Origin of the sequence: Streptomyces macrolidinus, assembly GCF_023887685.1 — a bacterium.
GTDB classification, from domain to species: domain Bacteria; phylum Actinomycetota; class Actinomycetes; order Streptomycetales; family Streptomycetaceae; genus Streptomyces; species Streptomyces macrolidinus.
The window spans coordinates 170,931-340,320 of sequence record NZ_JAMWMR010000005.1; the positions used below are offsets into that span (position 1 = coordinate 170,931).

The window sequence follows — 169,390 nt, forward strand, 5'->3', positions numbered from 1 at the left end:
GCCATCGCATCGCGCGGAACGTTACCGTATCGCGATCAGATGACCACTTCGACGCCCTCGCCCGGGGACTTCCCTGACACCCTTTCGGATTCCAGGGCCTGTTGGAGGATGATGACGGCCGCGGCCTGGTCGATCACCGCCCGGCCCTTCTTGGACCGGACGCCGGAGGCACGCAGTCCTTGGCTCGCCGTCACCGTGGTCATCCGCTCGTCCACGAGCCTGACCGGAATCGGCGCGATCATGCGGGCCAGTTCCTGGGCGAAGCCGCGGACCTTGACCGCGGCCGGGCCCTCGCCCCCCTTGAGGGAGCGGGGCAGACCGACGACGACCTCGATCGGCTCGTACTCCTCGACGAGCTGCCTCAAGCGCCGCTGGGCTGCCGGGATGTCACGCCCCGGGACCGTCTCCACCGGAGTGGCGAGGATCCCGTCGGGGTCGCACGAGGCGACCCCGATCCGGGCGTCACCGACATCGATCGCGAGTCGGCGTCCTCTTCTCATACGTGTGACCGCTTCCTAGTCGGCGGTCTCGGCGACCAGGCGCTCGACGGCCTCGACCGCCTCGCCGACGGCGGCCGGGTTCTGGCCACCGCCCTGGGCGACGTCCGGCTTGCCGCCCCCGCCGCCACCGAGGGTCTTGGCGGCGGTCCGCACCAGTTCACCGGCCTTCAGACCGCGCTCGCGGGCGGCCTCGTTGGTCGCGATGACCGTGAGCGGCTTGCCGTTGTTGACGGTGAACAGGGCGACCACGGCGGCCCGGCCGCCCTGGATACGGCCGCGTACGTCCAGCACCAGCTTGCGCAGGTCGTCGGGCGTCGTGCCGTCCGGCACCTGCCCGGTGACCAGGGCGATCCCGCGGACGTCCTTGGCGGACTCGGCGAGACCGGCGGCGGCCTGGAGCACCTTCTCGGCGCGGAACTTCTCGATCTCCTTCTCGGCGTCCTTCAGCTTGCCGAGCATCCCGGCGACCTTCTCCGGCAGTTCCTCCGAGCGGCCCTTCAGCAGCTCGGTGAGCTGGTTGACGACCGTGTGCTCGCGGGCGAGGAAGCTGTAGGCGTCCACGCCGACCAGGGCCTCGATACGGCGCACACCGGAGCCGATCGAGGACTCGCCGAGCAGCTTCACCAGGCCGAGCGAGGCGGTGTTGTGCACATGCGTGCCGCCGCACAGCTCCTTGGAGAAGTCGCCGATGGTCACGACACGGACGCGCTCGCCGTACTTCTCGCCGAACTCGGCGATGGCGCCCTGCTTCTTGGCCTCGTCGATGCCCATGACCTCGGCGTGCACGTCGAGGTCGCGGGCGAGCACCTCGTTGATCTTCTGCTCGACGTCGGTCATCACGGCCGTCGGGACGGCGGACGGCGAGCCGAAGTCGAAGCGGAAGCGGCCGGGCTGGTTCTCCGAACCGGCCTGGGCGGCCGTCGGGCCGAGGGCGTCGCGCAGGGCCTGGTGGGTGAGGTGGGTGGCCGAGTGGGCGCGGGCGATGGCCTTGCGGCGGCGGGCGTCGATCGAGGCGTGGGCCTTGGCGCCGAGGGTGACCTCGCCGACCTGGACGACGCCCTTGTGGACGTAGACACCCGGGACGGGCTTCTGGCAGTCGCGGACCTCGATGACGGCACCGGAGTCGACCTTGATGCGGCCGGTGTCACCGATCTGACCGCCGCCCTCGGCGTAGAACGGGGTGCGGTCCAGGACGATCTCGACGTCGTCGCCCTCGGAGGCGGCCGGGGAGGAGACGCCGTCGACGAGGATGCCCACGATCGTGGACTCGCCCTCGGTGTCGGAGTAGCCGATGAAGTCGGTCGCCCCGGCGGCGTCGGCGATCTCGCGGTAGGCGCCGAGGTCGGCGTGGCCCGTCTTCTTGGCCTGGGCGTCGGCCTTGGCGCGCTCCCGCTGCTCCTTCATCAGGCGGCGGAAGCCCTCCTCGTCCACGGACAGGCCCTGTTCGGCGGCCATCTCCAGGGTGAGGTCGATCGGGAAGCCCCAGGTGTCGTGGAGCAGGAACGCCTTGTCGCCGGGCAGGACCGTGGAGCCCGTGGCCTTGGTCTCGGTCACGGCGGTGTCGAGGATGTTGGTGCCGGCCTTCAGCGTCTTGAGGAAGGCGTTCTCCTCGGCGAGGGCGACCTTCTCGATGCGCTCGCGGTCGGTGACCAGCTCGGGGTACTGCTGGCCCATCATGCCGATCACGACGTCGACCAGGTCCTTGACGACCGGACCGGTGGCGCCGAGCAGACGCATGTTGCGGATGGCGCGGCGCATGATGCGGCGCAGGACATAGCCGCGGCCCTCGTTGCCCGGGGTGACGCCGTCGCCGATGAGCATGGTGGCGGTGCGCATGTGGTCGGTGACCACGCGCAGGGACACGTCCGAGGCGTGCGCGTCGCCGTAGGCCACGCCGGTCAGCTCGGTGGCCTTCTTGATCACGGCCATGGAGGTGTCGATCTCGAACATGTTCTGCACGCCCTGCAGAATCATGGCGAGCCGCTCCAGGCCGAGACCCGTGTCGATGTTCTTGCTCGGCAGGTCGCCGAGGATCTCGAAGTCCTCCTTGCCGATGCCCTTGCCCCGCTCGTACTGCATGAAGACGAGGTTCCAGATCTCCACGTACCGCTCGTCGTTGACGGCGGGGCCGCCCTCGACGCCGAACTCGGGGCCGCGGTCGTAGTTGATCTCTGAGCAGGGTCCGCACGGGCCGGGCACGCCCATGGACCAGAAGTTGTCCTTCTTGCCCAGGCGCTGGATGCGCTCGGCCGGGATGCCCACGACGTCGCGCCAGATCTGCTCGGCCTCGTCGTCGTCCTGGTAGACGGTGACCCACAGGCGCTCGGGGTCGAGACCGTAACCGCCCTTGTCCTGGGGCGTGGTGAGCAGCTCCCAGGCGTACTTGATGGCGCCTTCCTTGAAGTAGTCACCGAAGGAGAAGTTGCCGCACATCTGGAAGAACGTGCCGTGCCGCGTGGTCTTGCCGACCTCTTCGATGTCGGGCGTGCGCACGCACTTCTGCACGCTGGTGGCGCGCGGGGCCGGCGGCTTGACCTCACCCAGGAAGTAGGGCTTGAAGGGCACCATGCCGGCCGGGACGAGGAGCAGAGTCGGGTCGTCCGCGATGAGCGACGCCGAAGGGACGACGGTGTGACCGCGCTCCTCGAAGAAGCTCAACCAGCGGCGGCGGATTTCAGCCGACTCCATCAGTGGTCCTCATTCCGGTTGTACGAGTACGTCGACCTCTCGACGTACTTCGGGTTGTTGTGGTTCTCGATGGCGGTGAACCGCCGGGGGGCGGGAAGTTCGTCGACCGGCGCGGTCAGGCCGAGCGCGTCGTCGAGTTCGGCCTCGCGCTGGGCCATGCCCGCCCGGATGTCGAGCGCGAAGTCCGTGGCACGGTCCTTGAGCCGGTGGCCCGCCTCGATCGCCTTGTTCGCCGCCTGCGCGGCGAGGCTCTCGGGGGTGAGCTGCCTCAGCTTGCGATTGACCTTGGTGGTGGCCCACACACCGGCGGCGACGCCTGTGGTGAACCAGAACGAACGGCGGAACATCGCTCGGTCAGAGCCCCTCTTCCCGGTTGCTTCCCCGGTTGTTCCGCTTCCTCCGGCGCGCGGAGGTCGGGACGGTACGGCCCACGATCACGGTACGCCGGGGCGCCTTGGCGGTCACGTTCTCCCGGCGGCCCGCGAGGGCGCTGCGGACGCCGTAGCCGAACGCCGCGACCTTCACCAGGGGGCCGCCGAAGGTGGACGCCACCGTCGACGACAGCGCCGAGGCGTTGGACGTGACCTCCTGGACGTCGGAGGCGATCGCGTCGACCCGGTCGATCTGGGTCTGTGCGGAGCGCACCGCGTCGGAGGCGTCGGCCAGCAGCGGGACGGCCTGGTCGGTCACGTCCGCGATCAGCTTGGTGGTCGTCCTGAGCGTCTGGGCCAGTCTGGCCAGCGCGACAGCCAGGAAGGAGACCAGGATCGCCCAGAAGACGGCCACGAGGATCCCGGCTACCTCTCCACCGGACACCGTGCGCACCCGCTCCCTGGAACGTGTCTGAACATTGAAAAGTCGTTCTCCGAGCCTATCGCGCCGGGGCGGTGCGTCCGTACCGGATTCCGGGGCGGATCGGGGGCCGGGGCGAGGGCGCCGCGGTGCCCGCCGCGGACGCGGCAAGCCCGCCGTCTCGCCGCCGGGAGGCGGGAGACGACGGGCTTGCCGTGCTGCGAGTGACGCGTCGCTGCTGAGTGATCAGCGGGCGTAGTACTCGACGACGAGCTGCTCGTCGCAGATCACCGGGATCTCCTTGCGGTTCGGCTCGCGGTCCAGGCGGAACGCCAGGGCCTTGAGGTTCACCTGGAGGTAGCGCGGGGTCTCGCCGTCGGGGGCGAAGCCACCCTCGCGGGCGACCTGGAAGAGCGACTTCTCACGGCTGCGCTCGCGGACCATCACGACGTCGTCGGGACGGACGCGGAACGACGGCTTGTCGACCTTCTGGCCGTTGACCTCGATGTGGCCGTGGACGACCATCTGGCGGGCCTGGTAGATCGTGCGGGCGATGCCCGAACGCAGGACCAGCGCGTCGAGACGGCGCTCCAGCTCCACGATCAGGGCCTCACCGGTCTTGCCCTGGACCTTGGAGGCACGCTCGTAGGCGCGCACGAGCTGGCGCTCGGAGATGTCGTACTGAGCGCGCAGACGCTGCTTCTCCAGCAGACGGACCTTGTAGTCCGAGTTCTGCTTGCGGCCACGGCCGTGCTCACCCGGCGGGTAGGGGCGGGCCTCGAAGTACTTGACGGCCTTCGGGGTCAGCGCGATACCGAGGGCACGCGACTTCTTGACCTTGGGGCGGGACTGGTTCGCCATGAACCAAACACCTCGTGTTTCTGTATGAATACGGCTTCACCAGGGTTAGGGGAGGTCGCATCCGCAGCCGGGGAAACCCTGCGGGTCCGCATGGGGCCTGCCGGGCAGCCGCTCCCTGGTCTGGGCACATACGTGCAGCACGCGAGAGGCCCACCGACCTGTTCTCCGGGGCTTCCGGGGAGGTGGTGGGCTGCCCGCGACACCGTTCGACGGTGCGCGACGCTCCTGGATCCCCTCGCCGTACGGCGGTGGGGTTCCGGCTGGATGTCCCGTTCTGGTGGTGCCGACCCCTCTTGATATGAGGTGCCGGACACGGGACGCAGCGCTGTAGAGCAGTCTACAGGTGCCCGCGACCGCCTTCGACCCCCGGGAACCCGGCCCCCTCGGGGGTCAGGACCGGCGGCGGCCGAGGTGCTTGCGGGTCCACTCCACGGCGTCCGCGTACCGCGCCTCGGCGCCGTGCCGGGTCGGGGCGTAGTACTCGCGGTCCTTGAGCGCGTCCGGGGCGTACTGCTGGGCGGCGATGCCCTCCGCCAGATCGTGCGGGTACACATACCCCTGGGCGTGGCCGAGCTTGGCCGCGCCCTTGTAGTGGCCGTCGCGCAGATGCGTGGGGACGGGTCCGGCGAGCCCCTTGCGGACGTCGTCCAGGGCCGCGCCGATCGCCGTGGTCGCCGTGTTGGACTTGGGGGCCAGGGCGAGGGCGATGGTGGCGTGGCTGAGGGTGAGCGCGGCCTCCGGGAAGCCGATCATCGCGACGGCCTGGGCCGCGGCGACGGCGATCTGCAGCGCGTTGGGGTCGGCCAGGCCGATGTCCTCGCTGGCGGAGATCATCAGACGGCGGGCGATGAAGCGGGGGTCCTCGCCCGCCTCGATCATCCGGGCCAGGTAGTGCAGCGCGGCGTCGACGTCCGAGCCGCGGATCGACTTGATCAGGGCGCTCGCGACGTCGTAGTGCTGGTCGCCGTCGCGGTCGTACTTCACCGCGGCGCGGTCGACGGTCTGCTCCAGGGTGGCGAGGCCGACCTCCGGCTCGCCCTGGTCGAGGGCGGCCCCGGCCGCGGCCTCCAGGGCCGTCAGGGCGCGCCGGGCGTCACCGCCGGCGATGCGCAGCAGATGGGCCTCGGTGTCCTCGGGGAGCGTGACGGCGCCGCCCAGACCCCGCTCGGCGGTCAGGGCCCGGCGCAGCAGGCCGCGTATGTCGTCGTCCGTGAGCGGTTCGAGGGTGAGGAGGAGGGAGCGGGAGAGCAGCGGGGAGATCACCGAGAAGTACGGGTTCTCCGTGGTGGCCGCGATCAGGGTCACCCAGCGGTTCTCCACGGCCGGGAGCAGGGAGTCCTGCTGGGCCTTGCTGAAGCGGTGGATCTCGTCCAGGAAGAGGACGGTCTCGGTGCCGAAGCCGCCGGTGGCCCGGCGGGCGCTGTCGATGACCGCGCGGACCTCCTTCACGCCCGCCGTGATCGCCGACAGTTCGACGAAGCGCTTGTTGGTGGCCTTCGAGACGACGTACGCCAGCGTCGTCTTGCCGGTGCCGGGCGGGCCCCAGAGGATCACGGAGGAGGGTCCGGCGGGGCCGCCGTTGCCCGCGCCGACCAGTCTGCGCAGCGGGGATCCCGGCCCCAGCAGATGCTGCTGGCCCACTACCTCGTCGAGGGTGCGCGGGCGCATACGGACCGCCAGGGGGCTGCCGGTCGGGTCCTTCTCCTGGCGTTCTTCTGCGGCTGCGGTGAACAGGTCGGGCTCCACTCTCGAAACCCTATGTCACCGGACCGACAACGAGTGCGGGGCCGGTGCCCCGGCCGGGGCTCAGGTCCAGAGCTGGCTGCCCCAGCGGGTCAGGATCAGCATGGCGATGACGCCCGTGTGCGTGACCGGCAGGACCCAGGTGAACTCGCTCAGGAAGTTCTTCACCGGGCGCGGGGCGGGCAGGAAGCCGTTGCGGATGTTGAACGAGGTCACGTACCAGAACATGACGAGCGTGGCGATCCAGGCCAGCGTGCACCACAGGCACAGCGCGTTGATCCGGTACAGCGACTGGAACATCAGCCAGGTGCAGAAGCCCACGCCGAAGAGCGTTCCTGCGTTGAACGTCAGCCAGTACCAGCGCGGGAAGCGGGCGCCGACGAGCAGGGTCACGCCGACGCAGACGACGATGCCGTAGCAGACGAGGCCGAGCATCGGGTTGGGGAACCCGAAGACGCCCGCCTGCTTGCTCTCCATGACGCTGCCGCAGGAAATGATCGGGTTGATGCTGCAGCTCGGGGTGAACGTCTTGCCGCTCACCTTGCCCTCGAGGATCTTGAACTTGTCGAGGGTGATGACCCATGCGGAGAGCACTCCGGCCGCGCCGGTGATCGCCAGCAGCAGGGCGAACGCGCGGCTGCCGCCCACCGCGCCGGACGCGGCGGCGGGTTCCCGCTCGGTGGACCCCATGGAGACGTCCTTGACTGTCGTCTTGCTCATCACGCCGCTTCCGATGCTCGAGTGGTGGGCCTGCGGACTGGGGTCATTGTGCCGCACGTACCTGTGGTGTCCACCGGGCGATGCCTCGAAAGTGGGAGCACCGGGACGGGCGAATCGGCGCTCGCCGAGTTGACGGTCCGCGGTGCGTCGGGCCGGGCGGCACACGGCCGCCCGGCCCGGCCGTCAGCCGAGTCGCTTCACCAGTTCGGCGACGATCGTGTCCACGCCGACCGCCTGCTGCTCGCCGGACTCCATGTCCTTGAGCTGGACGACGCCCTCGGCGAGATCCCGCTCGCCGAGCACCAGGGCATAGCGCGCCCCGGACCGGTTGGCGGCCTTCATCGCGGCCTTGAGGCCCTTGTGGCCATAGCCGAAGTCGGCGGCGACGCCCTGCTTGCGCAGTTCGGTGACCGTCGCGAACAGGACGCGGCGGGCCTCCTCCCCGAGCGGGACGGCGAACACGCTCGTGGCCGCGGGGAGCTGGAGCTCGACGCCCTCCGCCTCCAGCGCCAGCACCGTGCGGTCGACGCCGAGCGCCCAGCCCACGGACGGCAGCGCGGGGCCGCCGATCATCTCCGAGAGGCCGTCGTAGCGACCGCCGCCGCCCACCGCGGACTGCGAGCCGAGGCCGTCGTGGACGAACTCGAAGGTCGTCCGCGTGTAGTAGTCCAGGCCGCGGACCAGCTTCGGGTCGTCCTCGAAGGACACCCCGGCGGCGGTGATCAGCTCGCGGACCTCCTCGTGGTACGCCTTGCACGCGTCGCAGAGGTAGTCACGCAGCAGCGGGGCGTCGCCCAGTTGCTTCTGGACGTCCGGGCGCTTGTCGTCCAGGACGCGCAGCGGGTTCAGCTCGGCGCGGCGCAGGGTGTCCTCGTCGAGGTCCAGACCGCGCAGGAAGTCCTGGAGCGCTGCCCGGTACACCGGGCGGCACTCGCGGTCGCCCAGGCTGTTGAGCAGGATGCGGAAGTTCCTGAGGCCGAGCGAGCGGTACGCCTGGTCGGCCAGGATGATCAGTTCGGCGTCGAGCGCCGGGTCCTCGGCGCCGATCGCCTCCGCGCCGACCTGCGAGAAGTGGCGGTAGCGGCCCTTCTGCGGGCGCTCGTAGCGGTAGTACGAGCCGGAGTACCAGAGCTTGACGGGCAGATTGCCCGCCTTGTGCAGGTTCGCCTCCAGCGCGGCGCGCAGCACGGAGGCGGTGCCCTCGGGGCGCAGGGCGAGCCGGTCGCCGCCCTTGGTCTCGAAGGCGTACATCTCCTTCGTGACGATGTCGGTGGACTCGCCGACGCCGCGCGCGAACAGCTCGACGTTCTCGAAGCCGGGCGTCTCGATGTAGCCGTAGCCGGAGTTGCGCAGCGGGGCCGCGATCGCCTCGCGCACCGCCAGGTAGGCGGCGGACGCGGGCGGGATCAGGTCGTAGGTGCCCTTGGGGGCCTTGAAGGTGCTCACGGAAGGTCTCTCGTCACATTCCTCGTCGGGGAGCGGTCGGGGCTCCCTGGCCGGCGGCCACCTGCCGCAGATACGGGTTGGTGGCGCGCTCCTGGCCGATGGTCGTCTGGGGACCGTGGCCCGACAGCACCACGGTCGAGTCCTCGAGCGGCAGGCACACGCGGGCCAGCGAGTCGAGCATCTCGGCCATGTCACCGCCGGGCAGGTCGGTGCGTCCGATGGAGCCGGCGAACAACAGGTCGCCCGTGAAGAAGACCGACGGGATGTCCGCGGTCTCGGGCAGCCGGAAGGTCACCGACCCCTTGGTATGGCCGGGCGCATGCGCGACGGACAGCTCCAGACCGGCCAGCTCCAGCTTCGTACCGTCGGACAGCTCCCTGACGTCGTCCGGCTCCCCCATGGTCAGCTCGCCCATCAGCGGCGTCCCGATGGAGCGGCCGAGCGCCTTCTCCGGGTCGCTCATCATGTACCGGTCGTCGGGGTGGATCCACGCGGGCACGTCGTGCGCGCCGCAGAGCGGGACGACCGAGGCCACATGGTCGACATGGCCATGGGTGAGGACGACCGCGACGGGCTTGAGCCGATGCTTCTTCAGCGCGTCCTCGACCCCTTGGGAGGCCCGATGGCCCGGGTCGATGATCACGCACTCCTCCCCGGCGGCGGGGGCGACCAGGTAACAATTGGTCCCCCAGGCCCCGGCGGGGAACCCGGCAATCAGCACGTTCGTCCTTCTTCATCGTGTCGTACGGAAGTGGCTGGCTGTGGGGCAGAGCCTACCGGCGCTGCCGTTTCCTCAGCGAACCCATATACGGTACGGGGCACACGCACGCGCTCGGCACATCCGACGCACGCGTACCGGTCGGCGGACGAGACGCATGAGGAGACAACCCCGTGGTCAGCCAGGAACAGCGGCGGCGACAGCTCGCCCGGGAGAAGTTCTTGCGGCAGCAGCAGCGGCGTACGGACGCCCGACGCAAGGCACGTGTGCGCAATTCCGTGATCGCGTCGGTGCTCGGCGTGGTCGTCGTGGGCAGCGTGGCGCTGTACGCGACCGACGCCTTCAAGGGCGACGACACCAAGGAGAACGCTGCGGCGGAGGTGACCCCGAGCGCCGAGCCCACGCCCAGCAAGGCGCCGGACCCGTGCGAGAAGCCCGCTCCGGGCAAGGTCAAGTCGCTGAGCTGGAAGAAGGAGCCGGCGATGACCATCGACACGTCGGCGAAGTACACGATGAAGCTGGCGACCACCTGTGGTGACATCGGCATCGCGCTGAAGTCGGCGGCCCCGCACACCGTCAACTCGTTCAACTTCCTCGCGGGCGAAGGCTACTTCGACCACACCAAGTGCCACCGGCTCACCACCAACGGCATCTACGTGCTGCAGTGCGGTGACCCGAAGGGCATCGGCAACGGCGGTCCCGGCTACACGCTTCCGGACGAGAACCTCAAGGACAAGAGCCTGAAGAACAACGTGTATCCGGCGGGCACGGTCGCGATGGCGAACACGGGCCAGCCGCACACCGGCGGCAGCCAGTTCTTCCTGGTCTACCAGGACAGTCAGTTGCCGCCCAGCTACACCCCGTTCGGGACCATCGACGAGAAGGGCCTGACGGTACTGAAGAAGATCGCCGCGGCCGGAGAGAGCACCGGAGCGGGTGACGGCGCACCGAACGCGACCGTGGTGATCGACAAGGCGACGGTGACGAAGTCCTAGGGCCTGTTGCGAAAGTCGCGTCGTTCGCCCGGAGGGTGGGCCTCGCGGCGTCCGGTGCTGGGGGCACCTCCCACGCCCTTCAGGCAGTGGGGGAGCATCGCAAGGCGGAGGGGCGCCCGCGCACTGGACGTACGCGGGCGATCCCGACAACGCGGCGAGGTGCCGTGCCGGGCGTCGCGAGGCAGACGGGACTTTCGCAACAGGCTCTAGACCGTCAGCAGCGAAAGTTCGGTCGCGCGGGATGCGGACAGCCGCCCCGCCGGTCGCCTATGTTGGCCGTGACGAAACTGTGGACGATGCCCGGGGGCGCCAAGGCCCTCCGCAGGCATCATGTGGAGGAGGCGCTGTGAGCAGCGACCCGTGGGGCCGCGTCGACGAGACGGGGACCGTGTACGTGCGGACAGCCGATGGCGAGCAGGTCGTCGGTTCGTGGCAGGCCGGCTCCCCCGAGGAGGCGTTGGCCTACTTCGAGCGCAAGTACGAGGGCCTGGTTGTGGAGATCGGCCTCCTCGAGCGGCGAGTGAAGACCACCGACCTGTCGGCGAAGGACGCCCAGGCCGCGATCGACCACCTGCGCGAGCAGGTGGACGCGCACCACGCGGTGGGCGACCTGGCCGCGCTGCGGACCCGCCTGGACAAGCTCGTGGAGACCGTCGAGGCGCGCCGCGAGGAGCGCAAGGTGCAGCGGGCCAAGCAGTCCGACGAGGCGCGCCACGCCAAGGAGGCACTGGTCACCGAGGCGGAGGAGCTGGCGCAGTCCGACCAGTGGCGGTCGGCCGGGGAGCGGCTGCGGGCGCTGGTGGACACGTGGAAGGGTCTGCCGCGCCTGGACCGCAAGTCGGACGACGAACTGTGGCACCGCTTCTCGCACGCCCGCTCGGCGTTCTCCAAGCGCCGCAAGGCGCACTTCGCGCAGCTCGACGCGCAGCGCGAGGACGCCCGCAAGGTCAAGGAGAAGCTGGTCGCCGAGGCCGAGGCGCTGTCGGGTTCGACGGACTGGGGTCCGACGGCGGCGCGCTACCGCGAGCTGATGGCCGACTGGAAGGCCGCGGGCCGCGCCCAGCGCGAGCACGAGGACGATCTGTGGAACCGCTTCCGCGGCGCCCAGGACGTGTTCTTCGCCGCGCGCAGCTCGATCTTCGCCGAGCGCGACGCCGAGCAGGCCGAGAACCTCAAGCTGAAGGAGGAGTTGGCCGGGGAGGCGGAGAAGCTGCTGCCGGTCACGGACCTGAAGTCCGCGCGGTCCGCCTTCCGTTCGATCAACGAGCGCTGGGAGGCCATCGGCCATGTGCCGCGGGACGCGCGCCCGAAGGTCGAGGGCCGGATGCACACGGTCGAGCGGGCCATCCAGGAGGCCGAGGAGGCGGAGTGGCGCCGCACGAACCCGGAGGCACGCGCGCGTGCCGCGGGTCTCACCGGTCAACTCCAGGCGGCCGTGGACAAGTTGACGGGCCAGATCGAGCAGGCTCGGGCCGCGGGTAACACCGCGAAGGCCGAGAAGCTTCAGCGGGAGCTGGAGGGCCGTCAGGCGCTGCTGGACCAGGCTCTGAAGGGTCTTCAGGAGTTCGGCGGCTGACGCACACGTCAACTCGCAAGAAGGGGGCTCCCGTACATCGCGTACGGGAGCCCCCTTCCTTGTGGCCCCAAGTCCCTTACAGGATCGGGTAGTTCGCGGTCACGGCCTGCGGGCCGACGTCACGCGGTACACGTCGTACACGCCCTCCACGCCTCGTACGGCCTTCAGGACGTGACCGAGGTGCTTCGGGTCGCCCATCTCGAACGTGAAGCGGGAGGTGGCCACGCGGTCGCGGGACGTCTGGACCGCCGCCGAGAGGATGTTGACGTGCTGGTCGGACAGGACCCGGGTGACGTCCGAGAGCAGGCGCGAGCGGTCCAGCGCCTCCACCTGGATCGCCACCAGGAACACCGAGGACTGTGTCGGGGCCCACTCCACCTCGAGGATGCGCTCGGGCTCACGCGACAGGGACTCGACGTTGACGCAGTCGCTGCGGTGCACGGAGACGCCGCTGCCGCGGGTGACGAAGCCGATGATGCGGTCGCCGGGAACGGGCGTGCAGCAGCGGGCCAGTTTGACCCACACGTCGTCGACGCCCTTGACCACGACGCCGGGGTCCTCCCTGCGGCGCTGCTTGCGGCCACGGCCCCGCGCGGGCGGAACGGCCTCGTCGATCTCCTCGGTGGCGGCCTCCTCTCCGCCGAGCGCCTGCACCAGCTTCTGCACGACGTTCTGCGCGGCGACATGGCCCTCGCCGATCGCCGCGTACAGCGACGAGATGTCGGGGTAGCGCATCTCATGGGCGAGCGTCACCAGGGAGTCGCCGGTCAGGATGCGCTGGATCGGCAGGTTCTGCTTGCGCATGGCGCGCGCGATCGCGTCCTTGCCCTGCTCGATCGCCTCGTCGCGCCGCTCCTTGGAGAACCAGGCCCGGATCTTGTTGCGGGCACGCGGCGACTTCACGAAGCCGAGCCAGTCGCGGGAGGGGCCCGCGCCGGCTGCCTTGGAGGTGAAGACCTCCACCAGATCGCCGTTGTCCAGCGTGGACTCCAGCGGGACCAGTCGGCCGTTGACCCTGGCCCCGATCGTCCGGTGGCCGACCTCGGTGTGGACCGCGTACGCGAAGTCCACCGGTGTGGCACCGGCCGGCAGTGCTATGACGTCGCCCTTCGGTGTGAAGACGAAGACCTCGTTGCGGGACAGGTCGAAGCGCAGGGACTCAAGGAACTCGCTCGGGTCCTCGGTCTCCTTCTGCCAGTCGAGCAACTGGCGCAGCCACGCCATGTCGTTGACGGCGTCCTTGTCCTTGGTCGTCGAACGCGGCGCGTCCGTACGGACCTTGGAGGCACCGGCGACGGCCTCCTGCTTGTACTTCCAGTGCGCCGCGATGCCGTACTCGGCGCGGCGGTGCATGTCGAACGTACGGATCTGGAGTTCGACGGGCTTGCCGTTGGGGCCGATCACCGTGGTGTGCAGCGACTGGTACATGTTGAACTTGGGCATCGCGATGTAGTCCTTGAACCGCCCGGGAACCGGGTTCCAGCGGGCGTGGACCGTGCCCAGCGCCGCGTAGCAGTCGCGGACCGTGTCGACGAGGACGCGGATGCCGACCAGGTCGTAGATCTCCGCGAAGTCGCGACCGCGGACGATCATCTTCTGGTAGACGCTGTAGTAGTGCTTCGGGCGGCCGGTGACGGTCGCCTTGATGCGGGCCGCGCGCAGGTCGGCCTGGACCTCGTCGGTCACTATGGCGAGGTACTCGTCCCGCTTGGGGGCGCGTTCGGCGACCAGGCGGACGATCTCGTCGTACATCTTGGGGTAGAGGATCGCGAAGGCGAGGTCCTCCAGTTCCCACTTGATGGTGTTCATGCCCAGGCGGTGGGCGAGCGGCGCGTAGATCTCCAGGGTCTCGCGCGCCTTCTTCTCCTGCTTCTCGCGCTTGAGGTAGCGCATGGTGCGCATGTTGTGCAGGCGGTCGGCGAGCTTGATCACCAGGACGCGGGGGTCCTTGGCCATGGCGACGACCATCTTGCGGACGGTCTCGGCCTGCGCGGCCTCGCCGAACTTGACCTTGTCCAGCTTGGTGACGCCGTCGACCAGCAGGGCCACGGTGTCGCCGAAGTCGCGGCGGAGCTGGTCGAGGCCGTACTCGGTGTCCTCGACGGTGTCGTGCAGCAGGCCCGCCATCAAGGTGGCCGGGTCCATGCCCAGCTCGGCGAGGATCGTGGTGACCGCGAGCGGGTGGGTGATGTACGGGTCGCCGCTCTTGCGCTTCTGGCCGCGATGCCAGCGCTCGGCCACCTGGTACGCGCGCTCGACCTGGCGCAGGGTCGCCGCGTCGATCTTCGGGTCGTTGCCGCGCACTATGCGCAGCAGCGGCTCCAGGACCGGGTTGTACGGGTTGGCGCGCTGCACACCGAGGCGGGCGAGGCGGGCGCGGACGCGGTTGGAGGAGCCGGAGCGGGCGGGCGCGGCCGGGGTCGGGCGGACCGCGGGGGTGCGCTCGGCCGGGGCCGGCTTGGGGCGCGACGGCTCGGCCGTCTGTTCGCCCGGCGTGCCGGAGGCGCGCTCGACCGGCCCACGCTGGGCGTTCTTCGCGCTGCGCGCGGATGTGGCCGCGGCCTGCGACGCCGACTCGGGCTTGGCGGCTGCGGATGCCCCCAGGCGTTCGGCTCTGGGAGACAGGGGCTGGGCCTCGTCTGGCAAGAGGGCTCCTCATGCGCGATCCGGGTCCCCGGTCAGGCTCCGGAGATCCCATGGTAGCGATCGGGATCGGCTTCAGCCGGTGGGGGAATGCTGTTGCTGGTTGCCGTGGGCTCGCCTTCGGGGCCGAGACGGCCTCCTGAGGGAACAAACGCACGAGGCGGGCACCAGATTCCTCTGGGGCCCGCCTCGCGGTGTACTGCAACCCTGCGGGGCCCTGGCGCGGGGCTGTGCCGCCGTGCCTCAGACCTCGAGCAGCGCCTTCAGCGGGGCGCCGTCCAGGGCGGGCGCCAGGCGGGCACGCCCGCCGAGGAAGCCCAGCTCCATGAGGACGGAGACACCGGCGACCTGGGCGCCCGCGCGGCGGATGAGCCGCAGGGAGGCCTCGGCGGTGCCGCCGGTGGCGAGGACGTCGTCCACGACCATGACGCGGTCGGCCGCGGTCAGGTCCTCGGCGTGCACCTCGATCTCGGCCGAGCCGTACTCGAGGTCGTAGGCCTGGCTGAGCGTGGCTCCGGGGAGCTTGCCCGCCTTGCGTACGGGGACGAAACCGACACCGGCGCGGACGGCGACCGGGGCGCCGAGGATGAAGCCGCGGGCCTCCAGGCCGACGATCTTCGTCGCGCCGTGCTCCACCGCCAGCTCCGCCAGCGTGTCCGTGAGCGCGGTGAACGCCGCCGGGTCCGCGAGCAGCGGGGTGATGTCCTTGAACATCACGCCCGGTTCCGGATAGTCGGCCACGTCACGGATGCGACTGAGCAGCAGTTCCTTTATGTCGGTCATCGACGCTTTCCTGAGGGTCGGCCGCGCCCGCGGTTACGGGCGGCGGGCTGGTTGCGCTGGCCGACGACCGCGGGTGCGGCATCCTGCGGCTCGTCGTCGACGAGCGGACCGCCGACGGTCCGGGCCTCGACCAGCTCCTCCCCCGCCGCGGCCTGTGCACGCTTGGCGAGAACACGCTTCTTGAGGGCCTTCATCTGCGGCTCGCGCTCCTTGAGGTCGGCGACGAGCGGCGTGGCGATGAAGATCGACGAGTAGGCGCCGGCCGCGAGGCCGACGAACAGCGACAGGGAGATGTCGTTGAGCGTACCCGCACCGAGGACGCCGCCGCCGATGAACAGCAGGCCGGCGACCGGCAGCAGCGCCACCACGGTGGTGTTGATCGAGCGGACCAGCGTGGCGTTGATCGAGCGGTTGGCGACATCGCTGTAGGTCCAGCGGGTCTGCTTCGTGAGGTCCTTCGTCGATTCCTTGAGGCTGTCGAACACGACGACCGTGTCGTACAGCGAGTAACCGAGGATCGTCAGCAGACCGATGACCGTGCCCGGCGTCACCTCGAAGCCGACGAGGGCGTAGATGCCGACGGTGATGGTGATGTCGTGGATCAGCGCGACCAGGGCCGCGACGGCCATGCGCCACTCGAAGGCGATCGCCAGGTAGATCACGACGAGCACCATGAAGATCGCCAGGCCCTGCCAGGCCTTGTTGGCGATCTGCTCACCCCAACTGGGGCCCACCAGGTCGGCGTTGATCTTCTCCGGGTCGACCTTCAGGTCCTTGGCGAGGTCCGCCTTGATGTGGTCCGACTTGGCGGTGTCGATCCCCGCGATCTGGATGCGCAGACCGCCCGTGCCGAGCTTCTGGACGACCGCCTCATGGCCGGAGGAGTCCTGGGCGATCTCCTCGGCCTGCGCCACGGAGACGCTGGTCTTCGGGGTGGTGAAGACGGCGCCGCCCTGGAACTCGATACCCATGTTCAGGCCCCGCACCGTCAGGCCGAGGATGGCCGTGATGGTGATCAGGATCGAGATGCCGTACCAGATCTTGCGGTTGCGGACGAAGTCGTATCCGATTTCGCCTCGGTGGAGCCTGGCGCCGAGGTTGCCGAGCTTCGACATCTCTCACGCCTCCTTCGGGTCGACGGGGGCGGAGGGACGACGGGTACGCCGCAGGGGCGGCTTGGCGCCGAGGCGCTTGGGGTCGAGGCCCGACCAGCTGTGTCCGTCGGCGAAGAACTTCTTGCGGGCGAGGATCGTCATCAGCGGCTTGGTGAACAGGAAGACGACCACCACGTCGAAGATCGTGGTGAGACCCAGCGTGAACGCGAAGCCCTGGACCTTGCCGACCGTGACGACGAACAGCACCGCGGCGGCCAGGAACGACACGAAGTCGGAGACCAGGATGGTGCGCCGGGCGCGCGGCCAGGCCCGCTCGACGGAGGGGCGCAGCGAGCGGCCCTCGCGGATCTCGTCCCGGATGCGCTCGAAGAACACGATGAACGAGTCCGCCGTGATGCCGATCGCGACGATGGCACCGCAGACCGCCGGGAGGTTCAGCGCGAAGCCGATGGTCGGGCCGAGCAGCGACATGATCACGTAGGTCAGGGCGGCGGAGACCAGCAGCGAGGCGATCGCGATCAGCGACAGGCCGCGGTAGTAGGCCACCAGGTAGACGATGACCAGGGCGAGGCCGATCGCGCCCGCGATCAGACCGGCGTTGAGCTGCTCGCCGCCGAGCGCGGCGGTGACGGTGGTGACGCTCTGCTCCTCGAAGGAGAGCGGGAGCGCGCCGTACGACAGGACGTTCGCGAGGTTCTTGGCCTCGGTCTGGTCGAAGCTGCCGCTGATCTCGGCGTTGCCACCGGTCAGCGCCTCACGGACGTACGGGTCGGAGACGACCTCGCCGTCGAGGACGATCGCGAACTGGTTCTGCGGCGACTGGTTCTGCGCCAGCTTGCCCGTGATGCTCGCGAACTTCTTGGTCCCCGCGGACGTGAAGTCCATGGTGACCTTCCAGCCGCCGGCGCCCTGCGTGTCGTAGACGGCCTGGGCCTTCTTCACGTCCGTGCCCGCGACCTCGGCCGGGCCGAGGATGTACTTCTGCCACTGCTTCTGCGCGTTCTGGCCGCAGGCCAGGGTGGGCTCGGTGGGCTTGGCGCCGACACCGGTCTTGGCGCGGGCAGCCGCGTCGGAGCAGTCGAGCGTGGCGTACTGCTGCTGGAGCTTGGCCGCGGCGGCGTCGGAACCGTTCGCCGACGGGGAGGCGTCAGCAGAGGTGGAGGCCTTGGCGCTCGGCGAGGCGGACGCCGACTGCGCGGCGGACGGCGAGGTCGTGGCGTCGGCCTTCAGCGCGTCGGTGACCGCACGGCCCTGCGAGGTGGCCGTGGCCGACGGAGTCGCGGAGCCGGAGGAGGTCGCGGTGCTGGACGGGGACGCCGTGCCGTCGGCCTTCTTCGAGGGGCTGCCGGAGGCGCTCGGCGTGGGGTCGGCCGAGGCGGGCGGGTTGGCGAGCTCGGTGGTCAGGACGGGGCGGAAGTACAGCTTGGCCGTGGTGCCGACCTGTTCCCGGGCCTGCTGGGAGTTCGTGCCCTTGGGGATGTTGACGATGATGTTGCGATCGCCCTGGGTCTGGACCTCCGCTTCGGAGACGCCCAGACCGTTGACGCGGCGCTCCATGATGTCGACCGCGGTGTCCAGGTTCGTCTTGTTGATCGCGGATTCCTGGCCGCTCTTCGCCTTGAGCGTGATGCTCGTGCCACCGGCGAGGTCGATGCCGAGACGCGGGGTGGTATGCCCGGAGGCGAACATTCCTCCGGTGAGCGCCGCGATGGCGATCAGGATGAGAGCCAGCGAGCGCCCCGGCTTGCCCTGGGCGCTCGCGCTCCGGCCCTTCTTAGGTGCTGCCACCTTCTCGTACTCCCTCTCGGGCCGCCCGGCGCCGCGTGGGCGCGTGGGCGGCCATGACATGGTGTCGGACTCCGTTCGAGAACGACGCACGCGTCCCGGGAGCACGGCGCGAACGCATCGCGCCGTGCTCCCGGGGCGTCACTACTTCGCGTCGGACTCGCCGTCGGTCTTCTTGGGCTCCGCTGCGTCGGCCTTCGCCTCGCCGGCGTCCGCCTCGGCCGTGTCCTTCTTGCCGAGGTCGACGGTGCCCTCGCCGGAAGCGGCGTCGGCGGGCTCGTCGGTCTCGGTGAGGGAGGACGCGTCGTCCGGAACGACGGTGCCGTCGGCCTTCAGGTCGTGCTCGATACCGTGGACGATCCTGTTGTACTCGTCGTCGGAGAGGACGGCGCCGATCGAGTTCTTCGCGAAGAGCAGCTCCACACCCGGGCCGGCGTCGAGGAGGACCGTGTCGTCGTTGACCTCCTTGACCGTCGCGTACATGCCCCCGATGGTGCGCACACCACTGCCGGGCTGCATCTCATTACGCATCTGTACGGCCTGCTGCTGCTTCTTCTTGGCCGAGCGCGTCATGAGGAACATGGCCCCGATGATCACGATGAGCGGGAGGAATGCGTTGATACTCACGGGACGGAAATTTCCTTCGCACGACCGCTCGACTGCTGGATCGGCGGCCTGGTGGATGGGTGGAGTCGGCGCCGCCCGCAAAGGCGGCATCGGCGGAGTCTAAGCGAGTCCGCACGCAAGGAACAACGCTCAGCATGGCACCCAGGTTCCTGAGCACGCGAGTACCGCGCCGTCACGTCCCGAACAGCTCCGGTTGTCCGTTTCCCCCAGTGGTTCCGCCTATCGCCCCGTGTGGCGCGGTGAGACCGAGGTGGGCCCAGGCGGCCGGGGTCGCCACCCGTCCCCGTGGCGTACGGGCGAGCAGACCCTCCCGTACGAGGAACGGCTCGGCGACCTCCTCGACCGTCTCGCGCTCCTCCCCCACCGCGACGGCCAGCGTCGACAGGCCGACGGGGCCGCCGCCGAACAGTTTGAGCAGGGCCTCCAGGACGGCGCGGTCGAGGCGGTCGAGACCGCGGGAGTCGACCTCGTAGACCGACAGGGCGGCGGCGGCGATCTCCTTCGTGATCACGCCGTCGGCCTTGACCTGCGCATAGTCGCGGACGCGGCGCAGCAGCCGGTTGGCGATACGGGGCGTGCCGCGGGAGCGGCCGGCGATCTCGGCGGCGCCTTCGGCGGCGATCTCGACATCGAGCAGCAGCGCCGAGCGGTGGATCACGCGCTGGAGTTCGGCGGGCTCGTAGAACTCCATGTGCGCGGTGAAGCCGAAGCGGTCGCGCAGCGGGGGCGGCAGCAGGCCCGCGCGTGTGGTGGCGCCGACCAGGGTGAACGGCGGCAGTTCGAGGGGGATGGCGGTGGCGCCGGGGCCCTTGCCGACGATCACGTCGACGCGGAAGTCCTCCATCGCCATGTAGAGCATCTCCTCGGCGGGCCGGGACATGCGGTGGATCTCGTCGAGGAAGAGGACCTCGCCCTCCTGGAGGGAGGAGAGGATCGCCGCGAGGTCGCCGGCGTGCTGGATGGCGGGGCCGCTGGTGATGCGGATGGGGGCGCCCATCTCGGCCGCGATGATCATCGAAAGGGTGGTCTTGCCGAGGCCGGGGGCGCCGGAGAGCAGCACATGGTCGGCGGTGGCGCCGCGCGCCCGCGCCGCGCGCAGCACGAGGTCGAGCTGTTCGCGGACCTTCTCCTGGCCGATGAACTCGTCCAGGTCCTTGGGGCGCAGGGCGGCCTCGACAGCCTGGTCCTCACGGTCGGCGACCGAGCCGACCAGCCGCTCGGGGGCGGGGGTGTCGGCGGTGTCGGCGGTGTCGTCCCAGTTCATTGCGTGTGCCTCGGGGGTGGTCGCGGTGGGTTCGGGCTACGAGGGCGGGGCTGCGGGGCCTTCGGGTCAGCGCGCTCTGTTCAGACTCTGGAGGGCCGCCTTGAGGAGGGCGCCCACCTGGGGGGTGCCACCGGCGGCCTCGGCCTGCGGGGCGACCGCGGTGACGGCCTCGTCCGCCTCGCGGGTGGCGTACCCGAGGCCGATCAGGGCGGCGTGCAGTTGGTCGCGCCAGGCGGCGGTGACCGGGGCGCCGACCGCGGGGGCGCCGCCGACGGGCGCGCCGAGGCGGTCCTTCAGCTCCAGGAGCAGCTTCTGGGCGCCCTTCTTGCCGATGCCGGGGACGGCCGTGAGGGCCTTCTCGTCGCCGCCGGCCACGGCGCGGCGCAGGGCGTCCGGGCTGTGCACGGCCAGCATCGCCTGGGCCAGGCGGGGGCCGACGCCGCTCGCGGTCTGGAGCAGCTCGAACACCTGGCGCTCGTCGTCGTCCGCGAACCCGTACAGCGTGAGCGAGTCCTCGCGGACGACCAGGGACGTGGCGAGCTTGGCCGGCTGGCCGGTCCGCAGGCCGGAGAGCGTGTTCGGTGTGCACTGGACGGCGATGCCGATGCCGCCCACCTCGACCACCGCGGAGTCCGGGGCGAGGGCGGCGACCGGGCCGCTGACGAAGGCGATCATGCGGAACGGCCTTTCGATGTGTGCAGGGCGACGGCCTGCTGGAGTCGGTTCTGGGCGGGCGCGCGCCAGATGTGGCAGATGGCGAGGGCGAGGGCGTCGGCGGCGTCGGCGGGCTTGGGAGGCGCGTCGAGCCGGAGCAGCCGGGTGACCATGGCGCCCACCTGGGCCTTGTCGGCCCGGCCGGTGCCGGTGACGGCCGCCTTGACCTCGCTGGGCGTGTGCAGGGCGACGGGGATGCCGCGGCGGGCGGCGCAGAGCATGGCGACGGCGCTGGCCTGGGCCGTGCCCATGACCGTCCGGACGTTGTGCTGGCTGAACACCCGTTCCACGGCGACGTACTCGGGGCGGTGGTCGTCCAGCCACTGGTCGAGGCCCTGTTCGAGGGCGACGAGGCGGTGGGCGAGCTGTGCGTCGGTGGGCGTGCGGACGACGCCTACGCCGCGCATGGTCAGCGGTCGTCCGGCCACGCCCTCGACCACGCCGACCCCGCAGCGCGTCAGTCCCGGGTCCACCCCCAGTACGCGCACCAGCGCCCCTCCTTCGATCGCCCCCGGACCCTGCCGGACGGTGAGTACCCCCAAGTTCGTGCAGGCTATCGGGTGCCACTGACAACGCCCGGCAAAGCGACGGGCCGACGGGTGTGTCCCCGTCGGCCCGCGCAAGTCCAGCGGCGGCGTTACGCCCCGACCTGCTCCATGATCTCGTCGCTGACGTCGAAGTTGGCGAAGACGTTCTGCACGTCGTCGCTGTCCTCCAGCGCGTCGATCAGCTTGAAGATCTTCTTGGCGCCCTCCTCGTCCAGCTCGACCTGCATGGTCGGGACGAAGTTGGCCTCGGCGGAGTCGTAGTCGATGCCGGCATCCTGGAGGGCGGTGCGGACCGCGACCATGTCCGTGGCCTCGCTGAGCACCTCGAAGGACTCGCCGAGGTCGTTGACTTCCTCGGCACCCGCGTCCAGGACCGCGCCGAGCACGTCGTCCTCGGTCAGCTCGCCCTTGGGGACGATGACGACGCCCTTGCGGTTGAAGAGGTACGACACCGAACCCGGGTCGGCCATGTTGCCGCCGTTGCGGGTCATGGCGACGCGGACGTCGGAGGCGGCGCGGTTGCGGTTGTCGGTGAGGCACTCGATGAGCACCGCGACACCGTTCGGACCGTAGCCCTCGTACATGATCGTCTCGTAGTCGGCGCCACCGGCCTCCAGGCCCGCGCCGCGCTTGATCGCCGAGTCGATGTTCTTGTTCGGCACCGACTGCTTCTTCGCCTTCTGCACGGCGTCGTACAGCGTCGGGTTACCGTCCACGTCGGCGCCGCCCATGCGGGCCGCGACCTCGATGTTCTTGATCAGCTTTGCGAAGAGCTTGCCACGCTTGGCATCGATGACGGCCTTCTTGTGCTTCGTCGTGGCCCATTTAGAGTGGCCGGACATCTGCCTGTCTCCTTCGCGTAAACCCATCTCCGTACGAACTCCCCCAGACCTTGAGGGTGGGGGGACCCCCCGAGATCCTACAAGGGATCCGGGGCCCGCCAGGCGCGCACCATGTCGACGAACAAGGCGTGCACGCGGTGGTCGCCGGTCAGTTCCGGGTGGAACGACGTCGCGAGGGCGTTGCCCTGGCGCACGGCGACGATATGGCCGTCGTGCTCGGCGAGCACCTGGGTCTCGGCGCCGACGGACTCGACCCAGGGGGCGCGGATGAAGACGCCCTCTACAGGATCGCCCTCGACGCCCTGGACGTCGACCGCCGCTTCGAAGGACTCGTTCTGCCGTCCGAAGGCGTTGCGGCGCACGATCATGTCGATGCCGCCGATGGTCTCCTGGCCCGAGCGCGGGTCGAGGATCTTGTCGGCGAGCATGATCATGCCCGCGCAGGTGCCGTAGACGGGCATGCCCTCGCGCACACGCGCGCGGAGCGGGTCCAGCACCCCGAAGAGAACGGCCAGCTTGGAGATGGTGGTGGACTCGCCACCGGGGAGGACGAGGCCGTCGACCTCGGCGAGTTCTTCGGGGCGCCGCACCGGCCTGGCCACGGCGTCGGCCGCGGCCAGGGCGATGAGGTGCTCCCGTACGTCGCCTTGGAGGGCCAGGACGCCAATGACGGGTACGTCAGTCATCTACGTGTGGTTCCTGTACGTCGTCGTCTGCGAACTGCCCTGTCACCAGCCGCGGTTGGCGTAGCGCTCGGTCTCGGGGAGGGTGTCGCAGTTGATGCCGACCATGGCCTCGCCGAGGTTGCGGGACGCATCGGCGATGATCTTCGGGTCGTCGTAGAAGGTGGTCGCCTTCACGATGGCGGCGGCGCGCTTGGCCGGGTCGCCGGACTTGAAGATGCCGGAGCCGACGAAGACGCCCTCGGCGCCGAGCTGACGCATCAGGGCCGCGTCGGCCGGGGTGGCCACACCGCCGGCGGAGAACAGCACGACCGGGAGCTTGCCCAGCTCGGCGACCTCCCTGACCAGCTCGTACGGGGCGCGCAGCTCCTTGGCGGCGGCGTACAGCTCGTGGTTGTCGAGACCGCGCAGCCGGGCGATGTCGCCCTTGATCTGGCGCAGGTGGCGGACGGCCTCGACGACGTTGCCGGTACCGGCCTCGCCCTTGGAGCGGATCATGGCCGCGCCCTCGGCGATACGGCGCAGGGCCTCGCCCAGGTTGGTGGCGCCGCAGACGAAGGGGGTGGTGAAGGACCACTTGTCGGAGTGGTTGACCTCGTCGGCCGGGGTGAGGACCTCGGACTCGTCGATGTAGTCGACGCCGAGGGACTGCAGGACCTGGGCCTCGACGAAGTGGCCGATCCGCGACTTGGCCATCACCGGGATGGACACGGCGTCGATGATGCCCTCGATCATGTCCGGGTCGGACATCCGGGCGACCCCGCCGTCCTTGCGGATGTCGGCCGGGACCCGCTCCAGCGCCATGACGGCGACGGCGCCCGCGTCCTCGGCGATCTTCGCCTGCTCCGGCGTGACGACGTCCATGATCACGCCGCCCTTGAGCTGCTCGGCCATGCCGCGCTTGACGCGGGCAGTGCCGGTCTCGGGGGTCTGGGGGGTGGAAAGCGCGCTGGACACGGGTTGACCTCACTCTGGAGAAGAGGAATTTCTGCTGGACCGAGACAACGGGAAACCAGCAGGCCACAGCAAGGGCCAATAGGGAGCCGGTGGATCGTTTTGCCCGGGAGCCGGGGGTACGGGAACGTACGGCCGGTTGCTCCCGTTGGTCCGGGCAGGCGCCTCGGGTGGGGTCCGGGCAGGCGTCCTCAGGGGGTCTGACGGTCCGTGAGGGCCGCCGGTGGTTCGTCGTCCATCTCGACGGCCAGCGGGAACGGGGCGTGGCCCGCGAGACGGAACCAGCGCACCTTGCGGTGGCGGCGCAGCGCGCGGGCCGCCCGTACCGCGTCGTTGTGGAACCGCCGGGCCATCGGCACCCTGCGCACCGCCTCGGTCAGCTCACGCGCCGCCTGCTCGCCGCCGGGCGCCTCCCGTACGGCCACCAGTTGCTCCGGCTCCGCGAAGACGGCCCGCAGCGCCTGGCTCAGCTCGCTCTCGGCGACCTCCCGCTGTTCCTCCTCCGCCTGCCGTGCCGCGTGCGCGGCCTCGTACAGGACGATCGACGCGGCCGGGTCGAGGACCCCGGAGGTCGCCACCTCCTGGGCGACCGAGGCCCGCCGCACCAACTGCGCGTCGAGCGCGGCGCGCGCCGCGTCGATCCGGGAGTGCAGCCGGTCGAGGCGCCCCGCGGTCCAGCTCAGATAGAGGCCGATCACGACGAGGGCGACAAGGATCCAGATCAGGGTTGCGGTCACGGGCGGCAAGGCTACCGGGCCGCCCTCCGGTCCCCTCGGGGCGCCGTCCAGGGCAGCGGAGGGCCGGGCTCAGCTCCGTGCCAGGCCGAAGCGCGCCCGTCGCCCGGAGCGCTCGTCCGCCGCCACCGCGGCGGCCCCGTCCGTCACCGTCTCGTAGACCGACAGGATGTCCGCGCCGACCCTCGACCAGTCGAAGCGCCGCACATGGGCGCTGCCCCGCGCGCGCAGTTCGGCCCGCCGCTTCGGGTCGCCGAGCAGCCGCAGCGCCGCGTCGGCGAGCGCGTCGGCGTCCTCGTTGGCGAACAGCTCACCGGCCGCCCCGTGGTCGAGGACCTGGGCGAAGGCGTCCAGGTCGGAGGCGAGCACGGGGGCTCCGGCCGACATCGCCTCGACCAGGATGATCCCGAAGCTCTCCCCGCCGGTGTTGGGCGCCACGTACAGGTCGACGCTGCGCAGCAGGCGCGCCTTGTCCTCGTCGCTGACCATGCCGAGGAACTCCACGCGCGAGCGCAGTTCGGGGGGCAGCGTCGCCACCGCCTCCTCGGTGTCGCCGCGCCCGGCGACCAGCAGCCGGGTGCGCGGCCGGGCGGCGAGGATCTTCGGCAGGGCCTTCATCAGCACGGGCAGGCCCTTGCGGGGCTCGTCGATCCGCCCGATGAAGCCGATCGTCCCGCCGTCCTCCCGGTCCGCTCCGGCCTGCCACTCGGGACGGGGCTCGGCCTTGGCGAAGAAGTGGACGTCCACGCCGTTCGGGATCACCACGGCGTCGCCGCCCAGGTGTTCGACGAGCGTGCGGCGCGCGTACTCACTGACGGCGATCCGCGCGCTGATCTTCTCCAGGGCCGCCTGGAGGATCGCGTACGCGGCGATCATCGCTCTCGACCGCGGGTTCGAGGTGTGGAACGTCGCGACGATCGGGCCCTGCGCCGCCCAGCAGGTCAGCAGGCCGAGGGAGGGCGAGGTCGGCTCGTGGATGTGGATGACGTCGAACGCGCCCTCGTGCAGCCAGCGCCGCACCCGGGCGGCGCTCAGGAAGCCGAAGTTCAGGCGGGCCACCGAGCCGTTGTAGGGCACGGGGACCGCGCGGCCCGCCGAGACCACGTACGGGGGCAGCGGGGTGTCGTCGTCGGCGGGGGCGAGGACGGAGACCTCGTGGCCGAGCCGGATGAAGTACTCGGCCAGGTCCCGGATGTGGAACTGGACACCGCCCGGCACGTCCCACGCGTAGGGGCAGACGATGCCGATCCTCACGGCGTCCCCTTCCGGGGGGCGTCGCCGGGATCCAGATCGGCGAGCCACAGTCGTTGCAGCATGTGCCAGTCCTCCGGATGTTCCGCGATTCCCGTGGCGAAGGCGTCGGCCAGCGCCTGTGTCATGACAGACGTCTTCTCGGCCCGGTTACCTGACCGCGGTACGTCGATCGCGGGATGCACGCGCCCGCGCATGACGCGCGAGTCGTCGTACCAGAGCGTCACCGGCAGCAGCGGCGCGCCGGTGTGCTGGGCGAGCAGCGCCGGGCCCGCGGGCATCCGGGCCGTCTCGCCGAAGAAGGAGACCTCGACGCCGGAGGCGGACAGATCGCGGTCGGCCACCAGGCAGACCAGTCCCCCGTCGCGCAGCCGCCGGGCGAGCGTGCCGAAGGCGGCGCCGCCGCTGTGCGGCAGTACCTCCATGCCGAGGCCCTCGCGGTAGGCGACGAACCGGTCGTAGAGGGTCTCGGGCTTGAGCCGCTCGGCGACCGTGGTGAACGGCGTGCGCAGCGTGGTGGTGACCCAGGCGCCGGCCAGGTCGTAGTTGGCCATGTGCGGCAGGGCGAGGACGACGCCCTTGCCGGCGGCCAGTCCGTCGGTCAGATGGTGCACGTCCTTGACCTCGAAGCCGCCGCGTATGCGCTCCGGGGTCCACACGGGCAGCCGGAAGGACTCCATCCAGTAGCGCAGATACGAGCGCATGCCCGCGCGGGTGAGTGCGGCGAGCCGCTCGGGGCTCGCGTCGGGCACCACGCGCGCGTAGTTGCTCGCGAGCCGCCGCACGCCCTTGCCGCGCTGCCTCCAGGCGAGGTCGGCGATGGTCCGGCCCAGCCGGGCGGCGACGGGCTCGGGCAGGGTCTTGACGGTGCTCCAGCCGAGGCCGTAGAGCCCGTCCGCCAGTCGTTCCCGCAGGCTGCTCACGTCGCCGCCCCGCTCTCCCGTCCCGCGCTCATGTGGCCGCTCCGCCGTGCGAGGCGTTGCGCGCTTCGGCGTCCGCCTCTGCGGACTCCCTGCGGACCGTGACCACCCGCTGGATCAGCGTGATCAGGCTGCCCACGGCGACGATCCACAGGGCGATGGGCAGCAGCACCTGGATGCCGGGCACACCGAACGCGTGCAGTCCGGAGAACCCGGCCGCGACCAGCGAGATCACCAGGCGTTCGGCCCGCTCGACCAGTCCGTTGACCGCGACGGGCAGTCCGATCGACTCGCCGCGCGCCTTGGTGTAGGACACCACCTGGCCGCTGGCCAGACAGAAGATCGAGACCGCGCAGAGCGCGATGTCGTCGCCCCTGCCCGCGTACCACAGGGCGAAGCCGCCGAAGATCGCGCCGTCGGCGACCCGGTCGAGCGTGGAGTCCAGGAAGGCGCCCCAGCGGCTGGAGCGGCCGAGCTGGCGGGCCATGTTGCCGTCGACCAGGTCCGAGAACACGAACAGGGTGATGACGACCGTGCCCCAGAAGAACTCGCCCCGGGGGTAGAAGACCAGCGCACCCGCGACCACGCCGGCCGTACCGATCAGCGTGACCGTGTCGGGGCTGACGCCCCGGCGGATCAAAAACGCGGCGAACGGTGTGAGGACACGCGTGAAGAATGCACGCGCGTACTTGTTCAGCATGGCCTTCCCGACGGTCGGTGAGCCGGGGCCCTTGGTGGCCGCCCGGCTGGCCCATCGTAGTCACGCGCGGGGGCACGCGGCGGCCGGGCACCCGCGCCCCCGGCGTCACGCGCGCGTGACGCGCAGGCCCACGGACGTCCGGAGGTGACCGTGTGACCCGTGGGGCGGGGCCGGGTGACGGGATCGTGTCCCTCGTATGGACGCGCCCCGACGTCGGTGCGAAGCTCGAAGTCACCGCGGGCGTCATCGGAGCCGCCATCGCACGCGGGTCCGCGTGTCCGCACCCCCAGTGACCTCACCGTGCACGGGAGGCAAGGCCATGGGCGACAAGGCGAACACAACCCCCGGAGCCGCCGGCAGGGCTATGGCGGCCGACCGCCCCGCATCCGTACGGAATGTGGTGCTGGTCGGCCACAGCGGAGCGGGCAAGACGACGTTGGTGGAGGCTCTCGCGCTGACGGCGGGAGCGGTGAACCGGGCGGGCCGGGTCGAGGACGGCGGCACCGTCTCGGACTACGACGAGATCGAGCACCGGCAGCATCGCTCGGTCCAGCTCTCCCTGGTCCCCGTCGAACAGGACGGGGTCAAGATCAATCTGCTGGACACCCCTGGATACGCCGACTTCGTCGGGGAGCTGCGGGCCGGTCTGCGGGCGGCGGACGCGGCTCTCTTCGTCGTCTCGGCCTCGGACGGCGTGGACGGCTCGACCCGCATGGTGTGGGACGAGTGCGCGGCCGTCGGCATGCCGCGCGCCATCGTGATCACACATCTGGAGGCCGCCCGCTCCGACTTCGACGAGATGACCCGCACCTGCGCGGAGGCGTTCGGCGCGGACGACCCCGACGCCGTCCTCCCGCTGTATCTGCCGCTGCACGGCCCCGAGGGCCCCGACGGGCACGCGCCCGTCACCGGGCTGATGGGGCTGCTGACGCAGAAGCTGTTCGACTACTCGTCGGGCGAGCGCAAGGAGTCCGAGCCGGCGCCCGAGCAGCTCACCCGGATCGAGGAGGCCCGCAACCGGCTCATCGAGGGGATCATCGCGGAGAGCGAGGACGAGACCCTCATGGACCGCTATCTGGGCGGCGAGCGGATCGGCCTCGACACGCTCGTCCGGGACCTGGAGCAGGCCGTCGCCCGCGGCACGTTCTTCCCCGTCCTGGCCGCCGCGCCCGCCACCGACGGCGCCCGCCAGGGCCTCGGCACCGTCGAGCTGCTGGAGCTGGTCACCGGCGGCTTCCCGACCCCGCTGGAGCGGGAGGCGCCCGCGGTCTCCACCCTGGACGGCAAGCCCCGCGAGGTGACGCCGTGCGACCCGGACGGACCGCTGGTCGCGGAGGTCGTGAAGACCGCGTCCGACCCGTACGTGGGCCGTATCTCGCTGGTCCGTGTGTTCTCGGGCACCCTGCGCCCCGACGAGACGGTGCATGTGTCCGGGCACGGGCTGACCGACCGCGGCCACGAGGATCATGACGTCGACGAGCGCATCGGCGCCCTGTCCGTCCCCTTCGGCAAGCAGCAGCGCCCTCTCGCGCACTGCATCGCGGGCGATCTGGCCTGCGTAGCGAAGCTGAACCGGGCCGAGACCGGCGACACCCTGTCGGCCAAGGACGACCCGCTGCTCATGGAGCCCTGGGAGATGCCCGACCCGCTGCTGCCGCTCGCCATCCAGGCGCACAGCAAGCCGGACGAGGACAAGCTCAGCCAGGGGCTCGCGCGACTGGTCGCCGAGGACCCGACCATGCGCCTCGAACAGAACCAGGACACCCACCAGGTGGTGCTGTGGTGTCTGGGCGAGGCCCACGCGGACGTCGCCCTGGAGCGGCTGCGCAGCCGGTACGGCGTCCAGGTCGACGTGGTCCCGCACAAGGTCGCCCTCCGGGAGACGTTCGCGGGCAGGTCGGCCGGGCGCGGCCGACATGTCAAGCAGTCCGGCGGGCACGGCCAGTACGCGATCTGCGAGATCGAGGTCGAGCCCCTGCCCGGCGGCTCCGGCATCGAGTTCGTGGACAAGGTGGTCGGCGGGGCCGTGCCCCGGCAGTTCATCCCCTCCGTCGAGAAGGGCATCCGCGCCCAGGCCGCCAAGGGCGTGTCCGCGGGCCACCCGCTCATCGACGTACGGGTGACCCTCCTGGACGGCAAGGCGCACTCCGTGGACTCCTCCGACGCGGCCTTCCAGACGGCGGGCGCGCTCGCCCTGCGCGAGGCCGCGCGCGACGCCACGATCCATCTGCTGGAACCGGTGGCCGAGGTGACGGTGCTCGTCGGCGACGACTACGTCGGCGCCGTGATGAGCGACCTGTCCGGGCGGCGCGGCCGGGTGCTCGGCACCGAGCAGACGGTCGGCGGGCGCACGCTCGTACGGGCCGAGGTGCCGGAGATCGAGATCGGCCGGTACGCGATCGACCTGCGCTCCCTCTCGCACGGCACGGCGAGCTTCAGCCGCTCCTACGCGCGGCACGAGCCGATGCCGCCGCAGGTCGCGGCGAAGGTGCGCGAACAGGCCGACGACGCCCCGTAGTCGGTACCGCGCTCCCCTCACCTCCCGTCGGCGGACGGCTTCTTGGCCGTCCGCCGACGCACGCCGCCGCCTGCGGATACGCTGATCACCTGATCACGTCGGGGCGGGATCGACGCGCACGTCGGGACGAGATCGACACGATGGCCTGTTCAACAGGTGTGCGGAGCAAGGAAGTCGGGAAGGCCGCAGAAGCGGGTTGAGCAGCGATGGGGGCGGCAGTGACGGACGGATTCGATTTCAGCCCCGGGGCGCAGGTGCCCCTGTCGGGCTCCGCGGGAGAGACGGCGGCGACCTTCGCGCTGGCCTCGGCGGCCTACCGGGACGCGGCGATCGAGAAGATCCTCGACGCCGACAACGAGTGGCACCAGTCGAAGGTCAACCCCGGCCGCTCCTGGGCGAAGCTCTTCCGGCCGAACCTCGGCGAGGCCTTCTCGGTGGCCGTGCGCGACCGCATGCTGGGCGCCGGGCGCAAACCGCTCATCCAGTCCTTCGGCACCGAGCCGCAGGTCGTCGTGGAGCACTGCCTGGCCGCCCACCGCATCCGCCGGGACCGTGACAACTGGCTCTCGGCGGTGACCGTGCTGTGCGGGGTGCTCTTCCTGCCCGGGATGCTGGCGTGGCTGCTGGTCTTCCAGCTCCGCGCCCTCGCGGCCAAACGCGAGGGCAAGCGCTCCTCCGCGATCGGCACCGCGCTGCTGGTCGCGGTGGCCGTCATCGCCGTGATCTTCCTCATCCGCCTGCCGTTCACCGGCTTCTGGTCCTGGTACCTCCGCGCGGCGGTCGTCATGCCGGTGATCGGCTGGTACTGGGCGAAGCAGTTGTGCGAGCGGACCGCGAAGGATCTGCGCGACCGCTGGGCGGGGCTCCTCTCCGGCGGCGGCATCGGCGCGAAGATCCCCGAGGCCGTGCCCGGCAGCCCCGGCGAGAACGCCGCCGAGCGGCTGCGCCAGGCCCTGGCCCGGCTCAGCGCCGAGCAGCAGTCCAACTCCGTCTTCTACGCCGGTCCCAAGGGCATACTCGGCATGGGCACGCGCTGGGGAAGCTGGCAGCTCGCCGAGGACCTGATCCCCAGCGACCTGGGCAAGGAGATCCATCCCTTCCGCAGTTGGGACGTGATCAAGGCCATCCACGACCAGCTCAGCCTTCTGGAGCGCGGCCCGCTGAACACCGGCGGCTTCCCGAAGCCCTCCATCCGGCACTGGATCGTCAACCCGATCGGGGAGAACGCGGACTCGGTGTCCCGCCCGGAGGGCTCGGACGTGGACGCGTACCAGATCAAGCCCCACGCCATACAGGACATCTGCAACAAGCAGCAGTTCGGCGGCGGCGAGCGGCACTATCTGGGCGTCCAATGGACCCTGTGGGACGGCCAGTTGGTCATCACCATGATGATCACGGTGACGGTGCTGCACGAGACGCTGCGTATCGAGGTCACCGGGCATGCGCTGGGCCCCGTGAACTCGCTGTTCACCTCCAAGCCGGAGGCGCCGACCAAGAAGGTGCAGAAGTCGGTCAGGTTCTGGGAGACCCGCGAGGTGAAGCTCCCGCTGGTCGACGCGGACGAGGTCGTACGGCTCGCGGTCCGCGCGCCGCTCACCTGGTATCCCCCGCTGCTGAACTGGCTCGGCGGCTCGCTGACCCTGCCCGAGCCGTTCGGGCTGCGCCACGCCTGGGCGGACCAGCCGTGGCGGCACCGCTTCATGGCGGACGACGCGCTGCGCGCGGCCACCCCGGTGCTGCGGGTGGTGCATTCGGCGGCGATCCGCGTGCTGGAGGAGCACGGCGTGAACACGGAGAAGTTCGGCAACCGCTCGACGGTGCTCAGCGGCTTGGTGCAGGATGCGTCCCCGCGCAAGGCCGACGTGTACGACGCGTAGGACCCCACGGGAGACGCGTAGGACCCCCACTGGAACGGAAGCGGCCGGGGGCCGGGCTCACGCGGTGGGCCAGGCCTCCGCCAGCATCGTGCGGGTGTCGGCCAGGAGCTGCGGCAGCACCTTCGTGTGGCCCACCACCGGCATGAAGTTCGTGTCGCCGCCCCACCGCGGGACGATGTGCTGGTGCAGATGGGCGGCGATGCCCGCGCCCGCGACCGTGCCCTGGTTCATGCCGATGTTGAAGCCATGGGCCCCGGAGGCCGTCCGCAGCGCGGTCATGGCCTGCTTGGTCAGCTCGGCGAGCTCGGCGGTCTCCGCGTCGGTCAGGTCCGTGTAGTCGGCGACGTGGCGGTAGGGCACGACCATGAGGTGGCCGCCGTTGTACGGGTACAGGTTGAGGACCGCGTAGACCTGCGTACCCCGCTTGATGATCAGCCCGTCCTCGTCGGACTTGGCCGGGATCGAGCAGAACGGGCAGCCGTCACCGGCCCCCGGACCGGTCGGCTTGTTCTCGCCCTGGATGTAGGCCATCCGGTGGGGCGTCCACAGGCGCTGGAACGCGTCCTGCGTTCCCACTCCGATCTGCTGTTCCGGCTCACTCGTCATGCTGTGCAGCATATGGCCTCCCCGGTGCGCGGTGTCGCGGAGGGGTTCACGCCCGGGACCGAGGAGCGCGAAGAGGCCGAAGGCCCCGGGAACGCGCACGTCCCCGGGGCCTTCGGCCCTGTCCCGCGTCAGACCTGGGCCCGCTCCTCGACGACCTTCGCGATCTTCGCGATGGCCTCGTCGAACGGGATCCCGTTCTCCTGCGAGCCGTCGCGGTAGCGGAACGACACCGTGCCCGCGTTCATGTCGTCGTCACCGACGATGATCATGAACGGGACCTTCTGCTTCTGCGCCGTCCTGATCTTCTTCTGCATGCGGTCCGAGGAGGAGTCGACGTCGACGCGCAGCCCCTTCTTCCTGGCCGCCGCGGCGAACTTCTCCAGGTACTCGACGTGGGCGTCACCGATCGGGATACCGATGGCCTGCACCGGGGCCAGCCACGCCGGGAAGGCGCCCGCGTAGTGCTCGAGGAGCACCGCGAAGAACCGCTCGATCGAACCGAAGAGGGCTCGGTGGATCATGACCGGGCGCTGCTTCGAGCCGTCCGAGCCGGTGTACTCGAGGTCGAAGCGCTCCGGCAGGTTGAAGTCGAGCTGGACCGTCGACATCTGCCAGGTACGGCCGATCGCGTCCTTCGCCTGGACCGAGATCTTCGGACCGTAGAACGCGGCGCCGCCCGGGTCGGGAACCAGCGGGAGGCCCTGCTTCTCGGCGACCTGGCGCAGCGTCTCGGTGGCCTCTTCCCAGGCCTCGTCCGAGCCGACGAACTTCTCCGGGTCCTTGGTGGACAGCTCCAGATAGAAGTCCGTCAGGCCGTAGTCGCGCAGCAGGTTCAGCACGAAGGTGAGCGTCTTGTCGAGCTCGTCGGCCATCTGCTCGCGCGTGCAGTAGATGTGCGCGTCGTCCTGGGTGAAGCCGCGGGCGCGGGTCAGGCCGTGCACGACGCCCGACTTCTCGTACCGGTACACGGTCCCGAACTCGAAGAGGCGCAGCGGCAGTTCACGGTAGGACCGGCCGCGCGCGTCGAAGATCAGGTTGTGCATCGGGCAGTTCATGGGCTTGAGGTAGTAGTCCACGCCCTCGTCGAGCTGCATGGGCGGGTACATGCCGTCGGCGTACCAGTCCAGGTGGCCCGAGGTCTCGAAGAGCTTCCCCTTCGTCGCGTGCGGGGTGTAGACGAACTCGTAGCCCTCTTCCTCGTGGCGGCGCCGCGAGTAGTCCTCCATCACCCGGCGGACGATGCCGCCCTTGGGGTGGAAGACGGCGAGGCCGGAGCCGATCTGCTCGGGGATCGAGAAGAGGTCCAGCTCGGAGCCGAGCTTGCGGTGGTCGCGCTTCTCGGCCTCGGCGAGGAAGTCCAGGTGCGCCTTCAGCTCGTCCTTGGACGGCCAGGCCGTGCCGTAGATGCGCTGGAGCATGGGGTTCTTCTCGCTGCCGCGCCAGTAGGCGGCGGCGTTGCGCATCAGCTTGAACGCCGGGATGTTGCGGGTCGTGGGCAGGTGGGGGCCGCGGCAGAGGTCCTTCCAGCACAGCTCGCCGGTCTTGGCGTCCACGTTGTCGTAGATCGTCAGCTCGCCGCCGCCGACCTCGACGTCCGCGCCGTCCTCGCTGGAGGCCGCGCCCTTGAGGCCGATCAGCTCCAGCTTGTAGGGCTCGTCGGCCAGTTCCTCGCGGGCGGCCTCGTCGGTGACGACGCGGCGGGCGAAGCGCTGACCGCGCTTCTGGATCTCCTGCATCTTCTTCTCGATGGCCTTGAGATCCTCGGGCGTGAACGGCTTCTCGACGTCGAAGTCGTAGTAGAAGCCGTCCCGGACCGGCGGGCCGATGCCCAGCTTGGCCTCGGGGAACAGCTCCTGCACGGCCTGCGCCATCACATGCGCGGTGGAGTGGCGCAGGATGTTGAGGCCGTCCTCGGAAGAGATCTCCACGGCCTCGACGGTCTCGCCGTCCCTGACCTCGTACGCGAGGTCCTTCAGCTCGCCGGCCACCCGCGCGGCGATGATCGAGCGCTCGCCGGCGAAGAGCTCGGCGGCCGTAGTGCCCGTCGTCACCACGCGTTCTTCCCGCTCGGAATCGCGTTGGATGATCACACGGACGTCTGACACCGGTCTCTCCTGACTACTGGTGGATGCGGCGCCATACCTGGAGCGCGCGCATGACTGGGATCGTACCGACCCGGAGCCACCGTCCGCGAAACGGTTACTGTCCGTCACCGCCGCATGCCTCCTCGAAGAACGCGGTGATCTCCGCGGTCTCCTGGAGGGACTTCATCAGCCGGTCCCGTTCGGCGTCGTCCACCTGCACCGGCGTCACCGCGGACGCGTTCACCAGCCGCCGGAAGCCGCCCTGGCTCTCCAGCCGCCCGTGCACCCGCACCGGGAGCCCGACGAGATGGGCATGGCCCACGATCCGGTACGCCTCCTCGTCCAGCGTCATCCGCACCTGCGGGACCTCGGCCCCGGCGATGACCCGCAGCCGCACCTGGCCCTCGCCGCGCGGCCCCGACCTGCGCAGCCGTACGACGGCCCCGGTGAGCCGCACCGGTACGGACGGTTCCTCGCGTAGATAGCGGGCCGCGGCCTCGCGCAGCGCGGGCAGGTCGCCGGGCGAGAACTCGACCGGTTCGGCGTCCGTCGCGCACCCTTCGGGGGCCGGGGCGGCGGGCGCCCAGTCGACGGCGATACGGGCGCCCTCGGAGCCGCGCACGAGGGAGACGAGCGCCTCGACCAGTTCATGGCTCACCCCCGCTTCGACGGCGGCGTCGAAGGCGTCCATGCCGCCGGTGGCCCGCCGGTAGTCGGTGGCCTCCCGGGCCGCGTACAGCGCCTGATGCAGACGGACGGCGAGCGGACGGCCCGGCGAGACGGGCACCACGGCGGTGAGGCTGCGGCCTCCGGGGGCGGCGCCGACCAGGACGTGCTCCAGGGACGCGGCGGCGGGCCCGCGGTGCCGGGCGCCGAAGTACCCGGCACGCGCGCGGGTGGCGAGGGCGCCCGCGAGGAGCAGTCCGCGGGCGGCGGTGCGCAGGTGGTCCTCGACGTCCCACGGCGCCGCGCCGAGGGGACCGGTGGGCACGTCGCGCCACCAGTGGATCTCGTCGCTGGGCACGACGAGCCCGACCAGGACGTCCCGCGCGGCGGGCAGGGCGCTGCGGGACAGGGCGACCAGGGCCTCGCCGAGCAGGTCGTCGCTGTCGGGGTAGGCGCGGCTCTCCGGCACCAGCAGGCTCGTACCGCTGCCGCCGGGGCCGGGTGGGGTCCAGCGGCCGTAGCGCCCGCGGGCGCCGCCGCGGCGCTGCCAGCCGTGCCGGTGCAGCAGGGCGCCGAGGACGGCCGGGTCGACCTGGTCGGGTGCGGGCGGCCGGGTCCAGAGCGGCTCGGCAGGGTGCGGCCGGACAGCGCGGGCCGGTCCGTCGACGGGGCGGTGGGTCACGGTCTGCCTCCCGTTCCGACTCGGGTCATGATCTCGCACAGCGCCCGGTCGTCGAAGATTCGCGCGGTCGAGATGCGTACGGTGGTGCGGCGCCGGCCCGTGACGGGGTGTCCGGCGAGGTTGGCCCAGTAGCAGCAGTGCCGCAGGTCCAGGCGGTCGTGCCCGGCGCGCAGCCAGTCGTCCTGCGACCGGGGCGCGAGCATCACGACGAGGATCTTGTGTACGGACACGGGGGTGCGGGCGAGCTTCGTCAGGTGCTCGTTGTCGAGCGTGAAGGAGAAGAAGCGGTCGGCGGGCCCGCGGGGCGGGAGTTGGTAGGTGCACTTGAGCTGCACCTTGATGGTGGCCTCGTCGTCGACCGTGTGCCCCGGGGCGGTGTGGCTGATGTGCCAGTCGATGCCGTTGTCCGGGAAGGGCTGCGACAGCGAGCAGCCGGCCGCCGCGGCGACCGCGTGCAGATAGCCCACTTGGAGCGTCTCCATGCAGGCGGTGGTGGCGAGTGCGCCGCGAGAGGGTGACGTCCGCTCGGGCAGCAGCCCGCCCCGCTCGGGCTGCGCGATCGCCATGACCAACAGCCTTCCGAATCCGGTGAATCACTGCCACGGGCCTGTGAACTGCAAAGACCCGTACTCCTGTTGTCTCCTTCGGGCGTAGTGCGCAAACGGTCCGGGTATCACCGGACCGGGCAGCCGACCGTACGTCAACTGCCCGGCTGGACAGAGGAGTTGCGTGCGCATGACGTGCTGGTGCGAGGGCCCCCTGGCCGCGTTCGACACGGAGACCACGGGCGTGGACGTCGAGACCGACCGGATCGTGTCGGCCGCCCTCGTCGTCCAGGACGCACCGGGCACCCGACCGCGGGTGAACCGCTGGCTGGTGAACCCGGGGGTGCCGGTGCCCGCGGCGGCGACGGCGGTGCACGGCCTGACGGAGGAGTACCTCCAGCGCAACGGCCGTTGGCCGTCACCGGTGATGGAGGAACTGGCCCGGGAGCTTGCGGAGCAGGCCGTACGGGGCCGACCGCTGGTGGTGATGAACGCCCCCTTCGATCTGACGCTCCTGGACCGGGAGTTGCGCCGCCATCGCGCCTCCTCGCTGGATCGCTGGTTCCCGTCGGCACCGCTGTGCGTGCTCGATCCGCGGGTCCTGGACAAGCACCTGGACCGCTACCGCAAGGGCCGCCGCACACTCACCGATCTGTGCGCGCACTACGAGGTCACGCTGGAGGACGCCCACGACGCGGCGGCGGACGCGCTGGCGGCGATGGAGGTCGTACGGGCGGTGGGGCGCCGTTTCGCGACCCGTCTGGAGCGGCTGACACCGGCCGAGCTGCACACCTTGCAGACGGGATGGCACGCGGCCCAGGCCCGCGGACTTCAGGCGTGGTTCGCGCGCAGCGGCTCGGACGAACAGGTGGACCCGGCGTGGCCGCTGCGCCCGGAGTTGTCGGCGGCGGCGTGAACACACGCTGTACGCATACGACGAGGGTGACGCCGCTCGCGCTCTCCGCGTACAGACGTCACCCTCGATCTTGTGGGCGATACTGGGTTCGAACCAGTGACCTCTTCGGTGTGAACGAAGCGCTCTCCCGCTGAGCTAATCGCCCGGGAACGCACTGAACAATACATGTCGGGACGGGGTCCGTTCAAACCGCTTCGGTACGGCCTCTCCGACAGCTCCCCGGCGACCCCCGGCCGAGCCGCCCTCGCCCCCCTCCAGTGCGCCGCACTCGCGGCCGACGGGGAACGGCCGGACCAATTCCGGATACCCACGGGCGACTTGAGGCCGGGCAGAACGTTCGCGAAGGAATCCGACGACGGCGTTCCGGAATGCGCCCGGGGATTTCGAATTCCACGGCGGCATACATGAGGGCATACGACAAGGGCGGCGTGGCCCGGCTTTCGCCGAGCACACGCCGCCCTCGATCTTGTGGGCGATACTGGGTTCGAACCAGTGACCTCTTCGGTGTGAACGAAGCGCTCTCCCGCTGAGCTAATCGCCCGGGTGCAGGAAGAACATTACCCCATGTCAGGGAGTGCCCCCGACCAGGTTCGCGATCACCGGCCCCCGCTCGCCGCGCCCCCGCGTTCCCCGAGGTCGGCGAGACCAAACCTCCGGACCCGGGCGCGGCACGAGCTGGTCGCGGCCATGACACCACCACCCCTGACCGTCACTCTTCGTATTCGAGCCGTCGAACGCGGTCCGCGAGAATCCGGTCACCGGAATGGACGCATCACGCGAACGATGTCTCGGCCGGATGAGCTACGTAAAGCCAGGCAAAACACGCAGAGGGGTTTACAACGGCACCGTAGGTGGCATGTCGATTTCGCCGACGTGCGAATCCCCGAGCGCACACTGAGCGAAAGGCCCTGGCGCTTATGAACACCACGGTCAGCTGCGAGCTGCACCTGCGCCTCGTTGTGTCGAGCGAGTCCTCACTGCCTGTTCCCGCAGGACTGCGGTATGACACGGCCGATCCCTATGCCGTGCACGCCACCTTCCATACCGGAGCCGAGGAGACCGTCGAGTGGGTGTTCGCCCGCGACCTCCTCGCGGAGGGCCTGCACCGGCCCACAGGAACCGGCGACGTCCGCGTCTGGCCGTCCCGCAGCCACGGTCAGGGCGTTGTCTGCATCGCCCTGAGTTCTCCGGAGGGTGAGGCTCTGCTCGAGGCCCCGGCGCGGGCCCTCGAGTCGTTTCTGAAGCGGACGGACGCGGCCGTGCCACCCGGTACGGAACACCGCCATTTCGATCTCGACACCGAGCTCTCCCACATCCTGGCGGAGAGCTAGCGCGAGATCCTCAATCCGCCCGGCGCCGTCCACTCGGGGAGACGGCTCGGGCCGGGACAACCGCATACGGCACACCAGGCGCCGCCTCCACGGAATCTCGTAGAGGCGGCGTTCCGGTGCGCGGGCCGAAGGTGACGGGGAACGCCCTTGCCGTGGGGCCGTCGCGACGGCTCCGCGGGCCGCGGACATCACCACGTGTCACGACGGCGGGCATACCGCTAGGCTCGGCCAGCACCGGCGGGCGCACGCCCGACCCCGACCCCCAGGCCAGGGAGCGACACGTGCTGATCACCCACGACACCCGGTGCGCGCTCGACCTCGTGGTGGATCTGGTGAACACCGCACCCGAGGGCGACGACGCGGAAGGGCTTCCGGATGTCGCCGCGCTTGCCGACTTCGCGCGCGAGCACGACCTCAGCGATGTCGGCGTCCTCACGGAGTCCGACCTCGCGGCGGTGCGCGCGATCCGCGGGCGGTTCGCCGCCGTCTTCGCCACGACCGACGGCCGGGCCGCTGCTGCTGTGATCAACGAGCTGGTCGCGGCGGCGGGGACCACGCCCCGGCTGACCGACCACGACGGCTACGACTGGCATGTGCACTACTTCGCGCCCGGCGCCTCCGTCGCCGATCACATCGCCGCGGACTGCGGGATGGCGCTGGCGTTCTTCGTCGTGGCCGGGGAGCAGGAGCGGCTGCGCCGCTGCGAGGCTCCCGACTGCCGACGGGCCTTCGTGGACCTCTCCCGCAACCGCTCCCGGCGCTACTGCGACAGCCGCACCTGCGGCAACCGCCTTCACGTGGCCGCGTACCGGGCACGGCGGAAGGAAGCGGCGGGCTGACGAGAGCGGCGGACGGGACATCCTCTTGTCGCGCACCGCGGATCGGCGGGGCTGACGGAGCCCGCGGCGGGTGACGCCAGGGGCTCCGCATACGGCTCAGAGCATCAGCAGGTCGTGCAGTGATGCCATGAGCAGCAGGCAGCCGATCACCGCAAGGAAGATCATCAGCGGTGGCTGGGAAAGCGCGAAGAGACAGCCCCGGCGCTCCTCGGGAGGAGCGGCGGTGTCGCTCTGGGTTCTGTCCAGCATCTCGCGGCGATCATGGCTTAGCGAGTACCCACTATGCGATCAACACGCCCGGAATGACTGGGAGTTCGCGAATATCCGTGATGCGCGCTCGGGAGTGTTCTCGGCGTGCGCTGTTGTGATCACCGAGCGCCCCGAGCTGATCGCTTGGCCGTTCAGCCCGTCAGCCGTTCCAGCCGGTCATATGCCGTGCTTCTTGAGGATGGCCTCGATGTCCGAGAAGTCGTCCGAGGCGGAGTCGGAGCCGCGGCGCGTGGGGGCCGGGCGGTTCGACGCGCCCAGCGTCGGTGTGGAGGCGGACGGCGCCACCGCGTCGCCCTGGGCGGTCCGCGCCGCCTTGCGTTCCTTGCGCGTTCCGCCGCTCCGGCGCTCCACGGCGCGGGTGCTCATGAACAGCAGCCAGGCGAGGCCCAGCACACCGAAGCCCGCCCAGGCCGTGACGCTGAACGCCGTGTGGGCGAGCCAGCCGACGGCTCCCGTCATCACCAGGCCGAGCGGGACGAGCGCGTACGCGGCGATACGGCCCGCGCGGTGGAAGCGCTTGCGGTAGGCCATGACCGCGGCGATACCCAGGCCGGCCGCGGAGACGGCGGAACAGACGGTCTCGGCAATCATCCGGTCCTCCGGGCGGTGATCGGTCGGGCAAGGTGGTGCATGTCTTCCATCCTGCACCGCCCGACGGCCCGGATGCCATGATCCGGCGAGACCTCAGGGAGATCTCCGGGTCGGCTCCTCCTCAGGGCGGGGGCCCTCGCCCTCAGGGCGGCGACCGGTGTGGGGCGGGGTCCGGGGTGCTGGGAGACTGGCGACCATGAGTGACTCCCCCTCCGCACACGCCGCCGCTCCCGTTCTGGACTTCTGGGCCGATCTCCAGTGCCCCGACTGCCACCGCGCCCTCGATGACCTGCGGGCCCTGCGCGCCCGCTACGGCGACCGACTGGAGCTGCGGCTGCGGCACTTCCCGCTGGAGAAGCACCGGCACGCCTTCGCCGCCGCGCAGGCCGCCGAGGAGGCCCTGGAGCAGGGGCAGTGCTGGCCGTACGTCGAGGCGCTGCTCGGCCGGATCGAGGAACTCGACCGCGCGGGAGAGTCCTTCCTCGTCGAGCTGGCCCGTGAACTCGGCCTGGACGCCGAGGAGTTCGACACCGCGCTGATCGACGGACGGCACATCCTGATCGTCGACGCCGACCAGGCCGAGGGCAAGGCGATCGGCGTGACCGGTACGCCGACGTATGTCATCGGCGGCGAGCGGCTCGACGGCGGCAAGAGCCAGGAAGGGCTGCGCGAGCGCATCGAGGAGATCGCGGACCGGCTGCTCGCGGACCAGCGGGAGCAGCAGGCCTGACCCCTGCCCGCCCCCGACCGGGCCGCCGTGCCGTCCTACACCAGAGGCTTGGCGAAGGCGTACCGCGTCGTCTCATGGCCGAGTGACGCGTAGAGGCGTTCGGCGGGGGTGTTGCCCGCGAACACGTTCAGTCCGAGGACATGCCGGTCGGCGGCGAGCGCCTGGGCCTCGGCGAGGAGCATGAGCGTACGTCCATGCCCTCGCCCTCGGTGGGCCGCCCCGGTCCGCACGTCGTAGACGTACGCCTCGTCCTCGCGGAGCCCCAGCCACAGGCTGCCCACAGGCACGCCCTCGTGCTCCAGAACGCTGAACATCACGTTCTCACTACGCAAACCGTCCGGCAGGACCAGCTCGTGGTCGCGCCGCGCCTTGGCGTACGCATCGGCCTCGGGGATGCCCCGTTCCATCAAGCTGCGTGCGTAGAACTCCGACTCCTCCGCGTACCACGCGTCGAACTCGGCGTCCGTCATGGGCCGTGCACGGCTCCCGGCAGGCAGTTCGGGGGGTATGTCGCCCAGCCGCTTCGCCATGTTGCGGCTGCGCAGGACGTAGCCGAGCGCCTCGGCGAGCCGCAGGGCCGCCTCGGCGCCCGCGGGGACCACGGCCTCGATCTGGCCGCACCCCCAGCCCCGCGCCACCTCCTCCGCGGCGAGCGCGGCCACCGTGGCCCGGCCGCGCCGCCGGTCCGGCTCCTCGATCCGCAGATCGAGGAGCTGTGCCATCGAGTCGCCGAGGCCAGGAAGCGTGCCGAGGTGGAGTGCGCCGACCGGACGGCCGTTCGCACACACCTCGTAGTGCTGTGATCGCGTGCCGTCAGGGGTGCGCTGAAGCGGCTCGGTCGGCCGCAGGGTCGTGGTCATCAGAGGTGTTCTACCCCGCGCGAAGGCCGCCGTCAGCCGAATTTCCGCCGCTCTTACGGCTCCTACGGCTCTTACGGATCGAGATCGTCGCCGGAGCGCTCCGCGAAGATCCGCATGGCCTTGGCGGTCACCGGGCCCGGCGCGCCCGGCAGTTCACGGTCGTCGACGCGGTGCACGGCCTGCACATCGCGGGTCGTGGACGTGAGGAAGATCTCGTCCGCGCGCTCCAGGACGTCCAGCGGGAGGTCGCTCTCCCTGGCCCCCGTCCATTCGACGGCGAGCGCGCGCGTGATGCCCGCGAGACAGCCGGAGGCCGTCGGCGGGGTGTGGATCTCGCCGTCGAGGACGACGAAGACGTTCGACCCGGTGCCCTCGCAGAGTTGGCCGACCGTGTTGGCGAACAGCGCCTCGGACGCGCCCTGTTGGGCGGCCCTGGCGAGCGCGACGACGTTCTCGGCGTACGACGTGGTCTTCAGTCCGGTGAGAGCGCCCCGTTCGTTACGGGTCCACGGCACCGTGATCACGGCGGTGGAGTCGGGGCGCGGGGTGATCTCGCCGAGGGCGACCACGAGGGTCGGACCGGCCTCGCCGCGGCCGGAGCCGAGCGGGCCCTCGCCGCCGGTGTAGGTGATGCGCAGGCGGCCGAGCGGCATCGGGTTGGCCGCCAGCACGGCGGCGCAGGCCTCGCGGACCTCGTCGAGGTCGGGGTCCGCGAGGCCGAGGCCGCGCGCCGAGCGGGTGAGCCGGTCGAGGTGGCGGGTCAGCGCGAACGGCCGGCCGTCCATGGCCTTGACGGTCTCGAAGATGCCGTCGCCGACGGTCAGTCCGTGATCGAAGACGGAGACACGGGCGGACTCGAGGTCCTCCAGTCTCCCGTCGAGCCAGAGCTTCACTCGTCATTACCTCGCTGGTCGGAGCGGCGGGTGAGAGGGCTCACCACGGTCCGCTGTCCTGGTGCTCCCCCGACGCTATCGCGAGCAGCCGCTCGGCCTTCAGCTCCGTCTCGCGCCACTCCCCCTCGGGGTCGGAGCCCCAGGTGATGCCCGCGCCCGCGCCGAAGCGCAGGGCGCCCGCGTCCCGGTCGATCCAGAAGGTGCGGATGCCGACGGCCAGCTCCCCCGTCCCCCGGTCCGCGTCGACCCAGCCGATGCCGCCGCAGTAGGGGCCGCGGGGCGCGGTCTCCAGGGCGTCGATGATCCTGAGGGCGCTGGACTTGGGGGCTCCGGTGATCGAGCCCGCGGGGAAGGTGGCCGCGAGCAACTCCGGCCAGCCCGCCTCCGCGCGCAGTTCACCGCGGATCGTGGAGACGAGGTGGACCAGGCCGGGGTGCTTCTCGACGGCGCACAGATCGGGAACGGTCACGCTGCCGGTGACACACACGCGCCCGAGGTCGTTGCGGACCAGGTCCGCGATCATCACGTTCTCGGCGTGGTCCTTCTCCCCGAGGTCCGCCTCGGTGCGCCCGGTGCCCTTGATCGGCCCGGACTCCACGTCGCGGCCGGCGCGGCGCAGGAACAGTTCGGGGGAGGCGGTGGCGATCTCCACGCCGTGCTCCGGCAGGCGGATCGTGCCCGCGTACGGCGCCGGGTTGCCGCGCGCGAGCACGGCGGTCAGGGCGTCCACGTCGGCGTCGGGTGCGATCGGCGCGGAGAGCACGCGGCAGAGGTTCACCTGGTAGACCTCGCCGGCCGCGATGTGCTCGCGGATGCGCCGTACGCCCGCCGTGTACGCGGCGTGGTCGAGGGAGGACGTCCAGTCGTCGGCCGCCGGGCCCCGCCAGCTTCCCGGTACGGGGGCGGGGACCGGTGCCTCGCGCACCTCGCGGAAGCGGGCGCAGGTCAGCCGCCCCTCGTAGTCCGCGCAGACGGCCCAGAAGCCGGAGGAGTCGAGCGCCGCGGGGTCGTGGGTGACATCGAGGAGTCCCGTGGCGACACGGTCGCCGAAACGGGCGAGAGGGGGTAGTTCGAGCACGTTGTCGAGTCTAGGGACGGGGCTCCCGCGCGAGGCCGCGAGGATCCGCTCAGGCGCCCTGACCACGTCGTCGAGCAGGGGCAACGCAGCACCCTGCGCAAACGCGTTTTTGTACTGGCCCGGGAATCCGCTAGAGTTCAACACGTCGCCGGGACGCGGAAGCGGACCGAAACGACAGGCGGACGTAGCTCAGTTGGTAGAGCGCAACCTTGCCAAGGTTGAGGTCGCGAGTTCGAGCCTCGTCGTCCGCTCGAAGGAAGCAGGGGATCCCGATCCCTTGCACTCCTGGTGGAGTGGCCGAGAGGCGAGGCAACGGCCTGCAAAGCCGTCTACACGGGTTCAAATCCCGTCTCCACCTCCAAGGACGATTAGCTCAGCGGGAGAGCGCTTCCCTGACACGGAAGAGGTCACTGGTTCAATCCCAGTATCGTCCACTGGTCCGCAAGGACCCGCACCACGATCCGCTAGGATCCCCGCGCGATTAGCTCAGCGGGAGAGCGCTTCCCTGACACGGAAGAGGTCACTGGTTCAATCCCAGTATCGCGCACGCAGTACGCATGACCCTCTCTTCGGAGTGGTCATGATCCCGAGGACGATTAGCTCAGCGGGAGAGCGCTTCCCTGACACGGAAGAGGTCACTGGTTCAATCCCAGTATCGTCCACACTTCGAAGCCCCCGGCCTTGTGGTCGGGGGCTTCCGCGTGCCCTCAGCTGGAGAACAGCATGTGGCCGAAGCTCTTGTGGCGGTGGTGGCCGTAGTGGCCGTGACCGCCGTGCGGGGCGCCCCAGGCGGGAGCCGCCGGATAGGCCGGCGGAGCGGGCTGCTGCGGATACGCCTGCGGAGCGGGCTGCGCCCACTGGGCCTCCACGCGCGTCAGGGCTTCCAGCTCCCCGTAGTCCAGGAAGATGCCGCGGCACCCGCTGCACTGCTCGATCTGGACGCCGTTGCGGTTGTACGTGTGCATCGGTGCATGACACTTCGGACACTGCATGGTCGGCTCAACTCCTCGCCGGTCGGTGGTGCTTCGCCAGGTAGAGACTCGCTCCGGTCCTGGCCGGTTGCAGCCTATATCGCGCCTCCGTGCGTCAACTCCGGTGCGACGGCGCTCATTCGGACACAGGCGTCGACCATGGCCTGCTCCACCTCGTCCAACTCCCGCCCCTGCGTGTGGGACTTGACGACGGCCAGGGCCGCCGTCTGCACGGTGAGGGCGCGAGCGGGGACGTCGAGAGCGGGCCAGGGGTCGCCCTCGGCGGGGACGGCCGGGCCGCCCTCCCGCCGGTACGCGGTGAGGAAGCGGGTCCACTCGTCGGGCGGGAGCAGCCCGCAGGCGTACCAGGCCGCCGGACGGGCCAGGTCCCAGGCCGGGTCGCCCACCCCCAGGTCGTCCACGTCGATGAGGCGCCAGGGGCCGGTGTCCGCGGGATGGCGTACGAGCTGGCCGAGGTGGAGGTCGCCGTGGCAGAGGTGCCGTGCGGAGGGCGGGGGCGCCTCGGCGCGGGCCCAGGCCGGCAGAGCGGACCAGGCGCGGAGCACGGGCCCGGCGGCGGGATGGGGACCCAGCATGCGCAGGCGCCGGATCGCGCGGGCGGCCTTGGCGGGGCCGCGCATGGCGGGCAGGCCCGCGGGGGCCGGGGCCCGGTGCAGCCGGGCGAGGAGGGAGGCCGCCGCCTCCCAGGGGGCGTCCCACGGAGTGTCGGGGTCCACGGGGGTGCCGTAGGGCCAGCAGGTCACCTGGCGGCCGTGCACGGTGACGGGCGCGGGGTCGAGCGGGGCGAGGAGGACGTCGGGGAGGCGGGCCGCGACGGTCAGGCGGAGCGAGAGCCCGGCGGGATCGGTGCCGGGGTCGTGAGCCTTGGCGACGACGCCGCCGTGGCGGACGACGACCGCGTCGTCCGCGCGGTCGGCGAGGACCGTGTCGGGGTCCGGGCAGCGGCAGTTCGTGCCGGGGTTCGCGTGCGCTGCGGCGCGTGCCGTCGCGGTGAGCGCGGGCAGAAGGGCGTTCACGGGCTTCCCTGAGTGGGTCCGAGGCTGTGCCCGGAAGCGTACGGGGGCGGGTGCGTACGTACGGGCAGGGGCCGGTGGCGGCCATGGCAACGCCCGCGCAGCTCCCCAGCTACGCGGGCGTCTGTGCCGTCCGCCGCACCCCCGTCCCCACGGGGTTTCATGGGTGGATGTCCCCGCCCGGACCGCTCTTCCGGGCCCGGGGCGCCGCTCAGCGCCCCAGCATCACTCCCACGGACGACGCTTGTGTGACCACTGCGTCCCAGCCGCCGAACACGTACACCAGCAGGGTCGCCAGGGGGAGGACCATCGCCGTCGCCACCAGCGGGTGGCGACGACCGGAGCGGCGGGTGCCGAACGCGGCGCCGTACGCCTTGCGCCCCTGCGTGCGGACCATCGTCCGCGGTGCCGTCTGGGCCATGGTCCCTCTCCTGACCGTGGTTCTGTTGTCCTTGGCAGCGGCGAGTGTCCGACCTCGGGGGACGAGTACCGCACCCGCCGCTTGACTTCAAACCTAGGCGCCGGGCCGGGTGCGGGGCGTCATGCCCTCGTACCGATTGCGGGCCTCCCGGAGGATGAGCCCTGCGCCGGGGTGTACTCCTCTGGGTGGAGACGCGCGCCCGGATCTCAGGGTCCTCCCGGAGGGGACGTCTGACGTGCCCCTTGTGCCCGGAGAGCGACGCCCCGTTCCGCCCGAGGCGCGCCGTGCGCACAACACCCCTTCCCCACCGGCCGGAAGGCTTCGGGACCCACCGTCGGGTGACTTCACTCACTTCCGTGACGCCGTCGCGCGGCGGTCTCCGCGCCTCATGAGCCGCGCCGTCCACCACCGCTCCCCGCCCCGGCGTCCTGTCCTCGGCCGCTGCGGCCACCTCCGCACGTTCCTTGGTGAGCACCTCAACCTCCCTGCCAGGGCCGGGGGTTGGGATCGGAAGTGAGACACGGCCGTCCGGTTCGCCGTTGCGCTGACCGTCTGTCAAGTCGCTTCCCCCGTAACGACAATCGATCGGTACGAGAGGGCGCGGCCTCTGCGCGCACCCGGCCGTGGAAACGTAAGCTGTGGCACGGCAGACGGACCGGGCAGCGGGGATGGACATGGCGATGATGCGCCTGAGGCGTGAGGACCCGCGTGTCGTCGGCTCGTTCAGACTGCACCGGCGGCTCGGCGCGGGCGGGATGGGTGTCGTTTACCTCGGTTCCGACAAGCGGGGTCAGCGGGTCGCGCTGAAGGTGATCCGGCCGGACCTCGCGGAGGACCAGGAGTTCCGGTCGCGGTTCGCGCGTGAGGTCGCGGCGGCACGGCGGATCCGCGGTGGCTGTACGGCACGGCTCGTCGCCGCCGATCTGGACACGGACCGCCCGTGGTTCGCCACGCAGTACGTCCCCGGACCCTCCCTGCACGACAAGGTCGCCGAGGAGGGGCCGCTCACGGCCGCCGAGGTGGCCGCCGTCGGCGCCGCCCTCTCCGAGGGGCTGGTCGCGGTGCACGAGGCGGGGGTCGTCCACCGCGATCTGAAGCCGTCCAACATCCTGCTGTCCCCGAAGGGCCCGCGGATCATCGACTTCGGCATCGCCTGGGCGACCGGTGCCTCCACGCTCACGCACGTCGGCACGGCCGTCGGGTCGCCCGGCTTCCTCGCCCCCGAGCAGGTGCGCGGGGCCGCCGTCACCCCGGCCACGGACGTGTTCTCGCTGGGCGCCACGCTGGCGTACGCGGCGACCGGTGACTCGCCCTTCGGACACGGCAGCTCCGAGGTGATGCTCTACCGCGTGGTGCACGAGTCGCCCCAACTGCACGGCGTACCGGACGCGCTGGCCCCGCTGGTCCACGCCTGTCTGGCCAAGGACCCCGAGGAACGGCCGAGCACCCTCCAGCTCTCGCTGCGGCTCAAGGAGATCGCGGCCCGCGAGGCCCAGGGGCTCTCGGACGTACGGCCGCCCGAGCGGCGGGGCGATCCGGACCGGCCGTCGGGACGGCTGGCCGAGCAGTACGCGGAGCAGCGCACGGTACGGCGGCCGGGCCCGGGTACCACTCCCCCGCCGCGTGGCAACGGCCCCCGGTCCGGGGCGCGTCCGACGCCCGCGCAGCGCGCCTCGACCCGCTCCGGTTCCCGGCCCGCGCCGCGCAGCGGAACGGGACGTCCGGCACCCCGCACCACCGGGACCAGGCTGCGCCCGGCCAATCCGCGGCTGCTGCGTCAGCGGCTGTTCGTCTTCGTCGTGGTGACGCTGCTGGTGGCGCTGGGCATCGCGGCGGCCCAGGGCTGCCAGGGGCCGAGCCGCGGACTGGGCGACGACGGTCTCCGTACGGACGTACGGCAGTCGTCCGCTCCCCTGCCCGGCGACGAGCGGTGGAGCGTGCCTCAGGACTGAGGGCGTCCGGTGGCCACCGCGTAGAAGGCGACCGCGGCTGCCGCGCCCACGTTGAGGGAGTCGACGCCGTGGGCCATGGGGATACGGACCCATTCGTCCGCCGCGGCCAGTGCCCGGCCGGTCAGGCCGCTGCCCTCCGCGCCGAGCATCAGGGCGACGCGCTCCTTCGTGTGCGGTGCCGTCTCCTCAAGGGTCTTGGCCCGCTCGTCGGGGGTCAGCGCGAGGAGCGTGAAGCCCGCCTCGCGGACCGACTCCAGACCCCGCGGCCAGGTGTCGAGACGCGCGTACGGCACCGAGAAGACCGCGCCCATGGAGACCTTCACGCTGCGGCGGTAGAGCGGGTCGGCGCAGTCGGGGGACAGCAGGACCGCGTCCATGCCGAGGGCCGCCGCCGAGCGGAATATGGCCCCGATGTTGGTGTGGTCGTTCACCGACTCCATGATCACGACCCGGCGGGTGGTGGCCAGGAGTTCGTCCGCCGTGGGCAGCGGCTTGCGCCGCAGGGAGGCGAGCGCGCCGCGGTGCACGTGGTAGCCGGTGACCTGCTCGGCGAGGTCCGGGGTGACCACGTAGACCGGGGCCGGGAGTTCGTCGATGACGTCCCGCATGACGTCGACCCACTTCGCGGTCAGCAGCATGGACCGCGTCTCGTAACCGGCGCTCCTGGCCCGCCGGATGACCTTCTCGCCCTCCGCGATGAACAGGCCCTCGGCGGGTTCGCGCCTGCGGCGCAGCTCCACGTCGGTCAGGCCGGTGTAGTCGTGCAGGCGCGGGTCGTCGGGGTCCTCGATGGTGATGAGTTCGGCCACGGGGTGTTACTGCCTTGTCGTGAAGGGGGTGCGGGCGGCTGGACGGGAGGGCGGGTGACCCGGGTTACCGGGCGGGGCCCACGGTGACGACCTCGCCGATGACGATGACCGCCGGGGGCTTCACGCCCTCGGCCCGTACGGTCTCCTCGACCGTCGCGAGCGTCGCGTCGACGCGGCGCTGGGCGGCCGTCGTGCCCTCCTGGACCAGGGCGACGGGGGTGTCGGGTGCCTTGCCGTGGGCGACGAGCGTCTCGGCGATCTTGCCGATCTTGTCGACGCCCATGAGGACGACGAGGGTGCCGGTCAGCTTCGCCAGGGACGGCCAGTCGACCAGCGAGCGTGCGTCGTCCGGGGCGACATGGCCGCTGACCACCGTGAACTCATGGGCGACACCGCGATGGGTGACGGGGATCCCGGCGGCGCCCGGCACCGAGATCGAGCTGGAGATGCCCGGGACCACCGTGCAGGGTATGCCCGCCTCGGCCAGCGCCTGGGCCTCCTCCATGCCGCGGCCGAAGACGAAGGGGTCGCCGCCCTTGAGCCGGACGACCGACTTGCCCTGCCGCGCGTGTTCGATCAGCGCGTCGTTGATGGCCTCCTGGGCCATGAACCGGCCGTACGGGATCTTCGCCGCGTCGATCACCTCGACATGCGGCGGGAGTTCGGCGAGCAGGTCGCGGGGTCCGAGGCGGTCCGCGATGACCACGTCGGCCTCGGCGAGCAGCCGTCGGCCGCGGACGGTGATCAGGTCCGGGTCGCCGGGGCCGCCGCCGACCAGGGCGACACCGGGGGTGCGGGTGCGGTGGTGCGGGGCGACGAGGGTGCCGTCGCGCAGACCCTCCACCACCGCGTCGCGGACGGCCGCGGTGTGCCGGGGGTCGCGGCCCCGGGCGTCGGTGGTGAGCACGGCGACCGTGACGCCCTCGCTGCGGCCGGTCGCGGGGGTCCAGGCGGTGGCCGCGTCGGCGTCGTCGGAGCGCACGCACCACACCCGGTGCGTCTCGGCCTCCGCGGAGGCCAGGGAGTTCGCCTCGGGGTCGTCGGTGGCGATGAGGGCGTACCAGGCGTCCGCCAGGTCACCGGGCCGGTACGGGCGCTTCAGCCAGGTGATCTCGCCGGTGTCCGCCATGGCCTCGACCGAGGGGGTCGCCTCGGGGGACACCAGGTGGACGTCCGCGCCGGCCGCGATCAGCGCGGGCAGACGGCGCTGGGCGACCTGGCCGCCGCCGAGCACGACGACACGGCGACCACCGAGGCGGAGCCCTACGGGGTAAGGGGGATGTGCGGCCATGGAGGTGCGGCTCCTCTTGCGGCGATGCGGTACCGGGCCTCTGCGGCGGTGAAGGGCCCTGACGTGGGGATCCTATGCGGGCCGCGGCGGCGCTCGGCCGGGTGGGGGCCGAGCACCGCCGCTTGCGTGCCCTGCTGGAGCCCTACTTCTCGGTGACTCCCGCCGTGTCGAACGTCGCCACCTCGTGCATCGCCCTGGCCGCGCTCTGGACCAGCGGCAGGGCCAGGATCGCGCCCGTGCCTTCGCCGAGGCGCAGGTCGAGGTCGACCAGGGGGCGCAGGCCCAGCTTGTTGAGGGCGGCGACATGGCCGGGCTCCGCGCTGCGGTGCCCGGCGACGCAGGCCGCGAGGACCTCGGGGGCGATCGCGCGGGCCACCAGCGCGGCGGCGCCCGCGCTGACACCGTCCAGGATCACCGGGGTCCGCAGGGACGCACCGCCCAGCAGCAGACCCACCATGGCCGCGTGCTCCAGCCCGCCGAACGCCGCCAGGACGCCGATCGGATCGGCCGGATCCGGCTGGTGCAGGGCGATCGCACGCCGTACGACCTCTGTCTTGTGCGCCAGCGTCTCGTCGCTGACGCCCGTGCCACGGCCCGTCACCTCGGCGGGGTCGGTGCCGGTGAAGACCGAGATCAGGGCGGCCGAGGCCGTGGTGTTCGCGATGCCCATCTCACCGGTGAGCAGCGCCTTGTTGCCCGCTGCCACCAGGTCGCGGGCCGTCTCGATGCCGACCTCGATCGCCTGCTTGACCTCCTCGCGGGTGAGCGCGGGGCCGGCCGTCATGTCCGCCGTGCCCGCGCGTACCTTGCGCGGCAGCAGGCCCGGGGTGGCGGGCAGGTCGGCGGCCACGCCGACGTCGACGACACAGACCTCGGCGCCCACCTGGGTCGCGAAGGCGTTGCACACCGCGCCGCCGCGCAGGAAGTTGGCGACCATCTGGCCGGTGACCTCCTGGGGCCAGGGGGTGACGCCCTGGGCGTGCACCCCGTGGTCCCCGGCGAAGATCGCGACGGCCGCGGGCTCCGGGATCGGCGGCGGGCACTGCCGGGACAGGCCGGACAACTGCGCGGAGATGATCTCCAGCATGCCGAGCGCGCCCGCGGGCTTGGTCATCCGCTTCTGCCGCTCCCAGGCCTCGCCGAGGGCCTTCGCGTCCAGCGGGCGGATGCCCGCCACGGTCTCGGCGAGCAGGTCGTGCGGCTCCTCGCCGGGCAGCGCGCGGCGGCCGTACGTCTCCTCGTGCACGACCCAGGACAGCGGGCGGCGCTTGGACCAGCCCGCCTGCGTCAGCTCGGGCTCCTTCGGGAACTCGTCGACGTAGCCCATGCAGAGGTAGGCCACGACCTCCAGATGCTCGGGCAGGCCGAGGGCGCGGACCATCTCCCGCTCGTCGAAGAAGCTGACCCAGCCGACGCCGAGGCCCTCGGCGCGGGCGGCGAGCCACAGGTTCTGGACGGCCAGCGCGGAGGAATACGGGGCCATCTGCGGCTGGGTGTGCCGACCGAGGGTGTGCCGACCGCCGCGGGTGGGGTCGGCCGTGACCACGATGTTCACCGGGGTGTCGAGGATGGCCTCGATCTTCAGTTCCTTGAACTGCTTCGCCCGGCCCTTGGGCAGCGACTTGGCGTACGCCTCGCGCTGGCGCTGGGCCAGTTCGTGCATCGTGCGACGCGTCTCGGCGGAGCGGATGACGACGAAGTCCCAGGGCTGGGAGTGCCCGACGGACGGCGCCGTGTGGGCCGCCTCCAGGACGCGCAGCAACACCTCGTGCGGGATCGGGTCGCTGCGGAAGCCGTTGCGGATGTCGCGGCGCTCGCGCATCACGCGCAGCACCGCCTCGCGCTCGGCGTCGGCGTATCCGGGGGCGGCGGGTCCGGTGGACTCGCGTGCGTCCGCCTCGTCCTCGTCGTCCGCGCCCCTGGTCTCCAGGTCCTCCGCCTGCTGCGCGACCTCGGGGTCCGGGACGGGGTGGCCGGGCGCGGGGGCGTCGCCGTCACGGGGGGCCGGGACGGTGGGGACGGGCTGCTGGGGGGCCGGGGCGACAGGCGCGGGCTCCTCGACGGCTGCCGGGGTGACGGGCGCTTCGGCGACAGCCACGGGCTCCTGCTCGGCGGCCTCCGCGACCTCTTCGCCGGCGGCCACGGGCGCTTCGGCGACGACCGGGGCGGCGGCTACGGGCTCCTGGTCGTCGGCGGCGACCGGCGCGGGTTCCTGTACGGCGGGCTGCTCCGCGACGGACTCCTGTACGGCGGGCTGCTCCGCGACGGGCTCCTGCGCGGCAAGCTGCTCCTCGGCGGGAGCGGGCGGCGCGCTCGGGGCGGCATCCTCCACGACCATCGGCCGGGCTGCCTCGGGCTCCGCCGGGGCGGCGACCGGCTCGGCGGGCTCGGGCTGCTCGACGGGCACCTGCTCCTCGGACGCCTCGGGGGCGACGGGCGGGGCCGCCACGGCGTCCGGCACGGGCTGAGCCGGTACGGCTTCCTCGGGCTGCGCGGCCTCCGCGGTGAACTGCTGAGCGGCGTCCGGGACTTGAGCCGTGGCCTCGGGGGCGGGCTGCGGGTCCGGTACGGGGGTGACGGCCTCGGGGGCCGGGGCGGGCTCGGGCGCGGGCGGCACCGTGACCTCGGGGGCCGAGGGGACCACTGCTTCCGGCGCGGGGACGGCCGCTTCGACGGGGGGTGCGGGCGCTTCGGCCCGCGGCGGCGTGACGTCCACCGGCTGCGGAGCGTCCGGTACGGGGGCGGGCGGCGTGGCGTCCGGCACCTGTGCTTCCGCCGGAGGCGCGGCTTCCGGCTCCTGGGGGGCGACCGGGGCGGGCGTCTCCACCGCTGCCGGGGCGGCCTCGGGGGTCTGCGCGGTGGCCGGGGCGGGCTCGGGTACCGGCACTGCCTGGGCGGCGGCCACGGGCGGCACCGTCGGCTGCGGCGCCTCCGCGGCGGCGACGGGCGCTGCGGACGGCTCGGACGTCTCCGCGACCGGCTCGACGGCGGCCGGGACCGCCTGCTCCTGGACCTGAGGCTCGGACACGACAGGCTCAGCGGCGACGGCCTGAGGCACGACGGCCTCGGGCGTGACGGCCTCGGGCACGACGGCCTCGGGCGTGACAGGCGCCGCGATCGGCTCGGCCGCAGGAGGCGTCGCAGCGACCGGCGCAGGCGGCTCGGCCACGACCACGGGCTCAGCCGTCGGCACGGGCGCAGGCTCGGCCACAGGCGTCGGCTCGGCCACAGGCGTCGGCTCGACCGCAGGCGCCGGAGCGGCGACCGGCGTGGCAGCCGCGGGCGGCTGCTCGGCCACCGGAGCCGCGGCGACCGGCGTACCCCACGGCGCCGCCTGCGGGGTCTGCTCGGTGAACTGCGGGACGTCGAGGTACTCGGGGCCGAGGGTCGGCGGTCCCGAGGGCCGCATCGGGGCGTCCGCCGGACCGCGGTCGGACAGCGAACGCACCGGGCTGAAGGACGTGCTCGGCGTGGGCGGGCCGAGGTGCAGCGGGCGCGGCGGGGTCGGGTGCGACACGGGCGGCGCGGGGGGCGTACGGACCGCGCCGAGGTCGACCGAGCCGCTGTCGCGCCCGGCCGTCTCGTGCGGGCCGGGCTCATGGCCGAGCGGGGCCGGGGCGGGCTGGTGCACCTCGTTGCCCCAGGCGCCGTTCTGGCCGGGCATCAGGAGCAGGTCGTCGTCATCGGCAGGGGTGTCGGAGGGGTCGAGGTAGGCGTACGCGCCCGGCGCGAGGACGCCCGGCTGCTCCACCATGCCTGCGTTCTCCGGCTGTCCCTCGCCCGGGACCTGGCCGGTGTCGGTCATGCGTATCCCTCGCCCATCGATTAGTGCTTCCACGACCAGCTCGCCCGGAACGGCGCGCCGACCGCCCGCAGTGAAGAACGAGCGTGCGTGCCCAGCGGCACGAACGACCCGCCGACGATGGCTGCCGAGCCATCAACTGGCATTGTCGCGGCCGTTCCACCGTCGTGACAGCTTGATTCCGCCACGGCCCGCTGTGGACTGCGCCACACTGCGCGCCCTCCGGTTCTGCGGTACCACACCCGCCCCAAAAGGGAGCTGCTTTCCGGACATTGGCTGACGAAGCGCCGGATCACCCGAGTGAGGTACAACAATCCGCCAGCCTACCGCGCCGTAGGGGTCCGGGGATCAGCGGGAGCGTTCGGGCAATCGGCCGCTGAGCAGGAACGCGACGCTCCGCTCCCTCTCCGTCCAGGCCCGGGTGTCGAGTTCGACGGACTGGAGCAGCGCGCACGTGACGTCGTAGCCGTGCTCCGACAGATCCCTGCCCATCAGTTCGGCCGCGTCCCGGGTCCCGGCGTGCGCGACGATGCGCTGCGGGCGGCGGTCGGCGACGGCCGAGACGACCGCGGCTCCCCCGCCGCCGATCCGTACGACGTCCGGTTCGGGCAGGTTCTCCAGGATGTGCGGGGCGGTGCCGTGCACGACCTGGAGCTGAACTCCGAAGCGGCGCGCGGCGGCCATCGTACGGCCGCAGGCGTCCGGGTCCTGGTCGACGGCGAGGACGGCGGCCCCGCAGCGGGCGGCCTCCACGGCGAAGGCCCCGCTGCCCGAGCCGATGTCCCACACCAGGTCGCCCACCCGGGGGCCCAGCCTGGCGAGTTGGGCGGCGCGCAGCGGTTCCGTCTCCCCTTCGCCGAGTCCGCCGCCGTACTCCTCGGCGGGCAGGGCCCAGCCGCGCGGCCCGGCACCGGGGTCGCGGCCCGCGATCCAGCCGCCGTCGGCCGCGGTCACGGGTCCGCCGATGACGATGACGACGTTGGGGTCGCGCCAACTGTGGTCGACGGCCCGTTCGGAGGTGACGACGGAGACCTGTTCGCGTTCGGTGCCGAGTTCCTCGCAGATGACGAAGGTGCGGTGGACTCCTTCGAGGAGCAGGCCGAGTTCGGCGGGTCCGGCGCCGGGTGAGGTGAGTACGGCGACCTTGGTGTGGGCGCGGCATACGTTCACCGCGCGGCGCAGGGTGCGGCTGTGTGCGACGACCACCTGCGCGTCGTCCCAGGGCATGCCCGCGCGCGCGAAGGCGGCGGCCACCGAGGAGACGGCCGGGACGACCTCGACCTCCAGGCCGAACTCGGGGGCGCGCAGGGTGCGTACGACGCCGAAGAAGCCCGGGTCGCCGTCGGCGAGGACCACGGCGGTGCCGCGGTGGGCGGCGATACGGCGGGCGGCGAGGGCGACGCTGCCGAGGCGGACGCGCTCGGCCGTCCCCGGCACTTCGGGGAGGGCGAGATGGTGGGCCGCCCCGGCGACGAGGGTGGCGGCGCCGAGGGCGGAGCGTGCCGCGGCGGTCAGCGGCGAGCCGTCCCAGCCGATCACCGTGACCCGGTCGGCCATCGTCGTCAGTCTCCAGGGGGTTCACGCGGGTCGTCAGGGAGTGGCCCGCACGCGGGCTCCGTGAGGGTACCTGGTCCGGCCGCGTGAGCCCGCGCGGGCTCGGCCGCTGATCGCGGGTCCCTTCGGGTCAGTTCCAGTTCGAGAACGACGTGAAACCACCGGTGTCGGCCAACTCCTCGCTGACGCCGTCGAGATCCTCCGGCAGCAGGCTCCAGACGATGAAGTCGGTGCGCGCATCGGTCCATGTGCCGTCCTCGGCGCGGACGTGCGCTATGCACGCGTTGCGCAGGACGCCCTCGCTGATGCAGCCGATCTTCTGGGCGACCTGCTGGGAGGCGGTGTTGTCGGCCGCCGTGCGCAGCTCGATCCGCTCGAACTTCTGGTCCCCGAAGAGCCATTGGGCCACGGCCACGGCCGCTTCGGAGGCGTAGCCCTCGCCGCGGGCCCAGGGGGCGATGATGTACGACAGCTCGGTGGAGCGGACGTGCCAGTTGGTCTTGGAGAGCTGGACGATGCCGACCAGGCGCTGGGTGAGGAACTCGGTGACCGCGAAGTCGATGCCGTGGCCCGCCGCGCGTTCGGCCGGGGCGTGGTCGGTGATCCAGGAGCGGGCGCGCTCCTCGGTGAACGGCTGGGGGACGTGGGTCCAGGCCCCGACCTGTTCGTCGTTCATCATCTCGGCGAGCGCGGGGACGTCGTCCTCGTCCAGAGGACGCAGCACCAACCGCTCCGTGCTGAGGGAGATGTTGGGGAAGGTGCCAGTCATGCGCCGCTCCGTAACTCGGAAGTACCGTCAGGCCCACAACGCCGACAGGGCCCGCTGAGTTGCCCAGCATGCAGCATCCCGGCCCCCGCACGCACCACGGGGTCCTCTCCCCCACCCTGGGCGGAAGAGGACCCCGTGCGTGGCGGCAGGCGGGCCGGTGCCTCGATCAGAACGCCGGGACGACCGCGCCGTCGTACTTGTCCTCGATGAACTTCTTCACCTCGGGCGACGTCAGCAGCTTGACCAGCTTCTCGACGCGCGGGTCGTTCTCGTCGCCCTTCTTCACCACGAGGATGTTCGCGTACGGGTTGTCCTTGGCGGACTCGGCGGCGATCGCGTCCTTGGCCGGGTTGAGGTGGCCCTCCAGCGCGTAGTTGCCGTTGATCACCGCGGCGTCGACGTCAGCGAGGGAGCGCGGCAACTGGGGTGCCTCCAGCTCCTTGAACGACAGGTTCCTGGGGTTCTCGGTGATGTCCTTGGGGGTCGCCTCGTAGCCGGCGCCCGCCTTCAGCTTGATCAGGCCGTTGGCCTCCAGCAGCTTCAGCGCGCGGGCCTCGTTGGTCGTGTCGTTGGGGACGGCGACACTGGCGCCCTTCTTGAGGTCCGCGAGCTTCTTGACGCTCTTGGAGTAGACGCCGAGCGGCTCCAGGTGCACGGCGCCGCCGGGCGCCGGCACGAGGTCGGTGCCGTTCTTCTTGTTGAAGTCGTCGAGGTACGGCTTGTGCTGGAAGTAGTTGGCGTCGACCTGGCCCTGCTGCACGGCCGTGTTGGGGGTCACGTAGTCGGTGAACTCCTTGACCTCCAGCTTGAGGCCGGCCTTCTTCGCCAGGTGGTCCTTCACATAGGTGAGGATCTCGCCCTGGGGGTTGGGGGTGGCGGCGACCGTCAGGGCGGCGTCGGGGTCGGCCTTGCCGGAGTCGGAGTCCGAACCGCAGGCGGTGAGCCCGAGCGTGAGGGCTCCGGCGGTCAGAACGGCGGCGGTGATCTTGGCGGTGTTACGCACGAAAAGTGCCTTTCCTTGGGGTGGTGCGCCCCCGCTTCACGAGCGGGGGAGTCTGAGGTGAGGCCCCGGGCCTCAGGCGGCCTTGGAGACGTCGGCCGTCTTCTGCTTCCTGTCCTTCAGCAGCCGCAGCCGCGGCGCCGGACCGGAGCGGCCTCCGCCGCGGCGGTGCAGGGAGCGGGCGGCGAAGTCGCCGATGAACTGGATGACGGAGATGACCACGGCGAGGATCGCCACGGTGATCCACATGAGCTGGGTGTCGAAGCGCTGGTAGCCGTAGCGGATGGCGATGTCGCCGAGGCCTCCGGCGCCGACCGTGCCGGCCATCGCCGAGTAGCCGATGAGGGTGACGATCGTGGTGGTGGTATTGGAGATCAGCGAGGGCAGCGACTCGGGGACGAGGACCTTGCGGACGACGGTCCAGGTGTTGCCGCCCATCGACTGCACGGCTTCGACGAGCCCGCCGTCCACTTCCCGTACGGCCGTCTCCACGAGGCGGGCGAAGAACGGGATGGCGCCGATGGCGAGCGGCACGATGGCGGCCTCGCGGCCGATGGTGTTGCCCGTGACCCAGCGGGTGAAGCTCATCAGGGCGACCATCAGGATGATGAACGGCATCGAGCGGGCGACGTTCACCACCTGCCCGAGCAGCTTGTTGGCGACGACGTTCTGCAGCAGGCCGCCCCGGTCGGTGAGGACCAGCAGAAGGCCGAGCGGCAGTCCGGCGACGACGGCGATGACCGTGGACCAGCCGACCATGTAGAGGGTGTCCCAACACGCCTGGGACAGCAGGGGCTGCATCTCGGACCAGGTCACTTGGCACCGTCCTTCACCAGCGAGGCCTTCGGGCCGGCGACGTCGATCTGGAGGCCCTGCTCGCGCAGGAAGCCGATGGGCACGACGTTGTCCTCGTAGCGGCCGGGCAGTTCGATGCGCATCCGGCCGACCTGGAGGCCGCCGACGGTGTCGAGGGCGGCGCCGAGGATCGAGATGTCGATGTTGTACGTGCGGGAGAGCTGCGAGATGACGGGCTGGGTGGCGGCCTCGCCCTGGAAGGTGACGTCGATGACGGTCCGGTCCGGACCCGAGGCGTCGCCGCCGACCGGGAAGAGCGCGGCGGCCAGCTCCGAGCCCGGCGTGGCGAGCAGCTCGCCGACCGTGCCGGACTCGACGATGCGGCCCTTCTCCATGAGCGCCGCCGAGTCGCAGATCGACTTCACGACGTCCATCTCGTGCGTGATGAGCAGGACGGTCAGGCCGAGCGTGCGGTTCAGGTCGCGCAGGAGCTGGAGGATGGAGCGGGTGGTGTCCGGGTCCAGGGCGCTGGTGGCCTCGTCGGAGAGCAGCACCTTGGGGTCGCCGGCCAGGGAGCGGGCGATGCCGACGCGCTGCTTCTGGCCGCCGGAGAGCTGGGCGGGGTAGGCGCCCGCCTTGTCGGCGAGGCCGACCAGGTCGAGCAGTTCGAGCGCCCTGCGGGAACGTTCCTTCCCGGACAGGCCGAGGATCTCCAGCGGAAGCTCGACGTTGTCCCGCACCGTGCGGGAGGACAGCAGGTTGAAGTGCTGGAAGACCATGCCGATCCGGGAGCGCGCCCGCCGCAGCTCCTTGCCGGCGCGCGGGCCGCGACCGGCGAGGGCGGTGAGGTCCTGCCCGGCGACGGTGACCGTGCCGGAGGTGGGGCGCTCCAGCAGATTGACGCAGCGGATGAGCGAGGACTTGCCGGCGCCCGACTGACCGATGACGCCGTACACCTCGCCTTCGCGGACATGCAGGTCGACACCGTCGAGGGCGGTGACCTCGCGGCCTCGCGAGCGGTAGACCTTGGTGAGGCCCGATGTGGTGATCACGTGGGGGTTTCCGTCACTGTCGAGTGCGCGGCGCGAGCGGGCGCCGGGCACGGCGTTCATGGTCGGGTACAGCCAGAACGCAGCACGGTTCTCACCGGGGTGCCGGTGGCGGGGGAGAAACGTGCGCGCGGGAAGGGGCTCGGCCGCGGGCGCCAGGGGTACGGGCGCGGACGCGGAGGTGAGCGGGCTCTCGCTTCGGGGCGCGAGGCTCAGATGGTGCAGGGGCCCTCTAGAAGGCGCACATTCGACGCACAGGACGCATACAACGAGCACCGGGCGTCATGGTCGCCTCGGTCGCAAGGGTGCGGCTGCTCGTCGTGGTCATGGGAGCAGTAAAGCAGACGGGCGGGTGGGCGTCGCCACCCTTGTCCGCATACTGGACGGCCGTGGACAGTCACGTCCGGCCCCACGGCACCGCTCGACATCCCGGTGACCAGCGAGGGCAAGGGCGACAAGCCTCTCACCGCCGGGCGGGCGTCCAACCCGTGGACAGGCGGGCTGTGGCCAACGCCACGAAGACCGTACGAGGGCAGGGCGCCCGGTGCCGCGTCGCCGCGGGCGGCGCGGCACGGCGGAGGCCGGGCGCCGGGCGGGCATGGCCGGGGCCGAGCGCGTCGGGCCTTTTGGCCCGTAATAGGGTCGCGGCATGCTTGATGCCCTGACGCTGGTGACCGGTGTCGCCGCGCTGCTCCTCGCCGCCTGGTGCGGCTGGGCGGCCTACCGTGATCAGCCCACCAAGGACTGGCACTTCATCGGCATGGCCGTGGTGACGCTGCTGACCCTGATCCAGTTGGTCGTCGGCATCGTCCAGTTGGCGCGCGGCGAGAAGCCCGCGCAGGGCACGACGATCTTCGTGGCGTATCTGCTCGGGGCGTTCGCGTGCGTTCCGGCGGCCGGCTTCATGTCGCTGGCCGAGCGCACGCGTTGGGGCTCGGTGACGGTCGCGGCCGGCGGTGTGGTCCTCGCCGTGCTGCAGGTGCGGCTCTATGACATCTGGGGAGGCTGAGATGACGGCCACGCAGGAGAAGCCGGCACGGACGCGGCTCATCAGCGGGCCCGGCATGCTGCTCGTCTGGCTGTACGGCGTGATGGTGGTCGGGGCGGTGTCCCGCTCGGTGGTGCAGATCTCGACGCAGTTCGACAAGGCCCCGCTGGCGTACTCCCTCTCGGCGGTGGCCGGTGTCGTCTACGGCTTCATCACCTACTCCCTGGTGCGCGGCGGGGAGACGGCGCGCCGGGCGGCACGGCTGTGCTGCGCCGCCGAGTTGGCGGGCGTGCTGATCGTGGGCACCTGGACCCTGGTCGAACCGTCCGCGTTCCCCGACGCGACCGTGTGGTCCGACTACGGCATGGGGTACCTCTTCATCCCCGTACTGCTGCCGCTGTCGGCCCTGTACTGGCTTCGCACCTCGCACACGCCGCGCCCCCAGGACGCCTGAGAACCGACGGCCGGGCTTCTTGCCATCGAGGCCCGGCCGTCGGTCCGCTCACGCCGTGGTCGCGTACGTCTCCGCCGTGACCTGCTTCTCCAGGACGATCAACTGGACGCCGTCCTCGCCCTGGGACGTGCCGATCGTCTCGTAGCCGACGCGGCGGTACAGCCGGAGGTTGCCCTCGCTGCGGTGGCCCGTACTGATACGGAACCGCTGGGGGCCCAGCTCCACCAGCGCCGCCTCCACCGCGTGCAGCAGCCGGGCGCCGATGCCGTGGCCCTGCAGCCGCGGGTGCACACAGAGCCTGCCGATGACCGCCGCGCCGTCCTCGGCCACCCTGCCGCGCACGGAGCCGACCACCTCGTCGCCCAGCCGGGCCACGAACACGCAGTGCGAGGCGACCTCCTCACGGACCGAGTCCAGGGTCTGGACGAGCGGGGCGATGCGGTAGTTGCCGTACAGCGCGGCCTCGCTCTGGAAGCACAGGTACTGCAACCTGAAGATCTGCTCGGCGTCCTGCTCGGCCGCCGCAGAGATGGTCACGCTCATGCCCATGTGCGCACGCCTCTCGCTCACCTGATCACCGGTCGTTCCCCCTCACCTTTCCCCGCGCCGCGAGGGCCGCAACCTCCGCCGCGGGCGAACGACGAAGACATCCCAGGCATTTGACACGTTCCTGCCCAAGACTGCCCTGTGAGATACCCAACTCGCCTGTGAATTACGGGTACATCAGATCCTTGGGGTCGAGCAGGGCCTCATGAGACGGAAGGCGACCGCCCCGGCGGCGAGTTGCCGGGACGGTCGCGTGTCAGCCCGACCGGGGCCGCCATGCCGTGCGTCGACGCCTCAGCGGCGGCGCAGGAAGTCCTCGCGGGCGAGCAGGCCGGTGTCGGCGTTGTCCGTGAAGACACCGTCGATCCCGGTGGCGAAGTACGCCGCGAAGGCGCCGAAGGCGTCCCCGTACGCGGCCGGGTCCGTGCCCTTGCGGAAGTTCGCCGGCAGGAAGGTGTTCTCGTTGCGCATGGTGTACGGGTGCAGGATCAGCCCGGCGGCGTGCGCGTCGGCGACGAGCGTGGTCGGCGCGGCGAGGTTGCCCTTCGCGTCCCTCGGGATGACGAGATCGAGGGTCGGGCCGATGCCCTGGGCGTACGTCGCGATCTCCTTGAGGCCCTTGCGGGTGACGAGGTCGGCGACCGTGCGCGGGTCGCCCGTCGCCTGGAAGTCCCAGGGGCGGGAGCCCGCGTCCGACAGCAGCACGACGAGCGGGTTGTCCACGAGCTTGTTCATCCGCTGGATGCTGGTCGGCTCGAAGGACTGGACGATGACCGGCGCGTTCTTCTTGTGCTTGCCGTGCTGACGAAGGATCTTCGCGAGCCGCTCCTCCAGGCCGAGGCCCCGGTCACGGAAGTAGGTGGGGTGCTTCATCTCGGGGTAGATCCACACCTGCTTGCCGCGCTTGCGGGTCTGCTCGTCCTGCCACCGGAGCACCTCTTCGAAGGTGGGGATCTCCCAGCGGCCGTCGTAGAGGGTGTTGCGCGGGCGGGTGGCCGGGATGCGCTCGATCGCGCGCAGGGTCTTCAGCTCGGCGAGGGTGAAGTCCTCGGTGAACCAGCCGGTCGTGGAGACGCCGTCCAGGAGCTTGGTGGTCTTGCGGTCGGCGAACTCGGGGTGGTCGGCGACATCGGTGGTGCCGCCGATCTCCGGCTCATGCCGGCACACGAGGTGGCCGTCCTTGGTGGGCACCAGGTCACCGGCCTCCACGATGTCGGCCCCCATGTCGAGGGCCAGGTCGTAGGAGCCGAAGGTGTGCTCGGGCCGGTAGCCGCTGGTCCCTCGGTGCCCGACGATCGTCGGCACGGGCAGGCCCGCCAGGCCGCCGCCCTTCGGCCCCTTCTGCCGCGGGTCCGCCTGCGCGGTACCGGGCAGCCCGAGCAGCGCTCCGCCCGCGCCGAGCACCGCGGCCCCGAGCAGCGCCCGGCGACCCGTCCCTCGTCCCTGCCCGTACGACTCCTGCGTCTCCTGCGAACCCATCGGGCTCCTTCCCTCACACGTGTTCGAAGCGGCTCGATGGTAGGTGCGTCCGGGTGACGGCCGGAAGACGTACAACGGAACGCGCGGCGGACGTGGCCCGTCCGTCAGGAATCGGACAACGGTCTGCGCCATGGGGTGGGGTGACGGGCCGTCATACGGCGTACGTGATGTCCGTCACCACGGCCCGGCGCATCACACCCGTGTGAACGGGGTGCCGTCGCAGGTAAACACTCGTCCATGACACGTGTCCGCTGTGTGAACCCGATGTGCGACCTGCCGGGCACCGCGAGTATCGTCCTCACCTGCACAGACTCATACCGCTTCCCTTGACATCGGAGGGTCCGTTGTCCCGCTTCACGCTCATCAAGGCAGTGCTCGCACCGATCATGCGCCTGATGTTCCGCCCACGGGTGGAGGGCTTGGAGCACATCCCGGCCGACGGCCCCGTCATCATGGCGGGCAACCACCTGACGTTCATCGACTCGATCGTGCTGCCGGTGGTGACCAAGCGTCAGGTCTTCTTCATCGGCAAGGACGAGTACGTCACCGGCAAGGGGATCAAGGGCCGTCTGATGGCGTGGTTCTTCACGGGCGTCGGCATGATCCCGGTGGACCGCGACGGCGCGAACGGCGGCGTGGCCGCGCTGATGACCGGCCGCCGGATCCTGGAGGAGGGCAAGGTCTTCGGCATCTACCCGGAGGGCACCCGCTCCCCCGACGGCCGTCTGTACCGCGGTCGTACGGGTATCGCCCGCCTCACCCTGATGACCGGCGCCCCCGTCGTCCCCTTCGCGGTGATCGGCACGGACAAGCTGCAGCCGGGCGGCCGGGGCATGCCGCGTCCCGGCCGGGTCACGGTCCGCTTCGGCGAGCCGATGGAGTTCTCCCGCTACGAGGGCATGGACCGCGACCGGTATGTGCTGCGCGCGGTGACCGACTCCGTGATGACGGAGGTCATGCGGCTGTCGGGCCAGGAGTACGTCGACATGTACGCGACCAAGGCGAAGGCCGCGTAACCCCTCGACGACCCCCTCACTGCCAGGGCAGCCGCGCGCGCCGCTCCCAGTAGGCCCGCGGGTCCTCGGCCAGCGCGTCGAGGCGGGCGAGCCGGTCCTCGGTGAGGTCGGCCACGGTGGCGTGCAGGTTCGAGGCGAGTTGACCGGTCGTCGCCGCGCCCGAGAGGACGACCGAGACCCAGGGCTGCCGCAGCACGAAGGCGAGGGCCACCGCGTCGGAGCCGAGGGACGTCTCCTCGGCCACCGCCTTCACGGCGTCCGGCGCCACGGGATCGGCGAGCCGCCCGTTGGCCATGCCCTCCTTGACGATCACGGTGAGCCCGGCGTCATGGGCCTCCGCGAGCGCGGGGGCGGCCGAGGTCTCCAGCACGTTGTACGTGGACTGCACGGCATGGAACAGGGGCGCGCCGTCGACCGTCACCGCGAGGGCGGCGCGGATCGCGTCGGCCTGTGCCGGGCCGCTGGTGGAGAAGCCGATCGTGACGCCTTGCGCCGCGGCCTCGGCGAGTTCGGCGTGCAGGGCGTTGTCGGTGAGGGCCGGGCTGTCCGAGGTGAGGGAGTGGATCTGATAGAGGTCCAGCCGGTCGCCGAGCAGGGCCGCCGTCTCGGCGCGCTGCCGCTCGTACGTGGCCACGCTGTGGTCCTTGACCTCGTGCCGCTCGGCGTCGGTGCGCCAGTTCGCGGTGTAGGTGTAGCCCCACTTGCTGCCCACGACGAGGTCGTCCAGGTCGGGGTGGGCGCCGAGCCAGTCGGCGAGGAACTCCTCGGCGCGGCCGTACGAGCGGGCCGCGTCGATGTAGCGCACGCCCTGCGCGTAGGCGGCGTCGAGGAGTTGATGGGTGCGCTCGCGCAGGGCCTCGACGCTGCGGACGGCCGGGAGGTCGCGCTCGCGGCCGAGGTTGATGTAGCCGGGGCGGCCGACGGCGGCGAGGCCCAGTCCGATGTGGCAGGTGGGGGTCGTCGCCGAGGCCAGTCTGGCGAAGGGCATCGCGGGCTCCGTTCGGTCGGCTGCTTGGACGCCGACCAACGTAACCCGCGCCGCCCCTCGCGTACGCGGCCCGCTACTTCCGCTTCGCGGTGGCCCACGCGTGCTGGGCCGCCACGTTCTCCTTGATCTCGGCGAGCTGGACCGCGACCGCCTCGGGGGCCGTGCCGCCGCGGCCGTTGCGGGAGGCGAGGGCGCCGGGGACGTTGAGGACCGAGCGGACCTCGGGCGTCAGATGCGCGGAGATCTTCGCGAACTGTTCGTCCGTCAGCTCGTCCAGCTCCTTGCCCTCGGCCTCGGCGGCCTTCACGCACTCACCGGCGACCTCATGCGCCACCCGGAACGGCACGCCCTGCTTGACCAGCCACTCGGCGATGTCGGTGGCGAGGGAGAACCCGGCCGGGGCCAGCTCCTCCATGCGCTCGCGGTGCACGGTGAGCGTGGCCATCATGCCGGTGAACGCCGGGAGCAGGATCTCCAGTTGGTCGATGGAGTCGAAGACCGGCTCCTTGTCCTCCTGGAGGTCGCGGTTGTACGCGAGCGGAAGCGCCTTGAGGGTGGCGAGCAGGCCCGTCAGATTGCCGATCAGCCGGCCGCTCTTGCCGCGGGCCAGCTCCGCGATGTCCGGGTTCTTCTTCTGCGGCATGATCGAGGAGCCGGTGGAGAAGGCGTCGTGGAGGGTGACGAAGGAGAACTCCTTCGTGTTCCAGATGATGACCTCCTCGGCGATCCGGGAGAGGTTGACGCCGATCATCGCGGTGATGAAGGCGAACTCGGCGACGAAGTCACGCGAGGCCGTGCCGTCGATGGAGTTGGCCGAGCTGCCGTGCTCGAAGCCGAGGTCCTGCGCGACGGCCTCCGGGTCGAGGCCGAGGCTGCTTCCGGCGAGCGCGCCCGAGCCGTACGGGGACACGGCCGTGCGCTCGTCCCACTGGCGCAGCCGCTCGGCGTCCCGGGACAGGGCCTGGACATGGGCGAGGACATGGTGGGCGAAGAGCACCGGCTGGGCGTGCTGGAGATGCGTACGGCCGGGCATCGCGACGTCGGGGTGGGCCTCGGCGAGGCCCACCAGCGCGTCCTGGAGGTCGGCGATCAGAGCGCCGACGATCCGCGCGTGGTCGCGCAGGTACATCCGGAAGAGCGTCGCGACCTGGTCGTTGCGGGAGCGTCCGGCGCGCAGCTTGCCGCCGAGGTCGGCGCCGAGGCGCTCCAGGAGGCCGCGCTCCAGGGCGGTGTGGACGTCCTCGTCGGCGATGGTGCCGGTGAAGGCGCCCGACACCACGTCCGCCTCCAGCCGGTCGAGTCCGGCGAGCATCTGCGTCAGCTCGTCGTCGTCGAGGAGCCCCGCCTTGTGCAGCACGCGCGCGTGGGCGCGGGAACCGGCGATGTCGTAGGGCGCGAGACGCCAGTCGAAGTGGACGGACGCGGACAGCTTGGCCAGGGCCTCGGCGGGACCGTCGGCGAAACGGCCGCCCCAGAGCCGTACGTCACCGCTGTTGCTGCTCACTTGCGTTGCTCCTCGGAAGATGTCTCTGTGCGACCGCCTCCCCACCCTTGCAGGTGAGGAGGCGGCTGTCAGGCTGTTGTGGACGAGGTGACCCGTACGGGCTTCAGGTCGGGCTCAGCCTGCCAGGTCACGCTGTGCGGCGATCTTCGACGACAGGCTGTAGATGTCGATGAAGCCCTTGGCGGCGGACTGGTCGAACGTGTCGCCGGTGTCGTAGGTCGCGAGGTTGAAGTCGTACAGCGACTGGTCGGAGCGCCGGCCGGTGACGACCGCGCGACCGCCGTGCAGGGTCATCCGGATGTCGCCGGAGACCTGCTGGTTGGCCTCGTCGATGAAGCCGTCCAGGGCGCGCTTGAGCGGGGAGAACCACTGGCCGTCGTAGACCAGCTCGCCCCAGCGCTGCTCGACCTGCCGCTTGTAGCGGGCCAGTTCGCGCTCGACGGTGACGTTCTCCAGCTCCTGGTGGGCGGTGATCAGGGCGATCGCGCCCGGCGCCTCGTACACCTCGCGGGACTTGATGCCCACGAGCCGGTCCTCGACCATGTCGATACGGCCGATGCCCTGGGCGCCGGCGCGCTCGTTGAGCTGCTGGATCGCCTGGAGGACGGTGACGGGGCGGCCGTCGATGGCGACCGGGACGCCCTCCTTGAAGGTGATGACCACCTCGTCGGCCTCGCGGAGCTCGGCCGGGTTGGAGGTGTACTCGTAGATGTCCTCGATCGGCGCGTTCCAGATGTCCTCGAGGAAGCCGGTCTCGACGGCGCGGCCGAAGACGTTCTGGTCGATGGAGTACGGGGACTTCTTCGTGGTCGCGATCGGGAGGTTCTTCGCCTCGCAGAACGCGATGGCCTTGTCCCGGGTCATCGCGTAGTCACGGACCGGGGCGATGCACTTGAGGTCGGGGGCGAGGGCGACGATGCCGGCCTCGAAGCGGACCTGGTCGTTGCCCTTGCCCGTGCAGCCGTGGGCGACGGTGGTGGCGCCGTGCTTCTTCGCGGCGGCGACCAGGTGCTTGACGATGGTCGGCCGCGAGAGGGCGGAGACCAGCGGATAGCGGTCCATGTAGAGGGCGTTGGCCTTGATCGCCGGGAGGCAGTAGCCGTCGGCGAACTCGTCCTTGGCGTCGGCGACCTCGGCCTCGACGGCGCCGCAGGCGAGGGCGCGCTTACGGATGACATCCAGGTCCTCGCCGCCCTGGCCGACGTCGACCGCAACGGCGATGACCTCGGCGCCCGTCTCCTCGGCGATCCAGCCGATGGCGACGGAGGTGTCCAGACCGCCGGAATAGGCGAGTACGACGCGCTCGGTCACGGGTTTCTCCCTCACAGTGCATTCGCTGATATGCATGAGTATGCAGGGTCCTGCATGATTCGTCAATCCGGGGCGGGCGTGTCGCGTACCCCTCGGCCGAACGGGGGCCGCGGGGCATACTCGACGCCCATGGGAAAGAGCCATGAGCGCCTGGACGGCAGGCTGCGTACGTTCATCGAGTCCCAGCCCCTCTTCTTCACCGCGACCGCTCCGTTGTCCGGCGACGGCACGGTCAACCTCTCCCCGAAGGGCCTCAAGGGTTCCCTCGCCGTGCTCGACGAGCGCACCGTGGCGTATCTGGACTTCGCGGGAAGCAACGCCGAGACGATCGCGCATCTGCGGGAGAACGGCCGGATCACCCTGATGTGGTGCGCCTTCCAGGGCCCGCCGAACATCGTCCGCGTGCACGGCCGCGGCGAGCCGGTCTTCCGCGACGACCCCCGCTTCGAGGAGCTGCTCGCCCGCTTCCCGGACATCGACCCGGCGCCGCACGGGCTGCGCGCGATCATCGTCGTGACCGCCGAGCACATCCGGGACACCTGCGGCTACGCGGTGCCCCTGATGGCGTACGAGGCGGACCGCGATCTGCACGGCAAGCGGTTCGCGCGCGAGGACGACGCCTCTCTCGATGCCTACTTCCGGCGGAAGGAGCACGTCGAACGGAGCCTGGACGGCCTGCCGGGACTGCCGTTGCCCCTGCCGCCCTCTACGGTCTGAGGCATGCGCCCCGGTGTCGTCGTCGCCCTTGTCTCCGCTTCCCTCGTGCTGCCCGGCACCACTGCGAAGGCCCCGCTGCCCGAGCGGATGGCGGACACCGGCGGCGGCACGCAGTTGATCACCGCACAAGCACCCCGCCCCGAGGCCACGACCGGCACGGTCACCTGGTGGGACCGGCGCGGCGGGCGCTGGTCGAGGACCGGCTCCGCACCGGCCCGCTTCGGCGCGCACGGCCTCGCCGAGGGCGCCTCCCGCAGACAGGGCACGAACACGACCCCGACGGGCCTGTACACGCTGCCGTACGCGTTCGGCGTCCGCCCCGCGCCCACCGGCACGACGACGCCCTACCGCCGGGTGCACCGGGACACCTGGTGGTGCCAGGACACGCGGTCGCGCTCCTACAACCGCTGGACCCGGCCGCTCCCGGCCGACTGCCGCGCCGCCGAGTCGGAGCACCTGATCGACTACGGGTCGCAGTACGGCTACGCGCTCGTCGTCGGCTTCAACTACCGGCGGCCGGTGCCGGGGCGCGGCGCGGGCATCTTCCTGCACGTCAACGGCAAGGGGGCGACGGCCGGTTGTGTGTCGGTGCCCGAGGCCGCGATGCGCCGGATCCTGGCGTGGGCCGACCCGGCACGGCGGCCCCGTATCGCGATCGGGACGACGGGCGGGGCGACGGCGCTCACCCGCTACTGACGCTCACCCGTTACGGACACTCAGCCGCTACTGATCGGGCCGCTCCCCCGGCCCGGTCGCTCGTACGGGAAGGCGCACGGTGAAGGTCGTCGACCCCGGACCGCTCGTCAGTCCCACGCTCCCCTCGTGCGCCTCCGCCACCGCCGCCACGATCGACAGGCCGAGTCCCGCGCCGCCGCCCTGGTGCTCCGGGCGACGGCGGTGGTCGGCGCGGGTGAAGCGCTCGAAGACGCCGGGCCGCACCGACTCGGGGACGCCGGGACCGTCGTCATGGACCGCGAGGACGACCACGTCGGCCTCCGTCTCCAGCGAGACGGTCACCTTCGTGCCCGGCGGCGTGTGCAGACGCGCGTTGGCCAGCAGGTTGGCCAGCAACTGGTGGAGCCGGTGGCCGTCCCCGGTCACCTTCACCGGCTCCTCGGGCAGCTCCATCCTCCAGTGGTGGCCGGGGCCCGTGGCCCGTGCGTCCGTGACCGCGTCGAGGACGAGCCGGGTGACGTCGACGGGGAGCCGTTCCAGCGGGCGGCCCGCGTCCAGCCGGGCCAGCAGCAGCAGATCATCGACCATCTCGCCCATGCGCGCCGACTCGGCGGCGATCCGCTCCAGGGCACGGCTCACCTCCGGCGGGACGGGGCCGGGGTGCAGCAGCGCCAGCTCGGCGTGGCCGCGGACCGAGGCGACCGGTGTGCGCAGTTCGTGGCTGGCGTCGGCGGCGAAGCGGCGCAGCCGTTCCTCGCTCGCCTGCCGCTTGGTCAGCGCGTTCTCGACATGGCCGAGCATGCGGTTGAAGGCGGCGCCCACCTGGCCCACCTCGCTGCGCGGATCGGCCTCCGGGACGCGCGGCGGCAGCGTGACCTCGCCGCTGGCCAGCGGCAGCTCGCTGACCTGGGTCGCGGTCGCGGCGACCCGGCTGAGCGGCCGAAGGGGCCGGCGCACCCAGAGGGCGCCCGCGACGCCGGTGACCGTGAGAGCCGCGCCGAAGACGACGGCGGAGACGAGTTCCAGCCGGTGCACCGCGGCCTCCACCGGCTCCAGCGGCAGTCCGGTGATCAGTACGTCGCCGTCCGCGCCCTCGACCGCCATCAGCCGGTACTCACCGAGCGACGACAGCCGTACGCCATGGCCCCTGCCGTCCACGGCGACCGCCGCGAGCGTGTGTGCGTCCGCCGCGCTCAGCGGGGCCCGCAGCCCGGTGGTGTCGCTGCCGGAGCGCACCACGGCGGCGTTGGTGACCGTGCCCCCGACCAGCCGGGCGCCGAAGGTGCCGGTGGACTGCCTGCGGGTGTCGCCGTGCTCGTCGCCGTCGTGGTCGGACGGTTGGACGCGGTGTTCCAGGCTCGCAGGGAACCGCGGGCCCACCTCGCGCAACTGCTGGTCGAGGCGGCCGGTCAGGAAGCCGTTCAGCTCGATCACGGCGGCGAGGCCGACGGCGGCGCAGCTCAGCGCGAGCAGCACGACGAGCCCGGCGGTGAGCCGGGCGCGCAGGGTGCGCGGCCGGGGCAGGCGTCGCACCCACCGCGCTCCGGGCCGCGCCCTCACCGGGCCACCGGCTTGAGGACGTAGCCGGACCCGCGCACCGTGTGGATCATGGGCGCGCGGCCCGCGTCCACCTTCTTGCGCAGATAGGAGATGTACAGCTCGACGACATGGGCCTTGCCGCCGAAGTCGTAGGACCACACCCGGTCGAGGATCTGTGCCTTGCTGAGCACGCGCCGCGGGTTGAGCATCAGGAAGCGCAGCAGCTCGAACTCGGTGGGCGTCAGCTCGATCAGCTCGCCCGCCCGGGTCACCTCACGGGCCTCCTCGTCCATGACCAGGTCCCCCACGGTCAGCCGGGGTCCGTCCACGGTCTGCCGGGCCATGCCCGCGCGGCGCAGCAGTCCGCGCAGCCGGGCGACGACCTCTTCCAGGCTGAACGGCTTGGTGACGTAGTCGTCGCCGCCCGCGGTGATTCCCGCGATGCGGTCCTCGACGGCGTCCCGCGCGGTGAGGAAGAGCACACAGACGTCCGGCTTCACCGCGCGCAGGGAGCCGAGGACGGCGAAGCCGTCGGCGTCCGGGAGCATCACGTCCAGGACGACGGCGTCGGGCAGCAGCGTGCGGGCCTCAGCGACGGCGGTGGCGCCGTCCCCGGCCGTGCGGACGTCCCAGCCCTCGTAGCGCAGGGCCCCGGACAGCACCTCGGCGAGGTCCGGGTCGTCGTCGACGACGAGCACGTGCACAGGTGTGCCGTCGGGACGGGCGAGGGCGGGGCGGCCGGGGCGGGAGCTGTTCATCGCACTTACCAGCATCCCTCACGTCGGAGAGCGGCCGGTGTCGTGGGCGCCTCTGAGTTCCCTATGAGGTCCGGGGCGGGGGTTTGAGAGCGGACTCTGAGGTTCGGCCTGCACAGTGGCGTACGGGTCGTCCCGGTGACCCCGTCCGGAGGGAACGCACATGGCCACGGTGTATCAGCGGCAGGCGTCGCCGCTCGTCCGGCGCCTGCCCGCGGGCTTGCTTCCGGTCCTCCTGTGGGCCGGGGCCGCGGCCGTGGTCGCGCTGTGGTGGCGGGACACCGACTCGGTCGTGGGCGCGGCCGGCTGGCTGACCGGGGCCGGGCGGCTCACCGGGCTGCTGTGCGGGTACGCCTGCGCCGTGCTCGTCGGGCTGATGGCCCGCGTGCCGCTCCTGGAGCGGCGTATCGGCTCGGACCGGGTGTCACGCTGGCACGCGACGGCCGGGCGGTACACGGTCTGTCTGCTGGTCGCGCACGTCGTCCTGATCGTCTGCGGGTACGCGGCCCAGGACCGTATCTCGCCGGTGGGCGAGCTGGTCACCGTGGTCCTGCACTACCCGGAGATGCTCAAGGGCACCCTCGGCGCGGTCGTCCTGGTCGTCGTGGGCGTCGTCTCGGCGCGGGCCGTGCGCCGCAGGGTCACTCACGAGTTCTGGTACTACGCGCATCTCCTCACCTACGGCGCGGTCTTCCTCGCCTTCGGCCACCAGCTCGCGCTCGGCGCGCAGTTCACCGGGAACGCGGTCGCGCGGGCCGCCTGGTACGCGCTGTACCTCGGCGTCGCGGCCCTCGTGGTGTGGTTCCGGATCCTGACGCCCGTACGGCTCAACCGGCGCCACCGGCTGCGCGTGGAGTCGGTGTATCCGGAGGCACCGGGCGTGTGGTCCGTGGTGATGAGCGGTCGGCGTCTGGAGCGACTGGGCGCCCGGCCGGGGCAGTTCCTGCGCTGGCGGTTCCTCACGGACGGACTGCGCTGGACGTCCACGCCGTACTCGCTGTCGGCGCCGCCTCGCCGGACCCGGCTGCGCATCACCGTGAAGGCGCTCGGCGACCACAGCGCGTCGGTGGCCGGGCTGCGGCCGGGCACGAAGGTGTGGGCGGAGGGGCCGTACGGGTCGCTGACCGCGGACCGCAGGACCGGTGGCCGGGCCCTGCTGATCGCGGGCGGCGTCGGGGTCACCCCGATCCGCGCCCTGTTCGAGACGCTGCCGGGCGAGGTGACGCTGCTGTACCGGGCGCGCTCGGCCCAGGACCTGGCCCTGCGAGCCGAGTTGGAGACCATAGCGCGCGAGCGCGGCGCCCGCGTGCTGTACGCCCTCAACGGCCCGGACGGCTCGCGCCCGTATCTCACGCCGGAACATCTGCGCTCCGCGGTGCCCGACCTCGCCGGACACGACGTCTACCTGTGCGGTCCGCCCGGCTTCGCGGAGGCGATGTACGAGGTGCTGCGTGCGGCCGGGGTCCCCGATCGCCGTATCCACCACGAGTCGTTCGCACTGTGAGGCCCGTATGCATCCGCTGAAGAGGAAGAACCCGCTGCGCCGGGTCGTGCTGGCGAGCGCCGCCACCGTCTCCGGGGTCGTGCTGCTGCTGTCGCTGAAGCCGCACACCGCGCCCGGTCTCGCCCTGGCCGCGCCCTCGTCCGCCCCGTCGGGCGGTGGTGCGTCGCGCGGGTCGGCCCCGGCCGGAACGCGGACCGTCACCGGCGACGCGGTCCCGACCCGCTACGGCCCCGTCCAGGTCCGGATCACGGTGACGAACGGCAGGCTCACCGATGTCACGGCGGTCGCCACCCCCCAGGACAACCCGAGGGACCGCTCGATCAGCGGCTACGCGGTCCCGCAGCTCACCCGGGAGGCGCTGGCCGCGCAGAGCGCGAGCATCGACGCGGTCTCCGGCGCAAGTTACACCAGTGCCGGATACCGGCGGTCCCTTCAGTCGGCCCTGGACAAGGCGGGTGGCTGAATGACCGGCCGGACGACCACGCCCCCGCCGGCACCGTTCGCGCTGCGGCACGCAGAAGAGGCGATGGGCACCGTCTTCTCCTTCGACGTGCGCGGCGGCGAGCCCGAGACCGTACGGCGCACGCTGGCGGAGGCGATCGACGAACTCCACCGGGTGGACGAGGTGTTCAGCACCTACCGGGAGCACAGCCAGCTCTCGCGGCTCTCCCGCGGCGAGCTGACCGTGGCGGACTGCGCCCCGGAGGTGGCCGAGGTCCTCGCCCTGGGCGAAGCGGCGGAGCGGCTCAGCGAGGGCTGGTTCAGCACCCGGTACGCGGGGCGGACCGACCCGACCGGGATCGTGAAGGGCTGGGCGGTCGAACGGGCGGCCCGGCGGTTGGCGGCGGCGGGCACGACCGGGGTGAGCGTCAACGGCGGCGGGGACGTGCAGACGTACGGCGCGCCCGGTCCGCACCGCTCCTGGCGGGTCGGAGTGGCGGACCCCCTGCGCGCGGGCGGGCTGGCGGCGGTGGTGTCCGCGGCGGGTGCCGACGGGCTGGCGGTGGCCACCTCCGGGACCGCGGAGCGCGGCGCGCACATCATGGATCCCCGCACCGGCAGGCCCGCGGTCACCGACCTGGTGGCCGTGACCACGGTGGGACCCCGGCTGACCTGGGCGGACGCCTGGGCGACGGCCGCCTTCGCGCGGGGCTCGCGGCAGGCTCTGGACTGGCTGGAGTCCCTGCCGGAGGTGGAGGCCCTGCTGATCACGGCGCAGGGCGAGGCGCGGTGCACGCGAGGGCTGGCGGCCTGGCTGGGCTGAACGCCCGCGGGGACGGCGTACGGGCTCTCCGTACCGCCGTCCCCGCGTGGGTCACTGGCCGTTCTGTGCCAGCCGCAGCAGATGGTCCGCCAGGGCCTGGCCGCCGCTCGGGTCACGGCTGATGAGCAGGAGGGTGTCGTCGCCCGCGATCGTGCCGAGGATGTCGTGCAGTTCGGCCTGGTCGATCGCCGAGGCCAGGAACTGCGCCGCACCGGGCGGGGTGCGCAGGACCACGAGGTTGGCGGAGGCCTCCGCCGAGATCAGCAACTCCTGGGACAGCCGCCGCATCCGCTCCTCCTTGGCCGACTCGCCGAGCGGTGCGCGCGGGGTGCGGAAGCCGCCCTCGCTCGGGACCGCGTAGATGAGGTCGCCGTCGTTGTTGCGGATCTTCACCGCGTTCAGCTCGTCCAGGTCCCGGGAGAGCGTCGCCTGCGTGACGCTCAGCCCGTCGTCGGCGAGCAGCTTCGCCAACTGGCTCTGGGAGCGCACCGGTTGCCGGTTGAGGATGTCCACGATCCGTCGGTGGCGTGCGGTGCGGGTCTGCGGCACGGCGGGCCCCGTGTGGTCGTGGTCCTGCGCCTGACTCATCGTCGTCTCATTCTCCGGATCGTCCGTCCCCGTTCACAGCGTCGAGGATGCCCGGCAGTGCGCGGACGAACGCGTCCGCTTCGTCATCGCCGAGGTTCAGCGGCGGCATCAGCCGTACGACGTTCGGGGCGGGTGCGTTCACCAGGAAGCCGGCATCCTCAGCCGCCTGCTGCGCCTGCTGCGCGAGCGGCTCGGTGAGCACGATACCCAGGAGCAGGCCCGCGCCACGGACGTGGCTGATCAACGGATGGTCGAGCGACTCGATTCCGTCCCGCAGCCGCTTGCTCTGCCGCCGCACGTTCTCCAGCAGCCCCTCGTCCTCGATGGCGCCGAGGACCGCGAGTCCGGCCGCGCAGGCGACGGGGTTGCCGCCGAAGGTCGTGCCGTGCTGGCCGGGGCGGAGCAGCTCGGCGGCCCGGCCGAAGGCGACGGTGGCACCGAGCGGCAGGCCGCCGCCGACGCCCTTGGCGAGGGTGACGACGTCGGGCAGTACGCCCTCGTGGGCCTGGTACGCGAACCAGTGCCCGGTGCGGCCGACACCGGTCTGCACCTCGTCGAGGACGAGCAGCGCCCCGGTGGCGGCGGTGATCGCACGGGCCGCCTTGAGATAGCCCGCGGGCGGGACCACGACACCGTTCTCGCCCTGGATCGGTTCGATGACGACGAGGGCGGTCTCCTCGGTGACCGCGGCGGCCAGCGCCTGGGCGTCGCCGTAGGGGACGTGGGTGACCTCGCCGGGCAGCGGCAGGAACGGCTCCTGCTTGCCGGGCTGGCCGGTGAGCGCGAGGGCGCCCATGGTGCGGCCGTGGAAGCCGCCCTCGGTGGCGACGACATGGGTGCGCCCGGTCAGCCGGCCGATCTTGAAGGCGCCCTCGTTGGCCTCGGCCCCGGAGTTGCAGAAGTAGACCTTGCCGTCCCGGCCGAAGAGCCCGAGCAGCCGCTCGGCGAGCGCGACGGGCGGTTCGGCGATGAACAGGTTGGAGACATGGCCGAGGGACGCGATCTGCGTGCTGACGGCCTCGACGATCGCCGGGTGGGCGTGGCCGAGCGCGTTGACCGCGATCCCGCCGACGAAGTCGACGTACTCCTTGCCGTCGGCGTCCCACAGCCGTGCGCCCGCGCCGCGGACGAGGGGCAGCCGGGGGGTGCCGTAGTTGTTCATGAGCGCGCCCTGCCAGCGCTGGGTCAGCTCGTCGTTGGCGGTCATGCCGCGTCCCCCTTGTCACCCCGGCCGGACGCGTCTGTCGCGCCTGTCGCGCCTGTCGCGCCGTCGTCCAGGCCGTATCCATCGGGCACGACCATCGTGCCGATGCCTTCATCCGTGAAGATCTCCAGCAGGATCGAGTGCTGGACGCGGCCGTCGATGACGCGGGCGGTGCTGACGCCGTTGCGTACGGCGTGCAGACAGCCCTCCATCTTCGGCACCATGCCCAACGACAGCTCCGGCAGGAGCTGTTCGAGCTGGGCGGCCGTGAGACGGCTGATCACCTCGTCGGAGTGGGGCCAGTCCTCGTAGAGGCCCTCGACGTCGGTGAGGACCATGAGGGTTTCGGCGCCCAGCGCCGCAGCGAGTGCCGCAGCCGCCGTATCAGCATTGACGTTGTAGACATGTCCGTCGTCCTGGCTCCGGGCGATCGAGGACACGACCGGGATGCGGCCGTCGGCGAGCAGTGCCTCGATCGCGCCTGTGTCGATCTCGGTGATCTCTCCCACCCGCCCGATGTCGACCAACTGGCCGTCGATCTCGGGCCGGTGCTTGGTGGCGGTGATGGTGTGCGCGTCCTCGCCGGTGATGCCGACGGCGAGCGGGCCGTGCTGGTTGAGCAGCCCGACCAGTTCGCGCTGCACCTGGCCGACGAGCACCATGCGGACGACGTCCATCGCGTCCTCGGAGGTGACGCGCAGGCCCGCCTTGAACTCGCTGGCGATGCCGTGCCTGTCGAGGGCGGCGCTGATCTGGGGTCCGCCGCCGTGCACGACGACCGGCCGGAGGCCCGCGTGCCGCAGGAAGACGACGTCCTGCGCGAAGGCGGCCTTCAACTCGTCGTTCACCATGGCGTTTCCGCCGAACTTGATGACGACCGTCCTGCCGTGATGGCGGGTCAGCCAGGGCAACGCCTCGACGAGGATCCGGGCCTTGGGCAGGGCGGTGTGTTTGCGCGTGCTGCTGGGCTTGGTGATCGGCTCGCTCATGATGAATAGGCGCTGTTCTCGTGGACGTAGTCGGCGGTGAGGTCGTTGGTCCAGATGGTGGCGGTCGCGGAGCCCGCGGCCAGGTCTGCGACGATGTGGACCTCGCGGTAGCGCATGTCGACCAGGTCGCGGTCCTCGCCGACCCCGCCGTTCTTGCAGACCCAGACGCCGTTGATGGCGACGTTGAGCTGGTCCGGGTCGAAGGCCGCCTTCGTGGTGCCGATGGCGGACAGGACACGGCCCCAGTTGGGGTCCTCACCGTGTATGGCGCACTTGAGGAGGTTGTTACGGGCGATGACGCGGCCCACCTCGACGGCGTCGGCCTCGGTCGCCGCGTTGATCACCTCGACCTTGATGTCCTTGCTCGCGCCCTCGGCGTCCCCGATGAGCTGCCGGGCCAGATCGGCGCACACGGCCCGTACGGCCTCGGCGAAGTCCTCGGTGTCGGGGGTGATCCCGGCGGCACCCGACGCCAGCAGCAGCACGGTGTCGTTGGTGGACATGCAGCCGTCGGAGTCGACGCGGTCGAAGGTGACCCGGGTGGCGGAGCGCAGGGCCGCCTGAAGCGTCGCGCTGTCGACGTCGGCGTCGGTGGTGAGCACGACGAGCATCGTGGCGAGGCCCGGTGCGAGCATGCCCGCGCCCTTGGCCATCCCGCCGACGGTCCAGCCGTCCTTCGTGACGACGGACGTCTTGTGGACGGTGTCGGTGGTCTTGATGGCGATGGCCGCCTTCTCGCCGCCGTGCTCGCTCAGCGCGGCGGCTGCCGTCCCGACGCCCGCGAGCACCTTGTCCATCGGGAGAAGCTCACCGATGAGCCCGGTGGAGCAGACGGCGACCTCGCCCGCGCCGACCCCCAGCACCGCCGCGGCCTTCTCGGCGGTGGCGTGGGTGTCCTGGAAGCCCTGGGGTCCGGTGCAGGCGTTCGCGCCACCGGAGTTGAGGACGACGGCGGAGAGCTGCCCGCTCTTGAGGACCTGCTCGGACCACAGCACCGGGGCTGCCTTCACACGGTTGGAGGTGAAGACGCCCGCGGCGGCTCGGCGGGGCCCGTTGTTGACCACGAGGGCGAGGTCCGGGGTACCGCTCTTCTTGATCCCGGCGGCGATACCCGCCGCCGTGAACCCCTGTGCTGCCGTGACACTCACTGCGTCTCCTTGGTGTTCTCTCCGCCCGCGCGGTGTCCTGGCGCGGTCTGCTCTCCCGGTGCCGGGGCGGCCCGGAAGGTGCTCTCGGTCGTCTGCGGCCGGGTGGTCGCACGCGCGCGTGTCACGGTGCGACCCCGATCGTGGACAGCCCGGTGGTCTCGTCGAGCCCGAGGGCGAGGTTCATGCTCTGGACGGCACCGCCCGCGGTGCCCTTGGCCAGATTGTCGATGGCGCTGATCGCGATGACGCGGTGCGCGGCGGCGTCGTAGGCGACCTGTACCTGAACGGCGTTGGACCCGTGGACGGACGCGGTGCTGGGCCACTGCCCCTCCGGCAGCAGGTGGAGGAAGGGCTCGTCGGCGCAGGCCTTCTCGTACGCCGCGCGGACCGACTCGGCGGTGGCCTCGGACGTCGCCTTCGCGCTGCACGTGGCCAGGATGCCGCGGGCCATCGGCGCGAGGGTGGGGGTGAAGGAGACGGTGACCTTCTCACCGGCCGCCGCGCTGAGGTTCTGGACCATCTCGGGGGTGTGGCGGTGGACGCCGCCGACGCCGTACGGGGACATGGCGCCCATGACCTCGGAGCCGAGCAGATGGGGCTTGGGCGCCTTGCCCGCTCCGGAGGTGCCGGAGGCGGCGACGATCACGGCCTCGTTCTCGACCAGGCCCGCGGTGTACGCGGGGAAGAGCGCGAGCGAGACGGCGGTCGGGTAGCAGCCCGGCACCGCGATGCGCCTGGCCCCCTTGAGCGCGGCGCGCGCGCCCGGCAGTTCGGGCAGGCCGTAGGGCCAGGTACCGGCGTGCGCGGTGCCGTAGAACCGCTCCCAGTCCGCCGGGTTCTGGAGCCGGAAGTCGGCTCCCATGTCGATCACGAGGACATCCGGGCCGAGCTGCTCGGCGACGGCGGCGGACTGCCCGTGGGGCAGGGCCAGGAAGACGACGTCGTGCCCGGCGAGGGTCTCGGCGGTCGTCTCCTCCAGGATCCGGTCCGCGAGCGGGAGCAGATGCGGCTGCAACGCGCCGATCCGCTGCCCCGCGTTGGAGTTGCCGGTCAGGGTGCCGATCTCGACCTCGGGGTGTACGAGCAACAGGCGCAGCAGCTCCCCGCCCGCATACCCACTCGCTCCCGCCACCGCCGCAGTTACCGCCATGGAATCCTCCTCCGATGGCATGACTATACGATCTGCTGTACGTTTATGCAATCCAGTTCCGTCGTGACGCGCCCGCCTACCGGGACGGATTCACGATGCCCAACGAGAACTGCCGACGCACGCTGCGGCGCGCCCGGAAGGGCGCGCGTACGGGCCTTTCGGCGAGGTGGCCTCCGGCCGGAGGGTCCGGCGCCCCGCGCCGCCCGGCGCACGGGAGGCGTCGACAAGGGGGCGGCGCGGAGGGGCTGCGCGCCGGGCGGCCGGTCAGGGGAGGCGAGGTGGGGTGAGGTGACTCAGGGAGTCACCGGGCGTATCGGCAGGCTTACGCGTCAGCCCGCTTCGGCTGGTCGAACCACAGCGCCATCCACTGGTCGGGCTTCTCCAGGGGCTCGAAGCCGAGCTTCGCGTAGACGCCGTGCGCGTCGTTCGTGGCCAGCAGGACGCGGCGGACTCCGAGCGCGGCGAGGTGGTCGCGGACCGCGCGGGTCAGCGCCGTGCCGACCCCCTTGCCCCGTACCGAGCGGTCGACGTAGACGTCACAGAGCCAGGCGAACAGCTCCCCGTCGGTCACCACGCGCGCGTACCCCACCTGCTCGCCCGAACTCCGGTCGTACGCACCGAAGTTGAGGGAGTTCGCGACCGCGCGCTCATGCTTGTCGCGGGGGCGGTCCAGCGCCCAGTACGCGTCGGTCGCGAGCCAGCGGTGGGTGCGGTCGACGTCGATCCGGGCCGTGTCGGCGGAGAACTCGTAGCCGTCGGGGAAGCGGGGTGTGTCGGTGTCGGTCATGACGGGAGACTTCCAGGCCGGGGACCGAGCTGTCGAGGGTTTCGGAGCCAGGCCCGCGCACGGCCGGCTCACCGAGGACGCGACAGCTCGTCCACGGCGGTGCGCAGCCTGCGTACGCCCTCCATGATCTCCTCGGCCCCCGCGACGGCGGCGAAGCTCAGGCGCACCTGGGCGGCGGGCGGTTCGGCGCTGAAGTAGGGCCTGCCGGGGGCGACGGCCACGCCCGCGCGCAGGGCACCCGCGACGAAGACGGACTCGTCGCAGCCCTCGGGCAGGCGCACCCACAGGTGGTGGCCGCCGTACGGGACGTGCGGCAGGGCGAGTTCGGGCAGACGCAGCCGCAGGGCCGCGGTCATCGTGTCGCGGCGGTGCCGCAACTCGGCAGCCACGGCGCGCAGATGACGCGGCCAGGCAGGCGAGCCGACGAGTTCCAGCGCGGCCTCCTGCACGGGGCGGGGCACGAAGAACGTGTCGACGATCTGGATGGCCCGCAGCCGCTCCAGCACCGGCCCGCGGGCGGCCAGCGCACCGACCCGGAAGCTGGGCGAGGTCGCCTTGGTGAGCGAGCAGACATGCACGACGACGCCGTCGGGATCCTCGGCGGCGAGCGGAGCGGGCAGCGGCCCGGCGTCCTCGTGGGCCAGTCGCCGCGCGAAGTCGTCCTCTATCACGAAGGCCCCGGCGTCCCGTGCGATCCGCAGCACCTCGCGTCGCCGCTCGGGCGCGAGGACGGTACCGGTCGGGTTCTGGAACAGCGGCTGACAGACGAACACGCGGGCACCGGTCGCCCGGAACGCGTCGGCGAGCAGCGACGGCTTCACCCCGTCCGCGTCGACCGGCACCGGCACCGGCCTGAGGCCCGCCGCGCGGGCGATCGCCAGCATGCCGGGGTAGCCGGGCGACTCGACCAGGACCGGGGCGCCCGGAGGCGCCAGGGCCCGCAGCGCGATGGTCAGCGCGGACTGACCGGCGGCCGTGATCAGCACGTCGGACGCGGCGATCGCGCCGCCGATGCCCCGCGCGAACCACGCGCGCAGCTCGGTGATCCCCTCCACGGGCGGCTTCGCCCAGACACCGGGGCGGCGCCCCGCTCGCGCCAGCGCGGCCCCCATCGCGCGCTCGGGCTGCAGCGACGGGTGCAGATAGCCGCCGTTGAACTCGACGACCTCGGCGGGCGGCGCGGCCAGGGAGGCCAGCACACCGGAGGCGTCGACGGTACGCGGCACGAGTTCGACGGAGGCGTCCGCGCTGAGCGCGACCTCCTGCCAGGCGGTGTCCCCCGCCGCCGGGGTCACAGCGCGCGGCTCGGCGCGGAACGCCCCGGCCCCCGGCCGGGTGACCACGAGCCCCTCCGCGGCCAACTGCGCCAGCGCCCGCGACACGGTCACCGGGCTCACCCGGAACCGCTCGACAAGCACACGACTGGACGGCAGCTTCTCACCGGGAGAATAGCGGTTCAGCTCCAATCGCAGCCTCTGTGCGAGGTTCACGACACTGCTACGCTCTTGCATGAGAGCAGAGAATAGCGCTACCGCACCGACCTCGATAGCGGTCACCACGGCCTCGGCCACGACGACGACAAGCGCGACGCCGGAAGCCGGGACCGGTCAGGGCGGCGCGCCGCATCAGGGGCGCACGCCGGGACGTCCGAGCCGGGTCGGCACCCTCCAGGCCGCCCTCGGGGTCGTCGCCTTCTCCCTCACGTTCCCCGCCACCGCCTGGGGGCTCGAGAGCTTCGGGCCCTGGTCGCTCGTCGCCGTGCGCAGCGTGCTGGCCGCCCTCATCGCGGGCGGATGCCTGCTCGCGCTGCGGGTGCCCGTGCCCGTACGAGCGCACTGGGCGGGACTCGTGGTCGTCGCGGCAGGCGTCGTGCTCGGCTTCCCGCTGCTGACCACCCTCGCCCTGCAGACCTCGACCACCGCGCACGCCGCCGTGGTCGTCGGCCTGCTCCCGCTCACCACGGCCCTCTTCTCGGCACTGCGCACGGGCGCCCGCCCCTCCCGGACGTTCTGGGGTGCCGCCGTCGCGGGTGCCGCCGCGGTCATCGCGTTCACCGTGCAGCAGAGCGGGGGTGCGCTGACCGGCGCGGACGCCTACCTCTTCGGCGCCCTGCTGATCTGCGCGGCCGGCTACACCGAGGGCGGCCGACTGGCCCGGATCATGCCCGGCTGGCAGGTCATCGGCTGGGCGCTGGTGCTGTGCCTGCCGCTCGCCGTGCCCGGGGCGCTCCTGGCGCTGTCGTACGAGCCGGTCCGGCTCACGGCGCACGGCGTGGCCGGAGTGCTGTGGGTCGCGGCCGGTTCGCAGTTCTTCGGTCTGATCGTCTGGTACCGGGGCATGGCGGCGATCGGGATCCCGAAGGCCAGCCAGTTGCAGCTCGCACAGCCGCTGCTCACACTGGTGTGGTCGGTACTGCTCCTCGGCGAGCACCTCACCCCGGCCGTACCGCTCACCGCGGCTGCCGTCCTGGCCTGCATCGCGGCCACCCAGCGGGCGCGGAGCTGACCCGGGGCGAGGCGCACGGGCCGGGTCGACCGGCGCCCCGGCCGCAGGCTCGTGGCCACGGACCGATACTCCCGTAACGGACGAGGAGGCGCCTGAAGATGCGCGCAACTGTGGGCGACAAGCTGGTACAGCACGGCAGGGTCGTCGGCCAGCACGACAAGGTCGCCGAGATCGTCGAGGTGATGGGTACAGAGGGCACGCCTCCGTACCGCGTCCGCTTCCAGGACGGACACGAGGCGGTGTGCTCTCCGGGCCCCGACTCCGAGATCCGTCACCAGGAGGCCTCCCGGCACGCCCGGCAGTAGAGCGTTCGCCGGCAGAGCGGTCGGCGCGCTCAGCGCGGCGGGTCCACCGGCCACGGGTAGTGGTCGGCGACCACGCGTGTCATCGCGCCGGCCGGGTCCGCCGCGACCTCCTTGGCGGCGAAGAAGACATGCCCGCGCGCCTGCGGACAGGACGCGGCGAGGGCGAGATGCCGGGACAGCTCCGCCGGGTCCCGCCAGGCGGCGGGCTGCGCCGGGTCACCGGCCTTGTACAACGCCTCCCCCAGATAGAGCCGCACCGCGGTGCCCTCGGTGACCTGGGCCCACCAGTCCACCAGCTCGGCGTAGTCCGCCGCCGCGAAGCCGATGTTCCAGTAGAGCTGCGGGCAGATGTAGTCCAGCCACCCGGCCCTGACCCAGCCACGCGTGTCCGCGTACAGGTCGTCGTAGGTCTGCACCCCGGCGCGGGTGGCCGAACCGCGGGAGTCCTTCGCGGCGTTGCGCCACACCCCGAAGGGGCTGACCCCGAAACGGGCCTCGGGCCGCACCCGCCGGACCTGCGCCCCGGTCTCCCGGATCAGCAGGTCGATGTTGTGGCGGCGCCAGGCGGCCCGGTCCCGGAAGCCGCCGCCGTGGGCCGCGTACGTCTTGACGTCGTCGAAGGTGTGGCCCTTGACGGGATACGGATAGAAGTAGTCGTCGAAGTGGACACCGTCGACGGGGTAGCGGCGTACGGCGTCGAGGATCGCCTTCTCGACGAAGGCCCTCACCTGCGGCAGCCCCGGGTCGTAGTACAGCTTGCCGCCGTAGGGCACGACCCAGTCGGGGTGCTTGCGGGCGGGATGCGCGACGGTGAGCCGCTTCCGGTCGGTGTGGTTCGCGACGCGGAACGGGTTGAACCAGGCGTGCAGTTCGAGCCCGCGCGCGTGCGCCTCCTCCACGGCGGTGCCGAGCGGGTCCCAGCCGGGGTTCTTGCCCTGGGTGCCGGTCAGACAGTGCGACCACGGCTCGTACGGCGAGGGCCACAGCGCGTCGGCCGTGGGACGGACCTGGAGGAACACGGTGTTGAGCCGGCGTCTGACCGCCATGTCGAGATGGGCGCGCAACTCGGCGCGCTGCGCGGAGGCCGTGAGGCCGGGGCGGGAGGGCCAGTCGCGGTTGGCCACGGTCGCCAGCCACATGCCCCGCATCTCCTCGGTCCCGTCCTCCCGTTCCCCCTCCCCGCTCTCTCCCCTCCACTCCTCGTGGCGACGGGGGGCCGCCGCCCCCGCCGTGAGCAACGACAGCCCGGCGACCGTGAACGCGCGACGCGACAAGGGCCCCATCCACCACTCCCTACACTCCGGATCCGATCCCTCACGGATCGTCATTGGGCCCAAGGATGCACCCCACCCGAACGATCGATCATCGATACTTGGAGGTAACGTGCACGATCGGAGCAGGCGCCGCACCCCGGAGGTCCTGCCACAGCCGTAGATCAGCGAAAGGGACGATGTGACCGACATCGAGCGCGTCGGAGTGGTGGGCTGCGGCCAGATGGGAGCGGGCATCGCGGAGGTGTGCGCCCGCGCCGGACTGGACGTGGTGGTCGCCGAGACCACCGGCGAAGCCCTGGAGATCGGCCGTACCCGGCTGTTCAACTCCCTGTCCAAGGCGGCCGAACGCGGCAAGATCTCCGAGGAGGAGCGTCAGGCCACGCAGGACCGGCTGCGCTTCACCACCGACCTCGGCGAGTTCGCGGACCGTGACCTGGTCATCGAGGCCGTCGTGGAGAACGAGCAGGTGAAGACGGAGATCTTCCAGGTCCTCGACCAGGTGGTGACCCGCCCGGACGCCATCCTCGCGTCCAACACCTCCTCCATCCCGCTGGTCAAGCTCGCCGTCGCCACCTCGCGCCCGGACCACGTGGTCGGCATCCACTTCTTCAACCCGGCCCCCGTGCAGAAGCTCGTCGAGCTGATCCCGGCGCTCACCACCTCCGAAGGCACCCTGAGCCGCGCCCAGTTGTTCGCCGAGAAGACCCTCGGCAAGCACGCGATCCGCGCCCAGGACCGCTCGGGCTTCGTGGTCAACGCCCTGCTCGTGCCCTATCTCCTCTCCGCCATCCGGATGTTCGAGTCGGGCATCGCGGGCCGCGAGGACATCGACAACGGCATGGAACTGGGCTGCGCCCACCCGATGGGCCCGCTGCGGCTCGCCGATCTGATCGGCCTGGACACCATCGTCTCCATCGCCAACTCCATGTACGAGGAGTACAAGGAGCCCCTGTACGCCGCTCCCCCGCTGCTGCAGCGCATGGTGGAAGCCGGGCGGCTCGGGCGCAAGTCGGGGTCGGGGTTCTACTCGTACGCCTGACTGGCACTCCGTACACCTGACAGCACTCCGTACGCCTGACGGCGTTCAATGCCTCAACTGCGGGCCCGAGACGGGAAGTTCCGTGTCGGGCCCGCAGTCTTCCGTGACGGACGCAGAGAGCCTTCAGGTTCCCCGCATCTCTCAGGGCCGCCTCGGCCGCCGCCCTCTACGTCCGAACCCCTGCTGCGGGAGAGCGCTGCCGAGCAGCGGCCGGCGGGGAGGCTCCGGTACGTCCTCAAGGGGGAGGGAAATGCCTTGGTCCGGCGGCCACGGACGGCGCGGCAGCGCGGCCAGAGGGGCGAGGACGGGATGCACCTGGCTGCTGACCACGCGTCGTACCGTCCTGAAGTTGCGCATCGGCTTCGCCATGACCTTGAACGGGTGTACCTGGGGGCGCCAGTTCGCGTCGAAGGTGATGAAAGCCCGGAGAGGCATCTCCCATTCCCGTCTGGACGCCCGGGGCTCTCGCGGACATTCGGGCAGGTCGGGCAGCGGTGCCCAGGCCTCACCGGACTCCGTGACCGTGCGCTCGGCATACCTCTGCCTGGCCGCCGCGCGGAACGCGTCGAACTCCTCCGTGCTGCAGCCGACCATCAGTACCAGCCGCTCGGGGGAGGTGGTACGCAGGGCCTCCGTGTATTCCCAGACCGTTCCGGGGCCCGGTGCCACGAACATCAGGACACCGTGCGCGCCCTGGATCAACTTGCTCACAGTGTGCTGCCAGTGATGCAGCGGAAGGTAACCGCGCTCCGCGCCCAACAGCGGCAACCGTTCACCGGGCCGGCCGATGGCCACCACCCTGCCACAGCCGGTGAACTGCTTGATCAGGAATTCCTCCGAGGTGAGGCCCGGCACCTCGAGAACCCTGTTGCTCCACAAGCCCGGGGCCTCCGGCGGTGCCTGCGCGAGCTCGCGGTCCACGGCGAACGGCCGTAGATACAGCAGGTATTGCTCCCCGAGCAGGCCTTCCAACGGGTGAACCACCGGAGCGCGGTGGCGCTTACCCCACACCGTGGCTCTTCGGCCTGCCGAGTAGGCGCCCCAGCCGCCCAGAATGACTGCCCCGTAGATGATGACGCGCACGGCGAGGTGCAGTTGCGCAAGCTCAGGTGTCGGGTCGAGGAACATGCGTCGGGCAAGAACACCGCCGAACCCGGCAGCGAGGGCGAAGCCGGTCCAGCGCACGGTGCGTCCTGTCGCTTCCGCGGTGTACCCGCGAATCCGACGCTGCCGCACCGGGGGCGCGTGTTCCGGTGACTGATGAGGCATGCTGCTCCTCTACGCGGAAGCAAGAACCAGGTCGGGGCACGCTCGGAGGTTGCGCCGTCGTCGGCGAGGTGCGGGCTGCGGTCGGGGATGAACGGCCGGACTCGGGCCACGAGCTTGTCGAGGGTACCCGGGCTCACCCTGGCCTGACGGGCTATCGGGACGCAATTGCCTCATCCGAATGTGGCAATACGGGCCACGTGTGACGGCCCGCACGTCATGATGATGGTCATGATGCCTGAGCCACGCAGTGCCCGGGTGCCCGCCCCGGCCGCGGAGGGAACCGAAGGTTCGGCCAAGGACGTGGAGGGCTCCGCCCCCGCGGTGCCGGAGTTCTCGCCGTCGGTGCTGGAACTGTACAAACTGGCTGTGGAGATGGCCGACCGGGTCTCCGCGCGACGGGGCCTGGCCAACGCGTTCTTCCTGTCCGTGCAGACGGCCTTCGTCGGTGCGATCGGCATCTTCCTGACCGATCCCCAGCGGAAACCGTTGTGGACCGCGCCGGTCATCGCCCTGACGGGAGTCGCGATCTCGATGACCTGGTGGCTGCAACTGCGCAGCTATCGGGACCTCAACCGGGCGAAGTTCGAGGTCATCAACGCGATCGAGACACGACTCCCGGTCAAGATCTTCACTGACGAATGGCGGCTCCTGGTCCGGGCGCCCTCGGCCCGTTCACGGACCCGGTACATCGAACTGGGTTTCAGTGAACGGATGATCCCGTGGGTCTTCGCTCTGTTGCACGGGCTGCTGTGTCTGGGCAGGCTGCTCGCATGACCTATCTGCGTGACGACGCCCGGCTCATCAGATCCCATCTGCCCACGTACGCCTGCCCACCGGAGGACGCGGACGCCCTGTTCCTCCTGTACGCCGTCCTCATGCGGGTCAAAGGGGTGCAGGTCACGGAGACCGATGTGCACGACGCCTGGGCGGCCTGGATGGAGACCAGGAATCCGCGTCATCCGGCCCTGGTTCCGTTCGAGTTGCTGGACGAGCCCACGCAGCGTGCGGACATGCCGTATGTCCAGGCCATCCGGTCTGCGGCGCGTGCCCGCGGCACACACCGGGCGCCGTGACCCGGCTCCGGCTTCGGGGACAGATCCGTTCAAGGTGGGGGGATCCGGGACCGGGCTCCCTCGCTGATGTGCGTCATGACCGGGCGCAGGCGTTCCGCGAAGTACTTGTTGGCTCTTCGCGGCTTGCCGCCCTTGACGGCTGTTCCGTCGAAGTGGGCCAGACGGGGCTCCCAGCCCTCGGCGAAATAGATCATTGCCTTGAAGTAGAAGTCCCGGGCCGCCTTCGGGTTCACCGGGGCGGGCAGGTCCGGCAGGACGGGCGGTTGCCAGAAGTCGCCGTACTTCTGCTTGAGTTCGAACAGCACGCCCTCGGCCTCGGCGATGGTCGAGGTCTTGAAACGCTGGTAGTCGACCGGGTCGGTCACCAGGACGACAAGCCGGGAGGGGTCCCTGCGGCGCAGGATCTCGACGTATTCCCATACCGTGCCGGGACCCGGCCCGGCTCCGAGGATGATGAGGCGGGCGTTGTCGATCAGCTCTCCGACGGTGTCCTTCCAGTCGTCGAGCGGGAGATAGGTCCTGCGGGCGCCCGATCCGCCGGGCAATGACTCACCGGGGCGACCGATCGCGACCAACGGACCGAACCTGCGGAACATCCTGCTGAGCCGTTCCTCATAGGTGCGGCCCGATCGCATGACCGTCCCGAAGGGGCTTCCGGTCTCCACCCCGGGCGCAATGCCGGAGGAGGACAGATCCTGTGTGAAAGGGCGCAGGTAGAGAACATAGGACCCCGGTGCAAGACCCGCCACGGAGGCGACGAGGCGCGCCGTGCGCGCACGGGCGCGCCTGCCCATGAGGAGGCTGCCGGTGAAGACCACGGAACCCGCGAGCATGACGCCGAGGTAGATGATCAGCTGGCTGTACCAGGGAGGTCCGTCGTAGTACGGCGCGTTCGTGGTGGCACTGAGCGTCCGGAGCCGCTGGACGGCGACGACGACGGCCAGAACGCCGACTACCCGCAGAATCCAGCCCGCGATGCGCAGCGCCCAGCCCAGAGGCTTGCGCTGTACCGGGAACAGGGTGTTTCCCATGCCGCTGCCGTCTCTTGTCACGCACCGCGCTTCGCCGGCCGCCACAGGAACTGTCCACCGGCTGCGGTGTCCATGGTTGATCCGAATTCCGCATCAGGGCGGGCGCTCATTTCTGGTCCACTGTGCCAGAGAGGGAGAACCCATGTCAGGACTGCGGTCCTTCCCGTACCACCAGAATCCCGCGGCGCCCTTCTTCTCGACCCGGACCACCGCCATGTCGAGGTGCGCCCGGAGGGCACGGCGGGGACGTACGACTCGTGACGGGCCGTCACCGTCAACTCCCCGCGGACCCGGCACCGATTCCTGGTGCCGGGTCCGCGGCATTCACACACCGTGTGCGCGGCGGACTCGCATATGCCCCTCTCGCACTCTCCCCACGCGCCCACCAGGCGAGTTGACTCTCCATGCGTATGCAAGGGATGTGCCGACTACGGAAAGGAGCGGACTCGTGCCCGCCGACCCCGAGCATCCTGTTCTTCAGGGGGAACTCGCAGAGTTACGCCGTCGCCTCGATGTGGGCAACGCCCATGTCGAGGGAGGGCTGGCGCTGCTCAGTCATCGTGCCGAAGAGACGGCCAAGGACGTGGACGATCTGAGTGTGCGGATCGTCCAACTGGAACACACCCGCTGGCCGCTGCCCGCGGTCGCGGCCCTCACCTCCGTGGGCGCGCTCGCCGTGACCATATGGCAGGCCCTGGGACGCTAGACGTCCCAGGGCCACACAGGCCCCTGTGGCGGGGATCAGGGATGGATGTCCTGCCCGAGCCTGAGGTGGTGCAACAGCAGGAGCGCGGCTGCCATGTTGGCGGCCGGGACCTCGCCGCGGGCGACCATGTCGGGGACGAGTTTGAGGGGAACCCATTCCCGGCGGTCCGACTCGAAGTCGTCCACGGGATGTCCGACGTACTCGCCCTCGTCGGCCCAGTAGATGTGGTGCCGGGCGTCGGTGAGTCCGTTGGACGGTTCGACACTCATCAGGTGCCGCAGGGGTCCCGGCCGCCAGCCCGTCTCCTCCTCCAGCTCACGGGCTGCCGCCGCGGCGATGTCCTCGCCGTCCTCGACGACGCCCGCCGCCAGCTCCCATCCCCAACTGTCGGTGATGAAGCGGTGCCGCCACAGCAGCAGGACCTCGTTGGCCTCGTTCACGACCGTGGCCACGGCCACGGGCCGCATCCGTATGAGGAAGTGGTCGAGATGACGGCCGTCAGGCAATGCGACATCTGCGAGATTGACGCTGAACCAGCGATTCGCGTACACAGTCTGTTCGTTCAGTTTCGTCCACTGCACGGTAATGCCACCTTCCGCTGAGTGAAGTGGCAATATCGCAGTTCGACTGTCACCTCAGGCAGCGGGAGCGTCGGCTCGGAAGACTCACAGCGGCGCACACTCGGCGCAGGCGCGGGCGCAGTCGTCACGCGCACCGGTCACGGAGCACGGCTCTTCGGCAGGGGTGTGGGGCGGTGGTTACAGCGGTACGCGCAGGGCCGCGTCGATGAGTTCGGCCGCTTCGGCCGTTCCGGCACTGCCGTTGCGTACGAGGTGTTCCCGCACCGCCCGGAGTCTGTCGCGCAGCCGCATGGACTCCACTCCCCGCGCCTGCTCGGTCATCTCGACCGCCGTGGCCGCCGCCTTGTCCGCGTTGCCCTGGCGCAGTTCGATCTGGGTGAGCATGGCGAGCCGGTGCACCCGGCCGCGGTCGTGCGCGGGCGTGTCCACGGCCGCTGCCGCGTGCTCCCCCGCCGCCGCCACGTCCCCGAGGCTGAGCAGCGCCTCTGCGACCTGGACGTTGACGAGGCCGGGCTGGACGTAGCCGGTCTCGTCCGGTTCATGGCCGCGCCGGATGCGCTCGGCGGCCGACTCGGCCTGCCGGATGCAGGACAGGGCGCTCGTCGCGTCGCCGAGATGCGCGTACGCCTTCGCCTGCATCGCGTACAGGTCGGAGGCGAGCGCCGGGGTGATGTGCCGGCCCGCGGTGCGCAGCGCGGCCTCGGCGAACGCGACCGCCTGCCGGTACTCCTTCATGAACAGCGACTGGTTGACCAGCAGGGCTATCACATACGCGCCGAGCCGCCGGTCCCCGCTGGCCTTCGCCAGGCGCAGCGCCTGGTGGAAGTAGCGCTGGGCGAGGCCGTGGGCGTCCGAGTCATAGGCGCAGATGCCCGCGATCGCCACCAACCCGCCCGTGGCGCGGTGCAGTTGGCGGCCGAGTGCGTCGGTGTAGCCGCCGCGCAGCAGGGGCGCCGTCTCGGTGTTGAGGAAGCCGACGACGCGGCTGCGGGTCGCGATGCCCCCGGCCTTGCGGTACATCTGCTCGTAGTGGGCGCGGGCCGCGCGCAGCATGTCTATGTCGGCCGCGGTGACCCGCTGCCGGCCGCCCCGGGAGACGTCGACGTCCTCGGGCGGGTTCTCCCACTCCCATACCGGCATGACGGCGGGGGTGCCCGTGACGGCCGGGGCGCCCAGGAGATGGGGGCGTTGCTGTTCGTCCGAGCGCCACAGCGCGGTGGCCCGCTCCACGAAGCCGGACAGACCGGCGCCGTGCGAGGCGGCCGGTTCACCGGGGACGCCGAGGCCGATGTCGTCCAGGGTCACCGGGCGGTGCAGCCGTGCGGCGAGCACCTCGCAGATCAGGTCGGGCACCTGGCCGCGGGGCCGCTGGCCCTTCAACCACCGTGCCACGGCGGTGTGTTCGTACCTCAGCGCGAGTCCGCGGGCCCGTCCCGCCTGGTTGACATGGGCGGCCAGGCCCGCATGGGAGATCCCGGCCTCGTCGAGAATCGCGTCGAGCAGTGTGTTGGGCTGCATGGATGGCCCCCCGTCGGCTCGGTGGGGACAGCGTAGTGCGTCCCGGTTCACACGGGGTGTGAACCAAATGCGAGCATCCGGGCCGTTCGCGCGCTGTCGCGCCGGGTCGGGGGCCGGTTCACTGAGAGACCTCGCAAGAGGCCGACCGGGCCGTCGGCTCCCCCTCGTTCCAGTGCGACGGCCCGTTCCGAGCCGTCCGCCCGGCCGCCTGCCCGGCACTCCGTGGCCGGGCGGACGGCATGTCGGCGACGGCATTCCGCCGGAAGGGCCGGGCAGAGCGGTCGGCCCGGCGGGTGCGGGTTCGGCGGAAACAGTCGCGCGGTTCCCCGCGGCCCCGTGAAGGGGCGCGGGGAACCGCGCGACAGCGGGGGTCAGCCGCGGAGTACGGCCCCGGTGCGCTCGGCGGCCAGGGCGACCGCCGCGTCGCGGGCCGCGGACGCCTCGTCCACGGTCAGCGTGCGGTCGGCGGCGCGGAAGCGCAGCGCGTACGCCAGCGACTTCCGGCCCTCGCCGAGCTGCTCGCTCTCGTAGACGTCGAACAGCCGGACGGACTCCAGCAGTTCACCGGCGCCCTCGCGCAGCGCCGCCTCGACGTCCGCGTGCGGCACGGCCGCGTCCACGACCAGCGCGACGTCCTGGGTGGCGACCGGGAAGGTGGCGATCCGCGGGCCCTTGACCAGGCCCGCGCCCGCCTCCTCCAATGCGTCCAGGTCCAGCTCCATCGCGCAGGTGCGCGCGGGCAGGCCCAGGGCCTTCACGACGCGCGGGTGCAGCTCGCCCGCGTACCCGATGACCTGCTCGGCCCCGTCGACCACCACGGCCAGCTCGGCGCAGCGGCCGGGGTGCCACGGAGCGAACTGGCCCTTGCGGACGATCAGTTCGGTCCCGGTCTCGCGGGCGAGGGTGCGCGCGGCCTCGACGGCGTCGGCCCAGTCGGCCGGGCGGCCCTTGCCCCACCAGCCGGTCTGCTCACGGGCGCCCGCGAGGACCACCGCGGCGTGCCGCGGCTGCTCGGGGAGCGCCGCGGTCAGGGACGCGACCTCCTCGTCGGTCGGGCGGCGGTCGACGGGCAGACGCGCGGCGACACTCCGCTCCGTACGCGGCTGGAAGACCAGCCCGGTCTCGAAGAGCGCGAGATCGTGCGAGCCGCGGCCGTCGTTGCGGCGCAGCGCGCCGAGCAGGCCCGGCAGCAGCGTCGTACGAAGGGCGGGCTCCTCGTCGGAGAGCGGGTTGACCAGCTTGACGACCGTGCGGCGGGCGTCGTCGTCGGCCAGGCCGAACTGGTCGAAGACCTGCGTACCGAGGAACGGGTAGTTCGGCGCCTCGACATACCCGGCACCGGCCAGCGCGCGCCCGATACGGCGCTGCAGCCGCTGACGGTCGGTCAGCCCGAGGCCGGCCGGGGGCTTCGGCAGCGTGGCGGGCAGGTTCTCGTAGCCCTCCAGCCGGATGACCTCTTCGGCCAGGTCGTTGGGGTCGTTCAGGTCGGGCCGCCAGGACGGGACGGTGACGACCAGCTCGTCCTGCCCGGTGACGGCGCAGCCGACCTCCTGGAGCCTGCGGACGACGGTCTCGCGGCCGTACGCCACACCCGCCACCTTGTCGGGGTGGTCGGCCGGGATGGTGATCGTGCGCGGCGCGGACGACGCGACGACCTCGGTGACGCCCGCGTCGGCGGTGCCGCCCGCGAGCAGCACCAGCAGATCGACCGTGCGCTGGGCGGCGGCGGAGGCGGCCTGCGGGTCGACACCGCGCTCGAAGCGGCGCGACGCCTCGGAGGACAGCTTGTGGCGGCGGGCCGTGCGCGCGATCGTGACCGCGTCGAAGTGGGCGGCCTCGATCACGACGTCGGTGGTGCCACCGGTCTCGTGGTCGCCGTCCGCGATCTCCGTGTCGGCGCCGCCCATGACGCCCGCGAGGCCGATGGGGCCGCGGTCGTCGGTGATCACGAGGTCCTCGGCGTCCAGCGTGCGCGAGACGCCGTCGAGGGTGCCGAGCTGCTCGCCCGGCTCGGCCCGGCGCACCCCGATCGGTCCCTGGACGCGGGAGCGGTCGTAGGCGTGCAGGGGCTGGCCCAGCTCCAGCATCACGTAGTTGGTGATGTCGACGGGCAGCGAGATCGGGCGCATACCGGCCTTCTGCAGCCGGCGCTGGAGCCAGATCGGGGAGCGCGCCTCGGGGTCGAGGCCGGAGACCGTACGGGCGACGAAGCGGTCGCAGCCGTGCGGCTCGGAGATCTTCACCGGGTAGCCGAAGGCGTTCGGCGCCGGGACGTCGAGCAGCGCCGGGTCGCGCAGCGGCAGCCCGTAGGCGATGGCGGCCTCGCGGGCGATGCCGCGCAGCGAGAGGCAGTAGCCGCGGTCGGGGGTGACCGCGATGTCGAGGACCTCGTCGACCAGCTCCAGCAGCTCGATCGCGTCCGTGCCGACCTCGTACTCCGGCGGCAGGACGATGATGCCGTGGGTGCCGTCGTCGCCCATGCCCAGCTCGTCGGCCGAGCAGATCATGCCGTGCGACTTCTTGCCGTAGGTCTTGCGGGCGGAGATCGCGAAGCCGCCGGGCAGCACGGCGCCCGGCAGGACCACGACGACCTTGTCGCCGACGGCGAAGTTGCGGGCGCCGCAGACGATCTCCTGCGGCTCCCCCGTGCCGTTGGCCTGGCCGACGTCGACCGTGCAGAAGCGGATCGGCTTCTTGAAGCCCTCCAGCTCCTCGATGGTGAGCACCTGGCCGACGACCAGGGGGCCCTTGAGGTCGGCGCCGAGCTGCTCGACGGTCTCGACCTCCAGGCCGACCGAAATGAGCTTGGCCTGGACGTCGCGCCCGGTCTCCGTCGCCGGCAGGTCGACGTACTCCCGCAGCCAAGAAAGCGGGACCCGCATCAGATCTCCATCCCGAACGGCCGGGTGAACCGGACGTCACCCTCGACCATGTCTCGCATGTCTTCGACGTTGTGGCGGAACATCAGCATCCGCTCGATGCCGAACCCGAAGGCGAATCCGCTGTACTTCTCGGGGTCCACACCGCAGGCGGTGAGCACCCGGGGGTTGACCATGCCGCAGCCGCCCAGCTCGATCCAGCCCTCGCTGGAGCAGGTGCGGCAGGGGCGGTCGGGGTTGCCGACGGAGGCGCCCTTGCAGACGTAGCAGAGCATGTCCATCTCGGCGGACGGCTCGGTGAAGGGGAAGTAGTTCGGCCGCAGCCGGGTCTTCATCTCCGGGCCAAAGAGCGACCGGACCATGTGGTCCAGGGTGCCCTTGAGGTCCGCCATGGTCAGGCCCTCGTCGACGGCCAGCAGCTCGATCTGGTGGAAGACCGGGGTGTGCGTGGCGTCCAGCTCGTCGGTGCGGTACACGCGGCCGGGGCAGACGATGTAGACGGGCGGCTCGCGGTCGAGCAGGGAGCGGGCCTGCACGGGCGAGGTGTGGGTACGCAGGACGACACCCGACTCGCCGTGATCGCCCTTCGGGCCCTCGACGAAGAAGGTGTCCTGCATCTGCCGGGCCGGGTGGTCGGGCGTGAAGTTCAGGGCGTCGAAGTTGAACCACTCCGCCTCGACCTCGGGGCCCTCGGCGACCTCGTACCCCATGGACACGAAGACGTCCGCGACGCGCTCCATGAACGTGGTCAGCGGGTGCCGGGCACCGGCCGGTACGCGGTCGTAGGGCAGCGTGACGTCCACCGACTCCTCGACCAGCACACGGGCGTCCCGCTCGGCCTCCAGTTCCGCCTGGCGGGCGGCGAGCGTCTTGTTCACCGCGCCGCGGGCCATACCGACGCGCTTGCCGGCCTCGGCCTTGGCATGCGGGGGCAGGGCGCCGATCTCGCGGTTGGCCAGGGACAGCGGCGAGGCGGGGCCGGTGTGGGCGACCTTGGCCTCGTGGAGGGCGTCGAGGGAGTCCGCGGCGGCGAAGGCGGCGAGCGCCTCGTCCCGCATGCGCTCGATCTCTTCCGGTTTCAAGGCCTCGACCTCGACAGGGTCGTACGACTTATTGGGTGCCGACATCTCTTCCCGTGCTTCCGATTGGCTGGCTGATAGGTCCCCGTCACTCGTCCGATGACTGATCGTCGCCGACTTCGGGACGCAAAGGTGCCAAAGGCCGAGTCTAACGGGGCTGAGGTGTACAGATGCGCCCGTGGGTGCTCGGGCGGCTCCTACTGGAGATGCGCCGGGGTGCCCACGGGCAACGTAAATCGGAACTGGGCGCCGCCGCCACGGGCGCGCCCGACCGTGATGGTGCCGCCGTGGGCCTCCACGATGCCCTTGACGATATAGAGCCCGAGGCCGGTGCCACCGCGCTTGCTGCCCCGCCAGAAGCGGGTGAAGACGCGGTTCATGGACTCCTCCGGGATGCCGGGGCCCTCGTCGCTCACCGTGACCGACGTGGCGGTGTTGTCGTCGCTGCCCGGGTCCGCCCCTTCGCGGGGGGACGCCGAGGGCGTGACATCGATCGTGACGGTTCCCTCCCCGTGCCGCACCGCATTTTCCAGCAGATTGCCCAGCACCTGGTCGATCTTGTCGGGGTCGGCCCAGAGCGCGGGCAGCGGCCGCTCGGTGCGCAGCAGGAACCGGTCGGCGGGCTGACCTGCGGTGACGTAGGCCTGGATGTGCCGTCCGACGGCGGCGCCGAGGTCGACGGGCTGGCGGCGCACCTCCAGCCGCCCGGAGTCGATCCGTGAGATGTCGAGCAGCTCGGCGATGAGCCGGGTGACCCGGTCGGCGTCGGCGTCGACGGTCTCCAGCATCAGCCGCTTCTGGTCGTCGGTGAAGCGCTCCCACTTGGCGAGCAGCGTGGCGGTGAAGCCCTTGACGGAAGTGAGGGGCGAGCGCAGCTCATGGGCCACGGTGGCGATCAGTTCGGCGTGGCTGCGCTCGGTGCGGCGCCGCGCCTCGGTGTCGCGCAGGCAGACGACGACCCGGCGGACCGGTCCGGTGGGGCGGCTGCGGACGTAGCGGGCCGAGACGAGTACTTCCCGGCCGCCGGGCAGCAGCAGATTGCGCTCGGGCTGGCGCACCCGGATGGCGAGCCCTCCGTAGGGGTCGGTGAGCTGCCACCAGCGGCGCCCCTCCAGGTCCTCCAGCGGCAGGGCCTTCGCTAACGGTTGACCGAGGGCGTCGGCGGCTCGGACGGCGGTGACGCGTTCGGCGGCGGCGTTGAAGCGGATCACCCGGCCGTGCTCGTCGGCGATCACGAGCCCGTCGGGGAGTTCGTCCGGGTCGACACCGGCTTCGGTGACACCGGGTGCGGCGGTACCGGGTGCGGCGGGATCACCGTACGAGGACGCGGGTGAAGGGTACGCGTCCCGTGTGCCCGGTGCCCTGCTCGTGCCGACCCTCATCCCCGTATCCCACCTCTCTGCTGGCGTGGGACTGCGTCACTGCGCTCCTGGGGTCCCCGCCGCCCGAGCCCGCCACCCTACTAGCCGTGGGTACGAGAACGGCACCCGCCGGTGGCGCGCTGTGCACGGGCGGAAGCATAGAGGCATACGGCGGCGGCGGTGGCGAGGTTCAGGCTCTCCGCCTTGCCGTGGATGGGCACGCGTACGACGGCGTCGGCCAGCGCCCGGGTCTCCACCGGCAGTCCCCAGGCCTCGTTGCCGAACACCCAGGCGCTGGGGCCGCCCATGGTGCCCTTGTCCAGCTCCTCGTCCAGGTCGTGCTCGCCCGCTCCGTCGGCGGCCAGGATCCGTACGCCCGCGTCCTTGAGCCCGGCCACGGCGCGCTCGACGGGGACTCCGACGGCGACGGGCAGATGGAAGAGGGAGCCCACGGAGGCGCGGACGGCCTTGGGGTTGTACAGGTCGACGGAGGCGTCGGTGAGGATCACGGCTTCGGCCCCGGCCGCGTCGGCGCAGCGCAGTACGGTCCCGGCGTTGCCGGGGTCACGGACGTGGGCGAGGACGGCGACGAGCTTCGGGCGGGCGGCGAGGATCGCGTCGAAGGGGGTGTCGAGGAAGCGGCAGACGCCGACGAGGCCCTGCGGGGTGACGGTCGTGGAGATGTCGGCGATCACCTCCTCGGCGGCGAGGTGGACGCGCGCGCCCGCGGTGCGTGCCTCGCCGATGATGTCGGCGTACCGCTCCGCGGCCTCGGGGGTGGTGAACAGCTCGACCAGCGTGGCCGTGCCGTCGGCGCGGTGCCCGGCGGCCTCCCGTACGGCCTGCGGCCCCTCCGCGAGGAACAGTCGCTCCTTGCCCCGGACGTTCCGCTTGGCCAGCTTGCGCGCGGCCTGGACGCGGGGCGAGCGGGGGGAGATCAGCTCGGGGGTGGCGGGGGGCATGGGGGTCACCTTCGAAACGTACGGGTCTGGGATCTCACGCGGTCTGGGATCACGCGGGTCCGGGATCTCAAGCGAACGGACCCGCAGGCCGCGTAAGCCTGCGGGTCCGTTCCTGTCCGGCGAGCGCCGGCGCGACGTCACGCCGCCTTCGGCGCGTTCACGTCCGACGGCAGCGCCTTCTGCGCGACCTCGACGAGCGCGGCGAACGCACCCGCGTCGTTGACGGCCAGCTCGGCGAGGATCTTGCGGTCGATCTCGACGTTCGCGGCCTTCAGACCCTGGATGAAGCGGTTGTAGGTCATGCCGTTGGCGCGGGCAGCGGCGTTGATGCGCTGGATCCACAGCTGACGGAAGTCGCCCTTGCGCTTCTTGCGGTCGTTGTAGTTGTAGACCAGCGAGTGGGTGACCTGCTCCTTGGCCTTGCGGTACAGGCGCGAACGCTGACCGCGGTAGCCGGAGGCCTGCTCGAGGATCGCCCGGCGCTTCTTGTGGGCGTTGACTGCCCGCTTGACGCGTGCCACTTGTTAACTCCTTGTAGCGGGGCCGCGGGGGTACTCACGCGGCCCGGAAACGATTGGGTCCCGGTCCGGACGCACGGCGCTCACGCGCCGCCGCGTCACTTGCCGAGAAGCTTCTTGATCTTCTTGGCGTCGCCCGGGGCCATCTCGGCGTTGCCGGTGAGGCGACGCGTCAGACGAGACGACTTGTGCTCGAGCAGGTGGCGCTTGCCGGCGCGCTCACGGAGCACCTTGCCGGAGCCGGTGACCTTGAAGCGCTTGCTGGCACCGCTGTGCGACTTGTTCTTCGGCATAGCGCCGTTCTCTCCTCGTCGGTGGCGCTCCGGTGCCCGGTCACGAGAACCGGGCACGATGGAGCGTCGCTCTTGTTTCGGTTACAACCTGGGACTGGCGTCCCGGGCTTTCCGGGGTGCGTACGTCCGCTGTGCGGCGGTCGTACGTCCGTACGTCCGGCGTTCCCCCGGGGCTTCGCCCCGGGATCAGGCCTCTGCGGAAGCCTCGGCCGTCTCGGCCTCGGTGGTCCCTGCCTCGGCGATCTCGGCGTCAGCGGCATTCTGCGAGCGACCAGGGTTGGCCTTCGCTTCCGCCCTGCGGGCCTCCTGCGCCTGACGGGCCTCGGCCATCGCCTCGGTCTTCTTCTTGTGCGGACCGAGAACCATGATCATGTTCCGGCCGTCCTGCTTCGGGTTCGACTCGACGAAACCGAGGTCCTGGACGTCCTCCGCGAGACGCTGCAGCAGTCGGTAGCCCAGCTCGGGCCGGGACTGCTCGCGACCACGGAACATGATCGTGATCTTGACCTTGTCGCCCTGCTTGAGGAACCGGACGACGTGACCCTTCTTGGTGTCATAGTCGTGCGGGTCGATCTTCGGCCGGAGCTTCATCTCCTTGATGACCGTGTGCGCCTGGTTCTTGCGCGCCTCACGGGCCTTCATGGCCGACTCGTACTTGAACTTCCCGTAGTCCATGAGCTTGCACACGGGCGGACGGGCGTTCGCCGCGACCTCGACCAGGTCCAGGTCGTACTCCTGCGCAAGCTCCAGGGCCTTGGCAAGCGGCACAATGCCGACCTGCTCGCCACTGGGACCGACAAGTCGCACCTCGGGAACGCGAATCCGGTCGTTGATGCGGGGCTCGGCGCTGATGGATCCTCCTCGGTAGCACCATACGGCCGCCTGGCTGGACAGCCGCGTATGTCCGGTTGACATGGGGACCAACCACCGGGGCACATGAAAAATGCCCCGGACGGAACACAGGCGGGACTCCGAGATTTCCGGAGCACCGCCGCGGTGAGCCGCGGGGCGCGCTTTCGGACGACTTCACCGTCCGTACGGAGAGGTGACGATCGTCTGACCGGTGACCCGCCGTCCTGGGGACGGTCAGGTGGGAGATCGGAGCCTCCACTTGTGGGCCGAACACTGCTGCGTACGCTGCTACGTCCGGCCGGTCGTCACACAAGGCTAGCAGCTCACCAGGGCTGGTGCGAACCGGTGTCCGCCGGGCCTCGTACCGCGTGCTCGCGCGGGCCTCCTGGGGCCTGTCCGTCACATTCCCGTCGTCGCACGGAGGGCGGCCCGGCGGCGTCTGGTGCGTGCTCCCGGTGCGGCGAGTGGGGGTCCCCCCTGCTCGCAGAGCTTGGGGGAGCGTGCCGGGCGTCGCCGGGCAGACGGGAATGTGATGACAGGCCCTAGCGCGGGGCGGCGCGGACCGGGGCCTATCGTGGGGAGCATGAGTGACACCTCCCCCGCGCAGGGCCCGGCCGCGACGGCCGCCCCCGACAGCACCGACTTCGACAGCATGACCCGCGACATCGCCGAGGTCCCCGCGGTCGAGGTGATCGTGACGGTCGCCGTGAACCTGATGAGCGCCGCCGCCGTGAAGCTCGGTCTGACCGAGGAGGGCGACGCGCACAAGGACCTGGACGAGGCCCGCAAGCTGGTGCACGCGCTGGCCGGTCTGCTGGACGCGAGCGCGACGGAGATCAGCTCCTTCCATGCGGCCCCGCTGCGGGACGGCCTGAAGTCGCTCCAGTTGGCCTTCCGCGAGGCGTCGATCGTCCCGGACGAGCCGGGCCAGGGCCCTGGTGAGAAGTACACCGGCCCGGTCTACGGCTAGGACGATCGCCTGGTGCCCCTGTCGGGGCACCGGGTCACGCGCGTACGAACAGGGGCTCGCCCGGCGGCGTCGCCTCGGCCGGCAGTACTGCCAGGTCGAGGCCGCGCACCAGGCGGGCCCTCAGTGTGTCGTCGGCGGCCATGCGGCCCGCCACCGCGCGGACGGCCTCGGCCACCGTCGCGGCGGGGTCCAGGACGAGCGCCAGGATGCCGTCGGCCTCGCCCGGCCCGAGGTGGGCGCGCAGGACGGCGGGCTCGGCGGCCACCGCGGCGCGTACGGCGTCGGTGACGGCCGGGTCGGCGAGCGGGTCGGTCGTGGTGCGGCCCTCGGCGAGGGCGAGCAGCGCGGTGCCGGTCAGTTCGAAGGGCACGGGCCCGGACATGTCCAGCAGGAGCGTGTCGGCCTTCTCGTGGATGGCCGCGTGGATGGCCTGCTCCAGGGGGACGGCGACGGGGCGGGCCGCCGGGTCCCAGAGGGCCAGGGCGGCGGTGGACGTGAAGGCGGGCAAAGCCGTGCGGTCGCCCGCCTTCAGGCTCGGGACGGCCATCTCGCTGGTCTTCTCGCGGCGCAGCCCGGCGCCCTTGCAGCGGTGCCCGTCCTCGGACTCGGACTCGCCGAAGACCTCACCGAGCACCGCGACGACGGGGACGAGGACGCGCGTGCCCTTCAGGGCCTCCAGGACCGGCCCCACGGCGGTCCTGTCCTCGGCCCAGGCGGCGAGCGCCGCGCTCAGCCGGGGGTCGGCGGAGCCGTCGTCGTCGGAGAAGCCGGGGTCGGGAATGTTCAAGTTCGCCACGGTGACCGAGCCTAGCGGGGAGGGTCCACCAGGCGTGCGCCGCCCCTGTCCGGACGCCTGCGCCACAGCAGCACCGCCGAGGCCAGCAGCAGCACGCCGAGGGCGCCCGCGAGCGGGCCCGCCCAGCCGAGGGAGCGCGGGCCGTCGGTCCGGTCCGGTCCCCGGCCGAAGTACTCCCGGCCGTACGCCGTCGTCCGCAGGTCCTCCGGGCGCAGGTGCGCCGCTGCCTTGACGGCCGCCGCGGGGTCGACGAAGCCGAATCCGCGGGAGTCGTCGCGGCCACCGGTCGGGGCGTTCCGGGCCGTCTTCTCCAGGAGCTGTTTGAGCTGGGCCGGGGACAGGTCCGGATGCGCCGCCCTGACGAGCGCGACGGCCCCCGAGACGAACGCGGACGCCGCGCTCGTGCCCCATCCCTCGTAGTACTTGCGGTCCGGGTCGGCGATGACGACGTCGACGCCGGGCGCGCTGACCGTGGCGTACCAGCGGCGGGTGGAGAAGGAGGCGCGGGTGCCGTAGCGGTCGACGGCGGTCACGGCGATGACGCCCGGGTAGGCCGCCGGGTACGAGACGTGGTCGCCCTTCTCGCCCCCGTTGCCCGCCGAGGCGACGACCACGGCGCCCTTCTTCAGCGCGTACTGCACGGCCTCGTCCTCGGCCGCTTCGGGGTGCGCGGAGGCGGAGTCGTCGCCCAGGGAGAGGTTGATGACGTCCGCGCCGTGGTCGGCGGCCCAGCGGATGCCCGCGGCCAGGGCGTTGCCGCGGCTGGTACGGGCCCTGACGCGGGCCGGGTCGCCGTCCTCCAGGATGACGCGGACGGGGAGGATCTTCGCCTTCGGGGCGATGCCCATGACCCCGTCGGCGCCGCCGATGCCATGGCCGTGCCCGGCGATGATGCCGGCCATCGCGGTGCCGTGCCGGGCCCAGGCGCGGTCACCGCGGCGGGCGCCGAAGCCGACCAGGTCCTTGCCCTCGACGACGTTGCCGACCAGGTCGGGGTGGCCGGCGTCGACCCCGGTGTCGAGGACGGCGACGGTGACGCCCTGGCCCTCGGTGGTACGCCAGGCCTCCCGGACGTGCAGGGCGTCCAGGGCCCACTGCTGGGCCCGTATCCCGTCGGCGTGGGCGGCGGTGGGGGGCAGCAGGGCGAGCAGCGCCCCGAGAAGGAGCGCGAGGAACCTGGCGGTGACCGTGCGGATCATGACGGCTTCTCCGTGGCCGAGGTGACGGTTCGCCGCAGGCGCGCCTCGACGCGGTCGGCGACGCCCGCCGCCTCGTGGCCGAGGCCCGCCTGGGCGGGGGCCGTGGTGGCGCCGGTCTTCCTGGCCTGCGCGGCGGGCTGCGGTTCGCTGACGGGGCGGCCGTCGGCGAAGCCGGAGACGGCGTACACGACGACGGGGGCGTCCGTGAGCACCGAGATCGCCCAGGAGGCGCGCTGGGCGTCGCCGAAGGCCGCGGCGGCGGTGTCCGGTACGGCGTAGGGGCGGGGCATCAGATCGGTGCGCCGGTCGAGGCCCTCGTCCTTGAAGCGGTGGTGCAGGGCGCGCATGGCGGCGGCGTCGGCGCGGGTGAACAGCAGCCCGACGGTGGTGACATGGCTGCGGGTCGCGTCCAGGTAGGTGGCGCGCAGCAGGCGCAGACAGCCGGCGGGGGCGAGGGCCGTGCTCAGGAGGGGGTCGAAGGCGTCCTTGCAGCCGCTGTCGGGGGCGACGGCGATGCGCGTCCAGGTGCGGTCGGCGCCGCCGGGGCCCGCGCCGGGGCCGTGGAGGGTGGGCGGGAAGAGCTGGTCGACGGGCACGCTGTGCCACAGGGCGCCGGTCACGGAGTACGCGTCCCGGGTTCCGTCGTCGGACTCCTCGGTGAGCCAACTCCCGGCCGCGGCACCACCGATGAGCCCGAGCCCGAGGACCAGACAGGCGGCTGCCGTGACCACCCTGGACCGCGCGCCGAAGCGCCGCGGACGCGCGGTGTCGACGTCGGAGGTGTCGGGCTGCGCGAGGGTCACCCGTGGCCGAGCCGCCACGCCGGCCTGCGCCCGCAGCCGCACGGTGGTCTCCACGACACGCTCGGGCGGCCCTCCTGCGACCGGCGGCGCATCAGGAAACCGCGCGGAGGCCACAGGAGGAGGCGGCCCGGACACACCCGCCGGTACGGGCGGGCGCTGGGGCGGGAGGGGGTCGATGGGACGGCTTCGGGGAACCGAGGGGGCCGAACCGGCGGCCTCGCTGCGGGAAGTCGGCAGGACCGACCCCACGGCCTCACCGCGAGGAGTCGAGGGAGCCGGACCGGCGGACCCGCTGCGGGGAGTTGAGGGAGCCGGACCAGCGGCCTCGCTGCGGGGAGTCGGCGAGACGGGACCGGCGGGACCTCTACGGGAAGCCGACGACACCGGTTCGACGGCCCCACTGCGGGGAGTCGGCGCAACCGAACCGACAGCTTCGCCTTGGGGAGTTGAGGGACCAGGATCAGCGGACCAACCACGAGAAGCCGACGGCAGCAGACCGGCGGACCCGCCATGGGAAGTCGACGGGACCGGACCGGCCGTCTCGCCACGGGGAGTTGGGGGAGCCAGATCAGCGGCCTCGTTGCGGGGAGTCGGCAAGACGGGATCAGCGGGCTCACCCCGGGAAGCCGACGGCATCGGACCGGCGACTCCGCCACGGGAAGTCGACGCAACCGGACCAACGGCCCCACCACGGGAAGCTGACAGGACCGGACCGGAGGTCTCGCCACGGGAAGCCGACAGGACCGGACCGGCCATCTCGCCACGGGAAGCCGACAGGACCGGACCGGCCATCTCGCCGCGAGGAGTCGAGGACACCGGACCGGCCGTCTCCTCGTCGGGCGGCGGTGGTGGTGGGGTCGTGGGGCGTGGGGGTGCCGTGGGGCGTGGGGGGATGGAGGGGCGGCGTGCTTCCGTGCTCATGCACCCCCCGTTTCGTCGTGTGGCCGGGCCACCCCGGATCCGGCGCGGTCGGGACGTGCCGCCCGTTCCGGGCAGGCATACCCGTGGTAGTGGATGCCCGTCCCGGGCGTCCGCACCGGGCCGAGCCCCCGCTTCCTCGCGTGCGCGTCACTCTACGGGGAGAACCGCGGGGAACGGGACCCCGGTCCGCGGCGCCGGGGCATCTGCCCGGAACATCCCTCTACCCTGCGGTAATCGCATCTGGCAGGCTGCGTTCATGACTGCCCGCCAGGCTTCGTCCCGAACCGCCCGTGCCACGGACCGGACCCGCTACGACCGGGCCACCGCCCACCTCGACGCCCCGGTCGCGATCGTGGACCTGGCGGCGTTCGACGCGAACGCCGACGACCTCCGGCGCCGGGCGGGCGGCAAGCCGATCCGGGTCGCCAGCAAGTCCGTCCGCTGCCGTGCCCTGCTCGAACGCGTCCTGGCCCGCGAGGGTTTCGCGGGCGTGATGTCCTTCACGCTCGCCGAGTCCCTGTGGCTGGCCCGCTCCGGCGTCGAGGACGTCCTGCTCGCCTATCCGTCGGCCGACCGGCAGGGATTCGCCGAACTGACCGCCGACCCCGAGCTCGCCGCCGCCGTCACCGTGATGATCGACGACCCGGCCCAGCTCCGCCTGATCGACGACGCCCGCCAGGGCGGCACCGAAGTCGTCCGTGTCTGCCTGGAGTTGGACACCTCGCTGAAGCTGCTCGGCGGACGCGTACGGATCGGCGCGCGGCGCTCCCCGCTCCATTCCCCGGCCCAGATCGTGGAGTTGGCCCGACTCGTCGCGCGTACGCCCGGCTTCCGGCTGGTGGGGCTCATGGCGTACGAAGGTCATGTCGCCGGGGTCGGGGACGCGGTGGCCGGACGGCCGCTGCGGTCACGGGCCGTCCGCTTGATGCAGGCCGCCGCACGCCGGGAGTTGGCGCAGCGGCGTGCCGAAGTGGTGCGGGCCGTACGGGCCGTGGCCCCGCAGCTCGAGTTCGTCAACGGCGGCGGCACGGGCAGTGTGCAGCACACGGCCGCCGAGGACGCGGTCACGGAGGTCGCGGCGGGCTCGGGTCTGTACGTGCCACGGCTGTTCGACAACTACACGTCGTTCAGGGGCCGTCCGGCCGCCCTGTTCGCTCTGCCGGTCGTACGCAGGCCGGGGGTCGGGGTGGTGACCGTGCTGGGCGGCGGCTATCCGGCGTCGGGGGCCGCGGGCCGCGACCGGCTGCCCGTCCCGTATCTGCCCGAAGGCCTGGCCTACGACCCGCAGGAGGGTCCCGGTGAGGTGCAGACGCCGTTGCTGGGCGCACCGGCCGACGACCTGCTCATCGGCGACAAGGTGTGGTTCCGGCACGCCAAGGCGGGCGAGCTGTGCGAACGCTTCGACGCGCTGCACCTGGTCGAGGGCGACACGGTCACGGCGACGGTGCCGACGTACCGCGGCGAGGGGCGGACCTTCCTCTGACCGAGCCTCTCACCGGGCCTTGGACCGAGCGGTCACTGCTCCGGACGGTCACTGCCCGGTGCCGATGCTGCTGCCCACGCCCCCGCCCGTCCCCGAGCCGTCGACCGAGCGGATCCCCTGGGTGATCCGGTCCATGTCGGCGAGCGGCGGCCCGTCGGGACCGGCCTGGAAGACGAAGCGGACGAGCACGGGCGCCTGCGAGCCCGTACTGGACGGGAAGGCCATCGACTCGACGTAACCCCCGGACCCCTTCGTGGTGTTGACACGCCAGCGCACGAAGTACCCGGCGCGGCCCGCGACCGCGACCTGCCCGGACTTCACCACCTGGTGGGAGGTGATGTCGCCGTAGGGCCGCGCGCCCAACCCGTTGGGGCCGTACGCCACGTCCGCCGCCTCCTTGATGTCGTCCTTGACGAGGTTCTCCAGGGACGTGCCGGTGGCGCCCGTACGCGAGTACACCAGGCCGTGGTAGCAGAGACCGGGGTCGCCGGGGCAGTCGAACCTCTCCGGGTCCGTGGTCAGCACGGTGGTGTCGTCCAGGGGTTCGTCGGGGAGGCCCCAGCCCTTGAGCACGGGGTAGGTGACACCGTTGAGTTGGTCCACGACGACATGCGGATCCCCGCTGCCGGAGGGGGACGGGGACGGCGAGTCCGTGGTGTCGGTGGGGGTCGGCGGCGTGGGCGTGGGCGAGGACGCGGCATGCGCGTCATCTCCTCCGCCGCGCCCGAGGACGACCGCGCCGACGACGACGCCCGCGACCAGGACGACACCGGCCGTGGCGAGCGCGATCACCTTCGTACGCCGGGAGTTGCCGCTCCCGGGGGGCGGCGGGGAGGCCAAGGGCTGCTCGGGTATCCGGGGCTGGCGTCGGTGGTCACTCCACGCCGCTCCGTCCCACCAGCGTTCGGTGAGCGGGTAGGAGGGGTCGCGGTACCAGCCGGGTGGGGGCGCACTGCTCACTCTGATCACTCTATGCGCTGCCGGGCGGGGTCCACCATCTCCCGGGCCACTGGGGGCGATTCGCCTGCACGGTCCACCATCTCGCCGGTCACCGGGGGCAGTTCGTACGCCCGGCACTACCCCCTGGTCAGCCCGAGCAGGTCGCGGCCCGGCCCCGTCGGACGGTGGCCCGTGCGCCACACCGCGCGCAGGGTCCGGTCCAGGCGTACGCCCGCGACGGGGATGCTCACCAGGCGGCGGGCCGACAACTCCTCCCCGACGGCGAGTTCGCTCAGCGCGGCCGGGCCCGCGCCGCTGACCGCCGAGGACTTGACCGCCGTGGTCGAGGACAGTTCGAGCAGGGGGCGGGCCAGACCGCCGAGGGCCGTGTCCAGGACCTGGCGGGTGCCCGAGCCCTCCTCGCGCAGGATCAGCGGGGTCGACGCCAACTCCTCGGCCGACAGCGGGGTACGGCGGCGCGCCCAGGGGTGCCCCGGCGCGGTCACCACGACCAGCCGGTCATGGCCGACGACGGCCGAGTCGAAGCCCGGCGGCACGGTCAGCCCCTCCACGAACCCGAGGTCCGCCTCACCGGCGAGCAGCCGCTCGGCGACCGTCGCCGAGTTCCCCGCCAGCAGCGACACCGCCGTATCGGGCCGCTCGGCGCGCAGCGCCATCAGCCAGCCCGGCAGCAGATACTCGGCGATCGTCATGCTCGCGGCCACCCGCAGCCGGGAGTCCCGTCGCCCCCGGAGCGCCTGCGCCCCCGCGTCGAACGCCTCCGCCGCCTCCACGATCCGCCGCGCCCAGTCGGTGACCAGTGCCCCCGCGTCGGTCAGCCGCGAACCCCGTGGCGAGCGCTCCACCAGTGCCACGCCGAGCTGCCGCTCCATGGACCGGATCCGGCTGCTCACCGCGGGCTGGGTGATCCCCAGCTCCCGCGCGGCCCGCCCGAAGCTGCCGAGCCGCGCCACGGCCAGCAGCAGTTCCAGCGCGCCCAGGTCCGGGACCCGGTGCGCCAGACCGGCCATCGGCGGCCCGCCGTCACCACCACCGGCCACCGGCGGCCTGCCGTCACCACCCTCGCTCATAAGCCCAGGTTATGCCCTCATAGAGCCATACCCTCTGGTGAGGAACCCGGCCCGACGTGAGCGTGTCCGTATGGTCGCCACAGTCGAGCCCCTCGCCCCGCCCGCCCGCCGTCCACGCGCCGCCGCCGTACGGCATCTCGGACCGAACTGGTACGCCGCCGTGATGGGCACCGCGATCGTGGCCACGGCCGGTGTCAATCTCCCCGGCGCCGCGCATCTGCCCGGCCTGCGGACGGCCGCCGCGGCCGTCTGGGCGCTGTCCGCGGCGCTGCTCGTCACGCTGCTCACCGCCCGGACCCTGCACTGGGTCCACCATCGCGACCAGGCCCGCGCTCATCTCCTCGATCCCGCGACGGCCCCGTTCTACGGCTGTCCGGCCATGGCCCTGCTGGCCGTCGGCGGCGGCACCATGGCGGTCGGCCGGGACTGGATCGGTGCGGGCCCGGCCGTCGCCGTGGACACCGTGCTGTTCACAGCCGGTACGGCGCTGGGTCTCGTCGCCGCCGTCGCCGTCCCGTATCTGATGGTCGCCCGGCACCGCATCGAGCCGGACCAGGCCTCCCCCGTGTGGCTGCTGCCGCTGGTCGCCCCCATGGTCTCCGCGGCCCTGGGCCCGCTGCTGGTGCCGCATCTGCCCGCCGGTCAGCCCCGGCAGACCCTGCTGCTCGCGTGCCTCGCGATGTTCGGCCTGAGCCTGCTGGCCACGCTGGTGACGCTGCCGCTGGTCCTCGGGCGGCTGATCACCGCAGGCCCGCTGCCGCTCGCGCTGACCCCGACCCTGTTCCTGGTCCTCGGCCCGCTCGGCCAGTCCACCACCGCCGTCGGCGCGATCGCGACCGCCGCCCCGGATGTCGTACCGGCCCCCTATGCCGGTGGCCTCGGCGTCCTCGCCCTCCTCTACGGCGTCCCCGTGACGGGCTTCGCCCTGCTGTGGCTGGGCCTGGCCGTCGCGCTGGTGGTACGCGCCCGGCGGCAGGGCATGGGGTTCGCGATGACCTGGTGGGCGTTCACGTTCCCGGTCGGCACCTGTGTGACCGGCGCGGAGACACTGGCCCGGCGCACCGGGCTCGCCGCCTTCGACGCACTCGCCGTCGGCCTGTATCTGCTGCTCCTCACCGCCTGGGCCGTCGCCGCGGTCCACACCGGCCGGGGCGTCGTCGGAGGCAAGCTCCTTGCGGCACCTCGCCACTGACGTACGCGGACGCTGACGTACGTGGGACACGCGCACGGATACGGACACCGGCGCGGGCAGACACGCACGCGGACACTTCGTCACCGCTCCCCCGATCGGGTCAGCGGCGGCCCATCGGCTCAGCGGCGGCGCGGGCGGTCCTCGATCGCCTCGATATGGTCGGCGACCGCGACCACGATCACGCGGGTGTCCGGCACGGTCGCCCGCCAGCGATGCCGCACTCCCCCGCTGAGATACAGCGTGTCGCCGCGCCCCAGCCGATGCGCGCGGCCCTCCGCCTCGACCTCGACGGCGCCGTCGACGACGTACATCAACTCGTCGTTGCGGTGCTGGAATTCGCGTCGCTCGTCATGATCCCCGATGAACTCCATCGCGTGCAGTTGATGGTGTCCGCGCACCAGCGGGCGCAGCCGCGCCTGTCCCGGCTCGAGCGCCTCGTCGTCGGCGCGCAGGACGTCCACACTGCACGCCGGGTCGGCCGCGGCGAGCAGGTCGGGGGCGGTGGTGTCGAGGGCGTCGGCGATCCGCTCCAGGGAGGGCTTGCTGGGGCGCGCCCGCTCGTTCTCGACCTGACTCAGGAAGGGGACCGACAGTCCGCTGCGCTCGGACACGACGGCGAGGGTGAGCTCCAGTGCCCGGCGGCGGCGCCGGATGGCCGCGCCGACCCGAAGGGGCTGTTCCTTGTGGTCGCCCATCGCTCCCGCTCCCTCCCACCCTCGTCGGTCCAAGGTGCGCTCTCTGCACCCTACGCATGTTCGGCAAACCGTTTCATGCGCCCGTCACATCACCGCCCCGTATCAGAGTGGCGAAGGTCACAGTTCGCGCCACCGGACAGGCAGCCCCACCACCTCTTGAGCGCCGCCCCTGTCGCCGACGAAAGGGCTGGTCAGCACTGCCGTGTGACCTGTGGGGCATGCTCTCGCGGCAGCGCGCGGCGGCAGGCCCCGCGGGGCCTCCCGTCGGCGTCCCGGTACCCAGGAGCGGGGGCGGGCACACCTCCGGAGCAGCGCACCCTGCCGACGACCAGCACCGAACAAGCATTCGGTACCGGCGGCGGCAGGGTGCGTGGAAGAGGGCGGACGGGGTTGACCGGATCCGTCCTGTGACCAGCGGCGCGGTGGCTACTGCGGAGTCATCCGCTCCACCATGTCCGGGTGCTCCTCCAGCCAGGCGGCCACGGCGTCCTTCTCATGGCCGTGCCCCCGCTTCTTGATCTCGGCCTCCAGGCTGCCGAGCTCCTTCTCGCTCATCGTGAAGTTCTTGATCCACTCGGTGAGCTGCGGGTACCGCTTCGGGAAGGCGCTGCTGGAGATGGTGCGGATCGTGTTGCCCTCGCCGAAGAGCTTCTTGTCGTCCTTCAGCTTGGTGAGCTGGTACTCGCTGTAGGCCCAGTGCGGCGACCACAGCACGACGGCGACGGGCTTCTTCTTGGCGTAGGCGCGCTTCAGCTCGGCCAGCATCGCGGGCGTGGAGCCGTCGACGACCTTGTACTCCTTGTCCAGGCCGTAGCCGGGCAGGACCTTGTCCTTGAGCAGGGTCATCTCCCCGGTGCCCGGCTCGATACCGATGATCCGGCCGCCGAAGGTCTTCGCCTTGCCCTTGAGGTCCTCCAGGGACTTGACGTCCTTCACGTACGAGGGGACCGCGACCTCCAGCGAGGTCGGCTGGTACCAGGTGCCCAGGTCCTTGAGGTGAGCCTTGCTCTTGTCCCAGTAGTTCTTCTGCGCGTACGGCAGCCACGCGTCGAAGTTGAGGTCGAGGTCACCACCGGCCAGGCCCGTGTAGACGGGGCCGACGTCCATCTGCTTCAGGTTCAGCTTGTAGCCGCGCCGCTCCAGGACGTTCTTCCACAGATAGGTGACGGCCACGTCCTCGTCCCAGGGGAACCAGGCGACGTTCACCGGACGCTTGGCCTCGGCCGGAGTGGCGGCGGTCTGCTGGACCGGGGCGAGCTTGTCGACGAGGCCGGGGTTCTTGGCCAGCCAGACGCGCACGGCCTCCTGCTGCTTGCCCTTACCGGCCTTGTTGATCTCGGCCTCCAGGCTGGTGAGCTGCTTCTCCTCCAGCCGGAAGTCCTTCAGCCACGTGCCGACCACGGGGTTGTCCTTGGCGAACCCCTTGCGGGAGAGGGTGTGCACGCCGTCGCCCTTGCCCCAGGCGCCCTTGGGGTCCTTGAGCTTCTTCAGGTCGAAGTCGTTGTACGCCCAGTGCGGCGACCAGAGCGTCACGACGACGGGCTTCTTCTTGGCGTAGGCGCGCTTCAGCTCGGCCAGCATCGCGGGCGTGGAGCTGTCGACGACCTTGTACTCCTTGTCCAGGCCGTACTCCTTGAGGACCTTGCTCTTGAGCAGGGCCATCTCACCGGCGCTGGACTCGATGCCGGTGATCTTCCCGCCGAACAGGTCGGCCTTGCCCTTGAGGTCCTCCAGCGAGTCGATGCCCTTCATGTACGAGGGCACGCTCAGCTCCAGCGACGTCGGGCCGTACCAGGAACCCAGGTCGTCGAGCTGATTGCCGTACTTCTTCCAGTACTGCTCGTGGGTGACGGGCAGCCAGGAGTCCGTCTCGAAGTCGATGTCGCCCCGGGCGAGCGAGGTGTAGAGCGCCCCGGCGTCGAGCTGCTTGGCGTCGACCTTGTATCCGCGCTGCTCCAGGATCTCCTTCCACAGGAAGGTGGAGGCGACGCCCTCGTCCCACGGGATGTAGCCGATGCTGATGCGCTTGCCCTGGCCGACGTTGTTCGCGTCGTCAGCGGTGGCGGTCGTGGCGCCGCCGCCGAAGACACCCATGCCGCCCGCGACGAGCGCGAGCACGACGACACCGATCACGGCCACGGCGGGCCGGGGACGGTAGGACCAGATCTTCAGGCCCTGCGCGGCGCGCAGCCGGGCTGCGGCGCGACGGCCGAGCGGGGAGACCTGGGTGCCGAGGGCGCTGGTCATCCGGTCCAGGTAGATCGCCAGGATGACGATGGCGATACCGGCTTCGGAGCCGAGGCCCACATCGAGCTGGCCGATGGCCTCGTTGACGTCGCCGCCGAGGCCGCCGGTGCCCACCATGCCCGCGATCGCGGCCATGGACAGACCCAGCATGATGACCTGGTTGACACCGGCCATGACGGTGGGCAGGGCGAGCGGGAGCTGGACGCGCAGCAGCGTGTTGCGCGGGGTGGTGCCGAACGCCTCGGCGGCCTCGACGAGTTCCTTGTCGACCTGGCGGATGCCCAGCTCGGTCATGCGGACGCCGGGCGCGAGGGCGAAGATCAGGGTGGCCACGATGCCCGCGGGGGCGCCGGTGCCGAAGAACAGGATCGCCGGGATGAGGTAGATCATCGCGGGCAGCGTCTGCATGAAGTCGAGGACCGGCCGGACCACTCCGCTCACGCGGCTGGAGCGCGCCGCCCAGATGCCCACGGGCACGGAGATGACCAGCGCGATGATCGTCGCCACCAGGACGAGCGAGAGGGTGACCATCGCGTTCTCCCACAGACCGAGGGAGTCGATGAACGCGAAGCCCAGGAAGGCGAGGACACCGGCGGACGTGCCGCGCAGCCAGAACGCGATCACCGCGAAGATGCCAGCGAGCAGCAGCGGCTGCGGGGCCTGCAGCACGGTGTCGATGCCGTCGTAGGTGCCCTGGAAGACGGTCTTGCAGAGGTCGAACAGCCAGGCCATGTGGTTGGTCAGCCAGTCGACCGCGGAGTTGATCCAGTCACCGAACGGAACTCTAGGCATGGGCGATCACCTGCCCGTCGCGCGGGGCGTCGCAGGGGACGGCATCGCTGGCCCCGTCGGCGAGGAAGTCGAGGACGCGCTGGCGGGGTACGACGCCCACCAGTTCGCGCTGCTCGTCGAGGACGGCCACCGGGTGCGTGAGGCGGGCGCTGAGCGCGCACAGCTCCACGAACGGCGTGCCGGGCGTCGCGGTCTCACAGCCGCAGTCCGCCTCGTCGCCGCGCACGGCGGTGTCCATGACGGCGCCCGCGGTCAGCACGCGCGAGCGGTCGACGTCCTGGGTGAAGGAGGCCACGTAGTCGTCGGCGGGGCGCATCAGGATGTCCTCGGCGCTGCCGATCTGCACGATGCGGCCGTCGCGCATCACCGCGATGCTGTCGCCAAGACGCATGGCCTCGTTGAGGTCGTGCGTGATGAACACGATCGTCTTCTTCAGGGTCTTCTGGAGCTCCAGAAGCTGGTCCTGCATATCGCGGCGGATCAGCGGGTCCAGCGCGCTGAAGGACTCGTCCATCAGCAGCAGGTCGGCGTCCGTGGCCAGCGCCCGCGCGAGGCCCACGCGCTGCTGCATACCGCCGGACAGCTCGTCGGGCCAGGACTTCTCCCACCCGGCCAGGCCGCACAGGGCGAGCGCCTCGTCGGCGCGCTTCTCGCGCTCGGCGCGGGGCACGCCCTGCACTTCCAGGCCGTAGGCGGCGTTCTCTCGAACGCTGCGGTGCGGGAAGAGAGCGAAGTGCTGGAAGACCATGCTGATCTTCCGGGACCGGACCGCGCGCAGATCGGCGGCGCCGAGTTCGGTGAGGTCCTGGCCGTCGAAGCGCACGTGCCCCGCGGTCGGCTCCAGCAGACCGTTGAGCATGCGCAACAGCGTCGACTTACCCGAGCCGGACAGGCCCATGACGACGAAGATCTGGCCTGGCTCCACCGTGAAGGACGCGTCGATCACGGCGGCGGTGGTGCCGTCAGCGCGCAGTTCCTCCCGGTCCGCTCCTTGCCGGAGCCGTTCCACCGCCTCGTTCTGTCGTCTGCCGAACACCTTGTACAGATGTTCGGCTTCAAGCCTGGATGACACAGGTACCTCTCGATCGGAAGCCTCCGAGCCGCTGCAAACGGTTGACATTGCAACTGGCATCACTTCGAGGCGCGCCTGCCCGGAGTCGGGCAGGGCAAACCTTCCGTGGCCCAGTTCACAGACACTTCACGCAGGTCACAGGCTCGACTACGCTGCGCGGCCGATCCGCTGTCAGTGCCGTACGGCATGATGCGAAGCGTGACCCGACGCCTGATGCTCCTCGACACCGCCTCGCTGTACTTCCGCGCCTACTACGGCGTCCCGGACTCCGTACGCGCCCCGGACGGCACCCCCGTGAACGCCGTGCGCGGGCTGCTCGAGTTCATCGAACGCCTGGTCCGCGACCACCGCCCGGACGACCTGGTGGCCTGCATGGACGCGGACTGGCGCCCGCACTGGCGCGTCGAACTGATCCCCACCTACAAGGCGCACCGCGTGGCCGAGGCGCACGAGCCGGGCCCCGACGAGGAAGAGGTGCCCGACACCCTGACGCCGCAGGTCCCGGTCATCGAGGAGGTCCTGGACGCGCTCGGCATCGCGCGCGTGGGCGTCGCGCGGTACGAGGCGGACGACGTGATCGGCACGTTCACCGCGCGCGCCGAGGGCCCGGTCGACATCGTCACCGGCGACCGCGACCTGTACCAACTGGTCGACGACGCCCGCGGGGTGCGCGTGCTCTACCCGCTCAAGGGGGTCGGCACGCTCCGGCTCACCGACGAGGCGGTGCTGCGCGAGAAGTACGGCGTCGACGGCCGGGGGTACGCGGACCTGGCGCTGCTGCGCGGCGACCCGAGCGACGGCCTGCCGGGCGTGCCGGGCATCGGGGAGAAGACGGCCGCGAAGCTGCTCGCCGAGTTCGGCGACCTGGCGGGCATCATGGCCGCCGTCGACGATCCCGCGGCCAAGCTCACCCCCGCGCAGCGCAAGCGGCTCGACGAGGCGCGCGCGTATGTGAGCGTCGCCCCCGAGGTCGTACGGGTCGCCCGCGACGTCCCCCTGCCGGATGTCGATACGGCGCTGCCGCGCACCCCGCGCGACCCGGCCGCACTGGAGGCGCTGGGGGACCGCTGGGGCCTGGGCGGATCGCTGCGGCGGCTGCTGAGCACGCTGGCCGTGTGACCGCGCGGACCACCCACCGCTCATGCTGTCGTCAACAGGCTGCCGTGGCCGGATCAAGCTGCTAACTTAGGTAAACCTCACCATGCACAGGGAGGTCGACATGGCAGAGCGCCCGGCAGGCAGGGCACGCAGGACGCACTCCGCGCAGGTGATCCGCACGGAGCGGCTGACCCCGCACATGCAGCGCGTGGTGCTCGGCGGTGAGGGACTGGCCGACTTCCGGGCGGAGACCTGCACCGACCACTATGTGAAGCTGCTGTTCCCGGCCGCAGGCGTCGCCTACCCCGAGCCGTTCGACCTCCAGCGCATCCGCGAGGAGTTCCCGCGCGAGCAGTGGCCGACGACCCGGACGTACACGGTGCGCGCCTTCGACCCCGTCCACCGCGAGCTGACGCTGGACTTCGTGATCCATGGCGACGAGGGCCTCGCCGGACCCTGGGCGCTGCGCGTCCGGCCCGGCGAGACCGTGCGCTTCATGGGCCCCGGTGGCGCCTACGCGCCGGACCCGAGCGCCGACTGGCATCTGCTCGCCGGGGACGAGAGCGCGCTGCCCGCGATCGCGGCGGCCCTGGAGGCGCTGCCCGACGGCGCCGTGGCCCACGCCTTCGTCGAGGTCGCCTCCGCCGCGGAGGAGCAGAAGATCGACTCCGGCACGGAGGTCGTCTGGCTGCACCGCGGCGACCGGCCGGTCGGCGAGGCCCTGGTGGAGGCGGTCCGCGCCCTGGAGTTCCCCGAGGGCAGGATGCACGCGTTCGTCCACGGCGAGGCAGGCTTCGTCAAGGACCTGCGGCGGCTGCTGCGCGTCGAGCGCCAGATCCCCCGCGAGCATCTCTCGATCTCCGGCTACTGGCGCCTCGGCCACAACGAGGACGGCTGGCAGTCCTCGAAGCGCGAGTGGAACGCACGCGTGGAGGCGGAGCAGGAGGGCACGCCCGCCGCGTAGCCGCTGTCGTTCAGGCGATCCGCGCGTGCAGGTGCATGTCATGCCAGCCGTCGGGGTGGAGGAGGGCGCTGCGCTTGGTGCCCTCCAGAGCGAAGCCCGTCTTCTCGGCGACACGGCACGACGCCTCGTTGTGCACGGCGTGCGTCAGCTCCAGGCGGTGGAAGCCGATGCTCTCGAACGCCCAGCGGGTCAGGGCGGTCACCGCACGCGGGGCGATCCCCCGGCCGCGCGCCGCGGACGCGGTCCAGTACGCGACCTCGGCGGTCCCCTCGGGCAGGGCGACATGGCGCAGGGCCGCGCGCCCGAGCAACTGGTCCGTGGCCTCGCCCGCGACCGCCCAGTAGGCGTTGGCCTCCCCCTCCCATGCGGCCCGCCAGCCCTCGATCATGCCGAGGGCCTCCGCCACCGACTCGCTCGCGTAGTGGTGCCACCGACGCATCAGCGGGTCCTGGAACACCTCGTGGACGGCCGGGGCGTCCTCGTCCTTCCACGGGCGGAGCACCAGACCACCCTCGGCGGGGATCACGGGCTGCGGTTGCCGGGCAAGGGAGCCGGGCGTGACGACATCGCTGATCAGAAGAGGCATGCCGCGCATGATCCCAGGTGCCCGTGGCCACCCGGCAACCGGTTATCGGCCCCCGTCCGCCTCGTACGCTGGAGCCCCATGAGACGACGCCCCCGTATCCCGCTCTCTCCCCTGCCGCAGCGCGACGGGGTCGACCCCGTGCGGGTGCGGCTGCCGTTCACCGAGGGCTGGGCCACCGTGCGCGACCATCTCGTGGCGCGGCTCGCGGCCGGGCCCGGGGTGATCGACACGATGATCGACGCCGGGCAGATCGTCGGCGCCGACGGGCGGCCCCTCACGCGCGACGCCGCGTACGTACCGGGCCTGTACGTCTGGTTCCATCGCGAACTGCCCGCCGAGGAGCGCGTGCCCTACCCGGTCGAGGTGGTGTACCGCGACGAGCACATCGTCGTCGCCGACAAGCCGCACTTCCTCGCCACCACCCCGCGCGGCAGCCATGTCGCCGAGACCGCTCTGGCCCGGCTGCGCCGCGACCTCGGCATCCCCTCGCTGACCGCCGCCCACCGGCTGGACCGGCTCACCGCCGGGCTCGTGCTGTTCACCGTACGACCCGAGGAACGCGGCGCCTACCAGTCGCTGTTCCGCGACAAGCGGGTCACCAAGGAGTACGAGGCCGTCGCCGCGTACGACCCCGCGGTGGACCTGCCGCGCACCGTACGCAGCCGGATCGTGAAGGAGCGCGGGGTCCTGACGGCCCACGAGGTGGCGGGCGAGCCCAATGCGGTCAGCCGCGTCGAACTCCTGGAGCACCACGAGGGCCGCGGTCGCTACCGGCTGCTCCCGCGCACCGGGCAGACCCATCAACTGCGCGTCCATATGAACGCGTTGGGGCTGCCGATCCTCGGCGACCGGCTCTATCCGGTGGTGGCCGCCGCCGGACCGGCCGGTGACTTCGGGCGCCCGCTCCAACTGCTGGCGCGGGCACTGGAGTTCACCGACCCGGTCACGGGCCGCGCCCACCGCTTCGTCAGCGGGCGCGCCCTCGCGGCCTGGTCGGCCTACGACGCGTGGGCCGGTGAGGGCGCTCACCGGCCCGGCGGGACTCAGCCCACCGACGAGTAGGCCACCACCCCGCGCAGCAGACCGTCGACCGCCTTGCGGGCACTCTTCGCGACCGTCGACCCCTCGGTGGGGGCGGCGGCAGCGATCTGGCCGAGGACGTCGATGATCTGCTTGCACCAGCGGACGAAGTCACCGGCCGGCATCTCCGTCTCCCGCAGCACCTCGTCCAGGCCCTTGCCACTGGCCCACATGTACGCGGCCCAGGCGAAGCCCAGATCCGGCTCGCGCTGGCCCACGCCCTCGGTCTGCCGGATACGGAAGTCCTCCTCCAGGGCGTCGAGCCGACCCCAGATGCGCACCATGTCGCCGAGGGCGGCCTTGGCCTTGCCCGACGGCACCTTCGGCTCCATCGCGTCGTCGACGGCCCGCGCCTCGTACACCAACGCCGAGGCGCACGCGGCCAGTTCGGCCGGGCCGAGGCCCTCCCAGACGCCTTCGCGCAGGCACTCACTGGCCAGCAGATCCAGCTCTCCGTACAACCGCGCCAGCCGCTTGCCGTGCTCCGTCACCTCGTCGCCGCGCAGATAGTCCAGCTCCGTGAGCAGCGCCACGATGCGGTCGAAGGTGCGGGCGATGGTGTTCGTACGGCCCTCGATACGGCGCTCCAACTGCGAGGTGTCCCGCAGCAGGCGGTGGTAGCGCTCGGACCAACGGGCGTGGTCCTCGCGGTCGTCGCACCCATGGCACGGGTGGGCGCGCAGGGCCGTACGCAGCCGGGCGATCTCCCGGTCGTCGGCGGCCCCCGACCGCTTCTTGCGGTGCCGGTCGTGCGGGATGTGCCCGGCCTTCGTACGCAGCGCGGAGGCGAGGTCGCGGCGGGACTGCGGCGAGCGCGGGTTGAACGACTTGGGGATGCGCATCCGCTCCAGCGCCTCGACGGGCACCGGGAAGTCGATCGGCGCCAGCCGCTTGACCTGCCGCTCCGCGGTCAGGACCAGCGGGCGCGGGCCGTCGTGGTGATCGAAGCCGCGGTGACCGCCCGCCCGGCCCGCGGGCACCCCGGGGTCGAGGACGAGGGCCAGCCCCGCGTACTTGCCCGTGGGGACGTGGATGACGTCACCGGCCCTGAGCTTCTCCAGGGCGACGGCGGCCTCGGCGCGGCGCTGCGCCGCACCCTGGCGGGCCAGGTCCGTCTCGCGGTCCTTCAGCTCGCGACGCAGCCGGGCGTACTCCTCGAAGTCGCCGAGGTGGCAGGTCATGGCCTCCTTGTAGCCGGACAGGCCCTCTTCGTTGCGCTGGACCTGCCGCGAGATCCCGACGACCGACTTGTCGGCCTGGAACTGGGCGAAGGAGGTCTCGAGCAGCTCACGCGAGCGATGCCGCCCGAACTGCTCCACGAGGTTGACCGCCATGTTGTACGACGGCTTGAAGCTGGAGCGCAGCGGGTACGTACGCGTGCCCGCGAGGCCCGCGAGATGCTCGGGGTTCGTACCGCGCTGCCACAGCACGACCGCATGGCCCTCGACGTCGATGCCGCGGCGGCCGGCGCGGCCGGTCAACTGGGTGTACTCGCCGGGGGTGATGTCGGCGTGCTGCTCGCCGTTCCACTTGACGAGCTTCTCCAACACCACCGACCGGGCGGGCATGTTGATGCCCAGCGCAAGGGTCTCGGTGGCGAACACGGCCTTCACCAGGCCGCGGACGAACAGTTCCTCGACGACCTCCTTGAACGTGGGCAGCATGCCCGCATGGTGGGCCGCGATGCCGCGCTCCAGGCCTTCCAGCCACTCGTAGTAGCCGAGGACGTGCAGATCCTCGGTGGGGATGGCGGCCGTACGCTCCTCGACCAGGGCGCGCACCCGGTCCCGCGCGTCCTCGTCGTTGAGCCGCAGGCCCGCGTACAGGCACTGCTGGACGGCGGCCTCGCAGGCGGCCCGGCTGAAGATGAACGTGATCGCGGGCAGCAGGCCCTCGACGTCGAGCCGCTCGATGACCTCGGGTCTGCCCGGCGTCCACACCCGGGAACGCTGGCGGCGCTCCCGCTCGCGGTCGGCCTCGCGCATCGCGCGGCCCCGTCTGCGGTCCGGGTACGAGGGGCGGCTGGCCTCCATGCGGGCCAGCCGGGTCAGGTCGGGGTTGACCGCCTTGCGGTTGCCCTCGCCCTCCTCGAAGAGGTCGTACATCCGGCGCCCGGCCAGGACGTGCTGGAACAGCGGCACGGGACGGTGCTCGGAGACGATCACCTCCGTGTCCCCGCGGACGGTGTCGAGCCAGTCGCCGAACTCCTCCGCGTTGGACACGGTCGCCGACAGGGACACCAGCGTCACCGACGCGGGCAGATGAATGATCACTTCCTCCCAGACTGCGCCGCGGAAGCGGTCGGAGAGGTAGTGCACCTCGTCCATGACCACATAGCCGAGGCCGAGGAGGGTCTGGGAGCCCGCGTACAGCATGTTCCGCAGGACCTCGGTGGTCATCACGACCACCGGGGCGTCGGCGTTGATGCTGTTGTCGCCGGTGAGCAGACCGACCTTCGCGGCGCCGTAACGGCGGCACAGGTCGGAGTACTTCTGGTTCGACAGCGCCTTGATCGGTGTCGTGTAGAAGCACTTCTTGCCCTGCTGCAGGGCGAGGTGGACGGCGAACTCGCCGACGATCGTCTTGCCGGAGCCGGTGGGCGCGGCCACCAGTACGCCCTTCCCCGCTTCGAGTGCCTGGCAGGCCTCGATCTGGAAGGGGTCGAGGCCGAAGTCGTACATCTCGCGGAAGGAGGCGAGCGCGGTGGCCTGCTCGACAGCGCGCTTGCGCGCCGCCGCGTACCGCTCGGCCGGTGAGAGGTCCTCTGTCATCGTGCTTTCGAGCGTACCGGGCCGCACTGACAACAGGACGATCATTATCCGCACCCCCGCCGGACCGCAACGAGACGGACGGATGGATGGCTGGACGGATGGATGGACGGCAACGAGAGGTGGCCGCGCCCCTGGGGAACACGACCACCTCTCGTTGTCTCTACGACCTCACGGCCCGGACCGTCGTCAGGTCACGTCGTCATAGCCGTTCACATGGTCCGGCGGCGGCAGCTCGGAGGCGCGGCTCGCGCTCACCGCCTCGACCTCACCGATCTCCTCGGGCGTGAGGTCCAGCTCGGAGGCCTCGTCGTCCGACGGCCCCTGTGCCTCGCGCCGGGCCCGGCGGCGGTCGTTGAGCAGCGAGAAGCCCACCGCCACGAAGAACAGCCCCCAGATCGGCGCCGCCAGCGCCAGCATCGACATCGGGTCGGCGCCGGGCGTCGCCACGGCCGCGAAGGCGGCGATGCCGACGACCATGCCGCGCCACCAGCCGAGCATGCGGCGTCCGGACAGGATCCCGGTGAGGTTGAGCATGATCAGCAGCAGCGGCATCTCGAAGGAGAGGCCGAAGACCACCACCATGCGCGTGACCAGGTCGAGGATCTTGTCCAGCTCGAGCAGGTTCTCCGCACCCTGGGGCGTGAGGTCGATCATGACCTTCGCCGTGGTGGGCAGCACGTTGTAGGCGAGATAGCCGCCGCCGAGGAAGAGCGGGAAGCCGGCCGCGACGAACGCGTACGCGTACTTCTTCTCGTTACGGTGCAGACCCGGCGCGACGAACGCCCAGAGCTGGTACAGCCAGATCGGTGCCGACACCACCACACCCGCGGTCAGCGAGGCCTTCAGCGCCAGCGTGAAGGGCGTCAGCAGGCCGGTGACCGTGACGTGCGCGCAGTGCCCTTCCTTCTTCTTCGCCAGTTCCCCGAAGGACTGCGCACAGCCGACCGCGTCCAGCAGCGGCTTGGTGATGAAGTTGATGATGTGCTGGTAGAAGAAGGCGGCCACGATCGTGACGACGAGGATCGCCAGCACGGCCTTCGCGAGCCGGTTGCGCAGCTCACGCAGATGATCCACGAGCGGCATACGCCCCTCGGGGTCTCTCTCCTTCTTGCGGGCAGACTTGGGCAACCCACATCCTCATCTCGTGCAGCGGCCCGGAGATGCCCCGGGTCCTCGCGTCAGCGCTGGGTCTTGTCCGTCTGCTCGTTGACCGGCCGGGAGCTGGTCACGTCGCCCGGGGAGGCCTGGATCGTGCGCTGGGCCTGCGCCTGCTCGTCGGCCGGAGCGGACGCGGCGGACTTGGCCTCGTCCTTCATCGCCTTGGCCTCGCTCTTGAGGATCCGCGCGGACTTGCCGAGCGATCGAGCCATGTCCGGAAGCTTCTTCGAGCCGAACACGAGGACGATCACCAGAACCAGGAGCACCAGGTGCCACGGCTCAAGTGCGTTGCGGAACATAAGTCTTCACCTTCTCACTGAGGCGGGGCGGCGGGCCATGTCTGACCGATCGGACGGCTGTCTGACCATCGTGTTGGCCATCGTGCTGGCAGCGATGGTAACGCCCGGGGATGAATGCGAAACAATCCCTGCGCGAACTGCTGCCCCGCGGACCGCGCCTTCTTTCCGGGCCGCGATCAGAAGCGTACCTGGCAGGCTCGGACAGAGGACAGGGCGAGGTTCCGCACATCACGCGACCGAGGGGCATACCGGGCAATTCGCTCGCATTCACAGCGATTCCACCGAACGGGCCGTCCGCACGGCCGCCCGCTCCAGATCCTCCGCGGCCCGATTGATCCGCCGGGCCGACTCCGAGACCTGCACCCCGAGGCGCCGCGCCTCCACGAAGACCCGCACGGCGAACACACCGAGCACAGCAAGACCCAGGAACCCCGCGGCAACCGCGAACATCGGCCAGAACATGCCCCGAGGTTAGACGGTCGAGTGGAGCCGCAGCGTCCTGACCCCACCGCCCGTGAGCAGCTCCACGATCCGCTCACCGGCCGGCTTGCGCACCACGGCACCGCACTCGGGGCACGTGAAGGAGTAGAACGTCGTCCGGCTGCTCGCCCCGATGGCCAGCCGCAGCGCGCTCGCCCCCAGCTCGAAACGGGCCCGGCAGTCGGGACAGCCCGCCCGGAACACCACCGGGACCACATTGCGCATCCCGGCGAACGCCGTCGCCACCGACATCTCCTGCACCCCGGCCGCCACCGACTCGCTCACAGCCCCCGCTCCCGCCCGTCCCCGGACTCCACAGCAGACCCCGCGGCCTCCAGCTCCTCGTACGCCGCCAAGGCCTCGGCCGCCGCACGCCGGGCACTGTCGGCCAGCTCACCCGGCGCGACGATCCGCCCGTCCCGGCCCAGCCGCAACGCCAGCCGCCGCAGCGAAGCCGGATCAGGGGTCCGCAAGGTGATCCGCAAGCCACCGTCCGGCAACTCGTCCGCACTGTCATGCGGGTAGTACTCGGCGACCCAGCGCCCGGCCGGACCGACCTCGACCACCACCTCGGGATCCTCCGCCGCGGGCTGGACCAGCCCCTCGGACAGATCCCGCAGCTCGACCTCCGGCGGCGCCGACGGCTCCTCCAGCACCCGGATCTCGGCGACCCGGTCCAGCCGGAACGTACGGCGCGCCTCGGACCGGCGGCACCACGCCTCCACATACGTGTGCCCGACGCTCACCAGACGGATCGGATCGATCTCCCGCTCCGTCACCTCGTCACGGGCCGGCGAGTAGTAGCGGATCCACAACCGGCGGCGCTCGGAGATCGCCCGGTCGACGTCCGCGAACACACCGCCCTCGGACTCGAAGCTCACCGAGAGACGAGAGCTGGCACCCGCCGCCTCCCCCGCAGCGGTCTCCACCTTCGCCGTGGCCCGCAGCAGCGCCTGCCGGTCACCCTCCCGCAGCCCCGGCAGCGTGGCCACCGCCCGCGCCGCCACCAGCAGCGCCGTGGCCTCATCGGCCGCCAGCCGCAACGGCTCGGCCGCGTCCGCGCCCAACGCGGCCGGGTTGTGCCACCAGATGTGCTCACCATCGGTGTCGATGTCCAGCAGATCCCCACCGCGGAAGCTCGTCCCGCACATGGGCAGCACATCGAGATCCGAGACCAGCTCGTCCTCACTGATCCCGAACGCCCGCGCCACATCCTCCACCCGCGCACCGGGGCGCTCCCGCAGATACGTCACCAAGGACAGCATCCGCCGGGTCTGATCGATGGCGTTCGCCGGCCTGGCCGGTCTACCTGCCACTGTCGTCCCTCTCCCGCTCAGCCCTTGGCCACGGCACGCAGCCGGTCCACCACGTCGGCACGCAGCTCCGCGGGCTCCAGCACCACCACATCGGGCCCGAACTCCACCAGCCAGGCATCCAGGCCGTGCCCGTACGGAATCTCCAACTCGTCCCAGCCGTCGCCCCGTTCCCGCACGGCCGTGGCCTTCGCCCGCAAGGGGTACCCCGCGCCCGTACGCAACCGGATCCGCGCCGAACGGTCCGCGCCCTCACCCGCCCAACCCGCGACGGTCTCACGGACCGTCACCACATCGGGCACCTCCGCCGTGAACTTCCCCGGACGCGTCCGCACCCGGCCGGTGATCCGCGAGAGCCGGAACACCCGCTCGGCACCGCGATCCCGGTCCCAGCCCGCCAGATACCAGTGGCCACGCCAGCACTCCAGCGCCCACGGCTCCACCTGCCGCGACTCAGGACGCGCGGCAGTCGCCTTGCGATAGTCGAAGACGACAGGACGACGGTCCCGGCACGCCAGCATCAACGGCTCGAACGCGACCTCGTGCACCGGGATACGCGGCTCCAGCGCACCGTGCGCCTCGTACGGATCGACATCCTCCGGCAGCCCCGCCGCACGCAGCTTCTGCAACGCGCCACTCGCGGCGCCCGCCAGCCGCGCCTGCTGCCACACCTTCGCGGCCAGCCCGAGAGCCGCCGCCTCCTCCGCGTCCAACGTGATCGGCGGAAGACGATTGCTGTCACGCCGCGCCAGATAGCCGACCTCGCCGTCCAGGTTCTCCACGGTCTCGATGACCAGACCCAGCTCGCGCAGATCGTCCTTGTCCCGCTCGAACATCCGATTGAACGAGTCATCGGACGCGGCGGCACCCTTCTCCGCCCCGAAGGCCTCCATATAGGCCTCGATGGACTCGCGCAGCTCGCGCTTGCTGAGCGGCCGACGCGTCCCGAGCAGACACAGCGCCAGGTTCATCAGCCGCTCGGCCTTGGCAATGGCCATCGACGCCCTTCGCCTTCCCTATGGTGCTTACGACCGATGACCGTACCCCCCACAGGTGTCGTGGCAAAAGCCGAGGGCCCATGCCCGGCCGGGCATGGGCCCCACACGATCGTCTCCGATCAGGCCTCTCGGACCGCTCAGACCGCGACCAGATCGCAGACGAAGATCAGCGTCTCGCCCGGCTTGATCCGGCCACCACCCGCGCCACGGTCACCGTAGGCGAGGTGCGCGGGAATGGTGAGCTGACGACGGCCACCCACCTTCATGCCCTGCACACCCTTGTCCCAGCCCTGGATGACCTGACCGACACCCAGCTGGAACTGCAGCGGCGTACCCCGGTTCCAGGACGCGTCGAACTCCTCACCCGTGGAGAACGCCACACCCACGTAGTGAACCGAGACGGTGTCACCCGCCTTGGCCACCGGGCCGTCCCCCTCCCAGATGTCCTTGATCTCGAGGTCGGCCGGGGGCTCGCCACCCGGGAAGTCGATCTCGGGCTTCTCGATGCTCACGTCAAAAGCTCCTGCGTGTTCGTGTTGTTCGTGTTGGGGCCACAGCGGCAACACCGACACTCTCACATCCCCGCAAGGGTTACATCTTCACCAGGAGCCCCACCGCCCCCACCCCCGCGAACGAACCGGCACGAGAAGGGCGCCGCACCACCGTACGACGCCCACCACGCGCTCCGGCCACGAAGGCCACGAACTCCCGCCTCACATCCCCGCGATCAACTTCTCCACCCGGTCGTCCACCGAACGGAACGGGTCCTTGCACAACACCGTGCGCTGCGCCTGGTCATTGAGCTTCAGATGCACCCAGTCGACCGTGAAATCACGCCGCTGCTCCTGCGCACGCCGAATGAAGTCACCACGCAACCGCGCCCGAGTCGTCTGCGGCGGAACCGACTTGCCCTCGAAGATCTTCACATCGTTGCAGATCCGAGCGGCCTGCCCCTTCTTCTCCAACAGGTAGTACAGCCCACGACGCCGATGAATGTCGTGGTAAGCGAGATCTATCTGCGCGACCCGCGGATGCGACATCGTCATGTTGTTCTTAGCCCGATACCGCTCGATGAGCTTGTACTTCATCACCCAGTCGATCTCGGTCGCCACCCGGTCCAGATCCTCGGACTCGATCGCCTCCAACGTGCGACCCCACAACTCCAGAACCCGCTCCACCGTGCCGGTACGAATACCCCGGCGCTCGCAGAAGTCCACCGCCTTCTCGTAGTACTCCCGCTGCACCTCCAACGCCGACGCCTCACGACCGCTCGCCAGCCGCACCTTGCGACGACCCGTGATGTCATGACTGACCTCGCGGATCGCCCGGATCGGGTTCTCCAGCGTCAGATCCCGCATCACCGTCCCCGCCTCGATCATCCGCAGCACCAGATCCGTCGCACCGACCTTGAGCAACATCGTCGTCTCCGACATGTTCGAGTCGCCCACGATCACATGCAGCCGGCGATAGCGCTCCGCGTCCGCATGCGGCTCATCGCGCGTGTTGATGATCGGCCGGGAGCGCGTCGTCGCCGAACTGACACCCTCCCAGATGTGCTCCGCCCGCTGACTGACGCAGTAGACGGCACCCCGCGGCGTCTGGAGCACCTTGCCCGCACCACACAGCAACTGCCGGGTGACCAGGAACGGAATCAGGATGTCCGCGAGCCGGGAGAACTCCCCATGACGAGCCACCAGATAGTTCTCGTGACACCCGTAGGAGTTGCCCGCCGAATCCGTGTTGTTCTTGAAGAGGTAGACGTCTCCCGCGATCCCCTCCTCATGCAGCCGACGCTCCGCGTCGACCAACAGCCCCTCGAGAATGCGCTCACCCGACTTGTCATGCGTGACAAGCTCCGTCACGTTGTCACACTCGGGTGTCGCGTATTCAGGATGCGAACCCACATCGAGATACAGACGGGCACCATTGCGCAGAAACACATTGCTGCTACGGCCCCATGACACGACACGGCGGAAGAGGTACCGCGCCACCTCGTCAGGCGACAGGCGGCGCTGTCCCCTGAACGTGCACGTGACGCCGTACTCGTTCTCCAGCCCGAAAATGCGGCGGTCCATGACTGAACATTACGCCCGATCTCCCGAGCTGAAACGGGGTTCGACAGCACGGTTCGGACCATTTTCCGAGGAAGCCGCAACCGCCCCCACCGCCACAGGAGCCCCCAGCACCCGCCCCGTGGCCAACAACACCACCAACGCCACCGCCCCCGCGGCACCCGGCACCGCGAAACCCCACACCGTGCCACCCCGCTCGATCACCGGCCCCGCCAGCCCCGTCCCCACCGACGCCCCCACCGTGAACGTCGTCACCAACCAGGAGAACGCCTCCGTGACCGTACCGCTCGGCGCATGCCGGTCCACGATGATGAACGCACACGCGATACACGGCGCCAGGAACACCCCCGCCACCACCGTGAGCACCACCATCGCCACCACCCCCGGCAACAGCATCAACGGCAGATAACACAACGCCAACAGCCCCACCAGCACCCGCAACCGCCGCTCCGGCACACCACTCCACCGCCGCGCCCCGTACACCGACCCACCGACCAGCGCACCCAACCCCAAGCCGGCCATCAGCCAGCCGTACACCGCGTTCCCGCCGTGGTCGTCGGCATACGCCACCGCCGACACCTCGATGGAACCGATCGCGATCCCGACGAACAGGAACGAGCCGAGCAGCACGAGCAGCCCCGGCGAACGCAACGCACCGAGCCAGTGCGCCTCACGCGGCGCCGAACGCCACGCCCGCGACGGCGGAGACAGCACCACGACGAGCGCGCCCAGCACCCCCACCGCATTGAGCGCGATCAGCGCGACCTGCGCGGACCACCAGGCCACGCACACCGTCACCAGCAGCGGGCCGAGGGTGAACATCACCTCCTGCGCCACCGCGTCCATCGCGTACGCCGTGTGCACCTGCTCCTCCCGGCGCAGCACCGCCGGCCACAGCGCACGCAGACCGCCCTCCAGCGGCGGCGTGAACAGCCCGGACACCACCATCGCCCCGTACGCCAGGGTCGGCGGCTCGATACCCGACAGAGCGAACACCGTCATCGCCAGCGCGGACACGATCGCCGCGGGCAACTGCACCCGCGGCTGACCGTGCAGATCCACCAACCGGCCCAGCAACGGCTGCCCCACCGCATTGGCCACCCCATACACCGCGGCCAGCGCCCCGGCCAGGCTGTAACTGCCCCCCTCCGCCCGGACGAACAGCACCACCGCGATCGCCGCGACGGCGTTCGGCAGCCGACCCACCAACGTCCCGACCAGCAGACGAGCCGCATGCCTCGCCCTGAGGATCTCCAGGTACCCGGCGGCCATACCCCATCCTTACGAAGTTTTACGTATAACCAACCCGCCATACGTACCATGAGCGCTAACCGCACGTCCAGACGAAAGAGCAGGTCAACCGTGGCACGAGGGACCACGCGACCCACCAGCCGCGACGTCGCCCAAGCCGTCGGCGTCTCCCAGGCCGCCGTCTCCCTGGTCCTCGGCGACAAATGGCGCGGACGCGTCTCCGAGACCACCGCCGAACGCGTCCGACAAGCCGCACAAGAACTCGGCTACCGCCCCAACCTCGCCGCACGCAACCTACGCCTCGGCCACACCCGCACCATCCTCCTCGTCGTACCCGCCCTGACCAGCGAATTCTTCGCAGGCGTCTACACCGGCGCCGCCACCGTCGCCGCCGAACACGGCTTCGGCGTCGTCCTCTACCCCTCCCCCGAAGGCATCGGCCCCGCCAAGAACCCCTTCCACTCCGCCCGCGCCGCACTCGACGGCATCATCGCCTCCTCCATGGCCGCGGACGCCCTCACCGCCCTCCGCGACGCCCCGCTCCCCCTCGTCATGCTCGACAGCGACCCCCACGCCACCCCCGGCGCCGCAACCGTCAACCTCGACATCCCCGACGGCATGCGACAGATCGCCCACCACCTCCTGGCCCTCGGCCACCGCCACTTCCTCCACCTCGCGGCCGACATCCCCTCCTGGACCTTCACCACCCGAGCCCAAGAACTGGCCACACGCCTCACCACCACCCCCGGCACCACCCTCCGCACCACCCGCGCCCCCCTCACCATCGAAGGCGCCCGCACCGCCACCGAAGCCGCCCTCACCGCCCCCGGCCCCCGCCCCACCGCCCTCGTCTGCGACGACGACAAGCTCGCCATCGGCGCCTACAAGGCCGCCCGCCGCCTCGGCCTCCGCGTCCCCGACGACCTCTCCGTCACCGGCCTCGACGACCTCACCCTCGCCACCGCCATCGACCCCGAACTCACCACCGTCCACCTCGACGCCGAACTCTTCGGCCGACGCGGCATGCAAGCCCTCCTCGCCCTCCTCGAAGGCCACACCCCCGACCAGACCGACATCCCCGTCCACCTGATCGTCCGCGACTCCACCGCCCCATCCCCCTGACCACCGACCCCCACACACGCGTGCGCCCCGACCGAGAACGGCCGGGGCGCACACACGACAGGCGAGGACGCGCGCTCCTCACCCACCCGAACGAGCGATCACTTCTCCGCCCCCGAGGAACCCGAGTCCCCGGAGTCTCCGGAGCCCCCCGAGGTCTCCTCCTCGGCCTCCGAAGCAGCCGTACCGTCACCCTCCAGCAACCGGGCGAGCTGACGACCCACGATCCGCTTGAACTTACGCTGCTGCGGTCGCGTACGGTCCAGCACCGCGACCTCCAGACGATCCGCCGGAATCTCCCGCTCACTGCCGTTCGTATCCCGCGACAGCGCCTGCACGGCCAGCTTCAACGCCTCCACCAACGTCATACCGTCCCGATGACGCTGCTCCAGGAAGCTGCTCACCGGCTCCGCGTTACCACCCACCGCGACCGAACCGTGCTCGTCCACGATCGACCCGTCATGCGGCAGCCGATAGATCTGGTCGCCCTCCGGGGTCTCCCCCACCTCGGCCACCACCAGCTCCACCTCGTACGGCTTCTCCGCCGCACTCGAGAAGATCGTGCCCAGCGTCTGCGCATACACGTTCGCAAGACCCCGCGCGGTCACATCATCACGGTCGTACGTGTACCCCCGCAGATCCGCGTACCGCACACCACCGATCCGCAGATTCTCGTACTCGTTGTACTTACCGGCGGCGGCGAAACCGATCCGGTCATAGATCTCACTGAACTTGTGCAACGCACGAGACGGATTCTCACCGACGAACACGATGCCGTCGGCGTACTGCATCACGACCAGACTGCGGCCGCGCGCGATGCCCTTACGGGCGTACTCCGCCCGGTCGGCCATGGCCTGCTGGGGGGAGACATAGAACGGCGTCGACACCGGTTATCCGTCCCTTTCTGTCGAAGTCATCGGAGCAACGTCATCAGAGCAACGCGGCACTCGGACCGTCGGGCTGCTCCAGGCGCCGCTCCAGGACCGCGCGGGCGATCTCGGAGGACTCCCCGTCGGTGAGCCGACGGCACCCCTCCTCGGTGATCACCGTGACCAGCGGATAGATCCGGCGCGCGACATCCGGACCACCCGTCGCCGAGTCGTCGTCCGCCGCGTCGTACAGGGCCTGGACCACCAGGGTCGTGGCCTGCTCCTCGGACAGGTCCTCACGGAACAGCTTCTTCATCGCACCCCGCGCGAAGAGCGAACCGGAGCCCGTGGCCGCGAAGGCACGCTCCTCGAAGCGGCCACCCGTCACGTCGTAGGAGAAGATACGACCCTTCTCGCGGTCCAGGTCATAGCCCGCGAAGAGCGGCACCACGGCCAGACCCTGCATGGCCATACCGAGGTTGGAACGGATCATGGTCGACAGGCGGTTCGCCTTGCCCTCCAGCGAGAGCTGAACGCCTTCGACCTTCTCGAAGTGCTCCAGCTCCAACTGGAACAGCTTCACCATCTCCACGGCGAGACCCGCCGTGCCGGCGATACCCACCGCCGAGTACTCGTCCGCCGGGAACACCTTCTCCATGTCCCGCTGCGAGATCAGATTGCCCATGGTCGCCCGCCGGTCACCCGCGAGCACGACGCCCCCCGGGAACGTCGCGGCCACGATCGTGGTGCCGTGCGGGGCCTCGATCACACCCTGGGCAGGCAACTGCCGCTTGCCGGGCAGCAGCTCGGGCTGATGCTCGGCGAGGAAGTCCATGAAGGACGACGACCCAGGCGTCAGGAAGGCAGCCGGTAGACGCCCGGTGCTACGAGGGTTGGCTTCCACGCGTTTCCTTCCACGTATGTCGCGGCCCGCCGTATCACGTCGGGCCGATCCTTGAACTGCCCCAGCGCAGCGTTGCAACTGAAGCACAGTACGCCACGGACCCTACCCGTCTCATGGCAGTGGTCCACATGCGCCGCAGGGGCCGCCAGACAGATGCAGCAGACGCCGCCCTGGGAGGCGACCAGCTCGTCACGTTCGGCTTCGGTGATGCCGTACTGGCGCTTCAGATGACCCGCACGGCCCTTGGCTGCCCGGCAGGCCTTGCAACTCGTCGAGAGGCCGTCAGATGCCGTTGCGTTGCGATGCCACTCCCTGTGAGGCTTGACCTCACCGCAGCTCCGACAGAATTTGTGTCCGTCGGGCGTCGCCACTCGGGGTCGAATGTTCTTACCCCTCGCCACTTGCCGAGCCTGGTGATATGCAGCCCAGCATTCCCGACAGTAGGCCTGCAGCCCGTCACGGGCCGACTTGTTGTTGGCGAAGGCTGCTCGCGGCTTGTCCTCCTTGCAGCGCGAGCAGCGCTTCACCATCTGCTGTTCGCTCACTCCCCACCCCGAACTCTCGGATATTAGATTCGAAGGAAATCTAGCAGCCCGGCCTTCATTCCCCACCCTTCTGAACGAATGAGCGAACGAAATCCTCTGCATTCTCCTCGAGGACATCGTCAATTTCGTCCAGCACCGAGTCCACGTCATCCGACAATTTCTCGTGCCGCTCCTTGACGTCCTCCGAAGCCTGCGCGTCCTGCGCCTGCTCCTCGACCTCCTCCGTGGAGCGCGTCGCCTTCTGCTGGCCGCCGCCGGTGTCCTTGGTCGCCATAACCCTCACCCCGCTCAGTTCGCCCGACATGGTCGGCATTCCCGTCGATCGGTGATGATCAGACCCTACTCGCCAGGTCCGACATCGGCCCCGCAGTTGCTCCAACGTACGGGGACCATCTCGATGATTCCCGGTCGCCGTGATTTCCACCCTCGCTCAGCCGCCCGAGAGGACCCTGACCAGATCCTCCGCCGTGCGGCAGCGGTCCAGGAGTTCCTTGACGTGATTACGCGTTCCGCGAAGCGGTTCCAGGGTGGGGACGCGCTGCAGGGAGTCCCGGCCGGGCAGGTCGAAGATCACCGAGTCCCAGGACGCCGCCGCGACGTCGTCCGCGTACTGCTCGAGGCAGCGACCGCGGAAGTAGGCGCGGGTGTCCTCCGGGGGCTTCGTACGGGCCCGCTCGATGGCGTCGTCGGTCAGGAGGCGCTTCATGCGGCCACGGGCGACCAGGCGGTTGTAGAGGCCCTTCTCGGCGCGTACGTCGGCGTACTGGAGGTCGACGAGGTGCAGCCGGGCGGCGTCCCAGTCGAGGTTGTCGCGGCGCCGGTAGCCCTCCATGAGTTCTCGTTTGGCGACCCAGTCGAGTTCGCCGGCCAGGCTCATGGGGTCCCGCTCCAGGCGGTTGAGGGTGTCTTCCCAGCGGGTCAGGACGTCCTTGGTCTGTTCGTCGGCGTCGGCTCCGTAGCGCTCCTCGACGTATTTGCGCGAGAGCTCGTAGTACTCCATCTGGAGTTGCACGGCGGTGAGTGTCCGGCCGCTGCGGAGGGTGATCAGGTGCTTGAGGCTCGGGTCGTGGGAGACCTGGTGGAGGGTGCGTACGGGCTGGTCGACGGCGAGGTCGACGGCGATGAAGCCGTCTTCGATCATGGAGAGCACGAGGGCGGTGGTGCCCAGCTTGAGATAGGTCGAGATCTCGGAGAGGTTGGCGTCGCCGATGATCACATGGAGGCGGCGGTACTTCTCGGCGTCGGCATGGGGCTCGTCGCGGGTGTTGATGATGGGGCGCTTGAGGGTGGTCTCGAGGCCTACCTCGACCTCGAAGTAGTCGGCGCGCTGGCTGAGCTGGAAGCCGTGTTCGTTTCCGTCCTGGCCGATGCCGACGCGGCCCGCTCCGGCGAAGACGGGGCGGGAGACGAAGAAGGGGGTGAGGTGGCGCACGATGTCCGAGAAGGGGGTGTCCCGCTTCATCAGGTAGTTCTCGTGCGTGCCGTAGGAGGCGCCCTTGTTGTCGGTGTTGTTCTTGTAGAGGTGGATGGGCTGGGCGCCGGGGAGCTGGGCGGCTCGTTCGGCGGCCTCGGCCATGATGCGTTCGCCGGCCTTGTCCCAGAGGACGGCGTCGCGGGGGTTGGTGACTTCGGGGGCGCTGTATTCGGGGTGTGCGTGGTCGACGTAGAGGCGTGCCCCGTTGGTGAGGATGACGTTGGCGAGGCCGATGTCCTCGTCGGTGAGCTGGCTGGAGTCGGCGGCTTCGCGGGCGAGGTCGAAGCCTCGCGCGTCCCGTAGCGGGTTCTCTTCCTCGAAGTCCCAGCGGGCCCGGCGGGCCCGGTGCATCGCCGCGGCGTAGGCGTTGACGATCTGGGATGAGGTGAGCATGGCATTGGCGTTGGGGTGGCCGGGGACGGAGATGCCGTACTCCGTCTCGATGCCCATTACTCGCCGTACGGTCATGCGGCCCTCCTTGCCAGGCGGCGCCCTTGGTCGGGGCGGCGCTCCGTTACCGCTGGTGTTCCGGTGCGCGTGCGGTGCCCGTCCCCGCACGGCGCGACGTGGCGGTACGAACGAGCCTAGAACGCCTTTGCGGTGGTGGGGAGATCATTTGGTTGTTTGTCTTGTAGTGATGCGGCCGGAAATGCAGGTGGCTGCGGGTGCCCGGTGGGGCCACCCGCAGCCGCCCTGTGTTTTACAGGTATTGACCGGTGTTTGCCACCGTGTCGATGGAGCGCCCGGTGTCTGCGCCTTGCTTTCCGGTGATGAGGGTGCGGATGTAGACGATCCGTTCGCCCTTCTTTCCGGAGATGCGGGCCCAGTCGTCGGGGTTGGTGGTGTTGGGCAGGTCCTCGTTCTCCTTGAACTCGTCCACGCAGGCCTGGAGGATGTGGGAGACCCTGAGGCCCTTTTGGCTGTGTTCCAGGAAGTCCTTGATCGCCATCTTCTTGGCGCGTCCGACGATGTTCTCGATCATGGCGCCGGAGTTGAAGTCCTTGAAGTAGAGGACTTCCTTGTCGCCGTTGGCGTAGGTGACTTCGAGGAAGCGGTTCTCGTCGGATTCGGCGTACATCTGTTCCACGGCGGTCTGGATCATGCCGTGGATGGTGGCGGCCTTGTCTCCTCCGTGTTCGCTGACGTCGTCGGCGTGCAGGGGGAGGTTCTCCGTGAGGTACTTCCCGAAGATGTCCTTGGCCGCTTCGGCGTCCGGACGTTCGATCTTGATCTTCACGTCGAGGCGGCCGGGCCGCAGGATGGCGGGGTCGATCATGTCCTCACGGTTGGAGGCACCGATGACCACGACGTTCTGCAGGCCTTCGACACCGTCGATCTCGGCGAGGAGCTGAGGGACGATGGTGTTCTCGACGTCGGAGCTGACGCCGGAGCCGCGGGTGCGGAAGAGGGATTCCATCTCGTCGAAGAAGACGATGACGGGGGTTCCCTCGCCGGCCTTCTCGCGGGCGCGCTGGAAGACGAGGCGGATCTGCCGCTCGGTCTCGCCGACGTACTTGTTGAGGAGCTCGGGGCCCTTGATGTTGAGGAAGAAGCTCTTGCCGGCGGCCTGGCCGGTCACCTCGGCGACCTTCTTGGCCAGGGAGTTGGCGACGGCCTTGGCGATGAGTGTCTTGCCGCATCCGGGGGGCCCGTAGAGCAGGACGCCCTTGGGCGGGCGCAGTTCGTGCTCCTTGAACAGGTCGGGGTAGAGGTACGGGAGTTCGACCGCGTCACGGATGGCTTCGATCTGGCCGGCGAGGCCGCCGATCGCTTCGTAGCCGATGTCGGGTACCTCTTCGAGGACCAGCTCCTCGACTTCGCTCTTGGGTACGACTTCGTAGACGTAGCCGGAGCGGGTTTCGAGCAGGAGGGCGTCGCCGGGGCGGATGGTGACGTCCAGCAGCGGCTCGGCGAGCCGTACCACCCGTTCCTCGTCGGTGTGTCCGAGGACGAGGGCGCGTTCGCCGTCCTCGAGGATCTCCTTGAGGGTGACGATGTCGCCGATGCGCTCGAACTCCATGGCCTCGACCACGTTGAGCGCTTCGTTGAGCATCACTTCCTGGCCGCGGCGCAGTTCGTCGACCTCTACGCCGGGGCTGACGTTCACCCTGAGCTTGCGGCCTCCGGTGAAGATGTCGGCCGTGCCGTCCTCGTTCGCCTGGAGGAAGACGCCGAAGCCGGCGGGCGGCTGTGCGAGGCGGTCGACTTCTTCCTTGAGGGCCACGATCTGGTCGCGGGCCTCACGGAGTGTGTTGGCGAGTCGTTCGTTCTGGGCGGACACGCCGGCCAGGTTGGTCTGCAGCTCGACGATCCGCTCTTCGAGAATCCTCGTGTGTCGCGGAGAGTCGGCGAGCTTGCGTCGCAGGACGGCGATCTCCTGCTCAAGGTAGGCGATCTGCCCGGCCGGGTCGTCGGACCCTCGTCCCGGGCGGATGCCGCGGTTCATGTCGTCGTCGTGGGCTGCCACGGTCCTCACCTCCTCTTAGGGGAGCTGGACGCTTCCAGACCCTACCTGGGTGGGTGGCGATTGAAACCCCTAGATCACAAAGACTGCGGGGTGTGTCCGATCTTCACCCTTGCGCTCTCCCTCACGCCAGGGGAATACCCACCGAACATGATTGGGAAGCGGCCGAAGGTAGGGTCGGAGTGTTCAACACCCGTCAGAGCTGGCCTGATTCCCGGGCGGCTCCGCGCAGGAATCGGCAGGAGAGATGACCGTGCAGCAGCAGGCCTCAGTGGACGGCGAGGCGCTGGAGGTCTGGATCGACCAGGATCTGTGTACCGGTGACGGCATCTGTGCCCAGTACGCGCCCGAGGTCTTCGAGCTGGACATCGACGGCTTGGCGTACGTGAAGGGCCCGGAGGAGGAGCTTCTCCAGGCCAGGGGGGCCACAACGCCCGTACCGCTGCCGCTTCTCACGGATGTGGTCGACTCGGCGCGGGAGTGTCCCGGGGAGTGCATTCATGTGCGTCGGGTCGCGGACGGGGTGGAGTTGTACGGTCCCGACGTGGAGTGATCGTACGACCACTGCGCGCCATGTGTGGCTGGATTTGGCGCATCTGGTGTGCGGGGCCGGTGAGGTGGGCGGGACCGGGGGTCACACGCTGCGGGCTTCGGAGGGCGTGGAGCGGATGAACGCGCCGTTGTTCCAATGCCACTTGGCGGGGGTCTTCCGGTCGGGGCAGCAACTCGGTACGTCGGGCGAGGAGTAGCCGACGAGGGTGGCGGTGACGGCTGCGTCGCGGAGGGCGAAGTCCGTGACCGTGAGGCGGTCCTCGGGGTCGACGAGGGTGGCGACGACGCGAGGCTTCGGGGAGTCGGCGGCGCGCGTGAGGACGTAGATGCCGTCGGGTGGGCTGCCCATGCCTGCGTCGCAGTGGACGACGGCCACGGTTTCGGGGCGGCCGTCGCCGTCGAGGTCGCCTGTGGCCTGCTGCTTCACGACGGGCTCGGCGGTGCCGCACTGGAGGGGGAAGTCGGCGTCGGCGGGGTCGGGGGCCGCCGCGGTGGCGGGTGTCTTGGCCCGGTGGGAGGGCTGGGCGGCGGTGGCCGGGCCGGGCTGGAACAGCGAGGAGAGGGCGATCACGCTGGAGACGGCGGCGGCCGTGATGATCCAGTGGAGGGGCCGGGTGGTGGCGTGGGCCAGTTCCGGGACAACGGGGTGCTGCACGAGAGAGGTGTCTCCTGTGAGGCTGTGCCGGTGGGGTGTCCCGCATCGTGCCACACGTCACAGTGCGGCGGAACGGTGGGGTCCGTGCTGCTGGCGGTGCGTCAGGTGTGATCGCCTGCCGGTGGTTCAACGAGTGAGCGCCGTGGCCGAGTTCCCGGATGTCGGGGGGAACTCGGCCACGGCGCTCGTGAGTTGGCGGGGGCGTGGGCCGTGTCAGCGGCCGGTGCCCGCGTCGGCGTTGGGGCCGCTGTAGTCCTCGCCGTAGGCGCCCTTGGCGGGACGGCGGCGGCGCATGGGGGGCTCGACGCCGTCGGCGAGGCGGCGGGCGGTGAGGAGGAAGCCGGTGTGTCCGATCATCCGGTGGTCGGGGCGGACGGCGAGGCCTTCGATGTGCCAGTTGCGGATCATCGTCTCCCAGGCGGTCGGCTCGTTGAAGCAGCCGATCTCGCGGATGGACTCGACGGTCCGGGCGAGCTGGGTGGTGGTGGCCACGTAGCAGCACAGGATGCCGCCGGGGACGAGCGCCTTGGAGACGGCCTCCAGGCATTCCCAGGGGGCGAGCATGTCGAGGATGACGCGGTCGACGTCGGTGTCGCTCAGGTTGTCCTGGAGGTCACCGACGGTGAGCTGCCAGGCGGGGTGGGGGCCGCCGAAGTAGCGCTCGACGTTCGCCTGGGCGATCTCGGCGAAGTCGGCGCGGCGCTCGTAGCTGTGCAGCATGCCCTGGTCGCCGATGGCGCGCAGCAGGAAGCTGCTGAGCGAGCCGGAGCCGACGCCGGCTTCGACGACGCGTGCGCCGGGGAAGATGTCGGCGAAGGCGAGGATCTGTCCGGCGTCCTTGGGGTAGACGACGGCGGCCCCGCGGGGCATGGACAGGACGTAGTCGGGGAGCAGGGGGCGCAGCGCGAGGTAGGCGACGTTCCCGGTGGTGCGGACAACGCTGCCCTCGGGGGCGCCGATCAGTTCGTCGTGCGGGAAGGAACCCTTGTGGGTGTGGAAGTTCTTTCCTGCTTCGAGCGTGAACGTGTAGTGGCGGCCCTTGGGGTCGGTGAGCTGTACCTGGTCCCCGACCTTGAAGGGCCCGCGCCTGCGGGCGGCACCGGTCGGTTCGGACATGTGACCAGCCTACCGGCAGTGGAGGGGGCCGTTGACCAGTCGGTGGTCAGCTCGGGCGGGCCATGGCTTTGACGAAGGCGCGTTCGACGTCGGTGGCGGACAGGACGCCGTAGATCGCGCCGGTCTCCTCGATGACGAGGTATTCGGTGGCGGGGGCGGCGCGGAGGGCGTCGAGGAGGTCTTCGCCGGTGAGTTCGGCGGAGAGGCGCATGCCGTCGGTGAGGTCGTGGGCGAGGCTGCTGACGGCGACCCAGGGGCGGCGGTGTTCGGGTACGCCGACGATGGCGGCTTCGCGGACGAGGGAGAGGGGTTGGCCGTGGGGGTCGACGACGACGAGGGCGCGGGCGCCGACGTCGTTGGCGCGGCGCAGGGCTTCGGAGAGGGGGGTGTCGGCCTGGACGGGGACGGCGCGGCGGGTGAGGGCGCGGGCGCGCAGTTCGGGGAGGTGTTCGCGCAGGCGGGCCATGCGCAGGCTGTTTCCGGCGCCGGTCCAGATGATCGCGGCGAGGATGGCGGCGAGCAGGGCGTCGGTGAGGGTGTCCAGGCCGATGCTGTCGTCGGCGGGGGCGCCGAGGGCGCCGGACTGGGTGAGGAGGGGGAGGCCGACGAGGACGGAGAGGGCGAGGGCGCGGCCGATCCAGGCGGCGGCGATGGTGCCGCTCATGGGCTTGCCGGTGATCTTCCAGACGATGGCGCGGAGCATGCGTCCGCCGTCGAGGGGGAGGCCGGGGAGGAGGTTGAAGGCGGCCACGAAGAGGTTGGAGATCATGAGGCCGGCGAGGAGGACGCCGGGGACGGTGTCCGCGCGGACGGTCTGGTGGGCGAGGTAGAAGAGGCCGGCGAGGGCGAGGGAGAGGAGGGGGCCGACGAAGGCGAGGACGAATTCTCGTCCGGGGGTTTCGGCTTCCTTCTCGATTTCGGAGGCGCCGCCGAAGAACTGGAGTTGGATGCGGCGTACGGGGAGTCGGAAGCGGAGGGCGGCGATGGTGTGGGCGAGTTCGTGGATGAGGACGGAGGCGTAGAAGGCGACGGCGAAGAAGAGGGAGACGAGGTAGCGGGCGGCGCCGAGTTCGGGGAGTACGCGGTCGAGTTGGCCGCCGAAGATCCAGGTGATGAGGGCGGCGACGAGGAACCAGCTCGGGGCGACGTAGACGGGTACGCCGAAGGGGCGGCCCATGAGGATGCCGCCGCCGGGTTCTTTGGGGCGCTGCGGGGTGGGGGCGGGGGTGTTCCGGGGCGCCGAGGGGGTGCGCGTCTCGGCGGTCGGTGTGCTGGCGTCGGTCGGTGTGCTGGCGTCGGTCGGTGACGGTGGGGTGTCGGTGGGTGTCCGCCGCTCCTCGTGGGCCGCGGGTTCGGCGGTCTGTGCCGCGGGGGCTTCCTCGCGGGCGGTCGCGCCGTTGTTGTCGGGGCGCGGCTGTCCGCTCTCGCCGCTCTCGTCCACGCTGTCCCCTCGGTCGAAGCGTCTCCCCGGCCCCGGTGGTACGGGGTGGGAGGGTCCGTGGGTCGATGGTATGCGGCGTTCGTGGTGTGGTCCGCCCCGGCACCCCTTGTGGTGTGTGCGGCGTCACGCGGGGGTGGGCGCGGCTGGGTCACTGTCGGTGGTGGGCCGTAGGCTCTGTGGTCATGGATACCAGTACTGACGGCGCTGTGGAGGGGTCTGCTGCGACGGAGAGGGCTGCTGTGGCTGCCGTGCCTCCGGCGTCGTTGTCGCCTTCGCGGGCGAGCGATTTCATGCAGTGTCCGCTGTTGTACCGGTTCCGGGTGATCGACAGGTTGCCGGAGAAGCCGAGTGAGGCGGCGACGCGGGGCACGTTGGTGCATGCGGTGCTGGAGCGGCTCTTCGACGCGCCTGCCGGGGAGCGGACGGCGCCGCGGGCCAGGTCGTTGGTGCCGGGTCAGTGGGATCGGTTGCGGGAGAGCAGGCCGGAGGTCGCGGAGTTGTTCGCGGACGATCCGGGTGGTGAGCGGCTGTCGCGGTGGCTCGGGGAGGCGGAGCGGCTGGTCGAGCGGTGGTTCTCGCTGGAGGATCCGACGCGTCTGGAGCCGGCGGAGCGCGAGTTGTTCGTCGAGGCGGAGTTGGAGTCGGGGCTGAGGCTGCGGGGGATCATCGATCGTGTCGATATCGCGCCTACGGGTGAGGTGCGGATCGTGGACTACAAGACGGGGAAGGCGCCGCGGCCGGAGTACGCGGAGGGGGCGCTGTTCCAGATGAAGTTCTACGCGTTGGTGGTGTGGCGGCTGAAGCGGGTGGTGCCGCGGCGGTTGCAGCTCGTGTATCTCGGCAGTGGTGATGTGCTGACGTACGACCCGGTGGTCGCGGATCTGGAGCGGGTGGAGCGCAAGCTGCTGGCGTTGTGGGAGGCGATCCGGTCGGCGACGGAGTCGGGTGACTGGCGTCCGCGTCCTACCCGGTTGTGCGGTTGGTGTGATCACCAGGCGGTCTGCCCGGAGTTCGGGGGTACTCCCCCGCCGTATCCGCTGCCGGTGCGGGCGGTTTAGGGGCGCGGGTGGACGCGGGTCCGGGCGGGCGCGGGGGTGTGGGTCAGGGCGCGGGCGTCGGGTGGTGGTGAGCAGGGCAGAATGGGGCCGGACTAGCGAAGGAGACTTACGTGGCCATCCGTGTCCTACTGGTCGATGACCAGCCCCTGCTGCGTACGGGCTTCCGGATGATTCTGGAGGCCGAGCAGGACATCGCGGTCGTCGGCGAGGCCGGGGACGGCCTCCAGGCCCTCGATCAGGTGCGTGTTCTTCAGCCGGATGTGGTGCTGATGGACATTCGTATGCCGCGCATGGACGGGGTGGAGGCGACTCGGCAGATCACCGGTCCCGGGCGGGACGGTCCGGCGAAGGTGCTGGTGCTGACGACCTTCGATCTGGACGAGTATGTGGTGGAGGCGTTGCGCGCGGGTGCCAGCGGGTTCCTTCTCAAGGACGCTCCGGCCCATGAGTTGGTGCAGGCGATCCGGGTGGTCGCGGCGGGTGAGGCGTTGTTGGCGCCGAGTATCACGCGTCGGCTGCTGGACAAGTTCGCGGTGCATCTGCCGTCCGGGGAGGAGCCGGTTCCGGACACGCTGCACACGTTGACCGAGCGTGAGGTCGAGGTGTTGAAGCTGGTGGCGCGCGGGTTGTCGAACGCGGAGATCGCGGCTGATCTGTTCGTCAGTGAGACCACGGTGAAGACGCATGTGGGTCATGTGTTGACGAAGCTGGGGCTGCGGGACCGGGTGCAGGCGGCGGTGTACGCGTACGAGAGCGGGTTGGTGCGTCCCGGCGCGCAGTAGCGAGCGCGCCTCCCAGCAGACCTGATCGGATGTGGCGAAGGCCCCCGGGCCGCCTGGACGCGGTGCGTCCGGGGCTCCGGGGGCCTTCGGTTGTGCGGGATCAGCCGCTCACGCCGCGGCTGAGCTCCCAGAGCTGCAGCGTGGACGAGGTGCTCATCGCGTACTCGCCGCCCATGATGTCGTCCTTGATGGCGACGTACTGCTTGCCCTGCCACAGCGGGATGACGGGCACGTCCTCGGCGACGATGTCCTGGATCTCGGTGATGCTCTTCGACGCGGCGAGCCGGTCGGCCTCGCGCCGGGACTGGGGGATCAGGGTGTTGCGGATCTGGCTGTTGACGTACGTCGAGTTGAGGAAGTTGTCCTTGTCGAGGACCGGTGCGATGAAGGTGTCCGCGTCCGGGAAGTCGGGGAACCAGCCCATGCCGAAGACCTCGTACTTGCCCTTCAGTTCGGCCGGGCGGTACTTGTCCCAGGTGGCGCCCTTGACGTCGACATCGAACAGCCCGCTGTCGTTGAGCTGCTTCTTGAGGACCTCGAACTCCTTGGCCGTGGTCGTGCCGTAGTGGTCCGTGGCGTAGTGCAGCGTCAGCTTCACCGGGGTGGTGATGCCCTCCTTGGCCAGCAGGTTGCGGGCCTTGTCGACGCTCGGGGTCCCGTACTTGTTGAAGAACGAGTTGGAGTGGCCGGTGATGGAGGCGGGGACGAGCGAGTACAGGCTCTGGGCCTGGGAGCCGTACACCTTGGAGACCAGCTCGTCGCGGTCGATGACCTGCGCCATGGCCTGGCGGACGGCCTTGCTCTTCACGATCGGGGCGGTGGTCTTGAAGCCCAGGTAGCGCGTGGCGAGGCCCGGCACCTCGACCAGGTTGATCTTGCCGTTGGGGTTGTCCTGGAGCTTGTTGATCTGCTCCGGGGTCATGGTGCGGGCCGCGACGTCGATGTCGCCCTTGTCGAGGGCGGTGCTCATGGCCTCGGGGTCCTTGAAGGACTCCAGTACCGCCTGGTCGTTCTTCAGGGTGAGCAGGCCCTTGTAGTGGGGGTTCTTGCTGAACGTGATGCGGGCGACCTCGTCGCCCTTGACGTCGGCCTTCATCGTGTACGGGCCGGAGCCGTCGATCTGGAAGCCGTCGCGCAGCTTGTTCTTCTCGTAGTCCTTGGAACTGAGGATGCCGGCGACCGGCGTCGACAGTTTGAACGGGAAGGTGGCGTCCGCGGTCTTCAGATGGAAGATGACTTCGTTGTCACCTTGCGTCTCGACGGTGTCGACCGTGGAGAGCAGACCGGCGACGCCGCTGTCGGCGTTGATGGAGCGGGCGCGGTCGATGGAGAACTTCACGTCGGCCGCGGTCACCGGGTCGCCATTGGCGAACTGGAGGCCCTTGCGGAGCTTGCAGGCGTAGCGCTCGTTGCCGCTGTCGGTGAAGCCGCAGCTCTCGGCGGCATCGGGTTCGGGGTCACCGCCGCCGCGGGGCTGGACCATCAGCGTCTGCACGACCTGGCGGAGGACGTTCCAGGGGCCGACGTCGTACGCGTACGCCGGGTCGAGGGGCGCGGGGACCTCTTTGCTGGCGATGAACCGGTCGGTGGTGCCGACGACGATGGCGTCTCCGCTCTGGCCCCCGCTGTCGGACCCGCCGCAGGCAGCGAGGACGGGGGCGAGCAGACCGAGGACGGCCGGCAGCACCAAAGTCTTACGGTTCATGCTCGCGTTTCTCCAGAGCTGTCGCGTCCGTGAACCCGGCAGGCATGGGTGGTGCGGCGGATCACGGGGGTGTGGTGACGTTCTTCGCGACGAGATTAGTCCGCACCTGCACGGGGGCTCACATACAGCGGAGTTGAGCACCCATCACGCTGCGGAACCGGCCGCGGACGCACCGAACAACCGGTCAGGGAAGGATTCGTGCAGCCTCTCATCAATCGGGACACAAGGGTGCAGCGGGGTTGTCCGAATTGAGGGGGTACACCACACGCCGGGGTGGCTGTCGACGCTCCTCTACGTGATCAACGTCACTCGGTCAACTCGGCGAGGGGGTAGCGGAATTCAGCCGTCAGGCCGGTATTGACTCCTTGGCCGGGACAGTCCTCGGATGTCTGCCCACTCAGGGTGCATGCCATGCGCGGTGCACGCTGGGTGAACTGCTAGCGCAGTTCCGTCATCATGCCGCGGAGGAACGGCAGGTCGACCTGTTCGAGCGAGGTGACGACCGTGCGGCCGGTGGCGGGGGCGATGGGGGCGACGGAGGGCACGGCGAGGACGCGGCAGCCCGCGGCCTCGGCGGCGGCGACGCCGGTGGTGGTGTCCTCGATGACGGCGCAGCGGCCGGGTTCCGCGCCGAGTCCCGAGGCGGCCAGCAGATACGGGTCGGGGAACGGCTTGGTGCGCTCCACCTCGTCGCCCGCGACGGTCAGCGCGAAGTACTGGGGGCCGAGGGAGGTCAGGACGCGGTCGATGATGCGCCGGTGGGAGGCGGAGACCAGGGCCGTGGGGATCTCGTGGACGGCCAGTTCGGCCAGCAGCCGGGCGGCGCCCGGCATCAGGGGCAGGTTGCGGCCGATGCGGTCCTCGAAGCCGTCGTTGAGCAGCACGCTGAGTTCGGCGAGGGTGATGTCGGCGCCGGTGGCTTCGATGAGGAAGCCCGCGCTGCGCTGCATGGGGCCGCCGACGACGACGTCGCGCCAGGACGGGTCGAGGGTGTGGCCGAGGCTCGCGAAGACCTCGGTCTCGACGTCCCACCAGAATCCCTCGGTGTCCACGAGGGTGCCGTCCATGTCGAGGAGGACGGCCTGCAAGGCTGAGCCCTTGCCGCTGCGGGTGCCGAGGGCGGGGACCGTGGTGGTCATCCGGGCGTGCCTCCTTGAAGGGACGACCAGGCCGGTTCCCGGACAGGGAACCGGCCTGCGGTGGACCGATCAGTCTACGACCGTCGCGGACGCGATGCCTCCTGACAGCGAGGCGAAGCACCCGCAGGGGTTACGGGAAGGCATTCCCGCCCGTCTTCGGCGTCGGGCGGGGGCGGTGCCCGGCGAACGGGGGTCAGCGGGCGTTGAAGTACTTGGCCTCCGGGTGGTGGATCACGATGGCGTCGGTGGACTGCTCGGGGTGGAGCTGGAACTCCTCGGAGAGGTGGACGCCGATCCGTTCCGGTTCCAGGAGCCGGGCGATCTTGGCGCGGTCCTCGAGGTCGGGGCAGGCGCCGTAGCCGAGGGAGAAGCGGGCGCCGCGGTACTTGAGGGCGAACATGTCCTCGACGGCGGCCGGGTCCTCACCGGCGAAGCCCAGTTCGGCGCGGACGCGCGCGTGCCAGTACTCGGCGAGCGCCTCGGCCAACTGGACGGACAGGCCGTGCAGTTCGAGGTAGTCGCGGTAGGAGTTCGCCGCGAAGAGCCGCGCGGTCTCCTCGCCGATCCTCGAGCCGACGGTGACGACCTGGAAGCCGACGACATCCGTTTCGCCGGACTCCTCGGGGCGGAAGAAGTCGGCGAGGCACAGGCGGCGCCCGCGGCGCTGGCGCGGGAAGGTGAACCGGGTGCGTTCGTTGCCCTGTTCGTCGAGGACGATCAGGTCGTCGTCCTTGGAGACGCAGGGGAAGTAGCCGTGGACGACGGCGGCTTGAAGGAGGTTGTCGGTCTGGAGCCGTTCCAGCAGGCCGCGCAGCCGGGGCCGGCCCTCGGTCTCGACCAGTTCCTCGTAGGTGGGGCCGTCGCCGGTGCGGGCCTGCTTGAGACCCCACTGGCCCTTGAACAGGGCGCCCTCGTCCAGCCAGCTCGCGTAGTCCCCGAGCGGGATGCCCTTGCTGATGCGGGTGCCCCAGAAGGGCGGTGTGGGCACGGGGTTGTCGGTGGCGACGTCGGAGCGGACGTGGCCTTCCTCGGGCCGTTCCTCGATCACGGGCGTGACCGCCCTGACCCGGCGCTCTCTCAGTTCGGGCAGCTTGACGCCGGGCACGCCCCGCTTGACTCCGATGAGGGCGTCCATCAGGCGCAGGCCCTCGAACGCGTCGCGGGCGTAGCGGACTTCGCCCTCGTACAGCTCGTGGAGGTCCTGTTCGACATAGGCGCGGGTGAGCGCGGCGCCGCCGAGGATGACGGGGTAAGTGGCCGACAGGCCGCGCTGGTTGAGCTCCTCCAGGTTCTCCTTCATGATCACGGTTGATTTGACGAGGAGTCCGGACATGCCGATGACGTCGGCCCGGTGTTCCTCGGCGGCTTCCAGGATCGCGGAGACGGGCTGCTTGATGCCGAGGTTGACGACGGTGTAGCCGTTGTTGGACAGGATGATGTCGACGAGGTTCTTGCCGATGTCGTGGACGTCGCCGCGCACGGTGGCCAGGACGATGGTGCCCTTGCCGGCCTCGTCGGTCTTCTCCATGTGCGGTTCGAGGTAGGCGACCGCGGTCTTCATGACCTCGGCGGACTGGAGCACGAACGGCAGTTGCATCTGGCCGGAGCCGAAGAGTTCGCCGACGACCTTCATGCCGTCCAGCAGCGTCTCGTTGACGATGTCGAGGGCCGGGCGCTCCTGGAGCGCGTCGCCGAGGTCCTGTTCGAGACCGTTCTTGTCGCCGTCGATGATGCGGCGCTTGAGGCGTTCGTCCAGGGGCAGCGCGGCCAGTTCCTCGGCCTGGCCGGCCTTGAGGGACTTGGTGGTGGCGCCTTCGAACAGCGCCATGAGCTTCTGGAGCGGGTCGTAGCCCTCGCGGCGGCGGTCGTGGATCAGGTCGAGGGCGGTGGTGACCTGTTCCTCGTCGAAGCGGGCGATGGGCAGGATCTTCGAGGCGTGGACGATGGCGGAGTCGAGTCCGGCCTTGACGCATTCGTCGAGGAAGACGGAGTTGAGCAGGATACGGGCGGCGGGGTTGAGGCCGAAGGAGATGTTCGACAGGCCCAGCGTGGTCTGGACGGCCGGGTGGCGCTTCTTCAGCTCGCGGATCGCCTCGATGGTGGCGATGCCGTCCTGTCGGGACTCCTCCTGCCCGGTGCAGATGGTGAAGGTCAGGCAGTCGATGAGGATGTCCTCCTCGCGGATGCCCCAGTTCCCGGTCAGGTCGATGATCAGCCGTTCGGCGATCTCGACCTTCTTCTCGGGGGTGCGAGCCTGGCCCTCCTCGTCGATGGTGAGCGCGATGAGTGCGGCGCCGTGTTCCCTGGCGAGCCGGGTGACCTGCGCGAAGCGGGACTCGGGGCCGTCCCCGTCTTCGTAGTTGACGGAGTTGATGACGGCGCGACCGCCGAGCTTCTCCAGTCCGGCGCGCAGGACGTCGACCTCGGTGGAGTCCAGGACGATCGGCAGGGTGGAGGCGGTGGCGAAGCGGCCGGCGAGTTCCTCCATGTCGGCGACGCCGTCGCGGCCGACGTAGTCGACGCACAGGTCGAGCATGTGCGCGCCTTCGCGGATCTGCTCGCGGGCCATCTCCACGCAGTCGTCCCAGCGGCCGTCCAGCATGGCCTCGCGGAACTTCTTCGAGCCGTTGGCGTTGGTGCGCTCGCCGATGGCGAGGTAGGCGGTGTCCTGGCGGAAGGGCACGCTCTGGTAGAGGGAGGCGGCACCGGGCTCGGGCTGCGGTGTGCGCGGGGGCGGGGTGAGGGTGCGGACGCGCTCGACGACCTGGCGCAGATGCTCGGGGGTGGTGCCGCAGCAGCCGCCGACGAGGGAGAGGCCGAAGGAGTGGACGAAGTTCTCCTGGGCGTCGGCCAGTCCCTCGGGGCCGAGCGGGAAGTGCGCGCCGTCCTTGGTGAGGACGGGCAGGCCCGCGTTGGGCATGCACAGCAGCGGGATACGGGAGTGCCGCGTGAGGTAGCGCAGGTGTTCGCTCATCTCGGCGGGGCCGGTCGAGCAGTTCAGGCCGATCATGTCGATGCCGAGCGGTTCCAGCGCGGTCAGCGCGGCGCCGATCTCGGAGCCGAGGAGCATGGTGCCGGTGGTCTCGAAGGCCATCGAGCACAGCAGGGGCACCTCGACGCCGGTGGCCTCCATGGCGCGCCGGGCGCCCAGGATCGACGCCTTGGTCTGGAGGAGGTCCTGGGTGGTCTCGACGATCAGCGCGTCGGCGCCGCCCGCGAGCAGGCCCTCGGCGCCTGCCTGGAAGCCGTCGCGGATCGTGGTGTACGGGATGTGGCCGAGGGTGGGCAGCTTGGTTCCCGGGCCCATCGAGCCGAGCACCCAGCGCTGGCGGTCGTCGCGGGCGGTGAACTCGTCGGCGACCTCGCGGGCGAGGCGGGCGCCCGCCTCGGACAGTTCGTGGACACGGTCGGCGATCTCGTATTCGGCCAGGGCCGCGTGGTTCGCGCCGAAGGTGTTCGTCTCGACGCAGTCGACGCCCACGGAGTAGTAGGCGGCGTGGACGGAGCGGACGATGTCGGGGCGGGTGACGTTGAGGATCTCGTTGCAGCCTTCGAGGTCCTGGAAGTCCTCGAGCGTCGGTTCCTCGGCCTGGAGCATCGTGCCCATGGCGCCGTCGGCCACCACGACACGGGTGGCGAGGGCTTCCCGGAGGGCGTCGGTTCGGGTCCGGCTGTCGCTGCAGGCGGACGAAGGGGACGGGTTCGGCAACGAGGCCATGGAAGGTGCTCCCTGGGGTGCGACGGCTGTCGGCTTTGCGTCTTCCGGGGAAGGCGCACCCGCACAGGGTAGCCCGGAGTGGTCAGTGGGGGGTCGGGTGTGTCCAGGGGGTGGACGGCCGTGACCTGTGTGGCGCGTGTGAAGATCCCGGCTGTACGGATGACGACCATCCATTAGCAAGAGGTCGGCTACGCCAGGTAGTGTTCGACATTGCCGAACGATGGTTCAGGTGACCGTCGGCTGACGGCCGAACGGGACGGAGGGCAGGACGGCGATGGCACGGAACATCCAGTCGCTCGAACGGGCGGCAGCGATGCTGCGGCTGCTCGCGGGCGGCGAGCGGCGGCTCGGCCTGTCGGACATCGCCTCGTCGCTGGGCCTCGCCAAGGGCACGGCCCACGGCATCCTGCGCACGCTCCAGCAGGAGGGGTTCGTCGAGCAGGACGCGGCCTCGGGGCGCTATCAACTGGGCGCCGAGCTGCTGCGCCTGGGGACGACGTACCTCGACGTGCACGAGCTGCGGGCGCGCGCCCTGGTGTGGACGGACGATCTGGCCCGCTCCAGCGGCGAGAGCGTCTATGTGGGGGTGCTGCATCAGCAGGGCGTGCTGATCGTGCACCACGTCTTCCGTCCCGACGACAGCAGACAGGTCCTGGAGATCGGCGCCATGCAGCCGCTGCACTCCACGGCCCTCGGCAAGGTGCTGTCGGCGTACGACCCGGTCGCGCACAGCGAGGCGCTGGAGTCCGAGCGGAAGGCGTTCACCGATCTGACGGTGTGCGACCGGGACGACTTCGAGGGCGTGCTCGATCTCACCCGCGCGCGGGGCTACGCGGCCGACGTCGAGGAGACATGGACCGGTGTGGCCTCGCTGGCCGCGCCCATCCACGACCGGCGGCGGATGCCGGTGGGCGCGGTGGGGATCACCGGCGCGGTGGAGCGGGTGTGCCACGACGGCGAGCTGCGCCCCGAGCTGATCGCGGCGGTCCGCGACTGCGCCCGCGCGGTGTCACGGGATCTGGGCGCGGGACGGTTCTGAGCCCCCGTACGACCCCGATAGGCCCCATACGACCCCGATAGGCCCCGTACGACCGATGGGTCCGTACGACCGACGGGTCGGCCGGGGGCGGCCGGGACACGTCCGACGGGGTGCGGCGGCGGGAGCGAGCGGTGGCCGAGGGGGCCGGTACGGCGGTGACGTACCGGCCCTTCCGTCTGCCCGCGTGGGGCGGCGGATGACCACCGGGGGCCGCGGGTCGATCAGTAACGATCGTGTATTCGACAACAGAACTCTTGACGACCTGGTGAGACGAAAGCCAGACTCCCGTCCGACGGTCGGCATTGTCGAACACCTACCGGCAATACACGTTAGAGTGTGACAACGCCACGGGCCGGCATCGCTCTCATCCCGAGGGCGCGGGCCCTCCGAAGGAATTCGGAGGTCCGCCTTCCCCTGGACGAAGGACAAAGGAGTCGCGGGTGTCCAGCTCCGACATCTTCATCGGCGAGACCATCGGTACCGCCATACTCATCCTGCTCGGCGGCGGCGTCTGTGCCGCGGTCACGCTGAAGGCCTCCAAGGCCCGCAACGCCGGTTGGCTCGCCATCGCGTTCGGTTGGGGCTTCGCCGTCATGACGGCGGTCTACACCACCGCGCCGCTCTCCGGCGCCCATCTCAACCCGGCGGTGACACTCGCGCTCGCCATCAAGGACGGCGACTGGAAGAACGTCCCGCTGTACTGGGGCGGACAGCTCCTCGGCGCCATGATCGGCGCGACTCTGGTCTGGGCCGCCTACTACGGCCAGTTCCACGCCCACCTCACCGACCGGGAGATCGTCGGCGGTCCGGGCGCGCAGGACACCGCCAAGGCCACCGAGGCGCGAGAAGCCGCGGCCGGCCCCGTGCTCGGCATCTTCTCGACGGGCCCCGAGATCCGCAACGTCGTGCAGAACCTCGCCACGGAGGTCATCGGCACGGTCGTACTGATCCTCGCGGTCCTCACACAGGGCCTCAACGACAACGGCAACGGCCTCGGCACCCTGGGCGCCCTGATCACCGCGTTCGTGGTCGTCTCGATCGGTCTGTCCCTGGGCGGCCCGACCGGCTACGCCATCAACCCGGCCCGTGACCTCGGCCCGCGCATCGTGCACGCCCTGCTTCCGCTGCCCGACAAGGGCGGTTCCGACTGGGGATACGCCTGGATCCCCGTCGTCGGTCCGCTGCTCGGCGGAGCGATCGGCGCAGGCATCTACAACATCGCCTTCGCCTGAGCCACGGTGAGTTCGCACAAGGCATCGCCCGACCGCACCGCGCCGTACCGACCGCCCCTCCTCTCCACGAATTCCCAGGAGCACACCGTGACCGACGCACACTCCGCCGGCATCGCTTCCCACGGCCACGGGCCGTTCATCGCCGCCATCGACCAGGGCACGACGTCCTCGCGCTGCATCGTCTTCGACCGGGACGGCCGTATCGTCTCCGTCGACCAGAAGGAGCACGAGCAGATCTTCCCGAAGCCGGGCTGGGTCGAGCACGACGCGACCGAGATCTGGACCAACGTCCAGGAGGTCGTCGCCGGAGCCATCGAGAAGGCAGGCATCACCCGGGACGACATCAAGGCCATCGGCATCACCAACCAGCGCGAGACCACCGTGCTGTGGGACAGGCACACCGGTGAGCCCGTCCACAACGCCATCGTCTGGCAGGACACGCGCACCGACGCGCTCTGCAAGGACCTGGGCCGCAACGTGGGCCAGGACCGCTTCCGCCGCGAGACCGGCCTGCCGCTGGCCTCGTACTTCGCCGGTCCGAAGGCCCGCTGGCTGCTCGACAACGTCGAGGGGCTGCGCGAGCGCGCCGAGGCGGGCGACATCCTCTTCGGCACGATGGACACCTGGGTCATCTGGAACCTGACCGGCGGTGCCGACGGCGGCCACCACGTCACCGACGTGACCAACGCCTCCCGCACCCTGCTGATGAACCTGCACACCCTGCAGTGGGACGAACGGATCTGCGAGTCCATCGGTGTCCCGAAGACGATGCTGCCGCAGATCCGTTCCTCCGCCGAGGTCTACGGCGAGATCTCCGGCGGGCGCCTCGGCGACCTGCTCGGCGGCATCCCGGTCGCCTCCGCGCTCGGCGACCAGCAGGCGGCCCTGTTCGGCCAGACCTGCTTCTCCGAGGGCGAGACCAAGTCCACCTACGGCACCGGCACGTTCATGGTGATGAACACCGGCGACAAGATCATCAACTCCTACTCGGGCCTGCTGACCACCGTCGGCTACCAGATCGGCGGCCAGAAGCCGGTCTACGCCCTGGAGGGCTCGATCGCCGTCACCGGCTCCCTGGTGCAGTGGATGCGCGACCAGATGGGCCTGATCAAGACCGCCGCCGAGATCGAGACGCTCGCCCTGTCCGTCGAGGACAACGGCGGCGCCTACTTCGTACCGGCCTTCTCCGGCCTGTTCGCCCCGTACTGGCGCTCCGACGCCCGCGGTGTGATCGCCGGTCTGACCCGGTACGTGACCAAGGCGCACCTCGCGCGCGCCGTGCTGGAGGCCACCGCCTGGCAGACCCGCGAGATCGCCGACGCCATGACCAAGGACTCCGGCGTCGAGCTGGCCACGCTCAAGGTCGACGGCGGCATGACCTCCAACAACCTGCTGATGCAGACGCTGGCGGACGTCCTGGACGCGCCCGTGGTGCGCCCGATGGTCGCCGAGACCACCTGTCTCGGTGCCGCCTACGCCGCCGGTCTCGCCGTCGGCTTCTGGACCAACACCGATGACCTGCGCGCCAACTGGCGCCGGGCCGCCGAGTGGACCCCCCACATGGACGCGGAGACCCGCGACCGTGAGTACAAGAACTGGCTCAAGGCCGTCGAGCGGACCATGGGCTGGATCGAGCACGAGGAGTAATCAGCGATGACCACCCTGCAGAGTGTCCCGGCTCTTGGGACGCACCCGGCCCGCGGCTCCCACCCGAGTCGTGCCGAAACCCGGGAGCAGTTGTCCAAGGCGACCTACGACCTCCTCGTGATCGGCGGCGGAATTCTGGGCATCTCCACGGCCTGGCATGCCGCCCAGTCGGGCCTGCGGGTGGCGCTGGTGGACGCCGGCGACTTCGCCGGCGCCACCTCCTCCGCCTCCTCCAAGCTGCTCCACGGCGGTCTGCGCTACCTGCAGACCGGCGCGGTGAAGCTGGTGGCGGAGAACCACTTCGAGCGCCGTGCGGTCTCCCGTCTGGTGGCCCCCCACCTGGCGAACCCGCTCACGTTCTACCTCCCCGTGTACAAGGGCGGGCCGCACGGCGCGGCGAAGCTCGGCGCGGGCGTCTTCGCCTACTCCGCGCTGTCGGCGTTCGGTGACGGCGTCGGTCATCTGCTCTCGCCCGCCAGGGCGCAGCAGGACGTGCCGGAGCTGCGTACCGAGAACCTGAAGGCCGTGGCCGTGTACGGCGACGACCAGATGAACGACGCGCGGATGGCGCTGATGACGGTCCGCGCGGCCGTGGAGGCCGGTGCGGTCGTCCTCAACCACGCCGAGGTCACCGGGCTGCGCTTCACCCGGGGCCGGGTGACCGGTGCGGAGCTGAAGGACCGGACCTCCGGTGACGAGTTCGGCGTCGACGCGCGGCTGGTGCTGAACGCGACCGGCCCGTGGGTCGACCACCTGCGCCGGATGGAGGACCAGAACGCGGCGCCGTCCATACGTCTGTCCAAGGGCGCGCACCTGGTCCTCAAGCGCACCTCGCCGTGGAAGGCGGCGCTGGCGACGCCGATCGACAAGTACCGCATCACCTTCGCCCTCCCCTGGGAGGACATGCTGCTGCTCGGCACGACCGACGAGGAGTACGAGGGCGATCCGGGCGAGGTCGCGGTCACCGAGAAGGACATCACGCAGATCCTCGACGAGGCCGCGTTCTCCGTGCGGGACCAGCAGCTCGACCGTGATCTGATCACGTACGCGTTCGCCGGTCTGCGGGTGCTGCCCGGCGGTCCCGGCGACACCGCCAAGGCCAAGCGCGAGACGGTCGTCACCGAGGGCAAGGGCGGCATGCTGTCCGTCGCGGGCGGCAAGTGGACGACCTTCCGGCACATCGGCCGTACGGTCATGAAGAAGCTGGAGTCGCTGCCGGGGCACCCGCTCGGCGAGGACTTCGAGCCGATCTCCCGGCTGCCGCGCAAGCTGCCGCTGCCCGGTATCGCCAACCCGCGCGCGGTCGCGCACCGGCTCGTCGTCGACGGACCGGCGCCCGGCCCGCGGATGGCGCCGGACACGGCCAAGCACCTGGCGACCCACTACGGTTCGCTGGCCTTCGACATCGCGCGGCTGGCCAACGAGAACCCCGAGCTGGGCCGCCGTGTCCACCCGGACGCCCCGGAGATCTGGGCGCAGGTCGTCTACGCCCGGGACCACGAGTGGGCCGAGACGGCGGACGACGTGCTGCGCCGCCGTACGACGCTGACGATCCGCGGACTGGCCACGGACGAGGTACGCGGCAAGGTGCAGGACCTGCTCGACAAGAAGTAAGGCACGGCGGGTTCGCGCGAGGGGCGGCTTCCTCACGAGAGGAGGCCGCCCCCTCCGTGTGTCCGGTGTGTTCGGTGTGTTCGGTGGGCCCGCGCGGGGCAGGCATCCGGTCACTCCCCCGTGCAAGGGGGCTGCGGGCGCCCCCGTCGCACGCCGTAAGGTTGGCACGTACGCGAGGGCACGTCGGAAGGAGGCGCTGGGTGATCGAGCTCGAGGGGGTTCCCGAGCTGATCGACCCGGTCATGGTGGCCGCGTTCGAGGGCTGGAACGATGCCGGCGACGCAGCCTCCACCGCGGTCGCGCATCTGGACAGGGAATGGAAGGGCGAGGTGTTCGCGGCGCTGGACGCCGAGGACTACTACGACTTCCAGGTGAACCGCCCCACCGTGTTCACGGAGGGCGGCGTCCGCAAGATCACATGGCCCACGACCCGGCTCTCGGTGGTGCGTGTCGGCGGTGCCAAGCCCCGCGACCTGGTGCTGGTCCGCGGCATCGAGCCGTCGATGCGCTGGCGCTCGTTCTGCAACGAACTGCTGGGCTTCGCCCATGAGTTGGGTGTGGAGCTGGTGGTGATCCTGGGCGCCCTGCTCGGCGACACCCCGCACACACGCCCGGTCCCGATCAGCGGGACCACGTCCGACGCGGACCTGGCCCGCCGGATGGGCCTGGAGGAGACCAAGTACGAGGGCCCCACGGGCATCGTGGGCGTCCTGCAGGAGGCGTGCACGCATGTCGGTGTCCCGGCCGTCTCGCTGTGGGCGGCGGTTCCGCACTATGTGTCGCAGCCGCCGAACCCGAAGGCGACGCTGGCTCTGCTCAACCGCCTGGAGGACCTCCTCGACCTGCGGATCCCGCTGGGCGAACTGCCGGAGGACGCGCGCGCCTGGCAGGTGGGCGTGGACCAACTGGCCGCCGAGGACAGCGAGGTCGCCGAGTACGTCCAGACGCTGGAGGAGGCCAGGGACACCGCCGAACTCCCGGAGGCCTCGGGCGAGGCGATCGCCCGCGAGTTCGAGCGGTATCTGCGGCGGCGGGACGTCAGCCCGCCCGGCGGGCATGCCACGGCGGAGGGCGGCGAGGGCGGTTCGTATCTGCGGGGGGACAACCCCAGCGGTCGTACGCGCCCGTCGAAGCCGCCGCGGCCGGGGAACGAGGACGAGGACTCGCCGGACGAGGACTGACCGGGGCCGGAAGAGACCGGAAGAGAAGAGAACGATCAAGGGCGGTGCACCATCTGCGCACCGCCCTTGGCGTTCTCCTGTCCGGCCGTGTCTACAGCGCCACGCCGAGCAGCGCGTCCACGGCGCGCGAGACGATGCCGGGCGCACCCGTGTCCGTACCGCCGCTCTCCTGCTGGCGCGCGACCCAGCGGTCGACCGCGGCGAGCGCGGCCGGGGCGTCCAGGTCGTTCGCGAGGGCGTCGCGGATCTCCTCGACGAGCGCCTCGGCGGGCGGTCCGTCGGGCCGGGAGACGGCGGAGCGCCAGCGGTCGAGGCGGCCCTCGGCGTCCCGCAGGACCTGGTCGGTCCACTCCCAGTCGGAGCGGTAGTGGTGGGCGTGCAGCGCGAGCCGGAGGGCGGCCGGGTCGACGCCGTCGTGCCGGAGCCGGGACACGAAGACGAGGTTGCCCTTGGACTTGGACATCTTCTCGCCGTGCAGCGCGACCATGCCGGCGTGGACGTACGCGCGGGCCATCGGGTACTCGCCGGTCAGCACTTGGGCGTGCGAGGCGCCCATCTCGTGGTGCGGGAAGGCGAGGTCGGAGCCGCCGCCCTGGACGTCGAAGCCCATGCCCAGGTGGTCGAGCGCGATGGCGACGCACTCGATGTGCCAGCCGGGCCGGCCGCGGCCGAGGGAACCGCCGTCCCAGCTCGGCTCGCCGTCGCGGGCGGCCATCCAGAGCATCGGGTCCAGCGGGTTCTTCTTGCCCGGACGGTCCGGGTCGCCGCCGCGCTCGGCGGACAGCGCCCGCATGGTGGCGGCGTCGAGACCGGAGACGCTGCCGAAGTGCGGGTCGGACTCGATGGAGAAGTAGATGTCGCCGTCGAGGTCGTAGGCGGCCCCGGCGTCCCGGAGGCGCTCGACGAGCGGCACGATGCCGGGTATGGCTTCCACGGCGCCTATGTAGTGCTGCGGGGGCAGCAGTCGCAGGGCGGTCATGTCCTCGCGGAAGAGGGCGGTCTCCCGCTCGGCGAGGGCGACCCAGTCGACGCCGTCGCGCGCGGCACGCACCAGGAGGGGGTCGTCGACGTCGGTGACGTTCTGGACGTAGTGAACCTGCCGCTTGGTGTCGAGCCACACGCGCTGTACGAGGTCGAACGCGTTGTAGGTCGCCGCGTGACCCATGTGGGTCGCGTCGTACGGAGTGATGCCGCAGACGTAGATACGGGCGACGGGACCGGGGTCGAGGGTGACCAGGCCGCCGGTCGCGGTGTCGTGGATCCTCAGGTCGCGGCCCTGACCAGGCAGGGCGGGGACCTCGGAAGCGGGCCAGGCATGCATGCCATGAGCCTAACCGGCGGGCAGTTGCGCGGACGAACCGGACCGGGAGGGTTGGCCGGAAAGGCGCTCTTGCGGGTTGTCCGCGGGTGTGCGGGGCCGTGGTCCGGGCCGTTGCGGGGGTGTTGTCACACCGGTGGCCAGGGGATCGCCGGCCATTCTCCGGTGGGTTCGGGATGCTTCCCGGAGGCCAGCAGCGCCGTCACACGCGCGCGTGTGGCCGCCAGCTCGGCCTCGGTGATCAGTCCGGCCAGGCGCACGGCCAGCTCCGCGCCCTCCTCCAGGGCGCCCTCAAGGCCCTTGAGCACCTCGACGGCTTCTGCGGTCAGCGGCTCCCCGGCCCATCCCCACAGCAGCGTGCGCAGCTTGGTCTCGCGGTGGAAGGTCACCCCGTGGTCGATGCCGTACAGACGGCCGTCGCCGGTGGGCAGCAGATGGCTGCCCTTGCGGTCGGCGTTGTTGATGACCGCGTCGAGGACGGCGAGCCGCCGCAGCCGCTCGTCGTCGGCGTGCACGAGCAGGGCGGTCCTGCCGTCGCCGAGGTCGGCGAGGCCGACGGCCTTCCAGCCGTCCTCGGGTTCCTCGCCGTCCACCAGGGCGAGCAGTTCGGCGTCCGGCTGCCCCTCGATCCAGAGCTGGCACATGCCCTCGCCGTAGGGGCCTTCACGCAGCACGGTGGGCGGTACGAGGCCCCAGCCGGTGGCTGCGGAGACCTCGTAGGCGGCGACCTCGCGCTGCGCCAGGGTGCCGTCCGGGAAGTCCCACAGGGGCCGCTCCCCCGCGACGGGCTTGTAGATACACCTGGCCTGGTGCCCGTCGGCCGAGATCGTGCAGTACAGCGCCGCGTTGGAGGCGTCGCGGATGCGTCCGCGCACGGTCAGCTCGCCGTCGGCGAGCAGTTCGGCCGTGGTCAGGCTCCGCGGCGGTATCCGTTCTGGCGCGGACATACATGTCCTTCCGGGTCGAGCGGGAGGCTGCACAGGGGGCACGGCGGGCGCCCCGCGTTGACGACGTCGAGGGCGCGCTTGGCGAAGGCCCTGGCCTGCGCGCCGGTCAGCCGGACGCGGAGCATCGGCGGGCCGTTCTCCTCGTCCTGGAGGAGCCGCTCCTCGGCCTCGGCGAGGTCCTCCTCGGAGTCGGCGTCCAGCTCGACGAGCGCCTGCGCCTCGACGATCATGCGTTGTTCCTCGCCGTCCCAGGCCAGGGCCATGGTGCCGACGCGGAACTCCTCCTCGATCGGGGTGTCGAGGGGCGCGGAGTCGGCGCTCTCGGTGGGGGTCATGGCGGGCACGGCGGCGCTTCCGCCGCTGCGGCGCATCACTTCGTCGAGAAGCTCGTCCATGCGCTCGGCCAACGCCGCGACCTGGGCCTTCTCCAGGGCCACGCTGGTCGTCCGGGGTCCGGCCGTGGCCTGGAGGAAGAAGGTACGGCGTCCGGGCAGCCCGACCGTACCGGCCACGAAACGGTCCGGCGGGTCGTAGAGGAACACCTGACGGGACACGTCCTGTCTCCATGGGATCGGGATCGGAGCCGGCCGACCGCGCCGGCCCGCTTCGGTTGCTGACTACTGCTGCTGGCTGCTGCTGACAAGTACTGCGCTGGTTCGACCGCTTCACCCTACTGCGGCCGACGATCACGGTGCGCCCGCACCGCCTCCGACCGTGGCGTCCGTCCCGGGGGGCTCCTCGCGCGGCACCAGGGAGGCGAAGTCGCCGGTGTCCCCGAGGCGGACGAGGAACGGCCTGAGGCGGGTGTAGCGGATCGCGGTGACGGAGCACGGTTCGACGGAGATCCGCTGGAACAGGTCGAGATGGAGGCCGAGCGCGTCCGCGACGAGGGACTTGATGATGTCGCCGTGGGAGCACATGAGGTAGACGGCGTCCGCGCCGTGGTCGCGCTCCACGCGCGCGTTCCACTCCCGTACGGCCTCCGCGGCGCGGGTCTGCATGGCCCGCATCGACTCGCCGCCGGGGAAGGCCACGGCCGAGGGGTGCGCCTGGACGACCTCCATCAACGGCTCGTCCTTCAGCTCGGCGAGCTTGCGGCCGGACCACTCGCCGTAGTGGGCCTCGCCGATGCGCTCGTCGGTGTGCGCACGCAGTCCGGGGCGGGCGTCGAGCAGCGGCTGGACGGTCTCCTGGCAGCGTTGCAGGGGGCTCGTCACGACCTCGGTGATCGGCAGCTCGGCGAGCCGTGCGGGGAGGGCCGCGGCCTGCGCGGTGCCGCGCTCGTCGAGGGCGACGCCGGGCGTCCAGCCGGCGAGCAGTGCCGCGGTGTTGGCGGTGGAGCGTCCGTGCCGGACGAGGATCAACGTGGGCATGCGGCCCAGCCTAGGTCTTCGGGCCGGACTCCGGAGGGTGGTCGGGGGACCGGTCATATGCGTCCCCGGAGCGCCCGCACTCGTCGCTCCGGTACCTGTTCCGCTCGCTGCTTCTACTACCTGTTCCGCTCGCTGCTTCTACGCGAACTCCGGTGCCGTTCTCGCGGGCTCGCCAAGTGCGTCACGGCGTTCCGGCATGCGCAGCGAGACCATGCGACGCCAGCCGCCGGCGCGTTCGTACGCGTACAGCGCGTGGATGCCCGCGGCGAGCACCGCCTGCTTCGTCCGCGGCCAGCCGAGGATGCGTGCCAGGTGGGCCGTCACCGCGAGGCTGACGTCGCGGTGGACGCGGATCTCGGCGAGGGCGCATACGCGCAGGGTCCGCTGGATGGTGCGGCCGTGGCCCGCGTGGGCCAGGCGCAGCAGTTCCTCGTGGCAGTAGGCGAGGTGGTTGTCCTCGTCGGCGGAGATCATCCGGACCGCGCGGCCCACCTCCGGGTGGTCACCGAAGTGCGCGCACAGCAGCCGCATCTGCTCGGCGGCGCGCTGTTCGGTGACTCTGCTGTGGGCGAGGTAGGTGACGATGTCGTCCAGGGTCAGGGGTCGCTCGCCGCTGAGCTTGTGGTGGGCGAGGCCGATGCCGCGCCGCTCCAGGAGCATCGTGTAGTCGGTCTCGGGCGGTACGCCGACGGGCTTCAGGCCGCGCTTGCGCAGGAGGGCGGTGAAGATGCGCCCGTGCTTGTCCTCGTCGGCGCCGTGCCGGGCGATCTTGGGCGCGAGTTCCTGTGCGGCGGGCGGCACGAGACGGGCGATACGGCCGTTCTCCCAGCCCCCTTGCGCCTCTCCGCTGGCGGCGATGGAGCAGAAGAGCCGGAACGCGTCGTCGTGGTCGAAGATCTCCCGGAACAGGCCTTTGGCCGAAAGCATCACTGGCGCCTCTCGTCAGGGTCCGCGAAGAACGAGTCAAATGCGGTGCCGAGGGGGCGGCAACACGTGCGTCGGGCGACTGCGCCGAACGGCGGACGAGGTCAGGCCGGGCGGCGGCGCGTAACCAGGGGCGCGTCGGCGCGTTGTGCACCGCGACGGCCGTGGCGGGGAAGACACCCGAGCCCCCACCACGGCCGTAGAGCTTCCCGACTCGCTTCCGCGCGCGTCGGCTCGCGTCGGCTTGCTTCGGCGCGCTTCGGTCAGGCGAGTCCGGCCCGCTCCAGCGCCTCGGTACCGGCCCTGAGCGCGGTGATCCGCTCCTCCAGCGTGAAGCCCGCGGGGGCCAGCGTGAGCGTGGTGACACCGACCGCGGCGTAGGCCTTCATCCGGTCGGCGATACGGTCCACGGAGCCGAGCAGGGTGGTCTGGTCGATCAGCTCGTGCGGGACGGCGGCGGCAGCGCCCTGCTTGTCGCCCGCGAGGTACTTGTCCTGGATCTCGGCGGCTGCCTGCTCGTACCCCATGCGCTGGGCGAGGCGGTTGTAGAAGTTCTGCTTGCGGCTGCCCATGCCGCCGACGTACAGGGCGGTGTAGGGACGGAAGGTGTCGGCGAGCGCGGTCACGTCCTTGTCGTCGCCGACCGCGAGCGGCAGCGTCGGGCAGATGTCGAAGCCGTCGAGGCTCCGGCCGGTCTTCTCGCGGCCGGCGCGCAGGTGCGTGATCGCGGTCTCTTCGAGGTGGTCGGCCGAGGGGAAGATCAGCAGGGCTCCGTCGGCGATCTCGCCGGTCTGCTCCAGGTTCTTGGGGCCGATCGCGGCGATGTAGAGCGGGATGTGCTCGCGCTGGGGGTGCACGGTCAGCTTGAGCGGCTTGCCGGGGCCGCCGGGCAGCGGGAGGGTCCAGTGCTCGCCGTCGTACGACAACCGCTCGCGTGACATCGCCTTGCGGACGATCTCCACGTACTCGCGCGTGCGGGACAGCGGCTTGTCGAAGGTGACGCCGTACCAGCCCTCGGAGACCTGCGGGCCGGAGACGCCGAGGCCGAGCCGGAAGCGGCCACCGGAGAGCGAGTCGAGGGTGGCGGCGGTCATCGCGGTCATCGCGGGCTGACGGGCCGGGATCTGGAAGATGGCGGAGCCGACGTCGATGCGCTCGGTCTGCGCGGCGACCCAACTGAGCACGGTGGCCGCGTCGGAGCCGTACGCCTCGGCGGCCCAGCACACCGCGTATCCGAGCCGGTCGGCTTCCTGGGCGACGGCGAGGTTGTCCGCGTCCATTCCGGCGCCCCAGTAGCCGAGGTTGATCCCGAGCTGCATCAGCGATCTCCTTACCGATCAGTAACGTCTCTTGTGAGGGGAGACACTAGTGGACCGGCGCAGCGGTGGACATACCGGAAATCGGTTGTCCACAGGCCACCCACTCGGCTGGTTGAGGCCGTAATCTCGGCGTTCATGGAGCAGAGGCATCTCGGCCATACCGGCCTTCGTGTGTCCCGGATCGGGCTCGGCACCCTGACCTGGGGACGCGACACGGACGAGCACGACGCCGCAGAGCAGTTGAAGGTGTTCTGGGAGGCGGGCGGGACCCTCATCGACACCGCGGACGTGTACGGGGACGGGGAGGCGGAGTACGTCCTCGGCAAGCTCATGGACGGGTTCGTACCGCGCCGGGATCTGGTGATCTCCACGAAGGCGGGGAGCGTGCCCGACCCCGACCGCCGCTTCGACACCTCGCGCGGTCATCTGCTCGCCGCGCTGGACGCCTCGCTCTCCCGCCTCGGCACGGACCATGTCGACCTGTGGCACATCCACGCCTTCGACCCGGCCACCCCGCTGGAGGAGACCTTGCAGGCGCTCGACCTGGCGGTCAGCAGCGGCCGGGCGCGCTATGCGGGGGTGTCCAACTTCTGCGGCTGGCAGCTCGCGAAGGCGGCGACCTGGCAGCTCGCGGCGCCGGGGGTACGGACCCGGATCGCGAGTACGCAGATGGAGTACTCGCTGCTCCAGCGCGGGGTGGAGCGCGAGGTGCTGCCCGCGGCGCGGGATCTGGGGGTGGGGCTGCTGCCGTCCTCTCCGCTGGGGCGGGGTGTGCTGACGGGCAAGTACCGGAGCGCGACGCCGGCCGGGTCGCGCGGGGCGTCGGAGCACTTGGCGCCGTTCGTCGCGCCGTATCTCGACGAGACGGCGAACGGCATCGTGGACGCCGTGCAGACGGCGGCGGACGGGCTGGCGACGACGCCGTTGCAGGTGGCGCTCGCGTGGGTGCGCGACCGGCCGGGGGTGGCCGCGCCGATCGTCGGGGCGCGCAACGCACAGCAGCTCACGGAGGCATTGTCAGTGGAGGCGCTTAGTCTTCCTGACGAGATCTGCCGGGCGCTGGACGATGTGTCGGCCCCGGTGCACCGCTATCCCGATCACGACTGGAGCACGCTGTGACCACGGACCCGGACACCACGGAGACGGCCCCCCGCCCGGGGGAACCGGCCGACGAGGCCGGGACCGAGGCGGGCTCCCCCGGCGCGGGCAGCGGTGAGGGCACGGCGTCCGAGCGGTCCGAGGCCGAGGCCGAGCTGGCCGCCCAGCGGGTCGAGCGGGAGCGGATCGAGCGGCGCAAGGCGGAGCGGAAGGGGCCGATCGCGGCCGGGGGGAAGCTCAGCGGGACGGCCGCCGACCTGCTGGCGGCGGTGCGGGCCGTGGAGAGCGGCGAGAAGCCGGTGCGGCGTACGACTCCGGGTCCGGCCGGTGGTCCGGCGCCCGCGGTGCGTCGGGCTGCGGCTCCCGAGCCCGTGCGGCGCCCGCAGCCCGTGGTCGCGCCCCCGGTCGCGCCGTCGGCCCCTGCTGAGGCGGCCCTCTCGGCCGTGCGGGCCGTTCTGGTCGAGGGGGGTGCCCCCGAGTCCCTCGCGCCCCGGGCCGCGGCGGCGCTCGGCGACGGCGCGCAGACGCTGTTGCGTGCGGACCCCTGGCAGTTGCTGCGGGTCGGCGGCGTGCGGCCCAAGCAGGCCGACGGGTTCGCGCGGGCGCTGCTCGGCGCGGAGTGCCGCCCGGACGACGCGCGCCGGGCCCGCGCGATGACGGTCTGGCTGCTGGAGCAGGCGGCCCTCGCCGGGCATACGGCGCTGGAGGCGTCCGCCCTCGAGGCCGCGCTCGGCCGCTACGCGGTGCCGGACCCCGAGGCCGCCGTCCGCGACGCGCTCGCCGAGGGCGAGGCACTCCTCTTCGAGGACGCCTTGGAGACGGCCCCAGCCGCGAGCGAGGAGGAGGACGAGGAGAGCGAGCGCCCGGTCCGCATGCTGATCGGCCTGGAGCGGTACGCACTCGCGGAGGAGAGCCTCGCCGACGGACTGGCCCGGCTGATCAACTCCGCGCCGCAGGAGGCCGGTTCGGCCGAGGACTGGGAAGGGGCGGCCGAAGCGGCGCGGGGCAGCACCGCGGAGCTGATCCGCGCGGTCGCGGGCCACGGCTTGGTGCTCCACACAGGCGGAGAGGCCTCCCGCAGCGAACCGGCAGCACTTCTCCAGGCGGCCCACCGACTCGGCGTACGAGCCTGGGCAGCCGTACACAGCCCGGCGGGTCGACGAGCGCTTGCCGAGCGACTCTCGCGGCCTGGGCCCGCGGACGACGGGGCCGGGGCTCCGGACGGCCGATCCGCGCTTCCGGACGAGCGGTCGGGGCTCCCTGGCGAGCGGTCCGGGCTCCCCCGTGGCCGGTTCGGGCTCCCCCATGACGTCTCCGCCGAGGAGAGTGCGGTCGTCACCGTGGCGGGGCTGTTGGCCGGGAGTGAGGGGCCGGGGCGGGATGTGGACGGGGCGTTGGATCTTGAGCTGTTGATCGTGTTCGACGCGCCCCGACTCGATGTCGAGACCGCGGCCTTGCTCGTCGAGTCGCTGCCCGACGGTGCGCGGCTGGTGCTGAGCGGGGACCCGGGGGTGCTGGAATCGGCCGGTCCGGGGCGGGTGTTCGCGGATCTGCTCGCCGCTCGCGCGTGTCCGCAGATCGCCTCCCGTACGCCCGACCCGGGCCCCATCGGCGAGTTGGTCTCCGCGATCGGGATCGGGGAGCTTCCGCAGATCGACGCGCCCGGCAAGGAAGTCGTGATCGTGCCGGTGCGGGACGCCGGGGAAGCGGTGCACCGGACCGTGCAGTTGGTCGCCGACTCGGTGCCGCGGGCCCTCGGTGTCCCGGCCGAGGAGACACAGGTGATCACCCCCGGCCATGGCGGCGCGGCGGGCACGCGCGCGCTGAACGCGGCGCTCAAGGAGCGGCTCAACCCCGGCCCCGGCCGCTTCGGCGGCTTCGACCCCGGCGACCGGGTCGCCTACTCCCCCGCGCCGGGCCGCACGCTGCCGGGCCGCGTGGTGACGGCGGACGCCGAAGGGCTGCGTCTGGAGTGCTCGGGCGCCCCCGTCGTCGTACCGAAGGAGCAGGTCGCGCGGTCCGTACGGCACGGATGGGCGCTGACCGCGCACCAGGCGGTGGGACAGCAGTGGCGGGCCGTGGTCGTGGTGCTGCCCGGTGACGCCGCTCGGGCCCTCACCCGACCCTGGGTGTACACGGCCTTCGGCCGGGCGTCCGGCCATCTGTCCGTGGTGCACGGCGTGGAGCAGGCGCTGCCCCGGGCGGTGGCCGAGGCCCTCGCCAAACCCCGGACCACCCGGTTGCCCGTCCTGCTGCGCCCCCAGGTCCCGACGGCCTGAGGGACCGACGACGGACCGACGGACCGACGGACCGACGGACCGACGGACGAGAAGAGCCTTCCGGCAGGCATCGGGTGCCTGCCGGAAGGCTCAGCACATCAGCGGTCGCTGTCGTCGGTGTCCTCGGTGTCCAGGGGGTCCAGGTCCTCGTCGTCCAGGTCGGGGTCGAGGTCGTCCTCCAGGTCGTCGTCCTCCGACTCCTCGTCGAAGACCGCGCTGATGTCGAAGCGGCAGACGACCCGCTGCGGGTCGACCGGTTCGAAGGGGGCCTCCAGCCACTCGCCCGGCTCCGCCGGTTCGTCCGCCGCCGTCACCCACAGCGTGGAGTCGCCCTCCTCCAGGCCGAACTCCGTGTGCCGGGAGGCGATCTCGTCCGGTTCGAACTCGCCGAAGAGCGCGCCGAGCGCGCCGTGCACCGTACCGGCCGGAAGCTCCGGCCCGCCCTGTTCCTCCGCGGTGGACACACGCTCCGCCTGCGCCAGCAGCCGCTGCGGCTCCACCACCGTGTAGTCCCGGCGGATCAGCACGCTCAGCGCGTGCGGTTCCTCGGGGCCCCGGTACGGCGGGAGCGGCTCCTCCACACCGGGGATCTCGAAGGGCGTGACTTCGTCATAGCGGTCGTAGAGCAGCTCGTCGTACTCCTCGGCCGCCGCGGCCAGCTCGTTGAACGCCTCGTAGACGGCCGGGTCGTCCTCGCCCGTCCTCCGCTCGACCGCGGCCAGGTGGCGGTCGAGCGCGGTCTTGACCGCCTCGGCGGCGGCGCGTACCTCGGCAGCGGTGGGCTGCGCAGCATCAGACATAGTGCAGACGCTATCCGTAGCGGGCCCCAGCCCGCACAATAGATGCGATGCCGGAATACGAATTTGTCGACGTGTACGTACCGCGCGGCGTCTCCCGCAAGGAGGCCACGCGCCTGCTGACCGACCATGCCGAATACGGTCACTGGGAGTTGGACCGCCTGAGCCTGCTGCGCGACGGCAGCCGCAGGGTGCGCTTGCGTCGGCGGATCATCCGCCAGTTGCGCGCCACCTGGTGAGAGAAGGCGGCCGAAACGGATCGGGCCCCGCCGTGACGGGGCCCGATCCGTTCACCGGTCACACGCGAGCGCGTGCCTTGCGGTAGAGCAGCACACCGCCGAGCAGCGCACCCGCGGCGGCCGGGGCCAGCGTGCCGACCGGCAGGTCGCTACCGGTCTCGGCGAGCTGGGGCCGGGGGGCGGAGTGCGTGTCGAGGTGGCTGGTGTAGCCGCTGCCCGGGTGATACGGGGTGGCGGGGTGGCTCGGGCGGTCGGGCGTGCTGGGAGGCGTGATGCGGCCGGGGCCGGGAGGCGTCGTACCGCCGTGGGGCGGGTGGTGGTGGCCGCTCCACGGCGGCGGGGTCTCGCTGATCGGCGTAGGGGTCACCGGGCTGCCGCCGGTGTTGGCGCAGTGGTTGCCGCCCGCCACGTTGCCGACACCGATCACGTCCACGGAGTTGCCGCACGCGTTGACGGGGACGTCCACCGGCACCTGCACGGTGTTGCCGGAGCCGACGCCGGGTGAGTTGCTGGCCGCCCCGCTCGCGTGCGCGCCGCCGCCGTTGCCGGTGGCGCTGCCGGAGCCGGTGTTGGCGCAGGCGTTGCCCACGGCCGGGTTGAGCAGCCCGATCACGTTCACGGTGTTGCCGCAGACGTTGACCGGGATGTGTACGGGCACCTGCACGGCGTTGCCCGAGAGCACGCCGGGCGAGCCTGCGGCTGCTCCGCTCGCACCCGAGTCGGCGTGCGCGTAGCCGCCGGTGACGGCGAGAACGCCGGTCGCCGCCGCCACGGTCATCAGGCCCTTGCGCGTGACCTGTCGCATTGCTGATTCCTGCCTTCGACTTTGTCGTGGAGCTTCCGAAACGTGCGCGCGCTGCGTACGCGGGCACGCAAGACCGGTCGGCCCCGGAGCACGGCGCGCGGCGCGCGCTCCGGGGCCGACGGACTCAGACCCACTGAGGGTGAGGACCCCGTACGGGGTGAGGCACAACGTCAGTGGTTGACGCAGGTGTTGCCGAAGGTGGGGTTCAGCAGCCCGATCACGTTCACGGTGTTGCCGCAGACGTTCACCGGGACATGTACGGGAACCTGGATGACATTGCCGGACAGGACGCCCGGGGAGTGCGCGGCGGCACCCTGGGCACCCGAGTCGGCGACAGCCAGGCCCGCACCCGCGAGAACCAGACCACCCGTGGCAGCCGCAGCAGCGACGACCTTCTTGATCATCATTCCTCCTTGTTGGCAAAAGCGATCCAAGCCTCGGACCGCATCACCTGTAACGAGGAGGGAGTAATGAGGCTACGAGCCTATGGTCTCATTCACCCTTCCTGGGCTGCTCCCGTACACGTTGGCGAATACCGGGAACTCCCTTCGGCGCCCAACCCGAGGCGCGGCGAAGGGAGTTCGAAGTGAGTGACAGGAGTTCGAGGCTGCTCAGGACGCGTCGATGAACCGGTCGAGGACGCGCACACCGAACTTCAGCGCGTCCACCGGGACCCGCTCGTCGACCCCGTGGAACATGCCCGCGAAGTCCAGCTCCGCCGGCAGCTTCAGGGGCGCGAAGCCGAAGCAGCGGATGCCGAGGTCGGCGAAGGACTTGGCGTCGGTGCCGGCCGAGAGCATGTACGGCACCGCGCGGGCGATGGGGTCCTCGGCGGACAGGGCGGTCTGCATGGCGTCGACCAGCGCTCCGTCGAAGGTGGTCTCCAGCGCCTTGTCCGTGTGGACGTCCTCGCGCTTGACCCGCGGGCCCAGGATGCGGTCGAGGTCGGCGAGGAACTCCTCCTCGTAGCCCGGCAGATAGCGTCCGTCGACATGCGCGGTGGCCTGTCCCGGGATCACGTTCACCTTGTAACCGGCGCCGAGCTGCGTCGGGTTGGCGGTGTTCTGGAGCGAGGCCCCGATCAGCTTGGCGATGCCGCCGAGCTTGGCGAGCGTCTCGTCCATGTTCTCGGGGTCGAGTTCGGTGCCGAGCGCGTCACCGAGTTCGTCGAGGAAGTGCCGCAGGGTCTTGGTGACCCGTACCGGGAACTGGTGGCGGCCGAGGCGGCCGACGGCCTCGGACAGCTCGGTGATGGCGTTGTCCTTGTGGATCATCGAACCGTGACCGGCGGTGCCGTCCACGGTCAGCTTCATCCAGTGCATGCCCTTCTGCGCGGTCTCCACGAGGTACAGCCGCAGCTTCTCGTTGACCGTGAAGGAGAACCCGCCGACCTCGCCGATCGCCTCGGTGACCCCGTCGAAGAGGTCCGGGTGCTTGTCGACCAGATGCCGGGCGCCCCAGGTGCCCCCGGCCTCCTCGTCCGCGAGGAAGGCGAGGACGATGTCGCGCGGGGGCTTGCGCCCGGTGCGCAGCCGCTCGCGGACGACCGCCAGCGTCATGGCGTCCATGTCCTTCATGTCGACCGCGCCGCGCCCCCACACGCACCCGTCGGCGATCTCGCCGGAGAACGGGTGGTGCGTCCAGTCCGCGGCGTTGGCCGGGACGACGTCGGTGTGGCCGTGGATCAGCAGCGCGGGGCGGGAGGGGTCCTCGCCCTCGATCCGGGCCACCGTGGAGGCACGGCCCTGGTGCGACTCGAAGATCCGCGGCTCGAGCCCCACCTCCGCGAGCTTCTCGGCGACGTACTCGGCGGCCTCGCGCTCACCCGGCCCGGAGTGGTCGCCGTAGTTGCTGGTGTCGATCCGGATCAGCTCGCGGCAGAGGTCGACGACCTCGTCCTCGCCGGTGACGCTCCTGGCCGTGTCCATGTCGGTCACGCTGGTTCCTCCCGCTGTCGCTGCTGGTCGTCTCCTCATCCTCCCTCCGACCCCCCTCGCGCCCCAAGACCCGGTCTCGGCCCCTCACGCACTGTTCACGCGAGAACAGGGGGTGATCGAACACCCCCGAAAGCCTGGTAATGTTTCCTTCGTCGCCGCGGGGAAGACCCCGAGGCGGCAGACACCTGGTCCGGGTGGCGGAATGGCAGACGCGCTAGCTTGAGGTGCTAGTGCCCTTTATCGGGCGTGGGGGTTCAAGTCCCCCCTCGGACACCAACGAAGACCCCAGTTCATCTGGGGTCTTCCGCGTTTCGGGCGCCGTACGGCCGGCGCCCCCTCAGGGGCGGGCGAGCAGTCCTTGCTCCATCGCGACGACGACGGCGCGTGTGCGGTCTCTCACATCCAGTTTGGCGAAGACCCGCAGCAGATGCGTCTTCACCGTGGCCTCGCCGATGAACAGGCGGCGCCCGATCTCGGCGTTCGACAGGCCGTCGGCGACCGCGCGCAGCACATCCCGCTCCCGGGCGGTCAGGACGACCGGCTCCGGGCGGCGCATCCGGGCCACGAGGCGTTCGGCGACCTTGGGCGCGAGGACCGTCTCGCCGCGCGCCGCCGAGCGGATGGCGTCGGCGAGCTGCTCGCGGGTGGTGCCCTTGAGCAGATAGCCGACGGCGCCGGCCTCCACGGCCCGTTCGATCTCGATGTCCGTGTCGTACGTGGTGAGGACCAGCACCCGGGTGGCCACCGGCAGCGCGACGATCTCGCTGGTGGCGGCCACCCCGTCGAGGACCGGCATGCGCAGGTCGACGAGGGCCACCTCCGGCGCGAGCCGCTCGACGAGGTCGGCGCCCTCGCGGCCGTCGCTCGCCTCGCCGACGATCTCGATGGTCGGCTCGGAGGCCAGCAGGGCGACGACTCCGGCGCGCATCACGGCATGGTCGTCGATCACGACCACCCGGATCCGTTCGTTCGAGGTGTCGGTCATGTCACTCCTGACGCTGGGTGGGGAGGGTCGCGAGGATTCGGGTGCCGTCCCCGAGGGAGCTGGTGACGGTGAGTTCACCGCCGAGTTCGGCCAGGCGCCGGCGCATGCCGTCCAGGCCGAAGCCATGGGATTCCTCGACGACGAAGCCGCGTCCGTCGTCGGTGATCTCCAGCTCGACGCTGCCCGGGGCTTCGGTGAGGAGGACGCCGACCGTGGTGGCGTCCGCGTGCTTGCGTACGTTGGCGAGGGACTCCTGGGTGCAGCGCAGCAGGGCGACACGGGTGTGCTGATCCAGCTCGATGTCGGGCAGTTCGGCGTCGACGGTGAGGCCGGTGTCCTGGACGAAGCGGTCCAGGGTCCGGCGCAGGGTGGTGGCCAGTGAGCCGGGTGCGACACCGCTCTCGGGGGCGGCGCCGACGAGCACCCGGGCCTCGGCGAGGTTCTCGCGCGCGGTCCGCTCGATGGAGGTGAGCTGCTGGGCACAGCGTTCGGGGTCGGTGACGGTGGCGGCGCGGGCGGCCTCCGCGAGCACCACGATGGAGGCGAAGCCCTGGGCCAGGGTGTCGTGGATCTCCCGGGCCAGGCGCTCGCGCTCCTCGGCCGCGCCCTGTCGCTGGTGGGCGGCAGCCAACTCCTCCTGAGTGAGGGCGAGTTCGGCGGACAGTTGTTCCTGTCGCTCGTTGCTCTGGCCGATGAAGCGGTACAGCCACAGCCCCAGGGCCGTACCGAGGGCGTAGGCGATGACGGTGGACACGGTGTTGCCGGTGAGCAGGTCGGGGCTCCAGCCCTGCTCGATGGTGCCACCGAACACGGTGAGGGCGGCGGCGGCCCCGCTGAGCGTGGTCGCCTCGCGCGGGCCGCGGGCGAAGAGCCAGAACTGCGGCAGGGACACCACGTAGAAGGCGGCCCCGCCGGTCAGGATGAACGAGGTCGCTCCCAGGACGAGGGCGAGGACGGCGAGATAGGCGCGCGGGGGCAGGACCGGGCTGTCCGGCCGGGCGAGAACGACGCCGTGGCACAGTGCGATCAGGGCGAACAGGCCGAACATCCCGTAGGTGCGGGCCGGTGAGGCGTCGTGCACGGCGATCAGGAGCGGCAGCAGGCCGAACGGGATCCAGATCGCGAGGTTCCAGCGAAGGATCCGGTCCAGGGTGAGCGGGTCGCCCGACTGCTGCCGCCATCGAGTCACGTCGATTCACCTCGCGGGTAAGGGAGTTGGGTATCCGATGGACGGGGTGGTCAGCGTACCGACTCAAAGGGTTGGGGGGCCGGTGCGGTGGCGTGGCGGGCGCGGAGCGCTCCGCGCGAGGGCCACCAGTTGGCCTCGCCGAGCAGGAGCATCAGGGACGGCAGGACCAGCATGCGGATGACGAAGGCGTCCAGGAGGACTGCGACCGCGAGGCTGAAGCCGATCTGCTTCATCTCGATCAGGTGCAGGGCGGCGAAGCTGGCGAAGACG

The 169,390-nt window shown here is 71.0% G+C and carries 156 protein-coding genes, 8 tRNA genes and 1 pseudogene; 47 read left to right on the plus strand and 118 right to left on the minus strand.

Annotated elements, in window-relative coordinates; genetic code table 11:
* Positions 1-35: 35 nt before the first annotated feature.
* From ruvX to NGF19_RS08260, 9 genes are all read right to left on the minus strand, one after another.
* Positions 36-500 carry a Holliday junction resolvase RuvX gene (ruvX, locus tag NGF19_RS08220; RefSeq protein WP_252423573.1) on the minus strand — a complete coding sequence of 155 codons (465 nt, stop codon included), beginning with the start codon at positions 498-500 and terminating at the stop codon, positions 36-38.
* Between the two features lie 15 nt (positions 501-515).
* The gene (gene alaS / locus NGF19_RS08225; protein ID WP_252423575.1) at positions 516-3,188 is read right to left on the minus strand and encodes an alanine--tRNA ligase; all 2,673 of its coding nucleotides are present in this window, start codon (positions 3,186-3,188) and stop codon (positions 516-518) included.
* Positions 3,188-3,535 carry a hypothetical protein gene (locus NGF19_RS08230; RefSeq protein WP_252423576.1) on the minus strand — a complete coding sequence of 116 codons (348 nt, stop codon included), beginning with the start codon at positions 3,533-3,535 and terminating at the stop codon, positions 3,188-3,190. Before NGF19_RS08230 ends, alaS begins: the two co-directional genes overlap by 1 nt.
* Positions 3,536-3,542: 7 nt before the next feature.
* Positions 3,543-4,013 (minus strand): DUF948 domain-containing protein, encoded by a 471-nt coding sequence (locus NGF19_RS08235; RefSeq protein WP_252423578.1) that lies wholly within the window; start codon positions 4,011-4,013, stop codon positions 3,543-3,545.
* Positions 4,014-4,226: 213 nt separating this feature from the next.
* A complete protein-coding gene (rpsD, locus tag NGF19_RS08240; protein ID WP_252423588.1) occupies positions 4,227-4,841 on the minus strand; it encodes a 30S ribosomal protein S4 in 615 nt (204 codons plus the stop codon).
* Positions 4,842-5,231: 390 nt separating this feature from the next.
* Entirely contained in the window at positions 5,232-6,587 is a 1,356-nt protein-coding gene (locus NGF19_RS08245; protein WP_252423590.1) for a replication-associated recombination protein A, read from the minus strand.
* 60 nt (positions 6,588-6,647) lie between these two features.
* The gene (locus tag NGF19_RS08250; protein WP_252423592.1) at positions 6,648-7,304 is read right to left on the minus strand and encodes a vitamin K epoxide reductase family protein; all 657 of its coding nucleotides are present in this window, start codon (positions 7,302-7,304) and stop codon (positions 6,648-6,650) included.
* 183 nt (positions 7,305-7,487) lie between these two features.
* Positions 7,488-8,750, minus strand: coding sequence for a histidine--tRNA ligase (gene hisS / locus NGF19_RS08255; protein WP_252423594.1), 1,263 nt, complete (start codon positions 8,748-8,750; stop codon positions 7,488-7,490).
* A gap of 13 nt (positions 8,751-8,763) precedes the next feature.
* The gene (locus tag NGF19_RS08260; protein WP_252423596.1) at positions 8,764-9,471 is read right to left on the minus strand and encodes an MBL fold metallo-hydrolase; all 708 of its coding nucleotides are present in this window, start codon (positions 9,469-9,471) and stop codon (positions 8,764-8,766) included.
* Between the two features lie 170 nt (positions 9,472-9,641).
* On the opposite strand from NGF19_RS08260, the gene NGF19_RS08265 reads away from it, so the two are divergent.
* Complete coding sequence (locus NGF19_RS08265) at positions 9,642-10,463, plus strand: peptidylprolyl isomerase (RefSeq protein WP_252423598.1); 822 nt, start codon at positions 9,642-9,644, stop codon at positions 10,461-10,463.
* Between the two features lie 346 nt (positions 10,464-10,809).
* Positions 10,810-12,039, plus strand: a complete 1,230-nt coding sequence (locus NGF19_RS08270) for a DUF349 domain-containing protein (RefSeq protein ID WP_252423600.1) — start codon at positions 10,810-10,812, stop codon at positions 12,037-12,039.
* Positions 12,040-12,138: 99 nt separating this feature from the next.
* Here the strand turns inward: NGF19_RS08270 and NGF19_RS08275 are convergent, their stop codons facing one another.
* From NGF19_RS08275 to pgsA, 15 genes are all read right to left on the minus strand, one after another.
* Complete coding sequence (locus NGF19_RS08275) at positions 12,139-14,685, minus strand: RelA/SpoT family protein (RefSeq protein ID WP_372505617.1); 2,547 nt, start codon at positions 14,683-14,685, stop codon at positions 12,139-12,141.
* Positions 14,686-14,925: 240 nt separating this feature from the next.
* Entirely contained in the window at positions 14,926-15,465 is a 540-nt protein-coding gene (locus NGF19_RS08280) for an adenine phosphoribosyltransferase (RefSeq protein WP_252423602.1), read from the minus strand.
* Complete coding sequence (secF, locus tag NGF19_RS08285; protein ID WP_252423604.1) at positions 15,462-16,580, minus strand: protein translocase subunit SecF; 1,119 nt, start codon at positions 16,578-16,580, stop codon at positions 15,462-15,464. The genes NGF19_RS08280 and secF overlap by 4 nt, the downstream gene beginning before the upstream one ends.
* Before the next feature lie 3 nt (positions 16,581-16,583).
* A complete protein-coding gene (gene secD, locus NGF19_RS08290) occupies positions 16,584-18,368 on the minus strand; it encodes a protein translocase subunit SecD (RefSeq protein WP_252423606.1) in 1,785 nt (594 codons plus the stop codon).
* Between the two features lie 141 nt (positions 18,369-18,509).
* The gene (gene yajC / locus NGF19_RS08295; RefSeq protein ID WP_252423608.1) at positions 18,510-18,992 is read right to left on the minus strand and encodes a preprotein translocase subunit YajC; all 483 of its coding nucleotides are present in this window, start codon (positions 18,990-18,992) and stop codon (positions 18,510-18,512) included.
* A gap of 172 nt (positions 18,993-19,164) precedes the next feature.
* Positions 19,165-20,256, minus strand: coding sequence for a Holliday junction branch migration DNA helicase RuvB (gene ruvB, locus NGF19_RS08300; RefSeq protein ID WP_252423610.1), 1,092 nt, complete (start codon positions 20,254-20,256; stop codon positions 19,165-19,167).
* A 66-nt stretch (positions 20,257-20,322) separates the two neighbouring features.
* The gene (ruvA, locus tag NGF19_RS08305) at positions 20,323-20,931 is read right to left on the minus strand and encodes a Holliday junction branch migration protein RuvA (RefSeq protein ID WP_252423612.1); all 609 of its coding nucleotides are present in this window, start codon (positions 20,929-20,931) and stop codon (positions 20,323-20,325) included.
* Positions 20,928-21,458, minus strand: coding sequence for a crossover junction endodeoxyribonuclease RuvC (gene ruvC / locus NGF19_RS08310; protein WP_252423614.1), 531 nt, complete (start codon positions 21,456-21,458; stop codon positions 20,928-20,930). Before ruvC ends, ruvA begins: the two co-directional genes overlap by 4 nt.
* A gap of 149 nt (positions 21,459-21,607) precedes the next feature.
* Positions 21,608-22,360, minus strand: coding sequence for a YebC/PmpR family DNA-binding transcriptional regulator (locus NGF19_RS08315; protein WP_252423618.1), 753 nt, complete (start codon positions 22,358-22,360; stop codon positions 21,608-21,610).
* A 77-nt stretch (positions 22,361-22,437) separates the two neighbouring features.
* Entirely contained in the window at positions 22,438-23,046 is a 609-nt protein-coding gene (gene pdxT, locus NGF19_RS08320) for a pyridoxal 5'-phosphate synthase glutaminase subunit PdxT (RefSeq protein ID WP_252423619.1), read from the minus strand.
* Positions 23,047-23,088: 42 nt separating this feature from the next.
* Positions 23,089-24,000 carry a pyridoxal 5'-phosphate synthase lyase subunit PdxS gene (pdxS, locus tag NGF19_RS08325; RefSeq protein WP_308288461.1) on the minus strand — a complete coding sequence of 304 codons (912 nt, stop codon included), beginning with the start codon at positions 23,998-24,000 and terminating at the stop codon, positions 23,089-23,091.
* A 188-nt stretch (positions 24,001-24,188) separates the two neighbouring features.
* The gene (locus NGF19_RS08330) at positions 24,189-24,734 is read right to left on the minus strand and encodes a LemA family protein (RefSeq protein WP_252423620.1); all 546 of its coding nucleotides are present in this window, start codon (positions 24,732-24,734) and stop codon (positions 24,189-24,191) included.
* Positions 24,735-24,803: 69 nt separating this feature from the next.
* On the minus strand, positions 24,804-25,985 hold the full coding sequence (locus NGF19_RS08335; protein ID WP_252423623.1) for a glycosyltransferase family 4 protein: 1,182 nt from the start codon (positions 25,983-25,985) through the stop codon (positions 24,804-24,806).
* On the minus strand, positions 25,982-26,905 hold the full coding sequence (locus NGF19_RS08340; RefSeq protein ID WP_252423624.1) for a phosphatidylinositol mannoside acyltransferase: 924 nt from the start codon (positions 26,903-26,905) through the stop codon (positions 25,982-25,984). Before NGF19_RS08340 ends, NGF19_RS08335 begins: the two co-directional genes overlap by 4 nt.
* A gap of 28 nt (positions 26,906-26,933) precedes the next feature.
* The gene (pgsA, locus tag NGF19_RS08345) at positions 26,934-27,602 is read right to left on the minus strand and encodes a phosphatidylinositol phosphate synthase (RefSeq protein WP_252423626.1); all 669 of its coding nucleotides are present in this window, start codon (positions 27,600-27,602) and stop codon (positions 26,934-26,936) included.
* 319 nt (positions 27,603-27,921) lie between these two features.
* Between pgsA and NGF19_RS08350 the strand changes: the two genes are divergently transcribed.
* Both NGF19_RS08350 and NGF19_RS08355 read left to right on the plus strand, forming a co-directional pair.
* A complete protein-coding gene (locus NGF19_RS08350) occupies positions 27,922-30,120 on the plus strand; it encodes an elongation factor G-like protein EF-G2 (RefSeq protein WP_252423628.1) in 2,199 nt (732 codons plus the stop codon).
* A 206-nt stretch (positions 30,121-30,326) separates the two neighbouring features.
* Entirely contained in the window at positions 30,327-31,997 is a 1,671-nt protein-coding gene (locus NGF19_RS08355) for an AbeC-like domain-containing protein (protein ID WP_252423629.1), read from the plus strand.
* 57 nt (positions 31,998-32,054) lie between these two features.
* On the opposite strand, the gene NGF19_RS08360 is transcribed toward NGF19_RS08355, so the two are convergent.
* The 4 genes from NGF19_RS08360 to NGF19_RS08375 all read right to left on the minus strand — a co-directional run bounded on the left by NGF19_RS08360 (position 32,055) and on the right by NGF19_RS08375 (position 36,601).
* Positions 32,055-32,615: an HIT family protein gene (locus NGF19_RS08360; protein WP_252423630.1), complete on the minus strand. Its 561-nt coding sequence runs from the start codon at positions 32,613-32,615 to the stop codon at positions 32,055-32,057.
* Positions 32,616-32,731: 116 nt separating this feature from the next.
* Positions 32,732-34,708 carry a threonine--tRNA ligase gene (gene thrS, locus NGF19_RS08365; RefSeq protein ID WP_252423631.1) on the minus strand — a complete coding sequence of 659 codons (1,977 nt, stop codon included), beginning with the start codon at positions 34,706-34,708 and terminating at the stop codon, positions 32,732-32,734.
* Between the two features lie 94 nt (positions 34,709-34,802).
* Positions 34,803-36,035, minus strand: coding sequence for a hypothetical protein (locus NGF19_RS08370; RefSeq protein WP_252423632.1), 1,233 nt, complete (start codon positions 36,033-36,035; stop codon positions 34,803-34,805).
* The gene (locus NGF19_RS08375) at positions 36,032-36,601 is read right to left on the minus strand and encodes a DUF4365 domain-containing protein (protein ID WP_252423633.1); all 570 of its coding nucleotides are present in this window, start codon (positions 36,599-36,601) and stop codon (positions 36,032-36,034) included. The genes NGF19_RS08370 and NGF19_RS08375 overlap by 4 nt, the downstream gene beginning before the upstream one ends.
* A gap of 169 nt (positions 36,602-36,770) precedes the next feature.
* On the opposite strand from NGF19_RS08375, the gene NGF19_RS08380 reads away from it, so the two are divergent.
* The gene (locus NGF19_RS08380) at positions 36,771-37,496 is read left to right on the plus strand and encodes a 3'-5' exonuclease (RefSeq protein ID WP_252423634.1); all 726 of its coding nucleotides are present in this window, start codon (positions 36,771-36,773) and stop codon (positions 37,494-37,496) included.
* Between the two features lie 73 nt (positions 37,497-37,569).
* Here the strand turns inward: NGF19_RS08380 and NGF19_RS08385 are convergent.
* Both NGF19_RS08385 and NGF19_RS08390 read right to left on the minus strand, forming a co-directional pair.
* A tRNA-Val gene (locus NGF19_RS08385) sits at positions 37,570-37,641 on the minus strand.
* A gap of 324 nt (positions 37,642-37,965) precedes the next feature.
* A tRNA-Val gene (locus NGF19_RS08390) sits at positions 37,966-38,037 on the minus strand.
* A 376-nt stretch (positions 38,038-38,413) separates the two neighbouring features.
* On the opposite strand from NGF19_RS08390, the gene NGF19_RS08395 reads away from it, so the two are divergent.
* Together NGF19_RS08395 and NGF19_RS08400 are read left to right on the plus strand one after the other, a co-directional pair.
* On the plus strand, positions 38,414-38,827 hold the full coding sequence (locus NGF19_RS08395; protein WP_003959770.1) for an SsgA family sporulation/cell division regulator: 414 nt from the start codon (positions 38,414-38,416) through the stop codon (positions 38,825-38,827).
* A 281-nt stretch (positions 38,828-39,108) separates the two neighbouring features.
* On the plus strand, positions 39,109-39,666 hold the full coding sequence (locus NGF19_RS08400; RefSeq protein WP_252423635.1) for a CGNR zinc finger domain-containing protein: 558 nt from the start codon (positions 39,109-39,111) through the stop codon (positions 39,664-39,666).
* A gap of 96 nt (positions 39,667-39,762) precedes the next feature.
* On the opposite strand, the gene NGF19_RS08405 is transcribed toward NGF19_RS08400, so the two are convergent.
* Together NGF19_RS08405 and NGF19_RS08410 are read right to left on the minus strand one after the other, a co-directional pair.
* Positions 39,763-39,915, minus strand: coding sequence for a hypothetical protein (locus tag NGF19_RS08405; RefSeq protein ID WP_252423638.1), 153 nt, complete (start codon positions 39,913-39,915; stop codon positions 39,763-39,765).
* 177 nt (positions 39,916-40,092) lie between these two features.
* Positions 40,093-40,527, minus strand: coding sequence for a hypothetical protein (locus NGF19_RS08410; RefSeq protein ID WP_252423639.1), 435 nt, complete (start codon positions 40,525-40,527; stop codon positions 40,093-40,095).
* Positions 40,528-40,723: 196 nt separating this feature from the next.
* On the opposite strand from NGF19_RS08410, the gene NGF19_RS08415 reads away from it, so the two are divergent.
* Complete coding sequence (locus tag NGF19_RS08415; protein WP_252423641.1) at positions 40,724-41,257, plus strand: DsbA family protein; 534 nt, start codon at positions 40,724-40,726, stop codon at positions 41,255-41,257.
* 35 nt (positions 41,258-41,292) lie between these two features.
* Here NGF19_RS08415 and NGF19_RS08420 read toward each other — a convergent pair whose 3' ends face one another.
* The 3 genes from NGF19_RS08420 to NGF19_RS08430 form a co-directional block, all read right to left on the minus strand.
* Complete coding sequence (locus NGF19_RS08420) at positions 41,293-42,117, minus strand: GNAT family N-acetyltransferase (protein ID WP_252423643.1); 825 nt, start codon at positions 42,115-42,117, stop codon at positions 41,293-41,295.
* Positions 42,118-42,188: 71 nt separating this feature from the next.
* The gene (locus NGF19_RS08425; RefSeq protein ID WP_252423644.1) at positions 42,189-43,010 is read right to left on the minus strand and encodes an aminotransferase class IV; all 822 of its coding nucleotides are present in this window, start codon (positions 43,008-43,010) and stop codon (positions 42,189-42,191) included.
* Positions 43,011-43,050: 40 nt separating this feature from the next.
* The gene (locus NGF19_RS08430; protein WP_252423652.1) at positions 43,051-44,088 is read right to left on the minus strand and encodes a chorismate-binding protein; all 1,038 of its coding nucleotides are present in this window, start codon (positions 44,086-44,088) and stop codon (positions 43,051-43,053) included.
* Positions 44,089-44,266: 178 nt separating this feature from the next.
* Between NGF19_RS08430 and NGF19_RS08435 the strand changes: the two genes are divergently transcribed.
* The 5 genes from NGF19_RS08435 (at position 44,267) to NGF19_RS08455 (ending at position 44,750) form a co-directional block, all read left to right on the plus strand.
* Positions 44,267-44,339: transfer RNA gene (locus tag NGF19_RS08435), tRNA-Gly, on the plus strand.
* Positions 44,340-44,375: 36 nt separating this feature from the next.
* Positions 44,376-44,449: transfer RNA gene (locus NGF19_RS08440), tRNA-Cys, on the plus strand.
* A 1-nt stretch (position 44,450) separates the two neighbouring features.
* Positions 44,451-44,522 (plus strand) — tRNA-Val (locus tag NGF19_RS08445).
* A 41-nt stretch (positions 44,523-44,563) separates the two neighbouring features.
* Positions 44,564-44,635: transfer RNA gene (locus NGF19_RS08450), tRNA-Val, on the plus strand.
* Positions 44,636-44,678: 43 nt separating this feature from the next.
* A tRNA-Val gene (locus NGF19_RS08455) sits at positions 44,679-44,750 on the plus strand.
* Between the two features lie 45 nt (positions 44,751-44,795).
* Here NGF19_RS08455 and NGF19_RS08460 read toward each other — a convergent pair.
* The 3 genes from NGF19_RS08460 to NGF19_RS08470 form a co-directional block, all read right to left on the minus strand.
* Positions 44,796-45,080 (minus strand): TFIIB-type zinc ribbon-containing protein, encoded by a 285-nt coding sequence (locus NGF19_RS08460; protein WP_252423654.1) that lies wholly within the window; start codon positions 45,078-45,080, stop codon positions 44,796-44,798.
* A gap of 74 nt (positions 45,081-45,154) precedes the next feature.
* On the minus strand, positions 45,155-46,096 hold the full coding sequence (locus NGF19_RS08465) for a phosphotransferase family protein (RefSeq protein WP_252423656.1): 942 nt from the start codon (positions 46,094-46,096) through the stop codon (positions 45,155-45,157).
* Positions 46,097-46,304: 208 nt separating this feature from the next.
* Entirely contained in the window at positions 46,305-46,514 is a 210-nt protein-coding gene (locus NGF19_RS08470; protein ID WP_252423658.1) for a hypothetical protein, read from the minus strand.
* Between the two features lie 668 nt (positions 46,515-47,182).
* Here NGF19_RS08470 and NGF19_RS08475 point away from each other — a divergent pair.
* A complete protein-coding gene (locus NGF19_RS08475; RefSeq protein WP_252423868.1) occupies positions 47,183-48,466 on the plus strand; it encodes a serine/threonine-protein kinase in 1,284 nt (427 codons plus the stop codon).
* Here NGF19_RS08475 and NGF19_RS08480 read toward each other — a convergent pair.
* From NGF19_RS08480 to NGF19_RS08515, 8 genes are all read right to left on the minus strand, one after another.
* Positions 48,457-49,275, minus strand: coding sequence for a TrmH family RNA methyltransferase (locus NGF19_RS08480; protein WP_252423660.1), 819 nt, complete (start codon positions 49,273-49,275; stop codon positions 48,457-48,459). The genes NGF19_RS08475 and NGF19_RS08480 overlap by 10 nt on opposite strands.
* Before the next feature lie 64 nt (positions 49,276-49,339).
* Entirely contained in the window at positions 49,340-50,566 is a 1,227-nt protein-coding gene (gene cobA, locus NGF19_RS08485; RefSeq protein WP_252423665.1) for a uroporphyrinogen-III C-methyltransferase, read from the minus strand.
* Between the two features lie 142 nt (positions 50,567-50,708).
* Entirely contained in the window at positions 50,709-54,371 is a 3,663-nt protein-coding gene (gene cobT, locus NGF19_RS08490; protein ID WP_252423667.1) for a nicotinate-nucleotide--dimethylbenzimidazole phosphoribosyltransferase, read from the minus strand.
* Positions 54,372-54,716: 345 nt separating this feature from the next.
* Positions 54,717-55,925: a precorrin-6y C5,15-methyltransferase (decarboxylating) subunit CbiE gene (gene cbiE, locus NGF19_RS08495; protein WP_252423674.1), complete on the minus strand. Its 1,209-nt coding sequence runs from the start codon at positions 55,923-55,925 to the stop codon at positions 54,717-54,719.
* Between the two features lie 127 nt (positions 55,926-56,052).
* Complete coding sequence (locus NGF19_RS08500; RefSeq protein ID WP_252423676.1) at positions 56,053-56,691, minus strand: GNAT family N-acetyltransferase; 639 nt, start codon at positions 56,689-56,691, stop codon at positions 56,053-56,055.
* A gap of 166 nt (positions 56,692-56,857) precedes the next feature.
* A complete protein-coding gene (locus NGF19_RS08505) occupies positions 56,858-57,694 on the minus strand; it encodes a MetQ/NlpA family ABC transporter substrate-binding protein (protein ID WP_252423677.1) in 837 nt (278 codons plus the stop codon).
* A 72-nt stretch (positions 57,695-57,766) separates the two neighbouring features.
* A complete protein-coding gene (locus NGF19_RS08510) occupies positions 57,767-58,507 on the minus strand; it encodes a methionine ABC transporter permease (RefSeq protein ID WP_252423678.1) in 741 nt (246 codons plus the stop codon).
* Positions 58,504-59,538, minus strand: coding sequence for a methionine ABC transporter ATP-binding protein (locus tag NGF19_RS08515; protein ID WP_252423679.1), 1,035 nt, complete (start codon positions 59,536-59,538; stop codon positions 58,504-58,506). Before NGF19_RS08515 ends, NGF19_RS08510 begins: the two co-directional genes overlap by 4 nt.
* A gap of 646 nt (positions 59,539-60,184) precedes the next feature.
* On the opposite strand from NGF19_RS08515, the gene NGF19_RS08520 reads away from it, so the two are divergent.
* Both NGF19_RS08520 and NGF19_RS08525 read left to right on the plus strand, forming a co-directional pair.
* Entirely contained in the window at positions 60,185-60,544 is a 360-nt protein-coding gene (locus NGF19_RS08520; protein ID WP_252423680.1) for a hypothetical protein, read from the plus strand.
* 1 nt (position 60,545) lies between these two features.
* Entirely contained in the window at positions 60,546-60,977 is a 432-nt protein-coding gene (locus NGF19_RS08525; protein WP_252423681.1) for a hypothetical protein, read from the plus strand.
* Positions 60,978-61,025: 48 nt separating this feature from the next.
* Here NGF19_RS08525 and NGF19_RS08530 read toward each other — a convergent pair whose 3' ends face one another.
* The 3 genes and pseudogenes from NGF19_RS08530 to NGF19_RS08540 form a co-directional block, all read right to left on the minus strand.
* Positions 61,026-61,526: a GNAT family N-acetyltransferase gene (locus NGF19_RS08530; protein WP_252423870.1), complete on the minus strand. Its 501-nt coding sequence runs from the start codon at positions 61,524-61,526 to the stop codon at positions 61,026-61,028.
* 25 nt (positions 61,527-61,551) lie between these two features.
* Positions 61,552-61,764 (minus strand): annotated as a pseudogene (locus NGF19_RS08535) (sigma-70 family RNA polymerase sigma factor); the annotation flags it as partial.
* 53 nt (positions 61,765-61,817) lie between these two features.
* Positions 61,818-63,002, minus strand: coding sequence for a glycerophosphodiester phosphodiesterase (locus tag NGF19_RS08540; RefSeq protein ID WP_252423682.1), 1,185 nt, complete (start codon positions 63,000-63,002; stop codon positions 61,818-61,820).
* Positions 63,003-63,328: 326 nt separating this feature from the next.
* Here NGF19_RS08540 and NGF19_RS08545 point away from each other — a divergent pair, with 326 nt between their 5' ends.
* On the plus strand, positions 63,329-64,018 hold the full coding sequence (locus NGF19_RS08545; RefSeq protein ID WP_252423684.1) for a lysophospholipid acyltransferase family protein: 690 nt from the start codon (positions 63,329-63,331) through the stop codon (positions 64,016-64,018).
* A gap of 16 nt (positions 64,019-64,034) precedes the next feature.
* On the opposite strand, the gene NGF19_RS08550 is transcribed toward NGF19_RS08545, so the two are convergent.
* From NGF19_RS08550 to NGF19_RS08560, 3 genes are all read right to left on the minus strand, one after another.
* Positions 64,035-65,006, minus strand: a complete 972-nt coding sequence (locus NGF19_RS08550) for an aldo/keto reductase (RefSeq protein WP_252423686.1) — start codon at positions 65,004-65,006, stop codon at positions 64,035-64,037.
* A gap of 73 nt (positions 65,007-65,079) precedes the next feature.
* Positions 65,080-66,510, minus strand: coding sequence for an argininosuccinate lyase (argH, locus tag NGF19_RS08555; RefSeq protein WP_252423688.1), 1,431 nt, complete (start codon positions 66,508-66,510; stop codon positions 65,080-65,082).
* Between the two features lie 114 nt (positions 66,511-66,624).
* On the minus strand, positions 66,625-67,821 hold the full coding sequence (locus NGF19_RS08560; RefSeq protein WP_252423690.1) for an argininosuccinate synthase: 1,197 nt from the start codon (positions 67,819-67,821) through the stop codon (positions 66,625-66,627).
* Positions 67,822-67,950: 129 nt separating this feature from the next.
* On the opposite strand from NGF19_RS08560, the gene NGF19_RS08565 reads away from it, so the two are divergent.
* Together NGF19_RS08565 and NGF19_RS08570 are read left to right on the plus strand one after the other, a co-directional pair.
* Entirely contained in the window at positions 67,951-68,538 is a 588-nt protein-coding gene (locus NGF19_RS08565; protein WP_252423692.1) for a pyridoxamine 5'-phosphate oxidase family protein, read from the plus strand.
* Between the two features lie 3 nt (positions 68,539-68,541).
* Positions 68,542-69,234 (plus strand): L,D-transpeptidase family protein, encoded by a 693-nt coding sequence (locus NGF19_RS08570; RefSeq protein WP_252423694.1) that lies wholly within the window; start codon positions 68,542-68,544, stop codon positions 69,232-69,234.
* A gap of 27 nt (positions 69,235-69,261) precedes the next feature.
* Here the strand turns inward: NGF19_RS08570 and NGF19_RS08575 are convergent, their stop codons facing one another.
* Together NGF19_RS08575 and NGF19_RS08580 are read right to left on the minus strand one after the other, a co-directional pair.
* Positions 69,262-70,746, minus strand: a complete 1,485-nt coding sequence (locus NGF19_RS08575) for a sensor histidine kinase (RefSeq protein WP_252423696.1) — start codon at positions 70,744-70,746, stop codon at positions 69,262-69,264.
* Positions 70,747-70,769: 23 nt separating this feature from the next.
* On the minus strand, positions 70,770-71,510 hold the full coding sequence (locus tag NGF19_RS08580; protein ID WP_252423698.1) for a response regulator transcription factor: 741 nt from the start codon (positions 71,508-71,510) through the stop codon (positions 70,770-70,772).
* A 160-nt stretch (positions 71,511-71,670) separates the two neighbouring features.
* On the opposite strand from NGF19_RS08580, the gene NGF19_RS08585 reads away from it, so the two are divergent.
* From NGF19_RS08585 to NGF19_RS08595, 3 genes are read left to right on the plus strand one after another with little or no spacing between them, the layout of a single operon-like run.
* Positions 71,671-73,011, plus strand: coding sequence for a ferredoxin reductase family protein (locus NGF19_RS08585; protein ID WP_252423700.1), 1,341 nt, complete (start codon positions 71,671-71,673; stop codon positions 73,009-73,011).
* 7 nt (positions 73,012-73,018) lie between these two features.
* Positions 73,019-73,474, plus strand: coding sequence for an FMN-binding protein (locus tag NGF19_RS08590; protein WP_252423702.1), 456 nt, complete (start codon positions 73,019-73,021; stop codon positions 73,472-73,474).
* Positions 73,475-74,275: an FAD:protein FMN transferase gene (locus tag NGF19_RS08595; RefSeq protein ID WP_252423703.1), complete on the plus strand. Its 801-nt coding sequence runs from the start codon at positions 73,475-73,477 to the stop codon at positions 74,273-74,275.
* A gap of 51 nt (positions 74,276-74,326) precedes the next feature.
* Here the strand turns inward: NGF19_RS08595 and NGF19_RS08600 are convergent, their stop codons facing one another.
* The 8 genes from NGF19_RS08600 to NGF19_RS08630 form a co-directional block, all read right to left on the minus strand.
* Entirely contained in the window at positions 74,327-74,863 is a 537-nt protein-coding gene (locus tag NGF19_RS08600) for an arginine repressor (RefSeq protein ID WP_252423704.1), read from the minus strand.
* 7 nt (positions 74,864-74,870) lie between these two features.
* Complete coding sequence (locus NGF19_RS08605) at positions 74,871-76,070, minus strand: acetylornithine transaminase (RefSeq protein WP_252423706.1); 1,200 nt, start codon at positions 76,068-76,070, stop codon at positions 74,871-74,873.
* Positions 76,067-77,056: an acetylglutamate kinase gene (argB, locus tag NGF19_RS08610; RefSeq protein WP_252423708.1), complete on the minus strand. Its 990-nt coding sequence runs from the start codon at positions 77,054-77,056 to the stop codon at positions 76,067-76,069. Before argB ends, NGF19_RS08605 begins: the two co-directional genes overlap by 4 nt.
* Positions 77,053-78,204: a bifunctional glutamate N-acetyltransferase/amino-acid acetyltransferase ArgJ gene (argJ, locus tag NGF19_RS08615; protein ID WP_252423711.1), complete on the minus strand. Its 1,152-nt coding sequence runs from the start codon at positions 78,202-78,204 to the stop codon at positions 77,053-77,055. Before argJ ends, argB begins: the two co-directional genes overlap by 4 nt.
* Positions 78,201-78,329 (minus strand): hypothetical protein, encoded by a 129-nt coding sequence (locus NGF19_RS30630; protein WP_289734515.1) that lies wholly within the window; start codon positions 78,327-78,329, stop codon positions 78,201-78,203. The genes argJ and NGF19_RS30630 overlap by 4 nt, the downstream gene beginning before the upstream one ends.
* A complete protein-coding gene (gene argC, locus NGF19_RS08620) occupies positions 78,326-79,354 on the minus strand; it encodes an N-acetyl-gamma-glutamyl-phosphate reductase (RefSeq protein WP_252423712.1) in 1,029 nt (342 codons plus the stop codon). The genes NGF19_RS30630 and argC overlap by 4 nt, the downstream gene beginning before the upstream one ends.
* 322 nt (positions 79,355-79,676) lie before the next feature.
* Entirely contained in the window at positions 79,677-80,141 is a 465-nt protein-coding gene (locus tag NGF19_RS08625) for a GNAT family N-acetyltransferase (RefSeq protein ID WP_252423713.1), read from the minus strand.
* A 68-nt stretch (positions 80,142-80,209) separates the two neighbouring features.
* On the minus strand, positions 80,210-81,652 hold the full coding sequence (locus tag NGF19_RS08630; RefSeq protein WP_252423714.1) for an aminotransferase-like domain-containing protein: 1,443 nt from the start codon (positions 81,650-81,652) through the stop codon (positions 80,210-80,212).
* Between NGF19_RS08630 and NGF19_RS08635 the strand changes: the two genes are divergently transcribed.
* Positions 81,651-82,646: a DMT family transporter gene (locus NGF19_RS08635; protein ID WP_252423715.1), complete on the plus strand. Its 996-nt coding sequence runs from the start codon at positions 81,651-81,653 to the stop codon at positions 82,644-82,646. The two genes, NGF19_RS08630 and NGF19_RS08635, sit on opposite strands and share 2 nt — an antisense overlap.
* A gap of 98 nt (positions 82,647-82,744) precedes the next feature.
* Positions 82,745-82,951 (plus strand): DUF1918 domain-containing protein, encoded by a 207-nt coding sequence (locus tag NGF19_RS08640; protein WP_252423716.1) that lies wholly within the window; start codon positions 82,745-82,747, stop codon positions 82,949-82,951.
* 29 nt (positions 82,952-82,980) lie between these two features.
* Here NGF19_RS08640 and NGF19_RS08645 read toward each other — a convergent pair whose 3' ends face one another.
* Complete coding sequence (locus NGF19_RS08645; RefSeq protein ID WP_252423717.1) at positions 82,981-84,234, minus strand: glycoside hydrolase family 10-like protein; 1,254 nt, start codon at positions 84,232-84,234, stop codon at positions 82,981-82,983.
* A gap of 169 nt (positions 84,235-84,403) precedes the next feature.
* Here NGF19_RS08645 and NGF19_RS08650 point away from each other — a divergent pair, with 169 nt between their 5' ends.
* Entirely contained in the window at positions 84,404-85,264 is an 861-nt protein-coding gene (locus tag NGF19_RS08650) for a 3-hydroxybutyryl-CoA dehydrogenase (RefSeq protein WP_252423718.1), read from the plus strand.
* Positions 85,265-85,405: 141 nt separating this feature from the next.
* Here NGF19_RS08650 and NGF19_RS08655 read toward each other — a convergent pair whose 3' ends face one another.
* Entirely contained in the window at positions 85,406-86,392 is a 987-nt protein-coding gene (locus NGF19_RS08655) for a hypothetical protein (RefSeq protein ID WP_252423719.1), read from the minus strand.
* Between the two features lie 369 nt (positions 86,393-86,761).
* Here NGF19_RS08655 and NGF19_RS08660 point away from each other — a divergent pair, with 369 nt between their 5' ends.
* Together NGF19_RS08660 and NGF19_RS08665 are read left to right on the plus strand one after the other, a co-directional pair.
* Complete coding sequence (locus NGF19_RS08660; protein ID WP_252423720.1) at positions 86,762-87,307, plus strand: RipA family octameric membrane protein; 546 nt, start codon at positions 86,762-86,764, stop codon at positions 87,305-87,307.
* Positions 87,304-87,606: a DUF7701 domain-containing protein gene (locus NGF19_RS08665; protein ID WP_252423721.1), complete on the plus strand. Its 303-nt coding sequence runs from the start codon at positions 87,304-87,306 to the stop codon at positions 87,604-87,606. Before NGF19_RS08660 ends, NGF19_RS08665 begins: the two co-directional genes overlap by 4 nt.
* A gap of 29 nt (positions 87,607-87,635) precedes the next feature.
* Here NGF19_RS08665 and NGF19_RS08670 read toward each other — a convergent pair whose 3' ends face one another.
* Positions 87,636-88,637, minus strand: a complete 1,002-nt coding sequence (locus tag NGF19_RS08670; RefSeq protein ID WP_252423722.1) for a hypothetical protein — start codon at positions 88,635-88,637, stop codon at positions 87,636-87,638.
* Between the two features lie 448 nt (positions 88,638-89,085).
* Here NGF19_RS08670 and NGF19_RS08675 point away from each other — a divergent pair, with 448 nt between their 5' ends.
* Positions 89,086-89,343 (plus strand): hypothetical protein, encoded by a 258-nt coding sequence (locus NGF19_RS08675; protein WP_252423723.1) that lies wholly within the window; start codon positions 89,086-89,088, stop codon positions 89,341-89,343.
* Positions 89,344-89,378: 35 nt separating this feature from the next.
* Here NGF19_RS08675 and NGF19_RS08680 read toward each other — a convergent pair whose 3' ends face one another.
* The 9 genes from NGF19_RS08680 to infC all read right to left on the minus strand — a co-directional run bounded on the left by NGF19_RS08680 (position 89,379) and on the right by infC (position 99,449).
* The gene (locus tag NGF19_RS08680; protein ID WP_252423724.1) at positions 89,379-89,924 is read right to left on the minus strand and encodes an NUDIX domain-containing protein; all 546 of its coding nucleotides are present in this window, start codon (positions 89,922-89,924) and stop codon (positions 89,379-89,381) included.
* A 177-nt stretch (positions 89,925-90,101) separates the two neighbouring features.
* A complete protein-coding gene (locus NGF19_RS08685) occupies positions 90,102-91,442 on the minus strand; it encodes an NsdA family TPR-like regulatory protein (RefSeq protein ID WP_252423725.1) in 1,341 nt (446 codons plus the stop codon).
* Between the two features lie 371 nt (positions 91,443-91,813).
* Positions 91,814-94,324 (minus strand): phenylalanine--tRNA ligase subunit beta, encoded by a 2,511-nt coding sequence (pheT, locus tag NGF19_RS08690; RefSeq protein WP_252423726.1) that lies wholly within the window; start codon positions 94,322-94,324, stop codon positions 91,814-91,816.
* The gene (gene pheS, locus NGF19_RS08695) at positions 94,324-95,448 is read right to left on the minus strand and encodes a phenylalanine--tRNA ligase subunit alpha (protein WP_252423727.1); all 1,125 of its coding nucleotides are present in this window, start codon (positions 95,446-95,448) and stop codon (positions 94,324-94,326) included. The genes pheT and pheS overlap by 1 nt, the downstream gene beginning before the upstream one ends.
* Before the next feature lie 149 nt (positions 95,449-95,597).
* Positions 95,598-96,782, minus strand: a complete 1,185-nt coding sequence (locus tag NGF19_RS08700; protein ID WP_252423728.1) for a sensor histidine kinase — start codon at positions 96,780-96,782, stop codon at positions 95,598-95,600.
* Positions 96,783-96,862: 80 nt separating this feature from the next.
* Complete coding sequence (locus NGF19_RS08705; protein WP_252423729.1) at positions 96,863-97,723, minus strand: TrmH family RNA methyltransferase; 861 nt, start codon at positions 97,721-97,723, stop codon at positions 96,863-96,865.
* Between the two features lie 137 nt (positions 97,724-97,860).
* Positions 97,861-98,244 (minus strand): 50S ribosomal protein L20, encoded by a 384-nt coding sequence (gene rplT / locus NGF19_RS08710; protein WP_252423736.1) that lies wholly within the window; start codon positions 98,242-98,244, stop codon positions 97,861-97,863.
* 95 nt (positions 98,245-98,339) lie between these two features.
* Positions 98,340-98,534 (minus strand): 50S ribosomal protein L35, encoded by a 195-nt coding sequence (rpmI, locus tag NGF19_RS08715; protein WP_007829094.1) that lies wholly within the window; start codon positions 98,532-98,534, stop codon positions 98,340-98,342.
* Between the two features lie 186 nt (positions 98,535-98,720).
* On the minus strand, positions 98,721-99,449 hold the full coding sequence (gene infC / locus NGF19_RS08720; protein WP_252423738.1) for a translation initiation factor IF-3: 729 nt from the start codon (positions 99,447-99,449) through the stop codon (positions 98,721-98,723).
* A 520-nt stretch (positions 99,450-99,969) separates the two neighbouring features.
* Here infC and NGF19_RS08725 point away from each other — a divergent pair.
* Positions 99,970-100,356 (plus strand): DUF1844 domain-containing protein, encoded by a 387-nt coding sequence (locus tag NGF19_RS08725; RefSeq protein WP_252423748.1) that lies wholly within the window; start codon positions 99,970-99,972, stop codon positions 100,354-100,356.
* Between the two features lie 34 nt (positions 100,357-100,390).
* On the opposite strand, the gene NGF19_RS08730 is transcribed toward NGF19_RS08725, so the two are convergent.
* From NGF19_RS08730 to NGF19_RS08740, 3 genes are read right to left on the minus strand one after another with little or no spacing between them, the layout of a single operon-like run.
* Positions 100,391-101,152, minus strand: a complete 762-nt coding sequence (locus NGF19_RS08730) for an SseB family protein (RefSeq protein WP_252423750.1) — start codon at positions 101,150-101,152, stop codon at positions 100,391-100,393.
* An 11-nt stretch (positions 101,153-101,163) separates the two neighbouring features.
* Complete coding sequence (gene mycP / locus NGF19_RS08735; RefSeq protein WP_252423752.1) at positions 101,164-102,351, minus strand: type VII secretion-associated serine protease mycosin; 1,188 nt, start codon at positions 102,349-102,351, stop codon at positions 101,164-101,166.
* Entirely contained in the window at positions 102,348-103,208 is an 861-nt protein-coding gene (locus NGF19_RS08740; RefSeq protein ID WP_252423754.1) for a hypothetical protein, read from the minus strand. Before NGF19_RS08740 ends, mycP begins: the two co-directional genes overlap by 4 nt.
* Before the next feature lie 1,123 nt (positions 103,209-104,331).
* Between NGF19_RS08740 and NGF19_RS08745 the strand changes: the two genes are divergently transcribed.
* Positions 104,332-105,558, plus strand: a complete 1,227-nt coding sequence (locus NGF19_RS08745; RefSeq protein WP_252423756.1) for an amino acid deaminase/aldolase — start codon at positions 104,332-104,334, stop codon at positions 105,556-105,558.
* 48 nt (positions 105,559-105,606) lie between these two features.
* On the opposite strand, the gene NGF19_RS08750 is transcribed toward NGF19_RS08745, so the two are convergent.
* Positions 105,607-106,518, minus strand: a complete 912-nt coding sequence (locus NGF19_RS08750) for a DUF2510 domain-containing protein (protein WP_252423758.1) — start codon at positions 106,516-106,518, stop codon at positions 105,607-105,609.
* A gap of 116 nt (positions 106,519-106,634) precedes the next feature.
* On the minus strand, positions 106,635-107,528 hold the full coding sequence (locus NGF19_RS08755) for a LysR family transcriptional regulator (RefSeq protein WP_252423872.1): 894 nt from the start codon (positions 107,526-107,528) through the stop codon (positions 106,635-106,637).
* Positions 107,529-107,658: 130 nt separating this feature from the next.
* Between NGF19_RS08755 and NGF19_RS08760 the strand changes: the two genes are divergently transcribed.
* Positions 107,659-108,780, plus strand: a complete 1,122-nt coding sequence (locus NGF19_RS08760; RefSeq protein ID WP_252423760.1) for a TDT family transporter — start codon at positions 107,659-107,661, stop codon at positions 108,778-108,780.
* 119 nt (positions 108,781-108,899) lie between these two features.
* On the opposite strand, the gene NGF19_RS08765 is transcribed toward NGF19_RS08760, so the two are convergent.
* From NGF19_RS08765 to NGF19_RS08775, 3 genes are all read right to left on the minus strand, one after another.
* Positions 108,900-109,475, minus strand: a complete 576-nt coding sequence (locus NGF19_RS08765; RefSeq protein ID WP_252423762.1) for a helix-turn-helix domain-containing protein — start codon at positions 109,473-109,475, stop codon at positions 108,900-108,902.
* A 426-nt stretch (positions 109,476-109,901) separates the two neighbouring features.
* Complete coding sequence (locus NGF19_RS08770) at positions 109,902-112,514, minus strand: ABC transporter permease/substrate binding protein (protein WP_252423764.1); 2,613 nt, start codon at positions 112,512-112,514, stop codon at positions 109,902-109,904.
* Complete coding sequence (locus tag NGF19_RS08775; RefSeq protein ID WP_252423765.1) at positions 112,507-113,586, minus strand: quaternary amine ABC transporter ATP-binding protein; 1,080 nt, start codon at positions 113,584-113,586, stop codon at positions 112,507-112,509. The genes NGF19_RS08770 and NGF19_RS08775 overlap by 8 nt, the downstream gene beginning before the upstream one ends.
* Before the next feature lie 189 nt (positions 113,587-113,775).
* On the opposite strand from NGF19_RS08775, the gene NGF19_RS08780 reads away from it, so the two are divergent.
* Both NGF19_RS08780 and NGF19_RS08785 read left to right on the plus strand, forming a co-directional pair.
* Entirely contained in the window at positions 113,776-114,705 is a 930-nt protein-coding gene (locus tag NGF19_RS08780) for a 5'-3' exonuclease (protein WP_289734520.1), read from the plus strand.
* Between the two features lie 100 nt (positions 114,706-114,805).
* Positions 114,806-115,648, plus strand: coding sequence for a siderophore-interacting protein (locus tag NGF19_RS08785; protein WP_252423769.1), 843 nt, complete (start codon positions 114,806-114,808; stop codon positions 115,646-115,648).
* 10 nt (positions 115,649-115,658) lie between these two features.
* Here the strand turns inward: NGF19_RS08785 and NGF19_RS08790 are convergent, their stop codons facing one another.
* Positions 115,659-116,234: a GNAT family N-acetyltransferase gene (locus tag NGF19_RS08790; protein ID WP_252423770.1), complete on the minus strand. Its 576-nt coding sequence runs from the start codon at positions 116,232-116,234 to the stop codon at positions 115,659-115,661.
* A 78-nt stretch (positions 116,235-116,312) separates the two neighbouring features.
* Here NGF19_RS08790 and NGF19_RS08795 point away from each other — a divergent pair, with 78 nt between their 5' ends.
* Positions 116,313-117,296, plus strand: a complete 984-nt coding sequence (locus NGF19_RS08795) for an RluA family pseudouridine synthase (RefSeq protein ID WP_252423771.1) — start codon at positions 116,313-116,315, stop codon at positions 117,294-117,296.
* Here the strand turns inward: NGF19_RS08795 and NGF19_RS08800 are convergent.
* From NGF19_RS08800 to NGF19_RS08845, 10 genes are all read right to left on the minus strand, one after another.
* The gene (locus NGF19_RS08800) at positions 117,278-120,130 is read right to left on the minus strand and encodes a DEAD/DEAH box helicase (RefSeq protein WP_252423772.1); all 2,853 of its coding nucleotides are present in this window, start codon (positions 120,128-120,130) and stop codon (positions 117,278-117,280) included. The two genes, NGF19_RS08795 and NGF19_RS08800, sit on opposite strands and share 19 nt — an antisense overlap.
* A 141-nt stretch (positions 120,131-120,271) precedes the next feature.
* A complete protein-coding gene (tatC, locus tag NGF19_RS08805) occupies positions 120,272-121,213 on the minus strand; it encodes a twin-arginine translocase subunit TatC (RefSeq protein ID WP_252423773.1) in 942 nt (313 codons plus the stop codon).
* 50 nt (positions 121,214-121,263) lie between these two features.
* Positions 121,264-121,542, minus strand: a complete 279-nt coding sequence (tatA, locus tag NGF19_RS08810) for a Sec-independent protein translocase subunit TatA (protein ID WP_252423775.1) — start codon at positions 121,540-121,542, stop codon at positions 121,264-121,266.
* Positions 121,543-121,809: 267 nt separating this feature from the next.
* Positions 121,810-122,004, minus strand: coding sequence for a hypothetical protein (locus tag NGF19_RS08815; RefSeq protein ID WP_252423777.1), 195 nt, complete (start codon positions 122,002-122,004; stop codon positions 121,810-121,812).
* A gap of 9 nt (positions 122,005-122,013) precedes the next feature.
* On the minus strand, positions 122,014-122,307 hold the full coding sequence (locus NGF19_RS08820; RefSeq protein WP_252423779.1) for a phage terminase large subunit family protein: 294 nt from the start codon (positions 122,305-122,307) through the stop codon (positions 122,014-122,016).
* Positions 122,304-123,338 carry a helix-turn-helix transcriptional regulator gene (locus NGF19_RS08825; RefSeq protein WP_252423781.1) on the minus strand — a complete coding sequence of 345 codons (1,035 nt, stop codon included), beginning with the start codon at positions 123,336-123,338 and terminating at the stop codon, positions 122,304-122,306. Before NGF19_RS08825 ends, NGF19_RS08820 begins: the two co-directional genes overlap by 4 nt.
* Before the next feature lie 17 nt (positions 123,339-123,355).
* Positions 123,356-124,333 (minus strand): helix-turn-helix transcriptional regulator, encoded by a 978-nt coding sequence (locus NGF19_RS08830; RefSeq protein WP_252423783.1) that lies wholly within the window; start codon positions 124,331-124,333, stop codon positions 123,356-123,358.
* Positions 124,334-124,470: 137 nt separating this feature from the next.
* On the minus strand, positions 124,471-124,845 hold the full coding sequence (locus tag NGF19_RS08835; RefSeq protein WP_252423785.1) for an FKBP-type peptidyl-prolyl cis-trans isomerase: 375 nt from the start codon (positions 124,843-124,845) through the stop codon (positions 124,471-124,473).
* A 201-nt stretch (positions 124,846-125,046) separates the two neighbouring features.
* Positions 125,047-126,408 carry a Pup--protein ligase gene (gene pafA / locus NGF19_RS08840; RefSeq protein WP_252423786.1) on the minus strand — a complete coding sequence of 454 codons (1,362 nt, stop codon included), beginning with the start codon at positions 126,406-126,408 and terminating at the stop codon, positions 125,047-125,049.
* A gap of 9 nt (positions 126,409-126,417) precedes the next feature.
* Positions 126,418-127,677 carry an MFS transporter gene (locus NGF19_RS08845; protein WP_252423796.1) on the minus strand — a complete coding sequence of 420 codons (1,260 nt, stop codon included), beginning with the start codon at positions 127,675-127,677 and terminating at the stop codon, positions 126,418-126,420.
* A gap of 90 nt (positions 127,678-127,767) precedes the next feature.
* Here NGF19_RS08845 and NGF19_RS08850 point away from each other — a divergent pair, with 90 nt between their 5' ends.
* Positions 127,768-128,778: a LacI family DNA-binding transcriptional regulator gene (locus NGF19_RS08850; RefSeq protein ID WP_252423798.1), complete on the plus strand. Its 1,011-nt coding sequence runs from the start codon at positions 127,768-127,770 to the stop codon at positions 128,776-128,778.
* A gap of 98 nt (positions 128,779-128,876) precedes the next feature.
* Here the strand turns inward: NGF19_RS08850 and prcA are convergent, their stop codons facing one another.
* The 6 genes from prcA to arc form a co-directional block, all read right to left on the minus strand.
* Entirely contained in the window at positions 128,877-129,662 is a 786-nt protein-coding gene (gene prcA, locus NGF19_RS08855) for a proteasome subunit alpha (RefSeq protein WP_252423800.1), read from the minus strand.
* 43 nt (positions 129,663-129,705) lie between these two features.
* Positions 129,706-130,548 carry a proteasome subunit beta gene (prcB, locus tag NGF19_RS08860; RefSeq protein WP_252423802.1) on the minus strand — a complete coding sequence of 281 codons (843 nt, stop codon included), beginning with the start codon at positions 130,546-130,548 and terminating at the stop codon, positions 129,706-129,708.
* Entirely contained in the window at positions 130,500-131,078 is a 579-nt protein-coding gene (locus NGF19_RS08865) for an endonuclease VII domain-containing protein (RefSeq protein WP_252423874.1), read from the minus strand. Before NGF19_RS08865 ends, prcB begins: the two co-directional genes overlap by 49 nt.
* A 70-nt stretch (positions 131,079-131,148) precedes the next feature.
* Positions 131,149-131,367 (minus strand): ubiquitin-like protein Pup, encoded by a 219-nt coding sequence (locus NGF19_RS08870; RefSeq protein ID WP_252423876.1) that lies wholly within the window; start codon positions 131,365-131,367, stop codon positions 131,149-131,151.
* Positions 131,368-131,523: 156 nt separating this feature from the next.
* A complete protein-coding gene (gene dop / locus NGF19_RS08875) occupies positions 131,524-133,035 on the minus strand; it encodes a depupylase/deamidase Dop (RefSeq protein WP_372505621.1) in 1,512 nt (503 codons plus the stop codon).
* 232 nt (positions 133,036-133,267) lie between these two features.
* A complete protein-coding gene (gene arc, locus NGF19_RS08880; RefSeq protein ID WP_252423804.1) occupies positions 133,268-135,034 on the minus strand; it encodes a proteasome ATPase in 1,767 nt (588 codons plus the stop codon).
* 244 nt (positions 135,035-135,278) lie between these two features.
* Between arc and NGF19_RS08885 the strand changes: the two genes are divergently transcribed.
* A complete protein-coding gene (locus NGF19_RS08885; protein ID WP_252423806.1) occupies positions 135,279-135,584 on the plus strand; it encodes a ferredoxin in 306 nt (101 codons plus the stop codon).
* 81 nt (positions 135,585-135,665) lie between these two features.
* Here NGF19_RS08885 and NGF19_RS08890 read toward each other — a convergent pair whose 3' ends face one another.
* The 3 genes from NGF19_RS08890 to NGF19_RS08900 all read right to left on the minus strand — a co-directional run bounded on the left by NGF19_RS08890 (position 135,666) and on the right by NGF19_RS08900 (position 138,795).
* Positions 135,666-136,238, minus strand: a complete 573-nt coding sequence (locus NGF19_RS08890) for a hypothetical protein (protein WP_252423807.1) — start codon at positions 136,236-136,238, stop codon at positions 135,666-135,668.
* A 213-nt stretch (positions 136,239-136,451) separates the two neighbouring features.
* Entirely contained in the window at positions 136,452-137,354 is a 903-nt protein-coding gene (locus NGF19_RS08895; protein ID WP_252423809.1) for a tRNA (adenine-N1)-methyltransferase, read from the minus strand.
* A gap of 46 nt (positions 137,355-137,400) precedes the next feature.
* Positions 137,401-138,795 (minus strand): site-2 protease family protein, encoded by a 1,395-nt coding sequence (locus NGF19_RS08900; protein ID WP_252423816.1) that lies wholly within the window; start codon positions 138,793-138,795, stop codon positions 137,401-137,403.
* 182 nt (positions 138,796-138,977) lie between these two features.
* Between NGF19_RS08900 and NGF19_RS08905 the strand changes: the two genes are divergently transcribed.
* Together NGF19_RS08905 and NGF19_RS08910 are read left to right on the plus strand one after the other, a co-directional pair.
* A complete protein-coding gene (locus NGF19_RS08905) occupies positions 138,978-139,853 on the plus strand; it encodes a RecB family exonuclease (RefSeq protein ID WP_372505622.1) in 876 nt (291 codons plus the stop codon).
* A 110-nt stretch (positions 139,854-139,963) separates the two neighbouring features.
* Positions 139,964-140,635, plus strand: a complete 672-nt coding sequence (locus tag NGF19_RS08910; protein ID WP_252423818.1) for a response regulator — start codon at positions 139,964-139,966, stop codon at positions 140,633-140,635.
* Positions 140,636-140,735: 100 nt separating this feature from the next.
* Here NGF19_RS08910 and NGF19_RS08915 read toward each other — a convergent pair whose 3' ends face one another.
* The 3 genes from NGF19_RS08915 to metH all read right to left on the minus strand — a co-directional run bounded on the left by NGF19_RS08915 (position 140,736) and on the right by metH (position 147,197).
* Positions 140,736-142,340, minus strand: coding sequence for an ABC transporter substrate-binding protein (locus NGF19_RS08915; protein ID WP_252423820.1), 1,605 nt, complete (start codon positions 142,338-142,340; stop codon positions 140,736-140,738).
* A 437-nt stretch (positions 142,341-142,777) separates the two neighbouring features.
* Positions 142,778-143,479 carry an HAD family hydrolase gene (locus tag NGF19_RS08920; RefSeq protein ID WP_252423822.1) on the minus strand — a complete coding sequence of 234 codons (702 nt, stop codon included), beginning with the start codon at positions 143,477-143,479 and terminating at the stop codon, positions 142,778-142,780.
* Positions 143,480-143,672: 193 nt separating this feature from the next.
* The gene (metH, locus tag NGF19_RS08925; RefSeq protein WP_252423824.1) at positions 143,673-147,197 is read right to left on the minus strand and encodes a methionine synthase; all 3,525 of its coding nucleotides are present in this window, start codon (positions 147,195-147,197) and stop codon (positions 143,673-143,675) included.
* Positions 147,198-147,471: 274 nt separating this feature from the next.
* Here metH and NGF19_RS08930 point away from each other — a divergent pair, with 274 nt between their 5' ends.
* From NGF19_RS08930 to NGF19_RS08950, 5 genes are all read left to right on the plus strand, one after another.
* On the plus strand, positions 147,472-148,236 hold the full coding sequence (locus tag NGF19_RS08930) for an IclR family transcriptional regulator (protein WP_252423826.1): 765 nt from the start codon (positions 147,472-147,474) through the stop codon (positions 148,234-148,236).
* 440 nt (positions 148,237-148,676) lie between these two features.
* Positions 148,677-149,468, plus strand: a complete 792-nt coding sequence (locus tag NGF19_RS08935; protein ID WP_252423827.1) for an MIP/aquaporin family protein — start codon at positions 148,677-148,679, stop codon at positions 149,466-149,468.
* Between the two features lie 87 nt (positions 149,469-149,555).
* Positions 149,556-151,115, plus strand: coding sequence for a glycerol kinase GlpK (gene glpK, locus NGF19_RS08940; protein WP_252423828.1), 1,560 nt, complete (start codon positions 149,556-149,558; stop codon positions 151,113-151,115).
* Between the two features lie 6 nt (positions 151,116-151,121).
* Entirely contained in the window at positions 151,122-152,729 is a 1,608-nt protein-coding gene (locus NGF19_RS08945) for a glycerol-3-phosphate dehydrogenase/oxidase (protein ID WP_252423829.1), read from the plus strand.
* Between the two features lie 200 nt (positions 152,730-152,929).
* On the plus strand, positions 152,930-153,910 hold the full coding sequence (locus NGF19_RS08950; RefSeq protein ID WP_252423830.1) for a PAC2 family protein: 981 nt from the start codon (positions 152,930-152,932) through the stop codon (positions 153,908-153,910).
* Between the two features lie 91 nt (positions 153,911-154,001).
* On the opposite strand, the gene mshC is transcribed toward NGF19_RS08950, so the two are convergent.
* The 6 genes from mshC to NGF19_RS08980 all read right to left on the minus strand — a co-directional run bounded on the left by mshC (position 154,002) and on the right by NGF19_RS08980 (position 159,791).
* Positions 154,002-155,231, minus strand: coding sequence for a cysteine--1-D-myo-inosityl 2-amino-2-deoxy-alpha-D-glucopyranoside ligase (mshC, locus tag NGF19_RS08955; RefSeq protein ID WP_252423831.1), 1,230 nt, complete (start codon positions 155,229-155,231; stop codon positions 154,002-154,004).
* Positions 155,232-155,356: 125 nt separating this feature from the next.
* On the minus strand, positions 155,357-156,175 hold the full coding sequence (locus NGF19_RS08960; protein WP_252423832.1) for an SCO1664 family protein: 819 nt from the start codon (positions 156,173-156,175) through the stop codon (positions 155,357-155,359).
* Complete coding sequence (locus NGF19_RS08965) at positions 156,139-156,729, minus strand: DUF3090 domain-containing protein (RefSeq protein WP_252423833.1); 591 nt, start codon at positions 156,727-156,729, stop codon at positions 156,139-156,141. The genes NGF19_RS08960 and NGF19_RS08965 overlap by 37 nt, the downstream gene beginning before the upstream one ends.
* Positions 156,730-156,861: 132 nt before the next feature.
* Complete coding sequence (locus tag NGF19_RS08970) at positions 156,862-157,548, minus strand: histidine phosphatase family protein (RefSeq protein ID WP_252423834.1); 687 nt, start codon at positions 157,546-157,548, stop codon at positions 156,862-156,864.
* 138 nt (positions 157,549-157,686) lie between these two features.
* Positions 157,687-158,475, minus strand: coding sequence for a ferritin-like domain-containing protein (locus NGF19_RS08975; protein ID WP_252423835.1), 789 nt, complete (start codon positions 158,473-158,475; stop codon positions 157,687-157,689).
* A gap of 260 nt (positions 158,476-158,735) precedes the next feature.
* Positions 158,736-159,791 carry an LLM class F420-dependent oxidoreductase gene (locus NGF19_RS08980; protein ID WP_252423837.1) on the minus strand — a complete coding sequence of 352 codons (1,056 nt, stop codon included), beginning with the start codon at positions 159,789-159,791 and terminating at the stop codon, positions 158,736-158,738.
* Between the two features lie 135 nt (positions 159,792-159,926).
* Here NGF19_RS08980 and NGF19_RS08985 point away from each other — a divergent pair, with 135 nt between their 5' ends.
* Together NGF19_RS08985 and NGF19_RS08990 are read left to right on the plus strand one after the other, a co-directional pair.
* Positions 159,927-160,910: an aldo/keto reductase gene (locus tag NGF19_RS08985; protein ID WP_252423838.1), complete on the plus strand. Its 984-nt coding sequence runs from the start codon at positions 159,927-159,929 to the stop codon at positions 160,908-160,910.
* Positions 160,895-163,168 (plus strand): helix-hairpin-helix domain-containing protein, encoded by a 2,274-nt coding sequence (locus NGF19_RS08990; protein ID WP_289734576.1) that lies wholly within the window; start codon positions 160,895-160,897, stop codon positions 163,166-163,168. Before NGF19_RS08985 ends, NGF19_RS08990 begins: the two co-directional genes overlap by 16 nt.
* A gap of 98 nt (positions 163,169-163,266) precedes the next feature.
* Here NGF19_RS08990 and NGF19_RS08995 read toward each other — a convergent pair whose 3' ends face one another.
* Complete coding sequence (locus tag NGF19_RS08995) at positions 163,267-163,968, minus strand: hypothetical protein (protein ID WP_252423840.1); 702 nt, start codon at positions 163,966-163,968, stop codon at positions 163,267-163,269.
* A 47-nt stretch (positions 163,969-164,015) separates the two neighbouring features.
* Here NGF19_RS08995 and NGF19_RS09000 point away from each other — a divergent pair, with 47 nt between their 5' ends.
* On the plus strand, positions 164,016-164,204 hold the full coding sequence (locus NGF19_RS09000; RefSeq protein WP_189217267.1) for a DUF5703 family protein: 189 nt from the start codon (positions 164,016-164,018) through the stop codon (positions 164,202-164,204).
* Positions 164,205-164,262: 58 nt separating this feature from the next.
* Here NGF19_RS09000 and NGF19_RS09005 read toward each other — a convergent pair whose 3' ends face one another.
* The 3 genes from NGF19_RS09005 to NGF19_RS09015 form a co-directional block, all read right to left on the minus strand.
* Entirely contained in the window at positions 164,263-165,009 is a 747-nt protein-coding gene (locus NGF19_RS09005) for a chaplin (protein ID WP_252423841.1), read from the minus strand.
* Positions 165,010-165,179: 170 nt separating this feature from the next.
* Complete coding sequence (gene chpH, locus NGF19_RS09010; RefSeq protein ID WP_252423880.1) at positions 165,180-165,413, minus strand: chaplin ChpH; 234 nt, start codon at positions 165,411-165,413, stop codon at positions 165,180-165,182.
* A gap of 207 nt (positions 165,414-165,620) precedes the next feature.
* Complete coding sequence (locus NGF19_RS09015) at positions 165,621-166,937, minus strand: M20/M25/M40 family metallo-hydrolase (protein ID WP_252423881.1); 1,317 nt, start codon at positions 166,935-166,937, stop codon at positions 165,621-165,623.
* A 197-nt stretch (positions 166,938-167,134) separates the two neighbouring features.
* On the opposite strand from NGF19_RS09015, the gene NGF19_RS09020 reads away from it, so the two are divergent.
* A tRNA-Leu gene (locus NGF19_RS09020) sits at positions 167,135-167,222 on the plus strand.
* A gap of 61 nt (positions 167,223-167,283) precedes the next feature.
* Here the strand turns inward: NGF19_RS09020 and NGF19_RS09025 are convergent.
* From NGF19_RS09025 to NGF19_RS09035, 3 genes are all read right to left on the minus strand, one after another.
* On the minus strand, positions 167,284-167,931 hold the full coding sequence (locus NGF19_RS09025) for a response regulator (protein WP_252423847.1): 648 nt from the start codon (positions 167,929-167,931) through the stop codon (positions 167,284-167,286).
* A 1-nt stretch (position 167,932) separates the two neighbouring features.
* Positions 167,933-169,120 (minus strand): sensor histidine kinase, encoded by a 1,188-nt coding sequence (locus tag NGF19_RS09030; protein ID WP_252423849.1) that lies wholly within the window; start codon positions 169,118-169,120, stop codon positions 167,933-167,935.
* Positions 169,121-169,170: 50 nt separating this feature from the next.
* Positions 169,171-169,390, minus strand: a 220-nt coding sequence (locus NGF19_RS09035; RefSeq protein ID WP_252423851.1) for an MMPL family transporter, incomplete at its 5' end; no start/stop codon positions are given.

Coding starts and splice junctions, on each gene's coding strand:
- NGF19_RS08590 (WP_252423702.1), top strand. CDS start 73,019: ATGCATCCGCTGAAGAGGAAGAACCCGCTGCGCCGGGTCGTGCTGGCG.
- NGF19_RS08870 (WP_252423876.1), bottom strand. CDS start 131,367: ATGGCGACCAAGGACACCGGCGGCGGCCAGCAGAAGGCGACGCGCTCC.
- NGF19_RS08380 (WP_252423634.1), top strand. CDS start 36,771: ATGACGTGCTGGTGCGAGGGCCCCCTGGCCGCGTTCGACACGGAGACC.
- NGF19_RS08525 (WP_252423681.1), top strand. CDS start 60,546: ATGACGGCCACGCAGGAGAAGCCGGCACGGACGCGGCTCATCAGCGGG.
- NGF19_RS08945 (WP_252423829.1), top strand. CDS start 151,122: ATGACCACCCTGCAGAGTGTCCCGGCTCTTGGGACGCACCCGGCCCGC.
- NGF19_RS08565 (WP_252423692.1), top strand. CDS start 67,951: ATGGGAAAGAGCCATGAGCGCCTGGACGGCAGGCTGCGTACGTTCATC.
- NGF19_RS08845 (WP_252423796.1), bottom strand. CDS start 127,677: ATGGCCGCCGGGTACCTGGAGATCCTCAGGGCGAGGCATGCGGCTCGT.
- ruvA (WP_252423612.1), bottom strand. CDS start 20,931: ATGATCGCCTTCGTCAGCGGCCCGGTCGCCGCCCTCGCCCCGGACTCC.
- pdxT (WP_252423619.1), bottom strand. CDS start 23,046: ATGACTGACGTACCCGTCATTGGCGTCCTGGCCCTCCAAGGCGACGTA.
- rpmI (WP_007829094.1), bottom strand. CDS start 98,534: ATGCCGAAGAACAAGTCGCACAGCGGTGCCAGCAAGCGCTTCAAGGTC.
- cobA (WP_252423665.1), bottom strand. CDS start 50,566: ATGGCCGCACATCCCCCTTACCCCGTAGGGCTCCGCCTCGGTGGTCGC.
- NGF19_RS08520 (WP_252423680.1), top strand. CDS start 60,185: ATGCTTGATGCCCTGACGCTGGTGACCGGTGTCGCCGCGCTGCTCCTC.
- rpsD (WP_252423588.1), bottom strand. CDS start 4,841: ATGGCGAACCAGTCCCGCCCCAAGGTCAAGAAGTCGCGTGCCCTCGGT.
- NGF19_RS08770 (WP_252423764.1), bottom strand. CDS start 112,514: ATGCCTAGAGTTCCGTTCGGTGACTGGATCAACTCCGCGGTCGACTGG.
- NGF19_RS08475 (WP_252423868.1), top strand. CDS start 47,183: ATGGACATGGCGATGATGCGCCTGAGGCGTGAGGACCCGCGTGTCGTC.
- NGF19_RS08410 (WP_252423639.1), bottom strand. CDS start 40,527: ATGATTGCCGAGACCGTCTGTTCCGCCGTCTCCGCGGCCGGCCTGGGT.
- NGF19_RS08640 (WP_252423716.1), top strand. CDS start 82,745: ATGCGCGCAACTGTGGGCGACAAGCTGGTACAGCACGGCAGGGTCGTC.
- NGF19_RS08595 (WP_252423703.1), top strand. CDS start 73,475: ATGACCGGCCGGACGACCACGCCCCCGCCGGCACCGTTCGCGCTGCGG.
- NGF19_RS09005 (WP_252423841.1), bottom strand. CDS start 165,009: ATGCGACAGGTCACGCGCAAGGGCCTGATGACCGTGGCGGCGGCGACC.
- NGF19_RS08250 (WP_252423592.1), bottom strand. CDS start 7,304: ATGAGCAAGACGACAGTCAAGGACGTCTCCATGGGGTCCACCGAGCGG.
- NGF19_RS08885 (WP_252423806.1), top strand. CDS start 135,279: ATGACCGTGCAGCAGCAGGCCTCAGTGGACGGCGAGGCGCTGGAGGTC.
- mshC (WP_252423831.1), bottom strand. CDS start 155,231: ATGCATGCCTGGCCCGCTTCCGAGGTCCCCGCCCTGCCTGGTCAGGGC.
- NGF19_RS08315 (WP_252423618.1), bottom strand. CDS start 22,360: ATGTCCGGCCACTCTAAATGGGCCACGACGAAGCACAAGAAGGCCGTC.
- NGF19_RS08530 (WP_252423870.1), bottom strand. CDS start 61,526: ATGGGCATGAGCGTGACCATCTCTGCGGCGGCCGAGCAGGACGCCGAG.
- NGF19_RS08780 (WP_289734520.1), top strand. CDS start 113,776: ATGCGAAGCGTGACCCGACGCCTGATGCTCCTCGACACCGCCTCGCTG.
- secF (WP_252423604.1), bottom strand. CDS start 16,580: ATGTCGAAGCTCGGCAACCTCGGCGCCAGGCTCCACCGAGGCGAAATC.
- NGF19_RS08600 (WP_252423704.1), bottom strand. CDS start 74,863: ATGAGTCAGGCGCAGGACCACGACCACACGGGGCCCGCCGTGCCGCAG.
- NGF19_RS08725 (WP_252423748.1), top strand. CDS start 99,970: ATGAGTGACACCTCCCCCGCGCAGGGCCCGGCCGCGACGGCCGCCCCC.
- NGF19_RS08460 (WP_252423654.1), bottom strand. CDS start 45,080: ATGCAGTGTCCGAAGTGTCATGCACCGATGCACACGTACAACCGCAAC.
- NGF19_RS08635 (WP_252423715.1), top strand. CDS start 81,651: ATGAGAGCAGAGAATAGCGCTACCGCACCGACCTCGATAGCGGTCACC.
- NGF19_RS08765 (WP_252423762.1), bottom strand. CDS start 109,475: ATGGGCGACCACAAGGAACAGCCCCTTCGGGTCGGCGCGGCCATCCGG.
- NGF19_RS08660 (WP_252423720.1), top strand. CDS start 86,762: ATGATGCCTGAGCCACGCAGTGCCCGGGTGCCCGCCCCGGCCGCGGAG.
- NGF19_RS08670 (WP_252423722.1), bottom strand. CDS start 88,637: ATGGGAAACACCCTGTTCCCGGTACAGCGCAAGCCTCTGGGCTGGGCG.
- NGF19_RS08815 (WP_252423777.1), bottom strand. CDS start 122,004: ATGTTCTGGCCGATGTTCGCGGTTGCCGCGGGGTTCCTGGGTCTTGCT.
- NGF19_RS08405 (WP_252423638.1), bottom strand. CDS start 39,915: ATGCTGGACAGAACCCAGAGCGACACCGCCGCTCCTCCCGAGGAGCGC.
- NGF19_RS08625 (WP_252423713.1), bottom strand. CDS start 80,141: ATGACCGACACCGACACACCCCGCTTCCCCGACGGCTACGAGTTCTCC.
- dop (WP_372505621.1), bottom strand. CDS start 133,035: ATGACCGTACGGCGAGTAATGGGCATCGAGACGGAGTACGGCATCTCC.
- ruvB (WP_252423610.1), bottom strand. CDS start 20,256: ATGAACTGGGACGACACCGCCGACACCGCCGACACCCCCGCCCCCGAG.
- NGF19_RS08700 (WP_252423728.1), bottom strand. CDS start 96,782: ATGAGGGTCGGCACGAGCAGGGCACCGGGCACACGGGACGCGTACCCT.
- NGF19_RS08470 (WP_252423658.1), bottom strand. CDS start 46,514: ATGGCCCAGACGGCACCGCGGACGATGGTCCGCACGCAGGGGCGCAAG.
- NGF19_RS08760 (WP_252423760.1), top strand. CDS start 107,659: ATGGTCGCCACAGTCGAGCCCCTCGCCCCGCCCGCCCGCCGTCCACGC.
- NGF19_RS08985 (WP_252423838.1), top strand. CDS start 159,927: ATGGAGCAGAGGCATCTCGGCCATACCGGCCTTCGTGTGTCCCGGATC.
- NGF19_RS08995 (WP_252423840.1), bottom strand. CDS start 163,968: ATGTCTGATGCTGCGCAGCCCACCGCTGCCGAGGTACGCGCCGCCGCC.
- chpH (WP_252423880.1), bottom strand. CDS start 165,413: ATGATCAAGAAGGTCGTCGCTGCTGCGGCTGCCACGGGTGGTCTGGTT.
- NGF19_RS08960 (WP_252423832.1), bottom strand. CDS start 156,175: ATGTCCGCGCCAGAACGGATACCGCCGCGGAGCCTGACCACGGCCGAA.
- NGF19_RS08790 (WP_252423770.1), bottom strand. CDS start 116,234: ATGCCTCTTCTGATCAGCGATGTCGTCACGCCCGGCTCCCTTGCCCGG.
- NGF19_RS08895 (WP_252423809.1), bottom strand. CDS start 137,354: ATGTCCGAACCGACCGGTGCCGCCCGCAGGCGCGGGCCCTTCAAGGTC.
- NGF19_RS08980 (WP_252423837.1), bottom strand. CDS start 159,791: ATGCAGCTCGGGATCAACCTCGGCTACTGGGGCGCCGGAATGGACGCG.
- NGF19_RS08800 (WP_252423772.1), bottom strand. CDS start 120,130: ATGATCGTCCTGTTGTCAGTGCGGCCCGGTACGCTCGAAAGCACGATG.
- metH (WP_252423824.1), bottom strand. CDS start 147,197: ATGGCCTCGTTGCCGAACCCGTCCCCTTCGTCCGCCTGCAGCGACAGC.
- ruvX (WP_252423573.1), bottom strand. CDS start 500: ATGAGAAGAGGACGCCGACTCGCGATCGATGTCGGTGACGCCCGGATC.
- tatA (WP_252423775.1), bottom strand. CDS start 121,542: ATGTTCCGCAACGCACTTGAGCCGTGGCACCTGGTGCTCCTGGTTCTG.
- NGF19_RS08630 (WP_252423714.1), bottom strand. CDS start 81,652: ATGCAAGAGCGTAGCAGTGTCGTGAACCTCGCACAGAGGCTGCGATTG.
- cobT (WP_252423667.1), bottom strand. CDS start 54,371: ATGACCGACACCGGCCAGGTCCCGGGCGAGGGACAGCCGGAGAACGCA.
- pgsA (WP_252423626.1), bottom strand. CDS start 27,602: ATGCTGAACAAGTACGCGCGTGCATTCTTCACGCGTGTCCTCACACCG.
- pheT (WP_252423726.1), bottom strand. CDS start 94,324: ATGCGGGTCCCGCTTTCTTGGCTGCGGGAGTACGTCGACCTGCCGGCG.
- NGF19_RS08420 (WP_252423643.1), bottom strand. CDS start 42,117: ATGACCACGACCCTGCGGCCGACCGAGCCGCTTCAGCGCACCCCTGAC.
- NGF19_RS08665 (WP_252423721.1), top strand. CDS start 87,304: ATGACCTATCTGCGTGACGACGCCCGGCTCATCAGATCCCATCTGCCC.
- infC (WP_252423738.1), bottom strand. CDS start 99,449: ATGTCAACCGGACATACGCGGCTGTCCAGCCAGGCGGCCGTATGGTGC.
- mycP (WP_252423752.1), bottom strand. CDS start 102,351: ATGATCCGCACGGTCACCGCCAGGTTCCTCGCGCTCCTTCTCGGGGCG.
- NGF19_RS08585 (WP_252423700.1), top strand. CDS start 71,671: ATGGCCACGGTGTATCAGCGGCAGGCGTCGCCGCTCGTCCGGCGCCTG.
- NGF19_RS08355 (WP_252423629.1), top strand. CDS start 30,327: ATGGGGGCGGCAGTGACGGACGGATTCGATTTCAGCCCCGGGGCGCAG.
- NGF19_RS08795 (WP_252423771.1), top strand. CDS start 116,313: ATGAGACGACGCCCCCGTATCCCGCTCTCTCCCCTGCCGCAGCGCGAC.
- NGF19_RS08830 (WP_252423783.1), bottom strand. CDS start 124,333: ATGGCCATTGCCAAGGCCGAGCGGCTGATGAACCTGGCGCTGTGTCTG.
- pafA (WP_252423786.1), bottom strand. CDS start 126,408: ATGGACCGCCGCATTTTCGGGCTGGAGAACGAGTACGGCGTCACGTGC.
- NGF19_RS08745 (WP_252423756.1), top strand. CDS start 104,332: ATGACTGCCCGCCAGGCTTCGTCCCGAACCGCCCGTGCCACGGACCGG.
- NGF19_RS08785 (WP_252423769.1), top strand. CDS start 114,806: ATGGCAGAGCGCCCGGCAGGCAGGGCACGCAGGACGCACTCCGCGCAG.
- cbiE (WP_252423674.1), bottom strand. CDS start 55,925: ATGGCCGACCGGGTCACGGTGATCGGCTGGGACGGCTCGCCGCTGACC.
- argB (WP_252423708.1), bottom strand. CDS start 77,056: ATGAGCGAGCCGATCACCAAGCCCAGCAGCACGCGCAAACACACCGCC.
- NGF19_RS08970 (WP_252423834.1), bottom strand. CDS start 157,548: ATGCCCACGTTGATCCTCGTCCGGCACGGACGCTCCACCGCCAACACC.
- NGF19_RS08500 (WP_252423676.1), bottom strand. CDS start 56,691: ATGACTGGCACCTTCCCCAACATCTCCCTCAGCACGGAGCGGTTGGTG.
- pheS (WP_252423727.1), bottom strand. CDS start 95,448: ATGTCGGCACCCAATAAGTCGTACGACCCTGTCGAGGTCGAGGCCTTG.
- NGF19_RS08230 (WP_252423576.1), bottom strand. CDS start 3,535: ATGTTCCGCCGTTCGTTCTGGTTCACCACAGGCGTCGCCGCCGGTGTG.
- NGF19_RS08865 (WP_252423874.1), bottom strand. CDS start 131,078: ATGGTGAAGCGCTGCTCGCGCTGCAAGGAGGACAAGCCGCGAGCAGCC.
- NGF19_RS08655 (WP_252423719.1), bottom strand. CDS start 86,392: ATGTTCCTCGACCCGACACCTGAGCTTGCGCAACTGCACCTCGCCGTG.
- NGF19_RS08905 (WP_372505622.1), top strand. CDS start 138,978: ATGGATACCAGTACTGACGGCGCTGTGGAGGGGTCTGCTGCGACGGAG.
- NGF19_RS08350 (WP_252423628.1), top strand. CDS start 27,922: ATGGGCGACAAGGCGAACACAACCCCCGGAGCCGCCGGCAGGGCTATG.
- NGF19_RS08360 (WP_252423630.1), bottom strand. CDS start 32,615: ATGCTGCACAGCATGACGAGTGAGCCGGAACAGCAGATCGGAGTGGGA.
- NGF19_RS08930 (WP_252423826.1), top strand. CDS start 147,472: ATGGCACGGAACATCCAGTCGCTCGAACGGGCGGCAGCGATGCTGCGG.
- NGF19_RS08915 (WP_252423820.1), bottom strand. CDS start 142,340: ATGAACCGTAAGACTTTGGTGCTGCCGGCCGTCCTCGGTCTGCTCGCC.
- NGF19_RS08570 (WP_252423694.1), top strand. CDS start 68,542: ATGCGCCCCGGTGTCGTCGTCGCCCTTGTCTCCGCTTCCCTCGTGCTG.
- NGF19_RS08550 (WP_252423686.1), bottom strand. CDS start 65,006: ATGCCCTTCGCCAGACTGGCCTCGGCGACGACCCCCACCTGCCACATC.
- NGF19_RS09025 (WP_252423847.1), bottom strand. CDS start 167,931: ATGACCGACACCTCGAACGAACGGATCCGGGTGGTCGTGATCGACGAC.
- NGF19_RS08415 (WP_252423641.1), top strand. CDS start 40,724: ATGAGTGACTCCCCCTCCGCACACGCCGCCGCTCCCGTTCTGGACTTC.
- NGF19_RS08645 (WP_252423717.1), bottom strand. CDS start 84,234: ATGGGGCCCTTGTCGCGTCGCGCGTTCACGGTCGCCGGGCTGTCGTTG.
- NGF19_RS09015 (WP_252423881.1), bottom strand. CDS start 166,937: ATGGACACGGCCAGGAGCGTCACCGGCGAGGACGAGGTCGTCGACCTC.
- NGF19_RS08685 (WP_252423725.1), bottom strand. CDS start 91,442: ATGCAGCCCAACACACTGCTCGACGCGATTCTCGACGAGGCCGGGATC.
- NGF19_RS08605 (WP_252423706.1), bottom strand. CDS start 76,070: ATGACCGCCAACGACGAGCTGACCCAGCGCTGGCAGGGCGCGCTCATG.
- alaS (WP_252423575.1), bottom strand. CDS start 3,188: ATGGAGTCGGCTGAAATCCGCCGCCGCTGGTTGAGCTTCTTCGAGGAG.
- NGF19_RS08705 (WP_252423729.1), bottom strand. CDS start 97,723: ATGCCCCCCGCCACCCCCGAGCTGATCTCCCCCCGCTCGCCCCGCGTC.
- argC (WP_252423712.1), bottom strand. CDS start 79,354: ATGGCGGTAACTGCGGCGGTGGCGGGAGCGAGTGGGTATGCGGGCGGG.
- NGF19_RS08375 (WP_252423633.1), bottom strand. CDS start 36,601: ATGGCGATCGCGCAGCCCGAGCGGGGCGGGCTGCTGCCCGAGCGGACG.
- NGF19_RS08395 (WP_003959770.1), top strand. CDS start 38,414: ATGAACACCACGGTCAGCTGCGAGCTGCACCTGCGCCTCGTTGTGTCG.
- NGF19_RS08755 (WP_252423872.1), bottom strand. CDS start 107,528: ATGGCCGGTCTGGCGCACCGGGTCCCGGACCTGGGCGCGCTGGAACTG.
- NGF19_RS08580 (WP_252423698.1), bottom strand. CDS start 71,510: ATGAACAGCTCCCGCCCCGGCCGCCCCGCCCTCGCCCGTCCCGACGGC.
- NGF19_RS09000 (WP_189217267.1), top strand. CDS start 164,016: ATGCCGGAATACGAATTTGTCGACGTGTACGTACCGCGCGGCGTCTCC.
- NGF19_RS08280 (WP_252423602.1), bottom strand. CDS start 15,465: ATGACCGACATAAAGGAACTGCTGCTCAGTCGCATCCGTGACGTGGCC.
- NGF19_RS08920 (WP_252423822.1), bottom strand. CDS start 143,479: ATGACCACCACGGTCCCCGCCCTCGGCACCCGCAGCGGCAAGGGCTCA.
- NGF19_RS08540 (WP_252423682.1), bottom strand. CDS start 63,002: ATGGGTTCGCAGGAGACGCAGGAGTCGTACGGGCAGGGACGAGGGACG.
- NGF19_RS08975 (WP_252423835.1), bottom strand. CDS start 158,475: ATGCTTTCGGCCAAAGGCCTGTTCCGGGAGATCTTCGACCACGACGAC.